This window comes from Gillisella vitis, assembly GCF_021559775.1.
GTDB classification, from domain to species: Bacteria; Pseudomonadota; Alphaproteobacteria; order Rhizobiales; family Rhizobiaceae; genus Allorhizobium; species Allorhizobium ampelinum.
Genome location: NZ_CP056047.1, coordinates 3,529,070 through 3,746,962, shown reverse-complemented (window position 1 = coordinate 3,746,962; position 217,893 = coordinate 3,529,070). Strand labels below are relative to the sequence as shown.

General features: G+C 58.1%; 202 protein-coding genes and 3 tRNA genes (1 of these 205 running past the window's edge). 91 read left to right on the top strand and 114 right to left on the bottom strand.

From position 1 onward, the window contains the following. Positions 1-933: 933 nt before the first annotated feature. Together rpsT and mutM are read right to left on the bottom strand one after the other, a co-directional pair. Entirely contained in the window at positions 934-1,200 is a 267-nt protein-coding gene (gene rpsT, locus AVCG78_RS17290) for a 30S ribosomal protein S20 (protein WP_012654798.1), read from the bottom strand. A 225-nt stretch (positions 1,201-1,425) separates the two neighbouring features. Beyond that, positions 1,426-2,319, bottom strand: coding sequence for a bifunctional DNA-formamidopyrimidine glycosylase/DNA-(apurinic or apyrimidinic site) lyase (gene mutM / locus AVCG78_RS17285; RefSeq protein WP_071202532.1), 894 nt, complete (start codon positions 2,317-2,319; stop codon positions 1,426-1,428). A 190-nt stretch (positions 2,320-2,509) separates the two neighbouring features. On the opposite strand from mutM, the gene ubiE reads away from it, so the two are divergent. The 6 genes from ubiE to coaBC all read left to right on the top strand — a co-directional run bounded on the left by ubiE (position 2,510) and on the right by coaBC (position 9,207). Beyond that, positions 2,510-3,286, top strand: coding sequence for a bifunctional demethylmenaquinone methyltransferase/2-methoxy-6-polyprenyl-1,4-benzoquinol methylase UbiE (gene ubiE, locus AVCG78_RS17280; RefSeq protein ID WP_012654796.1), 777 nt, complete (start codon positions 2,510-2,512; stop codon positions 3,284-3,286). Between the two features lie 41 nt (positions 3,287-3,327). Beyond that, a complete protein-coding gene (gene ubiB / locus AVCG78_RS17275) occupies positions 3,328-4,911 on the top strand; it encodes a 2-polyprenylphenol 6-hydroxylase (RefSeq protein WP_071202530.1) in 1,584 nt (527 codons plus the stop codon). Between the two features lie 6 nt (positions 4,912-4,917). After that, positions 4,918-6,405 carry a sensor histidine kinase gene (locus AVCG78_RS17270; RefSeq protein ID WP_081363307.1) on the top strand — a complete coding sequence of 496 codons (1,488 nt, stop codon included), beginning with the start codon at positions 4,918-4,920 and terminating at the stop codon, positions 6,403-6,405. A gap of 2 nt (positions 6,406-6,407) precedes the next feature. Further along, positions 6,408-6,845: a response regulator gene (locus tag AVCG78_RS17265; RefSeq protein ID WP_012654793.1), complete on the top strand. Its 438-nt coding sequence runs from the start codon at positions 6,408-6,410 to the stop codon at positions 6,843-6,845. A 15-nt stretch (positions 6,846-6,860) separates the two neighbouring features. Beyond that, a complete protein-coding gene (locus AVCG78_RS17260) occupies positions 6,861-7,895 on the top strand; it encodes a sensor histidine kinase (RefSeq protein WP_071202528.1) in 1,035 nt (344 codons plus the stop codon). Positions 7,896-7,989: 94 nt separating this feature from the next. After that, positions 7,990-9,207: a bifunctional phosphopantothenoylcysteine decarboxylase/phosphopantothenate--cysteine ligase CoaBC gene (coaBC, locus tag AVCG78_RS17255; protein ID WP_071202525.1), complete on the top strand. Its 1,218-nt coding sequence runs from the start codon at positions 7,990-7,992 to the stop codon at positions 9,205-9,207. Here coaBC and AVCG78_RS17250 read toward each other — a convergent pair. Together AVCG78_RS17250 and AVCG78_RS17245 are read right to left on the bottom strand one after the other, a co-directional pair. Next, a complete protein-coding gene (locus AVCG78_RS17250; protein WP_071202523.1) occupies positions 9,204-9,725 on the bottom strand; it encodes a chromate transporter in 522 nt (173 codons plus the stop codon). The genes coaBC and AVCG78_RS17250 overlap by 4 nt on opposite strands. Continuing rightward, a complete protein-coding gene (locus tag AVCG78_RS17245; RefSeq protein WP_234665126.1) occupies positions 9,722-10,300 on the bottom strand; it encodes a chromate transporter in 579 nt (192 codons plus the stop codon). The genes AVCG78_RS17250 and AVCG78_RS17245 overlap by 4 nt, the downstream gene beginning before the upstream one ends. A gap of 96 nt (positions 10,301-10,396) precedes the next feature. Between AVCG78_RS17245 and AVCG78_RS17240 the strand changes: the two genes are divergently transcribed. Next, positions 10,397-11,326: a LysR family transcriptional regulator gene (locus AVCG78_RS17240; protein ID WP_071202519.1), complete on the top strand. Its 930-nt coding sequence runs from the start codon at positions 10,397-10,399 to the stop codon at positions 11,324-11,326. A gap of 36 nt (positions 11,327-11,362) precedes the next feature. Here AVCG78_RS17240 and AVCG78_RS17235 read toward each other — a convergent pair whose 3' ends face one another. Then, positions 11,363-12,178, bottom strand: a complete 816-nt coding sequence (locus AVCG78_RS17235; protein ID WP_071202800.1) for a class II glutamine amidotransferase — start codon at positions 12,176-12,178, stop codon at positions 11,363-11,365. Positions 12,179-12,455: 277 nt separating this feature from the next. On the opposite strand from AVCG78_RS17235, the gene AVCG78_RS17230 reads away from it, so the two are divergent. From AVCG78_RS17230 to AVCG78_RS17220, 3 genes are all read left to right on the top strand, one after another. Continuing rightward, positions 12,456-13,367 carry a pirin family protein gene (locus AVCG78_RS17230; protein WP_071202516.1) on the top strand — a complete coding sequence of 304 codons (912 nt, stop codon included), beginning with the start codon at positions 12,456-12,458 and terminating at the stop codon, positions 13,365-13,367. Positions 13,368-13,487: 120 nt separating this feature from the next. Beyond that, a complete protein-coding gene (locus AVCG78_RS17225) occupies positions 13,488-14,063 on the top strand; it encodes a dual specificity protein phosphatase family protein (protein ID WP_071202514.1) in 576 nt (191 codons plus the stop codon). 48 nt (positions 14,064-14,111) lie between these two features. Then, positions 14,112-14,516, top strand: a complete 405-nt coding sequence (locus AVCG78_RS17220) for a GFA family protein (RefSeq protein ID WP_071202513.1) — start codon at positions 14,112-14,114, stop codon at positions 14,514-14,516. A gap of 11 nt (positions 14,517-14,527) precedes the next feature. Here the strand turns inward: AVCG78_RS17220 and thiD are convergent, their stop codons facing one another. Then, positions 14,528-15,385, bottom strand: coding sequence for a bifunctional hydroxymethylpyrimidine kinase/phosphomethylpyrimidine kinase (gene thiD / locus AVCG78_RS17215; RefSeq protein WP_071202511.1), 858 nt, complete (start codon positions 15,383-15,385; stop codon positions 14,528-14,530). 212 nt (positions 15,386-15,597) lie between these two features. Between thiD and otsB the strand changes: the two genes are divergently transcribed. After that, positions 15,598-16,398, top strand: a complete 801-nt coding sequence (gene otsB / locus AVCG78_RS17210) for a trehalose-phosphatase (RefSeq protein WP_071202509.1) — start codon at positions 15,598-15,600, stop codon at positions 16,396-16,398. A 29-nt stretch (positions 16,399-16,427) separates the two neighbouring features. After that, entirely contained in the window at positions 16,428-17,831 is a 1,404-nt protein-coding gene (gene otsA / locus AVCG78_RS17205; RefSeq protein ID WP_156582663.1) for an alpha,alpha-trehalose-phosphate synthase (UDP-forming), read from the top strand. A gap of 65 nt (positions 17,832-17,896) precedes the next feature. Here otsA and AVCG78_RS17200 read toward each other — a convergent pair whose 3' ends face one another. Beyond that, the gene (locus AVCG78_RS17200) at positions 17,897-19,480 is read right to left on the bottom strand and encodes a peptide chain release factor 3 (RefSeq protein ID WP_070151398.1); all 1,584 of its coding nucleotides are present in this window, start codon (positions 19,478-19,480) and stop codon (positions 17,897-17,899) included. 84 nt (positions 19,481-19,564) lie between these two features. On the opposite strand from AVCG78_RS17200, the gene dut reads away from it, so the two are divergent. Further along, positions 19,565-20,029, top strand: a complete 465-nt coding sequence (dut, locus tag AVCG78_RS17195) for a dUTP diphosphatase (protein ID WP_071202505.1) — start codon at positions 19,565-19,567, stop codon at positions 20,027-20,029. 4 nt (positions 20,030-20,033) lie between these two features. Here dut and AVCG78_RS17190 read toward each other — a convergent pair whose 3' ends face one another. Beyond that, positions 20,034-20,666, bottom strand: a complete 633-nt coding sequence (locus tag AVCG78_RS17190) for a LysE family translocator (RefSeq protein WP_071202798.1) — start codon at positions 20,664-20,666, stop codon at positions 20,034-20,036. 130 nt (positions 20,667-20,796) lie between these two features. On the opposite strand from AVCG78_RS17190, the gene AVCG78_RS17185 reads away from it, so the two are divergent. Continuing rightward, the gene (locus AVCG78_RS17185; RefSeq protein WP_071202503.1) at positions 20,797-21,414 is read left to right on the top strand and encodes a LysE family translocator; all 618 of its coding nucleotides are present in this window, start codon (positions 20,797-20,799) and stop codon (positions 21,412-21,414) included. Between the two features lie 135 nt (positions 21,415-21,549). Then, positions 21,550-22,518 carry a cysteine synthase A gene (gene cysK, locus AVCG78_RS17180; RefSeq protein ID WP_012654775.1) on the top strand — a complete coding sequence of 323 codons (969 nt, stop codon included), beginning with the start codon at positions 21,550-21,552 and terminating at the stop codon, positions 22,516-22,518. 283 nt (positions 22,519-22,801) lie between these two features. Here the strand turns inward: cysK and AVCG78_RS17175 are convergent, their stop codons facing one another. The 9 genes from AVCG78_RS17175 to rsmI form a co-directional block, all read right to left on the bottom strand. Beyond that, positions 22,802-24,334 (bottom strand): YifB family Mg chelatase-like AAA ATPase, encoded by a 1,533-nt coding sequence (locus AVCG78_RS17175; protein ID WP_012654774.1) that lies wholly within the window; start codon positions 24,332-24,334, stop codon positions 22,802-22,804. Positions 24,335-24,782: 448 nt separating this feature from the next. After that, positions 24,783-25,730 carry a glutathione synthase gene (gene gshB, locus AVCG78_RS17170; protein WP_071202501.1) on the bottom strand — a complete coding sequence of 316 codons (948 nt, stop codon included), beginning with the start codon at positions 25,728-25,730 and terminating at the stop codon, positions 24,783-24,785. Positions 25,731-25,816: 86 nt separating this feature from the next. Further along, complete coding sequence (locus AVCG78_RS17165; protein WP_012654772.1) at positions 25,817-26,308, bottom strand: cupin domain-containing protein; 492 nt, start codon at positions 26,306-26,308, stop codon at positions 25,817-25,819. A 151-nt stretch (positions 26,309-26,459) separates the two neighbouring features. Further along, positions 26,460-27,566 (bottom strand): sn-glycerol-3-phosphate import ATP-binding protein UgpC, encoded by a 1,107-nt coding sequence (locus AVCG78_RS17160; protein ID WP_071202499.1) that lies wholly within the window; start codon positions 27,564-27,566, stop codon positions 26,460-26,462. Between the two features lie 11 nt (positions 27,567-27,577). Beyond that, positions 27,578-28,420 carry a sn-glycerol-3-phosphate ABC transporter permease UgpE gene (gene ugpE / locus AVCG78_RS17155; RefSeq protein ID WP_012654770.1) on the bottom strand — a complete coding sequence of 281 codons (843 nt, stop codon included), beginning with the start codon at positions 28,418-28,420 and terminating at the stop codon, positions 27,578-27,580. A gap of 10 nt (positions 28,421-28,430) precedes the next feature. Beyond that, entirely contained in the window at positions 28,431-29,312 is an 882-nt protein-coding gene (locus AVCG78_RS17150; RefSeq protein WP_071202497.1) for an ABC transporter permease subunit, read from the bottom strand. A 76-nt stretch (positions 29,313-29,388) separates the two neighbouring features. Further along, the gene (locus AVCG78_RS17145) at positions 29,389-30,687 is read right to left on the bottom strand and encodes an extracellular solute-binding protein (RefSeq protein WP_012654768.1); all 1,299 of its coding nucleotides are present in this window, start codon (positions 30,685-30,687) and stop codon (positions 29,389-29,391) included. Between the two features lie 147 nt (positions 30,688-30,834). Beyond that, positions 30,835-31,221 carry a YraN family protein gene (locus tag AVCG78_RS17140; RefSeq protein ID WP_012654767.1) on the bottom strand — a complete coding sequence of 129 codons (387 nt, stop codon included), beginning with the start codon at positions 31,219-31,221 and terminating at the stop codon, positions 30,835-30,837. Continuing rightward, complete coding sequence (gene rsmI, locus AVCG78_RS17135) at positions 31,218-32,138, bottom strand: 16S rRNA (cytidine(1402)-2'-O)-methyltransferase (RefSeq protein ID WP_071202495.1); 921 nt, start codon at positions 32,136-32,138, stop codon at positions 31,218-31,220. Before rsmI ends, AVCG78_RS17140 begins: the two co-directional genes overlap by 4 nt. A gap of 298 nt (positions 32,139-32,436) precedes the next feature. Here rsmI and dnaN point away from each other — a divergent pair, with 298 nt between their 5' ends. The 4 genes from dnaN (at position 32,437) to pyrF (ending at position 35,687) form a co-directional block, all read left to right on the top strand. After that, the gene (gene dnaN, locus AVCG78_RS17130) at positions 32,437-33,555 is read left to right on the top strand and encodes a DNA polymerase III subunit beta (protein WP_071202794.1); all 1,119 of its coding nucleotides are present in this window, start codon (positions 32,437-32,439) and stop codon (positions 33,553-33,555) included. A 242-nt stretch (positions 33,556-33,797) separates the two neighbouring features. Continuing rightward, complete coding sequence (pmtA, locus tag AVCG78_RS17125) at positions 33,798-34,391, top strand: phospholipid N-methyltransferase PmtA (protein WP_012654764.1); 594 nt, start codon at positions 33,798-33,800, stop codon at positions 34,389-34,391. Positions 34,392-34,404: 13 nt separating this feature from the next. Next, complete coding sequence (locus tag AVCG78_RS17120) at positions 34,405-34,992, top strand: histidine phosphatase family protein (protein ID WP_071202493.1); 588 nt, start codon at positions 34,405-34,407, stop codon at positions 34,990-34,992. Continuing rightward, positions 34,992-35,687, top strand: a complete 696-nt coding sequence (gene pyrF / locus AVCG78_RS17115; protein ID WP_071202491.1) for an orotidine-5'-phosphate decarboxylase — start codon at positions 34,992-34,994, stop codon at positions 35,685-35,687. The genes AVCG78_RS17120 and pyrF overlap by 1 nt, the downstream gene beginning before the upstream one ends. 19 nt (positions 35,688-35,706) lie before the next feature. Here the strand turns inward: pyrF and AVCG78_RS17110 are convergent, their stop codons facing one another. Next, positions 35,707-36,891: a right-handed parallel beta-helix repeat-containing protein gene (locus AVCG78_RS17110; RefSeq protein ID WP_071202489.1), complete on the bottom strand. Its 1,185-nt coding sequence runs from the start codon at positions 36,889-36,891 to the stop codon at positions 35,707-35,709. A 206-nt stretch (positions 36,892-37,097) separates the two neighbouring features. Between AVCG78_RS17110 and AVCG78_RS17105 the strand changes: the two genes are divergently transcribed. Together AVCG78_RS17105 and AVCG78_RS17100 are read left to right on the top strand one after the other, a co-directional pair. Beyond that, positions 37,098-37,388 (top strand): DUF1330 domain-containing protein, encoded by a 291-nt coding sequence (locus AVCG78_RS17105; protein ID WP_012654760.1) that lies wholly within the window; start codon positions 37,098-37,100, stop codon positions 37,386-37,388. 153 nt (positions 37,389-37,541) lie between these two features. Further along, complete coding sequence (locus tag AVCG78_RS17100) at positions 37,542-38,519, top strand: complex I NDUFA9 subunit family protein (protein WP_012654759.1); 978 nt, start codon at positions 37,542-37,544, stop codon at positions 38,517-38,519. Between the two features lie 734 nt (positions 38,520-39,253). Here AVCG78_RS17100 and AVCG78_RS17095 read toward each other — a convergent pair. Further along, complete coding sequence (locus tag AVCG78_RS17095) at positions 39,254-40,060, bottom strand: undecaprenyl-diphosphate phosphatase (protein WP_071202487.1); 807 nt, start codon at positions 40,058-40,060, stop codon at positions 39,254-39,256. A 173-nt stretch (positions 40,061-40,233) separates the two neighbouring features. Here AVCG78_RS17095 and AVCG78_RS17090 point away from each other — a divergent pair, with 173 nt between their 5' ends. The 13 genes from AVCG78_RS17090 to guaA all read left to right on the top strand — a co-directional run bounded on the left by AVCG78_RS17090 (position 40,234) and on the right by guaA (position 53,842). After that, entirely contained in the window at positions 40,234-40,926 is a 693-nt protein-coding gene (locus AVCG78_RS17090; RefSeq protein WP_012654757.1) for a glutathione S-transferase family protein, read from the top strand. An 11-nt stretch (positions 40,927-40,937) separates the two neighbouring features. Further along, a complete protein-coding gene (gene queG / locus AVCG78_RS17085; RefSeq protein WP_071202485.1) occupies positions 40,938-42,110 on the top strand; it encodes a tRNA epoxyqueuosine(34) reductase QueG in 1,173 nt (390 codons plus the stop codon). Then, positions 42,107-42,979, top strand: coding sequence for an SDR family oxidoreductase (locus AVCG78_RS17080; RefSeq protein WP_071202483.1), 873 nt, complete (start codon positions 42,107-42,109; stop codon positions 42,977-42,979). Before queG ends, AVCG78_RS17080 begins: the two co-directional genes overlap by 4 nt. Before the next feature lie 373 nt (positions 42,980-43,352). Further along, a complete protein-coding gene (locus tag AVCG78_RS17075) occupies positions 43,353-43,688 on the top strand; it encodes a septal ring lytic transglycosylase RlpA family protein (protein ID WP_409065484.1) in 336 nt (111 codons plus the stop codon). Positions 43,689-43,997: 309 nt separating this feature from the next. Next, positions 43,998-45,284 (top strand): RsmB/NOP family class I SAM-dependent RNA methyltransferase, encoded by a 1,287-nt coding sequence (locus tag AVCG78_RS17070; protein ID WP_071202481.1) that lies wholly within the window; start codon positions 43,998-44,000, stop codon positions 45,282-45,284. A gap of 117 nt (positions 45,285-45,401) precedes the next feature. Then, complete coding sequence (locus AVCG78_RS17065) at positions 45,402-46,679, top strand: imelysin family protein (protein WP_071202480.1); 1,278 nt, start codon at positions 45,402-45,404, stop codon at positions 46,677-46,679. 17 nt (positions 46,680-46,696) lie between these two features. Further along, positions 46,697-48,283 carry a di-heme oxidoreductase family protein gene (locus tag AVCG78_RS17060; protein ID WP_071202478.1) on the top strand — a complete coding sequence of 529 codons (1,587 nt, stop codon included), beginning with the start codon at positions 46,697-46,699 and terminating at the stop codon, positions 48,281-48,283. Next, positions 48,283-49,407 carry an imelysin family protein gene (locus AVCG78_RS17055; RefSeq protein ID WP_081363308.1) on the top strand — a complete coding sequence of 375 codons (1,125 nt, stop codon included), beginning with the start codon at positions 48,283-48,285 and terminating at the stop codon, positions 49,405-49,407. The genes AVCG78_RS17060 and AVCG78_RS17055 overlap by 1 nt, the downstream gene beginning before the upstream one ends. A 5-nt stretch (positions 49,408-49,412) precedes the next feature. After that, entirely contained in the window at positions 49,413-50,486 is a 1,074-nt protein-coding gene (locus AVCG78_RS17050; protein ID WP_071202474.1) for a DUF1513 domain-containing protein, read from the top strand. A gap of 48 nt (positions 50,487-50,534) precedes the next feature. Next, complete coding sequence (locus tag AVCG78_RS17045; protein WP_071202472.1) at positions 50,535-50,999, top strand: TspO/MBR family protein; 465 nt, start codon at positions 50,535-50,537, stop codon at positions 50,997-50,999. 123 nt (positions 51,000-51,122) lie between these two features. After that, positions 51,123-51,560 carry a PaaI family thioesterase gene (locus tag AVCG78_RS17040; RefSeq protein WP_060719693.1) on the top strand — a complete coding sequence of 146 codons (438 nt, stop codon included), beginning with the start codon at positions 51,123-51,125 and terminating at the stop codon, positions 51,558-51,560. Then, positions 51,557-52,195: a 5'-methylthioadenosine/S-adenosylhomocysteine nucleosidase gene (locus AVCG78_RS17035; RefSeq protein WP_012654746.1), complete on the top strand. Its 639-nt coding sequence runs from the start codon at positions 51,557-51,559 to the stop codon at positions 52,193-52,195. Before AVCG78_RS17040 ends, AVCG78_RS17035 begins: the two co-directional genes overlap by 4 nt. A gap of 84 nt (positions 52,196-52,279) precedes the next feature. Next, complete coding sequence (gene guaA, locus AVCG78_RS17030) at positions 52,280-53,842, top strand: glutamine-hydrolyzing GMP synthase (protein WP_012654745.1); 1,563 nt, start codon at positions 52,280-52,282, stop codon at positions 53,840-53,842. Between the two features lie 156 nt (positions 53,843-53,998). Here guaA and AVCG78_RS17025 read toward each other — a convergent pair whose 3' ends face one another. Next, positions 53,999-54,685: a TetR/AcrR family transcriptional regulator gene (locus AVCG78_RS17025; RefSeq protein WP_234665127.1), complete on the bottom strand. Its 687-nt coding sequence runs from the start codon at positions 54,683-54,685 to the stop codon at positions 53,999-54,001. 162 nt (positions 54,686-54,847) lie between these two features. Here AVCG78_RS17025 and AVCG78_RS17020 point away from each other — a divergent pair, with 162 nt between their 5' ends. Together AVCG78_RS17020 and AVCG78_RS17015 are read left to right on the top strand one after the other, a co-directional pair. Next, a complete protein-coding gene (locus tag AVCG78_RS17020) occupies positions 54,848-55,018 on the top strand; it encodes a hypothetical protein (protein WP_156582664.1) in 171 nt (56 codons plus the stop codon). Positions 55,019-55,102: 84 nt separating this feature from the next. After that, positions 55,103-56,218: a lipocalin-like domain-containing protein gene (locus tag AVCG78_RS17015; RefSeq protein ID WP_234665128.1), complete on the top strand. Its 1,116-nt coding sequence runs from the start codon at positions 55,103-55,105 to the stop codon at positions 56,216-56,218. A 39-nt stretch (positions 56,219-56,257) separates the two neighbouring features. On the opposite strand, the gene AVCG78_RS17010 is transcribed toward AVCG78_RS17015, so the two are convergent. Then, the gene (locus AVCG78_RS17010; RefSeq protein ID WP_012654742.1) at positions 56,258-57,142 is read right to left on the bottom strand and encodes a LysR family transcriptional regulator; all 885 of its coding nucleotides are present in this window, start codon (positions 57,140-57,142) and stop codon (positions 56,258-56,260) included. 109 nt (positions 57,143-57,251) lie between these two features. Between AVCG78_RS17010 and AVCG78_RS17005 the strand changes: the two genes are divergently transcribed. From AVCG78_RS17005 to AVCG78_RS16990, 4 genes are all read left to right on the top strand, one after another. Then, positions 57,252-58,823 (top strand): NADH-quinone oxidoreductase subunit L, encoded by a 1,572-nt coding sequence (locus tag AVCG78_RS17005; RefSeq protein ID WP_081355229.1) that lies wholly within the window; start codon positions 57,252-57,254, stop codon positions 58,821-58,823. A gap of 13 nt (positions 58,824-58,836) precedes the next feature. Beyond that, on the top strand, positions 58,837-61,269 hold the full coding sequence (locus AVCG78_RS17000; RefSeq protein WP_409065466.1) for a YbcC family protein: 2,433 nt from the start codon (positions 58,837-58,839) through the stop codon (positions 61,267-61,269). Positions 61,270-61,482: 213 nt separating this feature from the next. After that, positions 61,483-63,045 (top strand): putative bifunctional diguanylate cyclase/phosphodiesterase, encoded by a 1,563-nt coding sequence (locus AVCG78_RS16995; RefSeq protein WP_234665129.1) that lies wholly within the window; start codon positions 61,483-61,485, stop codon positions 63,043-63,045. 111 nt (positions 63,046-63,156) lie between these two features. Beyond that, on the top strand, positions 63,157-64,149 hold the full coding sequence (locus AVCG78_RS16990) for an adenosine kinase (protein WP_071203102.1): 993 nt from the start codon (positions 63,157-63,159) through the stop codon (positions 64,147-64,149). A gap of 43 nt (positions 64,150-64,192) precedes the next feature. On the opposite strand, the gene AVCG78_RS16985 is transcribed toward AVCG78_RS16990, so the two are convergent. Next, positions 64,193-64,732: an SH3 domain-containing protein gene (locus AVCG78_RS16985; RefSeq protein ID WP_087727057.1), complete on the bottom strand. Its 540-nt coding sequence runs from the start codon at positions 64,730-64,732 to the stop codon at positions 64,193-64,195. Positions 64,733-65,020: 288 nt separating this feature from the next. On the opposite strand from AVCG78_RS16985, the gene AVCG78_RS16980 reads away from it, so the two are divergent. Further along, positions 65,021-66,025, top strand: a complete 1,005-nt coding sequence (locus tag AVCG78_RS16980) for a 2-hydroxyacid dehydrogenase (protein ID WP_012654736.1) — start codon at positions 65,021-65,023, stop codon at positions 66,023-66,025. A gap of 78 nt (positions 66,026-66,103) precedes the next feature. On the opposite strand, the gene AVCG78_RS16975 is transcribed toward AVCG78_RS16980, so the two are convergent. From AVCG78_RS16975 to recF, 3 genes are read right to left on the bottom strand one after another with little or no spacing between them, the layout of a single operon-like run. After that, positions 66,104-66,580, bottom strand: a complete 477-nt coding sequence (locus AVCG78_RS16975; RefSeq protein ID WP_081355219.1) for a GNAT family N-acetyltransferase — start codon at positions 66,578-66,580, stop codon at positions 66,104-66,106. A gap of 42 nt (positions 66,581-66,622) precedes the next feature. Next, positions 66,623-67,408, bottom strand: a complete 786-nt coding sequence (locus AVCG78_RS16970) for a molybdopterin-synthase adenylyltransferase MoeB (RefSeq protein WP_409065465.1) — start codon at positions 67,406-67,408, stop codon at positions 66,623-66,625. Between the two features lie 20 nt (positions 67,409-67,428). Beyond that, positions 67,429-68,553, bottom strand: coding sequence for a DNA replication/repair protein RecF (recF, locus tag AVCG78_RS16965; RefSeq protein ID WP_071202463.1), 1,125 nt, complete (start codon positions 68,551-68,553; stop codon positions 67,429-67,431). Between the two features lie 162 nt (positions 68,554-68,715). On the opposite strand from recF, the gene AVCG78_RS16960 reads away from it, so the two are divergent. Next, entirely contained in the window at positions 68,716-68,940 is a 225-nt protein-coding gene (locus tag AVCG78_RS16960) for a SlyX family protein (protein WP_071202461.1), read from the top strand. Between the two features lie 41 nt (positions 68,941-68,981). On the opposite strand, the gene dnaJ is transcribed toward AVCG78_RS16960, so the two are convergent. From dnaJ to AVCG78_RS16940, 4 genes are all read right to left on the bottom strand, one after another. After that, positions 68,982-70,124 carry a molecular chaperone DnaJ gene (gene dnaJ / locus AVCG78_RS16955; RefSeq protein ID WP_012654731.1) on the bottom strand — a complete coding sequence of 381 codons (1,143 nt, stop codon included), beginning with the start codon at positions 70,122-70,124 and terminating at the stop codon, positions 68,982-68,984. Positions 70,125-70,128: 4 nt separating this feature from the next. Continuing rightward, positions 70,129-70,590, bottom strand: a complete 462-nt coding sequence (locus AVCG78_RS16950; protein ID WP_012654730.1) for a hypothetical protein — start codon at positions 70,588-70,590, stop codon at positions 70,129-70,131. Then, positions 70,590-72,506 carry a molecular chaperone DnaK gene (dnaK, locus tag AVCG78_RS16945; RefSeq protein WP_071202458.1) on the bottom strand — a complete coding sequence of 639 codons (1,917 nt, stop codon included), beginning with the start codon at positions 72,504-72,506 and terminating at the stop codon, positions 70,590-70,592. Before dnaK ends, AVCG78_RS16950 begins: the two co-directional genes overlap by 1 nt. Before the next feature lie 321 nt (positions 72,507-72,827). Continuing rightward, positions 72,828-75,329 (bottom strand): transglycosylase domain-containing protein, encoded by a 2,502-nt coding sequence (locus tag AVCG78_RS16940; protein WP_071202456.1) that lies wholly within the window; start codon positions 75,327-75,329, stop codon positions 72,828-72,830. A gap of 214 nt (positions 75,330-75,543) precedes the next feature. Here AVCG78_RS16940 and AVCG78_RS16935 point away from each other — a divergent pair, with 214 nt between their 5' ends. Next, positions 75,544-75,867 (top strand): hypothetical protein, encoded by a 324-nt coding sequence (locus AVCG78_RS16935; RefSeq protein ID WP_012654727.1) that lies wholly within the window; start codon positions 75,544-75,546, stop codon positions 75,865-75,867. Between the two features lie 128 nt (positions 75,868-75,995). Here the strand turns inward: AVCG78_RS16935 and AVCG78_RS16930 are convergent, their stop codons facing one another. The 3 genes from AVCG78_RS16930 to AVCG78_RS16920 all read right to left on the bottom strand — a co-directional run bounded on the left by AVCG78_RS16930 (position 75,996) and on the right by AVCG78_RS16920 (position 78,839). Continuing rightward, positions 75,996-76,454 carry a YbaK/EbsC family protein gene (locus AVCG78_RS16930; protein ID WP_071202454.1) on the bottom strand — a complete coding sequence of 153 codons (459 nt, stop codon included), beginning with the start codon at positions 76,452-76,454 and terminating at the stop codon, positions 75,996-75,998. Between the two features lie 474 nt (positions 76,455-76,928). Next, positions 76,929-78,317, bottom strand: coding sequence for a dipeptidase (locus AVCG78_RS16925; RefSeq protein ID WP_071202781.1), 1,389 nt, complete (start codon positions 78,315-78,317; stop codon positions 76,929-76,931). Between the two features lie 72 nt (positions 78,318-78,389). After that, complete coding sequence (locus AVCG78_RS16920) at positions 78,390-78,839, bottom strand: MarR family winged helix-turn-helix transcriptional regulator (RefSeq protein WP_071202451.1); 450 nt, start codon at positions 78,837-78,839, stop codon at positions 78,390-78,392. 386 nt (positions 78,840-79,225) lie between these two features. On the opposite strand from AVCG78_RS16920, the gene polA reads away from it, so the two are divergent. Further along, entirely contained in the window at positions 79,226-82,204 is a 2,979-nt protein-coding gene (gene polA, locus AVCG78_RS16915; protein ID WP_071202449.1) for a DNA polymerase I, read from the top strand. Positions 82,205-82,222: 18 nt separating this feature from the next. On the opposite strand, the gene AVCG78_RS16910 is transcribed toward polA, so the two are convergent. From AVCG78_RS16910 to AVCG78_RS16885, 6 genes are all read right to left on the bottom strand, one after another. Next, positions 82,223-82,993 (bottom strand): hypothetical protein, encoded by a 771-nt coding sequence (locus AVCG78_RS16910; RefSeq protein WP_139191300.1) that lies wholly within the window; start codon positions 82,991-82,993, stop codon positions 82,223-82,225. A gap of 134 nt (positions 82,994-83,127) precedes the next feature. Then, entirely contained in the window at positions 83,128-84,000 is an 873-nt protein-coding gene (locus AVCG78_RS16905; RefSeq protein ID WP_071202445.1) for a C40 family peptidase, read from the bottom strand. 2 nt (positions 84,001-84,002) lie between these two features. Further along, on the bottom strand, positions 84,003-84,353 hold the full coding sequence (locus AVCG78_RS16900) for a MarR family winged helix-turn-helix transcriptional regulator (protein ID WP_012654721.1): 351 nt from the start codon (positions 84,351-84,353) through the stop codon (positions 84,003-84,005). Positions 84,354-84,443: 90 nt separating this feature from the next. Next, positions 84,444-85,829 carry a cytochrome b/b6 domain-containing protein gene (locus AVCG78_RS16895; RefSeq protein WP_071202443.1) on the bottom strand — a complete coding sequence of 462 codons (1,386 nt, stop codon included), beginning with the start codon at positions 85,827-85,829 and terminating at the stop codon, positions 84,444-84,446. 187 nt (positions 85,830-86,016) lie between these two features. Beyond that, positions 86,017-86,664 (bottom strand): YceI family protein, encoded by a 648-nt coding sequence (locus tag AVCG78_RS16890; protein ID WP_071202441.1) that lies wholly within the window; start codon positions 86,662-86,664, stop codon positions 86,017-86,019. 648 nt (positions 86,665-87,312) lie between these two features. Continuing rightward, entirely contained in the window at positions 87,313-88,701 is a 1,389-nt protein-coding gene (locus AVCG78_RS16885; protein WP_071202439.1) for a leucyl aminopeptidase family protein, read from the bottom strand. A 274-nt stretch (positions 88,702-88,975) separates the two neighbouring features. On the opposite strand from AVCG78_RS16885, the gene AVCG78_RS16880 reads away from it, so the two are divergent. After that, the gene (locus AVCG78_RS16880; RefSeq protein WP_071202437.1) at positions 88,976-89,845 is read left to right on the top strand and encodes a tetratricopeptide repeat protein; all 870 of its coding nucleotides are present in this window, start codon (positions 88,976-88,978) and stop codon (positions 89,843-89,845) included. A gap of 145 nt (positions 89,846-89,990) precedes the next feature. Here AVCG78_RS16880 and phnN read toward each other — a convergent pair whose 3' ends face one another. The 14 genes from phnN to phnG form a co-directional block, all read right to left on the bottom strand. After that, positions 89,991-90,608, bottom strand: coding sequence for a phosphonate metabolism protein/1,5-bisphosphokinase (PRPP-forming) PhnN (gene phnN / locus AVCG78_RS16875; RefSeq protein WP_071202435.1), 618 nt, complete (start codon positions 90,606-90,608; stop codon positions 89,991-89,993). Next, positions 90,608-91,759 (bottom strand): alpha-D-ribose 1-methylphosphonate 5-triphosphate diphosphatase, encoded by a 1,152-nt coding sequence (locus AVCG78_RS16870; RefSeq protein WP_071202433.1) that lies wholly within the window; start codon positions 91,757-91,759, stop codon positions 90,608-90,610. Before AVCG78_RS16870 ends, phnN begins: the two co-directional genes overlap by 1 nt. After that, positions 91,759-92,460 (bottom strand): DUF1045 domain-containing protein, encoded by a 702-nt coding sequence (locus AVCG78_RS16865; RefSeq protein WP_071202431.1) that lies wholly within the window; start codon positions 92,458-92,460, stop codon positions 91,759-91,761. Before AVCG78_RS16865 ends, AVCG78_RS16870 begins: the two co-directional genes overlap by 1 nt. Before the next feature lie 112 nt (positions 92,461-92,572). Next, the gene (phnE, locus tag AVCG78_RS16860; RefSeq protein ID WP_071202429.1) at positions 92,573-94,072 is read right to left on the bottom strand and encodes a phosphonate ABC transporter, permease protein PhnE; all 1,500 of its coding nucleotides are present in this window, start codon (positions 94,070-94,072) and stop codon (positions 92,573-92,575) included. Positions 94,073-94,081: 9 nt separating this feature from the next. Next, positions 94,082-95,044 carry a phosphonate ABC transporter, permease protein PhnE gene (phnE, locus tag AVCG78_RS16855; RefSeq protein ID WP_012654711.1) on the bottom strand — a complete coding sequence of 321 codons (963 nt, stop codon included), beginning with the start codon at positions 95,042-95,044 and terminating at the stop codon, positions 94,082-94,084. 75 nt (positions 95,045-95,119) lie between these two features. Next, positions 95,120-96,028, bottom strand: a complete 909-nt coding sequence (gene phnD / locus AVCG78_RS16850; protein WP_060719324.1) for a phosphonate ABC transporter substrate-binding protein — start codon at positions 96,026-96,028, stop codon at positions 95,120-95,122. Positions 96,029-96,184: 156 nt separating this feature from the next. Further along, positions 96,185-97,024 carry a phosphonate ABC transporter ATP-binding protein gene (phnC, locus tag AVCG78_RS16845; protein WP_071202427.1) on the bottom strand — a complete coding sequence of 280 codons (840 nt, stop codon included), beginning with the start codon at positions 97,022-97,024 and terminating at the stop codon, positions 96,185-96,187. Positions 97,025-97,140: 116 nt separating this feature from the next. Further along, positions 97,141-97,764 carry a DapH/DapD/GlmU-related protein gene (locus AVCG78_RS16840; RefSeq protein WP_012654708.1) on the bottom strand — a complete coding sequence of 208 codons (624 nt, stop codon included), beginning with the start codon at positions 97,762-97,764 and terminating at the stop codon, positions 97,141-97,143. A gap of 75 nt (positions 97,765-97,839) precedes the next feature. Then, positions 97,840-98,568, bottom strand: coding sequence for a phosphonate C-P lyase system protein PhnL (gene phnL / locus AVCG78_RS16835; RefSeq protein ID WP_071202426.1), 729 nt, complete (start codon positions 98,566-98,568; stop codon positions 97,840-97,842). Between the two features lie 12 nt (positions 98,569-98,580). Then, complete coding sequence (gene phnK, locus AVCG78_RS16830) at positions 98,581-99,357, bottom strand: phosphonate C-P lyase system protein PhnK (protein ID WP_012654706.1); 777 nt, start codon at positions 99,355-99,357, stop codon at positions 98,581-98,583. Continuing rightward, on the bottom strand, positions 99,354-100,262 hold the full coding sequence (locus tag AVCG78_RS16825) for an alpha-D-ribose 1-methylphosphonate 5-phosphate C-P-lyase PhnJ (protein ID WP_070163949.1): 909 nt from the start codon (positions 100,260-100,262) through the stop codon (positions 99,354-99,356). The genes phnK and AVCG78_RS16825 overlap by 4 nt, the downstream gene beginning before the upstream one ends. Positions 100,263-100,404: 142 nt before the next feature. Then, complete coding sequence (locus tag AVCG78_RS16820) at positions 100,405-101,511, bottom strand: carbon-phosphorus lyase complex subunit PhnI (protein WP_071202424.1); 1,107 nt, start codon at positions 101,509-101,511, stop codon at positions 100,405-100,407. Continuing rightward, positions 101,512-102,117, bottom strand: a complete 606-nt coding sequence (gene phnH, locus AVCG78_RS16815; RefSeq protein ID WP_071202422.1) for a phosphonate C-P lyase system protein PhnH — start codon at positions 102,115-102,117, stop codon at positions 101,512-101,514. Further along, the gene (gene phnG / locus AVCG78_RS16810; RefSeq protein ID WP_071202421.1) at positions 102,117-102,584 is read right to left on the bottom strand and encodes a phosphonate C-P lyase system protein PhnG; all 468 of its coding nucleotides are present in this window, start codon (positions 102,582-102,584) and stop codon (positions 102,117-102,119) included. The genes phnH and phnG overlap by 1 nt, the downstream gene beginning before the upstream one ends. A 99-nt stretch (positions 102,585-102,683) precedes the next feature. On the opposite strand from phnG, the gene phnF reads away from it, so the two are divergent. After that, the gene (phnF, locus tag AVCG78_RS16805; protein WP_071202779.1) at positions 102,684-103,421 is read left to right on the top strand and encodes a phosphonate metabolism transcriptional regulator PhnF; all 738 of its coding nucleotides are present in this window, start codon (positions 102,684-102,686) and stop codon (positions 103,419-103,421) included. A gap of 340 nt (positions 103,422-103,761) precedes the next feature. Here the strand turns inward: phnF and deoA are convergent, their stop codons facing one another. The 9 genes from deoA to AVCG78_RS16760 form a co-directional block, all read right to left on the bottom strand. Further along, complete coding sequence (deoA, locus tag AVCG78_RS16800) at positions 103,762-105,075, bottom strand: thymidine phosphorylase (protein ID WP_071202418.1); 1,314 nt, start codon at positions 105,073-105,075, stop codon at positions 103,762-103,764. 1 nt (position 105,076) lies between these two features. Continuing rightward, positions 105,077-105,850 (bottom strand): deoxyribose-phosphate aldolase, encoded by a 774-nt coding sequence (deoC, locus tag AVCG78_RS16795; protein WP_071202777.1) that lies wholly within the window; start codon positions 105,848-105,850, stop codon positions 105,077-105,079. Next, on the bottom strand, positions 105,843-106,652 hold the full coding sequence (locus AVCG78_RS16790; RefSeq protein WP_071202416.1) for a purine-nucleoside phosphorylase: 810 nt from the start codon (positions 106,650-106,652) through the stop codon (positions 105,843-105,845). The genes deoC and AVCG78_RS16790 overlap by 8 nt, the downstream gene beginning before the upstream one ends. Continuing rightward, entirely contained in the window at positions 106,649-107,041 is a 393-nt protein-coding gene (locus tag AVCG78_RS16785; protein ID WP_071202414.1) for a cytidine deaminase, read from the bottom strand. Before AVCG78_RS16785 ends, AVCG78_RS16790 begins: the two co-directional genes overlap by 4 nt. 1 nt (position 107,042) lies before the next feature. Next, entirely contained in the window at positions 107,043-108,014 is a 972-nt protein-coding gene (locus tag AVCG78_RS16780) for an ABC transporter permease (RefSeq protein WP_071202412.1), read from the bottom strand. A gap of 12 nt (positions 108,015-108,026) precedes the next feature. After that, positions 108,027-109,157, bottom strand: coding sequence for an ABC transporter permease (locus AVCG78_RS16775; RefSeq protein ID WP_071202410.1), 1,131 nt, complete (start codon positions 109,155-109,157; stop codon positions 108,027-108,029). Between the two features lie 7 nt (positions 109,158-109,164). Continuing rightward, positions 109,165-110,676 carry an ABC transporter ATP-binding protein gene (locus tag AVCG78_RS16770; protein ID WP_071202409.1) on the bottom strand — a complete coding sequence of 504 codons (1,512 nt, stop codon included), beginning with the start codon at positions 110,674-110,676 and terminating at the stop codon, positions 109,165-109,167. Between the two features lie 163 nt (positions 110,677-110,839). Beyond that, on the bottom strand, positions 110,840-111,832 hold the full coding sequence (locus tag AVCG78_RS16765; protein WP_071202407.1) for a BMP family lipoprotein: 993 nt from the start codon (positions 111,830-111,832) through the stop codon (positions 110,840-110,842). A 575-nt stretch (positions 111,833-112,407) separates the two neighbouring features. Then, positions 112,408-112,728: a hypothetical protein gene (locus tag AVCG78_RS16760; protein WP_081355217.1), complete on the bottom strand. Its 321-nt coding sequence runs from the start codon at positions 112,726-112,728 to the stop codon at positions 112,408-112,410. A gap of 197 nt (positions 112,729-112,925) precedes the next feature. Between AVCG78_RS16760 and AVCG78_RS16755 the strand changes: the two genes are divergently transcribed. Further along, positions 112,926-113,015 (top strand) — tRNA-Ser (locus AVCG78_RS16755). A 65-nt stretch (positions 113,016-113,080) separates the two neighbouring features. On the opposite strand, the gene AVCG78_RS16750 is transcribed toward AVCG78_RS16755, so the two are convergent. Continuing rightward, positions 113,081-113,509, bottom strand: coding sequence for a MarR family winged helix-turn-helix transcriptional regulator (locus AVCG78_RS16750; protein WP_234635465.1), 429 nt, complete (start codon positions 113,507-113,509; stop codon positions 113,081-113,083). A gap of 118 nt (positions 113,510-113,627) precedes the next feature. On the opposite strand from AVCG78_RS16750, the gene AVCG78_RS16745 reads away from it, so the two are divergent. Next, positions 113,628-114,584 (top strand): quinone oxidoreductase family protein, encoded by a 957-nt coding sequence (locus tag AVCG78_RS16745; protein WP_071202402.1) that lies wholly within the window; start codon positions 113,628-113,630, stop codon positions 114,582-114,584. 156 nt (positions 114,585-114,740) lie between these two features. Next, a complete protein-coding gene (locus AVCG78_RS16740) occupies positions 114,741-115,253 on the top strand; it encodes a hypothetical protein (RefSeq protein ID WP_071202400.1) in 513 nt (170 codons plus the stop codon). A gap of 16 nt (positions 115,254-115,269) precedes the next feature. Here AVCG78_RS16740 and pncB read toward each other — a convergent pair whose 3' ends face one another. From pncB to AVCG78_RS16705, 7 genes are all read right to left on the bottom strand, one after another. After that, positions 115,270-116,574 carry a nicotinate phosphoribosyltransferase gene (pncB, locus tag AVCG78_RS16735; RefSeq protein WP_071202398.1) on the bottom strand — a complete coding sequence of 435 codons (1,305 nt, stop codon included), beginning with the start codon at positions 116,572-116,574 and terminating at the stop codon, positions 115,270-115,272. A gap of 180 nt (positions 116,575-116,754) precedes the next feature. Next, positions 116,755-117,036: a hypothetical protein gene (locus tag AVCG78_RS16730; RefSeq protein ID WP_012654689.1), complete on the bottom strand. Its 282-nt coding sequence runs from the start codon at positions 117,034-117,036 to the stop codon at positions 116,755-116,757. Positions 117,037-117,118: 82 nt separating this feature from the next. Beyond that, positions 117,119-118,081, bottom strand: a complete 963-nt coding sequence (locus AVCG78_RS16725; protein ID WP_156582669.1) for a 2-hydroxyacid dehydrogenase — start codon at positions 118,079-118,081, stop codon at positions 117,119-117,121. Positions 118,082-118,110: 29 nt separating this feature from the next. Next, positions 118,111-119,739, bottom strand: a complete 1,629-nt coding sequence (locus AVCG78_RS16720; RefSeq protein WP_071202395.1) for an ABC transporter ATP-binding protein — start codon at positions 119,737-119,739, stop codon at positions 118,111-118,113. Continuing rightward, positions 119,736-120,872, bottom strand: a complete 1,137-nt coding sequence (locus AVCG78_RS16715) for an ABC transporter permease (RefSeq protein WP_060719359.1) — start codon at positions 120,870-120,872, stop codon at positions 119,736-119,738. The genes AVCG78_RS16720 and AVCG78_RS16715 overlap by 4 nt, the downstream gene beginning before the upstream one ends. Further along, positions 120,872-121,963 (bottom strand): microcin C ABC transporter permease YejB, encoded by a 1,092-nt coding sequence (locus AVCG78_RS16710; protein ID WP_012654685.1) that lies wholly within the window; start codon positions 121,961-121,963, stop codon positions 120,872-120,874. The genes AVCG78_RS16715 and AVCG78_RS16710 overlap by 1 nt, the downstream gene beginning before the upstream one ends. Positions 121,964-122,134: 171 nt before the next feature. Then, positions 122,135-124,030 carry an extracellular solute-binding protein gene (locus AVCG78_RS16705; protein WP_071202393.1) on the bottom strand — a complete coding sequence of 632 codons (1,896 nt, stop codon included), beginning with the start codon at positions 124,028-124,030 and terminating at the stop codon, positions 122,135-122,137. 326 nt (positions 124,031-124,356) lie between these two features. Between AVCG78_RS16705 and mepA the strand changes: the two genes are divergently transcribed. The 6 genes from mepA to AVCG78_RS16675 all read left to right on the top strand — a co-directional run bounded on the left by mepA (position 124,357) and on the right by AVCG78_RS16675 (position 130,326). Continuing rightward, positions 124,357-125,328: a penicillin-insensitive murein endopeptidase gene (gene mepA, locus AVCG78_RS16700; protein WP_234665137.1), complete on the top strand. Its 972-nt coding sequence runs from the start codon at positions 124,357-124,359 to the stop codon at positions 125,326-125,328. 83 nt (positions 125,329-125,411) lie between these two features. Beyond that, positions 125,412-125,792 (top strand): methylglyoxal synthase, encoded by a 381-nt coding sequence (locus AVCG78_RS16695; RefSeq protein WP_060719362.1) that lies wholly within the window; start codon positions 125,412-125,414, stop codon positions 125,790-125,792. Positions 125,793-125,839: 47 nt separating this feature from the next. Continuing rightward, positions 125,840-126,862 carry a glucokinase gene (locus tag AVCG78_RS16690; RefSeq protein ID WP_012654681.1) on the top strand — a complete coding sequence of 341 codons (1,023 nt, stop codon included), beginning with the start codon at positions 125,840-125,842 and terminating at the stop codon, positions 126,860-126,862. Positions 126,863-126,966: 104 nt separating this feature from the next. Continuing rightward, the gene (locus AVCG78_RS16685; protein WP_071202391.1) at positions 126,967-128,757 is read left to right on the top strand and encodes an ABC transporter ATP-binding protein; all 1,791 of its coding nucleotides are present in this window, start codon (positions 126,967-126,969) and stop codon (positions 128,755-128,757) included. Between the two features lie 85 nt (positions 128,758-128,842). Then, positions 128,843-129,655, top strand: a complete 813-nt coding sequence (dapB, locus tag AVCG78_RS16680; protein WP_071202773.1) for a 4-hydroxy-tetrahydrodipicolinate reductase — start codon at positions 128,843-128,845, stop codon at positions 129,653-129,655. A 35-nt stretch (positions 129,656-129,690) separates the two neighbouring features. Continuing rightward, a complete protein-coding gene (locus AVCG78_RS16675) occupies positions 129,691-130,326 on the top strand; it encodes a 2,3-bisphosphoglycerate-dependent phosphoglycerate mutase (RefSeq protein ID WP_012654678.1) in 636 nt (211 codons plus the stop codon). A 155-nt stretch (positions 130,327-130,481) separates the two neighbouring features. Here the strand turns inward: AVCG78_RS16675 and AVCG78_RS16670 are convergent, their stop codons facing one another. The 8 genes from AVCG78_RS16670 to AVCG78_RS16635 all read right to left on the bottom strand — a co-directional run bounded on the left by AVCG78_RS16670 (position 130,482) and on the right by AVCG78_RS16635 (position 136,809). After that, positions 130,482-131,111: a LysE family translocator gene (locus tag AVCG78_RS16670; RefSeq protein WP_071202390.1), complete on the bottom strand. Its 630-nt coding sequence runs from the start codon at positions 131,109-131,111 to the stop codon at positions 130,482-130,484. 139 nt (positions 131,112-131,250) lie between these two features. Continuing rightward, complete coding sequence (locus AVCG78_RS16665; RefSeq protein ID WP_071202389.1) at positions 131,251-131,772, bottom strand: TIGR02281 family clan AA aspartic protease; 522 nt, start codon at positions 131,770-131,772, stop codon at positions 131,251-131,253. Between the two features lie 95 nt (positions 131,773-131,867). Then, a complete protein-coding gene (upp, locus tag AVCG78_RS16660) occupies positions 131,868-132,497 on the bottom strand; it encodes a uracil phosphoribosyltransferase (RefSeq protein WP_012654675.1) in 630 nt (209 codons plus the stop codon). A gap of 84 nt (positions 132,498-132,581) precedes the next feature. Next, positions 132,582-133,580, bottom strand: a complete 999-nt coding sequence (locus AVCG78_RS16655; protein ID WP_156582670.1) for an adenosine deaminase — start codon at positions 133,578-133,580, stop codon at positions 132,582-132,584. Continuing rightward, positions 133,577-134,797, bottom strand: a complete 1,221-nt coding sequence (locus AVCG78_RS16650) for a phosphopentomutase (protein WP_071206351.1) — start codon at positions 134,795-134,797, stop codon at positions 133,577-133,579. Before AVCG78_RS16650 ends, AVCG78_RS16655 begins: the two co-directional genes overlap by 4 nt. Before the next feature lie 147 nt (positions 134,798-134,944). Beyond that, positions 134,945-135,529, bottom strand: coding sequence for a TadE/TadG family type IV pilus assembly protein (locus AVCG78_RS16645; protein WP_071202386.1), 585 nt, complete (start codon positions 135,527-135,529; stop codon positions 134,945-134,947). After that, entirely contained in the window at positions 135,526-136,149 is a 624-nt protein-coding gene (locus AVCG78_RS16640) for a TadE/TadG family type IV pilus assembly protein (RefSeq protein WP_071206349.1), read from the bottom strand. Before AVCG78_RS16640 ends, AVCG78_RS16645 begins: the two co-directional genes overlap by 4 nt. A gap of 225 nt (positions 136,150-136,374) precedes the next feature. Continuing rightward, positions 136,375-136,809: a pilus assembly protein N-terminal domain-containing protein gene (locus AVCG78_RS16635; protein ID WP_085946603.1), complete on the bottom strand. Its 435-nt coding sequence runs from the start codon at positions 136,807-136,809 to the stop codon at positions 136,375-136,377. 388 nt (positions 136,810-137,197) lie between these two features. On the opposite strand from AVCG78_RS16635, the gene AVCG78_RS16630 reads away from it, so the two are divergent. The 11 genes from AVCG78_RS16630 to AVCG78_RS16580 all read left to right on the top strand — a co-directional run bounded on the left by AVCG78_RS16630 (position 137,198) and on the right by AVCG78_RS16580 (position 147,160). Then, positions 137,198-137,383, top strand: a complete 186-nt coding sequence (locus AVCG78_RS16630) for a Flp family type IVb pilin (RefSeq protein ID WP_012654669.1) — start codon at positions 137,198-137,200, stop codon at positions 137,381-137,383. A gap of 187 nt (positions 137,384-137,570) precedes the next feature. Continuing rightward, positions 137,571-137,756, top strand: a complete 186-nt coding sequence (locus AVCG78_RS16625; protein WP_012654668.1) for a Flp family type IVb pilin — start codon at positions 137,571-137,573, stop codon at positions 137,754-137,756. A 203-nt stretch (positions 137,757-137,959) separates the two neighbouring features. Continuing rightward, positions 137,960-138,478 carry an A24 family peptidase gene (locus AVCG78_RS16620; protein ID WP_071202384.1) on the top strand — a complete coding sequence of 173 codons (519 nt, stop codon included), beginning with the start codon at positions 137,960-137,962 and terminating at the stop codon, positions 138,476-138,478. A 110-nt stretch (positions 138,479-138,588) separates the two neighbouring features. Next, complete coding sequence (gene cpaB / locus AVCG78_RS16615; RefSeq protein WP_071202383.1) at positions 138,589-139,398, top strand: Flp pilus assembly protein CpaB; 810 nt, start codon at positions 138,589-138,591, stop codon at positions 139,396-139,398. Next, a complete protein-coding gene (locus AVCG78_RS16610; RefSeq protein WP_071202382.1) occupies positions 139,395-140,972 on the top strand; it encodes a type II and III secretion system protein family protein in 1,578 nt (525 codons plus the stop codon). The genes cpaB and AVCG78_RS16610 overlap by 4 nt, the downstream gene beginning before the upstream one ends. A gap of 11 nt (positions 140,973-140,983) precedes the next feature. After that, on the top strand, positions 140,984-141,676 hold the full coding sequence (locus tag AVCG78_RS16605) for a CpaD family pilus assembly protein (protein WP_174089618.1): 693 nt from the start codon (positions 140,984-140,986) through the stop codon (positions 141,674-141,676). A 26-nt stretch (positions 141,677-141,702) separates the two neighbouring features. Beyond that, on the top strand, positions 141,703-142,989 hold the full coding sequence (locus AVCG78_RS16600; RefSeq protein WP_071202380.1) for a CtpF protein: 1,287 nt from the start codon (positions 141,703-141,705) through the stop codon (positions 142,987-142,989). 49 nt (positions 142,990-143,038) lie between these two features. Continuing rightward, positions 143,039-144,517 carry a CpaF family protein gene (locus AVCG78_RS16595; protein ID WP_012654662.1) on the top strand — a complete coding sequence of 493 codons (1,479 nt, stop codon included), beginning with the start codon at positions 143,039-143,041 and terminating at the stop codon, positions 144,515-144,517. Between the two features lie 3 nt (positions 144,518-144,520). Further along, the gene (locus AVCG78_RS16590; RefSeq protein ID WP_071202378.1) at positions 144,521-145,525 is read left to right on the top strand and encodes a type II secretion system F family protein; all 1,005 of its coding nucleotides are present in this window, start codon (positions 144,521-144,523) and stop codon (positions 145,523-145,525) included. 10 nt (positions 145,526-145,535) lie between these two features. After that, positions 145,536-146,516: a type II secretion system F family protein gene (locus AVCG78_RS16585; protein WP_012654660.1), complete on the top strand. Its 981-nt coding sequence runs from the start codon at positions 145,536-145,538 to the stop codon at positions 146,514-146,516. Between the two features lie 266 nt (positions 146,517-146,782). Beyond that, positions 146,783-147,160 (top strand): hypothetical protein, encoded by a 378-nt coding sequence (locus AVCG78_RS16580; protein WP_012654659.1) that lies wholly within the window; start codon positions 146,783-146,785, stop codon positions 147,158-147,160. Positions 147,161-147,256: 96 nt separating this feature from the next. Here AVCG78_RS16580 and AVCG78_RS16575 read toward each other — a convergent pair. Next, positions 147,257-147,343, bottom strand: a tRNA-Leu gene (locus AVCG78_RS16575). 421 nt (positions 147,344-147,764) lie between these two features. Between AVCG78_RS16575 and AVCG78_RS16570 the strand changes: the two genes are divergently transcribed. Next, on the top strand, positions 147,765-148,169 hold the full coding sequence (locus AVCG78_RS16570; RefSeq protein WP_071202377.1) for a BA14K family protein: 405 nt from the start codon (positions 147,765-147,767) through the stop codon (positions 148,167-148,169). A 250-nt stretch (positions 148,170-148,419) separates the two neighbouring features. Here AVCG78_RS16570 and pheT read toward each other — a convergent pair whose 3' ends face one another. The 8 genes from pheT to infC all read right to left on the bottom strand — a co-directional run bounded on the left by pheT (position 148,420) and on the right by infC (position 157,390). Beyond that, complete coding sequence (gene pheT, locus AVCG78_RS16565; RefSeq protein WP_071206345.1) at positions 148,420-150,843, bottom strand: phenylalanine--tRNA ligase subunit beta; 2,424 nt, start codon at positions 150,841-150,843, stop codon at positions 148,420-148,422. After that, a complete protein-coding gene (locus AVCG78_RS16560) occupies positions 150,840-151,259 on the bottom strand; it encodes a hypothetical protein (protein ID WP_041696084.1) in 420 nt (139 codons plus the stop codon). The genes pheT and AVCG78_RS16560 overlap by 4 nt, the downstream gene beginning before the upstream one ends. Next, positions 151,259-152,344 carry a phenylalanine--tRNA ligase subunit alpha gene (pheS, locus tag AVCG78_RS16555; RefSeq protein ID WP_071202375.1) on the bottom strand — a complete coding sequence of 362 codons (1,086 nt, stop codon included), beginning with the start codon at positions 152,342-152,344 and terminating at the stop codon, positions 151,259-151,261. The genes AVCG78_RS16560 and pheS overlap by 1 nt, the downstream gene beginning before the upstream one ends. Before the next feature lie 162 nt (positions 152,345-152,506). After that, on the bottom strand, positions 152,507-152,911 hold the full coding sequence (rplT, locus tag AVCG78_RS16550) for a 50S ribosomal protein L20 (protein ID WP_012654655.1): 405 nt from the start codon (positions 152,909-152,911) through the stop codon (positions 152,507-152,509). Positions 152,912-152,950: 39 nt separating this feature from the next. Beyond that, the gene (rpmI, locus tag AVCG78_RS16545; protein ID WP_012654654.1) at positions 152,951-153,154 is read right to left on the bottom strand and encodes a 50S ribosomal protein L35; all 204 of its coding nucleotides are present in this window, start codon (positions 153,152-153,154) and stop codon (positions 152,951-152,953) included. A gap of 227 nt (positions 153,155-153,381) precedes the next feature. Further along, positions 153,382-154,737 (bottom strand): sensor histidine kinase, encoded by a 1,356-nt coding sequence (locus tag AVCG78_RS16540; protein WP_071202374.1) that lies wholly within the window; start codon positions 154,735-154,737, stop codon positions 153,382-153,384. Continuing rightward, complete coding sequence (locus AVCG78_RS16535; RefSeq protein ID WP_012654652.1) at positions 154,731-155,399, bottom strand: response regulator transcription factor; 669 nt, start codon at positions 155,397-155,399, stop codon at positions 154,731-154,733. Before AVCG78_RS16535 ends, AVCG78_RS16540 begins: the two co-directional genes overlap by 7 nt. Before the next feature lie 1,454 nt (positions 155,400-156,853). Further along, a complete protein-coding gene (gene infC, locus AVCG78_RS16530) occupies positions 156,854-157,390 on the bottom strand; it encodes a translation initiation factor IF-3 (RefSeq protein WP_041696081.1) in 537 nt (178 codons plus the stop codon). A 203-nt stretch (positions 157,391-157,593) separates the two neighbouring features. On the opposite strand from infC, the gene AVCG78_RS16525 reads away from it, so the two are divergent. Continuing rightward, the gene (locus AVCG78_RS16525) at positions 157,594-158,403 is read left to right on the top strand and encodes an alpha/beta hydrolase (protein ID WP_071202373.1); all 810 of its coding nucleotides are present in this window, start codon (positions 157,594-157,596) and stop codon (positions 158,401-158,403) included. A gap of 174 nt (positions 158,404-158,577) precedes the next feature. Continuing rightward, on the top strand, positions 158,578-159,192 hold the full coding sequence (locus tag AVCG78_RS16520; protein WP_041696079.1) for a transglutaminase-like cysteine peptidase: 615 nt from the start codon (positions 158,578-158,580) through the stop codon (positions 159,190-159,192). A 64-nt stretch (positions 159,193-159,256) separates the two neighbouring features. On the opposite strand, the gene mbfA is transcribed toward AVCG78_RS16520, so the two are convergent. The 3 genes from mbfA to cmk form a co-directional block, all read right to left on the bottom strand. After that, positions 159,257-160,240, bottom strand: coding sequence for an iron exporter MbfA (mbfA, locus tag AVCG78_RS16515; protein ID WP_071202372.1), 984 nt, complete (start codon positions 160,238-160,240; stop codon positions 159,257-159,259). A 161-nt stretch (positions 160,241-160,401) separates the two neighbouring features. Beyond that, positions 160,402-162,105 carry a 30S ribosomal protein S1 gene (rpsA, locus tag AVCG78_RS16510; protein ID WP_041696077.1) on the bottom strand — a complete coding sequence of 568 codons (1,704 nt, stop codon included), beginning with the start codon at positions 162,103-162,105 and terminating at the stop codon, positions 160,402-160,404. Positions 162,106-162,272: 167 nt separating this feature from the next. Beyond that, the gene (gene cmk / locus AVCG78_RS16505) at positions 162,273-162,917 is read right to left on the bottom strand and encodes a (d)CMP kinase (protein WP_041697339.1); all 645 of its coding nucleotides are present in this window, start codon (positions 162,915-162,917) and stop codon (positions 162,273-162,275) included. A gap of 279 nt (positions 162,918-163,196) precedes the next feature. On the opposite strand from cmk, the gene AVCG78_RS16500 reads away from it, so the two are divergent. The 3 genes from AVCG78_RS16500 to AVCG78_RS16490 all read left to right on the top strand — a co-directional run bounded on the left by AVCG78_RS16500 (position 163,197) and on the right by AVCG78_RS16490 (position 165,629). Next, positions 163,197-163,583 carry a TIGR02300 family protein gene (locus AVCG78_RS16500; RefSeq protein WP_012654645.1) on the top strand — a complete coding sequence of 129 codons (387 nt, stop codon included), beginning with the start codon at positions 163,197-163,199 and terminating at the stop codon, positions 163,581-163,583. A 151-nt stretch (positions 163,584-163,734) separates the two neighbouring features. After that, positions 163,735-163,810 (top strand) — tRNA-Ala (locus AVCG78_RS16495). Between the two features lie 439 nt (positions 163,811-164,249). Continuing rightward, positions 164,250-165,629, top strand: coding sequence for an MFS transporter (locus AVCG78_RS16490; RefSeq protein ID WP_139191540.1), 1,380 nt, complete (start codon positions 164,250-164,252; stop codon positions 165,627-165,629). An 81-nt stretch (positions 165,630-165,710) separates the two neighbouring features. On the opposite strand, the gene AVCG78_RS16485 is transcribed toward AVCG78_RS16490, so the two are convergent. Further along, positions 165,711-166,247, bottom strand: coding sequence for a hypothetical protein (locus AVCG78_RS16485; RefSeq protein ID WP_234665130.1), 537 nt, complete (start codon positions 166,245-166,247; stop codon positions 165,711-165,713). A gap of 234 nt (positions 166,248-166,481) precedes the next feature. Here AVCG78_RS16485 and AVCG78_RS16480 point away from each other — a divergent pair, with 234 nt between their 5' ends. Then, entirely contained in the window at positions 166,482-167,117 is a 636-nt protein-coding gene (locus tag AVCG78_RS16480; protein WP_071202368.1) for a trimeric intracellular cation channel family protein, read from the top strand. Positions 167,118-167,181: 64 nt separating this feature from the next. On the opposite strand, the gene irrA is transcribed toward AVCG78_RS16480, so the two are convergent. Beyond that, on the bottom strand, positions 167,182-167,598 hold the full coding sequence (irrA, locus tag AVCG78_RS16475; protein WP_070147497.1) for an iron response transcriptional regulator IrrA: 417 nt from the start codon (positions 167,596-167,598) through the stop codon (positions 167,182-167,184). A gap of 307 nt (positions 167,599-167,905) precedes the next feature. On the opposite strand from irrA, the gene fabA reads away from it, so the two are divergent. Genes fabA through fabI form a run of 3 tightly spaced genes read left to right on the top strand, consistent with a single transcriptional unit; the run spans position 167,906 to position 170,491 of the window. Continuing rightward, entirely contained in the window at positions 167,906-168,421 is a 516-nt protein-coding gene (fabA, locus tag AVCG78_RS16470) for a 3-hydroxyacyl-[acyl-carrier-protein] dehydratase FabA (protein WP_012654640.1), read from the top strand. A 34-nt stretch (positions 168,422-168,455) separates the two neighbouring features. Then, the gene (gene fabB, locus AVCG78_RS16465) at positions 168,456-169,679 is read left to right on the top strand and encodes a beta-ketoacyl-ACP synthase I (RefSeq protein WP_071206339.1); all 1,224 of its coding nucleotides are present in this window, start codon (positions 168,456-168,458) and stop codon (positions 169,677-169,679) included. Between the two features lie 5 nt (positions 169,680-169,684). Then, the gene (fabI, locus tag AVCG78_RS16460; RefSeq protein WP_041697335.1) at positions 169,685-170,491 is read left to right on the top strand and encodes an enoyl-ACP reductase FabI; all 807 of its coding nucleotides are present in this window, start codon (positions 169,685-169,687) and stop codon (positions 170,489-170,491) included. Between the two features lie 69 nt (positions 170,492-170,560). Here fabI and AVCG78_RS16455 read toward each other — a convergent pair whose 3' ends face one another. The 10 genes from AVCG78_RS16455 to AVCG78_RS16410 form a co-directional block, all read right to left on the bottom strand. Beyond that, positions 170,561-171,577: a class I SAM-dependent methyltransferase gene (locus tag AVCG78_RS16455; RefSeq protein ID WP_071202366.1), complete on the bottom strand. Its 1,017-nt coding sequence runs from the start codon at positions 171,575-171,577 to the stop codon at positions 170,561-170,563. A gap of 173 nt (positions 171,578-171,750) precedes the next feature. After that, positions 171,751-173,895 carry a polyribonucleotide nucleotidyltransferase gene (gene pnp, locus AVCG78_RS16450; protein ID WP_071206367.1) on the bottom strand — a complete coding sequence of 715 codons (2,145 nt, stop codon included), beginning with the start codon at positions 173,893-173,895 and terminating at the stop codon, positions 171,751-171,753. Positions 173,896-174,318: 423 nt separating this feature from the next. Then, positions 174,319-174,588 carry a 30S ribosomal protein S15 gene (gene rpsO, locus AVCG78_RS16445; RefSeq protein WP_012654635.1) on the bottom strand — a complete coding sequence of 90 codons (270 nt, stop codon included), beginning with the start codon at positions 174,586-174,588 and terminating at the stop codon, positions 174,319-174,321. Between the two features lie 204 nt (positions 174,589-174,792). Then, positions 174,793-175,722, bottom strand: coding sequence for a tRNA pseudouridine(55) synthase TruB (gene truB, locus AVCG78_RS16440; protein ID WP_071202364.1), 930 nt, complete (start codon positions 175,720-175,722; stop codon positions 174,793-174,795). A 4-nt stretch (positions 175,723-175,726) separates the two neighbouring features. Further along, complete coding sequence (gene rbfA, locus AVCG78_RS16435; protein WP_071202363.1) at positions 175,727-176,140, bottom strand: 30S ribosome-binding factor RbfA; 414 nt, start codon at positions 176,138-176,140, stop codon at positions 175,727-175,729. 164 nt (positions 176,141-176,304) lie between these two features. After that, positions 176,305-179,085 carry a translation initiation factor IF-2 gene (gene infB / locus AVCG78_RS16430; protein WP_071202362.1) on the bottom strand — a complete coding sequence of 927 codons (2,781 nt, stop codon included), beginning with the start codon at positions 179,083-179,085 and terminating at the stop codon, positions 176,305-176,307. 103 nt (positions 179,086-179,188) lie between these two features. Next, complete coding sequence (locus AVCG78_RS16425) at positions 179,189-179,884, bottom strand: RNA-binding protein (protein ID WP_234665131.1); 696 nt, start codon at positions 179,882-179,884, stop codon at positions 179,189-179,191. After that, complete coding sequence (gene nusA, locus AVCG78_RS16420) at positions 179,884-181,500, bottom strand: transcription termination factor NusA (RefSeq protein WP_012654630.1); 1,617 nt, start codon at positions 181,498-181,500, stop codon at positions 179,884-179,886. Before nusA ends, AVCG78_RS16425 begins: the two co-directional genes overlap by 1 nt. Positions 181,501-181,558: 58 nt before the next feature. Continuing rightward, positions 181,559-182,173, bottom strand: coding sequence for a ribosome maturation factor RimP (rimP, locus tag AVCG78_RS16415; RefSeq protein ID WP_071202361.1), 615 nt, complete (start codon positions 182,171-182,173; stop codon positions 181,559-181,561). 73 nt (positions 182,174-182,246) lie between these two features. Next, complete coding sequence (locus AVCG78_RS16410; protein WP_156582671.1) at positions 182,247-182,510, bottom strand: hypothetical protein; 264 nt, start codon at positions 182,508-182,510, stop codon at positions 182,247-182,249. Here AVCG78_RS16410 and AVCG78_RS16405 point away from each other — a divergent pair. Both AVCG78_RS16405 and AVCG78_RS16400 read left to right on the top strand, forming a co-directional pair. Then, positions 182,476-184,104, top strand: coding sequence for an MFS transporter (locus AVCG78_RS16405; protein ID WP_012654628.1), 1,629 nt, complete (start codon positions 182,476-182,478; stop codon positions 184,102-184,104). The genes AVCG78_RS16410 and AVCG78_RS16405 overlap by 35 nt on opposite strands. An 83-nt stretch (positions 184,105-184,187) precedes the next feature. Then, positions 184,188-186,692, top strand: coding sequence for a calcium-binding protein (locus AVCG78_RS16400; RefSeq protein WP_156582672.1), 2,505 nt, complete (start codon positions 184,188-184,190; stop codon positions 186,690-186,692). A gap of 72 nt (positions 186,693-186,764) precedes the next feature. Here the strand turns inward: AVCG78_RS16400 and AVCG78_RS16390 are convergent, their stop codons facing one another. Further along, positions 186,765-187,814 (bottom strand): glycosyltransferase family 61 protein, encoded by a 1,050-nt coding sequence (locus tag AVCG78_RS16390; RefSeq protein WP_156599319.1) that lies wholly within the window; start codon positions 187,812-187,814, stop codon positions 186,765-186,767. Between the two features lie 316 nt (positions 187,815-188,130). Between AVCG78_RS16390 and AVCG78_RS16385 the strand changes: the two genes are divergently transcribed. Beyond that, entirely contained in the window at positions 188,131-192,462 is a 4,332-nt protein-coding gene (locus tag AVCG78_RS16385) for a beta strand repeat-containing protein (RefSeq protein WP_071202357.1), read from the top strand. 130 nt (positions 192,463-192,592) lie between these two features. Here AVCG78_RS16385 and AVCG78_RS16380 read toward each other — a convergent pair whose 3' ends face one another. After that, a complete protein-coding gene (locus AVCG78_RS16380; protein WP_071204239.1) occupies positions 192,593-192,775 on the bottom strand; it encodes a glycosyltransferase family 61 protein in 183 nt (60 codons plus the stop codon). Between the two features lie 124 nt (positions 192,776-192,899). On the opposite strand from AVCG78_RS16380, the gene AVCG78_RS16375 reads away from it, so the two are divergent. Beyond that, on the top strand, positions 192,900-196,337 hold the full coding sequence (locus tag AVCG78_RS16375) for a beta strand repeat-containing protein (RefSeq protein WP_071206336.1): 3,438 nt from the start codon (positions 192,900-192,902) through the stop codon (positions 196,335-196,337). Between the two features lie 42 nt (positions 196,338-196,379). On the opposite strand, the gene AVCG78_RS16370 is transcribed toward AVCG78_RS16375, so the two are convergent. Together AVCG78_RS16370 and recR are read right to left on the bottom strand one after the other, a co-directional pair. Further along, positions 196,380-197,636, bottom strand: a complete 1,257-nt coding sequence (locus AVCG78_RS16370) for a lytic murein transglycosylase (RefSeq protein ID WP_071202355.1) — start codon at positions 197,634-197,636, stop codon at positions 196,380-196,382. Positions 197,637-197,687: 51 nt separating this feature from the next. After that, positions 197,688-198,293 (bottom strand): recombination mediator RecR, encoded by a 606-nt coding sequence (gene recR / locus AVCG78_RS16365; protein ID WP_012654622.1) that lies wholly within the window; start codon positions 198,291-198,293, stop codon positions 197,688-197,690. A 56-nt stretch (positions 198,294-198,349) separates the two neighbouring features. Between recR and AVCG78_RS16360 the strand changes: the two genes are divergently transcribed. Then, positions 198,350-198,967: an MOSC domain-containing protein gene (locus AVCG78_RS16360; RefSeq protein WP_071202354.1), complete on the top strand. Its 618-nt coding sequence runs from the start codon at positions 198,350-198,352 to the stop codon at positions 198,965-198,967. 179 nt (positions 198,968-199,146) lie between these two features. Next, entirely contained in the window at positions 199,147-199,704 is a 558-nt protein-coding gene (locus tag AVCG78_RS16355) for a DUF992 domain-containing protein (RefSeq protein WP_071202353.1), read from the top strand. A 74-nt stretch (positions 199,705-199,778) separates the two neighbouring features. Here the strand turns inward: AVCG78_RS16355 and AVCG78_RS16350 are convergent, their stop codons facing one another. Then, a complete protein-coding gene (locus tag AVCG78_RS16350) occupies positions 199,779-200,780 on the bottom strand; it encodes an aldo/keto reductase (protein WP_071202352.1) in 1,002 nt (333 codons plus the stop codon). 101 nt (positions 200,781-200,881) lie between these two features. Between AVCG78_RS16350 and AVCG78_RS16345 the strand changes: the two genes are divergently transcribed. Next, positions 200,882-201,772 carry a LysR family transcriptional regulator gene (locus tag AVCG78_RS16345; RefSeq protein ID WP_071202351.1) on the top strand — a complete coding sequence of 297 codons (891 nt, stop codon included), beginning with the start codon at positions 200,882-200,884 and terminating at the stop codon, positions 201,770-201,772. A gap of 46 nt (positions 201,773-201,818) precedes the next feature. On the opposite strand, the gene AVCG78_RS16340 is transcribed toward AVCG78_RS16345, so the two are convergent. Further along, a complete protein-coding gene (locus AVCG78_RS16340) occupies positions 201,819-202,772 on the bottom strand; it encodes an aldo/keto reductase (RefSeq protein WP_071202350.1) in 954 nt (317 codons plus the stop codon). Between the two features lie 144 nt (positions 202,773-202,916). Between AVCG78_RS16340 and AVCG78_RS16335 the strand changes: the two genes are divergently transcribed. Next, the gene (locus AVCG78_RS16335) at positions 202,917-203,903 is read left to right on the top strand and encodes a Gfo/Idh/MocA family protein (protein WP_071202349.1); all 987 of its coding nucleotides are present in this window, start codon (positions 202,917-202,919) and stop codon (positions 203,901-203,903) included. Positions 203,904-203,922: 19 nt separating this feature from the next. On the opposite strand, the gene AVCG78_RS16330 is transcribed toward AVCG78_RS16335, so the two are convergent. Beyond that, complete coding sequence (locus AVCG78_RS16330) at positions 203,923-204,297, bottom strand: GtrA family protein (protein WP_071202348.1); 375 nt, start codon at positions 204,295-204,297, stop codon at positions 203,923-203,925. After that, entirely contained in the window at positions 204,294-205,298 is a 1,005-nt protein-coding gene (locus AVCG78_RS16325; protein ID WP_071202347.1) for a glycosyltransferase, read from the bottom strand. The genes AVCG78_RS16330 and AVCG78_RS16325 overlap by 4 nt, the downstream gene beginning before the upstream one ends. A 160-nt stretch (positions 205,299-205,458) precedes the next feature. On the opposite strand from AVCG78_RS16325, the gene AVCG78_RS16320 reads away from it, so the two are divergent. Further along, entirely contained in the window at positions 205,459-207,342 is a 1,884-nt protein-coding gene (locus AVCG78_RS16320) for a hypothetical protein (protein ID WP_071202346.1), read from the top strand. A 30-nt stretch (positions 207,343-207,372) separates the two neighbouring features. Here the strand turns inward: AVCG78_RS16320 and AVCG78_RS16315 are convergent, their stop codons facing one another. Next, positions 207,373-207,600, bottom strand: coding sequence for a hypothetical protein (locus AVCG78_RS16315; protein WP_143245006.1), 228 nt, complete (start codon positions 207,598-207,600; stop codon positions 207,373-207,375). A 153-nt stretch (positions 207,601-207,753) separates the two neighbouring features. Between AVCG78_RS16315 and xseA the strand changes: the two genes are divergently transcribed. From xseA to AVCG78_RS16295, 4 genes are all read left to right on the top strand, one after another. Further along, complete coding sequence (xseA, locus tag AVCG78_RS16310; RefSeq protein WP_071206326.1) at positions 207,754-209,385, top strand: exodeoxyribonuclease VII large subunit; 1,632 nt, start codon at positions 207,754-207,756, stop codon at positions 209,383-209,385. A gap of 324 nt (positions 209,386-209,709) precedes the next feature. After that, on the top strand, positions 209,710-209,919 hold the full coding sequence (locus AVCG78_RS16305) for a cold-shock protein (protein WP_025427963.1): 210 nt from the start codon (positions 209,710-209,712) through the stop codon (positions 209,917-209,919). Between the two features lie 428 nt (positions 209,920-210,347). After that, the gene (locus tag AVCG78_RS16300; protein WP_041697321.1) at positions 210,348-210,572 is read left to right on the top strand and encodes a hypothetical protein; all 225 of its coding nucleotides are present in this window, start codon (positions 210,348-210,350) and stop codon (positions 210,570-210,572) included. A 33-nt stretch (positions 210,573-210,605) separates the two neighbouring features. Beyond that, complete coding sequence (locus AVCG78_RS16295; RefSeq protein WP_041696065.1) at positions 210,606-210,986, top strand: DUF6481 family protein; 381 nt, start codon at positions 210,606-210,608, stop codon at positions 210,984-210,986. Positions 210,987-211,147: 161 nt separating this feature from the next. Here AVCG78_RS16295 and AVCG78_RS16290 read toward each other — a convergent pair whose 3' ends face one another. From AVCG78_RS16290 to AVCG78_RS16280, 3 genes are all read right to left on the bottom strand, one after another. Beyond that, positions 211,148-212,398, bottom strand: a complete 1,251-nt coding sequence (locus AVCG78_RS16290) for an aminopeptidase (RefSeq protein ID WP_071202343.1) — start codon at positions 212,396-212,398, stop codon at positions 211,148-211,150. Positions 212,399-212,566: 168 nt separating this feature from the next. Beyond that, entirely contained in the window at positions 212,567-213,040 is a 474-nt protein-coding gene (gene ybaK, locus AVCG78_RS16285) for a Cys-tRNA(Pro) deacylase (protein ID WP_071202341.1), read from the bottom strand. Between the two features lie 48 nt (positions 213,041-213,088). Then, positions 213,089-213,448 carry an ArsC family reductase gene (locus tag AVCG78_RS16280; protein ID WP_012654606.1) on the bottom strand — a complete coding sequence of 120 codons (360 nt, stop codon included), beginning with the start codon at positions 213,446-213,448 and terminating at the stop codon, positions 213,089-213,091. 343 nt (positions 213,449-213,791) lie between these two features. Between AVCG78_RS16280 and AVCG78_RS16275 the strand changes: the two genes are divergently transcribed. Continuing rightward, positions 213,792-214,163 carry a hypothetical protein gene (locus tag AVCG78_RS16275; protein WP_143049348.1) on the top strand — a complete coding sequence of 124 codons (372 nt, stop codon included), beginning with the start codon at positions 213,792-213,794 and terminating at the stop codon, positions 214,161-214,163. 53 nt (positions 214,164-214,216) lie between these two features. On the opposite strand, the gene AVCG78_RS16270 is transcribed toward AVCG78_RS16275, so the two are convergent. Then, positions 214,217-215,620: a nicotinate phosphoribosyltransferase gene (locus AVCG78_RS16270; protein ID WP_234665132.1), complete on the bottom strand. Its 1,404-nt coding sequence runs from the start codon at positions 215,618-215,620 to the stop codon at positions 214,217-214,219. A gap of 403 nt (positions 215,621-216,023) precedes the next feature. Here AVCG78_RS16270 and AVCG78_RS16265 point away from each other — a divergent pair, with 403 nt between their 5' ends. Next, a protein-coding gene (locus tag AVCG78_RS16265; protein WP_071202339.1) for a hypothetical protein crosses the window boundary here: on the top strand, positions 216,024-217,893 show its 5' portion. The gene runs 290 nt beyond the window's last position; the window shows 1,870 of its 2,160 coding nt (coding positions 1-1,870); the start codon lies at positions 216,024-216,026; the stop codon falls past the right edge of the window.

Genomic DNA, 217,893 nt, shown 5'->3' with positions numbered 1-217,893 from the left:
CTCGCCGCCTTCCAATTGTCCACATGTGCCGGCCAGTTGCCATTGCTGGCCGACGCTTCAAGTTCTTGCATTTGACTGCCTGAGACTTCCAACACCGACATCCCCTCGTAAGGACACCGGTCTCGTCAGGCATTCACCATCATGCATTCTCACAGCAGCATGCGTCTTAAAGAACGCAAACCATGCTGATCATCATATCTGCCAAATGGAGCTCCTCAATCCGCATTGCCTAATTTAATGCAGCAAGGAATGAGCATATGCCGTTATGACACAGGTATTTCGTTCAAGGCCCTTCATCCTCGTTTATGTCGGGCCAGTCTTTCCCTCTCTTATTCAGAAATTTAAATAGTATGCTTCCAACTTAAGCTGGACACACAAACTCCAACTCTCGTTTCCTGAAATGGAAACGAGTTCCGTATGAGAACCAATGTATGATGAAACGAAACTGAGCCGTTCCGCCCGGAGAGGATTTTCAGAAAAACCAGCTTTTGCAGCTTGTGTCTTTCCGACAGGAGCCAAGATCCGCACCTCTCTTGAAATGCATTTAGGCAGGATCGAATGCCGAGATCAACAATGAATTTTACCTAAAATTAACAGCGCGCCATTGACTCCGTCCCGGAAGTTTCCCGGAGCACAAAAGCCAAAAAAGAATCGCTTTTGAATCAAGGAGTTTGGCGGGCTCCATCATTGCAAGCCCTGATATTGCCTGAAAATAAAAAAATCACTTGACTCAAAATCGCACAGTCCTGCCGTAAAGGAAAGATCGATCAGGAGGGAGAACCTCCGGCAAGCCATTGATCTAAAAAGGAATATCGTGTCACTGGAGTGACATGAAACCGTAACGTGCAATAGTGATGAAATGAGAAAAATATCAAAACGCGAAAAGCCCGGCTAAAAAGCCAGGCTGATCAAAATGTTAATTTTCGACGAAAATTAGGCGGCGAGCGCCTTGACGCGGCTGGCAAGACGCGAAATCTTGCGCGACGCGGTATTGGCGTGAACAACGCCCTTGGAAGCAGCGCGGTGCAGTTCAGGCTGGGCAGCCTTCAATGCGGCTGCAGCCAGTGCCTGATCGCCAGAAGCGATGGCTTCTTCAACCTTGCGCACAAAGTTACGAACGCGCGTACGGCGGCTCTTGTTGATTGCGGTGCGGCGAGCGATCTTGCGGGTCGCCTTCTTCGCCGATGTAGTATTGGCCATGGATGCCTCTCTCGAATACGAACCAAAACTCCACCTTCGCCGCCAAGTCGTTGCGACCTGCAATACCAGCAATTCGGGAGCAATCGTGGAAAGCGATAAGCTTTCCTAACTGTGGCCGGGCATATAGCGGGAAAGAACGGCGTCGTCAACGCGCTTTCTCAACCTTTGTGCCGGCAGGCGCCCTTCGAACCGCCACATCATTTTCGCCAGAGGCCCGAAGGCGCTTCATCTCTGGCACTGAGGGCAATGGAAGGTAGACCGCCCCGCCTGGGTCATGCGCTCGACCGTCCCTGTGCAGCCAGGGGTGCGGCAGGCTTCGCCTTCGCGGTCATAGACATTGAAACTATGCTGGAAATAACCGAGCGAGCCATCGGCCTGGATATGATCGCGCAGCGAGGAACCGCCGGCCTCGATCGCCTCGGCGATGACCGTGCGAATGGCCTGCGTCAGGTCTTCCAGTGCCGCCACGGGCTTTCCTTGCGCAGTGACCAGCGCGCGTGCCGGTGTCTCCGGCGACAGATGCGCCCGCCACAAGGCTTCGCAGACATAGATATTGCCAAGACCGGCAATCACCTTCTGATCGAGAAGGGCGGTTTTCAAAGGCTGCGCCTTGCCCTTGAACCGGAAGGCCAGATAGTCGGCATCGAGCGCATTGCCGACCGGCTCCGGCCCCAGCCCGGCAAAGGCGGCATGACGATCCATGTGACGGCGTTCGACCATATCCATGAAGCCGAAGCGGCGTGGGTCATTATAAATCACCCTCAAAGGGTCGCCCTCCGGCCCGCTCAGATGAAAGATCACATGGTCATGCTTTTCATCTCGCGAGCGCGCCATATGAAACTGACCGGGCAGGCCGGTCTCATTTGCGGCTTCGATCCGATAGGAGCCGGACATGCCGAGATGGGAGACAATCGAGACACCGTCATCGAGATCGATCAGCAGGTATTTCGCTCGCCGCGACAGAGAGACGATAAGCCGGCCTTGCGTCCTCGCCGCAAAATCGACCGGCAAGGGAAAGCGCAGATCCGGCCGCCGAAGTTCCAGACGGGTCAGCCGCCGCCCCTCCATGGATGGCGCCAGTCCCCGTTTTACGGTTTCCACCTCTGGTAATTCCGGCATGAAGGCTCCATGTTTCTATTTCAGTGGCACGCATCATGGTTTAAGGACCAGACGGCCTGTTATGGCATTGCCCTGCCAATATCCCGCCAATATTCCGACGGGCTATTGCAATCGTGCCGCAGACATAGTGCAAGGGACCGGGCCTCGCCAAGGTCGCTGATATAGTTTTAGAGAGAATGGAGTTGAGCCGATGGTCGCAAGCCGCACCTCCGCCGATGGCGGCATGGAAACCTCCTACGGCTTCCGCGATGTGGCGGAAGGCGAAAAGCAAGGTCTCGTCAACGACGTGTTCCACAAGGTTGCCAAGCGCTACGACATCATGAACGATGTGATGTCGGCCGGCATGCACCGGGTTTGGAAGGATGCGCTGATTGCCGCCCTCAACCCGCGCAAGGATGCAGGCTACAAGGTGCTGGACGTGGCCGGCGGCACGGGCGATATCGCCTTTCGCATCATCGAAGCCTCCCGCAGGCTTGCCCATGCCACCGTGCTCGATATCAACGGCTCCATGCTGGGTGTCGGCCAGGAGCGGGCCCAGAAAAAAGGCCTCTCCGACAATCTCACCTTCGTTGAGGCCAATGCCGAGGCCCTGCCCTTCGAAGCAAACCAATTCGACGCCTATACGATCGCCTTTGGTATTCGCAATGTGCCCCGCATCGATGTCGCGCTGAGCGAGGCCTACCGCGTGCTGAAACGCGGCGGGCGCCTTCTGGTGCTGGAATTTTCCGAGGTGCAGATGCCGCTGCTGGATCGCTTTTACGATCAATGGTCATTCAAGGCGATCCCACGGTTCGGCAAGATGATCACCGGTGAGGCCGAGCCCTATCAATATCTGGTGGAATCGATCCGCAAATTCCCCAATCAGCAGGATTTTGCCGCGATGATCACCAAGGCGGGCTTTTCCAAGGTGTCCTTCACCAACTACACTGGCGGCATTGCCGCCCTCCATTCCGGCTGGAAGATCTGAACAATGCCTGACCGAAAGACCGCCGGATTGAAGATCGATTGATGAGCACAGTCAGCGCTTATTTCAGGTTGGCCCGTGTCGGCTGGATTCTCGTTCGCGAAGGTGTCGTCTCGGCGCTGCCGTCCGAAGGACTGCCGCCGAGCGTCGGCTTTGCAAAGAAAGTCGCCGCAGTCTTCGAGCGCAAGCGCGCCCGAGGCACATTGCGGTCCGACCGCCTGTCCCAAGCCGTCGAGCGGCTGGGGCCGTCCTACGCCAAGATTGGCCAGTTCCTGGCGACCCGGCCGGATGTGGTCGGCGCCGAACTCGCCGATGATCTAACCGGATTGCAGGACCGCATGGCGTTCTTTCCAACGGGAGAGGCCAAGGCATCGATTGAATTGTCGCTTGGGCGTCCGGTCGAGGAGCTTTATGCCAGTTTCGGCGAGCCGATTGCCGCGGCCTCCATCGCCCAGGTGCATCCCTGCATGGTGGAAACGCCAGCTGGTGCCAAAAAAGTTGCCGTCAAGGTGATCCGTCCCGGCGTGCGCCGCCGTTTCGCTGCCGATCTCGAAGTCATGTATCTCGTGTCGCATTTGCAGGAAATGCTGCTGCCGCAGACCCGCAGATTGCGCCCCGTCGAGGTGACGAAAACGCTTGAGCAGACCACGAAAGTGGAAATGGACCTGCGGCTTGAGGCCGCCGCTCTGTCGGAACTGGGCGAAAACACCGCCAGTGATCCCGGCTTCAGGGTCCCGCAGGTCGATTGGGAACGCACGGGCCGCGACGTCATCACCATGGAATGGATTGACGGCGTCAAGATGTCCGATGTCGAGGCGCTGAAAGCCGCTGGTCACGATCTCGATGCGCTGGCCGATACGCTAATCCAGTCCTTTCTGCGCCATACGTTGCGCGACGGCTTCTTCCATGCCGACATGCATCCGGGCAATCTGTTCGTCGATCCAACAGGCATGATCGTTGCCGTGGACATGGGCATTTGCGGACGGCTCGGCAAGAAAGAACGGCGGTTTCTGGCGGAAATTCTCTATGGCTTCATCACCCGCGATTACATGCGGGTGGCGGAAGTGCATTTCGAAGCCGGCTATGTGCCATCTCATCACAATATGGCCAGTTTTGCCCAGGCGATCCGGGCGATCGGCGAGCCCATTCACGGCCAGCCCGCTGAAACCATTTCCATGGCCCGGTTGCTGACCCTGCTGTTTGAAGTCACCGAACTGTTCGACATGCAGACCCGGCCGGAACTGGTGATGCTGCAAAAAACCATGGTGGTGGTCGAAGGTGTCTCGCGGATGCTCAATCCACGGTTCAACATGTGGAAGGCATCAGAGCCTGTCGTCGCGGACTGGATCAAAGCCAATCTCGGTCCAAAGCGCATCGTCACCGACATGAAGGACGGCATTCGCGCCGCAGTGCGGGTGGCGGAAGCCCTGCCGGAAATCGCTGCCAAAACCGAGAAATTCCATAGTGAATTGATGCAGATGAGCGAGCATGGACTGCGTTTCGACGAGAGCACCACCGATGCTATCGGCAGGGCGCAGGCGCGGCATAGCCGCTCAGGCCGGCTGGCGCTTTGGGTGATTGCGCTCTGCCTGCTGTTCATTGCGTTTCAACTGGGTCATGGCGGGTAGGATTGCATGTCGGCAACAAACGCAGGTTTCATCCGCTCCAGTCTGTTTGTGCTTGGCCTGGGCTGCCTTCTCCTGGTCAGCCTGATCGGCTCGACCCTGTGGCTGACCGGCAAGACTCGCGTCACCTTCGGAACTGTTGTCGAGGAGCGGGTCATTCGGCGCGCCAGCGCCGACCTGATGCAGACGCTGACTGATGCTGAAACGGGGCAGAGAGGCTATCTGATTACCCGTGATGTCGCTTTCCTGACACCATACAGCCAGGCCATCGGCGATGTGACCACGGAAATGGACAGTCTCGTCCATCTGCTGGAGCCGCGCCCTGAGCATGCCCCGGATGTCGAGAAGCTGCGCGAATTGGTAAAGGCCAAGCTTGAAGAATTGGCCAGGACCGTCGAGCTGACCCGCAGCGGCGACATCCGCCAGGCCTACGAACTTGTCCGGGCCGGTTACGGCAAGCAGTTGATGGACCAGATCCGCACCGTGCTTGACGAGGTCCGCGACGAATCCGACAACAGGATAGACCAGGGAATTGCCAGTCAGCTGCTGGCCATCGGCTGGTTGCAGGTCTTTACCATCGGCGGGGCCGTGGCCATCGTGATCGTGATCGGCGGCGCGATCCTGATCATCATCCAGCACGTGCGCGATCTGTTGAAGGCCCGCCAGGAGGTGGAGGTCCTCAATGCGGGGCTGGAAGAACGTGTGCAGGAGCGAACCGAAGACCTGATGCAGGCCAACCAGGAAATCCAGCGCTTCGCCTATATCATCACCCACGACCTGCGCGCACCCCTCGTCAATATCATGGGCTTTACCGCCGAACTGGACAGCGCGCTCCAGATATTGAAGACCTATGTTCTGGCGGATGGGCAACCCTTGACGCCGCAACAGATCGAGGATGCACGGCTTGCCGCCTCCGAGGACCTGCCGGAAGCGATTTCCTTCATCCGCTCCTCGACCCGCAAGATGGACGGGCTGATCAACGCCATCCTGAAAATCTCACGCGACGGACGCCGCCAGCTCAAGCCGGAAGAGCTGGATCTGAGGCCGCTGATCGAGACAACGGCCGCCAGCGTCCACCACCAGATCGGCGAGAGCGGCGGGCATACCGAAATTTCAACCGACGTTGCCAGCATCATATCCGACAGGTTGTCCCTGGAGCAAATTCTCGGTAACCTTTTTGACAACGCTATCAAATATAAGTCCCCAGATCGCCCGGTCGTTCTTTCTATCCGGGCGGTCTCGGATGGACGGCACTTCATTCGCCTGGAAATAGAGGACAATGGCCGCGGCATTGCTGAGCAGGATCATGAACGGATTTTCGAGCTTTTCCGCCGCTCGGGACAGCAGAACCAGGTGGGTGAAGGCATTGGCCTTGCCCATGTGCGCTCATTGACGCGCAACCTGGGAGGTGAAATTACCGTACGCTCCAAGATCGGCGTCGGCTCGACATTTATTTTGCGCTTGCCGCGCGACCTTTCGAAACTGGTAGGGACCTGAGCATGAAAGCAGTGGCTAAGGAAGTGACCATCGTCATGGTCGAAGACGACGAGGGACATGCACGCCTGATCGAGAAAAATGTTCGCCGGGCCGGGGTCAACAATGAGATCGTGCCGTTTACCAATGGCACCGACGCGCTGGATTATATCCTGGGCACGGACCGTTCCGGCGAAACCTCGGCAGATCGTTACCTGCTAATTTTACTGGATCTTAACTTGCCGGATATGTCGGGCACCGATATACTCGAACAAGTTAAGACCAATCAGCACACACGTCGGCTGCCGGTCGTCATTCTCACCACAACGGATGATCAACGGGAAATCCAGCGCTGCTACGATCTTGGCGCGAATGTCTATATCACCAAGCCGGTGGATTATGACAATTTTGCCAATGCAATTCGTCAGCTCGGGCTGTTTTTTTCCGTGATGCAGATCCCGTAACGAGCCGACCGCCCCATGAATGTCCGAATTCTTTATCTCGATGACGACCCGGCCATCGTGCGGCTGGTGCAGAAAGCGCTCGGGCGCAACGGACATTCCGTCACCCATGCCGAAGATCTGGAGCGGGCGCTGGGCTTTCTGGTGTCAGAAAACTTCGACGTTATTGTTCTCGATCATTATCTCAGCAATATGACCGGTCACGATGTGCTGGCGCATTTGCGTGGACGGCATATCATGACGCCGGTGGTCTATGTGACCGGTTCCAACGAAGCCCGTATTGCCATCGACGCGATCAAGGCAGGCGCCTCCGATTACGTCATCAAGACCACCAGCGAGGATTTCCTGTCGCTGCTGGAAAGCGCCATCCGACAATCGGTCGAAAATGCCCGGCTGCGCGAAGCCAAGGTCAAAGCGGACGAGGAAATCCGCCTTGCCAAGGAAAGGGCGGAAGCGCTGCTCAGCGAAGTCAACCATCGCGTCGCCAACAGCTTGGCATTGGTGGCAAGCCTGCTGCGGCTTCAGATCTCCAATGCCCGCAGCGATGAGGTCAAGGCCGAGCTGACAGAGACCCAGGCTCGCATTACCGCCATTGCCGGCATGCATCGCAGCCTCTACACGTCAGACGATGTCAGCCGGGTCGATATGGACATTTATATCGCCAATCTGGTGCGGGAAATCGGCGGTTCGCTTGCCAATCCCGACAAGCCGATCACCCTGACAGTCGATGCCGAGCCGATTTCTCTCACCGCTGACCGCGCCGTCTCCATCGGCATGATCGTCACCGAACTGGTGACCAATGCGATCAAATATGCCTATCCCGACCGCAAGGACGGCGAAATCCGCGTGCGGCTGTGTCATGCGCAGCCCGGCCATGCGCTGTTGACGGTGGAGGATGACGGCATCGGCATCAGTCCTGGCGCTGCCCCGAAGGGCACTGGCCTCGGCAGCCGGATCATCAAATCCATGGCCGCAACGCTGGGCGAAGGGCTCTTCTACCAGGAGATCGCTGCGGGAACGATTGCCTGCGTGCCGATAGACCTAGCCCGATAGAGGATTGGATCGATTCCGTATCTTATCATTTCTCCTTTCAGGCGCTTATGCGGTAATGTCCGGTTCGCACCGATAATTTCATGGCAGGCTTTTCATGACGCTGACAGATAAGCGTATTCTCCTGATCATCAGCGGCGGCATTGCCGCCTATAAAAGCCTGGAGCTGATCCGGCGGCTGCGCGAGCGAGGTGCCTCGGTGCGCCCGATCATGACGCGGGCCGCCCAGGAATTCATCACGCCGCTCGCGGTCGGCGCGCTCTCGGCCTCCCATGTCTATACCGACCTGTTTTCTCGCGAGGACGAACAGGATGTCGGCCATATCCGGCTGGCCCGTGATTGCGATCTGATCGTCGTTGCGCCCGTGACCGCCGACCTGATGGCGAAAATGGCGCATGGGCTGGCTGATGACCTGGCCTCGGCGGTGCTGCTTGCCGCCGACCGGCCCGTGCTGATCGCACCGGCCATGAACCCGAAAATGTGGGCGCATCCCGCCACCCTGCGCAATGTTGCGCAACTGAAGGCCGATGGCATCCAGTTCATCGGGCCGATGGCCGGCGAAATGGCCGAGAGCGGCGAGAAAGGTCTTGGCCGCATGGCCGAGCCGCTGGAGATCGTTGCCAAGGTCGAAGCCTGTCTTGACGACTCCTTCAAGCCGTTGGCAGGCAAAAAGGCCATTGTCACCTCAGGCCCGACCCATGAGCCGATCGATCCCGTGCGCTATATTGCCAACCGCTCCTCCGGCAAGCAGGGCCATGCTATTGCCGGGGCTCTTGCCCAGCTGGGTGCCGAGGTGACACTGGTGTCCGGCCCGGTCAGCCTTGCGGACCCGACAGGCGTCAAAACGATCCATGTGGAGCGGGCCGAGGACATGCGCGACGCTGTGCTCGCCCACCTGCCCGCCGATATCGCCGTCATGGTCGCAGCGGTGGCGGACTGGCGGGTCGAGATGGCATCGGACCAAAAGATCAAGAAGCAGCCGGGCGATGCCGCGCCCATGCTGACGCTGACCGAAAATCCAGACATTCTGAAGACTGTTGGACACCATGAAAAACGCCCGGCACTGGTGGTCGGCTTTGCTGCGGAGACCCAGAATGTCGAGGACAATGGCCGTGCTAAGCTGGAGCGGAAAGGTGCTGACCTGATTGTCGCCAACGATGTTTCACCACAAACCGGCATCATGGGCGGCGACCGAAACCGGGTGACCCTGATCTACAAGGATCGCACCGAGGACTGGCCGGATATGGACAAGGATGCCGTTGCCGACCGGCTTGCCCAAACCATTGCCGGGATGCTCGGCGTCAAATCTCTCTAAATAAAGATAAGTCCGATCAGCGCGCCGCTGCCCAGCGCGATCAGCGGGTGAACCTTGGTCATCGCGGTCAGCACCGCACAGCCCGCCGCAATGCCGATGAGAATTGGGCTGGTTGCCGAAGCCTTGGTGATCACAGCAGCGCTGGAGGTGACGAGGCCAGCCGTCATCGGTGCAAGCCCGGCCTGGACGATCCGCCGCCAAGGCCGGTCCTTGAAACGCTCCCAGAGTGTCACGGCTCCAGCGGTGATCAGCGAGGACGGGCCGAATTTGGCGATGGAGGTGACGACCACCCCGGCAAAGCCCGCCACATGCCAGCCGACCAGCGGCACCACCATCATATTCGGTCCCGGAGCCGCCTGGGCCAGCGCAAACAGCGCGCTGAATTCGCTGGCGCTCATCCAATGCTGGACCTCCACCACCCGGCGCTGCATTTCGGGCAGGATGGCGTTGCCACCACCAAAGGCGATCAGCGACAGTTCCGTGAAAATCAGGGCAAGAGAAATCAGGGTGGCAATCATTTCGACAATTTCCAGCTCAGAACAATAGAGACCGGCGCCAGAACAAGCATGGTGGCGAACAGCGGCAGTCGAAAGACCGCAATGGCAATGAAACACAGGGCGACGATGGCCAGCGCCCAGAGCTTGTGTTTCAGCGGTTGCAGGACTTTCCAGGCCAGCGAGATCAGCAGACCCGATGCAGCAGCCGCCAGACCCGCAAACAGATGTTCGACCTGCGGATTGTCGCGGTAACGGTCGTAAATGTAACCGAGACAGATGACTATGGCCGTCGGCGCGGCAATCAAGCCGAAGGCGGCGGCCAGCGCACCCCTCCAGCCCTGGAACTTCAACCCAACCGCCACCGACATATTGATGATATTACCACCCGGCAGGAACTGACAGAGGCCAAGCAGGTCCATGAATTCGCCAGGGGAGAGCCAGCGCCGGTCCTCCACCATCATCCGCCGCGCCATCGGCAATACGCCGCCGAACCCCATCAGGCCAAGGCCTAGAAAGCCAGTAAACAATTCGGCGATGCCGGGATGATGGAGCGGCGGCTCGGCCTGAACTGTCTCCCGTTGAACTGTCTTCGTCATGACCATCGTCCGCTTCGTCTTTTCTCTTCCATACGCCCCTCAAATCCTGATGTCCAATATATGGATAACCCACTCTCCATATGTTAAAGATATGGCATGATTGAACTACGTCACCTCCGCTATGCCGTGACTGTCGCCGAAGAGGGCCATCTGACCCGGGCGGCGGAGCGGCTTGGCCTGCAACAGCCACCTCTCAGCCAGCAGATCAAGGCTCTGGAAACAGAGGTCGGGGTGACGCTGTTTATCCGCAAGCCACGCGGCATGGCCTTGACCGAGGCCGGAATGGCGTTTATCGCCCGCGCCCGACAGATCCTTGCCGATGTGGATATGGCCGTTGAGGCCGCACAGCGGGCGGCGCGCGGCGAAATCGGCGAGCTTGCCATCGGCTTTACCACCTCGGCAGTCTTTCATCCGCTGGTGCCCAGCATCGTGCGGGCCATGCGGCTCTCCTCGCCGTCGCTGAAACTGCGGCTGGACGAAGGCTCTACGACGGAACTTTTGGGTGAATTGTCCGCCGGTCGGCTTGATGCGGCCTTCATCCGCGCCACCGCCGGTGCTTTGCCCGGATCGGGGCCAACGCTCAGCATCGAGACCGTCGATATCGAAGACATGGTACTGGCTCTGCCCGACACCCATCCTTTGGCCCTGCACAGCCAAAACGGCGACAGGGATACTGTTGCTCTTGCCGCGCTGGCCGGAGAAACTTTTGTTCTCTATCGCCGCCCCCTGGCGCAAGGACTGTATGACCGGATCATCGCCGCCTGCCAGGCCGCCGGTTTCAGCCCCAATGTCGCACAGGAAGCTCCGAAACTGGTCTCCACCCTCAGCCTGGTAGCGGCGGGCCTCGGCCTGTCGATCATTCCGCAGTCCATGGCGCGACTGGAAACCTCCGGCGTCGCCTATCGCCGTTTTGCGCCCGGCTCCGGCCTCGATGCGCCGCTTTCGCTTGCCTATCGCCGCGATTCCTATCGTGGTGCGCTGAAGACCTTCGTTGAAGAAGTGAGGCGGCAAATCAGCACACCATGATTCCGCAGCCCTATTGGCATCCAGGGCAAACCCAGATTAGCCGGCCATTTCCGTCACCCGAGCAGGCGCGTTGCCGATTTCCGGCTCGAAATCCATGACATTCAGACCCTCATCATTGAGGATCACGGCGCTGCCCGGCGGGATCTCAACCCAGGTTTCCGTGTCATCGTTGAGCGGTTCGGACACCAGGCAATGCCCGCCCTTGCTCCCCATCGGCCCGGCATACAGCGTCGGGGCAAAGGCGTCGGTGGAATAGCGCACGGCATACAGCGCTTCGCCATCAGAGAAGGCGGCGGTGAAACGCACCCTGGTCGTGCCAATGATCTCTGCGCTCAGCCTTTCGGCAAAACCGATGGCCTCGGCCATCGCCGCAATCGGGCGATGTTTCATGCCGAATTGCATGGCGAGCAGGAACAGCAGTTCGGAATCGGTCGAGCCGGTGCGGGCGTTGAAATATTCGTCGTCCAGCATGCTTTCCATGGCGCGGCGGATACGGTCGAAGTGATCGATCTGGCCGTTATGCATGAAAGACCAGTTGCCATACACAAACGGGTGGCAATTGTCGCGCCGGGTCGCCCCATGGGTTGCGGCGCGCACATGCGCCAGAAACAGCGGCGAGCGGATCTGCCGAGCGATGCTTTTCAGGTTACAGTCCGACCAGGCGGGCAAAACATCGCGAAACCGGCCTGGCTCCGGCCGGTCGCCGTACCAGGCAAGGCCAAAACCGTCCGCGTTGGTGGATGTCTTGGCGCGGGTGGCGCAGACGGATTGCTCGATCAGCGAATGGGCGGGTGACGATACCAGCTCCTCGATAAAGAGCGGTTCTCCCCGATAGGCTGCCCAACGACACATGGCATTCATGCTCCGGCAAGACCGGTCCTCAGCGGAGCCGGCAGAGCCAATCTTGAAGGAAGGTGTATAACGAAGCGTAAAGCTCGGCTTTCTTCATGTCAGATTCGTGACGAAAGAGGTAATCACATTTTGCAGTGCGGCATTGTGTTTTGTGAAGAGCGGGGGTCCGTGAAGAACCGCTTCTGTGAACACTGCGTTGCGCTTGATGCCCTTCGCCTGCGTTTGAAAAGCCTTATATTGGCTGCAAATCATATTCCGCTCAAAAGGAGCCAGACCGATGTCCATTCGCCCCGTGAAACATGAAAGCCGCGCCACGCCCACCATGGAAGGTGCCGGTGTCAAGCTGCACCGCGTCTTCGGCTTCGGCGATCCCTCGATGACTGATCCGTTCCTGATGATGGACGATTTTCGCAATGATGATCCGCAGGATTATATACGCGGCTTTCCCTGGCATCCGCATCGCGGTATCGAAACCATCACCTATGTTCTGGCCGGAACGGTGGACCATGGCGACAGCCTCGGCAATCAGGGCCAGCTAGGTGCCGGTGATCTTCAGTGGATGACGGCAGGTAGCGGCATCATGCATCAGGAAATGCCGAAGGGCGATTTTTCCGGCAAGATGCATGGCTTCCAGCTCTGGGCCAACCTGCCCTCCTCGCTGAAAATGACCGCACCGCGCTATCAGGACATCAAATCTGCCGACATTCCTGTCGTGGTCGATGACGATGGCACGGCGGTGCGGGTGATCAGCGGCGATTTCTGGGGCAAATCCGGCCCGGTCGATGGCATTGCCGCAGAGCCTGTTTATCTCGATATCTCCGTTCCACCCGGCAAGACCAAGCGTTTTCCTGTCGATACCTATCGGTCGGCCTTCGCCTATATTTTCGCGGGCTCCGGCTCGTTCCGCGATGCCTCCAAGCCGTTCGGTGTCAAAGTCGAGAAAGAATTTCAGGGCGAAGAACTGAATATCCGTGACCTCTCGGGCAATCGCACCCTGGTGGTTTTCGATACCGGCGATGAAATCACCGTCCAGGCTGGCGAAAAGGGCATCCGCTTCCTGCTGGTGACCGGCAAGCCGATCAAGGAGCCAGTGGCCTGGCATGGACCGATCGTCATGAACAGCCGGGAAGAGCTGATGGAGGCCATGCGCGAGTTGAAGAACGGCACCTTCATCAAGGCCGATCATTGATCACTGCGTATTGACGACACTGTGATGATAGGACGCGGCAGGTGGTCGCGTCTTTCAGTTCGATGTCAGGTTCGGCTTTTACAGGGTGGATGGTTATTTGATCCGACCCTGTGTGAGCCCATGTCCATCCTGCTGGCGAAAGCCATCCGCTATACCGCCCTTGCCTGCCTGACCGGTCTGCTGTCTTGCGGCGCTTACCTTGGCTATCTCCGGATGTCGGGCAATTTCCACGAGGTCATTCCTGGTGAATTCTATCGCTCGGCGCAACCGAGTGCCGCCGATATCAAGGATTATGCCGGACGCTACGGTATCAAGACCATCGTCAATCTGCGCGGATCATCACCCTCGCCCTGGTATGCGCAGGAAGTCGCAACCGCCCGGGAACTTGGTATCGACCACATCGATTTTCGCATGTCGGCTGGCAAGGGCTTGACCATTGACAAGGCCGAGCAACTGGTTGCTCTGCTGAAATCCGCACCAAAGCCCATCCTTATCCATTGCGAGGGCGGTGCAGACCGCAGCGGTCTCGCCTCCGTGCTCTACCTGCAACAGATCGCCGGCGTGCAGGAGGACACAGCAGAGCAACAACTCTGGCCGGTGATCTATGGCCATGTTGGCATCCCCTATGTCACCAAGGCCTATGCCATGGACCGCAGTTGGCTGGATTTTGAAAAGGCCATGGGGATCGAAAGCTGAGCCTTATGCATTATAGTCCCCTAGAATGCATCGCGGGAGGCTCAGAACATGCAGATTGATGGACAGTGCCATTGTGGCAATGTGACCTATCATGCCGAAATCGACCCTGAGAATGTCGGCATTTGCCATTGCACCGATTGCCAACGCCTGACAGGTTCACCATTCCGGGTCACGGTTTCAACCCCGCGCGACAAGCTGCATCTAACGGGAAGCCCACCGAAATCCTATGTGAAATACGGTGACAACGGTCGCGTGCGCCATCAGTTCTTCTGCCCGGACTGCGGCGCCCCCGTACTGACGACTGGCGAGGGCACGGATGCCGATATCTGGGGCATCCGCTGGGGTAGCATCAACCAACGGGACGCCCTGCTGCCAAAACATCAAAGCTGGCGCCGGTCCTCCGTCCTCTGGCTTGACAGCATCGGCGCCCTCCCAGGGTCAGAGACGGAATAACATTGTGTCGTCTATTTCGGCCATGTCTGGTAAAAATGATGAACGGGTCCGTGGCCGGAACCAACAGTCAGTTGCCCTGCCGACCGAACAGCGCCAGCCAGCCAGGCCTTTGCCACAGTAACAGCGTGCGCCAGCGCTTCGTTTGTCCTACTATCATCAGCCTTGGCAAGCTCGGCGGCAATCGCGCTGGACAGCGAGCAACCGGTGCCATGAGTGTTGGCGGTGGCAATCCTTTTGCCCTCCAGCCACAGGGTCAGCGTTGGCGTGACCAGCAGATCGGGGCTCTCGTTACCGGGCAAATGCCCACCCTTCAAAAGCACCGCCTTGGCACCCAGTCCCAACAAGGCCCTGGCCTGTGCCTCCATGCCGTCGCGGTCCACGGCCTCGGCCACACGCAGAAGTGCGGCAGCCTCCGGCAGGTTGGGGGTGATCAGGCGGACCCGCGGCAAGAACTGCCCGACCAGCGCGCCAACTGCCTTGTCATCCAGCAGCGCGGCCCCGCCCTTGGCAACCATGACCGGATCAAGGATAACCGGCACTGCCGGATGGCTTGAAAGCACAGCGGCCACCGCGCCGACGATATCCGCATTGGCCAGCATGCCGATTTTCACCGCATCGACCCGGATATCGGCAAAAACCGTCTCAACCTGTCTTGCGACGAATGCGGGATCCAGCAATTCGACAGCTGCCACCCCTTGGGTATTCTGGGCCGTCAGCGCCGTCAGCGCCGCCATGCCATAGACACCCAAAGCCGAAAATACCTTCAGGTCCGCCTGAATACCCGCTCCACCAGACGGATCGGAACCGGCAATCGACAAGACATTGGCGATGCGAGGCGGCGGCGTTTCGTCGTTTGTTTGAACGGTCATGATCGTCCTCGTCGAAGTCAATAGTCTCCAACACCTCGGCTCCTTTTGATGGAAAAGGTGGGCGGGCGGTGCAGATCTATCGCAGTTTTCCATGCCCCTGTCACGGTCCCGCCAATTATGCTGCATTGCGCAATTAACTGCATTTTGCGGGAACCAAACTGGACACCCGTCGTTATCCTGGCGTCAACAGGTCGTGTGAAACGAGGCGGGATATGGAAAACCAGCAATCGGCAATCAAGCGATCGCCAGCTCGAACCGAACAAAAAGACGCAGCAGCGCTGCTGTTTGATCTTCTTCAGGCCGAGCCTCACCGCTACGCATTGTTTCTCGATATTGATGGTACCTTGCTGGATCTCGCCGAGAGCCCGGATGGTATCCGTGTGCCGGTTGGTCTGGCAGACGATCTGGCCGCCCTGTCAGGACGCATGGGCGGGGCACTTGCTCTCGTGACCGGGCGGGCCTTGGCCTACGCTGACCGGCTGTTTGCGCCAAAGCACTTCCCGATTGCCGGATTGCACGGCACCGAGCGGCGAACGGTTGAAGGCACCGTCATCCGCAGTGAGCCGAGCCCGGCTTTTCTGGCTGTCAAGGAAGAACTTCCAAAGCTCGAACAGGCCTGGCCAGGCGTGTTGGTTGAGGACAAGGGTGCCGCCATCGCCGTTCACTATCGCCAAGCGCCCGCCTGCGCCGACGTGGTGGAAAAAGCGATAGTGGACGCCTTTCAGGCAGCGGGTCCCGGCTATGAACTGCAACGCGGCAAGATGGTCGTCGAAATCCGCCCCGACAGTGCTGACAAGGGTCGGGCCTTGCAGTCCTATCTGGCGGAGCCGCCCTTCACCGACCGCGTTGCCATCGCCATTGGTGACGACGTCACCGACGAGGCAATGTTTGAATGCGTCAACCGCTTGGGCGGCCTGTCGATCCGCGTCGGCGATCTCGAAGGAAGCGTGGCCAGCCAGTCTCTGGCAAGCCCTCAGCTCCTGCGTGACACGCTGGCCAGATTGGCCCGCTAAAGCTGAAAAACGATAAGAAGGATAATGATATGAGCAGACTTGTTGTGGTTTCCAACCGTGTTCCCGTACCCGACAAGACCAATAAGGCGCCGGCGGGAGGTTTGGCCGTCGCCTTGCGGGCTGCCCTTGAGGAGAAAGGCGGCATCTGGATGGGCTGGTCGGGCGTTTCCAGCGGCGAGGAAGAAGCCGGTGAGCTTGCGATGATCGAGGATGGCAAGATCACCTACGCGCTGACTGATCTGACCGACCGCGATGTCGATGAATATTATCACGGCTTTGCCAACCGCGTGCTGTGGCCAACGTTTCACTACCGCCTTGACCTGACCGATTATGCCCGCAAGGACATGACCGGCTATTTCCGGGTTAACCGGTTTTTTGCCGAGCGGCTCGTGCCGCTGCTGAAGCCCGATGATACGATCTGGGTCCAGGATTATCATCTGATCCCGCTGGCCAAGGAATTGCGGCAGATGGGCGTGAAGAACCGGATCGGCTTCTTCCTGCATATTCCGCTGCCACCCGCCGATGTGCTGTTTGCCATGCCGGTCTATGAAACACTGATCGAGAGCCTCGCCCATTACGATCTGGTCGGCTTCCAGACTGATTTCGACCATGCCAATTTCGTCGGCGCCCTGGTGCGCGAAGGCATTGGCGAGGCGATCTCCGGCAACAAAATCAAATCGCATGACCGGACGTTCAAGGCGGGCAATTATCCAATTGGTATTGAGACGGCAGCCTTTGCCGCCTATGCCCGCAGGGCGGTGCGAAACGTGATGGTGAAGCGTGCTGCGCAAAGCATCGAAGGCAAGGCACTGGTGATCGGCGTAGACCGGCTGGATTATTCCAAGGGCCTGACCCAGCGACTGGATGCCTATGAGCATTTCATCAATGCCAATCCGAACTATCAGGGCAAGGTCACCTATTTGCAGATCACCCCGAAATCCCGCTCTGAAGTGCCGGAATATGAGGCCATGCAGCGCACCGTGGCCGAACAGGCCGGGCGCGTGAATGGCGCGCTGGGGACTGTGGATTGGGTGCCGATCCGCTACATGACCCGCTCCGTGGCGCGTCCGGTGCTGGCCGGGCTCTACCGGCTGGCCAAGGTTGGACTGGTGACGCCGATGCGCGACGGCATGAACCTGGTTGCCAAAGAATATGTTGCAGCCCAGGACCCCGATGATCCCGGCGTTCTGGTTCTATCGCGTTTCGCCGGGGCGGCACGCGAGTTGAAAGGGGCGCTGCTGGTCAATCCATACGATACGGAAGGCACGGCCCAGGCCATTGCCCGCGCCCTCGATATGCCGCTTGCAGAGCGTCAGCAACGCTGGAAGGGCATGATGGACCATCTGCTAATCAACGATGTCAACCACTGGTGTGACACCTTCCTGTCAGATCTGATGGAAATGCCAACAGAAAAATCCGCCGAAGCGGCGTGAAAATAAAATGAGACCGCACCACAATCTTTCAATCGTGATCCGGTCTCAGACGTTTCCAACGACGATCACGCCGCCTTGGCGACGTGATATTCCTTGATCGCCACCATCTTGATCGCCGGATAGCGCTCTGCCTCATAGCGCAGCGAAAATGCATCCTGCGCCATGAACACCGGGTCGCCGTCCAGATCCCGGCAGATATCGCCGCGCCGCGCCGTCATGAACTTGTCGAGTTCGCCGGGCTGTTCGGCGGAAATCCAGCGGCAGACGGAAAAGCGCGACATTTCAAACGACACCGGCAGGGTATATTCACCCGAAAGCCGTTCCTTCAGCACATCGAGCTGCAAGGCCCCGACCACGCCGACAATGGCGGGCGAACCGTCTTCCGGCGAAAACAGCTGCACGACGCCCTCTTCGGCCATTTGCTGCAAGGCTTCCTTCAGCTTCTTGGCCTTCATCGCATCTTCGAGCCGCACGCGGCGCAGGATTTCCGGCGAAAAGTTCGGCACGCCCTGAAACACCAGCGCTTCGCCTTCGGTCAGCGTATCGCCAATGCGCAGCGTGCCGTGGTTGGGAATGCCCACCACGTCGCCGGCAAAGGCGGTATCGGCCAATTGTCGCTGCGAGGCGAAGAAGAATTGCGGCGCTGTCAGGCCCATCAGCTTGCCGGTGCGCGCCAGCCGCGCCTTCATGCCGCGCTCCAGCTTGCCAGAGCAGATCCGGGCAAAGGCGATGCGGTCGCGGTGATTGGGGTCCATATTGGCCTGGATCTTGAAGACGAAGGCGGTCATCTTGTCTTCCGCCGCATGCACCTTGCGGATATCGGCCATCTGGTCACGTGGCGGCGGGGCGAAATCGCCCAGCGCATTGATCAGGTCGCGCACGCCAAAATTTCGGAGCGCCGAGCCGAAGAACACCGGGGTCATATGGCCTTCCAGAAAGGCCTGCCGGTCGAAGGGGCGGCAGGCTTCCTGCGCCAGCTCCAGCTCGTCGATAAAGGTCTGACGCTCGTTTTCCGGCAGGTTTTCCGCGACATTCTTCGGGCTGTTGACCGGCAAAGCCTCGACCTGCTTGTCGGAACCACGGAAGGTGTTATCGACCAGATTATAGGAGCCGCAGAAGCTTTTCGACCGACCGACCGGCCAGGTAATCGGGGCGGTGTCCAGCGCCAGCTTTTCTTCTACTTCATCCAGAACCTCGAAAATATCCCGGCTTTCACGGTCCATCTTGTTGACGAAGGTGATGATCGGAATATCGCGCATCCGGCAGACTTCGAACAGTTTCAGCGTACGCGGCTCGATACCCTTGGCAGCATCGATGACCATGACGGCAGCATCCACCGCCGTCAGCGTGCGATACGTATCGTCGGCGAAATCTTCATGGCCGGGCGTATCGAGAATATTGAAGACATTGCCTTCATACTCAAAGGTCATGACCGAGGTGACGACGGAAATGCCACGCTCACGCTCGATCTTCATCCAGTCCGAACGGGTCTGTATCCGGTCTTTCTTGGCTTTCACCTCACCGGCCAGCTGGATCGCGCCGCCGAACAGCAGCAGCTTTTCGGTCAGCGTGGTTTTACCAGCATCCGGGTGAGCGATAATAGCGAAGGTGCGGCGGCGGGAGACCGCCTCTGCGAGCGTTTCGGCCATGTGAGGAATTCCTTTTAACTGGCCGGTTATCTAGCGTTTTGGCGTTCAATATGCAATTGACCCCGGCAAACAAAGGATACCTCCATGCACGATACGTCCGCGCCACGCCTTCATCTCAAACGTCTATCCCATGGTGAAGGGCTGGAATTGCCCGCCTATGAGACGGCGGGTGCGGCTGGCATGGACCTGCGCGCAGCCGTGACCGAGGCCGAACCGCTGACCCTTGCCCCCGGAAAACGCGCTCTGGTGCCAACCGGGCTGATTATGGAAATCCCCCAAGGTTTCGAAGCGCAGATCCGCCCCCGCTCCGGCCTTGCCTTCAAAAACGGCATCACCTGCCTCAACACCCCCGGCACCATCGACAGCGACTATCGCGGCGAAGTAAAAGTGCTGCTGATCAATCTCGGCGCCGAGGATTTCACCATCACTCGTGGCATGCGCGTGGCCCAGATGGTGATTGCGCCGGTGACGCAGGCGCAGGTGATTGAGGTAACAGAAACATCGGATACGGTGCGGGGTACGGGCGGATTTGGCTCGACGGGGGTATGACACCTCACCGCTGCGCCTGTGTCGCCATCCTCACCGCCAGCACGGCCAGTACCGTCCCCATCAACCAGCGCTGCACCATGATCCATAGCGGGCGGCGGCTGAGAAACAGGGCGATGGAGCCAGCCATCAGCGCGATCATCCCATTGATCGTGGTGCCGATGGCGATCTGGGTGAGGCCGAGAAACAGCGATTGCATGAAAACGCTGCCATTGGCCGGATCGATGAATTGCGGAAGCAACGACAGATAGAGAACGGCCACCTTCGGATTGAGGAGATTGGTCACGAGGCCCATGGCAAACAGCCGTCTCGGGCTGTCCTTGGGCAGGTCGCGCACCTGAAACGGCGAACGACCGCCCGGCCTGACCGCCTGCCAGGCCAGATAAGCGAGATAGGCTGCACCGGCCAGTTTCAACGCCTCATAGGCATAGGGCACGGCCATCAGCAACACCGTAATCCCCAGCACCGACATCAGCATGTAGATCAGGAAGCCCAGCGCGACACCACCCAGCGAAATCAGTCCGGCCATCGGCCCCTGACAGATGGAGCGTGACACGAGATAAACCATATTCGGGCCGGGCGTCAGCGCCATGCCAAGGCAGATCAGGGCAAAGGCAAGAAGTGAAGTCGTCGTGGGCATGGCGTGTCCTTGGTGACGTGCTGTAAAATCAGAAAAAGCAGAAAGCATCCCATCAGGCAATTTCAATCGTGTCACCGTTGCAAGTTGCAGCCGGGCGAATTAGCACTGATTGTATCGATGGAGACCTGTCATGACCCTTGCCAGCCTGCTTGCCTATGCCGGAGCCCTGTTCATTGCCGCCGCCATTCCCGGCCCCGGCATGACGGCGATCGTGGCGCGGGCGCTTGGCTCCGGTTTTCGCCCGACCTTTTTCATGGGGCTGGGACTGATTCTGGGTGATCTCTGCTATCTGACCGCCGTCATTCTGGGCCTTGCCTATATTGCCCAGACCTTCGTGACGCCGTTCCTGATCATCAAATTCGCAGGCACGCTCTACCTGGCTTATATCGCCTGGAAGCTCTGGACGGCAGGGCTTTTGCCGCAAAATATCGAAGCGCGCAAAAGTGTGGGCGTGATGGCATCCTTCCTGTCCGGCCTGTTCGTGACGCTCGGCAACCCGAAGACCATGCTGTTCTACGTCGCCCTGGTGCCGACCCTCATTCCGCTCGAGGCCATTGGCCCGGCGGATTACGGGCTATTGGTCGGCACGACATTCGTGGTGCTGATGGCCGTGCTCATTCCCTATATTCTTCTGGCTGCCAAGGCGCGGCTGCTGCTGAAGCAGCCCTCCGCGTTGAAACTGCTCAACCGGGCCGCCGCCAGCATTCTGGCCGGAACCGCCGCCTATATCGCCACAAAGGCGGCGTGAAATAAACATTTGTTTTCGCTGGTTTTGCAGCGGGTTTTTTCTCCCCGGAACCACGGCGATAGGCAAAGGGTTCTGGTCGCTTGGGTGATTTGATCCTATTGTCGCTGCAAAGCGCGTTATTCTGGAGGATCACACATGTCTGAAGCAAAGAAGCCTGGCCGTGGCCGCATCTATGGCTCGATCACCGAGACCATCGGCGATACGCCCATCGTGCGGCTGGACAAGCTGGCGAAGGAAAAGGGCGTCAAGGCGCATCTTCTGGCCAAGCTGGAATTCTTCAACCCGATTGCCTCCGTCAAGGACCGCATCGGTGTGGCGATGATCGAGAGCCTGGAAACCCAGGGAACGATCACACCGGGCAAGACCGTTCTGGTCGAGCCGACCTCCGGCAATACCGGCATTGCGCTGGCCTTTGCCGCTGCGGCCAAAGGCTACCGCCTGATCCTGACCATGCCGGAAACCATGTCCATCGAGCGTCGCAAGATGCTGGCGCTGTTGGGCGCCGAGTTGGTACTGACCGAAGGCCCCAAGGGCATGAAGGGCGCGATTGCCAAGGCCGAGGAACTGGCCGCGACCATTCCCGACGCCATCATCCCGCAGCAGTTTGAAAACCCGGCCAATCCGGAAATCCACCGCAAGACCACCGCAGAAGAAATCTGGAACGATACCAATGGCGAGGTTGATATCTTCGTTTCCGGCATCGGCACTGGCGGCACGATTACCGGCACCGGCCAGGTGCTGAAGGCCAAGAAACCGTCTGTTCAGGTGATCGCCGTGGAACCCGCCGACAGCCCGGTTCTGTCGGGCGGCAATCCCGGCCCCCACAAGATCCAGGGCATCGGCGCCGGTTTTGCCCCGAAGATCCTCGATACCGGAATCTATGACGAAGTTGTCACCGTTACCAATGACGAAGCATTTGAACTGGCCCGGCTGGTCGCCCGGCTGGAAGGCGTGCCAGTCGGCATTTCCTCAGGTGCCGCCCTCACCGCCGCCATCAAGGTTGGACAGCGCCCGGAGAATGCCGGAAAGACCATCGTGGTGATCATTCCCTCCTTTGCCGAACGCTATCTCTCGACGGCGCTGTTTGCAGGACTTGGCGAATAATCGCATTCAATGCGCTGATCCCATGGGATTGGTGCCCATCAAACAATGAAGACGAGGGCTACAGCATAAGGTGTAGCCCTCAGTTTGTTGACAAACCCCGATCTCGGCATTTCGTCATCCTCGGGCTTGTCCCGAGGATCTGTTGTTGCTGAATAAGCCATTGAGGTTGTTACTTAAATTGACATGCGTAGATACTCGGCACAAGGCCGAGCATGACGTCGAGGATAAATGCAGCCTTTGTCAGCAGTCTGAGGGCTACAGCAGCAGGCGCAGTCCTGTTTCGTTATGCCGCAGCCGTCAGGCGTTCCGAGGGAATACGGTAGGAAATCGCCTCGGCCAGATGAATCCGGCCAAGCGCCTCCGAGCCATCCAGATCGGCCAAGGTCCTCGCCACTTTTAACACCCGATGATAGGCGCGGGCCGAGAATTTGAACTTCTCCGCCGCATCCCTCAATAACTGCAAGCCAGCAGCATCCGGTGCGGCCAGCTTTTCGATCAGTGCCGTCGAGCACCGCGCATTCATGCGGATTTCAGGCACGCCCGCCTCGATAAACCGTTCCGTCTGCCGCTGTCGGGCGACGGCAACGCGGCGGGCGACATCGGCGCTTTTTTCGGCTGCCATTGGCTTGATCAGGTCCATGGCTGAGACGGCGGGGACATCGATGCGAATATCGATCCGGTCCAGCAGCGGACCGGAAATCCGGCCCTGATATTCGGTCAGGCAGCGAATGCCGCGTGCGCAGGTATGGCCGGGTTCGCCCGCCATGCCGCAACGGCAAGGGTTCATCGCGGCAATCAACTGGAAGCTGGCCGGATAGGTGACGCGGTGATTGGCGCGGGCAATGACGCATTCGCCGCTTTCCAGCGGTTGGCGCAAGGCATCCAGCACCTGCGGCGAAAATTCCGGAAATTCATCGAGAAACAACACACCGTTATGGGCAAGCGAGGCTTCGCCCGGCCGGGCGCGCAACCCGCCGCCAACCAGCGCCGCCATGGTGGCGGAATGATGCGGCGTGCGAAATGGTCTGCGGTCTGACAATTTGCCACCGGCCAATTGCCCGGCGATGGAATGGATCATCGACACATCCAGAAGCTCCGGTGCAGACAACACCGGCAGGATGGACGGCAGGCGGGCGGCCAGCATGGATTTGCCTGATCCTGGCGGGCCGACCATCAGCAGGTTGTGGCCCCCGGCAGCAGCCACTTCCAACGCCCGCTTGGCGCTTTCCTGGCCGCGAATATCGGCGAGGTCAGGCAGGTTACCCGGCAGCGCCCGGCTGGCCGGATTCGGGCGCGTCAGGACCTGGGTACCACGAAAATGGTTGGCCAAAGCGATCAGGCTGCGGGGAGCCAAAATATCCATGTCCGCCCCCGCCCAGGCCGCCTCCGGGCCGCTATCCGCCGGGCAGATCAGCCCTTTGCCAAGCGCATTGGCAGCCATGGCCGCCGGAAGAGCACCGGCAACGGCGGCAATCGTGCCATCCAGGTTCAACTCACCGACCACAAGATAGTCGCCCAGCACATCGGCGGGAATGGCACCCAGCGCCGCCATCAGACCAAGGGCGATGGCCAGATCGAAATGAGAACCTTCCTTGGGCAGGTCCGCCGGTGCCAGATTGATGGTCACCCGCTTGGGCGGCAGTGCCAGTCCGGAGGCATGCAGGGCCGCCTGAACCCGTTCCCGGCTTTCAGCCACCGCCTTATCCGGCAGGCCGACGATCTGCACCCCGATCTTGCCGGGCGCGACCATGACCTGCACATCGACAGGCACGCCATCAATCCCCTGAAACGCAACCGTTCCAACCCGTGCAACCATATCCCAGCCCCCTTGCCGGCAGCGGTCCATCCGCCCCTACGCAATTTCATGGATTTCGCCGGACGAAAAAGAGAAAATGCGTTTAAAATCAATTTATTAAATCAAGTCATCGAGCGGAGCTCCTAACGGGCACGCTGCAATTTCCTGCAACCATAGTTTTGCATGAAAAACAAAGGACGACAAGAACAATAAATGAACAAAGACCCGTTTCGAGGGCAAAATGGTTGTATTTGGTTGCGCTTTCAGAACAAAGGGGAACGCTTCCGGCACCCCGCAACGCCAAAGGTTTTAGAGTTTGTCAGGGAAAAGTGGAAACCGGTTTTCCCGAAAAGACAAACGAAAACAAAAGAAGCGAGAGTCTGTCTGGTTCAATATGAATCTGACAGACTCTCGCAAACCCAACGTGGCAGGGCGCAGGAAACACTCTCCGATCTATTGTCGAACAGGATCAGGACCGCTTTTTCTCAATCGCGTCCCAGAGCAGGCTGGCGATATCGGCGCCGCCGAAATTCTTCACTTCGCGGATGCCGGTTGGCGAGGTGACGTTGATCTCGGTCATGTAATCACCGATCACATCAATGCCGACCAACAGGAAGCCACGTTCGCGCAGCGCAGGCTCGATCCGGCCGCAGATCTCGCGCTCGCGCGCCGTCAGTTCCGTCGGTTCCGGCTTGCCACCAGCATGCATGTTGGAGCGCGCATCATGTTCGGCAGGCACCCGATTAATCGCGCCGACGGGCTCGCCATCCACCAGAATGATACGCTTGTCGCCCTTGCGCACGGCAGGCAGATAGCCCTGGGCAATAAAGGGCTCGCGGAACATCTGGCCGAACATTTCCATCAGCGAGGAAAAATTGCGGTCGTCGCGGGTGGAGTGGAACACCCCTGCCCCGCCATTGCCGTAGAGCGGCTTCAGGATGATATCGCCCTGCTCGGCCCGGAAAGCGGCAATTTCCGCCGGGTCGCGGGTGATCAGCGTCGGCGGCATCAGGTCGGCATATTCGGTGACGAAGATCTTTTCCGGCGAATTGCGCACCCAGGCCGGATCGTTGACGACAAGCGTCTTCGGATGAATGCGCTCCAGCATATGCGTGGCGGTGATATAGGCCATATCGAAAGGCGGGTCCTGGCGCAGCAGCACCACATCCATGGTGGACAAATCGACGCGCTCCGGGCTGCCAAGGGTGAAATGATCGCCCTTCACATCACGCAGTTCCATCGGCTCCACTGTCGCATAGACTCGGCCATCGCGCATGGTCAGCCGATCAGGCGTATAGTGGAACAGCTTATAGCCCCGGGCCTGAGCCTCCAGGCTCATGGCGAAGGTGGAATCCCCTGATATATTGATGGAGGATACATGGTCCATCTGGACGGCGACATTGCGGATCTGGGCCATAATCTTTCTCGCGTTGCATTTGGAGGAAGATTTAGGACGCGGCGACCACGAACGCAACGTCCGGCAGAGGCCAAATTTTCACCCGCTCAAATCGGGGCGCGCGATCCACTCCGCAGGGCATTTCGAAGCCGGTAAAGCGTCGCGATTGGCTCCGGGAAAGGCTTACGCAGAAATGCGATCTTGCGCACATAGGTCTCGATGCGCCAGGTGGCCCAGGTCCCACCCTTGAAATAGGCGATGTCACCGGTCTTCAGCAACCGCTCGGTGCCATCCTGCGCGGTCACATGCACTTCGCCCTCCTGGATCACCACGGTCTCGTCCCAGCCGAAATACCAGCGGAAACTACCGGCGGTACAATCCCAGACGGCTGTCGAACTTGCTTCATCAGGACTTTGTGAGTGATTGGCCAGCCGGGCCTGCGGATCGCCCTCAAGAATCCAGTCCGGATTGATTGGCGCTGGTTGCAGGCTCAAATGATCGGCATTGGCGGCCACCAGCGGTGGCGTGTCTTCCGCTCTAAACCGTGGCAAAGCCATGGCTGCCCCGGCCATGGCTGCAAACAAAAGCTTGACTGGCATCGATGTCCCCCATGATGTCCCCGAATTTTATGGGAACCCTATCAAATTCGGGTTAATCCAGTCACATGCATTTTAGCGTTTGCCCAAGAAAGCGGTGAAGGGAAACGTGACAATCGGCTCTCGCTGGCAATGGCGTGAGCCGACCGGCTTTTCAGGCCTCTACCGTCTCAGCCTGAGCCCCGAAGGTCATCTGTGCGGTGGCAAAGGGCAGAGCAAGGCGGCGGCCTTCCCGGTCGAAGAAGTGGAATTTCTGTGGATCGACCCCCAGCCGCATCTCGTTTGACAGCACAGTCGAAACCGGCAGCGAGGCGCAAAGAGCCTGATCGCCGACAAACCCATGTACGAGGCGGACAGCACCCAATTCTTCCACATAATCGACACGGAATGGCACATAGGGCTGACCAGGGGCTGCAACCGTCAGATCCTCCGCCCGAAGGCCGATCGTGACTTCGCCGCGATAATCGGTCTCGCCCTCAAAGGTGAAGCTGACCGGCCATAGCGACAGACGATTGCCGTCCAGGCGGCCGGTGATCAGGTTCATGGCTGGCGAGCCGATGAAGCTTGCGACAAAGGTCGAGGCAGGCGCGTGATAAACTTCAAGCGGCGTACCGATCTGCTCGATCCGGCCACCGTTCAGCACCACCAGCCGGTCGGCCAGCGTCATCGCTTCCAGCTGGTCGTGGGTGACATAGATCGATGTCGTACCAAGCCGGCGTTGCAGCTTGCGGATCTCGACGCGCATGGAGACGCGCAGCTTGGCATCGAGATTGGACAGCGGCTCGTCAAACAGGAAAACGGCCGGCTTGCGCACGATGGCACGGCCCATGGCAACGCGCTGGCGCTGGCCACCGGACAGTGCCTTGGGCTTGCGGTCCAGATAGGGTTGCAGTTCCAGCATCCGGGCGGCCTCGGCCACGCGGGCCTCAATCTCGTCCTTAGGGGTTTTGCGGTTTTTCAAGCCATAGGCCAGGTTCTGCCGCACCGTCATATGCGGGTAGAGCGCGTAATTCTGGAACACCATGGCGATGTCGCGGTCTGCCGGTTCAACCGTGTTGACCACCCGATCACCAATGCGCACCACGCCCTCGGATATGCTTTCCAACCCGGCCACCATGCGCAGCAATGTCGATTTGCCGCAGCCGGAGGGGCCAACCAGCACGATGAATTCGCCGTCGTTGATCTGGATGTCCACGCTGTTCACAGCACGCACACCGCCGTCATAGATCTTGGAGACCTGATTGATATCGATGGAAGCCATGGGACTGTCCTTTACTTGTCGGTTTCGGTGAGACCCTTGATGAACCAGCTCTGGAATACCACCACGATGATGACAGGGGGCAGAATAGCGAGCACGGCCATGGCAAAGGCTTCGTTATAATCGGGAATTTGTGCGCCCACCCAGACCTGAAGGATCTGCTTGATACCGCGCATCAGCGTGTAGAAGCTCTCATCCGTGGTCATCAGCATGGGCCAGAGATACTGGTTCCAACCATAGACGAACATGATGATAAACACCGCCGCAATCATCGTGCGCGACAGCGGGATCAAAATATCAATCAGGAACTTGAACGGACCGGCACCGTCGATGCGGGCCGCTTCCAACAACTCTTCTGGCACGGATTTAAAGAATTGCCGGAAAAAGAAAGTGCCCGTGGCAGAGGCCAGCAGCGGCAGGATCAGACCGGTATAGGAATTCAAAAGCCCCAGATCACTCGCCACCTTGTAGGACGGCATGATGCGCACTTCGAGCGGCAACAGCAGCGTGGTGAAGATGATCCAGAAGGCCAGCGTGGCAAAGCGGAAGCGGAAATAGACAATCGCATAGGCTGCCATCATCGACAGCACGATCTTCCCGATGGCAAAGCCAAGGCCGAGGATCAACGAATTGAGCAACATGCTGAGACCCGTGACCTTGCCGTTAAAGCCGGTCTGGGCAAACAACACCTTGTTGTAGGTCTCGCCAAGATGTCCGCCCATGGAGAGCATCAGGCCCTTCTGGTGGATTTCGGCCGCCGTGTGCGATGATGTGGTAAAGGCCACCACCAGCGGGCCAAGCATCACAAGAACACCGAGCAGCAAGATCACATGGTCGAAGAGTTTGGTTTTATACATGGTCTTCTCCTCAACCGTAATGGACGCGCCGCTCGATGAAGCGGAACTGGATCATTGTCAAAACCAGCACGACGACCATCAGGATCACCGACTGCGCGGAAGAAGAGCCGATGTCATTGCCCCGGAAGCCATCGGTATAAACCTTGTAAACCAAGGTGATCGGGTTATCGGCGGGCTTGTCCTTGACGATCACGTCGATCACGCCAAACGTATCGAACAGCGAATAGGTCATGTTGACCACCAGCAGGAAAAACGCGGTCGGCGTCAAAAGCGGCATGGTCACGGTCCAGAACCGGCGCGTGCCGGAGCGGCAATCCAGCGTGGCGGCTTCGCGCACCGAGGCCGGGATGCCCTGAAGGCCTGAGAGAATGAAGATGAAATTGTAGGGGATTTGGTTCCAGACCGCGATTGTCACCATGGCAAAAGCGGTGTCGAAATAGTTCAGGCCCACCTTCATGTCCCAGCCAAACAGGGCGACGAATTTCACGAAGGGACCAATGTGTTGATCAAAGAACATCATGCCGATCAGGCCAGCCACAGGCGGCGCGATGGCGTAGACAACGATCAGCAGGGTCTTGTAGGCCGATTGTCCACGGATCACAGCATCAGCCTTGACGGCGAGCACGGTTCCGATGGACAGCACCAAAAACGTCACCACCACGCTGAAGCACAGCGTAAACAGCGCGATCTTGCGATATTCAGACGAGCTGAACATATCGATATAATTGGCAAGCCCCACAAAGGTTGAGCCAAAGCCGAACGGGTCCTCAATATAGAAGGACGACTGGATGGCCTGCACCGCCGGCCAATAGAAGAAGATCGCCACAATGCACAATTGCGGAGCCAAAAAGACATAAGGCAGAAATCGCGAGTTGAATTGAACACGCTTCATCGCGGCAACCTTTCAAAGCAAGTCCCGGAGGCGATTAAATCGCCTCCGGGTGACATCATGTCTGAGTTTTAAGGGTTCAGCCTGCGGTCTTGGCGAAGCGCGCCAGGATTTCGTCCGCTTCCTTCTTGATGGTTTCCATCGCAGCCTTTGGCGTGGTTTCACCTGAGAAGATCTTGTTGTATTCGCGCTCCATCACCGAGCGGATCTGCGGGTAGAAGCCAAGGCGATAGCCCTTGTCCCATTCGCCGCCGGGAAGCTGAAGCTGCTTGATGCCCACTTCGGCAACAGGAGCCTTTTCGTAATAGCCTTCCTTCTTGGCCAGTTCGTAAGCCGCCGTGGTGATGGCAACATAACCGGTGGCCTGATGGTAGAATTTCTGGATTTCAGGCTGAGTCAGGAAGTTGAAGAAAGCGGCTGTGCACTTGTTTTCAGCTTCCGTCTTGCCGGACATGGCATAAAGGGCAGCGCCGCCGATGAAGCTATGCACGCCCGCACCCTTGATCGAGCCCCAGTAGGGCAGGAAGGTAGCGGAAAATGGCATGGAAGCGGTCTTCTGCAAACCACCGAACGAGCCGGAAGAGCCAACCCACAGCGCAACCTTGCCCTCTTCAAAAGGCTTCTGGTTGTCGTTCCAGCCTGCACCGTAATAGGCGAAGTAACCCTCGTCCTTCCAGGCCTTCAGCTTGTCATACATCATCACGTGGTTTGGATCGGTGACATTGATGGTGGTGCCAGCCAGACCGTCATAACCATTGTTGTTGGAGGCAAACTGGATGTTGTTGCGCGAGAAGAAATTCTCGGTGAATTCCCAGGTCAACTGCGACTGAACCAGCGGAATATAACCGGCAGCCTTCAGCTTTGGTGCAATGGCTTCAAACTCTTCCCAGGTCTTTGGTGCTTCAACGCCAGCCTTTTTCAGGGCTTCTGTGTTGATATAGAGAATAGGCGCCGACGAGTTGAACGGCATGCCGACGAACTTGCCGGTCTTATCGGCGTAGAAGTAGCGCACACCTTCAATGAAAGCGCTGCGGTCAAACTTGTAACCAGCCTTCAACAACAGGTCTTCTGCGGGAATGGTCGCGCCCTTGGCGTTGATGATCGTGGCAGAGCCGGCATCGAACACCTGAAGAATGTTGGGCTGATCGTGCGAGCGGAAAGCAGCGATACCAGCGGCCAGCGCTTCTTCGTAGGAGCCCTTGGAAACAGGCGTCAAAACGCATTCGCCTTGGGCAGCGTTGAACTTCTGCGACAATTCATTGATGACTTCGCCGTTGCGGCCACCCATGCCGTGCCACCAGCTGATGTTGGTTGCGGCAAATGATGATGTGGTCGATACGGTCACGGCCAGCGCCGCCATCGAAAGCTTTTTGAACATGGTAGATCCTCTCCGCCAATCTGGGGTGAGCATGCCCTTAGTGAGCCAAGATGACAGAGACTTGAATGTTTTATGACAGCACCGTCACATTGGCGGCGAAACTGAAATCCGACTAAAATACCCAATATTTTTAGGGGTAATGCATCCTCAAAAAGCACCCGGAAAATGTCTCGGCCAACGCCAGGGCAGTACCGCGACAATGTCGCAGCGGATCGACAGGCGGCTGGCGTCCGGTTGGCGGCATAGCCAGAGATCTCCGGCAGCGCGGATGCGGCGCTGGCTCTCAAAACTCACCGCATCGACGGCGGATTGTTGCGTGGCACGCGCCTTGACCTCAACCAGCACGACCAGATCGCCGCGTCGAACGATAAGGTCGATTTCGCCTGAGCGGGTTTTGTAACGCAGGGCGACGATCCGGTACCCCTTCGACAGCAGATAAGCCGCCGCCAGATATTCCGACCAACGGCCACGCCGTTCGGCCCGCTTACGCGCTGCGCCGGATTTTTCCCTCGGCTTTTTTTCGTCAGCCCTCACCCGGCCTTCAACTCCAGCAGGCGCTGATAGAGATCCTTGCGCGGCAGGCCGGTCTGGCGGGCGGCCTCAGTAGCCGCCCCCGCCGTCGGCAGGGTTTGCGCCAGTTGTACCAGCAATCGATCGACATCGGCGGCATCCGGGGGACCGGAGGGCAGCGGCGGCCCGACCACCAGCACGATCTCGCCCTTGACCTGGCGCTCGTCATCATACCAGTCGGATAATTCTGCCAGAGTGCCGCGCCGGAATTCCTCGAATGTCTTGGTCAGTTCACGGCAGACGCAGGCGCTGCGCTCCGCGCCCAACACCTCGGCTGCTGCGGCAAGGGTCGCACCGATCCGATGCGGCGATTCAAAGAAAATTAACGTTGCCGGTGTTGCCGCCCATTGCGCCAGCCGGTCGCGGCGCGCCTTGTCCTTGGTGGGCAGGAAGCCCGCAAATAGGAAAGCATCATTGGGAAGACCGGAGCCGACCAGGGCGGCAAGCGGCGCTGATGGCCCCGGCAATGGCACAACCCGCAGCCCGGCCTCGATGGCAAGCTTCGCCAGCCGATACCCCGGATCGGACACCAGCGGCGTCCCAGCATCGGAAACCAGCGCCACGGATTTGCCTGAGGCCAGCGCCTCGATCAGCTTCGGTCCGACCTCCTCGGCATTATATTCGTGATAGGCGTAGGGACGGGTGGTGATGCCATAGCGGTCCAGCAGGACACGGGTGACGCGGGTATCTTCGCAGGCCAGAACATCAGCTCCGGCCAGCACTTCCAAAGCCCGCAGCGTGATGTCGGAGAGATTGCCAATCGGGGTTGCCACCAGATAGAGCGCTGGCTCGATTGGCCGGGCCGTGACTGGGCGATCATGCAGCCGGAAACTTTTCTGCCCGTCATCCGGCGTATTCACAGTCTCTGCCACGGCACTCATCCCATTCTCTTTTCATTCGGACAGCCCTTGGCCGAACCAGTCCACTCAGGCGCATGACACGCATGGCCTACCCTTGTTATGGGCGAGGCAAGCCGCCCCCGCAAGCGTCCCTGCACGCCAAGGAGCGTGATCTGTGGTGGAAAGCCTCGACCAAGGCGTGCCAAAAGACGGCAGGCCCTTGCATTTTGATCGTCTTTGCTGCCATTTTGCCCGTCCGAATAAAGCCGGGCATCGTCGCCCGGATCAAGGCAAGCCGATCCCGAATGCCGGATCGCACAGGTCGAAAGTGGCAGCGTCGATGCGTATTACTCTTGAACGGTCCAATCTTCTCAAGTCCCTGAACCATGTTCACCGGGTGGTCGAGCGGCGCAATACCATTCCGATTCTGTCCAACGTGCTGCTGCGCGCCGAAGGCCAGAGCCTGTCGATGAAGGCAACCGACCTCGATCTGGAAGTGACCGAAGCCACCTCGGCCAATATCGAGCAGGCCGGTGCGACCACGGTTCCAGCCCATCTGCTGTATGAAATCGTCCGCAAATTGTCTGACGGCGCCGAAGTGCTGCTCTCGACCAATCCGGATGGTGCCAGCATGACGGTCGCCTCCGGTCGGTCGAAGTTCTCGCTGCAATGCCTGCCGGAGCAGGATTTCCCTGATCTGACCACCGGCAGCTTCAGCCATTCCTTCAAGCTGAAGGCCTCGGACCTGAAAATGCTGATTGATCGCACCCAATTTGCGATCTCGACGGAAGAAACCCGCTATTACCTGAACGGCATTTACCTCCACACGATTGAAGCCGATGGCAAGCTGAAGCTGCGCGCCGTCGCCACCGATGGCCACCGCCTGGCCCGCGCCGACGTGGAAGCGCCATCCGGCTCGGAAGGCATGCCGGGGATCATCATTCCGCGCAAAACGGTTGGCGAGTTGCAGAAACTGGTCGATAATCCCGATCTGATCGTGGCGCTCGAAGTGTCCGACGCCAAAATCCGCTTCAATATCGGCGAGATCGTCATGACCTCGAAGCTGATCGACGGCACCTTCCCCGATTATCAGCGGGTCATTCCCCAGGCCAATGACAAGGAAATGCGGGTCGATTGCCAGACCTTCGCCCGCGCCGTTGACCGTGTTTCCACCATTTCGTCGGAACGTGGCCGGGCGGTGAAGCTCGCTATCGGCGACGGCCATCTGATGTTGACCGTCAACAACCCGGATTCGGGCAGCGCCACCGAGGAAGTTGCCGTCGGCTACGAAAGCGATGCGATGGAAATCGGCTTCAACGCCAAATATCTGCTCGACATCACCGCGCAGCTGTCCGGCGAAGAAGCGATTTTCCTTCTGGCCGATGCCGGATCGCCGACCCTGATCCGCGATACCGCCGGTGATGATGCGCTTTATGTGCTGATGCCGATGCGCGTTTAGACCATCCGTCTCTGCCATCAATCAATAACGCCGTCTCGTGCGCAAGCCGGGGCGGCGTTTCTGTTTTACCTGACCCGGAAAGCGCTGGCTGAATTGCGTCTTTTGCAACACCGTCCGACTTGGGTGAGACACAAAATTTTCACATGCGCGCCATTTTGTCTTGTTTTCGCGACAAATCGCATCAACATGCCGATTATGCGCCCATGATCGGCGCAGCATATCTTTTTGGGAGACGACGGCGAATGAAGCTCAACCTGAAGCAGCGGCTGGAAAAGAAGTTCGATGAGGAAATCCGTTTCTTCAAGGGCATGATGCAAGGGCCGAAGCTGGTAGGCGCCATCGTGCCGACCTCCACCATTACCGCCCGGCGCATGGCCAGCATCATCACGCCGGAAAGCGGACTGCCAGTGCTGGAACTGGGGCCTGGAACGGGCGTGATCACCAAGGCGATCCTGGCGCGTGGCATCAAGCCGGAGAAACTGGTTTCGGTCGAATATTCCGCCGACTTCCACCGGCACCTGACCGAGACAATCCCCGGCGTGAATTTCGTCCACGGTGACGCCTTTAACTTGGAAAAGACATTGGGGCCGCTGTCCGGTCTGTCCTTCGACTGCGTGATTTCCGCCATGCCGCTCCTGAACTTCCCGATGCAGGAACGCATCAGGCTGCTAGAGGACCTTTTGGACCGGATGCCGCATGGACGACCCTTCATGCAGATTTCCTACGGGCCGATGTCGCCGATCATCGCCAAGGGCGGAAGCTATTTCATCCAGCATTTCGATTTCGTGGTCCGCAACATTCCGCCAGCCCAGCTCTGGATCTATCGCCGCCGCTGAAGAGAACCAAGACATGTTCGCCGTCTACATCACCCATCCGCAGGTCCGGATCGACCCGGACGTGCCGGTGCCGCAATGGGGACTGTCTGACCTGGGGCAGGAGCGGACCCGCAGGACGGCGACAGCCGCCTGGGTGCGCCAGCTTGGCCGTATCGTCAGCAGCGCCGAGACCAAGGCCGTGGAAACAGCGGCGATCCTGGCGGGCGCGGCCAATATTGATCTCGAACAGATCGAGACCATGCATGAAAACGACCGTTCCGCGACTGGCTTTCTGACCCCGCCGGAATTTGAAAAGGCAGCGGACTGGTTTTTTGCCCATCCTGAGGATAGTTTTTGCGGCTGGGAGCGGGCCATTGATGCGCAAGCCCGGATTGTCGGGGCGATCCAGGATGTTCTTGGCCAGCACGATCCGACGGTTCCCATCGCCTTCATCGGTCATGGCGGCGTCGGAACCCTGTTGAAATGCCATCTGCAAAACCAGCCGATCCGCCGAAGCGGCGATCAGCCGCCGGGCGGCGGCAATCTCTTCTGCTTCACTCTTGCGGATCTGACCGTCACATGCGACTGGACCGCCATGGAAACCTGGCAGGGAGATCGTTGATGGATGCGCGCAATCGTTTGATCGTGGGGCTTGACGTCGCCACCGTCACTGAGGCGGAAAAACTGGTCTCGACGCTGGCCGAAGACGTGACTTTCTACAAGATCGGCTATCAACTGGCTTTTGCAGGCGGGCTGGAATTTGCCCGAGACCTCGCCCAAAGCGGCAAGAAGGTCTTTCTGGACATGAAACTGCTCGATATCGACAATACCGTCGCCTCGGCAGTGGAAAATATTGTCCGAATGGGCATGACCATGCTGACGCTGCATGCCTATCCGAAAGCCATGCAGGCAGCCGTGGAAGCAGCGCAAGGGTCAGGTCTCTGCCTGCTCGGCGTAACCGTCTTAACCTCAATGGATGACCAGGATCTCACCGATGCCGGTTATCAGGGCGATGCCCGGTCACTGGTCCTGAAGCGAGTTGCCCAGGCAAAAGAAAAAGGCATGGGCGGTATCGTCTGCTCGGCGCAGGAAGCGCAGGCTGTGCGCGCCATTCTCGGCTCCGACATGGCCATTGTCACGCCCGGCATCCGCCCCGCTGGCAGTGATGCCGGTGACCAGAAACGGGTGATGACGCCGGCAGACGCCATCCATGCCGGTTCCAGCCATTTGGTTGTCGGCCGCCCGATCGTCAAGGCAGACGATCCGAGAGCCGCAACCCAGGTCATTCTCGCCGAAATGCAGGCCGCTTTCACCTGACGTCTATGAGGAACTGTCCTCAAGGCTTGATGCCATTGCCGCTTAGCACATTGTTTTGGCCATTGTCGCGGATCAGGTCGGCGTCCCCACCAATGATCTGGTTGCCGCTGACAGTATTGAAATCCGCAAAGCTGTGGTTGTCGGCACCGCTACCGAAAGGGGCCGGCGGGTCCTGGTAGCAATAGAGATTGCGCCAGGCCTCCCGAGCATTCAGCCAGATGGCCGGGCGCGGGCGAAAAGCGTCCTGGTAGGTGAATTTATTATCGGCGATCCGGTTATGCTGCGGGGTCTGGTGACGAATCGTGCCGCCCTCGCCGCAATTGCGATAGAGAAAAATACCGCCATGCTGCGCATTGGCGAAGCTATTGGCTTCGATGACATTATGCGCCGATCCGTCCACCGCGATCATTTCGCGGCTTCGCGTCGCCAGTTCGAAACTATTGCCTGAAATGGTGTTATGCGCGGTCTCCGCATCGAGATAGATCGCCGATCCCTTGGTCTGCCCCTGGATGGTTGAGTGCGAGAGAGTCACATGGGTGACACCAGGCGCGACATAGAGCGGGATCGGGCCATCGGCGACAATCGACAGAGTGTCCAGCACGATACCGGACGGTGCGACCGACTGGGCATATTCGGTATGATTGCGATTGAGCGAGGATTGCCGCACCAACTCCGCCTCGCCATTGGCGCCAAGCCCCATGATGTGGATGGAACCGTAGATCTTGCAATTGCGGATCACGATGTCGTGCGGAACGCTCCAGCTCCCATCATCCTTGCGCAGCGAGGCAATGCGGATGGTGGGCGGCGCGCCCTTCGGCACGCTTCCCGGAAGGCCAATAACACCGCCATGGCAATCGATACTGACACCGCTGGCATCGGCCCCCAGCAATTCCAGGTTTTGCATCACCAGATCGTCATGGGTCAACTCAACCTTGCAGGCCAAACGCAAGACGCTTTCGGCCTCAAGCGGCGTGTCGCGCAGCGCATCATAGACGGAGGGAGCGCAGGGCTTGGCAAGCGCGCCATGGCTGGCAGCAGGCGCGGAGGCCGCGAACACACTGCCTTCCATCAGCGAGACGGTGGTAAAGGGGACCGGCAGCAAAGGAACGGACAACAGGAAAAACAACAGGACCGGCGTGAGCTTTGGAAGCCTGTTGATCTCCCTGCTCATTTCATTGCGTATCAGGTTGCTAATATTGCCCACCTTGACCTCGTCTCCGATTGGCGACCCAGACGGGCTGGCCGTCGCGCTGGATTTGACAATGCCTCATTCTTGCGGCCAAAGCCAAGGCCCCAAGACATCGCGCATGCACCCTTTCCGTCCGCTCGCCCATAGGCCGCCCATACTGGTGGCTTGACCTTGCCGCAAAATTCGCCGATCACCAAAGAGAAACCGAAAGAGGTGATTTGATGGCAAAGGGATATTGGATCGCGCGCGTCGATGTGCGTGATGCGGAACGCTACAAGGATTACGTCTCGACGGCAAAGCCGGCTTTTGAGCGTTTCGGCGCTGTCTTTCTGGCCCGTGGCGGCAAGACGGATGCCGTGGAAGGCCAAAGCCGGGCCCGCAACGTGGTCATCGAGTTTCCGTCCTTTCAGGCCGCTTATGATTGCTATCACTCACCGGAATATCAGGCCGCCGTCAAGATCCGCCAGGAAGTCGCCGACGGCGAGATTGTTCTGGTCGAAGGCAACCTTTGATCCCAGTTTCAAAGCGGTTCTATTAACTCTGGTCCCAGACATTAACTCTTGCCCAAGACATGGGACAGCATGATTCTGCTTCACCTCGCTGCGCATTAGCGATATGAGACAGCTGATGAATTGGTCTGATATTCCGATCCGCAGGAGCACTCTATGACGTTCGCAAATCTTCCGCCGCTCGTTACCGTTTTCGGAGGCTCCGGATTCGTGGGCAGGCATGTGGTGCGGGTGCTGGCGCAGCGCGGTTACCGGGTGCGCGTCGCCGTGCGCCGCCCCGATCTGGCGGGTTTCGTGCTGCCGTTCGGCAATGTCGGACAGATTTCGCTGTCCCAGGCCAATCTGCGCTACCGCGACAGCGTCGCAAAGGCTGTTGAAGGCGCATCGGTTGTCGTCAATTGCGTCGGCATCCTGCTGGAATCAGGCCGCAACAAGTTCGACGCCGTGCAGGATTTCGGTGCCCGTGCCGTGGCTGAAGCAGCAACCGCTGCAGGTGCCAGGCTGGTGCATATCTCGGCCATTGGCGCCGATGCGAAATCGGCTTCCAGCTACGCAGCCAGCAAGGGCCGTGGCGAAGATGCCATCCGCCAGGTCGCGCCGGGCGCGGTCATCCTTCGGCCATCCATCGTTTTCGGCCCCGAGGACAGCTTCTTCAACAAGTTTGCCGCAATGGCCCGCCTGTCGCCCGTCCTACCCTTGATCGGCGGCGGCAAGACGAAATTCCAGCCGGTCTTCGTCGAAGACGTGGCCGAAGCCGTGGCCAAAGCCGTCGACGGCAAGGTGGCTGCCGGTCTCTTTGAGCTGGGCGGACCGGAAGTTCTGACCTTCCGGCAATGTCTTGAGGAAATGCTGCGGGTTATCGACCGCACCAATCCGCTGGTGTCGCTGCCCTTCGGTATCGCTTCGCTGCTTGCCTCCGTCGCCTCGGCTATTCCGCTGATCACACCGCCGCTGACCAATGATCAGCTGACGCTGCTGAAAAGTGATAACGTGGTCTCCGAAGCCGCCAAAAAGGAAGGCAGGACGCTCACAGCCCTTGGTATTACGCCGACAGCTGTTGCCGCCGTGCTGCCCTCCTATCTCATCCATTTCCGTCCGCATGGACAATATAGCCGCTCCGGCAAGGCAGCCTGATCGGCATCGGATTGAGAATCACTCTTTAGAATCGTTCATGCGCCCCATACGGCGCATGAAAAGAGGCTTGTTTTGATCCAGGAAAAGCGAAACCCAGCTTTACCGCAATGGCAAGCTTAGTCTCCAGTGCGGCGCGGGCCATGTGTCGGCGTTGCACAAAAGACGCAGAAATTAATTAGTTTCATTAACTGCCAATTCAGCACATTCCGCTATTGATGTTGAGGTGGGCCATGCGTAAAGACGGATCAATGCATGGGGCCAGCGTTCTTCGCACCCGCCATTTCACATTCTTCTGAGGTACTGATTTCATGGGCAAATCTATCGCACTGTTTTTTGCGTGTGCGGCATTGGTTGTCATCGCAGGTTCCTTCGTCGCTCCCTCGACGGTCGCAGCTCGTAAGGGCAATTGCGCACCCGCCTACGGTGTTGACCCTTGCAGCACGGGCTCGATTGCCCGCTGAGACCTGCGGGTCATCCTGTTCCCCGTCATAGACCCTTTCCGGGAACCGTAAAAAGCGGTTTTCTATCAGGCTATGCGTAAAACAAAGAGATAGTTTCTCTCGTTTACGTTTCTGGAAGCGCGTTTCCATTTTTCTCTGAAAAACACTACAGCGCCGTGCGTTCATAAAACACGCGGCGCTGTAGGAATTCGTGTGCGTCACGCCGCCAATCGTTTGACGACGCGCCACAGGATGGGCAGGCCCCTCAAAGCAAAGGGGCCCCTTGGGTTTGTCTTATCCCCAGACCAGAAGGCCAATCAGGCCCACGACGCCGACGGCTATCCGCCACCAGGCAAAGGGTGCATAGCCGCGGCGGGAGACGAAATCGAGCAGTCCACGCACCACAAACAGCGCCGAAATGAACGCCGCAAGGAAGCCGACGCCGATCAGCAGGCCGTCATCCATGCTGAGTGCATTGCGGTTCTTGTAGAGATCCAGCACGAAGGCCCCCAGCATGGTCGGCATCGCCAGGAAAAACGAAAACTCGGCAGCCGAACGCTTATCTGTCCCCATCAGCAGCGAGCCGACAATGGTTGCGCCCGAACGTGATGTGCCGGGAATCATCGCCAGGCACTGGAACAGGCCGATCTTCAGAGCCAGTGACAGCGGATAATCCATGACGTCGGTATAGCGGGGATTGAACGTCATCCGATCAACCCACAGAAGAATTACCCCGCCCAGGATCAGCATCACGCAGATCAGCATCGGGGTTTCAAACAGCACGGCCTTGATGAAGTCATGGGCCAGCGCGCCGATAATGGCGGCGGGCAGGAAAGCCACCAGCACAGCCAGGACGAAATGGCGGCTTTTGGGATTGCTGGGCAAAGACAGCGCAATCCCCAGCAATTTCTGGATATAGACAGCCAAAATAGCAAGAATGGCACCGAGCTGAATCAGCACTGCAAAGGTGTTTCCGGGCGATTTGAAGCCGAGAAAATGGCCGGCCAACAGCACATGCGCCGTCGAAGACACCGGGATGAATTCCGTAAGGCCCTCGATAAGACCGAGAAGAAGGGCGCTGACGATCGATTGATCTTCCATGGATTGTCCTTTGATAGGCGTGACAAGGAAAGCGATTCGCTTGTATGACGGAATGAAATTCCTATAGACGCAAGGTTGGCCCCCTGGCCAGATGTTATGGCCAGATGGAATGGCCAGCCAAGAGAAACCAGACAGCCCCGATCATCGCCCCCAACCGGAACAGTGCCCCATCAATGCCCACTTTGTATCACCATCCGATGTCAACCACGTCCCGCTTTGTCCGATTGATCCTGTCGGAATACGGTTTTCAGGCAGATCTGGTCGAAGAACAGACCTGGGAAAAGCGCCGGGAATTTCTCACCCTCAATCCCGCTGGCACCCTGCCCGTCTATGTCGATGACAATATGCGCACGCTGTGTGGCTGCACGGTCATATCGGAATTCCTGGACGAAACCCATGGCGTCTTGAAGCGGGACCGTCGGCTCTTGGCCGAAGACCCCTTCCAGCGCGCCGAAATCCGACGGCTGGTGGACTGGTTCCTGCAAAAGATGGAACAAGACGTCACCCGGCCACTGGCCCGTGAGCGGGTGTTCAAATTGCAGATCCCCAACGGGCTTGGTGGCGGCGCACCGGATTCCAAGGTGCTGCGCACCGCCCGTGGCAATATTCGCCAGCACATGAAATATCTGAGCTGGCTGGCTGGCTCGCGCACCTGGCTGGCGGGCGACCGGCTCAGCTATGGCGATCTTGCTGCCGGTGCGGCGATATCGGTGCTGGATTACCTTGGCGAGATCGACTGGGCGGAATCACCGATTGCCAAGGACTGGTATCAGCGGCTGAAATCGCGCCCGTCGTTCCGACCGCTGCTGGCCGAGCGGGTGCGTGGCCTCACCCCTGTTTCCCACTATGCGGATCTGGATTTCTGACGGAAAACACCATGGTCAAGGAAAGCAACCCCGAGCGGACGGCGGAAAAGGCCAAGGCCCGGGCCGCAAAGCTTTCCGCCTTCATCCGCCAGGAATCGGCTGACAAGGGTTTTGATCTCTGTCGGATCACCGGGCCGCAGAGCATTCCCCAGGCCCCTGCCCGGCTGATGGAGTTCGTGGACGCTGGCTATCACGGGACCATGGCCTGGATGGAGGAAACGCGCGAGCGGCGCGGCGATCCGAAAGTGCTGTGGCCGCAGGTTCGCTCCATCGTGATGTTCGGCCTGAATTACGGCCCTGAGACCGATCCGCGCTACCTACAGGCGCAGCCCGACAAGGCAGCGATCTCCGTCTACGCCCGCAACCGTGATTATCACGACATCATCAAGGGCAAGCTGAAGGAAATCGCCACCCGCTTTGCCGCCCGGGCCGGTGAGGATGTAAAAGTCTTCGTCGATACAGCCCCTGTCATGGAAAAGCCGCTGGCCGCTGCTGCCGGGCTTGGCTGGCAGGGCAAGCATACCAATCTGGTCAGCCGCGATTACGGCTCCTGGCTGTTTCTCGGCAGCCTGTTCACCACAGCCGAGCTGGAACTGGACGCAGCGGAGCGCGACCATTGCGGCTCCTGCCGCGCCTGTCTCGACGCCTGCCCGACATCGGCCTTCCCTGCCCCCTACCAGATCGATGCCCGCCGCTGCATCTCTTATCTCACCATCGAGCATAAGGGCGTGATCGATCGCGACCTACGCCCAGCCTTCGGCAACCGGATCTATGGTTGCGACGATTGTCTGGCCGCCTGTCCCTGGAACAAGTTTGCGGCGCAGACGCAGGAGATCAAGCTTCAGGCCCGCGAAGACCTGATGGCACCTGACATCGCCTTTTTCCTCACCCTTGACGATCCAGGCTTCCGCAGCCATTTCAGCGGTTCGCCGGTCAAGCGGATCGGACGTGACAGGTTTGTGCGCAATGTGCTGATCGCGGCCGGCAATTCGGGACTGTCAACGCTGATCACGCCCTGCCTGGGCCTGCTCGCCGATGCCTCACCGGATGTGCGTGGCATGGCCGTCTGGGCGCTGTCGCGCCTCATGCCGCCGCAGGCGTTTCGCGACCTCGCACATTATAGAGACAATGAGCCCGATAGCGATGTCAGGGCGGAATGGATAGCAGCCGGAGTGACCCCATGAGACTGATGATTTTTGGCGCCGGATATTCCGGCAAGGCAATTGGCCAGCACTTTATCCAGCAGGGCATTCCCGTCAGTGGCACGACGCGCTCACCGGCCAAGGCCAAGGCTTTGAGCGATCTCGGCATCGAACCGCTGGTTTTTGACGGCCAACGTCTTTCAGACGAGATCATCCAGGCCATGGCCTGCGCCACGCATGTCGTCCAGTCAATTGCTCCAGGCAGCGACGGCGACCCTCTGCTGCGGTTGACGCAGGGCGAGCTGAAGACATGGATGCCCAAAGTGCAATGGCTGGCCTATTTGTCGACCGTCGGCGTCTATGGCGACCATCAGGGTGCATGGGTGGATGAAGACACGGTCTGCAAGCCTGTCTCGGTGCGTTCCAAAGAGCGGGTGGAGGCAGAACAGGCCTGGGGGAGAGCCGCGCTTGCGGCAGGTGTGCCGCTCTCGACACTGCGGCTGTCAGGCATTTACGGGCCGGGTCGCAATGGTCTTGTCAACATGGCCGAAGGCACGGCCCGGCGTCTGGTGAAAAAGGATCAGGTGTTCAACCGGATCCGCGTCGAAGATATTGCCGCCGCGACCTGGTTTCTGGCCGCGCGAAACGAGCAGGGGATCTTCAATATCACCGACCACGAACCCGCCCCGCCGCAGGATGTGGTGGCAGAGGCTGCCCGGCTGATGGGGGTAGAGCCGCCGCCGGAACAGGCCTTCGAAACAGCAGAACTGTCGCCGATGGCGCGGTCCTTTTACGGTGAGAACAAGCGGGTAATGAATGCCAAGGTCCAGGCGCTGGGCTTTGCCTTTGCCTATCCCGACTACCGGGTTTCTCTCAGCCAACTCTGGTCTTCAGGCCGCTGGCGGGGGTAGGCAAGCACATTCATTCCTGAATTGCGCCCTATTTCGCTCAAAAATTGCGCCGATTTCGCCATATTTGCCGACTTACCCCCGCGTTTGATGTGTAATTTTTAGAGCCAAGGGAAAAATATTTTGTGATCGATTCAAAATCACATAGCTCGCAATATTATTGCGTTTTTAGGCTGTTTTTAAACAGTTTTTCTAAATTCCTACCAAAAAGTAAATTTTGCCTTATCATCACGAATATATCTTAACGTAACATTCCGTGATCGACTGAGGCACTTTTTTGCCATTTTTGACCACCTTTAAGCCTCCCTACGCAAATTTCATCTCAGAAATAGCAAAGGGAAACGAAAACTTGGTGCCTCTCAGTCGGTCAGTCCTCATCGCAGCAGCTATTACCTCTCTTGTTGCTTTCAGCCCTCTCCAGGCCTTTGCAGCAAATGGTTGCGGTGGCGCTTCCTGGTATGCGCTATACTCGCGCACTGCTTCTGGCGAACGGATGAACCCTACGACCTTTACAGCCGCTCATAAGTCATTGCCCTTCGGCTCCAAGGTCAAGGTCACCAACCGCAACAACGGCAAGACAGTCGTGGTGCGGATCAATGATCGCGGTCCGTTCATCAAGGGCCGGGTTCTCGATCTGTCAAAGGCAGCCGCCGCCGATATCGGCATGGTCGGTAGCGGCACAGCCAAGGTCTGCTACGAGCTGATCGGCTAGGATTTGTTGATATTCAGGCCTGGTCGGGCTGCAAACGGCAATTTTCTGCGCTTCCGGTGCTCATGTACTCAAGTACACTGCGCTCCGGTTCTCGAAAATCACCGTTTTCGCCACACCCAGACCTAAATCTCAACAAACCCTAAGCACGGCGGATGGATTAAACCATGCCAGGGTGTTCTGTTATCCTGATGCCTATTGCTTCTATCGAAAATTTGCCCCCACTTTTTGGTAGTCTTCAGTAACGCAGCTTGCCCCAACGGCATTTCATCGCTACCACGCAAGGTCTGATGGATCACCAAGGAGAAGACCATGCGTTTGGGCGGACGGCTAGCCGGAGCAATAGAAGTTCTGAGCGATATCGAGACACGCCGCAGGCCAGTGGCCGACGCCCTGAAGGATTGGGGCCTGGCGCATCGCTTCGCCGGATCCGGTGATCGCGCCGCCATCGGCAATATCGTCTATGACGCCTTGCGCATGAAGCTTTCCCACGCCTATATCATGGATGACGACAGCCCTGCCGCCCTCGGCTATGCCGTATTGCTGCGGCAATGGGGAATGGCCCCCGAAAGCCTTGCAGCGGACCTTGATGGCGACAGCTTTGCTCCGGCACCGTTGACGCAGGCACAGTCGGCAGCCTTTTCCAGCCGAACGCTGGAGGACGCACCGCAGTTTGTCCAGGGTGATATTCCTGAATGGGTGGTTCCATCCTTCGAAGCCGTGTTCGGAGCCGACTGGCTGCGCGAGGCGCAGGCGCTGGCCGTGCGTCCCAGCCTCGATCTGCGCGCCAACACGCTGAAGGCCAATCGCGACAAGGTCCTCAAGGCGCTGTCGCATACGCAGGCAAGGCCTGCCACTATTTCTCCCATCGGCATCCGCATCGAGCCGGGCGAAGGCCCGTCGCGCCTGCCGAATGTCACCGCCGAGCTTGGCTTCCAGAAGGGCTGGTTCGAGGTTCAGGACGAGGGGTCGCAGATCGTCTCGGCGCTGGTCGAACCGGCGGAAGGTCATCAGGTGCTGGATTTCTGCGCAGGCGGCGGTGGCAAGACGCTGGCTATGGCAGCCACCATGGGCAATAAAGGTCAGGTTCACGCCTATGATAGCGACCGCAAGCGGCTGGCGCCGATCATCGAGCGGCTGAAACGAGCAGGCACCCATAATATTCAGGTCCATGACCGGATCGCCGCCCTGCAATCTTTGACTGGACGGTTCGACAAGGTGCTGGTCGATGCCCCCTGCACCGGCACCGGCACCTGGCGGCGCAGGCCCGATACCAAATGGCGGCTGACCGACCGCAATTTGCAGGAGCGGATCGAACAGCAGCAACAAGCGCTGACTGAGGCTGCTACCTATGTCCGGTCCGGCGGTGAGTTGATCTACGTCACCTGCTCGGTGCTGCCAGAGGAAAACGACCGGCAGATCGAAGCCTTCACCGCCGCCCATCCGCAATTTTCGCCGATGCCGATGCTGGAGCGCTGGACGGGGCTGTTTGGCGCGTCTGTCGCCAAGCCCATCTCCGCCAATGGCAAAAGCCTGACCTTAAGCCCTGCCGCAACCGACACGGATGGGTTTTTCTTCTGCCGGATGGTCAAGGCTTGAGATCGGGATGCACCCTAAATACTTAGGGCTATTCCTGATTGTTTGACACTAGTTTAATTTTGTTCCATGACATGCCCACAGACCACAAGCGGCGCTAAAGGCGCCAGAGGAGAGGGCATGTCTCGACCATTCATGATCGGCGCCGGTCTGGCGCTTTTCATCGCTTCAACCAGTTTTGCCGCTCCGGCAGCGAAAGCGCCGGAAGCCGATGCGGTATTGAAGCATTATGCAGAGCTGGCGGAAGCGAAATACCAGGATTCGCTTACCACAGCCAAGACGCTGGATGCCGCCGTTGACGCGCTCCTTGCCAAGCCTAGCAAGTCGACGCTCAACAAGGCCCGCTCCGCCTGGATCAAGGCGCGTGTGCCTTACCAGCAGTCGGAAGTCTATCGCTTCGGCAACAAGATTGTTGATGACTGGGAAGGCAAGGTCAATGCCTGGCCGCTGGACGAAGGCCTGATCGACTATGTCGATAAATCCTACGGCACTGAAAGCGATACCAATGCGCTTTACACCGCCAATGTGATTGCCAATACCAAGATCAAGATCAATGGCGAAGAGGTGGACGCCACCAATCTGACACCGGATTTCCTGGCCAACAAGCTCCAGGAAGCCGGTGGCGTCGAGGCCAATGTGGCAACCGGCTACCATGCCATCGAATTCCTGCTCTGGGGCCAGGACCTGAACGGCACTGGCCCAGGCGCTGGCAACCGTCCCTTTACCGATTACGACCTGAAGAATTGCACCGGCGGCCATTGCGACCGGCGCGCTCAGTATCTGAAGTCGGCCTCGACCCTGTTGGTCTCCGACCTTCAAGAAATGGTCGATGCCTGGAAGCCGGAAGGTGAAGCGACAAAGACCTTGCTGGCCGACCCGACCTCAGGCCTCAAAGCTATTTTGACCGGCATGGGTTCGCTGTCCTACGGCGAACTGGCTGGCGAGCGCATGAAGCTTGGGCTGTTGCTGCACGATCCGGAAGAAGAGCATGACTGCTTCTCCGACAACACCCATAATTCGCATTATTACGACGCACTCGGCATTCGCTCGGCCTATACCGGCAAATATACCCGCACCGATGGCACCAAGATGACCGGCCCATCCCTGTCGGACCTGGTTGCCGCCAAGGACAAGGCGCTGGACAAGGAAATGAAGTCCAAGCTGAACACGACGATGAAGGCGATGACCGCTCTCGTCAAGCGTGCCAAGTCCGTCGAGCATTACGACCAGATGATTGCCGAGAACAATAAGGACGGCAATGCCACCGTACAGGCGGGTATCGACGGTCTGATCGACCAGACCAAGTCGATCCAGCGCGTCGTGGCGGCCCTCGATCTCGGCGAAGTCAAGCTGGAAGGCTCCGACAGCCTCGACAACCCCAGCGCCGTCTTCAAGTAAGAACGGATTGAAAACAAATGGCCGCTGCCCACAAACGGGCGGCGGCCATTATCACGGGGATGCCGAACGTGCGGCTGACGACAGCGACGATACTCCTGCTGGGCGGCGCCCTCCTGATGGGAAGCCAGCTGGAAAGCAGCCTGATAGCGAGTGCCTTTGCAGCGGAGCTGCGCCCGGATCTCACACCGGCAGACCGTATCAAGGTCAACGCCGTTACAGTCCCCACCACCGACTTTTCAAAAGCCGAAGCCTTCGAGGCGATGACGGCAGGCGCTGCGAGTTTTACCGGCTCCGCCGATGCCAAGGCCTTTACCCACCCACTCGCCACCGTGAGTTTCGAGCAGCAACAGCAATTTTCCCTCGGCGAAGCGCTTTTTCAGAAATTCTGGGTCTCCTCCCCCTCCTCCACACAGGCCTCGGACGGATTGGGACCACTGTTCAACGCCCGCTCCTGCGAAAGCTGCCATCAGCGCGGCGGGCGTGGCCATCCACCCGGACCGGATGGCGATGCCACCTCGATGTTTCTAAGGCTGGCCCGTCCCGCGCATACCGATGAGGAAAAGGCCGCGATTGCCGCCTTGAAGGCGCTGAATTTCGGCGATGACACCTATGGCCGGCAACTACAGGACCGCGCCGTACCCGGTCTTGCCGCCGAGGGACGGCTGGTCGTGACCTATCAACCGAAGACCGTAATGCTTGCCGGTGGTGAAATGGAGACGCTGCGGGTTCCCACCTACAGCATCGACGCGCTCGGTTATGGTCCGCTTGGAGCCGACACCACACTATCGCCGCGTATCGCCAATCCGATGATCGGCATGGGCCTGATCGAGGCGATTGCCGACGAGGATATTCTGGCCAATGCCGAGCGGCAGGCCCAAGCGGGCAAGGGCATTTCGGGAACAGTTGCCAAGGTGCGCGATCACCTGACCGGCGACATCAGGATCGGACGCTTCGGCTGGAAGGCGGAAAACGCCACGGTCCGCGATCAGGCGGCGAGCGCCTTGGCCGGTGATATCGGCATTTCCTCTCCCGACGATCCGCGCCATGCAGGCGATTGCACGGCAAACCAGCCGCAATGCCTGGCGCTACCGAATGGCGTGCAGGCAAGGCTTGGCCCGGTCGAGGCACCACCGCCGGTTCTGGATCTGATGACATTCTATAGCGAAACACTGGCCCCTCCCAAGCGCCGCGACGTCACAAAGCCTGATGTGCTGGCCGGCAAGGCACTGTTTTATGCATCCGGTTGCGCCAGCTGCCATCAGCCGAAATATGTGACGCGGCGCGATACCGCCAACCCGGCCCTTTCCTTCCAACTGATCTGGCCCTATTCCGATTTCCTGCTGCATGATATGGGTCCCGATCTGGCCGATGGGCAACAGGTCGGCTTGGCCAGCGGCCAGCAATGGCGCACGCCGCCGCTCTGGGGCCTCGGTCTCACAGCCAAAGTCGGCGGTCGTCAGGCCTATCTGCATGACGGGCGCGCCACCTCCCTGCCGCAAGCCATTCTCTGGCACGGCGGCGAGGCGGAAAACGCCCGCAACGCCTTTGCATCCATGACGCCGGGCGACCGCAAGGCGTTGATTACGTTTCTGGAGTCACTCTGATGCCCACTGCTCGATGCCGGATTTTGACCCTCGTCCTGACACTATCCCTCCTCCCCTTCCAGGCCTTGCCCGTTTTGGCGCAGGACGCCGCCCCCCATGCAACAGCCCTGCAAGCCGCCGCGGTGCCAGACGTGATGGCAAAGACGGTGGATGGCTTTATCCGCCCCGGCTATCGCAATTTTCTCGACAAGGCCAAGGCCCTGCATGAAGGGATGAATGCCCTATGCGCCACCCCTTCCGACCAAACCGTCAAAGCGGCCAAGGATGGCTTTGAGCAAGCCGTGCGCGCCTGGGCGCGGATCGAGATTGTCCGGGTTGGACCGGTGATCGAGGAAAACCGCTTTGAGCACATCCTGTTTTACCCGGACCGCAAGGGACTGGCGCTGAAGCAGATCCAGGGCGCCATTGCCTCCAATGACGACAGCTTCACCAAGCCGGAAGCCCTGCATGAGAAAAGCGTGGCGATCCAGGGTCTTGGCGCTCTGGAATATGTGCTCTACGGCACCGGATCGGAGACTTTGAACCAGGCCGACGGCGCGTTCCGTTGCCGCTATGGCGCAGCAATTGCTGGCAATATCGAAAACATGGCAGGCGAACTTTCCAGCCTCTGGGAAGCGCCCGGCGGCATCCAGACGGCCTGGAAGCAGCCCGGCCCGAACAATGATGTCTTCCGCACCCCATCGGAGGCTATCACCGGCCTGCTCGGCATTCTCGTCCACGGAACCGAGACCGTGCGCGACGAGCGGATCGAAACATTCTTCAAAGGTGCAGGGGGCCGTATCGCGCCCAAGCAGGCGATTTTCTGGCGCTCCGGCCTGACCTTCGTCAGCATGCAGGAAAACCTGACCGGTCTCAAACAGCTTCTCAACGACACAGGCGCTGCAAACCTGTTGCCGGAGGGCAAGCGAGGCGTGATCACCGCCATCAATATCCAGGCCGACCAGCTGATCCAGACCGCCCAATCCATCACACCGGATGTGGAAGCAGCCGTTGGCCAACCCGACAACCGCAAGAAGCTGGTCAGCCTGCTGGATGACAGCCGCAGCATGATCACCGATCTCAGCGACGGGCTGGGCGGCGGCGTCGGCCTCAGCGCCGGTTTTTCTTTCGCGGACGGGGATTGATCCCGATGCGCGGCGCGTTGATGGACAGGCGACACTTTTTAAAAGCCGCAGGCGCCGTTTATCTGGCCGGGCTGACAGCGGCGCAAGCAGCGACCCTGACGGCAACCGATGCCGTCTATGCCTCCGCCTTTCGCGCCCAGGATGGATCATTTGACGCTGCCTTGCTCAGCGAAGATGGTCGGATCGTTGCGCGCGTCGCCCTGCCGGGCCGCGCCCACGGGCTTGCGGCCAGCGCCAATAAGGTGGCTGCCTTTGCGAGGCGTCCCGGGACATTCGTCTTCATCTTCGACCGGCAACAGCAGGTGGCACCTGTTGTCGTCAACGCCCCGGCGGGCCGCCATTTCTACGGCCACGGGCATTTTTCGCCCGATGGCAAGCTGCTCTATGCCAGCGAGAATGATTTCGACAACAATCGCGGCATGATCGGGCTTTACGATGCAACAGACGGATTTCGCCGGATCGGCGAATTTTCCGCCCATGGTATCGGCACCCATGACATGAACGTCAGCGATGACGGCAGCCTGCTGATCATCGCCAATGGCGGCATCGAGACCAATCCCGATTTCGGCCGCACCAAGCTCAATCTCGACCATATGCAACCATCTCTAGTGCTGGCGGATGCCAAAACCGGCGCATTGATCGAAAAACACGAACTGCCCGAAGCCCTGCGCCAGCTTTCGACCCGGCATATCGATCTCGATGCGCGTGGCCGGATCTGGTTTGCCTGCCAATATGAGGGCCCACGCCGCGATCTGCCGCCGCTGGTCGGCCATTTCAGGCGGGGCGAAGCGCTGCACTGGCTCGACCTGCCGCCCGATATCACCCGTGGGCTTGCCAATTATGTTGGGGCAATTGCCGTCAACCGTCACGAAGGACTGGTCGGCGTCACCTCACCGAATGGCGGTCTCTCGGTCACGTTGGATGCCGACAGCGGCAAGGTGCTGAAAACCGCCAGCCTGAGCGAAGCAGCGGGCATCGCGCCTGCCGCCCATGGCTTTGCCACGTCTTCCTATGATGGCCGGTTCCTGGGCAGATCAGAGGCCGTAAACTGGGACCAGCACATCATCCGCATCGGATGATGGCTTATCCCCTTCCATCCAGGGCTTGATGCTATAGGTAGTCACGTCATGCGTAACGCTCTCACCAATCTCATCTTCATGGCCGCCGTCACCGGCATCGGCACCCTGATCGGGCTGACCAATCTGCCGGGCGACTGGTATGACGGGCTGGAAAAGCCTTTCTTCAATCCGCCGGGCTGGATCTTCGGCCCGGTCTGGACCGTGCTGTACGTGCTGATCGGCCTTGCGGGCGCTCGGATCTGGCAGCGGATGCGGCAATCGCGGGGCGCATCGCGTGCCATGACGCTGTGGTTCGGCCAGATGCTGCTGAATTTCCTGTGGTCTCCGGCGTTCTTCGGTGCACAGAGCACCGGTCTCGCCCTGATCGTCATTCTGCCGATGCTGGCGCTGATCCTTGCCTTTGTCTGGCAGGTCCGCCGCTTGGACCGGGTGGCGATGCTGTGTTTCATCCCCTATGCCGCCTGGGTTGCTTTCGCCACAGTGCTGAACGCGGCGCTTTTCCTGCTGAATTAACTACCGCAGCAAAACCGTCGCGCCCAAAGCCCATCAACAGGCCAAACCCCATCAACAGGCTTGCCGAACCGGTTCCGTCATGCCAAATGGCAGGCAGACGAGAGGGAAAGAGGCGGCAGCCACATGGACGCGGATATCCAGCAGCGGATCACGGCAAGCTTTGCACGGCAGGGCGCCATGCAGACCATTGGCGCGGAACTGACCCGCATCAGCCATAAAATGGTGGAAATCGAGCTGGCGTTTCACGACAAGCTCACCCAACAACATGGCTTCCTGCATGCAGGCGTAATTTCCGCCGCCCTCGACGCGGCTTGCAGCTACGCCGCCTATACGGTGATTGCGCCTGAAACCTCGCTGCTGACCATCGAATTCAAGGTCAACATGATGTCGCCCGGGCGCGGCGACCGTTTTCTGTTTCGCGGCGAGATCACCAAGCCCGGCTCCACCATTATCGTCGCCGATGGCCGTGGCTATGCCATCTCCGACGGCCCAGCCAAATTGATTGCCTCGATGACCAGCACACTGATGGTGATGCGGGGCCGTGAGGATATCAGAGAATGACATTTGAACTGAAATCGGTTTGCAGCAAGTCCATTCTGTTCGTCATGGCAGTCGATGCCGAATATGGCCCGCTCCTGCGCCTGCGCATACAACCGCTGATGACCGGGGTTGGCCCCGTGGAAAGCGCCATCGCCACCACCAATGCCCTAAGAGACCTCCAGGCAGCAGGGACGCTTCCCGATCTCGTCGTCTCGCTCGGTTCGGCAGGCTCGGCACGGCTGGAACAGACCGAGGTCTACCAGGTCTCCTCGGTCGCCTACCGGGATATGGACGCCTCGCCGCTCGGTTTCGAGAAAGGCTGTACGCCGTTCCTCGATCTGCCTGCTACGGTGGACCTGCCGCTGCGCATTCCCGGCGTTGCCGTGGCCAGCCTGTCGACCGGCGGCAATATCGTCTCAGGCCCGGTCTATGACAGCATCGCCGCTGACATGGTCGATATGGAAACCTATGCGGTGCTGCGCGCCTGTCAGGCATTCAACCTGCCGCTGATCGGCCTGCGCGGTATTTCCGATGGCAAGGCGGAACTGAAACATGTCGGCGACTGGACGGAGTATCTGCATGTCGTTGACCGCAACCTGGCCCAAGCGGTAGACGCGCTGGTCAAGGCAGTGGAAGACGGCACCTTCTGGTTCTGATCCGCCCGCGCCGAACACGAGATTTTTTGCCATGCCGGCATTTCCCGGATTGCCACGGACACTGCTTTTCATTAAAGGCTCGACATGACCCAGACAGCACATCCCGACAGCGTTCTCATCATCGATTTCGGCAGCCAGGTAACGCAGCTGATTGCGCGGCGCGTTCGTGAAACCGGCGTGTACTGCGAAATCGTCCCTTTCCAGTCATCCGAAGAGGGCTTCGCACGGTTGAAGCCAAAAGCGGTTATCCTGTCTGGAAGCCCGGCCTCGGCACTGGATGAAGGCAGCCCCCGCGTTCCTCAGGTGATTTTCGACAGCGGCCTGCCAATCTTTGGCATCTGCTATGGCCAGCAAACCATTTGCGCCCAGCTGGGTGGCAAGGTTGAAGCCGGACATCACCGCGAATTTGGTCGCGCCTTCCTTGAGATCGAGCAGGATTGCAAGCTGTTCGAAGGTCTCTGGTCGGTTGGTTCACGTCATCAGGTCTGGATGTCGCATGGCGACCGCGTCACCGCGATCCCGCCGGGCTTTCGGGTTCTGGCCACCTCCTCCAATGCGCCTTTCGCGTTCATTGCCGATGAGGCCCGCAAATATTACGCCGTGCAGTTCCACCCGGAAGTGGTGCATACGCCTGACGGCGCCAAGCTGATCCAGAATTTCGTCCATAATATCGCTGGCATTACTGGCGACTGGAGCATGTCAGCCTACCGCGCTAAGGCCGTGGAACAGATCCGCGCCCAGGTCGGCGACAAGCGGGTAATTTGTGCCTTGTCCGGCGGCGTCGATAGTTCGGTCGCAGCTCTGCTGATCCATGAGGCGGTTGGCGACCAGCTGACCTGCATTCTGGTTGACCACGGGTTGATGCGCAAGAACGAGGCGGCGGATGTCGTTGCCATGTTCAAGGAACATTACAATCTGCATCTGATCCATGTCGATGCTATTGACCGCTTCGTCGGCGAGCTGGAAGGCGTGTCCGATCCGGAAACCAAGCGCAAGATCATTGGCCGCCTGTTCATCGAGACCTTCGAGGAAGAAGCCAAGAAGCTCGGCGGCGCAGACTTCCTCGGCCAAGGCACGCTTTATCCTGACGTCATCGAAAGCGTTTCCTTCTCCGGCGGCCCGTCTGTCACCATCAAGAGCCACCACAATGTCGGCGGCCTGCCAGACCGCATGAACATGAAGCTGGTGGAACCGCTGCGCGAGCTGTTCAAGGACGAAGTGCGCGTTCTGGGCAAGGAGCTTGGCCTGCCCGACTCATTCATTGGCCGTCACCCCTTCCCCGGCCCCGGCCTTGCCATCCGCTGCCCGGGCGGCGTGACCCGCGAAAAGCTCGATATCCTGCGCGAAGCCGATGCCATCTATCTGGACGAAATCCGCAAGGCCGGTCTTTACGATGCTATCTGGCAGGCCTTCGCCGTGCTGCTGCCGGTCCAGACTGTCGGCGTGATGGGCGATGGCCGTACCTATGAATTCGTCTGCGCACTGCGCGCCGTCACCTCCGTTGATGGCATGACCGCAGACTTCTACCACTATGACATGGAATTCCTCGGCCGTGCCGCTACCCGCATCATCAACGAAGTCCGCGGCATCAACCGGGTCGTCTATGATGTGACATCCAAGCCGCCCGGCACCATCGAGTGGGAATGATTTTTGCCGATCAGGCGCGCATATAGGCCGCCGCATGATGCCGCTGGATTTATGCGGCCCGTCCCGTCAGGCCTCGCATTCATGATGCAGGCGAAGACGGAACCAGCCGTGCAAAAGGATGTACGGCTGGCAGACCGGCTTTCGTGAGCAGCAATTTCAGGCATTGCCGACGTTTGCTTCTGGCTCGCCACTCCCCAGGCGCTGTAGCGCAGGCATCAAAACCGTATCCAGCAGTCGGTTGAGGAAAGCTTCGTCAGCCGGCATGCGCTTCACCACCGCTTGATAGAAAATCATCGTTTGCGCCACATCGTCGAGCGGCACCGCATCCAGGGCCTGCGCCCGCAATGCTCCCCTTTGCACAGCCCGATCAATGACACCACGCCATCCTTCGTTGCGGATTGCTTCGAGTTTCCTGGAAAGCAGAACTGCTAATTCCGGATCATGGTGCATGGGCAATAGCAGGCCCGCGAGCATACGCGCCCGCTCTGGATTAAGCGCTTCGGCAAGCGTTTTCAAAAACGCCAGCAGGTCGGCACGCAGAGAACCGTGGTCTTCCAAGTGCAATTGCAGCTTTGCGAGATCATCCTCAATCGCCGCAATGATCAGGCTCTTTGCATCTGGATAGCGTCTGTAAATGCTGGTCGCGGGAATACCGGACAGCCGTCCGACCTTGGCCATGGTCACACCCTCAAGACCCGTCTGGCTGAGAAGCTCAAGCGTGACGCGAATAAGCGCATCATCAAGGTTCTTATCGCGCGGCCGGCCCTGCTGCGGCGAATTTGAATCGTCAGAGTTCAACACAATACTCATCTTAAAAGCTTCCCTGTCGATATCGACACCCATCGCCGCGATACGCGCTCTTGATAGCGGAGGCAATTGGGTTTATGAGTTTCGCTATAGGTCCATAGCGAAATTGTAAACGATGAACAATGTCAACACCTGTTTGCCTCCGCACTCACAAACGGCAAGCAGACGGTCGATCCGGTGGGGAGGTGCCTCACAGCTGTGACGGTAGAGCAGGAAATCGTCTCGCCCACGGAACCGAAATACGAGGGCGTGGCGACGATATCCGGCACCTTCGACGGAGAAACCGTGACCGGCTTCACACACATTGAAATGATGGGAACTGGCGTGGCTGATCCCGTTGGGAACACCGCAGCCCGCGCACGCCCTTAGGGGGTATTCCTCCACAAGCACAACTATTACCAAGTCTCTGACATGCTGAAGCATCCTCGACTTGAAAAATTGAAAGATAGCAAAATGAGCGATTTGAACAAAGATTTCCCCCTTCTGTCGCAAAAGGCCCGCAGACGGGCGGTGCTTGGCGGGGGCTTGGCGCTTGGGGCCTTCAGTCTCACAGCGACCTCTGGCTTGGGTGCATCCATCGCCACCGGCACGGCCCGCTCCACATCGGGCACGCCGCTGTTTGTCGATACGGTCAAGGACCTGGCTTCTCATCCCTCGACCGTTCTGGAATCCTGGTATGTCAATGCGGCCTTCGAAAGTCGGGGCAAGAGTGTCGGTTTCGAATGGCATCAAAGCGTCACCCCGCAGGGCAGCATGACCGAGTTCCTGCTGATGAACGGATCTGACGGCATCTGGCGACCGCAAGTCGCTTCAGAACCGGCATCGGATAAAGTCGGCGCTGCAACGACGGAATGCCATGTCTATTCAAGCCTCGGCACGCTGAAGGGGGACCGGTCACAGTTCCAGCTCAAGCTCGGATCGGGACAGAACTCCGTCGACGTGGTGCTGACGCCGCAGCGAGAGGAACTCTATAACGGCACAACCGGCCTTCTCCGCTTTCTCGGCTCTGATTCCTATGAGTTTGCCTTCCCCAACATGCAGGCCAAGGGATCGATGACCATTGATGGCGACGTGTTTCCAGTCGATGCGAAATCGGTGTGGTTTGATCGGCAATGGGCCAAGTCGGAAGCCGCCGACCCGCAAGAGCAGGCGAAAAAGGCTGAACAGATCAATCAATCTCACTGGACGTGGCTGGGACTGACGTTCGGGGCATCAGACAAATGCGCGATTTCATTCTGGGATGTCATGGAACCCAACCAGCGCTCGACCTTCCTGACCTATTTACGCGAGGACGGGGTGCAGATGAATGTCGATGCGCAGGTGGAATACGATCGTATCTGGACAAGCAGCGATACCGGGCAGCGTTATCCTGCTGTTGCGCATATAACCGCGCCGGCAATCAATCTCGACATTGTGCTGACAGCGATGCTTGAGCGACCAGAATTTGTCTATCAACCAGGACAAGGGCATAGCGGATGCCAGTCACTCTGCCTGGTGAAGGGCAAAATCGGCGCGAACATCGTCAACAAGCCGGCTATCCTGGAACTTATTGGCGGTATCGACCTCTGACAAAGGCTCCAAGGCGGCGATAGCCGGTGCAGACCGCGATCATAACACCCTACCGCTGGCCAGCAGTTCGGCCAGCATCGTATTGGGAAAGCGTCGTTTCTGAATGATTGCATAAAAGCTTTCGATGACTTCTGGAATGCGGCAGTGTTCGATGAGCACTCCCGCCTCCAGTTCGTCGCGCACGACGATCGGCGGCACCAGCGTGAGCCCTTCGCGCTCACGTGCCAGAAGGCGAAGCATCGCCATATCATCGACCTCGGCGAGAATGATGGGTCGTATTCCGGCCATTTCGAGAATCCGGTCAAAGGCCACGCGGATATCGCTGTCGAGGCTGGGCAGTAGCAACGGCTCGGTGCGCAGGTCGTCGGGAAATTTAAAACTCTGCCCATCAGGCCGGGGGCGTCCAACCAGGCTGACCGGCTGCTCGTTCAGCAGATGATTGCGCAGCAGTGAGCGTGCATCACGCGGGGCGGCGCTGTTTGCCAGCACCACATCGACGGCATGGGCTTCGAGTTGCGCCAGGAGATCGCGCATATTGCCGGAGCGCACGATCAGTTCCACGTCGGAGCGACCGACCAGCGGGCGCAGGAATTCCAGCTGAAAGTTGCGCGACAGCGTTGTCAGCGCCCCGACCCGCAGCACTTGACGGCTGGCGGTCGGGCGGCCACTGAGCGTGCTCATCAATTCGTCACCGGCCTTGAACACCGTATCGGCATAATCCAGCGCGATCTGTCCGGCCTCTGTCAGCACGAGCTTCTTGCCGACGCGCTCAAACAGCGCATGACCCATCTGATGTTCGAGCTTCTGGATCTGAACCGAGAGCGCCGATTGCGACAGGTTCATGTGTTGAGCGGCCCGTGTCAGGCTGCCTTCATGCGCGACCGCCCAGAAATAGCGGAGATGATTAAAATTCAGATCTCTCATATCGTTCTTTTAAAACGAACGATATTGACAAAACAATGAATTTTTCTTGGGCTCAGGGCTTGGATAAGAGTGGTCTCCGAAGCGATCTTGCCTGAAGGGAATGCCACCCGTGTCCATCCAGTTCCTGCCCTTGCTGGCGCCCCTTGCCCTGCTTGCAAGCGCCGTCATCAGCTTTGCCCAAAAACAGCAAAGGCCCAGACATAGCCCTCGGCTTGCGCAGGCCGCAGCGCTGCTGGCACTTGCAATTGCGCTGGCCTCAGTCATCGCGCTGATCCTGCTAGGCCCCGGCAGCAGCCCGTTGATCGGGTTTGCCACGGTGGGTCTATCGGTTCGGCTGGATGCCGTCAGCGCTACCATGCTGGTTCTGGTGACATTCATCGGCTGGGTGGTCACACGCTATGCCGCCACCTATCTGGATGGCGAGGACCGGCAGGGGCCGTTTACCGGCTGGCTCTGCGCCACACTTGCCTCGGTGCTGTTGCTGGTCACGGCGGGCAACCTGCTACAATTGGTGGTCGCCTGGATCGCCACCAGCCTGTTTCTGCATAAATTGCTGCTGTTTTATCCAGGGCGGGTGGCGGCACAGCGCGCCGCACGCAAGAAATTCATCACCGCCCGCCTCGGCGATGCAGCGCTGGCCGGTGCGGCCGTTTTGCTGGCAATGGCGTATGGAACCGCCGATATCAGCGAAATCCTCAATGCTGCCCGTGCCGGATATGACGCAGGACAGAGCGGAGGCCTTATTGTTGCCGCAGCAAGCCTGCTGGCGCTGGCAGCGGCGCTTAAATCCGCGCAGTTTCCCACGCATGGCTGGCTGACCGAGGTGATGGAAACACCAACCCCTGTTTCCGCACTTTTGCATGCGGGGGTGATCAACGCCGGTGGCTTTCTGCTGATCCGTTTTGCCGATGTCATGCTGCTTGCCGCCGGCGTGCTGGCTGCGCTGGTCATACTGGGCGGCTTCACGGCCCTGTTCGGCAGTCTGGTGATGCTGACCCAACCAGCGGTCAAAACCTCACTGGCCTGGTCTACCGTTGCGCAAATGGGCTTCATGATCTTCGAATGCGGCCTGGGGCTGTTTGCGCTGGCCCTGCTACATATCGTGGCGCATTCACTCTACAAAGCCCATTCCTTCCTCGCCTCCGGTGGTGCGGTAGAACGGGTCGCCGCGATACCCAGGCCCGGCCCGGTGGCCATACCCAATGCGGGCGCGGTCGGGCGAGCCTTTCTGTCGGCCCTTGCCATCTACTGTGTCGTGGGCCTGTGTTTCGGGCTGACGCATAAATCGCCACAAGCCATTGCGCTTGGAGCCATCCTGATTTTCGGTGTCGCCTATATGCTCGCCCAAGGCTTTGCCGATGCTGCCCCCAAGGCATTGACCCTGCGCACGGCGGTCTATGCCATCACCACTTCGGTCGGCTATTTCGCCCTGCAAATGGCTGCCACCCTGATGACATCGGGGGTCTTGCCCCCCACGCCTGCACCGGAACCGCTGGAATGGGCGCTGATCGTGCTGGCCGTCGTCAGTTTCGGACTGGTCGCCGTCGTGCAGGCGATGTTCCCGCTCTGGGCCTATCATCCGGCAGCGGCGGGCCTGCGCGTCCATCTTTCCAACGGCTTCTACGTCAATGCCATCTTCGACCGCCTGGTCGGCGGCTGGTCGATCCGCAGCCTGTCTTGATGAAATCGGAGTTTTGATCATGTTGCATAGCCCTATCCCAATCAAAGCCGATCCGATGATCTTCGAGACGGCGGCGGACCGTGCCGCACGGGCCATTCCTCCCGTCTGGCCGCTGATGTCGAGTGTCGCCGTCAATCCTTTTCTGGGGCAGGCTGGTGAAACCCTTGCGAAGGCGGGCGCCCGGCTGGTGCGGGTGGCGGGCATCGCCATCACCATGCCGCGCCACTGGTACCAGCAGAAAATTGACACGGGTGAGATTTCCGATGCGGATCTGCTCGCGGCCTTGGCCTGCGCGCCTGCCGATCTGCGGCCAACCGATCTTGCCGCACTGAAGGCCGCCGCCGCTCTCAACCCGCCAAGACCACAGGCACTGGCCTCGGTGGCGGATCTGGCGGCGCGGGCCTCCGGGGTGGATTGGCCGGGTCTGCTAACCGAGCGGCTTGGTGCCTGGATGGCGGGCTATTTCGATGAGGGTCAGGCGCTTTGGGCCGCGCCCCGCGGCAAGAGCGCCTACGGTGCCTGGCGGGCCGTGGCAACCCATGACCTGACGCCGGAAATCGCCGGTCTGCGCGGTTTTGCAAGGCATGTCTCGGAGGCACCTGAAACAGCAATGGCGGTTATCGCCCGTGTCTGCACTCGCCTCGACTTGCCTGTCGAGGCGCTGGAGACCTATTTTCACCAGATGCTGATGTCATTGGGTGGCTGGGGGCAATATGCACGCTACAAGCTCTGGCAGGCGGAACTGGCCGGTGGATCCGACCAAACGATCACCGACCTTCTGGCAATCCGGCTGATCTGGGAAGAGGCGCTGTTTCTGCGCTATGGCGACCAAATCGGCGAAGCCTGGGCGCATGTGCGGGTTGCCCATGCGGCACCGGTCGTGGCGACCCCCGACCTGATGATCGACGCCATCCTTCAGGACGCAGCCGAACGTGCGGCACAACGAGAACTGGCACGGATTCTAGCAGGAAACGCCCCGCAGATCCACGAGACCCGGCCTCTGGTTCAGGCCGCCTTCTGCATCGATGTGCGCTCCGAAGTGTTTCGCCGTGCGCTTGAGAGCCTCAATCCACAGATCCAGACGCTCGGCTTTGCAGGCTTTTTCGGTCTGGCCGCGTCGCATCGCCGTTTCGCCTCCGATGTCGCGGAATCGCGGTTTCCAGTTCTGCTCAATCCTGCACTCAAATCCCGCGCTGGCGGGCCTTACAGGGCCGAGGATGCCGAGCCGCAGCGGGTCAAGGCCCGGGCAAAGCGGGCCTGGGGCCGGTTCAAGCTGGCGGCTGTCTCTTCCTTCGCTTTCGTCGAGGCGACGGGGCCGATCTATGTCGGCAAGCTGCTGAGTGATGCACTCGGCCTCCCCCACGCTTCAGCCCCGAATGACCCCGCACCACAACTCGATCCGGCGCTCGATCTGGCGAGCCGGGTCAAGGCAGCCGGGGCGGTGCTACGCGCCATGTCGCTGACCACGGGCTTTGCGCGGCTGGTGCTTTTAGCGGGGCATGGCGCCAATACTGTCAACAATCCTCATGCTAGCGGCCTGCATTGCGGTGCCTGCGGCGGTTATTCAGGCGAGGTCAATGCCCGCCTACTGGCGGCCTTGCTGAATGACCCTGAGGTCCGGGCCGGACTGACCGAGATCGGTATCGAGATCCCGCAGGATACACTGTTTCTGGCGGCCCTGCATGATACGACCACCGACCGGATGACGCTCTATGCGGATTATCATCCCTGCCAAACCCATGAGGCCGATATCGCACAGGCCAGAACCTGGCTTGCCGATGCAGGCAGGCTTGCAAGGGGCGAGCGCGCGCTTCGCCTGCCGCGCGCGGCAGATGAGGCCTCCCTCTCAAAACGCAGCCGCGACTGGTCAGAGACCCGGCCCGAATGGGCACTGGCTGGCTGCAAGGCCTTTATCGCCGCTCCCAGATCACGCACCGCCACTAAAAACCTCGAAGGACAAGCCTTCCTGCATGATTATGACTGGAAACAGGACAAAAGCTTTGGCACGCTGGAACTGATCCTGACCGCCCCGGTCATCGTTGCGAGCTGGATCAGCCTGCAATATTACGGCTCGACCGTGGCACCTGAGGCTTTCGGTGGTGGCAACAAGCTTCTGCACAATGTGACGGGTGGCATCGGCGTGGTGGAAGGCAATGGCGGGCTTTTGCGGGCCGGTCTTCCCTGGCAATCGGTCCATGACGGGCAGAACTATATGCACGAACCGCTGCGCCTATCGGTCTGCCTTGAGGCGCCCGTCGAGGCAATCAGTGAGGTACTGGGCCGCCATGACGGGGTGCGGGCCCTGTTCGACAATGGCTGGTTACACCTCTTTTCTCTTGATGACGAGGGCCGCATGGCCTGGCGATACAATGGCGGTCTGCAATGGGTGCCGATAGATGACACAGAGGACGCCGAACAGAGGTCAAAGCTCAAGGTTGCCGTGTAATCGGGACTGACGGCTAAAACAGAAATCCAATGAGCGCGGTCTGGGGTGGGCATTCCGTCTGCGATGATCCCAATCTGGCATCATAATTATGTCCATCAAATCTGCGTATTTCCTATTTAAGGAATATTTTTAACGGCTATTTCACAGTGATTGTGCTTTCGTCATGACTGGCAAACGGGGTTGACCGTGGCTGGGGAGATCGACAGCGTGAAGATGGCATCCATATTTCAGAACAAGCCTATAAAAGACGCCGCTATATTGCTGAGTGTCGGGGCTGTGATATGGGCGATTGCCATTCGTTTCAACTTCCATGAACATCTCGACGCCTTCCTGCATCGCAACGAAGCCTGGCAGCTCGACGAGCTTTTCAATGTTATCAGCATTACCGGTCTGCTTAGTCTGATCTTCGCGGCCAGGCGCATTGGCGAGCTGAAGGCCGAGATCCGCTTGAGAAACACCGCCGAAGACAATATGGACTGGCTGGCCCATCACGATCCCCTGACGGGCCTTCCCAATCGCCGGGCCCTGTCCGATCGGCAGGCGGAGATGGAAACCTTGCAGGATGGACGCCATTGGGTGATCTATTCGATAGATCTCGACGGGTTCAAGAAGGTCAACGACCTCGTGGGCCATCAGGGCGGCGACCTGCTTTTGCGGGAAGTGGCGCAGCGCTTGATGCATGCGCTGCCCAATGCCGATGTCTACCGGATGGGCGGCGATGAATTCCTGTTGGTCAGCCCTCGCTCGGCGAATATGGATTATCGCCATGCGGGCCAGCATATCGCCAGGCTTTTGTGCAATCCTTACGATATTGGCGGCATGACCAGCGAAATCGGTGCCAGTGTTGGTTTTGCGCTGTTTCCGGAAGACAGCGACGACTTCAAGGATGCCACGCACTGCGCCGATGTGGCGATGTATGTCGCCAAGAAAGCCGGGCAGAACAGCGTCTATGGCTTCGAGCGAATCATGGAAGACCGGGTCATGCGGCGGGCCGAAACCGAAATGGCGCTGAAGCGTGCGATCCGTGACAACCTGATCGTTCCCTATTATCAACCTTTGATCGACCTCAAGTCCGGTGAATTGCGTGGATTCGAGGCGTTGGCGCGATGGAAGACCGGCCCTAACCACTATGTTCCCCCCAGTGATTTCATCGAATTGGCGGAAACTGCCGGGCTGATTGTTGAGCTGTCGGATAGTCTGTTTCGCCAGGCTTGTCTTGACGCGCTGCAATGGCCCGACACTGTACGGCTAGCCTTCAACATCTCGCCAACGCAATTCATCGACCGCCAGTTGAGCCTGCGGATCATGTCGATCCTGATGGAGACAGGATTTCCACCCAGCCGGCTGGAGATCGAGATCACCGAGACAGCGCTGGTGCATGATATCGAACTGGCAACCCAGATCCTGGCGGATCTCCGGCAGAGCGGCATTCGGATTGCCTTGGACGATTTTGGCACGGGCTATTCCAGCCTGTCGCAATTGTCGAAATTCACCTTCGACAAAATCAAGATCGATCGGAGTTTTGTCATGAGCTACGATGTTGACAAAAAACAGGAAGATATCATGCGCGCCATTCTGGGCCTCGGCCAGGGTCTTGGCATTGCCACTACCGCCGAGGGTATCGAGGATGAGAATCAGTTGGCATTTCTGAAAAGCATCGGCTGCGATTTCGGCCAGGGCTTTTTGTTCAGCAAGGCGCTGCCAGCAGAAGAGGCGCTCTCATTAACGACCAGGGATGCCACAATAAAGCCAGATTCGGCAACCGTGGCACGATAGAAACTGAGCTCGATAGCCGGCGGGGCCATTCAGGCCGGCAATTTTATCTTTCCTGAACGCCAAAATTCGCTAAGAGCTTATCGTAATATCAATGGACGGATTCAGCCTCCCATGACGCAATTTGACGTGCTCACCATCGGCAACGCTATCGTTGACATCATCTCCCGCTGTGAGGATCAGTTCCTGGAAGAAAACGGCATCGTCAAAGGTGCCATGAACCTGATCGATGCGGAGCGCGCCACACGGCTTTACAGCCTGATGGGGCCTGCCATCGAGGCCTCCGGCGGCAGTGCGGGCAATACGGCGGCAGGCATTGCCAGTTTTGGCGGTAAGGCGGCTTATTTCGGCAAGGTCGCCGAAGACGAATTGGGTGAAATTTTCGCCCATGACATTCGCGCCCAGGGCGTTCATTACCAGACCACGGCCAAGGGCCAGCATCCGCCAACCGCTCGCTGCATGATTTTCGTCACCGAAGACGGCGAGCGCTCGATGAACACCTATCTCGGCGCCTGCGTCGAGTTCGGTCCTGAAGATGTCGAGCCGGAGGTGGTGAAACAGGCCAAGGTCACCTATTTCGAAGGCTATCTCTGGGACCCGCCGCGTGCCAAGCAGGCGATCGTCGATTGCGCCCGCATTGCCCATGAGCATGGACGGGAGATGTCGATGACCCTGTCCGACAGTTTCTGCGTGCATCGCTACCGCGCCGAATTCCTCGACCTGATGCGCTCAGGCACCGTCGATATCGTGTTTGCCAATCGGCAGGAAGCGCTTGCCCTCTATGAAACAGAGGATTTCGACGCAGCACTGGACCAGATCGCCAAGGATTGCAAACTGGCCGCCGTGACCATGAGCGAAGAGGGAGCGATGATCATCCGCGGCAGCGAGCGCATCCATGTGCCTGCCACCACCATCGCCGAATTGGTCGACACGACCGGTGCCGGCGATCTGTTCGCCTCCGGTTTTCTTTATGGCTATACGCAGGGGCGGACTCTGGAAGAGTGTGGCAAGCTCGGTTGCCTAGCAGCCGGTCTGGTCATCCAGCAGATGGGACCGCGACCGCTGGCCTCGCTGCAAGAAGCAGCCGCCGAAGCAGGGCTTATTTAAAAGGCCCGCTTATGGGAAGCCTTCCGTTATCTAGAGGCTCCCCTTATTTGAAGGCTTCGCCGGGATAAGCGCCCCAGATTTCCCCCTGGGCAACCCATCCTTTGGTGCCGTCCACTTCGGCGCGGCACCAATTGCCATTGCATTCCAGCAGCTTTATCAGCACGCCGGGTTGAAGCTTGGCGACCACGCCCGCTCCTGCCTGCCCTTCACGGCGCATATTCACATAGATATCGTCGCCCTTGCCCTTCATCCACGGGGCTGCAAGGGCGCTGCGTTCACCGGACAGCAATGTCTGGTTTACCCAGCCCTCGGTACCATCGGCATCGCGAATACGCCGCCAATTGTCATATTCCTGAATGATTTCAACCGGCAAACCTGCACGCGTATACATCCAGGACGTGGCATAATCCGTGCTGGGACCGATACGCAGATTGACCCGCGCCGATTTCAACGTCACGAAACGCGGCAGCGGCAGGCCGCTCATGCCCTTGGCTGGACCTTGCGCGACGGCGGCGCCTGCCCATATGACACAGAGAGCGGCGATGAAAGGAATGAGACAGGAGCGTTTGAACCCGTTGGGCATGGCATTTCCGTTGATCGATCGATAAAACGAAACCCAAAGCCCCCGCCAGCGGTTCCGTCGCTTGTATGTGATCCTTAACGGCGAAGATATAATTGTCTTCCCGAACAGGTTTGATAGAAATAAGCCGGACTGCGCAATATCTCTCTCGACCATAATGGCTCGAGAATAATAGTGCGGAGCTGGCGAAACCTCTTGAAACATCCGTCCCGCGCCAGCGACGCGCGACGACTGGCCGGAATCATCGCCTGTGTTGGTTAAGGACCTGTTTACAAAGCATCGAAAGTCTTCATGACCCAGCGGAAAAAGACCAAGGTTTACATCACGCGCAAACTGCCGGACGCAGTGGAAACCCGCATGCGGGAATTGTTCGAGGCAGAGTTGAACATTGACGACACGCCGCGCAGCCGGGACGCCCTGATGGATGCGGTGAAAACCTGTGATGTTCTGGTGCCGACCGTGACCGACCGAATCGATGCCGGATTGATCGAGGCGGCTGGCCCGCAACTGAAGCTGATTGCCAGTTTTTCCAACGGCACCGACCATATCGATGTCGATGCCGCGGCCCGCAAGGGCATTACCGTGACCAATACGCCGAATGTGCTGAGCGAAGATACCGCCGACATGACCATGGCGCTGATTCTCGCCGGTCCGCGGCGCCTGGCGGAAGGCTCGCGTATCTTGACTGACCAGCCCGGCGAATGGGCCGGATGGTCGCCGACCTGGATGCTGGGACGGCGGATCTGGGGCAAGCGGATCGGCATTGTCGGCATGGGCCGGATCGGCACCGCGGTCGCCAGGCGCGCCAAGGCGTTCGGCCTCGCCATCCACTATCACAACCGCAAACGGGTCAGCCCGCAGACGGAAGATGAGCTGGAGGCAACCTATTGGGACAGTCTGGACCAGATGCTGGCGCGGGTCGACATCGTCTCGGTCAATTGTCCATCCACACCGGCCACCTATCATCTGCTTTCGGCCCGGCGCTTGGCGTTGATGCAACCGACCAGCTATATCGTCAATACCGCGCGGGGCGGCATTATCGACGAGAGTGCCCTCATTCAATGCATCCGTGACGGCAAGATCGCGGGCGCTGGTCTGGATGTTTTCGAAAATGAACCGGCCGTCAACCCGAAGCTGTTGAAGCTGGCGGAAGACGGCAAGGTCGTGTTGCTGCCGCATATGGGATCAGCAACCATCGAAGGCCGGATCGATATGGGGGACAAGGTGATCATCAATATCCGCACCTATTTCGATGGCCACAGGCCACCGAACCGGGTTTTGCCGGGGCGCGACTGATCACAGATACTTTCATAAAAGGCTTGAGATGTTCGAAACTGAAATAAGAACAGCCATTGAAAATGGCTGTTCTTGTCATCAGACGAGTGGCTTTTCCATCAGCACGAACGTTGCCCGGTCATAACCGGGATGGCTTTTTTCCCCGACAACATGGAAGCCCCATTTTTCGAAGCGCTTGTGATTGTTATCAAGCTCGATACGGGTTTCCAATTGCAAGTGCCTGACACCACAGGCATGAGCAACACCTTCTGCCGCTTTCAGCATGGCGCGGCCAATCCCTTGCCCCTGAAGGCCGGGAAGTACGGCGACCTTGCCGACATAGAGCCGATCTGCCTCGCTCTGGCGGCAGAACAGACAGCCGACCAGCTTGCCATCGATCAGGGCGGCATAGCCGATTTCCTCATGCGCCTTGGCTTTCAGGGCTTCCGCCGTCAGCTTCAACGCCGAAGACGGCGGATCGATCAGCGGATGCATGTAGTCGAAAGCTTCCAGCACTAGGGCCAGAAGATCATCCCAATTTTCAAAATGCTCGTCGATCTGAATGATCTCGACCATGGTCAGCCTTTCCTGTTCCTGTCATCGCTCTGGCCTGTTTTGTCATGGCGCGGACCTGTTGCTGTCACGACGCCGGTAGCGCACCGTGTCGAACCGAGCGGACAGGGCATCATACATTAGCAGACGTCCTACTAACGGTTCCCCAATGCCGGTAATAAGTTTGATCGCTTCCATGGCCATCAAGGTGCCGATCACCCCGGTCAGCGCACCGATAATGCCGGTCTCGGCGCAGGTGGGAATGAGACCGGCAGGCGGCTTTTCCGGAAAAAGATCGCGGTAACCAGGATAGAGCACCCCATCCGGTCCGGTCTCATAGGGTTTCAGCACTGTCAGCGAGCCTTCAAAACGCCCCACAGCACCGGTCACCAATGGGCGGCAATGCTGTTGTCCGGCATCGGCGGCAGCATAGCGGCTGTCGAAATTGTCTGAACCGTCGATCAGCAGATCGAACCCGGGCAGATGCGTTGCCGCGAAATCCGCATCGAAGCGTTGCTCGAACCGCATCACGCGCACATGTGGATTGAGTCTGGCAATGGCCTTTGCCGCGCTTTCCGTCTTCAGGTCGTGCAGCGTGCCGCTGTCATGGATCACCTGCCGTTGCAGGTTGGAGAGCGAGACGTGGTCGTCATCGGCAATACCCAGCGTGCCGATACCGGCTGCGGCTAGATATTGCAGCACGGGCGCGCCAAGCCCGCCTGCGCCAATCACCAGCACGCGGGCGGCTTTCAGCTTCTGCTGGCCTGCCCCGCCGATTTCCGGCAACAGGATGTGGCGTTGATAACGCTGGATTTCTTCGGATGAAAGCGTCTCCATGGCCTGTTGTTGCATGTCTTTGGCTTTCCGAATAGTCACAATGACAGATGGCCGTCATCCACAGTGACGAATTGTGCCCGATCGCCCAGACTTGCAAACATCTGCGCATCGGTACCGGTCATGAAAGCCTGGCCGCCGAGCACGTCGATCCGGTCGAACAGGGCAGCGCGACGGCCCTCGTCGAGATGGGCGGCAATTTCATCCAAAAGCAGGATCGGCGCAAAACCGGTCATCGTCGCCACCAGTTCGGCATGGGCAAGGATCAGGCCGATCAGCAGAGCCTTCTGCTCGCCGGTCGAACAGCGCTCGGCTTCCATGTCCTTTTCCCGGTGACGGACCAGAAGATCGCTGCGATGCGGCCCCTCCAGCGTGCGGCCCGCCGCCGCATCCCTGCCCCTGGAGCCTGCCAGACTGTCGCGATAGGTGTCTTCGAGATCGATAGCCGCCGTGCCAGCATGCTCATCCATGAAGCCCGACAGCATCAGGTCTGCCCCCGGAAAAGTTTCAGGCTCCCGTCGCTGCTCGATAAGAGCGGCCAGCAACCGCATCATTTCCTGACGGGCGAGCGCCATGGCAATGCCGAGCGCCGCCATCTGCTGCTCTATCCCGGCAAGCCAACTGGCATCGAAACGACCTTCAGAGAGCAGCTTGTTGCGGCTGCGCATGGCGCGCTCGAAGTCGCTGGCGCGACGGCCATGCTGTGGATCGATCGACAGGACCAGCCGATCCAGAAACCGGCGCCGCTCGGAAGAGGAGCCGGTGAAGAGACCGTCCATGGCGGGCGTCAGCCAGAGAACGCGCAGATGATCGGTCAATTCATCGACGGAGCGCACCGAGGCGCCATTGATGCGCAGACGCCGCACCGCCGTCTCGTCCAGAACCTCCGAACCGGTGCCAAGCTCCACGTCTCCGGCCATGCCCTCCAGGCTGGCAAAAATCGAAAATCCGCTTGCCGCACCGGCCCGCGCCACATCGGACAGCACCGCCCGGCGCAGCCCGCGCCCTGGCGATAGAAAGGACACCGCTTCCATCAGATTGGTCTTGCCGGAACCATTATTGCCGGTCAACACCACATGCCGGCCATCAAGCCGCAAAGAAGCCGCACCATAATTGCGGAAATCCGTCAGTTGCAGGCGGTTGATGAAGGTTTTCTCAGCCATGCATTCCCATATCAAACCGTCTCACGGGACAAAGCTGTAGCGTCATACGAGAGACACGAAAGAAGCTGTAACATTATATTTTCTGCATCAAGCCCAAAGCAATTCCGTTTCAGGCAATTATGCAGTAGCTCGTCCTGACGAAGACAATGGCAGGAGTACAGCATGGCTAGCGCGAAAGAAACCGACGCAGAAGACCGCCTGATCCGGCTTGAAGAAACGGTTGCCTATCAGGCCAAGACCATCGAAGAGCTTTCAGATCAGTTGACCGAGCAGTGGAAAGTAGTGGAGCAGACGCGGGCCAAGCTTGATCGGCTGACGGAACGGTTTCTCAGCCTCGAAGAACAAGCAGCGGACAGTGTACCGATCACCAAGCCTCCACATTATTGACCGTGGAAAAGGCCGATGCGAAGCGCACCGGCCTTTTTTCATCAACCTTCGAAGAACTCTTTCATCCGGGCGAAAAATCCAGTCGATTCTGGATTGTTCTCCTTGGACGAAATCTGGTCGAATTCCTGCAGCAACTCGCGCTGGCGCTTGGTCAGCTTCTGCGGCGTCTCGATCTGGATCTGGATGTAGAGATCACCCATCTGCGCCGAGCGCAGCACCGGCATGCCCTTACCCTTCAAGCGGAACTGCTTGCCGGGCTGGGTACCCTCAGGCACGGTGACCCGCGACTTGGTTCCATCCAGCGTGGTCACGTCGAACGTGCCGCCGAGGGCCGCTGTTGTCATCGAGATCGGCACGGAGCAGTAGAGATCGGCACCTTCGCGCTGGAAGAACTGGTGCGGCTTGACCGACAGGAAAATATAGAGATCGCCTGACGGCCCCCCTCGCAGGCCCGCTTCGCCCTCGCCCTGAAGACGAATGCGTGTCCCATCTTCGATGCCGGACGGAATGGAAACGGACAGCTGACGCTCTTCCGTGACGCGGCCCTGGCCATGGCATTTGCCGCAGGGATCGCTGATCGTCTGGCCCCGACCCTGACAGGTCGGGCAGGTCCGCTCAATGGAAAAGAAGCCCTGGGCAGCCCGCACCCGGCCAGACCCCTGGCAGGTGGCGCAGGTGGTCGGCTTGGTGCCGGGCTTGGCGCCCGAACCGGAACAGACTTCACAGGTAATCGAGGTCGGAACCCGGATTTGCGCCGTCTTGCCAGTAAAGGCTTCTTCCAGCGAAATTTCCATATTGTAGCGCAGGTCGGCACCACGTTCACGACCGCCTGTGGAGCGTCCACGCGCATTGCCGCCACGACCGCCGCCCATCATCTCGCCAAAGATGTCCTCGAAAATATCCGAGAATCCACCGCCGGCAAAACCACCGCCGCCGCCAGCGCTGCCCATGCCACCCTGCTCAAAGGCAGCGTGGCCGAAACGGTCATAAGCGGCCCGTTTTTGCGGGTCCTTCAGCGTTTCATAGGCCTCGTTAATTTCCTTGAACTTCCGCTCGGATTCGGCATCACCAGGATTCTTGTCCGGGTGAAACTTCATCGCCAGCTTGCGGAAGGCGCTTTTCAGCTCTTTTTCATCTGCGGTTTTGGAGACACCGAGGGTCTCGTAGAAATCTGCTTTTGCCATCGTCCTACAAAGCTCTCAAAGCTTTTTCCACACCCGCGTGGTTGCTTGTCTTCTGTCCCACCTGCGCGTCGCAGGCAGACATGTCCCTGTTAAAATCTGCCGCCGCCTGGCGGGCATCATCCATCAGCATTTTTCGCGCCGCGCCCTTTTGCGTGACCGCCTCCGACAGCGACATGCCGGCAAAGCCCAGGGAATGGGCCGCCAGATCGCAGGAAGAGACCTGCCCACCGGACTTCTTGCGCTTCAAGGCATCCTCGATCAGCGGACCGAGACCACCAACGGTTCGCCGCAAAAGCGCCGTATCCCGTTTGGCAATCGCCTGGAGGATAGACGCTTCGGCAGCACTGACTTTCTGGTGAACATCGGCGCCCGCTGCCGCATGCGCGGCGAGGCACCCTGCCAAAGCAAACGCGGCTGGCCCGAAGGCCAGCCATCTCACAAAGGTATGACGCCGCGAATTCCGCATCAAGCAGACTTCTTCGTGTTGTCGTCCTTCACTTCTTCATAGTCGGCATCGACGATGCCGTCATCATGGTGACCACTTGGCCCACCCTCGGCACCGCCTTCGGCCTGCTGGGACTCGTAGATCGCCTGACCAAGCTTCATGGACACTTCCATCAAGGTTTGGGTCTTGGCCTGGATGTCCTCTGCATTCGGTTCCGAGGTTTCAATCGAAGACTTCAGGGCAGCAATAGCATCCTCGATCGCCTTACGGTCGTCTGCGGAGACCTTGTCGCCATAATCCTTCACCGACTTCTCAGTGGAATGGATCAAGCTTTCAGCCTGGTTCTTGGCTTCTACCACAGCGCGACGATTCTTGTCGGCTTCAGCATTGGCTTCAGCGTCCTTGACCATCTTCTCAATATCAGCATCCGACAGACCACCCGAGGCCTGAATGCGGATCTGCTGTTCCTTGCCGGTGCCCTTGTCCTTGGCGGAAACCTGCACAATACCGTTGGCGTCGATATCGAAGGTCACTTCGATCTGTGGAACGCCGCGGGGTGATGGTGGCAGACCAACGAGGTCGAACTGGCCGAGCAACTTGTTGTCCTGCGCCATTTCGCGCTCGCCCTGAGACACGCGGATGGTCACGGCCTGCTGGTTATCGTCAGCGGTGGAGAACACCTGGCTCTTCTTGGTCGGGATCGTCGTGTTACGGTCGATCAGACGGGTGAAGACACCGCCGAGAGTTTCAATGCCGAGCGACAGCGGGGTCACGTCGAGCAACAACACGTCCTTAACGTCGCCCTGCAGAACGCCAGCCTGAATGGCAGCACCCATAGCAACCACTTCGTCAGGGTTCACACCCTTGTGTGGCTCCTTGCCGAACAGCTGCTTCACAATTTCCTGCACCTTCGGCATACGGCTCATGCCGCCAACCAGAACAACTTCATCAATGTCAGCAGCGGTGACGCCAGCGTCCTTGAGGGCTGCCTTGCACGGTGCAACGGTGCGCTGAACCAGATCATCCACCAGGTTTTCAAACTTGGCGCGGGTCAGCTTCATGGTCAAATGCTTTGGACCAGAAGCGTCAGCCGTGATGAACGGCAGGTTGATTTCGGTCTGCTGCGACGAAGACAGTTCGATCTTGGCCTTTTCAGAGGCTTCCTTCAGGCGCTGCAGAGCGAGCTTGTCGTTCTTCAGCTCAATGCCCTGTTCCTTCTTGAACTCAGCAGCCAAATATTCGACCAAACGCATGTCGAAGTCTTCACCACCGAGGAAGGTGTCACCGTTGGTGGACTTCACTTCAAACACGCCATCGCCGATTTCCAGAACGGAAATATCGAATGTACCACCGCCCAAGTCGTAAACGGCAATGGTCTTGCCTTCGGTCTTGTCGAGGCCATAGGCCAAAGCAGCAGCCGTTGGCTCGTTGATGATGCGCAGCACTTCAAGACCAGCGATGCGGCCTGCATCCTTGGTTGCCTGACGCTGAGCGTCATTGAAGTAAGCGGGAACGGTGATAACAGCCTTTTCGACCTTTTCGCCGAGATAGGCTTCTGCGGTTTCCTTCATCTTCTGCAGGATCATCGCAGAGATCTGGGCTGGCGAATAGCCTTTGCCCTGAGCTTCGACCCAAGCATCACCATTGTCGCCCTTGATGATCGGGAAAGGCACGAGGCCCTTGTCCTTTTCAACGGTCGGATCTTCGTAGCGGCGGCCAATCAGGCGCTTGACAGCGAAGAGCGTGTTGGTGGGGTTTGTCACCGCCTGGCGCTTGGCCGGCTGGCCGACAAGGCGCTCACCATCGTCCGAAAAAGCCACCATGGAAGGCGTGGTCCGCGCGCCCTCTGAATTTTCAATGACCTTCGCATCCTTGCCGTCCATGACAGAAACGCAGGAATTGGTCGTTCCAAGGTCGATACCGATTACTTTTGCCATTTTATTCTCTCCTTGAAGCAGGCTGTCCGAACCCCGACAGGCATTCCAGTGACAGCCCCTCGACGTGGATTGTGGTCTACGGGATTGCGCAGCGACGCTGCCTTATGCGGGCTATATAAGAACCGAAATTTACGACTGCAAGGCACCAAATTCACGCCGACCACCAAGTTTACGCATTTCCCGCAAAACAAGGTATTGCGGATGGTGCCAAGGTGAACAAGCCATACAACCGGGAGCCAAATCCCATCAGATGTGGCAGGCATTGCTTGCCTGGAGCCTACGGCACGATCAAGGCGTCATAGCACATATAAAATCCAGCCGTTACCGTCCCATGATCACATCCAGTAGCGTAGTCTTTCCATCGCCATGGCTCTGCGCGCGGGGCTGTTGTCCTTCACCGACATCGGCCGGAGGCGCATAACCGCCATCGGCACCATAAGGATTACTGTCCGGATCTTCACCCGGATAGCCGTCCTCAGCCATCGGATCGTTGCGGCGCAAAACCCCTGGCGGAACCCGGCCTTCCAGAACGGCGCCATCGCGTGGATTGACCGGCGGACGCGGCTGTAATGGGGCCTGGCCCGGCAGTTGACCCGGATTCTGGTTTGGCATCTGGCGCGCCTGAGGGGGATAAGCCGGATTGGCATCGCCAGGCTGAGTGCCAGGCGCATTGCCGGACAGCGGACCCGGCATGTTGGCAGGCGCTGGTGGCGCCGGCGGATAGCTGTTTTCCTGATCGGCAGGGGCAGGCGTGGACGGCGTGCCGGACAGGACCTGCTGGATCATCGTCGTCAGCGACGGACTTTCCTCGGTCTGTGGCGTCGGATCGCCAAACAACGGCACCGGTGTCAGGCCCTTATGGGCGACCGTCATGAAATCCTTCCAGGTCTTGGCAGGAAGACCGCCACCGGTCACCTTCTTCATCGGCGCCCCGTCGTCATTGCCGAACCAGACGCCGGTGGTGAGATTGCTGGTAAAGCCGACAAACAGCGCGTCGCGGAAGGATTGCGTCGTTCCGGTCTTGCCAGCCGCCTGCCAGTTCTTGAGCTTGGCCGCCTTGCCGGTGCCCTCGGTCATCACAGATTCCATCATTCGGGTCATCTGCCCAACAACCTGCTGATTGAGCACCCGCGGCGGCTCACCGTAATCGGCTGTATAAAGCACCTTGCCATCGGCATCGGTAATCTGGCTGATCACATGCGGGGTTGCCTTGTAGCCGCCATTCATGAAGGGCGCATAGGCTGCCGTCAGCTCCAGCAGCGACACTTCCGAGGTGCCGAGCGCAATCGACGCATTGCTTTGCAGATCCGATTCGACACCGAGACGGTGGGCAAGTTTGATCACCTGATCCGGGCCAACCTCCATGACCAGCTGGGCGGCAATGGTGTTGAGCGAATGGGCGAGCGCGTAGGAAAGCGTCACCGGTCCATTGTATTTCTGCTCGTAGTTTTCAGGGGTCCAATTGCCGATCTTCACCGGACCGTCATTGCGGACAGTGCTGGGCGTATCGCCGATTTCCATGGCGGCGGCATAAACGAAGGGCTTGAAAGCCGAACCGGGCTGGCGCTTGGCCGTCACGGCCCGATTGAACTGACTGGTCGCATAATCCCGACCGCCGACCAAAGCACGCACCGCGCCATTGCCATCAATGGCGACAAGAGCCGCTTGCGAGGCATTGGATTTCTTACCGTCCTTGTCCAGCGTGGCGGCAATTGCTGCCTGCGCCGCATCCTCCAGCGTCGGATCGATGGTCGTGGTGACGACAATGTCCTGTTTGACCTCGCCGATCAGCCCCTTCAACTGGCCCGCCACCATGTCGGCCACATATTGGCCTGCACCATCGGCCTGCCGCTTGGCATGGTCCGGGGACTGTTTCATGGCGCGGTCGAAGTCGCTGTCCGTGATGTAGCCCTGTTCGCGCATGGCGCCCAGCACGACCTTGGCCCGATCCTGGGCTGGCTTTGGATCGTTGACCGGCGACAGCCGCGACGGCGCCTGAACCAACCCGGCCAAAAGCGCCGCTTCGCCCAGATTGACGTCACGCGCAGAGGTATTGAAATAGCGCCGCGATGCCGCTTCGACGCCATAGGCATTGTCGCCAAAATAGACCCGGTTCAGATACATGGCCAGGATCTGATCCTTGGTATATTTCTGCTCAAGCCACAGCGATAGCAGCACCTCCTGCACTTTGCGCTCAAACGTCTTCTTGGGCGACAGAAACAGGTTTCGGGCCAATTGCTGCGTGATGGTCGATCCGCCCTGAGCCTTATGGCCCAGCAGAATATTGGTGACGAAGGCGCGGCCAACCCCGATGAAATCGACACCGAAATGGTGGTAAAACCGTTTATCCTCAATCGCCACGATCGCTTCCGGCAGATAGGGCGACATTTCATCGATGGACAAGGCTTCGCCACCGGTGACACCGCGATTGGCGATCAATGCGCCATCGACAGAGACAATCTTGATATTCGGCGCGCGGGCCGGCACGGTCCAGGAACTGGCGCTTGGCATCTGGGCGGCAAAATAGATCACCAGGCCAACGACGCCGATCGTTCCCCATATGCCCAGCACCACGCACCAGTAGAACAGCCTGCGGATACCCCCAAAAAGGCCACCGGACTGGACTTTCTCACGTTTCGGACGCGGATCGGCAACCTCTCTCGACCGTTTGGAACTGGTGGCCGGCATTTTTTTCCCACCCGAGGCCGAGCGTCCGCCGAGCACGCGATCATTGCTGTCGAGCCTGATCTCGTCACCATCCTCATTCTCAGCGTCGCCAAGCCTGGGCTCAATGCGGTTTCGTGACTTTTTCATGCCTGCCATGGCGCGAGGGCCGTTCTCCAGAAGGGTGCCAGAAAGGTAATCATAGGGGCTGCTTCAATCCCCTGCTTATAATGTCTTGGGCATGGATGGAAGACGGATGGGATGGGCAATGTCTATCCGTTGATTCCATCCCATTGCGGTCTTTTCGAGAACCGAATGGAACCAAAGCGGCATGGAACCGTTATTTTCCCGAAAACACAACAGGGAGTTACCCATGGCTGATACGACGCGTATGCAAGCTGAAATGCGTGAGCTTCAGGCTCAGATCGCGCAATTGAAGGACAAGTTGGCTGAGCAAGGTCATTCTGTGGCCGATCAGGTTCGCGGAACCACATCTCATGCGCTGAGCAACGCTGCCCGCAGCGCGCAGGACGTGGCACGCTATGCCAAGGATGAGGCAACATCGGTTGCTGGTATCGTGCGCGAGCATCCGACTGCAACATCGACCGCTCTGCTCGGCATTGCTCTGGTGGGTGCGTTCATTGGTTATCTGGTGGCAAGCCAGTCCACGCCAGAACCCCGCCGTCGTTGGTACTAAGGCACTGATCTGAAACTGCTATGCAGTTTCGGAAAATAGACATTCGTCGTTTTATGGCGAGGAGGAAAGGCGGCGCAGGGTGCGCCGCCTTTTTTGTATTCGATCACTGCTATCAATGACCCTTTATCTTATTGGCAGACATCGACCCATTCCGCCCCGGTCAGATCGACTATGCGTTGCGGCGCAATCTTGACGGCGGAATTGGTGGCTCCGGCGGCAGGGACAACAATGTCGAAACGCTGCAACGACATATCGCAAAACACAGGAAGCGGGGTGGCCAGCCCGAAAGGACAAACGCCACCCACTGGATGGCCGGTCAGCGCCACGACCTCTTCCGCTCCCAGCATACGGGGCTTGCCCCCGAACCGCTCCTTGAATTTCTTGTTGTCCAGCCTTCGCTCGCCTGCGGCAACCACCAGCATGGTGATGTCCCCAACCCGCAAACATAGGGTCTTGGCAATTTGGTCCGGCTCGACACCATGCGCTACGGCGGCCAAAGGCACGGTGGCCGAGCTTTGCTCGGTTTCAATCACGGTGATATCCGGCGCATGGGCCGAAAAGAAATCTTGAACGGATGTAAGGCTCATAGTCTTTTCATAAAAGGACGAGCGCCGACCTGCAAGAGCTTGCAGACATCGGATGATCTTCCAGACATCGGGATGATCTTGCAGACATCGGGATGATCAACAAAATAACTGGCAAGAAAATCAACTGGAGCCCTTGAAAAGCCTCAATGAGATGCCATTTATGTTGAAGACGTGAAGGACGGGGCATTGCTTGCCGAGGTCGCTGACGATGCTTAACACAAGTTTAGGCATTTGGCGCGATACTCATTAAAAGGCAGCAAACAGGGTGAGAACTCGGTCCTCCTTCAGGTTGAAGCCTCGCGCTTCGTTGACCACGGATGTACTGGCAACGATAAGAGCGAGTTTTGGAAAGGTCGGGTTTACTCCCCGGCCTTTTTGCTTTTTAGGCCCCTTATCCTTCCCCCGCTACGATACGCGATCCAAATGAAAACGCCCGGAGTTCGTCCGGGCGTCGTCGCAATTGCGTGTTTGGTATCAGTGCGCCAGCGCATCCAGAATGCGAATCCAGGAGCGGATACCCTTGTGGAAAGATTCCAGCTCGTATTTTTCATTGGGCGAATGGATGCGGTCATCCACCAGGCCAAAGCCGACCAGCAGCGAATCCATGCCCAGCATGGTCTGGAAATCCCCGACAATCGGGATAGAGCCACCCATGCCGATCACTTCAGCGGGCTTTGGCCATTCATCCGACAGAGCGGATTTAGCCTTGGTCAGGAAGGGCGAATCATAGGGAAGCTGGATGGCTGGCGATGCCCCATGCTCGTGAAATTCAACCGAGCAATCGCCGGGAATGCGCGCCTTGACGAAAGCCCGGAAGTTTTCGCGGATTTTCGCCGGGTCCTGCTCACCGACCAGACGGAAAGAAACCTTCCCCGACGCCTTGGAGGCGATCACGGTCTTGAAGCCTTCGCCGGCATAGCCGCCGGTAATGCCGTTGACTTCGGCGGTTGGACGCGCCCAGGTCAGTTCCAGCACGCTGCGCCCCTTTTCGCCTGAGGGGATCGACAGGCCGACATCATTGAGAAATTTGTCGGCAGTGCGGCCCAGCTTTTCCCAGGAGGCCTTGATATTGGCGGGGGTCTCCTCGACACCCTCGTAGAAACCATCAATGGTGACCCGGCCCGTCTCGTCATGCAGGTCGGCCAGCACCTTGGCGAGAATGTGGATTGGATTGGCCGCAGCCCCGCCGAACAGGCCGGAATGCAGATCACGATCCGCCGCCGTCACCGTCACTTCCTCGCCAACCAGGCCGCGCAGGGCTGCCGCAATCGCCGGAGTCTCGCGGTCCCACATCCCGGTGTCGCAGACCAGGGCGAAATCGCATTTCAGCTCACCCGCATTGGCCGCAAGAAATGGCTTCAGCGATGGCGAGCCGGATTCCTCTTCGCCCTCGAACAGGATGGTGATCTTGACGGGCAGGCCGCCATGCACGGCTTTATAGGCCCGGCAGGCCTCGACAAAGGTCATCAATTGGCCCTTGTCATCAGAAGTGCCGCGTCCGGTGATCACCTTGCGGCCCGGCTCGATTTCCTTGATGGCAGGCTCGAACGGATCGTTTTCCCAAAGATTGAGCGGATCGACCGGCTGCACATCGTAATGGCCGTAAAACAGCACATGTGGCGCATCCGGGCGGTCAGCATCGTGATGGCCAACGACCATCGGGTGACCGGGCGTGTCGCGCACGGAGGCATTGAAGCCTAGACCCTTCAGCTCCTGCGCCAGCCATTCCGCTGCCTTACGGCAATCGGCCTTATAGGCCGGGTCGGTGGAAATCGAGGCAATACGCACAAGGTCGAAAAGCCGATCAAGGCTTTGCGGCAGTGCCTTGTCGGCCTCGGCGAGAATGGGGGCTAGATCGGTCATGGGCATGTCCTGGACTGTTCAAATCAGCCGGGACGATAGACCATGAGCCCGACAGTTTCGAGACAAACAGCGTCAAATATTTGAGCTTTTGTCGCTGCTGCGGGCATTTTCCAGTGCCTGACGAATGAATTCCAGCAGTAATTCCTTCTCGAAACGCCGAAAACCATGGAAAAGAGCATCATCAGCCTCGCAAGCGGCGGAAATGGCCTGATCCCGCAACCCCTCCCCCTTGGCGGTCAGGAAAACCAGTTGCGCACGTCGATCGCTAGGATGGGGCTTTCGCTCGATCAATCCATCGCGCTCCATGCGAGACAGGGTATTGGCCATGGTCGCCTGTTCCACAGCCACCCGCTCCAGCAATTGCTTCTGGGTCAGGCCTTGCTCTTCCCAAAGCTCCAGCAGGATTGGAAACTGACCGGCGGAAAAGCCGAGCCCCTCGGCCCGAACCTGCAAGGCACGGGCAAATTCCTTGGCGAGCTGGCTCACGAGATAGGTTGGCGATTGCCGACGATCAAACAGCATGGTGTCGATGATAGGCCGGTTTCAAAGCCGAGGCAATGTGGCCACCTCTATAGCAGAAATGCCAGGCACAAACAAAAAAGTCGTCACGGCTGGAGGCGGCGCCGTGACGACTTTTCGTAACAGGGGACAAAGGCCCGGAGAGGGGGGATAAGGCCTTTGTCCTGAAGTCTGAAGCGGCGGGGGACGAGCCAACTTTCAGACTGCGGTGCTAATCATGCGCCGCTGACTAGTAAATGCGCGGCCAAATGTGTTTTTTCAAGGGAAGGAATGATTACAAAGCGGTAAGCTTTTCGTGATGACACAGAAAAATCGTCACTTCACTCTGTAAACGGTTTTGGCGTGATGTGGCATGGACCTTTTTGAGCCGCCGCGCTATCCCTTGGCGCATGAAAAAAGGCGATCATCTCTTTCTTGTCGACGGCTCCGGCTTCATCTTCCGGGCCTTCCATGCGCTTCCGGCGCTGACCCGCAAATCGGACGGGCTGCCGGTCGGCGCGGTCTCGGGCTTTTGCAATATGATGTGGAAGCTGCTGACCGAAGCACGCGACACGTCAGTCGGCGTCACACCCACCCACCTTGCTGTGATTTTCGACTATTCGTCAAAAACCTTCCGCAAGGATCTCTATCCCGAATACAAGGCCAATCGCTCCGCCCCGCCGGAAGATCTCGTGCCACAATTCGGACTGATCCGCCAGGCGACGCGGGCTTTCAACCTGCCCTGCATCGAAACCGAAGGCTTCGAGGCCGATGACATTATCGCCACCTATGCGCGGGCCGCCGAAGCCATCGGCGCGGATGTCACCATCGTCTCCTCCGACAAGGATCTGATGCAGTTGGTGACTGCCAATGTCCATATGTATGACAGCATGAAGGACAAGCAGATCGGCATTCCCGATGTCATCGAGAAATGGGGCGTGCCGCCGGAAAAGATGATCGACCTGCAATCGCTGACCGGCGACAGCACCGATAATATTCCCGGCATTCCCGGCATCGGCCCGAAGACGGCGGCGCAATTGCTGGAGGAATATGGCGACCTGGAAACACTGATGGCGCGGGCCTCCGAGATCAAGCAGAACAAGCGGCGCGAAAACATTCTGGCAGGTGCCGAACTGGTCAAGTTGTCGCGGCAACTGGTGACGCTGCGCACCGACGTGCCGCTGGACATGCCGCTGGATGCGCTGATGCTGGAAAAGCAGGATGGGCCAAAGCTGGTCGCCTTCCTGAAGGCCATGGAATTCACCTCGCTGACACGGCGCGTCGCCGACAATTGCGAGTGTGATGCCGGTGCCATCGAACCCGCGACGATCTCGGTGGAATGGGGTTCGGCAGCCCGTGGCCCGGACCTCGACGCTGGTGCCACAGCTCAAACGCCCGCCTCCGGCCAAGAAGCCGGACCCACGGCACAATCCGCCAAGGCCGAGGGCGCGACGCCTGCCGATCTCGCCGCGGCCCGGCAATCGGCTTTTGGCGGTCAGCCCATCGACCGATCCGCCTATGTGACCATTCGCGATCTTCCCACCCTGGAAGGCTGGATTGCCTCGGCGCGGGAGGCCGGGTTTGTCGCCTTCGATACGGAAACCACCTCGCTTGACCCGATGCAGGCTGATTTGGTCGGTGTGTCGCTGGCCCTTCAGGATAATGCGGCCTCGCCGGGCTCGGCAACCATTCGCGCCGCCTATGTGCCGCTTGGCCATAAAACCGGTCGTGACGACCTGTTCAGCGACGGCCTGAAACTGGCAGAAAACCAGATCCCAATGGATGCGGCACTCGCCGCCCTGAAGGGCCTGCTGGAAGATCCTTCGGTTCTGAAAGTGGCGCAGAACCTGAAATACGATTACCTTGTCATGAAGCGGCACGGCATTGTTATCAGGGGCTTCGACGATACGATGCTGCTGTCCTATGTGCTGGAAGCTGGCGTCGGCGCGCATGGCATGGACAGCCTGTCGGAGCGGTGGCTCGGACATACGCCGATCCCCTATAAGGAGGTCGCTGGCTCCGGCAAATCGCTTGTCACCTTCGATCTCGTCGATATCGACAAGGCCACCGCATATGCCGCAGAAGACGCCGATGTCACGCTGCGTCTCTGGCTGGTGCTGAAACCACGGCTTGCCGCCGTCGGGCTGGCCCGCGTCTATGAGCGGCTGGAACGGCCCCTGGTGCCGGTTCTGGCTGATATGGAAGAGCGCGGCATTACCATCGACCGACAGATCTTGTCTCGTCTGTCTGGCGAGTTGGCGCAGAAGGCTGCCGCCTTCGAGGATGAAATTTACGAACTGGCTGGCGAGCGCTTCAATGTCGGTTCGCCCAAACAGCTGGGCGACATCCTGTTTGGCAGAATGAACCTGCCCGGCGGCTCGAAAACCAAGACAGGCCAATGGTCAACCTCCGCGCAGGTGCTGGAAGATCTGGCCGCCCAGGGTGAGCCCCTGCCCCGCAAGATCGTCGATTGGCGCCAGCTGACCAAGCTGAAATCCACCTATACCGACGCCCTGCCCGGCTATGTGCATCCGCAAACCAAGCGGGTCCACACGTCTTATTCGATGGCGGCCACCACAACCGGTCGCCTGTCGTCATCCGAGCCGAACCTGCAAAACATCCCGGTGCGCACGGCAGAAGGCCGCAAGATCCGCACCGCCTTCATTTCCACCCCAGGCCATAAGCTGCTGTCTGCCGACTATAGCCAGATCGAGCTCAGGGTACTGGCGCATGTGGCGGACATTCCGCAATTGCGTCAGGCCTTTGCCGACGGGGTCGATATTCATGCGATGACGGCCTCTGAAATGTTCGGCGTGCCGGTGGATGGCATGCCGTCTGAAGTGCGCCGCCGCGCCAAAGCGATCAACTTCGGGATCATCTACGGCATTTCCGCCTTCGGTCTTGCCAACCAGCTCAGCATTGAGCGGTCGGAGGCGGGCGAATACATCAAGAAATATTTCGAGCGCTTCCCCGGCATCAAGGACTATATGGAAAGCACCAAGGCTTTCGTGCGTGAGCATGGCTATGTCGAAACCATCTTCGGACGGCGCGCCCATTACCCGGAGATCAAATCCTCCAACCCGTCAATGCGGGCCTTCAACGAGCGGGCAGCCATCAACGCGCCGATCCAGGGTTCCGCCGCCGATGTCATCCGCCGCGCCATGGTGCAGGTGGAACCGGCGCTGGCCAAGGCCGGGCTTGGCGAGAAAACCCGGATGCTGCTCCAGGTGCATGACGAACTGATCTTCGAAGTCGAGGATGAGGCCATCGAGGCTGCCTTGCCGGTGATCGTCTCCACCATGGAAAATGCCGCCATGCCCGCCATAGCCATGCGCGTGCCGCTGAAGGTGGATGCCCGCGCCGCCGATAACTGGGACGAGGCGCATTAATGCGCCTCGTCACCTACATCATTCGCCTACAGATATTTGATAGGCAAGTTTCTCATAATATTCCGCACCTTGCCCAGCAGCGTTAGAACGTACCTTCATGACGAAGGTCTTTGTACCTTTGACGATAACATCTCTCGTTATTTGATGTGCCGTTTGCACTGAGACAGAGGATCCCGCTTTATTTATCATATTTGCCCGGGTCAGGTCAGCGGCTTCATCTATTTGTCTAGAGCATCCGTCAGCAGCGGCTTCAGCTATGCTTTCTGCACTCTCAGCTTGAGAGGCGTATGCCAACGCAGCGATCCTTGTACATTTTAGAGTTTTTTTGTAGGAGTCATTGAGTATTTTTTCAGAAACAAATGGCACGGAATCAACAACAGTCCGCTGCTCCACTTTATTTTCATTTTTGATGCTATTTGCATTATGAACAAATTGCAAAGCAGGCTTACCAAAAACGAATTTAGCTTTCGTTCCATCTTTAAGCGCTACTGTTCCCGCACCGTCAACACCGTTCGGTAATCGATGTGCGACGACTAACCCTGTTCGACCATCAGAGCATTTTGTAGGAATAGTAATTGTGGGAGAATTATCGAGCGCATTGTAATTTCCTGAACATATGAGGAATTTACCATCGAGGGCACCTTCCACTTCAAACACACCACCAGAAAGAGATGCCGTACTTGTTCCAGTCATTACGTCGCCGTTCTGCGAAACCACCGCCACAGGTACACGCATATTACCGCAGCCGGTTAGCATTACTACTAACACGCTTACCGTGATTTTCTTCATCTTAATAAGCCCCCTATATGAGCATATTAATAATTCACGGTACCTAAAATTGCAATTGCAATATCATAAATAGTAACTATAGGCTGAAATGAAATTTTACTATTAAATTCCTTCTACTTAGCCTTACAATTATTTCAGCGATTATTTTGAGAAATTCGTTCCGGGCGGCGATAGCCGGTCGGCTGCTGGTAGAGCCAGCCGATCCGGGCGATGGCGGCGTCTACGTCTTCGCGGGCGACGCTCATCGTGTGGCCGTTGGCATGCAGCAGGGTGTGCTCGTCTTCCATGATGCCAGCATGGCCTTTCCAGAAGATCAGGTCGCCCCGGCGCAGATCACTCCGGTCAATCGGGCTGCCGAGGCCTGCCGCCTGCATGTCGCTGTCGCGCGGGGCGTTCAGCCCGCACATCTGCATGGAGAGCTGGACGAGGCCGGAGCAATCAATGCCAAGCCCGCTGCGTCCGCCCCAGAGATAGGGTGTTTCCAGAAAACGGGCGGCGATGGCCACATAATCCTCGCCCGCTGGCGTGCCGAGGGAGCGGCAATGATCGGCAATCACCGCATGACCGTCACTTAGCAGACAGTAGCGGGTGCCACGGGTCTCGGCCTTCCCGGTGACCGTTATCCGGCTCCCCATCGAGATTGTCTGCGCATTGGGATAGCGTAGATCTGGACCGGTATAGAGAAAACTGCGTGGCACTGTTATCCAATGCGTGGGCGGCGCCTCGATGGCGGCAATCGCCGTTTCCGGCAGATAACCGACATAGCCATCCAGACCGGCTTTGACCCAGGCCCAGCCATCGGCCCGGTCAAACACCGTAACCTCTTCGCCCAGCAGCACCTCCGTATCGATTCCGCAGGCAAAATCCGGGCGCGGGCGCAAGGCGATAACCGGCACGGCAATGCGCGCCGGGGTTCCGCTGACATAACGCTCGGCCTCCACCTGGCCACGCAGGGCCGAATCGGCCAGATCAGGTCGATAGGCGTTCAGCCGGCGGTCCAGTTGCATGTTCACGTCCTCATGCCACGCGCCTGCTCAATGATCAGGTCGCCGAATTTTTCCAGATAAAGCGCACCTGCCACAGTGCGCTTGATGATGACATTGCGCTTGTCCATATCATCGCGCACCCGATCAACAAACCCCATGCCGCCCATGGTATCGAGTGCGCGGGTAATGACCGGCTTGGTGACCTTGAGGGTGGCGGCAAGCCCCCGAACGGTATGCGGCGGCGGAACCAGATAGATATGCAGCAGGATGGAGAGCTGGCGCAGCGTCAGGTCGCGGCCATCCTCCTGCACCTGGCGCAAGGTTACGTGATGCCAAAGCCCCAGCGCAGCCGTTGCGGTCAGTTCCAGGCTCATCCTCGGCTCCGCTCTCGTTTCGCATCCGTTATATATCACATGACAAAGCCCGGCACTGCAAGAGGCCGGGCCTGTGATGGATGGATACGATCAGGAGCCGGTCTTCGTCGCATTCACCACAATGTTCACATTGATGGATTTCGACACCCATTCCGCCGATGGGTCGGAAAACATACCAAGATTGAGAGCGGCGCGATCCAGTTCCAATGCGCCTTCCACCTGCGCCTTGTTGCCTTCCATTTTCAAGCTGAAGGGCAGGACAACCGGCAGAGGCTTGTTCTTGATGCTCAGGGTGCCCCGCGCCTCATAGCGATCGCCTCCCAAGGCGCGAAATTCCGTGGTTTCGAACTTGGCCTCTGGAAACCGGGTGGAATTGAGCCATTCGCCATTCTTCAACGAGCCTTCCTGGGTCGCATCGCCGGTTTTGGCAGAGGCCGTTTTCACCAGAATCACCGCTTTCGAACCAGCAAGATTGGCAGGATCGAAGCGTATGTCGCCACTCCACTCTTCAAACCGGCCGTTGAAGGCATTGCCAGCATGGGTGCCACCAAAGCCGATGCTGGACGATGCCATATCGATTGCCCAGGCAGGAGCGGTTGCCGCCTGGACTGGCGCGGCTTGCACCGGTGTAGCTTGAGCATCGGTTTGTGCAGGATTGGCCTGGCTGACATTTGCGGATGACTGAGGCGCCACCGCAGGCGGTTCAGCTTGCGCCTCCGCCGCCGATGGCTGCTCGGCAAGCGGCGGCGGCAGATGCATGACCCAACCGATAGCAGCAGCCATAACCACAAGCGCCAAGCCGAAACCATGCGACAGGCCACTGGTCTTCCCTTTGCCAGACGCGCTGTGCGCGACTTTACCGGTCCGCAGGAAAGGCACCATCTGCGCCAAAACACCATCCCGCTCGATAAAGTGATGCTTCAAGGCCGCTGCGACATGCAGAACGATCAGCGCCGCACCGCCGTAAGCCATATAGCTATGGGCACCCATCGCGCCGAAGGCGAGGCTGCGATTTCCCTCAAGACCCGGAAGGTGCGGGATTGGAAACAGGCCAAACCAGGAGGTGGCCACATCCAGCGGGCGATCCGTTGCAATCGCCCAGCCGGAAGACACGTAGATCCAACCAGTCAATGGCAGGATCAACATCATGCCGTAGAAAGCGATATGCGTGGCATTGGCCAGAAACCGTTCCCAGAGCTTCATGCCGGATGGCAAAGCGGGCGGCTTATGGGTTGCCCGCCAGACGATGCGCAGCACGGTCAAAGCCAGAATGGCAAAGCCGATGGATTTGTGGATCTGAAACAGCTGATAGGCCAGTTGCTGGGTCTCAGGCTTTTTCAAGGCCCGCACCATCCACCACCCCATCGGGATCATTGACAGGATCATCAGCGCGATCGCCCAATGCAACGCGATGGCAACGCCGGTATAGCGTACCGCAGCCCGCGGTATTGTCTGGTGCTGAAACGCCGTGTTCATGGCTCTTTAAACCTATATTTATCAATGATAAAATTCGGAAAATTCTGCGAGCCGAATGCCCGCTGCGGCGCAGGCTCTGGGCCGATTAAGGGTGCTGATATCGCGTCCAAACCCAATCGGCCCAAAGGCATTTTACGCAGAGGCCTGTGCCTCACGCGCTGCTTTCAGCATCACGTCAAATCCACCATCACTTGGATGGAGACGCTGCCGGGTCCTGGATGAACTCACCGTCAAAGCGGATCGTCACATCCTTGCCGACATAACCGACAGGTTGGCCAAACGCCGTTCTGTCAAACGTCCCTTCCGCGGCAAATCCAATGGCTGGAACACCTGCAAATGGATGGCTGTCAATGGACCCGTTCAGCGTTGCATTCAGCGTCACCGGCTTGGTGACACCCAGGAATGTCAAATTGCCGAGGATTTCAGCCGTCTTGTCACCGGTCTTCTTCACGCTGGTCGATGTGAAGGTGATCTTCGGGAAAGCGTCACTGTTGAGTTTTTTTGGATCCTTGCTGATTTCCTCAGGCCAGGTCGCATAAGGCGATTTGGCGTGGGTGGCCTTATAATCGGCGGGATAGGGCACATCCACCGATGTCGGATCAATCGTTACCTCGATCTTGGAGGCTTCGATTTTCGCTGGGTCGAGAGAAAGCGTGGCTTCCAGCTTGCCAAAGCGAGCGGTGTAGTTGGAAATCGTATTGTGCTTGACCGTCCATGTCAGGTTCGCATGGGTCGGATCCAGTTTATAGACCCCGGCGGGTGGGGCCGTCTGGGCATCCTGCGCCGAAGCCGTTGCCACGCCGCCAATTGTCAGGCCGCCAAAGCCCGTTGCCATTCCTATAAATGCTGAATTTATAACGATTTTTCTCACATTAAAATTCATTAAATCAATCTCCTTTTTTCCGTTCCATGCGCCCGAAACGTGTGGAGCGGAGATGCCAATGTAAAATAAAAAAAATTTGAATTTTCTAACTCTTGAAATTTAACACGCAAAAATTGAAATGCCGAATAATTATTTTAATTCATATAAAAATCGCTTCACCCCCTGTCTCGTTTGCGCTTTGGTGCGACATCAGCTGCCTCCAGAAATCCTGCAATTCATTGTAAGTAAATAATTTTTCTATTATTAGACTGCGTTTCCCTGATGACAGCTCGGCGTCAACAGGAAGGAGATCTTACAGCTGGCCTTAAGAAATATCCGGCTCTTGGAGCTCAAAACACGACCATCATAGTCAAAATAAAAAATGAACGATAGCCTCCATGTCGTCAACAAATATTGAACAGTCTGTCAAACGTCACGGTAGTACCAAGGCCTGATAGCCCCAATCGGCATCAGCTCCTGCAAATGAGAAATGATGGGGACAGCGGCTTTAAGGAACGACCATTGAAGAGAGACTGCCGGATTTCAGATCTCGGCACCCCTTTATCCTCGAGAGATTTTCAAACCTCTCGAGGATAAAGACAGCATCGTCAACGCCATCGCTTATTTGAGCGCGGCGATATAGCGGTAGAGGGCGCGAATTGCCTGCGCCTCACCACCAACGGGGCTATGGGGCCGCTCTTGCGACGCCCAGCCGAAAATGTCGAAATGCGCCCAACTTGTCGTTCGGGTGACAAAGCGCTTCAGGAACAGGGCAGCTGTGATTGCCCCCGCCATGCCGCCCGCAGGTGCATTGGTGAGGTCGGCAATCTGCGAGCGGACCATTTTTTCGTAACCGGGGAAAAGCGGCAGGCGCCAGATCGGGTCGTCGGTTTCAAGGCTTGAATCTGTCAGCTCATAGGCAAGTGCATCGTCATTGGAGAAGAAGGCCGGCACATCCGGACCGAGCGCCACACGGGCAGCCCCCGTCAACGTCGCCATGTCGATCAGCAGGTCGGGTTCCTCTTCGTCGGCATAGGTCAGGGCATCGGCCAGGATCAACCGTCCCTCGGCATCGGTATTGTCGATCTGAACGGTCAGTCCCTGACGGCTTGTATAAATGTCACCAGGCCGGAACGCATTGCCGGCTATGGAATTTTCCACGGCAGGCACGATGACGCGCAGGTCCACTTTCAGCTTGGCATCCATGATCATCAGGGCAAGGCCCAGCACATTGGCAGCCCCGCCCATGTCCTTTTTCATCAGCAGCATGGATGAAGACGGCTTGATATCCAACCCGCCGGTATCGAAACAGACACCCTTGCCGACCAGGGTGATCTTCTTGTGACCCTTCTTGCCCCAACGCATTTCCAGAAGCCTCGGCGCCTGGGCGCTGGCCCGGCCCACGGTGTGAACCAGCGGAAAATTCCGGTGCAGCAGTTCATCGCCGATCACCACGCTGACCTCTGCCTTATAATGGTCAGCCAGTGCCCGGAAGGCTTTTTCCAGATCTGCCGGTCCCATGTCATTGGTGGGCGTGTTGATCAGGTCGCGAGCCAGGAAAACGCCGGCCAGCTGACGGGCAATGTCGCTGGCATCCGCATCCTGAGGCATCAGCAGTTTGGGATGATCCGAGCGGTCGGCCTTATAGCGCTCGAAACGATAGCTGCCCAGACCGTAGCCCAGAACCAACCGGTTGGCCGTCAATGGTGCGGTCTCGATATGCCAGTCGCCAGCCGGCAATGCCCGCGCCAGCTTGCCCGCCAGAAACGGATTTTCTCCTGGCGCGCTACCCAGACCAAACAGCGCTCCGCCCAATTGTCCATCGCTGGTGGGGATCAGCAGCAGCGAACCAACATCGGCCTTGTAGCCTGCCTTCTTCGCCCAATCGAGCGCAAGAGGATCAATCGCACCGGTTTCGATATGGGCGGGCGTCACCGCGAAAATCGGCAGGGACTTGCCGCCCTTGGTCAGAAACGGGGTGGGTCTTTCAATATATTGATAGGGTGCCATGATTGCCCTTTTGCTGCTCCATCACTTCGCGGTCAGCTTTACCGCAAAATTCCTTAGAATCGGTTCCTTCGTGAAGGTTTTATCTTTCAAGAGGACCGGGCTCGAATTTTCTCGAAAATATATGGCTGACGAAAATGTCAAACGCCGGGCGTTCTCGCAGACCAAAGGCATTTTAACATTCCATTAGGGTTAACAGATTATTGCTTTTCCATGGTTGCAGGGCTGATGACGGTGATTCGTCTGCCTGTGAATTCAGGGCTATGGGGATAGAGTGATGGCTGTTTGGCGTTCATCCATTCAGATTTGCGCGGCACTGCCCGCTCTTTCGGTGTTGGCACTGGCGCTGGCGCTAACGGGCTGCGCCACCACCTCCAATACCGACAAAATGTCGACCGGCTCGATCCCGAGCATGACCAAGCCCGTTGATCAGATGACGCCCGGCGAAATCGCCATGGCCACGGACAGCATGGGCCGGGCCTACGAGAAAAATCGCAAGAACGCGCAGGTCGGCGTGGCCTATGCCAATCTATTGCAGATGGGCGGTCGCGCGCCGCAGGCTTTGTCTGTCATGCAGCAGGTCGTTATCGCCAGTCCAAATGACCGCCAAGTGCTTGCCGCCTATGGCAAGGCGCAGGCCGCTGCCGGCCAGCTGGAACAGGCTTTGACGACGATTGGCCGTGCCCAGACCCCGGATCGGCCCGATTGGCGGCTTTATTCGGCCCAGGGCGCGGTTCTCGACCAGCTCGGACGCACCCAGGAGGCGCGTGCCGCCTATCAGCAGGCCTTGCAGATCCAGCCCAACGAGCCTTCGATCCTGTCGAATATGGGCATGTCCTACCTGCTTGGCGGCGACCTGAGAACTGCCGAAACCTACCTGCGCAGCGCATCCCAGCAACCCGGCGCCGATAGCCGGGTTCGCCAGAACTTGGCCCTTGTCGTCGGCCTTCAAGGCCGTTTCGACGAGGCCGACAGGATTGCCAGAGCCGAACTTTCCCCCGACCAGGCTGAGGCGAATGTGGCCTATCTGCGCACCATGTTGAACCAGCAGAACACCTGGAAACAATTGGCGTCCAAGGATACAGCACAGAATCCGGCCAGAAGCACGGCTAAGGATACAAGCTTGGCGAATACGCCACTCCGATAGAGAATCGAAAAGTCGACCACTTGCGCTGAGATGCCTTGCTAAAAATAGGAACCGACGTTCCTTAAAGACAAACGAAAACAACAAAAATGAGTATCTGGCTCAATATCAACCTGACAGACGCTGTCGTTCAGCTGATTCGGGCTGATTAAGCCTCCATCGCCGTTTCAATCGTCTCGATGAACCGCCTGCCCGCCTCATCCAGCGGGCCGGAATTGTCGATGGTCACGACAGGGTAGTCGCCGCGAATGTCAGGCGGGCTGCGTTGAAGCCGTTGCAGAATGTCCTCGCGGCTTTCCCTGCCCCTCGCCTCCAGCCGGTCGGCCAGAACCTCGGGCCGGGCGGTAACATTCACCACCAGCATTCGCGGAAAGACCTGTGCAAACCGGGGAAGTACCGAGCGTGAGCCGTTGGCGATCACCACATTGCCATTCGATAGCCAGCGATGCACATTTTCAGGAATGCCGTAGCTTAGACCATGCGCATCCCAATCGACCGCAAAACCGCCAGCGGCCTTGAGATCGTCGAACTCGGAAGGACTGGCCGGGCGATGATCCTCTCCGCCCGCATCTGCGGCCCGGGTAATGACCCGCTGGACGAAATGTACTGGGCAGCGCCGCGCATCGGCCTGTTCGGTAAAATACCGCCTGGCATAGGCAATCATACTATCCTTGCCCGCTCCGCTTGGGCCGACCACGACGATCATCCGGCCCCTATCCTCAGCCTTGGCGCCCGGATGATCAGGCATGGCGGAATGCGACGCCATCACGCAACCCTTCTGCCCTGGCGCCAGACGGAGCGCACCACCGGCACCCCGCCGTGATTTTCGCTGTAGCGCACCCGCACCAGATCGGCGCGCAGGCCAGGGGCAATCCGGCCCCGGTCTTCCAGCCCGACGGTGCGGGCGGGCGTCGAGGTCACCATGGCCAGCGCCTGCGGCAGGCTGATCGCCTCATAGCGATGGGCGAGCACGAAAGGCGCGTGCAGCAGGCTGAGCGGGATATAATCGGAAGACAGCACGTCGAGCACGCCGCGCTCGGCCAGATCCGTGGCGGCAATATTGCCGGAATGGGAGCCACCGCGCACCACGTTCGGCGCGCCCATCAGCACGCTCATCCCCGCCTGATGCGAGGCATCGGCGGCCTCAAGACTGGTCGGAAACTCGGCCAGACGCACGCCATGGCCCTTGGCCTCTTCCACATGAGCAAGCGTTGCATCGTCATGGCTGGCAACGGTAATGCCGCGCACGGCGCAGAGGCGGGCCAGCGTATCCCGGTGCTGGGCAGAATAGGCCGCCGATGCCTCTAGCCGCTTTTCGACGAAGCGAGCGAAGGCTTCCTCGCTCAAACCCTTCTTGGTTTTATAATAGAGCGTATACTGGTCCATGGTCTGGAACTGCCGCTGGCCCGGGGAGTGGTCCATCAGCGACACTAGCCGCACATGCGGGTCCTGCTCGAAATCGGCGAAATGGTCGAGAACATTGTCGGATGCGACTTCACAGCGCAGATGCAGCAGGTGCTCGGCGCGGAGACGGTCATCCTTTTCGGCGGCCTGGATGGCGTCGGCCATATCGCGCATTTCACCCTTCTCAAACCCGCCATCCTCGTCCGACCCCATCCGCAGACAATCGAACACGGTGGTAATGCCTGAGGTGACGACCTGCGCATCATGGGCCTGAATGGCCGCCGTCTTGTTCCAGCGCACACCGGGGCGTGGCGAATAATGCGATTCCAGATGATCGGTATGCAGCTCGACCAGCCCGGGGATCAGATAATCGCCGCCGAAATCTTCGCCGATGCGGCTGTTGCCTTCTGAAATTTCGGCAATCAGGCCATCGCGAATGACCACAGCGCCCTTCAGAAGCAGCCCACTTTCCAGCACCACAGTCGCATTGGACAGCACGGTTTCATTCGACATCACAGACTTCCTTCAGCCCCGGCAAGGGGCAACCAGCGGTGAACGGTAAAGGGCGCATTACGGCTCGGCTCGACAAACAGGCCAAGCCCGCCAATCGGCAGCGCCCGGTTGGTAAAATCAGCAAACCGGCTCTCCAGCACAGCGCGCATCGCATCGCTGCGGTCGGCATCAACAGGTCCGGTCAAGGTCATGTGAAACCGGAATTCCTCCATGACATAGGGATAGCCCCAGGTGTCCAGCAGGGCACGCTTGCGCTCGGACAGCTTTTCAGGCTTGCGCCTGATAATATCGGCCTCGCTCAAGGGCGCGCGAAACGGCTCGAAGGCCTCAACGACCGAAGCGGCAAAATCCTGCAAAGGTTGATGGACAGCGTCGGGAACCACGGCAAAGAACGGCCCGAGCTGATTGACCACAACCTTCGGGATCTCAAAGGCGGGCGTCGCCTTGCAAAACCGCGAAAACATCTCCAGCAGCGCTGCTTCGCTTTCGCCTTCCTTTAGCGAAAACGGTGCCTTCAGCGTGGCATGAAAGCCGTAGCGACGCGGATCGGCGGTCAGGGCGGTGATCTCATCGTCTGAAAACCCTTCCACCGGCTGCCGGTCAAGATCCGTGCCGGTGAAGGCATCGCGGCCAAGCCAAAGTGCGGCGGCAAGAGACAAGGGATCGTCTTTGGGCGGTGTAAAATAAAGGGCGTAACGCACGGCAATCCTATCCCGGGAATCAGCTTGGAAGAGCCTGTATCTGACCCGTCTCAAGCGATGGAAGCAAGCCTTGTCTGGCAGGTGGCGATGCCGAAACTGCACCAGACGAGGTTCATTTTTGCGCCCCGATCAGTTTTGAGCGCAGCAGGTTGGAGACGGCATCGAAGATAAACACCACCAGCAAGATCAACAGCACCATATAACAGACATTTTCCCAATTCTGGTTGGTGCGCATCGCTTCCCAAAGCTTCAGGCCGATGCCTCCCGCCCCGACCGCGCCGATAATGGTGGCCGAGCGGGTGTTGGATTCCCAGAAATACAAAGCCTGCGATGCAAAGACCGGCAGAACCTGCGGCAGCACACCGAAGCGCTGCACGGCGAGCGGCGAAGCGCCGACCGACTTTACCCCTTCGCGCTGCTTGTCATCGATATTCTCCAACGCTTCGGAATAGAGCTTACCGAGAGTGCCCGTGTCGGTGAAGAAAATCGCCGAGATCCCGGCCAGCGGCCCCGGTCCGAAGGCGCGGGTGAAAAACAGCGCCCAGATCAGCATATCCACGGAGCGCAGGAAATCGAAGAACCGCTTGGTCAGCTGGTTGACCGGACGGTTGCGGGTAATGTTGCGCGCCGCGATGAAGGACAACGGAAAGGCGACCAGCGACGCAAACACCGTGCCGACAAAAGCCATCACCAGCGTTTGCGCCAGCTTGGTCCAGACATCGAGATGCTGCCAGGACGGATTGTAGAGAATGTCGTTCCAGGCCAGCGACAGGTTGGACTGTTGTGGATCGAGCCTTGGACCGCTGGCGATCAGGCTGACCACTTCAGTTGCGGACCTGCCGAAAAACGCGGAATTGGTATCGAACAGGAAATTGGCCCAGCCGAAAAACCGGTTGCGCACCCTGACCCGGTCGGCGCTGATATCGGCCCAACCCTGGAGACCGAAATAGGCCATGACCCTGCCGCCGCGTTCGCGTTGTTCGACCCAAGCTGGCAGCGTGCCATCGGCAATCACGGTTCCCGCCTTGCGGTCAAGCATCAGGGTAACGCGCTCAGCGCCCCGGTTCAGCACCACGCTTTCAGGGTTGACCAGCAGCGATGCGCTGGAGCCGAGATTGACATCGGCCTCTCTGATCACCTCTTCCTGGCGGGTGACGGGTGCAGCTTGCGCCGCGACCGGCGCCTGTTGCGGGGCTGCTGCCATGAAATTGAAGCTGGAAGCTTTTGGCGCGGGTGACACTGGCGCGGGCGCATCGGCTACGCCACTCGTGCGCGTCATCATTTCTTTCTTCGTCACCAGCCAATCCGGGTTGGGGTTGGGGCCAATCGGGTCGAAGCGCGAATAGGCGATGGAGATCGCCCCATCGGGGGCAATATTGATTTCCGGCCGGATCTCATAGGAAACCCAATCGGCCAGATAATTGCCAGCAATGCCCCAGCTGGCGGTGGAGACCACTTTTCCAACCGCAAAGAACCACCAGGAGAAGGTGAAATACAGCGCAAGCAGGACAATGGTCAGCGGCACGCGGTAGCGCTGCCACAAGCTGCGGCGGAAGATGTCTGGATGACGGGCGGCGATCAGGTCCATTTGGGTGGCGTCGAGATGTGTCATGGCCGAACCTCAGGAAACAGCATGAAAGGCTTGCTCACCGACCAGTTTGCGGCGCAACCAGGCCGAAAACTGATCGACGGCGATCACCGTCGTCAGCAACAGGATGACGATGGCAACGGTTTTTGCCGCATGGCCCTGGCTGATCGACAGGCGCAAGGGTTCGCCAATGCCGCCACCGCCGACCGCGCCGATAATCGTTGACGCCCGCACATTGATTTCCATGCGCAGCAGGGCATAGCTGATGAAATTCGGCATGACCTGCGGCACCATGCCGAACCACAGCCGCTCCAGCCAATTGCCGCCAACGGCGCGCAGGCCTTCGTCCGGCTTCATATCGGCATTTTCCACCACTTCGAAAAACAGCTTGCCGAGTGCGCCGACCGTATGGACCGAAACCGCAATCATCGCCGGGATCGGGCCAATCGACAGGATGGCGAGGAAAAACCCGGCCAGCACCACTTCCGGAAACGCCCTGAGCAATTCCATGAAGCGGCGCACTGGCCAGCGGATGAAACGGTTTGGCATCATGTTGCGCGCCGCCATGAAGGAAAAACAAAAGCCCAGCATGCCGCCCAGCAGGGTCGAGACCAGCGCGATGTTCAGCGTCTCGATCATCTTGTAGAAATATTCCGGGATATAAAGCGTCTGGGTGAGATAGTAGCGCCCTTCCGGATAATTGTATTTCAGGCTGCCATCATCATAGGGCGATGGCAGGTCGAACATCGCCCGCCAGATCTCATTGCCATCGCGGGGAATAAGCGTTTCGACGAAATCGAACAGATGCGGCAGACGGTCGAAAAACTTGCCCGAATTGGTATCATTGGCAAACCACAGCGACCCCGCCAGCGCCAGAAACAACACGGCAAGACCGGCTACCGTGTACAGGCGGCGGGTCTTGGCCAGCGCATTCCAATGGCTCTCGATCACGCGCCCCTGTTCGCTCAGCAAGGACAATCTGGCGGTATGGCTCATCTGAGGCTTTCAAAAATGGACGAACGGGGAAACCGCCGGAGATTGCTCCGGCGGCTCTTATATTTTCAGCTGCGATCAGCCGCCGATGGTTGCCTTGCGGGCGTCGATGACCGGCTTGTAGAAATCGACATTCACAGCCGCAAAGCCCTTGAAATCGCCGCCTTCGATGGCGGAGAAGCAGGCGGCGTCGGTCTTCGGCAGGTCCATCATGAAGGCCTTGACCTTGGTCTTCATGTCGTCGTTCATCGAGGAGCGGATGACGATCGGGCCGTTCGGTATCAGCGGCGACTTCCACAATTCCACCAGGTCGTCCATGTTGAGGACGCCCTTATCAACCATCTTGCGCAGGTTGCCGGACGTGTAGCCGTCCTTGAAATTGCCAACGCCGGAGCCGAAGGTGGTGCCAGCATCGAACGTGCCCTTCAGCACTTCGAGAACCAGGTTTTCATGGCCGCCGCCAAAACCAGTGGAACCGACATATTCCTTGACCGGCTTGCCGCCGAGCGCGTCGGGCAGGGTCACGGTCGGGATCAGGTAGCCGGATGTGCTGTCAGGATCGGCAAAACCGAGCTTCTTGCCCTTGATGTCGGTGACTTTGGTCATGCCGCTGTCCTTGCGGGCCACCATGATCGAGTAATAGCCCATCGAGCCATCGGTCTGCACCGTGGTCAGGATCGGCTCGACTGCCTTCGGGTTAGCCAGATAGGCCTTGGCGTAGCCGGAAGCGCCAAGCTCGGCATAATCAAGCGTGCCACCCAGAAGACCCTGGATAACGCCGTCATAGTCCGAGGCCGGGAACAGCGAAACCTTGGTGAAGCCGAATTCCTTCTTCAGGTGATCGGACAGGCAGTTGTAATTGCGCAACCGGTCAGCTTCGTTCTCGCCGCCGAGAATGCCGATGCGGAATTCCTTCAGGTCTTCGGCAGCAGCCACGCCAGCCAGCGACAGAAGCGTCACGGAGGCAAGCAGAATTTTCTTCAACATGGTCTCTCTCCTGGTTTTCCGGTCTGGTTTTCCCGATGGACCGGATCTGTCTCTTGAACGTAAGAAAGGTGCCTTTGACGCGGGCAAGCGAAGGCGCTGCCATCGGGCTGGATGCCGCGACAGAAATGCTATTTTTTCAGGACATAAATTGCGGGCTCAACTGGCCGTGGCCGCCACCATCGGCACAGACAGGGCCAAGTCCGACTTCGGCAAACGGATCGCGGTCGATGTCATGCTCTCGTCAATGCCATTGCCATCCTGGCCAGTGCCATAGATCGCCTGCACCGCCTGCGCTGTCAGCGCATCCGGCGGCCCATCGAACACCACCTTGCCCGCCGCCATGCCGATGATCCGCTCGCAATAGGCCCGCGCCGTATCCAGCGTGTGCAGATTGGTGATCACGGTGATGCCTTCGCGCTCGTTGATGTCGCGCAGCGCATCCATGACGATCTTGGCGTTCAAAGGGTCGAGCGAGGCAATCGGCTCGTCGGCCAGCAGCATTTTCGGCGCCTGCATCAGCGCGCGGGCAATGGCCACCCGCTGCTGCTGACCACCGGACAGTGTGCCAGCCGGCTGCAGCGCCGTCTGCTCGATGCCCAGCCGCTCCAAAGCGGCAATCGCCATGATCCGCTCTTCGCGCGTAAAAATATTGAGGATGCTCAGCGCCGTGGAGCGATGATTGAGACGTCCCAGCATGACATTGGTCAGAACATCCAGACGCGGAACCAGGTTGAACTGCTGGAAAATCATCGCGCAATCGCGCTGCCAGCTGCGCAAAGCCGATCCCTTGAGGCGCGTCACCTCCTGATCGCCGAACCGCATCGACCCGGATGTCGGATCGGCCAAGCGGTTGATCATTCGCAGCAAAGTGGATTTCCCCGCACCGGACCGACCGATAATGCCGACCATCTGCCCATGCGGAATGGACAGGGTCACGGCTTCCACGGCAATCTTCTTGCCAAAACGCCGTGTCACCTCGGTCAGTTCGAAATTCATGCGCGTCTTCCAATATCATGTCCAAATCCAGAGCGAGCTATAGTTCAGGTCGGTGAAGCGCCCATGTCAGTTTCATGACATTTCTGTTAAAATCAGAGGGTAGCAGAGCCTATACTTCAGGCTAAGACTTCATGTCGGGCCAGAAAATCTTCGGCGGACAGCGTGCGGAAGTCGGCAAGGGCCGCGTGAAGCCGCTCATGCTGCCAATCCCACCAGGCAAGTCTGTCCATGCGCGCGCCGATACCTGGTCCAAACCGGGGCTTGATCGGCTTGGCTGGCACCCCGCCGACAATGGTATAGGGTTCCACCGGCTTGGAAACGACCGCGCCTGCACCGACGACCGCGCCATTGCCGATGGTGACGCCGGGCAGGATGGTGGCGCCATGGCCGATCCAGACATCATGACCGATCACCACTCGGTTTTCCCGCCGCCAGTCGAAGAAATCCGTCTCCAGATCCGCCCCTTCGAAATAATCGACGGCGCGGTAGGTGAAATGATGCAGCGTGGCGCGCCAGGTCGGATGATTGGGGGCATTGATGCGGACACTAGCGGCGATATTGGCAAATTTGCCGATGGTGGCGCACCAGATGGAAACATCCTGCATCACATAGGAATAGTCGCCCATCTCAACTTCATCGAGACGGCAGCGCTCGGCCACTTCGGTGTAGCGCCCAAGCGTGCTGTTCGTGACGCTGGCGGTCGGGTTGATTTGGGGCTCAAGCCCAAGACGGGTGCTCATGCGGCGATGCTCCTAGAGTTTGTCAGGGAAAAGTGGGTACCGGTTTTCCCGAAAAGACAAACGAAAACAAGAAAGCTAGAGGATGGCTGGTTCAATCTGAACCTGACGGCCTCTAGGTGAGAATTGCGAGACATCGAGAATGGTGTCGGCAACCGCTTCGCGCACTTCCTCGTCGTGGAAAATGCCGAGCATGGCGACGCCCTCAGCCTTTTTGCCAGCAATCAGCTCAATGACCACGGCACGATTTTGCGCGTCGAGCGAGGCCGTCGGCTCATCCAGCAGCAGAATTTTATGATCGGTGATGAAGCCGCGGGCAATGTTGACACGCTGCTGTTCGCCGCCGGAAAAGGTGGCAGGCGGCAATTGCCAGAGCGCCTTGGGCAGGTTCAGCCTGGCCAGCAGATCACTTGCCACCGATCTTGCCTCGTCGATGGCCACACCGCGCGCTGTTAGCGGTTGGGCCACGACATCCAGCGCCGACACTCTTGGAACGGTGCGCAGGAACTGGCTGACATAGCCCATCGTATCGCGGCGGATATCCAGCACCATGCGCGGCATGGCGGACGCCAGATCCACCACCGTATCGTGATGGCGCACCAGGATCTGGCCGCTATCGACGGCGTAATTGCCATAGAGCATTTTCAGGATCGAGCTTTTGCCAATGCCGGACGGGCCGCCCAGCACGGAGCAGGAGCCGCTTTCCACGGAAAAGCTGACATTGCGCACCACCGGCAATACAAGCCCGTCGCGCAGATGCATCGTGAAGCTTTTGGCGACATCGGAAACGATAAGAGGTGTGGGCATGGGTCTATCCAATCACACTTGAAGAATCGAGGAGACGAGCAATTGCGTATAGGGCTCGCGTGGGTCGTCCAGCACCCGGTCGGTCAGGCCCTGCTCGATCACATGGCCGTCCTTCATCACCATCATCCGGTGCGACAGCAGCCTTGCGACGGCCAGATCATGGGTGACGACGATGACCGACAGACCAAGGTCAGCCACCAACCCACGAACCAGATCCAGCAGCCTTGCCTGCACCGAAACATCCAGCCCGCCGGTTGGCTCGTCCATGAACACCAGACGCGGATTGGTGACGAGATTGCGGGCGATCTGCAATCGCTGCCGCATGCCACCGGAAAAAGCGCGCGGCTGGTCGTCGATCCGGTCAGCGGCGATTTCCACCCGGTCCAGCCAATCGGTGGCGGTGGCGCGGATATTGCCATAATGCCGTTCGCCGACCGCCATCAGCCGCTCGCCGACATTGGCCCCGGCTGAAACGGTCATCCGCAACCCATCGGCGGGGTTCTGGTGAACGAAGCCCCAGTCGGTCCGCATCAGAAAGCGCCGCTCGGCCTCACTCATGTGATAAAGCTCACGGTAAGCCCCGTCACGCATCCGGTAATCGACACTGCCGGTGGTCGGCATCAGCCGGGTGGACAGGCAGGACAACAGCGTCGTTTTGCCGGAACCGGATTCACCGACCACAGCCAGCACTTCGCCCGGCCAGAGATCGAAGGAGACATTGGCGCAGCCGATCCGCCGTCCGTAGAATTTCGACAGGTCGCGGACCTTCAAAAGCGGTTGCTGGGTCATTGAGCAGCCTCCTCCTGCTGGGTTTCCGCCAGCATCTCACCCCGATGACCTTTGGCGCGGCGATCCTCGCAATGGTCAGTGTCGGAGCAGACGAACATTCGCCCGCCCTTGTCGTCGAGGATCACTTCATCGAGATAGACATGCTCGGCCCCACACAGCGCGCAGGGCTTGTCGAAGCTTTGCACCGTGAAAGGATGATCCTCGAAATCCAGGCTGACGACATCGGTATAGGGCGGCACGGCATAGATCCGCTTTTCGCGTCCCGCGCCGAACAATTGCAGGGCCTCTGACCGGTGCATTTTCGGATTATCGAATTTCGGCGTCGGCGACGGGTCCATCACATAGCGGCCCGCCACCTTGACCGGATAGGCATAGGTGGTGGCGATCCGGCCATTGCGAGCGATATCTTCATAGAGCTTCACATGCATCAGGCCATATTCTTCCAATGCATGCATCTTGCGGGTCTCGGTCTCGCGCGGCTCCAGGAAGCGCAAAGGCTCCGGGATCGGCACCTGATAGACCAGCACCTGGCCCGCCCGCAGCTTTTCCTCCGGAATCCGGTGGCGGGTCTGGATGATGGTGGCTTCGCTCGTGTGGGTGGTGACCGCCACATTGGCGACCTTCTGAAAGAAGGCCCGGATCGACACCGCATTGGTGGTGTCGTCGGCGCCCTGGTCGATCACCTTCAACACGTCTTCCGGCCCAAGGATGGCTGCCGTCACCTGCACGCCGCCAGTGCCCCAGCCATAGGGCATTGGCATTTCGCGCGACGCAAACGGCACCTGATAGCCGGGAATGGCGATGGCCTTCAGGATCGCCCGACGGATCATCCGCTTGGTCTGCTCATCCAGATAGGCAAAATTATAAGTGGCAATTTCGTCCGCTAATGAAACTTCCGTAATCATTGTGCGTTACCCTTCCAGAAATTCGCAAACAGGGAGCAATGAGCATGGAAATCGAAATGATGTTCGCCGTCTTCGTGACCCTCATGCTGGGCGTCTCGACGCTTTGCGCCGCCTGGTATGCCGATCACGACTAATAGACTGGTCATTCCGCCGCCTCGCTCAGGTCCAGCCCTTGCTGGCGGGCCTGTTCGTGTTCGGAGCGCATCCGCCGCACCAGATCGAGTTCGGCCTGGAAATCCACGTAATGCGGCAGCTTCAGATGTTCGACAAACCCTGTTGCCTGCACATTGTCACAATGGGACAACACAAATTCCTGGTCCTGGGCAGGGGCGGCAATATCCTCGCCCAGCTCTTCGGCGCGCAGTGACCGATCCACCAGCGACATGGCCATCGCCTTGCGCTCGCTCTGACCGAAGACGAGGCCATAGCCTCGCGTGAATTGCGGCGGAGCCTTTGACGAGCCCTTGAACTGGTTGACCATCTGACATTCCGTGACCTGGATACGTCCAAGCGACACGGCAAAGCCAAGCTCCGGCACATCCAGCTCCACCTCGACCTCGCCTAAGCGGATTTCGCCTGCAAAAGGATGGCTGCGGCCATAGCCGCGCTGGGTGGAGTAGGCGAGCGCCAGAAGGAAGCCTTCATCGCCACGGGCCAGCGATTGCAGCCGCAAATCCCGCGCCATCGGAAACTCGATAGGCTGGCGGGTGATATCACCCGCCAGATGATCCTCCGGCATGTCGCCATCGGGTTCGATCAGTCCTTCTTCGCTCAGGATATCCGAGACCCGCATGGCGGGTTCGCCGGATGGCGTTTTCTGGACCGGAGGTTCCACCTCGCCTTCTTCCAGCAGGGACGGATCGAGCAGACGGTGGGTATAATCGAACGTCGGCCCCAGCAACTGGCCGCCGGGCAGATCTTTATAGGTGGCGGAAATCCGCCGCTCGATCCGCATCGCTCCGGTATCGACCGGCTCTGACAGACCAAAGCGCGGCAGCGTGGTGCGATAGGCGCGCAGCAGGAAAATCGCCTCGATCATATCGCCCCGCGCCTGTTTGATGGCCAGCGCCGCAAGCTTGCGATCATAAAGCGAGGCCTCGGCCATGACGCGGCCAACCGCCAGCGCCAATTGCTCGACAATCTGATCGACGGTCATTGTCGGCAGGCTTCGATCACCCCGGCGACGGTCGGCCAGCAGGCTGTGGGCATTGGCAATGGCGGTCTCGCCGCCCTTTACAGCAACATACATTCACGCCTCCCCGGATAGTATCGCGCAGCTGCGCGGCAGGCAGAGAAAATCCCGACCGGCGGTGAAAATCACATCGACGCCGCGCGGAAACAGGGCACGATTGTCCTGCCAATGGCGCAGGAAACCATCCGGCAAGCCAAGTGGGGCGATCATTGCCCGGTCTTGGATGCCGGGTCCCTTCAGAGTAAGCGGCTGGCCGCCTTCGAGACTGGCGACTTCATAGACAACAGTCACCGAGCGGTCGGGATAGTCCTGCGTGCCGGTGGAAAATTGCGCGAAGGCGGCAAGCGGGCTGCCTGCTTCGAAAAACGCAAACTGCGCTTCGGTCTTGTCGGTTGTCGTCACCCCGCCGGTGTGAAAGCTCAGCCAGGCGGGCGCGGCACTTTTGCAAAGCCCGCCGCTCAGCCAGACGCGGGTATCGGCGTCACACAGCGTCAGCGCAATAGCCGCCTGTGCCAGACCGAAAGGGGCTGGCGGGTGCAGCGACACGGCAACAGTCTGGTGGGTGCCGGGCCGGGCCATACCGTCCATGACGGCACGAAACACACTTTGCGCTTCAAATACCGGTTGAGAAAAACCGCCGGTCAGGCTTTCCGCTTCGGGCATCAGTCTTCTCCTCTGACCATGGTGAAGAAATCCACCTTCGTTGCCGCAACCTGTTCCGCCTTGACGCGGTCGCCGTCATTCAGGCGCCGCTCCACAGCCGCCAACAACGGCTCAATCTGGGCGCGATGCGCCTCATCCTGCCAAAGAGCGTCGAAAATTGCTGAGAGCCGCGCCTTTTCCTTGGATGTACCCAGTGCCTGAGCATGCCCGACCTGGCCCGACGCTAGCCTGCATGTCGCCCGCGTCACCGTCACTTCACCCAGATTGAAGGACGCGCCACCACCACCGATACGGCCGCGCACCATCACCAGACCAGTCTCCGGTCCGCGCAGGAAATGTGCTTCCGGCGCAAACGGCAGCGCGCTCCACAGCGCCTTTAATTCGTCCAGATGGGCCGCCGCCAAAAGGTCGACAACTCTTTTTCGATGTACATCATCTGGATTTGCACTTTTTGCTCGTGCGTCCATTGCCAAATCTCCATTTGTCTATTAATATAGACAACCATACAACTTATCTTTACAAATATTCCTCCGGGATGACAAGCGTGTGACATGACGGTGCAGAAAGTGGCGGGACAAAAAGCAATCGAAAGACAGACCGGCGTGGCGCTTTGGCGGCAGATTGCTGATCGAATCCGGGTATCGATCAGCGATGGCACCTATGACACCACTGGCATGGTGCCGCCGGAAACGATTCTGGCTGGAGAATTTGGCGTCAACAGACATACGGTGCGCAGCGCGCTGGCGGCCCTTGCCCAGGAGGGGATCGTGCGCGCCGTTCAGGGACGCGGCACGCTGATCGAGCGACGAGATCGGATCAGTTTTCCGATTTCAAAACGCACCCGTTTCACGCCCGGCATCGGCGATCAGGCCCGGGCACTGGAGGGCCTGTTGCTGGCAAGCGCCGTCGAGACCCCCAGTGCGGACCTGATGGAGAGCTTGCAATTGGAAAAGGGCGACCATGTGATCCGGCTGGAAGTTCTGCGCAAAGCGGATGGCCGGGCCGTGTCACGCTCTACTAGCTGGTTTCCCCTGCCCCGTTTCGAAGGGATCGATGTGGCCTATCGGCAGAGCGGCTCAATCACCGCCGCCTTTGCCGCCTGTGGCCTTGCCGATTATCTACGCGTGCGCACCGACATCAGCGCCGTCCATGCCGACCCTTCCGACCGGGATGAACTCGGCCTGTCCCCCGGTGCCATCGTGATGATCACCAAAGCCCTGAACACCGATCTGGATGGCGCGCCGGTGCAATATGCCTTAACGCGCTTTCCCGCCGACAGAGTGCAGTTCACGATTGAGAGTTGAAATTGTATTACAGTATAAAACATACACTTTTTTATACGCCGTTTACCCCCCTCTGTCCTGCCGGACATCTCCCCCTCCAGGAGGGAGATCGGATGGTTTCAGCCGTCTATTTCGATCAATAGGATTGTGATTTCCGACATCTGAAGGGCAGATGTGAAACGAGAAGCCTGCTCAGAATCGATCTCCCTCCTTGAGGGGGAGATGGCTGGCAAGCCAGAGGGGGTAGACGATGGATGAAAGGTTTGTGTCTTGCACTCTGGAGTATTGCGCTTAACATAAATTCATCTATTTGTTTTAATTTAGTTTTCTGAAAAACCAGACTGCCTGTTTCCTAACAATGCTAGGCACTCAACCGCTCAACAACAGCAGGTCCCGGCACCAGCGCTTCATCGCCGATGGCAAAGCTTGCCGCGATGACCTGCGCGGCACGGGTGCCGCTGGCTTCATCGGCGGCATGGACCACGGCCAGAACGTCGCCTTTGGAAACAGCGGTCCCTACCGGCAGGAAGCCGCTGAAGCCAACAGAATGGTCAATCCTGTCCGAAGCTCTACGACGACCTCCGCCAAGGTCGATGACTGCAAGACCAATATCGCGGGTGGCGACCGTGGAAACGAAGCCGGATTGCGTGGCAAGAACCGGAATGTCGAGCACCGATTTGGGGAGATATTGCCCAACCCTGTCGATGAAATCCACCGGCCCGCCCAGCCCATGCACCATGCGTCCGAAAATCTCGGCAGCTCGACCACTTTCCAGGGCTTGGCGACATCTGATGTCAGCGGCGTTCCGATCCGGCTCAACCCCGGCATTGACCAGCATCTCGGCACCGAGCGCCAGTGTCACGGTTTCCAGCCGCGTCCCCACCTTGTCACCTTTCAGGAAGGCGACCGCATTGGCTATTTCCACGGCATTGCCCGCACAATCCGCCAAGGGCTCGTTCATATCGGTCAGCAGCGCCGAGGTTCTGGTGCCTGCGCCATTGGCGACCGCCACCAGTGAGCGTGTAAGCGCCCGAGCCTCTTCCACCTGGCCCATGAAGGCGCCATTGCCGAATTTGACATCCATCACCAGGCTCTCCAACCCACTCGCGAGTTTCTTGGAGAGAATGGAGGCGGTGATCAACGGCACAGATTCCACCGTCGCCGTCACATCGCGAACCGCGTAAAGCCGTTTGTCGGCGGGAGCGAGGTCTGCGGTCTGGCCGATGATGGCACAACCAATCTCCTCCACCAAGGCACGGAAGACCGAGGCATCCGGCGCAATATCATAGCCGGGTATCGATTCCAGCTTGTCCAGCGTCCCGCCGGTATGACCAAGTCCCCGCCCGGAAATCATCGGCACGGCCAGCCCGCAGGCGGCCATCATCGGGGACAGCATCAGCGAGACATTGTCGCCAACGCCGCCGGTGGAATGCTTGTCGGCCACGGGACGGCCCGCCGTCTTCCACGACAGAACAGTACCGCTGTCGCGCATCGCCAAGGTCAGCGCCACCGTCTCGGCATCGCTCATGCCCCGTAAAAAGACCGCCATGGCAAAGGCGGCGATCTGCCCTTCCGACAGTTCATCCCGGCTCAAGGCGCGGATGAAGGCCTGGAGATCGGCGCTGGAAAGCGCCTCTCCGTCGCGCTTGCGGCGAATGATCTCCACAGCCTGCATATCAATAACCGCTGGCTGGGCCTGAGGATTTTTCGCCGGATAGAATGGCCAGAATATCATTCAACAGGCCCGACGCGCCGAAACGAAAGGTGGAGGGCATCACCCAATCCTCGCCCATGATCGCGCTGGCGTGGCGGAAATAGAGGCTGGCATCCTTGACCGTGGAAATGCCACCCGCTGGCTTGAAGCCGACCTTGCGGCCGCTGTCGCGGATTTCCTGGAGCATGATATCAGCTGCTTCCAGGGTGGCGTTGACCGTAACCTTGCCGGTCGATGTCTTGATGAAATCCGCACCTTCGGCAATCGCAATCTGCGAGGCGCGGCGGATAAGGGCGGCGCTTTTCAGCTCACCGGTTTCCAGAATGACCTTGAGAATTGCGGGCGAGGCGATCACGGCTCTGACAGCCCGTATCATCTCCGCCACAGCCGTTTCATCGCCTTCGATAAAAGCATGGTAGGGGATGACCAGATCGATCTCGTCGGCACCATCGGCCAGAGCCGCTTCGGTTTCCGCGACAACCGTCGCAATATCAAGATCGCCCGAGGGGAAATTGACCACCGTTGCGATTTTCAATTGGCCGTCATGGCCAAGCAGGCCACGCGCCTGGGCGACAAAGCGCGGCCAGATGCAGATCGCCGCCGTGTGACCGAATGGCGTGACGGCACGGGCGCACAGGTCATCGATCTCTTCGGGTCTGCAATCGTCTTTCAGATTGGTCAGATCCAGCACCGACAGGGCAACGGCAGCGCATTCGCGCAGTTCACGGCTATCCAAGATCTGCTCCTCCATGAACGATCATTCGCTTGAGGATGGCGGCAAGCCGTCTCCCGCCAATCGGGGCCATGTCCTTGGTTTCCTCGTGGCTGAGTTCGGCACCCGTCATCCCTGCTCCATAATTGGTGATAACCGACGCCGCCGCAACCTTCAGGCCAAAAAAACGTGCCAGGATGACTTCCGGCACGGTGGACATGCCGACCGCATCGGCACCCAGCGTCCGCGCCATGCGGATTTCCGCTGGCGTCTCAAAACTTGGTCCAGAAAACCACATATAGACACCGGATGACAGGGAAATGTCTTCAGCGTCTGCCGCACGGCGCATGGCCTCGGCCAATTCGCCGTCATAGGCCTGGGTCATGCCGACGAACCGCCCATCCCCCGTCTCGCCGATCAGCGGATTACGGCCAGAAAAATTAATGTGGTCAATCAACTGCATCACCGAACCGGGCGGCATGTCGGCCCGCAAGGAACCGGCGGCATTGGTCAGGATCAGCGTCGTGACGCCAAGCGCTGCCAGCGTCTCGATGGGCAACCGCATGGCCGCGGCATCACCCGCTTCGTAATAATGCACCCTGCCCGCCAGCATGATAATCGGCTGACCGGCGAAAAGCCCGGCCACCAACTCCTTGGCATGGCCGGAAACGCCGCCCTGCGGAAAACCCGGTATGTCGGCAAAGGGAATACGAACCGCATTCTCCACTTCGTCCACCAATCCGCCAAGGCCGGAACCGAGCACGATAGCAATGCGTGGCAGAAGCCCGTTCAGCCTGTCGATGAGCAGATCGACCGCCGGGGTCATCCGAGTGTATCCGTCGCAAAGCTGAAGGGCAGCAATTCATCCATGCTCATCACCTTTTGCACGCCTACGTCGTCGCAGAGGTAGATTTTCGTCTCAGGTGAAGCAAATTCCCGGATCTTCTGGCGGCAGCCACCGCAAGGTGGGCAAAGCGCCAGCTTTTCGGCGATGACGGCAATCTCGACGATTTTCCGTCCGCCGCCCATGATCATGCAGCCGATGGCCGTCGGCTCGGCGCACCAGCCTTGAGGAAAAGACAGGTTCTCGATATTGGCGCCAGCATAGATCTTGCCGTCATCGGCGCGGATCGCAGCACCGACCGGAAATTTCGAATAGGGCGCATGGGCATGGCGCATGGCATCGCGGGCCGCCTCGAACAGGTCGTGAGACATATTACCGTTCCTTCACATAGGGCACGCCGCCCGCCTTCGGACCATTGGCCGCTCCGATAAAACCAGCCAGCAGAATACAGGTGAGAATATAGGGCAGAGCCTGGAAAATCTGTACCGGCACTTCACCAATGCCCGGCACTGCCTTGCCCTGCATGAAATTGGACATGGCATCGAGAAAGCCGAACAGCAGGCAGGCGAACATCACAGGCACCGGTTTCCATTTGGCAAAGATCAGCGCGGCAAGCGCGATATAGCCCTTGCCCGCCGACATATCGCGGATGAAGGCAGCCGATTGGGCGATGGCCAGATAGGCTCCGGCAAAACCGCAGAGAAAGCCTGCAACGATCACCGCCCGGTAGCGCAGCCAAGCCACGGAAATCCCTGCCGTATCGACCGCACCAGGATTTTCGCCCACCGCCCGCAGCCTGAGGCCAAAACGGGTGCGATACAGCACCCACCAGCTGAGTGGCACGGCCAGAAAGGCCAGATAGGTCAAGGCATTGTTGCCGGAAACCACATTGGCATAGAGAGGGCCGAGAAACGGCACGTCACGCAGAGCATCAGTGCCTGGAAGCACAATCGGCTGAAAGCGCGCATCACCCGGCAGCTGCGGGGTGCGTCCGCCCTGGCTGAACCAGGCCTGTCCCAGCACCGCCGTCAAACCGGCTGCGACGAAATTCAGCGCCACGCCGGAAATGATCTGATTGCCGCGATTGGTAATCGAGGCAAAGCCGTGGATCAGCGAAAAGCCGATGGACACCGCAATGCCGCCTGCCAGCCCCGCCCAGGCCGAGCCGGTGAGGTAGGCAACGCAGGCCGCTGCGAAAGCACCGGCCAGCATCTTGCCTTCCAACCCGATGTCGAACACCCCGGCCCGTTCGGAAAATAGCCCGGCCAGCGCCGTGAAAATCAGCGGAATCGACAAGCGTACCGTGGAGCCCAGGATGCTAACGATCATTTCGAAATTATCCATATCGTCAGATCCTCACTTGCTTGACGGGGCGGGGCGAGCAGCCGGGCGGGCAATCGTCTGGTAGAAACGCACCAGCGCCGGTCGGAACATAAACTCCAGCGCGCCCGCAAACAGGATCACCAGACCCTGGATGACGACGATCATGTCGCGGGTAATATTCGGCATGTCGAAGGACAGTTCCGCGCCGCCCTGGTAGAGCACGCCGAACAGAATGGCGGCGATAACGATACCGAGCGGATGGCTGCGGCCCATCAGGCTGACCGCGATACCGACAAAGCCCGCGCCACCGACGAATTCCACCTGGAGGCGAGCGGAAGCGCCCATCACCGTATTCAGCGACATCATACCGGCAAGGCCACCTGATATCAGCATGGTGATGATAACGATCTTCACATAGGGAATACCGGCATAGGCCGCCGCGGACCGGCTGATGCCGAGCGTGCGCATTTCATAGCCAAGCTTGGTGCGCCAGATCAGCACCCAGACGGCGAAAGCCATCACAAGAGCGATGATGAAGGAGACGTTGAAGGGTGCCGGGCCGAGTTTCAGGCCAAACAGCGCCATCAACCAATCCAGCTTCGGCAATTGTCCACCTTCAAGAAAGGTCCGGGTTTCCGGCGCCATCTTGCCCGGCACGATCAGCACATGCACCAGCAGATACACCATCAGCGCCGCGCCGATGAAGTTGAACATGATGGTGGTGATAACGATATGGCTGCCGCGCTTTGCCTGCAACCAAGCAGGGATCAATGCCCAGGCAGCCCCAAACAGAGCCGCCCCGATCACTGCAAACGGCATGGTGACATACCAGGGACAATAACGGTCCAATGCCAAGGCCACCAGGGCCGCCCCGAGACCACCGACATAGGCCTGACCTTCGGAGCCGATATTGAACAGTCCTGCATGATAGGCAACAGCAACCGACAGGCCGGTAAAGATGAAATTGGTGGCATAATAGAGCGTAAAGCCAATGCCTTCACCGCGACCCAACGCGCCTTGAAGCATGAGGACCAGCGCGTCCCAGGGATTTTCACCGATGATCCACACGACCAGGCCGGAAATCAAAAAAGCCAAGAGCAGGTTGATTACCGGCAAAAGCCCGTAGGTGATCCAGTTCGGCAGCGGAATGGAAGCGGTACTCATCAAAACCTCAAGCGGCAATGCCGGCCATCATCAGGCCCAGCGTCTGTTCATCGGCATCTGCCGTCTTTTCACCCACCACCTTGCCGGCGAACATCACCAGGATGCGGTCGGACAAGGAGCGGATTTCATCCAGTTCCACCGAGACCAGCAGCAGCGCCTTGCCCTTGTCACGGGTTTCGACGATGCGCCGGTGAATGAACTCAATGGCACCAATATCGACGCCACGGGTCGGCTGGCCGATGATCAGCACATTCGGATCGCGCTCGATCTCGCGGGCAACGACGATTTTCTGCTGATTGCCACCGGAAAAATTAGCCGTCTTCAAGCGGGGATTGGGTGGGCGGATGTCATATTTGGCAATCTCGACCTCGGCAGCGGCGCGGATCGCCTTCGGATCGAGAAACATGCCTTTTCCATAGCGCTCGTCACGATGATAGCCGAGAATAGCGTTCTGGCTTTCCTCAAAGGGCAGGACGAGGCCCATATGGTGGCGATCTTCAGGGATATGGGCAAGCCCAAGATCTCTCAATCGGGCCGGATCATAACCGGTCACCAATTTGCCAGCGATGAGGATCTCGCCCGACATCGGCTTGCGAATGCCGGTGATCGCTTCCAGCAACTCGCTTTGACCATTGCCAGCCACACCGGCAATGCCGACAATCTCACCTTCGCGCACATCGAAGGACACATCATCGACCATGATGACGCCGCGACTATCCTTGACGGTCAGGTTGCGCACCGACAGCAGAACGTCTCGCGGCTGTGCAGGCTGCTTGTCGACCCGCAGCAGCACCCGGCGGCCAACCATCAGTTCCGCCAATTCCTCCACTGATGTCTCCGCCGTCTTGCGGGTGGCAACGATTTCGCCGCGCCGCATGACGGAAACCGTATCGGTGATCGCCATGATTTCCCGCAGTTTGTGGGTAATCAGGATAACCGTTTTGCCCTGATCGCGCAGAACACGCAGGATCTTGAACAGATGATCGGCCTCAGCGGGCGTCAGCACCCCTGTCGGCTCGTCGAGAATGAGAATATCGGCGCCGCGATACAGCGCTTTCAGAATTTCAACCCGCTGCTGACGACCAACCGGCAATTCCTCGACCACGGCATCGGGATCGACATCCAGCCCGTAATCCGTTTCCAGCTGCTTTAGGGAGGCGCGGGCCGCTGCCGTTCCCTTGGCCAGCAAAGCGCCGCCTTCGGCACCCAGCATGACATTTTCCAGCACGGTAAAATTTTCGACCAGCATGAAATGCTGGTGCACCATGCCGATACCGCTGGAAATGGCCGCCTGGCTGTCCTTAATCACCGTGGACTGGCCACCGATTTTAATCTCGCCGCTATCTGCCTGGTAAAATCCATAGAGGATCGACATCAGCGTCGATTTCCCGGCACCGTTCTCACCGATAATGCCATGGATCGAGCCTTTGGCCACTGTCAGGTTGATATTCTTGTTGGCATGAACCGGACCGAACTTCTTGTCGATCCCGATGAGTTCAATCGCAGGGGTTTGGGCCACGTGCAAAACTCCGGATAGAGTATTTCCAGCAAAGGTGCGAAGCAGTTTTGCGTCCGGAAATGCAAAAAGAGAGAGAATTTTCGCTGTTCGGCGAAAAGCGAAAACGCTCTAACGGACATGAAAAGGGCGCGAGCCGGAATGCCGCTCGCGCCCTCGTTTCAGATCACTTCGGGCAGGAATTGTCTGCCATGTAATCATGAACCTTGACTGTTCCAGCAATGATATCGGCGCGGGCCTTTTCGACAGCCGCCTTCATTTCCGGTGTAATCAACGCCTTGTTGTTATCGTCGAGTGCTGCCATTACGCCGTCTTCCTTGACGCCAAGCACTTCCAGGCCAGGCTTGAACTTGTCGGCCTTGGCATCCGCATAGGCGTTATAGACAGCAAGATCGACGCGCTTGACCATCGAGGTCAGAACCGAACCGGGATGCAGATGGTTCTGGTTCGAATCGACGCCGATCGACAGTTTCTTGGCATCAGCTGCGGTCTGCAACACGCCGATGCCGGATGCACCAGCCGCCGCGTAAATCACGTCGGAGCCCTGGTCCATCTGGTTCTTGGTCAGCTCGCCAGCGCGAACCGGATCGTTCCAGGCAGCACCCGTGGTGCCAACCATGTTCTGCAACACTTCGATCTTTGGATTGGCAGCGCGGGCGCCCTGCTCATAGCCACATTCGAACTTGCGGATCAGCGGAATGTCCATGCCGCCGACAAAGCTGACTTTGCCGGTTTTGGAAGCCATGCCGGCCAGCAGACCAACCAGATAGGAGCCTTCTTCTTCCTTGAAGACCACCGAGCGGACATTCGGCTTCTCCACGACCGAATCGACGATCACGAATTTGGTGTCTGGAAACTCGGTCGCGACCTTTTCCATGGCCGAGGTCCAGGCGAAGGATACCGCGACAATCGGGCTGAAGCCCTTGGAGGCAAAATTGCGGATTGCCTGTTCGCCCTGGGTATCGCTGGTCGGTTCGAAATCCCGGAACTTGATGCCGGTTTCCTTCTCGAACTTGTCCGCGCCGTTGAATGCTGCCTCGTTGAAGGATTTGTCGAACTTGCCGCCGGTGCCATAGACGAGCGCCGGCTTGATGTCGGCAGCGAGCGCCGAGGCCGACATGGCAGCCATGGCAAACAGCGTGATTAGGGATTTCTTCATTGTGCAGCCCTGATGTTGCTTGTGTTGTTCTTTATAGGCTTTCCATACACGCCGGATATTGCGACGTGACAAGACCAGCCCGCCCCCTCTTAGGTTCGGCTGGGGCGCATCCTTGCACGGCTTTCCAAAAAATTCACCAGATTTTTTTCAACTGGTAAATATTAACAGGGCTGCTGCTTTTTAAAGCTGAAAGACGAAAAACAAGCCGCATCAACGGCTTGTTTGCTCTATTTTTAGCCGAAAGGCGGCTCGCACCTGTATAGCATAGCCCGTTTTAACCACAGGCGTTGTTTGGCAGACAGCGCTGATGGTCGTCCTCGGCGTCATAAAACGGACCCGCCCGAAGAGTTTTTACGGCAAACGGCTCTCGGCAACCAGCATTTTACAGCTCTAAATCCACATGACGTCAGAATACACCTCAGAGCGATAGGTATTGCCGACGTCATAGACCGGGAGTGTGCCTTACAGCGCCGCGCGTTTTATAAAACGCACAAAGGACGCTGTAACACTTTAAATCTACTGCATAATTCCTTAAATCGATTCCGATTTAAGGAATTATGCAGTAGATGGGAATATCAGGCTGCGAACCGTCCGGCAGGCGACCGCCGTTTATAGCCGGCGATCCACAGCAAAAGAGCCATGCTGAGAAAAACCGCAAAAGCCGGTTGCTGCAATATGCCATTATCCGAAAGCTGCAAAGCGTCGCTGCTGATGTGAGCGGTAATTGCCTGCTTGACCACGGCAAGGCTTGCCGGACCGATATCGGCCCAGAGCGACCCGAAACCCGTTGTCACGACATCCGAGGAGGCGACGGACTCTATCGCATCGGTCGTCCCCGCCACGATAGCAAGGACCAGCATGATGAAACTGAGAACGCGCAATAAAAACCGGATCATCACCTTCTCCTTCCGTCTCGCCCAAGCCCACTTTTACAGGATTGCCCGTCTACGCCCAAGCGCGCAATCCAGGACCAGACAAAAGATTTCCGAGGCTTTGTCGAAAAACTGTCAGATTTGGGTTGATCGCCGCCGAATCCTTGATATATGTCCCGCCCGAACGGTCAAGCTGCCCAGCAGCAAGCTTTTCGAAAAACGGACAGGTGGCCGAGTGGTTTAAGGCGCACGCCTGGAACGCGTGTGTGCGTGAAAGCGTACCGAGGGTTCGAATCCCTCCCTGTCCGCCAGTATGCCTCCATCTTAATCGCTGAGACGCTCGTAATGAGACTCTTTTGGTGAAACAGCATCCCAATCACGGATCGATCACCGGCTCTTCCTTCACGGCATCTGCAAATTTCCGCGTCAATCGCACGAGATCTTCGATATCTCGCTCTTCCCAGGTGGCGAAAATGGCGTGGCCGATTTTTTCGCGGGCTGCATCGACAAGGTCGGTCATTGCCTTGCCTTTCGCCGTTATCACCGCCTCGCGTATGCGGCGATCAGCACTGCTGGCACGGCGCTCGACAAGCCCGAGGCTTTCCAGCTTGGCCACCTGCCTGCTGACGGTGGTGTAATCGCGTCCATTGCGGTCGGCAAGCTCCACCACACCGATGGGGCCGAATCTCTCTACATTGACAAGCAATGGAAACAGCGCCCGATCCAGAGGGATGCCAGCTGCCTTGATCAGGATTTCATCACGCTGCGGGCGATTCATGACAGCCACGATATCGAGCAGGGACATATGTAGCGCACGAAGGCGTTCATCATTACGTGTATTTTGCACTGTTTTTATTGACACTGATGCGATCTCCATTTATGTGCATATTACACATTAAATCTCTCATGAAAAGGAAGACATCGTGAAAGCTGCTGTTGTCTACGGAGCCAAACAAACGCCTCTTTATGGCGACTTTGAAGAACCTGTTGCCCAGACGGGCGAAACACTCGTCACGGTCTCGGCCGCAGCGCTTAGCCATCTCGTTAAAAGTCGTGCTTCGGGCACGCATTACAGCTCATCGGGAATCTTCCCCTTTATTACTGGAATAGATGGCGTCGGGCGCAGAGAGAATGGCGAGCGGGTTTATTTCGCCCTGCCGAAAGCACCATTTGGCAGTATGGCGGAGCGGACTGTCGTTGCCTCCGTCCAATGCCTCGCCGTACCCGACGATCTGGACGACATCACCGCTGCCGCAATCGTCAATCCCGGAATGTCGTCATGGATGGCATACCGTGAACGGGCAAAATTGAATGCTGGAGAAACCGTGCTGATCAATGGCGCGACAGGCATTGCAGGACGGCTTGCCGTGCAGATTGCCAAGCATCTCGGTGCGAAAAAAATCATCGCCACGGGACGAAATCCGCAGGCTCTGCAATCGCTGTCAGCGCTTGGTGCAGACGTGACAATTTCCCTGTTGCAAGATGAGGAGGCTCTGGCCGCAAGTTTCAAAGCCCAGTTTGCAGACGGAGTGAATATCGTTCTGGATTATCTTTGGGGTCAGAGCGCGGAATTATTGCTTGACGCGGCGGCAAAGGCCAATGCCGTGCCTCTTCGCTTTGTCCAGGTTGGCGCTGTCAGCGGAGGTCAAATCTCACTACCAGCTGCCGTGTTACGATCCTCCGCCATCGAGCTCATGGGAAGCGGTATCGGCAGTGTACCAAGGAACCGAATGATCCAGACGATCGGTGAATTGCTTCAGGCGGCAAGGCCCGCTGGATTAAAGATCGCGACAGCACCGGTGGCCCTCTCAAAAGTGCAGGAGATTTGGGACACTGACGACAGCACGGTACGCACCGTCTTAACGACGGGTGCGCTATAAACGGCTATCCTGTCAAACCGGCTTGCCCTGCACCCCGCTGAGACAGCCACAGCCACGCCGAACCCCTGTCATTCAACGACGACAAACCCGCTTTCCAGCTCGCCTTACGGTCTGAACCCGGATACACCGCTTCGAAAAAGCAGTGGTGATCGGACGATGGCGAAAGCAGAAAAACAGATGAAAGCTGCGGAGGTCGAGCGTCTCCGCGCAATGTTTCCCGGCATTTACAGTGATTTTTTAGCGGGCCGTATTGGTTCTCTGCGGGTCGCGCTTGAAGTAGCGGGGCTGCGGCCGCAACGCAGCCGGTTGGAGAAGCTGAAAAACTCCTGGAAAAAGGCGGGCGCTGAGGAGCGTCGGGCGTTTATCGCTTGGCTGGCGGTCCAGGAAAATGGCGAGGCACTGGAAAGCGCTGTGTCCCGGTCAACCATGTCCGTGCAAAAATCTGCCGCCGGCCCGATTGCCAATGGCCGCTATCTCTTGCCGGAGACGATTATCCGCATTGAAACGGTCATGGCGCGGCGGCGGCTGAAGCCGGGCGAGGTGATGCAGGAACTCGGTTTTGGTGCCAATGACAGGAGCCTGTTAAAGGCTCTGGCACGCAAAGCCGCATTGAGGCTGAAAGCCATCGCGGCGCTCGAAAGCTGGCTTGCCGAAAACGAATCCTCCTGACCCCTCGACACAGGTTTTATACCTTGACGGCGTGTTCCACACGGTCCTCGGACCCGAAGAATTTCAGGTAGCGTTCGACTTCGGCGGGTTCTCCCGTGGCCTTCAAAGGATTGTCGGAGAGCTTGACGGCGGGACGGCCATTGGCTTCGGTGATCTTGCAGACGATGGAAATCGGCTTCAGCCCGGCAATGTCATGGGGTGCACAACCAATGAAATCATTGGTGAGGTTGGTGCCCCAGCCAAAGCTCATTCGCACCCGGCCTTCAAAATGACGGTAAGTGTCGATGATGGCGTCCACATCCAGCCCATCGGAAAAGATCAGCAGTTTCTGGCGCGGATCGCGCCCCATCTTTTCCCACCAGGCAATGATCCTCTCGCCGCCCTCAATCGGTGGGGCGCTGTCGGGACGAAAACCCGTCCAATCCGCCACCCACGGTGGCGCATCGCGCAGGAAAGCCGATGTACCGAAGGCATCGGGCAAAACAATCAGCAAATTGCCGTTGTAGAGCGTGTTCCAGTCCTGAAGCACTTTATAGGGCGCATTGGCCAGTTCGGCATTGGTCTTCGCTAGGGCCGCGGCCACCATCGGCAATTCATGGGCATTGGTGCCAACGGCTTCAAGATCCGAATCCATAGCCAGCAATACATTGCTGGTGCCGGTAAAGGCTTCGCCAATGCCTTCCTTTAGAGCTTCCACACACCACCTTTGCCACAGGAAGCTGTGGCGGCGACGGGTGCCGAAATCGGAAATTCGCAGGCCCGGCAATTGCTTCAGCCGCTCGACCTTTTCCCACATCTTCGCCTTGGCACGGGCGTAGATAACATCCAGCGTGAAATAACCGAGTGATTTCAGCGCAGCCCGCGACCGCAATTCATTGATGATTGCGAGAGCCGGGATTTCCCACAGCGTGGTTTCCATCCATCGCCCCCGGAAGGTCAGCTCATATTGGCCGTCGCGCTTGGAAAGCTCATAGGCTGGCAGACGGATTGCTGAGAGCCAGGCCAGAAATTCCGGCTCGAAAATCTGGGTGCGGCCATAAAAGCTATTGCCTGCCAGCCAAATCAACTCTTTCTTGCTGATGCCAAGCGTGCGGACGTGATCAAGCTGGGCGCGCAGTTCGGCCTCGTCGATCTCGTCGGCAATCCGCACTCTTGTCGTGCGGTTAATCAGCGTAAACGTCACATCCACATCTGGATAGAGCTTCCAGATCATCTGCAACATCAATAGTTTATAGAAATCGGTATCGAGCAGACTGCGCACGATGGGGTCAAGCTTCCAGGCATGGTTATACACCCGCCTCGCAATATCCGTCTTTGCCATTCGTCCTCGCCGCCTGCCAGCGGCCTGATTTTGGCCGCGCCATTACGACCATAGCCGGATGGCTATGGTCTTTTCAGGGCCAACCTTATCGAAAAAACTGTGACCAAAGTCCAGTGGCCGGGAACTTCATTATTGTCCTAATACACCCGCCCCTCGCCATCAGGGCCCCGTCTATCGCTATCAGGGCGTTGTGCTTGGTTGGCTCGGCTGCTGCGGAGCGGTGGTCGGGCGCGTCGTTTCCGTCGCCGGGTCCGTCGAGGGCGCAATTTTCTGGCCCCACCATTCCGCTGGTATCCACGCAACCAGCGCCAGAACCAGTCCGGCCAGCAGTACGATCAGGACAGGTTTACCGCGAAAGCCCTGTCGCGCCTCGGTCGGCTCCAGCGGGCGCTCTGCTCCCGGCGTTTCGGGCGTCGTGTTCAAGTTTCTATCAGCGGGGTCGAAATTGCCTGGACCTGCCATGCGGAGAGCCTCCATCTGTTTTATACGCATAAGCGTAAACACTTATGAAGGCCAACGTACCGATGCGGCAAAGGTTCCGGGATCAGTAGCCCGCAGACCGGTCCACGACATGCTCCAGTGCCTCACCCGCCTCAAACCGGGCAATCTGCGTCTCCACATGGGCAAACAGCGCCCGCACATCCGATGCCGCTGCGGCATGAGGGGTCACGACGACATTTTCCATGGCCCATAGCGGGCTATCCATCGCCAGCGGTTCTTTTTCAAACACATCAAGCGATGCGGCACCCAACACGCCCTTCTGCAAAGCAGCTATGACGTCTGCTTCCACCTGGCTTCCACCGCGACCGGCATTGAGAAACACCGGCTTGCCCAGCGCTCCCCCTTGCCGCAACCGTGAAAACAGGCTGCTATCGTAGAGGCCCCGGGTTTCCGGGGTCAGCGGCAAGAGGCCGACAAGGATATCGGTACGGGCCAGAAATTCATCGATCCGGGCCTCGTCATAGGTGTCGATCCCGTCGATCTCGCGTCTGCGCCGCGACCAGCCGATGACGTCAAATCCCATCACCTTCAGTTTGCGCGCCGCATCCTGGCCCAGAACGCCCAGCCCCATGACGCCGACGGTGACATCGCGGGCTTCCGGCTGGAGATCAATTTCGCTCCACACTTTCTCGCGCTGCTGCCTCAGATATTGGCTCATATGGCGCAGGTGATAGAGACAGTTCAGCAGCACCCATTCGCTCATCCGGTCCGTCAGGCTGCGGTCAACGAAGCGGACAATCGGCAGGTCTGGGAGGCCCGGCAGTGTCAGGACGTGATCGACACCCGCGCCGCCGGAAAACAGCACTTTGAGGCCGGAGGCGCGGGTAAACAGCGATGGCTCCGGCTTCCACAAAACTGCATAGGCTGCCGCCGACAGGTCCCTGTCAGCGTTCTCGGGATCACCGAGATCGATCACCTCACGATCGGGAAAGGCCCCGGCCAGCGCTGCCTGCATGGCGGCGCGTGAAAACTTGAGGTCAATCACCACGGGAGGCTTGAGGGACATGCGGGGGGCATCCTTGCAGAAGGCTGGTATTATTGGCTGACACCACCGATATTCATGGCCTTGAGGTCGAATGCGGCAGCAAGAAGGGCCTTGGTATAATCCTGTTTCGGCGCGGTGAAAACCTCCTGCGCCGGTCCCTGCTCGACAACTTTTCCTGATCGCATGACGATGATGTCATTGGCCAGCGCCTTCACCACCTTCAGGTCGTGGCTGATGAACAGATAGGCGAGGTCATGGCGGCTCTGCAAATCGCGCAACAGATCCACCACCTGCGCCTGCACGGTCATGTCCAGCGCCGAGGTCGGCTCATCCAGCATCACGAAGCGCGGTTTCAGCACCATGGCACGGGCAATGGCAATACGCTGCCGCTGACCGCCCGAAAACTCATGCGGATAGCGCCAGCGGGTGGTGATATCCAGCCCGACTTCCTCCAGCGCCCAGCAGACCCGCCTGTCGCGCTCTGCTGCCGTGAGGCCCCGTTCATGCACTCGCAATCCCTCGGCAATGATATCACCCACCGACATGCGCGGGCTGAGCGCCCCGAACGGGTCCTGGAACACCACTTGCAAACGGTCGCGCAGCGGGCGCATCTGCTTGAATGAATAGCCATCGATATTGTTGCCGAGAAAGCCGATCCGGCCTTCGGACGAGATCAACCGGGCCAGCGCCAGACCCAGCGTGGTCTTGCCGGAGCCGGATTCGCCGACCACACCAAGCGTCTGTCCAGCGCGCAGCGTCAGATCGACGCCGTCCACGGCCTTCACATTGTCCACCACCCGGCGCAGAAACCCGGCCTTGATCGGGAACCAGACACGGATTTCCTGCCCTTCCATCACGACCGGCTTGGTTAGATCGGTTTCCGGCGGCACACCGCGCGGCTCGGATGCCAGCAATTTCTGGGTATAGGCATGTTGCGGATTGGCGAAAATTGCCTCAACCGGGCCGCTCTCAACGATTTTGCCGCCGGTCATCACACAAACGCGGTCAGCGAATTTACGGACAATGCCAAGATCATGGGTGATGAACAGCATGGACATGCCATGCTCACGCTTCAGCCCGGCCAGAAGCTCCAGGATTTGCGCCTGCACCGTCACATCCAGCGCCGTGGTCGGTTCATCGGCCACTAGCAGCTTTGGCCGGTTGGCAAGCGCCATGGCAATCATCACCCGCTGACGTTGGCCGCCGGACAATTCATGAGGAAAGGCCGACAGCCGCTTTTCCGGCTCGCGGATGCCGACCTGAAGCAGCAGCTCCAGCGTCCGCTTGCGGGCGGCGTCCCCTGTCAGCGACTGGTGGAGTTCGAGGATTTCGCCGATCTGCCGCTCGATGCTGTGCAGCGGGTTGAGCGAGGTCATCGGCTCCTGGAAGATCATGGTAATGTCATTGCCACGCACGGCCCGCAAAGCCGGTTCCGACAGGGTCAGCAGATCCCGCCCGTCAAACAGGATCTGACCGGAGGGATGGCTGGCGGCGGGATAGGGCAGAAGTTTGAGGATCGAGGCTGCCGAAACCGATTTGCCGGAGCCGGATTCGCCGACCAGCGCCAGGATTTCGCCCGATGCAATGTCAAAACTGACGTGATCGACGGCAAGGCTCTGGCTTTCGCCCTGATGAAAGGCGACCGACAGATCGCGGACGGAGAGAAGAGGCGCGCTCATTTGAAGGTCTTCCTCGGATCAAAGGCATCGCGCACCGCCTCGCCGACGAAAATCAGCAGGGACAGCATGATCGCCATGGTGAAGAAGGCCGTCAGCCCCAGCCAGGGCGCTTGCAGATTGCGCTTGCCCTGGGCAATCAGCTCACCCAGCGAAGGCGAGCCGGGCGGCATGCCGAGGCCAAGGAAATCCAGCGAAGTCAGGGTGGTGATCGATCCCGACAGGATGAAGGGCAGGAAGGTCAAGGTCGCCACCATGGCATTGGGCAGCAGATGGCGGCGCATGATGGTCCAATTGCCAACCCCAAGCGCCCGGGCGGCGTTGACATATTCAAAATTTCTGGCCCGCAGAAACTCCGCCCGCACGATACCGACGAAATGCACCCAGGTGAACAGCAGCATGATGCCAAGCAGAATGAAAAAGCCCGGCGGCAGCAGCGAGGCGATGATCAGCAGGATATAAAGCAGTGGGATCGATGACCAGATCTCGATGAACCGCTGCATCAGCAGATCGGTCTTGCCGCCAAAATAGCCCTGCACGGCACCGGCTGACACGCCGATCACGGCGGAAATCATCGTCAGCGCCAGACCGAACAGTACGGAAATGCGGAAACCGTAAATCATTCGCGCCATGACATCGCGGGCCTGATCGTCGGTGCCAAGCCAGTTCATGTTGCCGAGGATGCAATTGGGGTCATCCGCCCCCTTCGGATAGGCCGAGCAACGCTGCTTGGCGTCCATCAACCAGAAGGGCGGCGTCGGGGCCGATTGCGGAATTTCCGAATTCACCGTGCGATAGGAATAGCGGATCGGCGGCCAGATCATCCAGCCATGGGCATTGATCTCGTCCGAGACGAAGCTGGAGCGATAATCGGTGACGGCCAGAAAGCCACCAAACTTTTCCTCTGGATAGTTGATGGCGACCGGAAACAGGATCTCACCCTTATAGGAGGCGATAATTGGCCGATCATTGGCGATCAGCTCGGCGCAGAGGCTCAGTCCGAACAGAACCATGAAGATCCAGAAGGACCAGGAGCCGCGCCGGTTGGCCTTGAAATTCTCCAGGCGGCGGCGGTTGATCGGGGTCAGGAACGGCTTTTTCGGCGGCTTGGCCAAGTGTTCGGGAACGGCTGCCATCAGACATCCCTCCGGTCAAAATCGATGCGTGGATCGATCCAGGTATAGATCAAATCCGAGACGAGGCTGACCACCAGGCCCAGCAGCGAGAAGATATAAAGCGTGGCAAACACAATCGGATAATCGCGGTTGATGATCGACAGATAGCCGAGACGTCCCAGGCCATCCAGTGAGAAGATATTCTCGATCAGCAGCGAACCGGTGAAGAAGGCCGAGACGAAAGCGCCGGGAATACCGGCAATGACGATCAGCATCGCATTGCGAAACACATGGCCGTATAGCACCCGATGTTCGCTGAGGCCCTTGGCACGGGCCGTCACCACATATTGCTTCTTGATCTCGTCGATGAAGGAATTCTTGGTAAGCAGCGTCGTGGTGGCAAAGGCCGAAAGTAGCAATGCGGTCAGCGGCAGGGTCAGATGCCAGAAATAATCGAGGATCTTCTGCCACCAGCTGAGATCGGCGAAATTATCGGAGGTCAGGCCACGCAGCGGAAACCAATTGTAGAAGGAGCCACCGGCAAACAGCACGATTAGCAGAATGCCGAACAGGAAGCCCGGCACAGCATAGCCGACCACGACGATGCCGGAGGTCCAGACATCGAAGGTCGAGCCGTCCTTGACGGCCTTGCGGATGCCGAGCGGAATCGAAATCGCATAGGACAGCAACAGAACCCAGACGCCGAGCGAGATCGAGACCGGCATTTTCTCGACGATCAGGTCAATCACCGAGGTGTTGCGGAAAAAGCTCTCGCCGAAATCGAAGCGGATATAGTTCCACATCATGTCCAGAAACCGGGTGAGTGGCGGCTTGTCGAAGCCGAACTGCTTTTCCAGTTTCTTGATCAGATCCGGGTCCAGCCCCTGCGCACCGCGATAGTTCGAGCCGCCATCGCCCATGCCGCCCTGGCTGACGATATCGCCACCACCGGAAAGCCGCTGGTCGGCGCTGTCACCCTGGCCGCTCAATTGCGCCACCACCTGTTCCACCGGACCGCCGGGGGCAAACTGGATGACGAGGAAGGAAATGCCCATGATGCCGACCATGGTCGGGATCATCAACAGCAGGCGGCGCAGGATATAGGCGCCCATCAGCAGAACGCTCCCGTTTTCACCATGCCATCACGTTTTGCCAATCCATCCGTCCTTTATTGCTCTTGCCGTATGTTCGGGGCGTTGATTCGCCGTGCCTATTGGTAGCGGCTGAAATGCGGCCTGCAAAGCAGCTGTCACTGCCTATGCCGCCGCATGATAGTGAATGGCTCAATTCGACACTTGCTTTGCCCACCAGATATCGGGGAAGCCGCTGGAAAATTCCGGCAGGTTTTGCGGATGCGCAAACTTGTCCCAATAGGCAAACCACACATCACCGCGGGTATAAGACGGCACGACATAGGCTCCAGCCAGCAGCATCCGGTCGAGGGCGTGGACGGTAGCGATCAAAGTGTCGCGGTCTTTCGCAAAGATAATCTGGTCGACCAAGGCATCGATACCCGGATTCTTTATACCGGCATAATTGCGCGAAGCCGTCGTGTCGGCACTGGCCGACCCCCAGTAGTCGCGCTGCTCATTGCCTGGATTGGTGGATTGCGAGGCGACATAATAAACGGCATCATAATCGAAACTGCGCAAACGGCTGGTGAATTGGGAGGAATCGACGCTTCGGACATTGACCTCGATGCCGATTTTTCTCAGATTATTGGCATAGGGCAATGCCACCCGCTCGATGAGTGGACCATCCAGCAAAATTTCGAACGTGAAAGGTTTGCCGGTGGCCTTGGACACCATCCGGTTGCCGCGCAATTCGTAGCCTGCCTTGGCGAAAAGCGAAATGGCCATGCGCAGATTGTCACGCTGCTTTGCGGGGTCTCCACTGACCGGATTTTTATAGACCGTGGAGAACACCTCCGGCGGCACATATTGCTTGATCCCGTTTAGGATCTCCAACTCCTTACCATCAGGCAAGCCGCTGGAGGCCAGGTCATTGCCATAGAAATAGCTGTCGATTCGCTTGTAGAGCCCGAAAAACGCCGTGCGGTTCAGTTCCTCGAAATCGAAAGCGTAGTTCAGCGCCTTGCGGACATTCACATCCTTGAACTGCTCCCGCCGCGTATTGAGGAAGAAGCCCATCATCAAGCCGGCTTTGCGGTAATCGTTCGGGATCTGCTCGCGCTTGATCCTGCCTTGGACGGCAGCCGGAAAATCGTAGGACTTGGTCCAGCGCATGGCGGAATTTTCAAGCCACAGATCGGTCGCGCCAGAACGGAAACCTTCGAATGCGACATTGATATCGGTATAATAGGTGTAGGATATACTGCGGAAATTATTGTAGCCGATGTTGACGTTGATATCCTTGCCCCAATAGTCATCCCGCAATTCGTAGCGCACCGATCCACCTGGCGAAAACCCGGCGATGCGATAGGGACCAGATCCCATGATCGGCTCAAGCGTTGTCTTGGAGATGTCACGCGGCTTGCCATCGGGGCCTTGGGCTTGCCACCAATGCTTTGGAACGACGTCGAGTTGCCCGACAATCGAAGGCAGTTCCTTGTTGCCTTTCTGATCGAACGTGAATGTGACTTCCCGTTCACCGGTCTTTTCGGCTTTCACAACATGACTATAATAGATCGCAGCCGCCGGATTGAGCTGCTTGACGGCATCGAAACTGAAAACAACATCATCCGGGGTGACGGGCTGGCCATCCGCCCATTTGGCCTCACGCCGCAGCCGAAATTTCACATAGGAAACGTCATCGGGATAGGCGAGCGCCTCCGCCAGAAGACCGTAGCTGACACCATCCTCATCCAGCGAGGATTTGAGCAGGGTTTCGGTCACAAGCGATGCACCAGGGGGCGACGATAGCAGCACCTGGACACCATCTGCCAACTGCCCCTTGCCCGCGATCGGATTGAACGTATCGAAGGTGCTGCCGAACGACGACAGTTTCAACTCACCCGCCTTCGGCGCATCGGGATTGACATAGTCGAAGCGTTGAAAACCCTCGGGATATTTGGGTGCGTCGATCAAGCCGATGGCGTGGCGCCATTGCGGCTCCTCTGCGAAAGCCTGGGTGGTCAAGCCCTGTGCGGCGCAAGTACCCAGAAGCAATAAGCCCCAAAACAATGCGCGTATTTTCGCCCCGGCGCGGATGACAGCCATGAATTACCCCTCGAATTTCGTCAGCATGGCCGACAATGTCTTTCCATGCATGATTTTCCACATTCCTGACGGAGAAGGATAACCATGCCGTGGTGATTTGGCTGACAAGATAAGACAAAACCGGGCGAAAGACAGGCTTTGGCACGTAAACCCACACAAACTCTCCGGTTTTGAGGAAAGCCGGGTTTCACTTTTGCCTGACAAACCCTAGTTTGATTGCCATGTAGACGGATGATTCCGCAAGGATGAGGTGAATTTTGACGCGACGATCAACAGTGCTGCGGGCGATGACAGCCGGGCTGGCGGTTCTTTCACTCGGGATCGACATGGCCATGGCAGGGCCGGATCAACCGGCCAAGATCGCCTTTCCCCAGGAAACCCTCCCCAATTCAGGGCCGGTCATGCCCTATGGTTCCTATGCGCGGGGCTGCATGAGCGGAGCGGTCGCCCTGCCGACGGATGGCCCCAACTGGCAGGCCATGCGCCTGTCGCGCAATCGCCGCTGGGGCAATCCGGCGATGATCCAGACCATCGAGCAATTGTCACGGGATGCGCCGAAAATCGGCTGGCCGGGCCTGCTGGTCGGCGATATCGCCCAGCCGCGTGGCGGGCCGATGGCCAATGGCCATGCCTCCCACCAGATCGGATTGGACGCCGATATCTGGCTGACCCCGATGCCAGCGAAGCGCCTGACGGTGCAGCAGCGCGAGGATCTGCCCTTCACGTCGATGATCCTGAAAGATAAATTCCTGACGATCAATCCGCAGACCTGGACACCGACCCATGCCCGGCTGTTGATGCTGGCAGCAAGCTATCCGCAGGTCGAGCGGCTGTTCGTCAATCCGACCATCAAGAAGAAACTCTGCGAGAGCTGGACGGGCGACCGGACCAATATGGGCAAGATCCGTCCGATCTATGGCCATGACGCCCATTTCCATATCCGGCTTTCCTGCCCGCCCGGTGCCGCCGGTTGCAAGCCGCAAGCACCTGTTGCCCCCGGCGACGGCTGCGATAAATCGCTGGCCTGGTGGTTTACCAAGGAACCGTGGGAACAGAAGAAACGCGACCCGAATGCCAAGCCCCCACCGCCGCCACGCCCCGTGATGGTTTCGGACCTGCCCAAGGCCTGTGCCGCGGTGCTGGATGCTCCGTCTGTCGCCAGCGAGAAACAGGCGACCTTCGGCGGCGCCAAGGCCTATGTCAGTCAGGGGTCTGCCTCTGTGAAAGCCTCGTCGGCCACACCTGACGATGCAAATCTGCCAAGTGAGGACGTTCCATCACCGGTGCCGCGCCCCTAAGATTAGGCGGGGGCGGCTTTTCAATTCCCCGCCCCTTGGTATAAGAGATCCGCAAATCGATTTAAACGCTCAGGGGAGAACCAATGGCTGAGCGCCAGAAGATTGCGCTGATCGCGCATGACAAGATGAAGGACCAGATGGCGGCGTTTGCCCGCCATCATCAGAGTTTTCTTGAGCAATGGCAGATTGTCGCCACCGGCACGACCGGCGCACGGGTGCAGGATGCCTGTCCGAAACTGGACGTTCTCAGGATGAAAAGTGGCCCTCTGGGCGGCGACCAGCAAATCGGCGCAATGATTGCCCAGGAAGAGGTCGCCATGCTGATCTTCTTCGTCGATCCCCTCACCCCCATGCCCCATGATGTTGATGTCAAGGCGCTGATGCGACTGGCTATTCTTTACGATACACCGATGGCGCTCAATCGGGCGACAGCTGACCGTCTGTTGCCCGTGATCACGGAATAATATCAAACCGCAAGGCCGAAGCCGCGTGACCAGAAATGGATTTTTCAATGCCAAAACCTCATGACAATGATCACATGCCCTTTCCGGTTCTTGTCGGCGATATCGGCGGCACCAATGCGCGCTTCTGGATCCTCATGGATGCCCATGCCGCGCCTAAGGAATTTGCCAATATTCACACAGCGGATTTCCCGACCATCGACCAGGCCATTCAGGATTGTATTCTCGACAAATCCGGCTTCCAGCCGCGATCGGCCATTCTGGCTGTGGCTGGTCCGATCAAGGATGATGAAATCCCGCTGACCAATTGTCCCTGGGTCATCCGCCCGAAGGCGATGATTGCCGATCTCGGCTTTGACGACGTGCTTGTTGTCAATGATTTCGAGGCGCAGGCGCTAGCCGCTGCATCACTGGGGCGCAACGACCGCGAACCGATCGGTCCCCTGACTGAAACCTCGCTGAACTCCCGCGTCATTCTGGGACCCGGCACCGGGCTTGGTGTTGGTGGGCTGCTTTATACCCATCATACCTGGTTTCCGGTTCCCGGCGAAGGCGGCCATGTGGATATCGGACCGCGCAGTGACCGGGATTGGCAGATTTTTCCGCATATCGAGCGGATCGAAGGCCGGATTTCCGGCGAGCAGATCCTGTGCGGGCGAGGCATCCTGCATCTCTACAATGCCATCTGCGCTGCCGATGGCATTGAGCCTGTATGGACCGATCCCGCCGATGTGACCCAGCATGCCCTGAAGGGCAATGATCCGGTCTGCGTGGAAACCATGACACTGTTCGTGACCTATCTTGGCCGGATTGCCGGTGATATGGCTCTGGTTTTCATGGCCCGTGGCGGCGTTTTCCTATCCGGCGGCATTTCGCAAAAGATCATCCCCTTGCTGAAGAGCCCGGTCTTCCGGGCCGCTTTCGAGGACAAGGCACCGCATACGGAAATGATGAAGACCATTCCCACCTTTGTCGCCATTCACCCGCAGGCCGCCCTTTCAGGGCTGGCAGCCTATGCCCGCACGCCGTCAAGCTATGGTGTGAAGCATGAGGGCCGTCGCTGGCAGCGTTGATTGCGTCGCGCATTGCTCTATGGTCAAAAGCAGCCGGACTGGCTATAGACCGGCTGGCGCGGCCATGATGGTCGCTATGACCAATCGAATGGGAAAGACATTTCTTGCGCGACACCATCAAGACCTCCCTGCCAGAATCGTCGGAAAGCATCACCGCCGTTCTCAAGCGGGTCATCGCCGAAAATGGCCGTGATCATGTGCGCGGCTATGTCTTCGCCATCATCTGTCTGGCAACCGTAGCGCTGACAACGGCCTTTACCGCCTGGATCATGGAAACGGTGATTAACGAGGCCTTTGCCAACAAGCGCGCCGATCTGGTCTGGATCATCTGCGTCTCGATCTTCATCGCTTTCTCGCTGCGTGGCCTTGCCAGCTATGGCCAGGCGGTGGCTTTGTCCAAGATTGGCAATAATATTGTCGCCCGCTATCAGAAGCGGTTGTTCAGCCATCTGATGACACTGTCCATGGGCTATTTCAACGAGGCCCGCTCGGCGCATCTGGCCGCCCAGGTCAGCCAGAATGTCAATGGTATCAGAGATGTCCTGAACCTGACCGTCACCTCGACGGCGCGGGATCTGCTCAGCCTCATCGGCTTGATCGCCGTCATGCTCGCCAAGGACTGGGTGCTGACGCTGATCGTTTTCGTGGTGGCGCCGCCGGTTCTCTATTCGCTGCGCTATATTTCCAAGCGGCTGCGCAAGGCGACGACGGATTCCGTCATGCTCAACAGCCGGGTGCTCGGCGCCATGCAGGAAAGCGTCCAGGGCATTGCCGTCGTCAAGGCCTTCACCATGGAGGAAGAGCTTGGCCGCAAGGTAGAAGGCATTATCGACAGCGCCGAAAGCCGCGCCAATCGCATTGCCCGTTTGAGCGAACGCACCTCGCCGATTACAGAGAGCTTTGCCGGTCTCGCCATTGCCGCCGTCATTGCCTATGCCTCCTATCGCACCATTGCCGGTGGCATGTTGCCGGGTGCCTTTTTCTCCTTCATCGCCGCCCTGCTGATGGCCTATGAGCCTGCCAAGCGGCTGGCGAAATTGCAGATCCAGATGGAACGGGCCGTGGTCAATGCCCGGATGATCTATGCGATCCTCGACACCCAGCCGCACCAGCGCGACAAGCCTGGCGCTGGCGAATTGAAGGTCAGCGAAGCCCGTATCGAGTTCAAAGACATTCATTTTGCCTATGGCAACGGCCCTGAAATTCTGAAGGGCGTCGATATCACTGCCGAAGGCGGCAAGACCACGGCACTGGTCGGGCCATCGGGGGCCGGAAAATCGACGATCATCACGTTGATCCCAAGGTTCTACGATCCGCCGCAGGGCCAGATCCTGATCGACGGGCAGGATATTGCCGATGTGACCAAGGCCTCGTTGCGCAAGCATATCGCCTATGTATCGCAGCATCCCTATCTGTTTGAAGGCACGATCCGCGACAATATCCGCTATGGCCGCCCTGATGCCAACGATGCCGAAGTGGAAGAAGCCGCGCGCCTTGCCCATGCGCATGATTTCATCCTGGCGCAGCCCTATGGCTATGAAACACCGGTGGGTGAAAACGGCCTGACGCTGTCCGGTGGTCAGCGCCAGCGCCTGTCCATCGCCCGCGCTCTGGTGCGCAACGCGCCGATCCTGCTTCTGGACGAAGCGACATCCGCTCTCGACACCGAATCGGAAGCCGCCGTACAGAAGGCATTGGACGAAGCCATGAACGGCCGGACTGTCGTGGTCATCGCGCACAGGCTGTCCACCGTGGTAAAGGCCGACAAGATCGTCGTGATGCAAGATGGCCGAGTGGTCGAAATGGGCAACCACAGGACACTGACGGAAAGGCCGGAGGGGCTTTACGCCCGGCTGAACAATATGCAGGCAACCAATGGAAGTCCTTCACTGTAAGCACAAAGCCTGCGGAGAAGGACGAATGAGGACGGAGAGAGGCATGACGGTTGCATTGAACACCGGTCCGACACAGACTGGCCCGATGAAGCTGGTCGTGGTTGGCGTCAGCGGACGCATGGGGCAAGCTCTGGTGCGCATCATCTGCGAGACACAAGGTGCTGTGCTACATGCGGCGGTGGGTCGTCCGGGTTCCGCCTCGATTGGCAGGGATGCCGGTGATCTGGCCGGCGTCGGTCCATTGGGTGTTCCCGTCACCGACGATGCACTGGCCGCCTTCGTCAATGCCGATGGGGTGATCGACTTTACCAGACCGGAAACCTCGGTGGAGTTTTCCGCATTGGCAGCCCAGGCCCGCATCGTTCATATCATTGGCACAACGGGATGCTCGCCAGCCGATGAAGCAAGGTTCGAGGCGGCAGCGCGCCATGCCAGAATCGTCAAATCCGGCAATATGAGCCTCGGCGTCAACCTGTTGTCGGTCCTGGTTGCCCAGGCGGCAAAGGCGCTGGAAGCCTCCGGCTGGGATATCGAAGTGCTGGAAATGCATCACAAGCACAAGGTCGATGCGCCCTCAGGCACCGCCCTTCTTCTGGGGGAAGCAGCCGCCAAGGGGCGCGGTATCGACCTCACGGAGAAAGCCGTCAAAGTGCGCGATGGCCATACCGGCCCGCGTGAGCCCGGATCGATCGGCTTTGCAACGCTGCGCGGCGGCTCTGTCATCGGCGAACATTCCGTTCTGCTGGCTGGCGAAGGTGAGATCGTCACGCTCTCCCATAGCGCTGGCGACCGCTCGATCTTCGCACGCGGTGCGGTCAAGGCCGCGCTCTGGGCGCAGGACAAGAAACCCGGCCTTTACTCCATGCTCGATGTTCTCGGGCTTTCATCTCCGCAATAATGTTTACCACCAAGATCAATGAGAGGATTTAGTCGATGACCGGTACCCTCGTGCTCGTGCGCCATGGCCAGAGCGATTGGAATTTGAAGAACCTGTTCACCGGTTGGCGTGATCCCGACCTGACCGACCTTGGCGTGCAGGAAGCCAATGCTGGCGGCAAGGCGCTGAAGGACTATGGCATCCAGTTCGATATCGCCTTTACATCCGATCTTTCTCGCGCCCAGAAGACCTGCGGTATCATTCTCGACAATCTTGGCCAATCCGGCCTTGAAACCATCCGCGATCAGGCCCTGAACGAGCGTGATTACGGCGATCTTTCCGGCCTCAACAAGGATGACGCCCGCGCCAAATGGGGCGAGGAACAGGTGCATATCTGGCGCCGTTCCTACGACATTCCGCCACCGGGCGGCGAAAGCCTGCGCGATACCGGCGCCCGCGTCTGGCCCTATTACCTCACCGAAATCCTGCCGCGCGTGCTGCGGGGAGAAAAGGTGCTGGTAGCTGCCCATGGCAATTCGCTGCGCTCGCTGGTGATGGTGCTGGACAAGCTGACCAAGGAACAGATCCTCAGCGTCAATCTCGCCACCGGCGTGCCGATGGTCTACAAGCTGAACGCCGATTCCACCGTGGCTTCCAAGGACGTGCTGGGCGATATGTCTGGCGCTCACTAGAGTTTGTCAGGTTCAGATTGAACCAGACATACTCTAGATTCTCTTGTTTTCGTTTGTCTTTTCGGGAAAACCGGAGTCCACTTTTCCCTGACAAACTCTAAGCGATTTAAAATTGTGCCGCTCATGGAATTGCATGGGCGGCACATTGCAGAAAATCAGATTTTTTCGGCAATCAGCCGTATCCCAAACCCGGCCAGCGCTGTTCCAATGGCGCGTTCTACCCATTGGCCAAAGCGATCATAAACGGCCTTGGCTTGCCTGCGAGACAACAGAGCGGTGACCAAACTGTACCAGATGATCTCAATCATGAAGCCACCCACAAGAATTGCCAGTTTTGCCAAAAGACCCGTCTCGGGCGGCACTGCAACGGCATAAAGGCCGATAAAGAAGGCAATGCCTTTCGGGTTGGAGAGATTAACGATCATCCCCATGCGCAAACCGCGCAAAACACTGCCCTTTTCGACAGATGATACGCCTTGTTTCATCGTATCCGGCTTGCTCGAGAGCCACGCCATCAGGCCGAGATAGACAAGATAATAGCCGCCAGCGATCTGGATAAGGCTTGCCAGCCATCCAACCCTTGCCAGAACCAAAGCCAAACCTGCCATGGTGAGAACCGCATAAAATGTTGCGGCGATGGCAAATCCAAATGTTGCACCCACGGCGGTTGATCGTGCCCCGGACATTGCCAGCTTGGAGATCAAAGCGAAATTAGGACCGGGACTGATCACCACAGCAGCATACAAACCAAGCGCCGTCAGAACCGTCAAAACATCTGGATTCATATCGATTGCTGCCTTTCATTGTGATCTCAGGAAACAAGACTTCAACTTATATGCGCATCTTGACGCTGCACAACAGAAAAACAAAGGCTCAGGGCAGGCTTTGCCCTTCAATACGGCAATGAACTTTTAGCCCCGCACCTCACCGCTGACTAAGCCGCATCTGGCCGTTTTCGACCTTATAGCTGCCTAATTTTTCCAGAAACGTCATACCAATCAGCGTGCCGGACAAAGCTTTGTCTTGCAGCACAATGGCTCTAACATCCTGCACGCGCACGCCATCGACTTCGACGCGATCCAGCATCACCGCCGCCGCAGCCGTCTGACCATTGGCGGTCGTGACCTTATATTTGAAATCCAGATCAGAAGCGCCAAAGCCCAGACGCCGAGCCGTTGTTTCATTGATAGCCACGGATGATGCGCCAGTATCAATCATCCCCTCCACCGCCTTGCCATTGATGCGGAATGTGGTGACGAAATGCCCCTGGGCATTGGCCATCAGCAAAGCGCGCCCCAAGCCCTGCGCTGGTGCGGGTGTGGCATTCATGACGGTTTGCGTGGGTGGGGCTTCGGGTATTGTGTCCATCTGCCGCTGGAGATAGTGGGGCAGCACGGTTGCCATCACAACCACCAGCCCGGCAAAGACCAAAACCCGCTTCAACATGGCCCATAGCCTCTCAAATCACACAAGCAGCACCCCTCAATAACAAACCCCGGCGACAGGCACCGGGGTTCGATTTCGTCACGGTAAACGAAGTCTTACTTGGTGCCATACATGCGGTCGCCCGCATCGCCCAGACCCGGCACGATATAGCCGTGCTCGTTCAGGTGGCTATCAATCGCTGCCGTGTAAACATGCACATCAGGATGGGCTTCGCGGAAATTCTTAATGCCTTCCGGCGCTGCCAGCAGGCAAACGAAGCGAAGATTGACGGCACCGCGCTCTTTCAGCTTATCCACGGCAGCAATGGAAGAATTGCCGGTGGCCAGCATTGGGTCCACCACGATGACGAGGCGCTCAGACAGGCTTTCCGGGGCCTTGAAGTAATATTCCACCGCTTGCAGGGTTTCATGGTCGCGGTACACGCCAACATGCGAGACGCGGGCCGAGGGCACCAGATCCAGCATGCCTTCCAGAAGGCCGTTGCCAGCGCGCAGGATGGAGGCGAACACCAGCTTCTTGCCTTCCAGCACCGGGGCTTCCATTTCCACCATCGGCGTTTCGATGGTTTCCACGGTCAGTTCCAGATCGCGGGTCACTTCATAGCAGAGCAGCGTCGAGATTTCCCGCAGCAGCCGGCGAAAGCCCGCCGTCGAGGTTTCCTTGCGGCGCATGAAGGTCAGCTTGTGCTGCACCAGGGGGTGATTGATGACTGTGACGCCGTCCATGGGAAACCTCTTGTCTCTTCCGCTCAATTCCTGACTGTGATGTTTCTTCCAACGAATCGGTGGGATGAGCAAGGCTTGCAGCCGTTAAATCGCTGCCTCATCCCCAGAACCAGCCGCTTGCAGCCGCTGCAACAGGTTTTGGCGGGTCGCCTCATCCACGAAAGCCGCTTCGATGGCCGTTCGCGTCATCGCATCGATTTCGACGTCCGAAAATCCCATCGAAGCGGCGATGGCATAGTCATTGGCCAGCGATGTGGCGAAAAACGGCGGATCGTCAGAATTGATGCATACCCGCACGCCAGCATCAGTCAGGTCGCGCATGGGATGGCTGGCATAATCCTCAAAGACTTTAAGGGCGATATTGGAGGCGGGGCAGACTTCCAGCACCACGCCCTCATCCGCCAGTCGCTGCACCAGATCGGCATCCTCAATCGCGCGCACGCCATGGCCAATCCGGCTTGGGCGCACCAGATCCAGCGCGTCACGAACGCTGAATGCTCCACAGAGTTCGCCAGCATGGATGGTAATGCCGTAGCCCGCCTCACGGGCGATGTCGAAGGCCGGGGCGTAATCCGCCACCCTATTCATCCGCTCCTCACCCGCCATGTTGAAACCGGTGATCAGCGGATGATGGTAATCGGCCAGCCATTTCGCCCGACGCAAGACGTTTTCCGGCCCCAGATGCCGTTCACCGATAATCACCATCCGGCATTCGATACCGGTCTTGGCCCGTGCAGCGACAATGCCTTCCGCCAGCCCTTCGATATAGGCTTCGGCGGACAATCCTACCGCCTCGCCGTGATCGGGCGAAACGAATAGCTCGCTATAGATCGTATTGACACCCGCCAGTTCGCTCAGATAGGCCTCGGCCAGGGCGGCGAAATCCTCCTCCGTGCGAAACACCGAGGCGACGAAATCATAGGCGGCTATGAAACTGGTGAAATCCTCCCAGACATAGCCGCCATTGCGGATAAAACTGCTGGCGTCTATGCCATATTTCTCGGCTTGGGCCGCGACCAGAGCCGGAGGTGCGGCACCTTCGATATGGCAATGCAGTTCGGCCTTCAACAGCGACGCAGTCATAGGAAACTCCTGCCATAACGGCCCGGAGCAATGCCGAGATGGGCCGCAATTGTCTCACCGATATCGGCATAGGTGTCGCGAATGCCGATGGAACGCGCCCGGATGCCGGGACCGAACGCCATGATCGGCACCCGCTCACGGGTATGGTCGGTGCCGCGCCAGGTCGGATCACAGCCATGATCGGCGGTCAGGATCACCATGTCGCCGGGGATAAGCTTGCGGTAGACATCCGGCAGCCAGAGATCGAAGGCTTCCAGCGCTGCGGCATAGCCCGGCACATCGCGGCGATGGCCGTACAGCATGTCGAAATCAACAAAATTGGTGAAGACCAGATCGCCGTCCGCAGCCTCATCCATCACTGCCAGCGTCGTCTCCATCAGTGCGGCATTGCCATTCGCCTTGATTTCGCGGCCAGTCCCCTGATGGGCGAAGATATCGCCGATCTTGCCGATGGCATGTACCGTGCGACCCGCTTCACTCAGCCGGTCGAGCAAAGTCGGCTCCGGCGGCGGAACCGAATAATCCCGCCGATTGCCGGTGCGTTGGAAATTCGAAGCGCTATTGCCGATAAAGGGGCGGGCGATCACCCGACCGATCCTGTAGGGAGTGAGCAGTTCCCGGACGATTTCGCAGAGCCGCAGTAAACGCTCCAACCCGAACACATGCTCATGGGCGGCAATCTGGAAGACGCTATCGGAGGATGTATAGCAGATCGGCTGGCCCGTGCGGCAATGTTCTTCACCCAATCGGGCCAGGATGTCGGTGCCAGAGGCATGACAATTGCCGAGAATGCCGGGAAGATCGGCGCGTTTGCAAATATCAGCGACGAGATCGGCGGGAAAGGCATCGCCTTCCTGCGGAAAATAACCCCAGTCGAACATGACAGGTGTACCAGCGATTTCCCAATGGCCAGACGGTGTATCCTTGCCCCGGGAAATTTCATTGGCCGCACCGTACAGACCAAAGACCCGCTCCGGCAAGGCCATGCCCGCAGGCAAGCTACCGCTGGCCAAGCTGGCAATCTGCAACAAGCCCAACGCCGATAGGTTCGGCAACATCAGCGGCCCGGCCCGCAAACCATCGCGATCCCCGGCACCGGCGGCGCAGAACTCGGCGATATGGCCTAGCGTATCGGCGCCGTCATCGCCATAGGCTGGCGCATCCGGCGCGCCGCCGACACCAAAGGAATCGAGAACAAACAGAAAGGCCCGCGCCATGCTTCACCCATCATGCCCTGCCGTATCCTGCGCTTCACCATGCATCGCTTCGGGATTCAGATGAAATCAGGCCGTATCAGGCAGTTGACTATCAATCGGACGGATTGAATAGACATTTAGACAGGCAATGGCAAATCCCCCTTCGGATTAGCAATCAGAGCAAGCAATCTCGCCGTTTTCCCGCTGACGGAAGTAATAATCCCTGGCGATGGTAATTGTGCTGACGCTTGATCCGGTAAATCCAGGCAGATAGGTGACAAGCTCATGGGGAATGGTCAGTTCCGCATGGACGAAAAATGCATTGGCGGCGGCCATGCCGGACGGAAGCGTCACCGTTGCACCGGTTGCATAGGGTTTGGAGCCATCCTGTGCCCAGGACCAGGCAATCGTCGCCTTGACATTGCTGTCCACCTTGATGCCGGTGATCTTCAGCGCATAGCCTGTCGTCGCAGTCGGGGCAAACATGGCTTTCAGTACATCCGGCATGGTCGCGAGAAAGGCCTTGTTAACCGTTTTCTGCTGGCGCGCCACGATATCGGCGATGGCCCCGGCGCTGGTGGTGGCGCGCTGCGATACGCTGAGCGCCATGGTAAGCTCAAATGCCCCCAGATAGAGAACTAGCAACAAGGGCACGATCAGCGCAAATTCCACCGCGCCGACACCGGAACGATCCAGCGCCAACAGCCGGAAAGGTCTGCTTAGAAGCAAAATCAGGGCGGGTTTCGACCTCATGGATAATTCTCATTTTGGAAGGCCAAGGTCGATACGATCAGGTAATCGGAATTGCTGGAAACACCAGGGCGGTGGATCGTGGCAATATAGGGCCGGACGAGATCGGTGGTGACCGGCCAATAATAAAAGGCACGCAGCATATTGATCGAGCTTGCCCCGCCAGGCGTGAAGGCAAAACTGGACGTATCAAGGCTACCGGATGTGGTGGCAATTGTGGTGGGCATGGCGGAGAAAGCCGTATACGTGCGCACATCGAGCCAGAGCCGGTTGGGCGTTGCGACTTCCGCAGCATCGCAGGTGAGGAGAAAGGAAATCTCGTTGCAGAACAGCTGGCGGAACTCGGTATTCGTCTTATCGGTGCTACGGGCCTGGTTATAGGTGATATTGCCGGTGCGCAATTGCCTGCCGAGCGTATCGACCGCTGCATTGACGGTCTGCTCGGCGATGAAAGCCACGAATGTTTCCAGAATGGCAAAAATGATCAGGAAATAAGGAATGGCCAGAATGGCGAATTCGATGGCCGCCGATCCGTCACGGGAGCGACGCAAACGCCTGGCCACCAGTTTCCATCTGCGCCATCGTCCGTTGCTTTTGTCACGAGTGCCATCTGGAAAGACCATTGCTGAATGCCGGTTGTTGTGCCTGATAGCAAGCTAGGGCTGGATCTATTTAATTTCCGTTGCCGAATTCCTTCAGTTTGAACAGGATGATACGGAAACGAGCAAAAAATTAATTTTAGATATTCTGAATAAATTCATATTATTACTGCATGATTTCTTATGCAGGAGTTGGTCGCATAACGATACGGCAGTTAAAGTTTCACTGTCTCGCGCAGCGTCTTGCCGCTATTGGCCGGTTCCGCTGGACGCACTATTGCTGGAAGACGCATCTCCAGTGGAATTTCCAGACTGCGAATGCTGCTCACAGCTTGGCGTGCAGGACAGGACCGTGCGTTGCGTCTGTTTGTACAGCCGAACTGTATTGGCTTCATCGATAGAGACAAGAATACGCTCGTCGAAAATGGCATTGCCCTGGCTGTCAAGCAGAACCAAATTCGTCGTCCCGAAGCTACGCCCTGTCAGCACGATGGTTTTTGGGTCGGCCACGGTGGCATCGGCGACTTTCTCATTGCCGATGATAACCTTGCTGACCGGCCGGTCGAGTTTAAGAATGCGGGCCTGATTCATCACCACGCGCAAAAGCGGGTCTTCAGCATGCGCTGTGCCGGGAACTGTCGCCATTCCGGCAAGCAAAAACGCAAAACAGCAGCGAAACAACATCGGCAGCGCCATGGAAAACATTTCTCTCGTGCAGATCAGGACCACAGATTGAGGTAAAATGGTAAATGAACCATAAAGCCATCGTCTCCTCTCAGGACATCATACGGTTCATCTCGTGATAAATACGCGCATGTTCGCGGCCATAACTGACACATACTTGCATAATTTCGCATGTAAACATGCTGTAGACTGGCCTTTTTCCGGAGTGAATACAATTTTCCCGACTATCTTTCAGCTTCATTTACCACACTGAAATCAAGCTGCCGTTCAAGGATAATTAACTTGTTTTCTTAAGGCGATAGCAATGCGGCGACCTGTAATTTCAGTTCAACCGGACAACAAAAAACAGTTGGCGGACAAAATAAACCTTATGAAGCAGGAGAAGAGCATGTCCAAGATTTTCGCACGTTTTATGAAGGATGAATCCGGCGCAACCGCCATCGAATACGGCCTGATCGCCGCTCTGATTTCCGTGGCCCTGGTTGCTGGTGCAACGTCGCTCGGCTCGAGCTTGAACAACACGTTCACCAATCTGACTACGCAGATGAATAAGGCGGCTACCGCATCCAAGTAAGCTTATTCCCAAATCCGAAAGGCTATTGGGGCATTTTCTCATCCGAAAATGCGTAAAGCTTTAGAGTATTTCACCACTTCAATTCAGAGTGAAATGCTTTACAAAATGCCGATCTTCAATTCTACATCAACCGATCAGTAAAAATAGTTGACTGGTCAGAACAACACTTGTGGAGCATGAGAAGCGCATGTCCAAGATTTTCTCACGTTTTATGAAGGATGAATCCGGTGCAACGGCCATCGAATACGGCCTGATCGCCGCTCTGATTTCCGTGGCACTCGTCGCTGGCGCGACCACACTCGGTACAAGCATTGGCAACACCTTTAATAATCTGACAACGCAGATGAATAAGGGTGCGGACGCAACCAAGTAAGCTTGAAACGAGCAGCCTCAAGGCTACAAGAGCCGCCTCGCAAGGGCGGCTTTTCTTTTTGCTGTCGCAGGAGAGCCTGTCCTAAATATTTCCCGCCCCGAATATTCTGAGCGAGCATTATTTTCAGTCCAGAGAATGATTCGGTAATGGCTTTACGCCATGGTCGATTTACTAAAATCACGTCATCAAAGGGTTCATCCGCCATGCTGGCTGTTACGCTGTCACTGATCATGCCTCTTTGTCTGGCACTGGCGGCCTTTACCGATCTGTTCGAGATGAAGATCCCCAATGCGATCCCCCTTGTGCTGCTTATCGGTTTTGCCGCCCTCGCCCTGGTGTTGGGCCTGCCTATAGGATTGGCCGGTCTGCATCTCACGGCGGGCCTGATCGTGTTTTTCGGTTGCTTCACACTGTTTGCCGTCAATGTCATGGGCGGCGGCGATGCCAAGCTTTTGACGGCTGCTGCCGTCTGGTATGGTTTCAATATCAGCCTGGTGGAATTTTTGATTGAAGTCGCGGTGTTTGGCGGCGTGCTGACCCTGATGATCCTGGCTTTGCGCAGCCAGGCCAATACCGTAATGGCCCTTGGACTGCGCCTGCCGCGCTCGCTGATTGTCGAGAAAAAAATCCCCTATGGTATTGCCATTGCCATTGGCGGTTTTTGCAGTTTCCTCAGTGCACCAGTGGTGACATTGGCCTTGGCGACAGTTTCGCCGAAATAAATTCGGCAATATTTTGTTAACCACGCCAGTAAGGCGGTTGTTAACTATAATTACACCAATTTCTGTTCTTTTCGACCTTAAGAAAGCTTCCGCCGACTTAAGGACAGACCATGAAGCCCGCCCGCATTCTCATTCTCTTCGTCGCCGTGGCCGCGGCCGGTCTGGCCGGTCTGTTGGCAATGGGACTTAGCGGGCAAAAGCGCGTGGTGGTGCAGCAATCCGAGCCTGTGGTGACGAAGGAACCGACCACCAAAGTGCTGATCGCCGCTGCCAGCCTGCCGGTCGGCGCCCGCCTGACCGATAAGGCAATGCGCTGGATGGACTGGCCGAAGACCGACCTGATCGACGGCTTCGTGACGGAGGAGAACCGTCCCCAGGCCTTGAGCGACCTTGCCGGGCTTGTCGTGCGGCTGCCGATTTTCGAAGGTGAGCCGATCCGGATCGAAAAGATCGCCGACGCCTCCAGCCGCACCCTTTCAGCGCTGCTTCCTGCCGGAAAGCGGGCAATCTCCACGGAAATTTCCGTGGCAACCGGTGCCGGCGGTTTCATCCTGCCCAATGACCGCGTTGACGTGATCATGGTCCGCAAGGGCGATAATGACAATCATCTGACCGAAACCGTGCTGTCCAATGTCCGCGTTCTCGCCATCGACCAGCAGATCGAGGAAAAGAACGACGGCACCCGTTCGGTCATTGGCACCACCGCAACACTGGAACTGACGCCGGAGCAAACCAAGGTGCTGACGGTTGCCCAGCAGATGGCCGAGCGCCTGTCATTGGCACTGCGCTCCGTGGCGGATGCCCAGGAGCAGGACAATAGTTCCGCAAGCTACCTGCTGAGCGGCGATAGCGGCGGTCCACAGGTGCAGGTCATCAAATCCGGGCAGATCGTCAAGAGCGCGGGAGCTGCAAAACAATGAACGGACGATTTTCCATGCGCCTTGCCCCTGCCCGCCTGTTTCGGATGATGATCACCGGCAGCCTTTCGCTTGGCCTGTCGATTACCGGCCTGCCGGGAGAAAATATGCTTGTCCGGCGTGCCGACGCGCTTGCCGCCGGTGCCCAGAGCCTGGTGCGCATCGCCCAAACCGGCCCCGGTGTGCGGCGTGACCTGAAGCTTGGCCTCAACAAGGCCATCGTCGTTGATCTGCCGGAAGATGCGCATGATATCCTGGTGGCCGACCCTGAACTGGCCGATGCCGTCACCCGCACCTCGCGCCGGATCTATCTGTTTGGCAAAAAGGTTGGCCAGACCAATATTTTCATTTTCGGGGCGGATGGCCGCGAGATCGTCAGTCTCGATCTGCAAATCGAACGGGATATCGAGGGTCTGCAAACCAACCTGAGCCGGTTCATTCCAGAGTCCAATATCAAGGTCGAGATCATCTCTGACAACGTCGTGCTGAGCGGCACGGTGCGCACCCCGCAGGATTCGTCGCGCGCCGTCAGCCTTGCCAAGGCCTTCCTCCAGGGTGGTGAAGCCACCACCCGCGGAGAAACCGCAACCAGCAACAGCAGCGGCGACGGCGCGGTAGCCATCTATGCAGAAGACCGTCAAACCTCGCAGATCGTCAACATGCTGACCATCGAAGGCGAAGATCAGGTCACGCTGAAAGTGACCGTTGCCGAGGTCAGCCGTCAGGTGCTGAAACAGCTTGGTGTCAGCGCCAGCGCCACGGATGGCACCAGCGGCATCAGCTACGCCAATCCGTCCAACCTCGGCAATTCCGTCGACGTCGGCGGCACCGCCACAATTTCCAAGACATTCGGCAGCTTTGGCATCAGCGCCTATGTCAATGCCATGGAGCAGGCGGGCGTGATGCGCACGCTGGCTGAGCCCAGCCTGACGGCAATTTCCGGCGAACAGGCGAAATTCTACGTCGGCGGCGAATATCGTCTGGCAGCTGGCCAGGAAATCAGCACCGACAGCACCACCGGGCAGAAAACCGTCTCTCGCACGACCTCGACCGTCGATTACGGCATTCAGCTGAACTTCCGACCGGTCGTGCTCTCTCCGGGCCGGATCAGTCTGGCGATCGAAACCAATGTCTCCGAGCCGACCTATGAGGGATCGGTGGTAGAGGGCAATTCGGATTCGTCCATCCCCGGCTCGACCTATTTGTCGATCCGCAAGCGCGAGGCCTCGACCACGGTCGAGCTGCCCTCCGGCGGATCGATTGTGATTGCCGGTCTGGTTCAGGACAATGTCCGCCAGGCCATGTCCGGCCTGCCGGGTATTTCGAAAATCCCGATCTTCGGCACGCTGTTTCGCAGCAAGGATTTCGTGCGCAACGAAACCGAACTGGTGATCATTGCCACGCCCTATCTTGTCCGGCCTGTCACCCGCAATGCGCTGGCGCGTCCCGACGACAATTTCAATCCTGCTGGAGACGGCGCCATGTATTTCCTGAACCGTGTCAACAAGGTCTACGGCCGCAAGGAAGCCACGGCGAACGGCGCTTATCACGGCACCGTCGGCTATATTTACAAATGAGGGCGAACGCGATGACACTTCACCCTACCCTGCCCCTGACGCGCGTTTGCGCGCTCCTCCTCGGATTGATGGCCATCCTGCCGCTTAGCAGTTGCGGCGGTATGAAAGACGAGATGTCCACCGGCTCGATTCCCGACGATTACCGTACCCGCCATCCGATCATCGTCACCGATGTCGAGCATTCGCTGGATCTTCCGGTCGCGCAGGGCTCAAGCCGCCTGACGATCGGCATGAGCGATGCGGTGACGGGCTTTGCCCAGGATTACCGCAATGCGTCCACCGGCTATGTGCAGATCCTGGTGCCGCAAGGGTCTCCCAATACAATGGCGGCCTCCAGCATCGCTCGCCAGGTGCGCAGCCTGCTGGTCTCCAAGGGCATTGCCTCCCCTAAAATCGTTGAACGGCCTTACCGGGCTGGCGCAACAGGTGATGCCGCGCCGATCCGACTGAGCTATGTCGCAACCACGGCGGTGGCCGGACCGTGTGGCCAATGGCCGGAGGATCTCTCCAACGACACGGCGCAGAACAAGAACTGGCAGAATTTCGGCTGCGCCTCCCAGGCCAATCTGGCGGCGCAGGTTGCCAGCCCGACGGACCTGATCGCGCCGCGCGGTATGACGCCGATCGATGCCGAGCGTCGCTCGACGGTGATCGACAATTATCGCGACGGCAAGGACACCTCAACCACGACATCCACGGATTGAGTGACAAGGATCGCGGGGGCAGGCTGATGAATACGATCAAATACGATATCGCGGGACCGAAAGAAGACGGACTGGCCGCGGAACCGGTGAGAACCGGTAATCTCGAGCAATTGCGGCCCTTGCCGCGCATTTCCGTCCATGCGTTCTGCATCTCGGACAGTGTGCTGGCGGTGATGGAAGAGGCCGCCCGCGACCGTCGCATGGCCAAGGTCAGCATGCGGGTAACGAGCGGCGGCATTTCGGCAGCGGTCAATATGTTTGCCGGGGCGCCGACTCCCAATCTGGTCATTCTGGAAACCGATGCGAAGCCTGAGAATCTGCTCTCCGAGCTGGCGCCGCTGGCCGATGTCTGCGATCCCTCGACCCGGGTCATCGTCGTCGGACGCTATAACGACATCGCTCTTTACCGCGAATTGATGCGCAATGGGGTCTCCGATTATATCGTTGCGCCGGTCAGCATGGCCGACGTCATCGGGGCCTTGTCATCGATCTTCATCGACCCCGATGCCGAGCCACTTGGGCGCAGTATCGCCTTCATAGGCGCAAAAGGCGGCGTCGGTTCCTCCACCATCGCCCATAATGCGGCCTTCATGATCGCCTCGCTGTTTTCCTCCGAAACCATCCTGGCCGATCTGGACCTGCCCTATGGCACGGCCAATATCGATTTCGACCAGGACCCGGCCCAGGGCGTAGCCGAAGCGGTCTTTGCTCCAGAGCGCCTGGACGAAGTGTTTCTTGATCGCCTGCTGACCTCGTGTTCACAGAACCTGTCCCTGCTGGCTGCCCCCTCCCTGCTGGACCGGGCCTATGATTTTGAGCGCGGCGCCTTCCTGCCGCTGTTGGAAACCCTGCAACGCAGCGCCCCGGTCGCGGTGCTGGACCTGCCGCATAGCTGGAACGAATGGACGCTGGCGCTGCTGTCGGAAGTAGACGAGATCGTCCTGACCTGCGTGCCGGATCTTGCCAATTTGCGCAACGTCAAGAACCTGCTCGACGCCCTGAAGCGGCTGCGGCCGAACGACAAGGCACCGCATCTGATCCTCAATCAGGCCGGCATGCCGAAACGGCCGGAAATTTCGCCCAGCGATTTCTTCGAACCCTTGGACATGCAGCCAGCCGCGATCATTCCTTTCGATATTCAGCTGTTTGGCAATGCCGCCAATTCCGGCCGGATGATCGCCGAGATCGATGCGAAAAGTCCGACGGCGGAGACGTTCTCGCAGCTCGCCCATCTCATCACCGGACGGGTCAGTATCAAGAAGCCAAAAAAACCGGGTCTCAGCACGATATTCGCCATGTTGGCACGCAAGTAAACATGCAACCGAGGGCGTCTTTGCATAGGCGCCCGACTGGAACGACACAATGTTCGGTAAACGTGGAAATGAAGGGTCTGTAAAGTCCGGTTCCGGCACAGCGGTGCCGGTCTCGGCACTGTCATCGCCCGGCATGCCGGCGTCCGTTTCTTCATCCGGGCGGATCGAACCGGGCCGCGCCGAGCCACCCAGGCCAGCCGCTCCCGCCGATCCCGCTCAGCGTCGTCGCCAAAACCGGACCGAGGATTATTACGATACCAAGAGCCAGGTTTTTTCGGCGCTGATCGACACGATCGACCTGTCGCAGCTTGCCAAGCTGGACGCGGAAAGCGCGCGCGAGGAAATCCGCGATATCGTCAACGATATCATTTCCATCAAGAATTTCGCCATGTCGATTTCCGAGCAGGAAGAACTGCTCGACGACATCTGCAATGACGTGCTGGGCTACGGCCCGTTGGAACCCTTGCTGGCCCGCGACGATATTTCCGACATCATGGTCAACGGTGCCGGCCAGACCTTTATCGAAGTCGGCGGCAAAACCATCGAATCCGAAATCCGGTTTCGCGACAATTCCCAGCTTCTCTCAATATGCCAGCGCATCGTCAGCCAGGTTGGCCGCCGCGTCGATGAGAGCAGCCCAATCTGCGACGCCCGCCTGCCTGACGGATCGCGCGTCAATGTGATCGCGCCGCCGCTGTCCATCGATGGTCCGGCGCTGACGATCCGTAAATTCAAGAAGGACAAGCTCAATCTCGACCAGTTGGTCAAGTTTGGCGCCATTACGCCGGAAGGCGCGCAGGTCCTGCAAATCATCGGGCGGGTTCGCTGTAATGTGGTGATTTCCGGCGGCACCGGCTCAGGCAAAACCACCCTGCTCAATTGTCTGACACGCTATATCGACGCCGACGAACGGGTGATTACCTGCGAAGATACGGCAGAATTGCAATTGCAGCAGCCGCATGTCGTGCGTCTTGAAACCCGCCCGCCGAATATCGAGGGCGAAGGCGAAATCACCATGCGTGATCTCGTCAAGAACTGCCTGCGTATGCGGCCGGAACGGATCATCGTCGGCGAAGTGCGCGGATCGGAAGTCTTCGACCTGTTGCAGGCGATGAATACCGGCCATGACGGCTCGATGGGCACCATCCACGCCAATACGCCACGCGAATGCCTGAGCCGTATGGAATCGATGATTGCCATGGGCGGCTATTCACTGCCGGCAAAGACAGTCCGCGAGATTATTTCGGGCTCGATCGACATTATTATTCAGGCAGCTCGCTTGCGCGACGGCACACGCCGCATCACGCACATTACCGAAGTCGTGGGGATGGAAGGCGATGTGATCATCACCCAGGACCTGATGCGCTTCGAAATGGATGGCGAGGACCTGACCGGCAAGATCATCGGTCGTCATATCTCCACCGGCATCGGCAAGCCGCATTTCTGGGAACGCGCCCGCTATTACAACGAGGAACGGCGCCTGGCGGCGGCGCTCGACGCCATGGAACAGAAAACCGGTGTAGTATAAGCCATGACCATCAATGTGCTCGCCATCGTGCTTCTTGCAGCCCTCGCGGCGGGATCGCTAGCCTATGTCCTGTTGTTTTCACGGGTGCAGGCCGACAAGAAAACCGCCACACGCCTCGCCCGGGTGAAAAATGCGGAGGCCGATACCGCCAAGAAACAGGTGGCGCGCGACCGGGTTCAGGAGCTTTCCAAGCGACGCAAGTCCGTGCAGGACACGCTGAAGGAAATTGAGCGCAAGCAGAATGAGAAAAACAAGAAAATCTCCAGCCAGTCGCTGAAACAGCGGCTCGGCCAGACCGGCCTTGATATCAGCCTGACCCAGTTCAGCATTGCCAGCACCACCCTTGGCCTGGTGTTTTTTTGCCTGTGCTTTGTCCTCGGCATGTCTCTGTTTGTGTCCTTGGGTATCGCCTTTACGGCGGGTGCCGGCCTGCCGCGCTGGATCGTCAGTTTCCTGATCCGCCGGCGTCAGGAAAAATTCCTGACCGAGTTTCCCAATGCGCTGGACGTGATGGTGCGGTCGATCAAATCTGGCCTGCCGCTCAATGATGCCTTGAGGATGATTGCCGTCGATGCGCAGGAACCGGTCAAGACCGAGTTTCGCCGCGTGGTCGATGCGCAACAACTGGGCATAACGGTGCCGGAAGCCTGCGGGCGTATGTTCAACTCCATGCCTTTGCAGGAGGTCAGCTTCTTTGCCATCGTCATCGCCATTCAGTCCCAGGCGGGCGGCAATCTCTCCGAAGCTCTGTCCAACCTATCGAAAGTGCTGCGTGAGCGGCGCAAGATGAAGGCCAAGGTCAGCGCCTTGTCGATGGAGGCCAAGGCATCGGCGGTCATCATCGGCGCGCTGCCATTCATCGTCGCCTTTCTCGTCTACATTTCCTCTCCAGCCTATATCATGGTGCTGTTTACCGACCCGCGCGGCCATATGATTCTAGGGTTCTCGGCCTTCTGGATGTCTATCGGCATTTTCGTCATGCGTAACATGATCAATTTTGACATTTGAGGACGTGCCAATGTCTGCCGATCTTGCCGCCACACTGACCAACCCGACCCTGCTGATCGCCGTATTGGTGGCCATTGCGGTTTTTGCCACCCTTTACACCCTGATTTCACCGCTGCTGGAGCGGAGCGACCTCAATAAGCGGATGAAGGCCGTTTCCTCCGAGCGCGAGCTGATCCGCGCCCGCGAGAGGGCCAGAATGAACAGCGAGGGCGGGCGCGGCAGCCTGCGCAATACCGATAACAGTTCGGCGCGCAAGATCGTCGAGCGTTTCAACCTGCGCAAGGCGCTGGTGGACGACAAGACCATGGACCGGCTGAAAACCGCTGGTTTGCGCTCCCAAAATGCCCTGAACATGTTTCTGACGGCCCGTTTCCTGCTGCCCTTCCTGTTTCTGGCCCTGGCAACCACCTGGATCTTCGCCTTGCACAACATGCAGTCCAGGCCGTTTGCCGTGCGTTTCCTGGCGGCGGTCGTGGCGGGTTATGTCGGCTTTTACCTACCCAATATCTATATTTCCAACCGCATTACAAAACGGCAGCATTCGATCCGCCGGGCCTGGCCCGATGCGCTGGACTTGATGTTGATCTGCGTCGAATCCGGCATGTCGATGGAAGCGGCGATGCGGCGCGTCGCCGATGAAATGGCGTCTCAATCTCCGGCACTGGCCGAAGAAATGGTGCTGACCACAGCGGAACTGTCTTTCCTCCAGGACCGCCGCACGGCCTATGAAAACCTTGGAAACCGGACCCAGCTGGAAATCGTCAAGTCTGTCTGCCAGGCTTTGATCCAGGCGGAACGCTATGGAACGCCGATCGGCCAGGCCCTGCGCGTTCTGGCGCAGGAGGGCCGCGACGAGCGGATGAATGCCGCGGAAAAGAAAGCCGCCGCCCTGCCCCCAAAGCTGACCGTGCCGATGATCCTGTTTTTCCTGCCAGTGCTGGTCGCCGTTATTCTTGGTCCAGCCGGTATTCGCGTCTCGGACCGGTTCTAGGTATTTTGGTATAGCGAAGCGTTTGATGGATATCACAATCCGATACCCGCTGGCGAAACCGTGATCGGCAAGGCCTGCCTTATGCCCTTTTGCCCTCGCGGCGGCCTTCCTATATCAGAGATGACAGGCCCAGTTTGGGGCAGGCGCGCAACGGGCCATCGATTGTTTGTCAGGGACACCGCTCACCGATTTTCCTGAACCGACAAGCTTAAAAAGGGGACTGGGTATCCGGTCCTTCGGCACGGTGTCAGCAAATGGAGATCGACATGCAGAACCGAGCAGCAAGATGGACGGCAGCGCTGGTGGCAGCAGGCTTGACCATGACGGGGCCGGTTATGGCAGACCAGAACAAGAAGCCCGCCCTGGATAACTGGTCGCAGCCGTTGAAAGGTTACAAGGACCTGCCCGGCGTGAAGACGCAGGCCGAAATCGACCGGCAGAACCTCCAGCCAAGTTATCGCTGCCAAACCGAGACCGTGCTGATGCAAGGGCGCGGCACCCGCGATTTTCATTTTCTCGGCTCCGGCATGCCGCGAACCGTCTATCGCTGCACCACGGATGAGGGAATTACCTATACGGGCAGCGAACCGCCACGTACCGGCGCATGGCTGCCGGGAATCAATCCGAGAGATGTCGGAGAATAAGCACTCAAACAACGAAAAGACGCTTAAAAACAAAAAAGCCCGGCGAACCGGGCTTTTTTGTATTCATAAACCAAATCAAAGATTTGGCTTGGGAATTGGTGCCCAGAAGAGGACTCGAACCTCCACACCCTTTCGAGTACCAGCACCTGAAGCTGGCGCGTCTACCAATTCCGCCATCTGGGCGACGAGGAGGGATTTAGTAGGCCAGCCCGCGCCTGTCAACACGGTTTTTGAAGTTTTCATGTCAGGACCGATTTTTTTCCGATTGCCTCTATCCCGTTCATTTTGCAGCATCATTCAACATTCGTCCAAGCGTCTGAATCTAGAGGTTTTAATAGGGACAATCCGCGACCCAGAAAAAACTGGCGCCAATAAATGATTCATCTAATATACAAAGCGATCTCGCTCGAAAGCCTGAGTTTTTGATAGATGCAAGCGCAAGACAGATGGAATCATGTCGCCAGAAAAATTGCCTCGCCTTGAAACTGTCCCCACCCTTGAAGCTTGGGCCTTGAAGCTTGGGCCTTGAAGCTTGGGCCTTGAAGCTTGGGCGACGAGATTTATGTAATTCGGCATGTCCGGTTTTAGTGTGAGGAGGCGTAGAATGCCATTGTTCCGCAATGCCTTGGCTGGGGTTGCGTTCGTCCTTGTCGGCAGCCTGCCCGCTGTCGCCTCGGCGACCATGCCGTTTGCCGTGGACCCGCTCAGCGGCAACCCATCCCGAGTGATCGATATCCGCTATGTCTGCGACGTCTATGGTTGTTATGACCGGCCCGATTACGGCAGGCCGCCACCGCCGCCGCCAGGCTATTACCGGCCAGTCCCACCGCCGCCGCCACCCGGCTACTATCGCCCAGCACCGGGTTACTACCGTCCAGCGCCACCGCCGCGGGTATCGAACCGCCATGTCCGCTGGTGCATGGACCGTTATCGGTCCTATGATCCACAAACCAACCGCTATATTGCCGGGGATGGCCGCATGCGGGTCTGCCGCTCACCATTCCGATGATTTATACGAAGGTTCATTGAAAATGACACTTCGTATTCCATTTGAAAATATCTCAAGCCTCTGGCGCATTTGAGATATTTTCAATTTTTCAAGTCGAGGATGCGTGAGCATCTTCGAGACTTGGTATTAAGCGTCTAACTGTGTTGAAAACCTGAGAAACGCAAAACCCCTCGAAATATTCGAGGGGTTTTTACAATCACGATAAAAACAGCGGGACAAAGTTCCCGCCACCTGATCCTGACGATGGATGTCAGGCGCGTAGCGCACCGCCTGTGGTCTTCTCCACATTGCCGACGATCTTCTTGGTCAGCGCGTCAAAATCCTCATCGGTCAGGGTCTTGTCCGATGGTTGGATAAGCACTTCAATGGCCACCGATTTCTTGCCTTCGCCAACGCTTGCCCCTTCAAACACGTCAAACACGTTGACGCCCGTGATCAGCTTGCGGTCGGCGCTGGTGGCAGCCTTGATGATCGCGCCCGCTTCAACCTGTTTTTCGACCACAAAGGCGAAATCGCGCTTAACCATCTGCAAGGGCGAGAGATCCAGCGCAGGCTTGGTGCGGGTGGCCTTCTTCTTCGGCTCCTGCATGGCATCGAGATAGATCTCAAAGCCGCAGAGCGCACCGGAAACATCCAATGCTGCCAGCGTCTTGGGGTGGAACTCGCCAAAGTAGCCGAGCACGACCTTTGGACCCATCTTGATGGTGCCGGAGCGGCCCGGATGGTACCATTCCGGCCCACCCTGCTCGATCTGCACATTGCCCATGGGCAGGCCGCAGGCTTCCAGCACGGCCAATGCATCGGCCTTGGCGTCATAGACATCCACCGGCTTGCCGCCGCCCTTTGTGGCGTTGGACCACATACGACCAGCACCGCTAAGCGATGCCGTGCCACGACGCACGCCGCCAGCCACGCGACGCTGGCCTTCGGGCGTATCACCTTCATAGGTGCCGGAGACTTCGAAAATCGCCACATCGCCAAAGCCACGGTCGGCATTGCGCTGGGCAGCGGTGAGCAGACCCGGCAGCAGCGATGGGCGCATGTCCGACATGTCAGCAGCAATCGGGTTGACCAGTTTCAGCTCCGGCTTGCCGCCACCAAACAAAGCGGCCTGTTCTGCCGAGATGAAGGACCACGTCACGGCTTCCATCATGCCACGGCTGGCCAGCGCCCGCTTGGCTGTGCGGGTGCGGATCTGCAAGGTGGTGAGGATTTTGGTGTTGACCGCGCCCATGGATGGTAGAGGCTCTGGCGTAATCTTATCCACGCCATGCATACGCATGACCTCTTCCACCAGATCGGCCTTGCCGTCCACATCTGGCCGCCATGATGGCACAGCCACCTTGACGGTTTCGCCCTCGCCCGACACTTCAAAGCCAAGACCGGTGAGGATGGTGCGGGATTCGTCGGTGGAAACATTGAGGCCAGTGAGGCGCTTGACTTCCGAGAATGGGAAATCAACCACCTTTTTCGTGTGGCCCTGATAGCCAACCACCTTGGCGCTTGCAGCCTTTCCGCCGCACATCTCCAGCACCAGCTCGGTGGTGCGCTCAAGGCCGGGCACCATATAGTCCGGGTCAACACCGCGCTCAAACCGATAGCGGGCATCGGTGATGATGCCGAGCGAACGGCCCGATTTGGCAATGTTGATCGGGTCCCACAGGGCCGATTCAATCAGCACATTACTGGTGTTTTCATCGCAGCCGGAATGCTCGCCGCCCATGATACCGCCAATGGATTCTAAGCCATTATCATCGGCAATCACCACGGTGTTGGGTGTTAGCTTATAGGTACGGGTGTCGAGCGCGAGAATTTCCTCGCCATCCTTGGCGCGGCGCACGGTCAGCACACCCTTGACCTTATCGGCATCGAACACATGCATGGGCCGACCTTGATCAAAGGTCATGTAATTGGTCACATCCACCAGCGCCGAGATCGGGCGAAGGCCAATGGCAATCAGCCGCTTTTGCATCCAGACCGGGCTTGGGCCATTTTTAACGCCGTGCACGAGGCGATAGGCAAAGCCGGGGCACAGCTTGGCATCATCCAGCTCCAGCTTGACCTCAACCGAGGTCTCACCTTCCACCGCAAAGCTTGGAGCTTTTGGCTGCTTCAACGTGCCAAGGCCAGAGGCGGCCAAATCACGGGCAATGCCGAAAATGCTGGTGCAATCGGGCCGGTTTGGCGTCAGATTGATCTCGATGACCGGATCATCAATGCCTGCATAGGCGGCGAAAGAGGTACCGACAGGCGCATCATCCGGCAGATCGATAATGCCATCGTGATTGTCAGACATGTTGAGTTCTTTTTCAGAACACATCATGCCGTGGCTTTCCACGCCGCGAATATTGCCAACCGCCAGCGTCACATCCAGCCCCGGCACATACATGCCCGGACGGCCAAACGCACCAATCAAACCCGCCCGCGCATTTGGCGCACCGCAAACCACCTGCACAGGCTTACCGTCGCCAGCATCGACAGAGAGAACTTTCAGACGATCGGCAGACGGATGCTTTTCCGCGCTCAAAATCTTGGCAATCACAAACGGCTTATAGGCCGCCTTGTCATCAACATCCTCAACTTCAAGGCCAATGGCGGTAAGGCGCTCGCAGACCTGATCCAGCGTGGCATCGGTGTCCAGATGGTCTTTCAACCAGGAGAGTGTGAATTTCATTGCTTTTCTCTCAACTCGTGGAATCTCAAGATCGTAAAATCTTCAGAAGTTGGCGTTAGCCCTAGCTCACGCCGAATTTGAGATCTCACGTACTTCATCAATTCAGTAGTATTTGAACTTCCATCTACCTTAAGATCATCACTGTATTTCTTCGTTAATCTTAAAAGCTCTGGATCACCGAAAACCTGAACTCTATCAACAGCACGCTCAATCGCCTGCATTTCGTCCTGCGGACTCACAAAGGACGGTGTAGCAATAGCATCATACGTTTCAAGCAGGTACTTCACGATCAGCTCACGTCTTTTATTGTACTTCTCTCTTCTGGAAGACAATAAATGTGTAAGCCAAGCGACAACAGCCCCGCCAATCACAGCACTTGTTAACGTTAGCGATGCGGTGAGGACGGCTTGCTCCATCAAACGCTCAAGCCACCAAACAATGTCGGCACGTCCAATGGACGAAAACCGTAGTGGCTCATCCAGCGGACGTCGGCATTGAAGAAGTCGCGCAGGTCCGGCATGCCGTATTTCAGCATGGCGATGCGGTCGAGGCCCATGCCCCAGGCAAAGCCCTGGTATTCATCGGGGTCGAGGCCACCGGCGCGCAGCACGTTGGGGTGGACCATGCCGCAGCCGAGGATTTCCATCCAGTCCTTGCCCTCGCCGAATTTGACGATCGGGCCGCTGGAGCGGTCGCACTGGATGTCCACTTCGAAGGATGGTTCCGTGAACGGGAAGAAGGATGGGCGAAAGCGCATGGTGACGCTATCGACTTCAAAGAAGGTCTTGCAGAACTCTTCCAGAATCCAGCGCAGGTGGCCGACATTGGCGGTCTTGTCGATCACCAGACCTTCAACCTGATGGAACATCGGCGAATGGGTGGCGTCGGAATCCTGCCGGTAGGTCTTGCCCGGGATGACGATGCGGATCGGCGGCTTTTGCGCTTCCATGGTGCGCACCTGCACCGGCGATGTATGGGTGCGCAGCACTTTGCGCTCGCCATTGGCGTCGGGTTGCAGGAAGAACGTGTCATGCATTTCGCGGGCCGGATGCCCTTCAGGGAAGTTCAGCGCCGTGAAATTGTAATAGTCGGTCTCGATATCCGGGCCTTCGGCAATGGAAAAGCCCATATCGGCGAAGATGGCGGTAATTTCATCGACAATCTGGCTGATCGGATGAATGCGGCCACGCTCGGCAGGCGAAGAGCGCACAGGCAGGGATACATCCAGCGTTTCGGCCTTCAGGCGCGCATTGATGGCGGCGTCTTTCAGCTCTGTCTTCTTAGCGGTGAGCTGTTCGGTGATCTCATTCTTCAGCGCATTGATCGCGGCCCCACGGGTCTGGCGCTCTTCCGGCGTCATCGAGCCCAGCGTTTTCAAAAGCTCGGACACCGAGCCTTTCTTGCCCATGGCGGCAAGACGCACAGCTTCAATGCCAGCCTCGTCGCTGGCAGCGGCGATATCGGCTAAAAGGGATGTTTTCAAACTCTCGAGATCGGACATTGTCGTCTTTCCTGCCTATGTTCGGCCGCCAGCACCAGAGCATTTCCAGCAAAAGTGTATAGAGGTTTTGCGTCCGGAAATGCGTTAAACCATGAAAAAACCCGCGCCAGTTCTCCCAGCGCGGGTTTCCCAATAACCAAATTTCAGTTTGGGACGCGCTGGTTACTTAACCGCGGTCTCAAACTCGTTCTTCGTGCCAGTGTCCTTGAGGTAGGACAGAGCCTTCTTGGAGGCTTCAACCAGCGCGCCGAAAGCTGCCGGCTCATGGATGGCCATGTCGGACAGAACCTTACGGTCAACTTCAATGCCAGCCTTGTTCAGGCCATCGATGAAGCGGCCATAGGTCAGGCCGGACTCGCGCACAGCTGCGTTGATACGCTGAATCCACAGGGCGCGGAAGTTGCGCTTGTTGACCTTGCGGTCGCGGTAGGCGAACTGCTTGGAACGATCCACCGCAGCCTTTGCAGCGCGGATGGTGTTCTTGCGGCGGCCGTAAAAGCCCTTGGCGGCCTTCAGAACCTTCTTGTGCTTGGCATGAGCGGCAACGCCGCGTTTTACGCGTGACATGTCATGATCTCCTTAAATGATCCAAAAAGCGAAAGGGTCTCAGAGACCGTTAGGCAGGTAGTTCTTGATGACCTTCTTGCCGTCTGCTTCGGCAAGTACCATCGTTCCGCGTGCATTGCGGATGAACTTATTGGACCGCTTGATCATGCCGTGACGCTTGCCAGCGGCAGCAGCCAGGACCTTGCCGGAGGCAGTGATCTTGAACCGCTTCTTGGCGGAGGACTTCGTCTTCATCTTGGGCATTTTGCTACTCCATTGTTCTTGTATCGAAACAGGCAGACGAGGCCTGTTTTCAAGCATAAAGAACGGCCACGGCATGCCCTGCCGGACCGTTCGGACGGGCGCTTATAACCGCAGGCCCGGTAAAGTGCAACGGGATTCAAGTGTGCGAGGCAAAAATCGCTTCTGCGGCCTGCCGACACCAGAAAAACGGCGGCATAAGCCAATTATCCAGGCCAAGTGTCCCACCGTTAGATCGGGTGAGCTGGAATCTGACGGCCACCGTGGCGGGGAAATTGCAGCGTGACGAGCAAGCCGCCAATATCGGCCTGATCCAGGCTGAGATTGCCGCCATAAGCGGTCATAATATCAGCGCAGATCGCGAGCCCCAGACCGGAGCCGCCTTGGTCTGCGTCCAGAAATTCGCCCCGGCGCAGCACCTGCTGCCGGTCTTGCGGGCGCACACCCGGCCCATCATCACCAATGACGATCATCGCCATGTCCCGATCCCCAAACGCGCGGACGTGAATGACCGAGGAGGCCCATTTCGTTGCATTGTCGAGAATATTGCCGATCGCTTCGGCAAGATCGGCAGCGTCGGCCTCAATCGCCAAGCCTTGCTCCACCTCGACATCCCAGGCAAGCTCTCGCGCCCGGGCAATCGGGTCAAGAACCTTGACCAGTTTGCCTATCAGGCTTTGCATGTCGGTGACCTGCATTTGCTCGACACCAAGGCGGGCGGCCTGCAATTGCCGGTCGGCTCGCTGACGCACCAGGTTGATTTGCTCGAAAGCCGCTTCTCGCTCGGCGGAAGGCAGATGCTGCACCATTTGCGCCAACACCGTCAGCGGTGTTTTCAATCCATGCGCCAGGTCGCTGGCCCTGCTACGCGCCTTCTCGATCGTGTATTGCCGCTCGGTGAGCAAGAGATTGATCTCCTCGACAAGCGGCATCACTTCAAGCGGCACGCCGTCATCCATGACCCGCAACTGACCGGCCCGGACCATCGACACCTGGTTTCGCACACGTGTCAGTGGCTGCAATACCACCCGGGCCTGGAGCAGCGCCGCACCCAGCAAAACCAGGGCAGTGATCAGCATGACGGAACGCGAGCGCTCCCGATGCTGATCGAGCGGCTCCATCAGATTGGCCAAAGGAAATCCGGCATAGATGATAACCGGATAGTCTATGCCCTCATCCGAAATTTTGATTTCGCTGCGGAGCAGCAAAATATCCTCGCCATCGGGCCCTTGCGCGCGACTGAAATCGAATGGACCTTCCTGATGCAATCCAGTTCTGGGCAGTTCCACATCCCAGAGCGACCGCGACCGCAGGCTGCGGCCATCAGGCGTCCATACTTGCCAGTAACGTCCGCCGCTGACCGTGGAAAAGCGCGGATCTGCGGGTGGCGAGACGATATCAATCTTGCCATTTTCCACCTTGAGGCGGGAGGCAATGATATTGATAGTGACATTCATCTCGGTTTTGAATTGCTGACCGACATAGTTGATGAACAAGTAACCGACCGAGAACCAAAGGACCATCAGCGCCAGCCCGATTGCCAGGAAGGAGCCGATCGCCAGCCTGAAGCGCAGTGATCTCAGCATGAATTTTCGTCTGGCACGACGTAACCAAAGCCGCGCCGTGTTTCGATAGCACTGGCATCCGTTTTCTTGCGGATCCGCGCCACCATGGCTTCGACTGCATTTTTCGAAGCATCGTCATCGCGGCCCTGGATCTGGGTGGCGATCTCATACGCTGAAAACACCCGGCCCTTGTTTTGGACGAGAATCTGGATCAATCGAAACTCCAGCGGGCTGACCTCCAACAGGGCACCATTGAAGGTGACGGTCCGACCGGCCTCATCCACCTGAAAACGCCCGGCTGAAAACAGGGTATGGCTGGTTTTTCCAGCGCGCCGCAACAATGCGCGAAGCCGGGCCAACAACTCCTCTGTGCGGAACGGTTTCGGAAGATAGTCATCCGCCCCGGCATCGAAACCATCGACCCTTTCCATCCAGGACCCTCGCGCCGTCAGAACCAGAACGGGTGTCTGGATCCTATCCTTGCGCCATCGCCTTAAAATCGAAAGCCCATCCAGCCCGGGCAGACCGAGGTCGAGAATGATGGCGCCGAGGCCGGTATCCTCTCCAGCCTCCCAGACATCCGGCCCCTTGTTGACCAAGGTCACCTCGTAGCCCTCGCCTCTCAGCGTCTCCGCCACATGGCGCCCGATATTGGCATCGTCTTCAGCCAGTAAAATACGCAAGATTCAATGCTCTCCAAAAGACCGCCGTGAAAGAAGTTACAATCCGCGCAAGATTATATCGTGCATGGCGCTATAGGATTTTGTTTGTATAGTCTTGTCCAAAAACCGGTTTCCACTTTTCGGCACGATACAGTGTAGGCAGTCGCTGTCAGATTTATCGTGCCAGTTTCCCGGTCCGCGCATCCACTTTCAAGGTGCGAAACCGCCCGGACATGTCCTTTATGGTCAGCAAGTAAAAATCACCGTTGGAGAGATAGCGTAAATCCACGTCGATCAACCGCGAACCTTCAGGCAGTTTGAGATTGCCAAGCACCTCTCGTAACGAACGATAGCGGCCACTTTTGACGCCGTCCAGCACCTGTGGCCGAACAACGCTCGGATCGTCATCTGTAAACGAGCCGTTCGGAGTTCCACCTGGACCTCCCCCGCCGGGCCTGCTGCCAAAAGGTCCAGGAGAGCCTGAAAAACTAGGAGGGCCACCACTCGGCGGATCGCCGCCTCGCCATCCACCAGGAGGGCCACCTGGAGGGCCACCGCCTGGAGGCCCTCCGCTTGGAGGCCCACTGCGATTGTCAGAGGCCATGACGAGACTGGTAAAGAACAGGGATACAAGAAACAGGATTGCCGCCACACACCGACCGTAGACGCGGCAACCGTCTTGCCCGCCTTTCGCAAACCATCTCAGACACAAAAGTTGGTGCCGGATTGCTCTGGCGACCTCCTTTTTTCCATCTTCCGTTGAGCTGCTTCTCATGTCCATTCCGGTATAGGCAGAGGGCGACACTGGCTGACAAACTTTAATCGGCGCTCGACTGCCTGTATTCAGTCATAAAATCCCATTGGACCTCAGATAAATTATCCAGTCAACGCGACGTGTGATGCGCAAGGCGATCCGACGGCATTCTCAGGTTGATTCGTATAGGGCTATTTGAATATAGAGACCGCCAATAGCTGTAAAGTTAAATAACAAATGAAACAAATGTATCACCAGTATTTTTTGAATTTTCAAAACTTTTCTGATGCAAAATTCAAAAAATTTCAACTGAAATTATATTTTACTTCTCAATGGGCCTTGATCGTAAATATAAATGACATGATTTATTTGGATAGACCACAAAAGTGCATAAATCTGCACACTCCCGAATAAGGAACTCCGCCGTTCCATTTAGAGACGGCGGAGTTTCCAATAGGCTAAGAGCCTGATCGTCACCCAGGGGCATAGGATGACATAACAGACCGGGAACGTTGTGGGGACGTGGGGTAAATCCCGTCTGCTGAAAATGACAATGCCAAAAGACCACTGACACCGCGCTGACGGCCTTGTCAGGATTTTGTCAGGTTTACGCCTTCGAAGGCGACAAGATACTTTACGTAAAAAAGCGACCTGCGCTCGATAAAACGCATGTCGCTTTAAACTGGCAGATGCTCGCGGGTCCGACTGACACGCCGCTGGCTTATTTAGGGGCCAGCACCATCATCATCTGACGACCTTCGAGCTTGGGTTCAGCTTCAACCTTGGCAACTTCGACTGTGTCTTCCTTCACCTGCATGAGCAATTTCATGCCCAGTTCCTGGTGGGCCATTTCGCGGCCACGGAACTTCAGGGTGACCTTGACCTTATCGCCGTCTTCAAAGAACCGCGACATCGACTTCATCTTCACCTCATAGTCATGGGTGTCGATGTTCGGGCGCATCTTGATTTCTTTGACTTCAACGATTTTCTGTTTCTTGCGCGCTTCTGCCGCCTTCTTCTGGTTGGCGTATTTCAGCTTGCCAAGGTCCAGGATCTTGCAAACGGGCGGTTCAGCATTCGGCGAAATTTCGACCAGATCGAGACCGGCTTCTTCCGCCATGCGGAGCGCCTGGTCCGTCGGCACGGCGCCGAGATTCTGGCCTTCTGCGTCAATCAACTGGACCTTTGGAACCCGGATCTCCCGGTTGGAGCGCGGCCCGTCCTTAACGGGGGCATCGGCTTTGAACGGTCTGCGAATGGTCGTATTCTCCTCAATAATTTCGGATAGTCATATAGGCGATTTCGGAACGTCAGATAGGCCCGATTGCCCCGCCTTGCAAGGCTGGGCACGCTCTCGGACCACTGTTCAGAGGTTGATAGCATAGTTTTTTAAAAAAATCACCTGCTGTCGTGAAGAGAAGAATCTGTTTTATACCTTATAGGCCAAAGCAGGAGACAATCATGACCAATGTCGGACGCCCAATAGAAACCCATGCCATCACCGTGGGACAGGGAAGCGATGCGCGCAGCATAGCCGCGCTGGTACGGGCGCCAGCGCAAGACGAACGGCCCACCTGCATCTGGCTTGGCGGCTACCGGTCCGACATGACGGGCACCAAGGCACTGGAAATGGACGATCTGGCCGCGTCTCTTGGAGTTGGAGCAATCCGCTTCGATTATTCCGGGCATGGCGCCTCTGGTGGGGCCTTTCGCGACGGCACTATTTCCCGCTGGCTGGAAGAGGCTCTTGCCGTTCTCGATCACTTCAAACCGGAAAAGGCCATTTTGGTCGGCTCCTCCATGGGTGGGTGGATTGCATTGCGACTGATCCAGGAACTGAAAGCCCGCCACGACAATCCGACCCAGGTGTCAGGAATGGTGTTGATCGCACCAGCGCCCGACTTAACGTCGGACTTGATCGAGCCACTGCTTGGCGACCGGGAGCGGAAAGACCTAGCCGAGAAAGGCTATTTCGAGGAAATCTCTGAGTATAGCCCGGAGCCGAATATCTTCACGCGTGCGCTCATGGAAGACGGGCGCGCTAATCGGGTGATGTCCGGCATGATCGACACCGGCTGCCCCGTCCATATCCTGCAAGGCATGGCCGATCCTGATGTCCCCTACCAGCATGCGCTGAAACTGGTTGAACACCTGCCCGCCGACGATGTTGTGTTGACATTGGTGCGTGACGGCGATCATCGCCTGTCGCGTCCGCAGGACATCGACCGGATGCGCAACGCCATTCGCGCCATGATCGAACCACGGCCATGAAGGCTGAGGCCAAACCCAAGCCTCTTGAGCCATTCGGCAAAATGCGACAAAAACTTCACACTCATTAACGGATTTTAACCATATTGGCCAATTGAGCCGCCCCTCGACCTTGGAACGATTGACTCTCTGCCCTTGGTAATCTTAACTCTTTGTTAAGAATTCAAGGGACGTCTCATGACCTTCAGGCTTTCAGCTCTGGCAGCATTTCTGGCACTTCCGCTGTTTTTCGCGGGCAATGCGGCTGCGGATATGACATCGGCTGTTCCAGCCTCGATGGTTACCGGTGGCATCACCTCGCAGCCCATTGGTCATTATGAATTTTGCTTGCGCTACAAGGCCGAATGCCAAGTGCGCAGCAAGCCCGCCCCTGCCCGCCAGGTTACGGAACACGGTTGGGATATTGTTCACGCCGTCAACATGGATGTGAACAAATCCATCACTCCGATGACCGATATGGACGTCTATGGCCGCGAGGAATGGTGGGAATACCCCGTTGACGCCGGCGATTGCGAAGATTTCGTTCTCTTGAAGCGCAAGCGCCTTCTCCAGGCCGGATTTTCTGAAGCGGATCTTTTAATTACCGTCGTGCGCAAAGCCGATGGCGAAGGCCATGCGGTACTGACGCTGCGCACATCCGCAGGCGACTATATTCTCGATAATCTGGTTGATGACGTCAAACTCTGGAGCCAAACCTCCTACACCTATCTGAAACGGCAGGCGAGCTTCGATACCGGTCGTTGGGTCACGATTGAAAGTGGCAAGGATGTTCCGGTCGCGGCGTTGAAATAGGGTAACAGACAATCGGTAAAAGGCCTGGATGCGGAAACGCTCCAGGCCTTTTTCATGGACTATTTCAACCATTGCCGATCAGGATACCGGCGGCCAGAACCAACGAACCGCCTAGCACCACCTGCATGGCCGCACGCCAGAACGGCGTTTCCATATATTTATTCTGGATGAAGGCGATGGCCCATAATTCGATGAACACCACCACACCCGCCGTCGCTGTCGCCGTCCAGAAATGCGGAATGAGATAAGGCAGCGCATGGCCAAGGCCACCCAACGCTGTCATGATGCCGCAGGCCAGGCCGCGCTTGATCGGTGAACCTCGGCCGGAAATCTTGCCGTCGTCATGAGAGGCTTCTGTGAAGCCCATGGAAATACCCGCCCCCACCGAGGCCGAGAGGCCGACCAAAAAGGTTTGCCAGGTATCGCCGGTAGCAAAGGCTGCCGCAAAGATCGGCGCGAGCGTCGAAACCGAACCATCCATCAATCCGGCGAGGCCCGGCTGCACATAGGTGAGAACGAACTGCCGCTTGGCGGTTTCCTGTTCCAGCTTCTGGACGTCCTCCGGCCGATGCTTTTCGCCCAGCATATGGGCCACATCCTCGTGACCCTGCTCCGCCATCGCCAGATCGCCGAGAAGCGCTCTTGTGCGGGCGTCCGAGACATGTTTCTGGGCCTCGACATAAAAATTATAAGCAGAACGCTCCATGGCTTCCGCCTCTTCGCGCACCTGATCGACGGAAAGCTGGGCCTGAAGCCAATCGGGCTTGCGCGCCATGAAACCCTGGACATGTTCCCGGCGGATCAGAGGAATGTGCTCGCCAAACCGCTGGCGGTGCATGTCGATCAGCATGTTCCGGTGAGCGTGCTCCACCTCCGCCATATCCTGGAAAACCTTGGCGGATTGGGGATATTGCTCTTTCAACCGCTCCGCATAGGCCAGATAGATCCGCGCATCGTCTTCCTCAGACGAAATCGCCAGCGCAAGAACTTCCTGTTCGTTCAGACTATCCAGACGCCGCTTCGCAGAGGCGAATAAGGTGCGAAACATGATGGCCGCTCTCCAATTTAGAATAATTCTAAATTTAGAGCATTGCTCGATGGGCGGCAAGAGCCGTTTTCGGCAATCATCACGCCCGCAACCATCAAGCCAAAGAAAAACCCGCCGGACATCGCTGCCCGGCGGGTTTTTAATTTTCTAAACCGCGACGATTAATCGTTGCTGCGGTTCTTCAGGGCTGCGCCCAGGATGTCGCCGAGCGAAGCGCCACTATCGGACGAACCGAACTGAGCAACGGCTTCCTTCTCTTCAGCGATTTCCAGCGCCTTGATCGACAGCATGACCTTGCGATCCTTCTTGGAGAAGTTGGTGACGCGAGCGTCAAAAACCTGGCCAACGGAGAAACGCTCAGGGCGCTGGTCGTCACGGTCACGAGCGAGGTCGGCGCGGCGGATGAAGGACACGATGTCTTCATGGTTGACGAGCTTGACTTCGACGCCACCGTCATTGACCGCGATCACTTCGCAGGAAACAACAGCATTCTTGCGCAGATCGCCGGAAGCGGCGGCATCACCAACCGCGTCCTTGCCGAGCTGCTTGATGCCGAGCGAGATACGCTCCTTTTCGACATCCACATCGAGAACAACGGCGCGAACGACGTCGCCCTTGTTGTATTCTTCGATAACCTGCTCACCTGGACGGTTCCAGTCGAGATCCGACAGGTGAACCATGCCGTCAACGTCGCCTTCGAGGCCGATGAACAGGCCGAATTCGGTCTTGTTCTTGACTTCGCCTTCGACTTCAGCGCCAGCCGGATGGCTGTAGGCAAATGCCTGCCATGGGTTTTCGAGGGTCTGCTTCAGGCCAAGCGAGATACGACGCTTGGACGGATCGACTTCGAGAACAACCACGTCAACTTCCTGGCTTGTGGACAGGATCTTGCCGGGGTGTACGTTCTTCTTGGTCCAGGACATTTCGGAAATGTGGATCAGGCCTTCAATGCCCGGCTCCAGCTCAACGAATGCACCGTAATCGGTGATGTTGGTCACGGTACCGGAGATCTTCTTGCCAACCGGGTACTTGGCAGCAATGCCATCCCAAGGATCAGACTCGAGCTGCTTCATGCCGAGCGAGATGCGGTGGGTTTCCTGGTTGATACGGATGATCTGAACCTTGACCGACTGGCCGATGGACAGGATTTCCGAAGGATGGTTCACACGACGCCATGCCATGTCGGTGACATGCAGCAGGCCGTCGATGCCGCCGAGGTCAACGAACGCACCGTAATCGGTGATGTTCTTGACGACGCCTTCAACAACCTGGCCTTCTTCGAGGTTCTGGACGATTTCAGAACGCTGCTCGGCGCGGGACTCTTCCAGAACCGTACGGCGCGAAACCACGATGTTGCCGCGACGCTTGTCCATCTTGAGGATTTCGAAGGGCTGCGGGTTGTGCATCAGCGGGGTCACGTCGCGGATCGGGCGGATATCCACCTGAGAGCGCGGCAGGAAGGCAACGGCACCGTCCAGATCGACGGTGAAGCCACCCTTGACCTGGTTGAAGATAACGCCTTCGACGCGCTCGCCAGCTTCGAACTTGGCTTCGAGCTTGATCCAGCTTTCTTCGCGACGGGCCTTTTCGCGCGACAGAACAGCTTCGCCCAGCGCGTTTTCAATGCGCTCGACATAAACTTCAACTTCGTCACCAACTTTCAGCTGGCCGTCCTTGGCGCGAGCGCCAAATTCCTTCAGCGGAACGCGGCCTTCGACCTTGAGGCCGACGTCAACGATAGCGACGTCCTTCTCGATGGCCGTAACGATGCCCTTGGCAACATAGCCTTCGGCCAGATCGGTCTTTGCGAAGGATTCTTCCAGCAGGGCCGCGAAATCGTCCCGTGTCGGGGTAGAAACAGACATGAAATCTCCTAATCGCATCCCCTTGGGAATGCGCAGTGCGCCGGTGGGTTGGTGTTGATAACGGCCGATCCCGCGTCCGCCCTTATAAAAGGACAACCCGGCGCAAGGACGCTGGTTTCGGCTGGTCCAGACAAAACCGGTCGTCGGTCCTGCCTGCTGAATGCATGCTAATTGTTTTTCAATGCCGCATCGATCAAGGAACGCGCGGCCTGAAACGCCGCCTCTATACTCATTTCGGACGTATCTAGCAAGTGCGCGTCTTCAGCAGGTTTCAACGGACTGTCGGCACGGCCCATGTCGCGGTCGTCGCGCCGCTTCACATCCTCAAAAACCGCGGGATAATCAGCCACGCCACCATGAGCGACAATCTCGTCAAAGCGACGCCGGGCGCGCACCTCCGGAGAGGCCGTGACATAGAGCTTAACCGCCGCATCCGGGCAGACAACGGTGCCGATATCGCGTCCGTCCAGCACCGCACCGGGGGCTTTCAGCGAAAACCGTCGCTGCGCCTCGACCAGAGCGCGACGCACCGCGGGCATGACGGCGATTTTCGACGCCGCCTCACCGATATCGTGCTTGGCCAGAACCTCCCGGTCCAGACCGGAAAGATCGAGCCCCAGCGCCACCTGCTCGGCCACGGCCTCATTATCGAGCGGCAGGCTTTTTTCCAAAAGCGCCTTGGCTGTGGCGCGGTAGGTCAGCCCCGTGTCCAGATGATGAAAGCCGTAACTGTCGGCGATCCGGCGTGACAGCGTTCCCTTGCCGGCAGCCGCAGGACCGTCGATGGCGATTACAAACGTGTTTTCCGTCACCTCAGTCAAACGGCCATCCTCTTCCTGTCTGCATACCTCGTGTTGCACGGCCCCGTAGCACACCAGATGCTCAAGGTCATCCCCGCTCCATCGCTCGACATTCCTCCCTCTGACCAGTCTTTACCGGGGCGAAAGCGGCAAAGCTGCGGATCGAACAGCCAGTTTGCCTTTGACAGAAGCCGGCACAACGATTAAGGGACCGACGATAGTTGGACCGGCCTTCGGGCCCGGGTCCTCGGCGCATGCCCTCTTTTCCAACGATTTCATGAGGCTTTGACAGTGGCGAATGCAGAACTTGGAACCAAACGCACTTGCCCCGACACCGGCAAGAAATTCTACGATCTGAACAATGATCCGGTCGTATCCCCCTATACGAAGAAATCCTGGCCGCTCTCTTACTTTGAAGAGACCTCGGTAGCCGCCATCATGGAAAAGGCTGAAGAGGAAGAGGTCGCGGAAGTCGATACCGAGAACACCGATGTCGAGTTGGTTTCGCTGGAAGACGCGGACGATGCAGCCGGTGGCGACGACATTCCTGACATTGGCGATGACGATGTCGAAATCGGCGATGACGATGACGACACCTTCCTGGAAGCCGATGAAGACGACGAAGACGACGACATGTCCGGCATTATCGGCGTGACCGGCGACGACGACGAAGTCTGATTCAACAGCTCTGCGCGCCCGGATGATAAAAAAACATCCGGGGGCGCATTTTTTGGCTTGTCATGTGCAAAAGCAGCACGTATGAAGCCGCCACACCGAACGAAGCACTGCTTCACACGGTTCCCGGACCCGGCAAATGCCGGACCCTTATGGGGCTATAGCTCAGCTGGGAGAGCGCTTGCATGGCATGCAAGAGGTCAGCGGTTCGATCCCGCTTAGCTCCACCAAATCTCCTTTATGTATATGTTTGTCTATTTTGCGATCTGTATCGTGAGACAGTCTCGCTATGAATATTCAGCGAATCGAATTTTCTGAAATTGACGCTTTCTCCATCAGAGCGCTTGTTAACGATTATCCATTCTGCCAACGGGGATTCGGCAAAAGCAATAATCCGAGCGTCCAGTTCACCCATTCAAAGTCAAGATCAACCAGGCCCCGTAGAATTACACATTCGGCTTGATGCTCCATCATTGGCCTGAAACACATTGGTGCTTTTGGGTTGTACATCGGCGTTGACCTTATTATGGTCGAACGGTTTTTTGGTTGTAGTAAGTAAATCTACTATCATTGGTGGGTAAAATTGCGTTCATTGAATTGTCACCGGAGGGTTGGCAATGTGGCTGTTCCTCTTCCCACTGATGAAATGCTTGTTGGGAGGGAATATCCATGTCCTTTGATCGTGAAAAGGCACACAGACAATCTCGTGTCGCCACTGCCAGCGGCTGGATTGGCTCCGCGCTGGAATATTATGATTTCTTCATTTACGCCACAGCCGCGGCACTGGTCTTTCCTCAGCTGTTTTTTCCATCTGTAGATCCGACGACAGCGATTGTCGCATCATTGACAACCTACGGCGTGGGCTATGTCAGCCGCCCAATCGGCGCGTTTGTTCTGGGGCATATGGGCGACGTTTACGGTCGCAAGAAAATGATGCTGACCTGCCTGTTTCTCATGGGCTTTTCGACACTGATGGTCGGCCTGTTGCCCACGTATGCGCAAATCGGCATCTGGGCTCCGATTTTTCTGGTCGTTCTTCGCCTGATCCAGGGATTTGCGGTTGCGGGAGAAATCTCCGGCGCCTCATCGATGATTCTGGAACATGCGCCAACCGGTCGACGGGGATTTTTCGCCTCCTTCGCACTTCAGGGCGTCCAGGCCGGACAAATTCTGGCTGCCGCCGTGTTTCTGCCGCTCGCCCATTATATGGAACCGGCAGCATTCAACAGCTGGGGCTGGCGTATTCCCTTTCTGCTGTCGATCTTCGTGGTAATCGTCGGCTTTGTCATCCGCCGTCTGGTTGAGGAAACACCAACCTTCGTCAACGCCAGCGAAAGTGGCGCGGTCTCGAAAGCGCCCATCGTCGAGGCCTTCCGTCATGGTTGGGCCGATATCATCCGCGTCATGTGCATGTCGCTTATGAACGTCATTCCAACCGTGACAACAGTGTTCGGCGCAGCCTATGCGGTGCAGCCAGCATACGGTATCGGCTTCAGCAAGGACGTCTATCTGTGGATTCCGGTTCTCGGCAATATTGTTGCCGTTCTGGTCATTCCCTTGATCGGCGGACTTTCCGACCGTATTGGCCGCAAACCACCGATCATCATCGGATCATTGCTGTCTGGCGCTTTGTCGTTTGGCTATCTCTATGCGATCAGCATTCACAATGTCCCGATGGCCATAGTGATGTCCCTGTTGATGTGGGGCGTGATTTATCAGGGATATAATGCCGTTTTCCCGTCCTTCTATCCGGAATTGTTCCAGAGCCGCATCCGCGTCTCCTCAATGGCCATCGCGCAGAATGTCGGCACGGCAATCACGGCCCTGTTCCCTGCCCTGTTCACAGCCGTTGCACCGCCCGGCTCGCTGAATATCCCCATCGTCATCGGCTGCTGGACGCTGGCCATTACCGTGATTTCAGCGCTGGCCGCACTCTCGGCCCGGGAAACCTACCGAATCAGTATCGATGAGCTCGGCAACAAAACGGCAAAGCCGATCACCAAGGACGAGTACGATCGTATGCGTGCGCAATCCATGGCGAAGGCGTAGCCCAAGCGCAACCGCGCTCAGACAAACGTTGCGACAGCATGATGCACTCTGCCAAATCCACCGTGCTGTCGCTGTTTCAGACTATTTCTTGACGATCGTCACGAACATCACGCCGCGCACCCGCACCGTCATTTCGCATTGCGGACCATCGGTGCGGTCGCAGAAATGCGGCGGCATTTTCAGCACGAAAACCTTGTTGCCGTAACGCTGGATGAAGTCATAGCCAAAGATCTTGGCGGTGGCGATCATCAGATAGCCGCCTTCCTTGACCTGCACATAGAAATTATAGGGGCAGCCTTCGGCATCGCAGTCAGGACCGCGCTTGCCATCGCAGGTCAGCGCGGCTTCGTTGACGATTGCATCGACAATGCCGTCATTGTTGATATCCAACCGGGTGACGTAGTTGTCATCGAACTCAGCTTTCGTGCAGACCTTACGGAAATGATCCTTCTCATAGATTTCCGGGTCACTGACCAATTGCTGTTGCGCCAGGGCGACCGAGGCAGACAGGGGCAACAACAGGCACAGGAGCAGGCGAAGAAGCAATTTCACGGCATGAACCTTCGATAGGATTGCAGCCCTATGGCGAGAACGAAAATCTAGCGCATTACGGACCATCCGCACTGCCAAAGATCCCGATAGCGCAATCAGCTTGCGCCGCCCTTGCCATCAATCTTGTTTGCGACGGCCAGGTTGGCGGTGATTGGTTGGCGCAGGCAAGGGCGACACTTATTGAAACCGCAATCCTTATGCCTTGGGTAACGCATGATATTGTAAAATAGTCCGCATCCACCCCAGCGCCGCACATTTCGCGTCCATTCATCGGCAGATCATCGCAACGTCAGGGCCACTATGTCGCTTCTTCTTTATCTGGATTATGCAGGCGTTGCGCTGTTTGCCGCCACCGGAGCTTTGGCCGCCTCACGCAAACAGCTGGATCTGATCGGCTTCCTGTTTTTTGCCACGGTGACTGGCACAGGCGGCGGCACGGTGCGCGATATCATTCTTGGACGCCTGCCGGTGTTCTGGGTGGTCAACCCAAGCTATATTCTGATCTGCTGCGCTGTTGGCGTGCTGGTGTTCTTCACCGCGCATCTGGTGGAATCGCGCTACAAGCTGCTGATCTGGCTGGATGCTATCGGGCTTTCCGCCTATTGCGTGATGGGAGCGGCTAAGGGGATGGCGGCGACCGGCTCGCCCACCATCGCCGTCGTCACGGGCATGATGACGGCCACCTTGGGCGGCGTGCTGCGTGATTTGCTGGCCAATGAGCCTTCAGTGTTGCTGCGACCGGAAATTTACATCACCGCAGCCTTGATCGGCGCCTGTGTATTTACCGGGGCCTTCATGATGGCCGTGCCATTATACTGGGCTTGCGCAGGTGGGATGCTGGCAGCCTTTCTGGTGCGTGGCGGCGCGCTGTATTTCGGCTGGACATTTCCAAGATACGGCCACCAGGCTGGACGCCATCCCGATGACGTGATGTGAAACGGATTAAAGCCTGGGGCAGATGATGATCTGCCATACAATCTTGGGATGGCAGTCTTGGAGATCAGGCCTTGGGACGCAGCCGGATCACCACGTCGACATGAGAAATTTCCATGCCTTCGGGCGGCGCAGGCAAGTTGCCGATTTCGATATTGCTGACTGGAATATCCAGAACCTCGTTGCGGCCCTCCACAAAAAAGTGGTGGTGGTCCGACACATTGGTATCGAAATAGGTCTTGTTGCTCTCAACAGCCAAAACCCGGATCATACCGGCCTCGGTAAACTGATGAAGCGTATTGTAGACCGTGGCGAGGGACACAGGCACGTCGGCGGCAACCGCTTCTTCGTGCAGTTCCTCGACAGTCAGATGCCGGTCTCCCTTGGCAAACAACAGCGAAGCCAAGGCAACCCTCTGCCGTGTCGGCCTGAGGCCCGACCGACGCAGTTTTGCTTCCACGTCCCTAGAGGCTTGCGCCATCATGCCGGCGATCTCCGCATTGTCCCTTGAAATCTCACTGTCATCGTACTGATATACCTGCTGACGGGCCCGCTTTCAATAGTTTGACGGCGGGTAAATCCAGTGAAAGCCCTTATATTGAGGCGGTTGACCGATTTTAGCACTGGTGGAGTATGGACGCTTCCTGTATTCGGTCGGCGGAAAGCGGCCAGGACAGAGGCCATACGACACTGCGTAAAGCGTTGGAATGAATTGGCATCGGCTTCAATTCGTCGCCATCTTGCTTTAAGTCTCCTAAGCGGAACGCCTGAAGGGGGGAATTGAAAGACCGATGAACGAAAAACAGACAAGCTATAATTACGACGAGATTCTCGCCTGCGGTCGAGGTGAACTGTTCGGCCAGGGCAATGCGCAATTGCCGCTGCCGCCTATGCTGATGTTCAATCGCATCACCGATATTTCGGAAACCGGCGGCCCACATGACAAGGGCTATATCCGCGCCGAGTTTGACATCACCTCCGATCTCTGGTTCTTCCCCTGCCATTTCCAGGGCGATCCGGTCATGCCGGGATGCCTTGGCCTGGATGCCATGTGGCAATTGACCGGCTTTTACCTCGGCTGGCTGGGCGAACCCGGCAAGGGCCGGGCGATCTCGACAGGCGAAGTGAAATTCACCGGCATGGTTACGCCCTCCACCAAGCTGGTGGAATATGGCATCGACTTCAAGCGCGTCATGCGCGGACGTCTGGTGCTGGGCATTGCCGACGGCTGGATGAAGGCCGATGGCGAGGTCATCTACAAGGCAACTGATCTGCGTGTCGGGCTTTTCAAGGAAAAGGCCGACTGAGCGCATCACCCCCATCAAGCAAAAGGTCGATTACATGAGACGGGTAGTAGTTACGGGTCTGGGCATTGTGTCCTCTATCGGCAACAATGCCGCGGAAGTCACAGCATCTCTCCGCGACGCCAGGTCCGGCATTTCCTTTTCTCCCGATTTTGCCGAGCATGGCTTCAAATGCCAGGTCTGGGGTCAACCTTCACTGGACACGACCGACCTTGTCGACCGTCGTGCCATGCGCTTCCTGTCACAGGGCGGCGCCTGGAACCATGTGGCGATGAAACAGGCGATTGCCGATTCGGGCCTGGAGGAAAAGGATTATTCCGCCAACGAGCGCACCGGCATCATCATGGGCTCGGGTGGTCCTTCGACCCGGCAGATCGTCGAGGCGGCCGATATTACCCGCCAGAACAAAAGCCCGAAGCGCATCGGGCCGTTCGCCGTGCCGAAAGCCATGTCATCGACGGCATCTGCGACGCTTGCCACCTGGTTCAAGATCCACGGCGTCAACTACTCGATCTCGTCGGCCTGCTCGACCTCGGCCCATTGCATCGGCAATGCCGCTGAAATGATTCAATGGGGCAAGCAGGACATCATGTTCGCAGGTGGTCATGAGGATCTCGATTGGTCGATGTCCGACCTGTTCGATGCCATGGGCGCAATGTCTACCAAATACAACGAGACGCCAGCTCTGGCTTCGCGTGCCTATGACACCAACCGCGACGGCTTCGTCATCGCTGGCGGCGCCGGTGTGCTGGTTCTGGAAGAACTGGAACACGCCAAGGCGCGTGGCGCCAAGATTTATGCCGAACTCACCGGCTATGGCGCGACCTCGGACGGTTACGACATGGTCGCTCCGTCTGGCGAGGGCGCCATCCGCTGCATGCGCCAGGCGCTCTCAACCGTTAAAGGCGACGTGGATTACATCAATACCCACGGCACATCGACACCGGTGGGCGACAGCAAGGAAATCGGCGCGATCCGCAGCGTCTTTGGCGACAAAATCCCACCGATCCAGTCCACCAAGTCGCTGACCGGCCATTCGCTGGGAGCGGCAGGCGTACAGGAATCGATCTACGGCCTGCTGATGATGCAGGAAGGCTTTATTGGCGAAAGCGCCCATATTACCGAACTCGATCCAGAATTCGAAGGCGTGCCGGTCGTGCGCAAACGGATCGACAATGCCAAGATCGACACAGTGCTGTCCAATTCCTTTGGTTTTGGTGGAACGAATGCGACGCTGGTGTTCCAGCGTCATAACGGATGACAGCGATGATCGCTTCCATGCAAGGTAAACGCGGGCTCATCATGGGCGTCGCGAACAATCATTCGATTGCCTGGGGCATTTCCCAGGCATTGGCCTCTGCTGGTGCCGAGCTGGCTTTCACCTATCAGGGCGAAGCGCTTGGCAAGCGCGTCAAGCCGCTGGCCGCCCAGCTCGGCTCGGATTTTGTTCTGCCGTGTGATGTCGAGGACCTTGCCTCTGTTGATGCGACCTTCGCCGCGCTTAAAGAGCGCTGGGGCAAGCTTGATTTTGTCGTTCATGCTATAGGCTTTTCCGACAAGAACGAGCTGAAAGGCCTCTATGCCGACACATCGAGGGAAAATTTCACCCGCACCATGGTGATCTCCTGCTTCTCCTTCACGGAAATCGCCCGGCGTGCAGCCGACCTTATGCCAGACGGCGGATCGCTGCTGACGCTCACCTATGGCGGCTCCACGCGGGTCATTCCCAATTACAACGTCATGGGCGTTGCCAAGGCAGCGCTGGAATCCTCGATGCGCTATCTGGCCAGCGATTACGGCCCGCGCGGCATTCGCGTCAACGCCCTTTCGGCTGGCCCGGTCCGCACACTTGCCGGTGCAGGCATTTCCGATGCAAGGGCCATCTTCAGCTGGAACCAGAAGAATGCGCCGCTGCGCCGCACACCCACCATCGAGGATATCGGCGGGTCGGCTCTCTATCTGCTGTCGGATCTGTCCAGATGTGTGACGGGCGAAATCCATTACGTCGATGGTGGCTATAATATCACGTCACTGCCAGCTCTGGGCGTGCTGCGCAGCAACGACGCTGAATAGAGTATAATGACTATTGAACAAAAAAGGCGCCAGGATCTCTCCCGGCGCCTTTTTTTGTAATCGTTCGGCTTATTTCTTCGCCCACAGCACCTTGTAGCGTGCATTGCGGCAGGTCTCGCCATGTTGACGAAAATTGGCCCCCAGAACAGGCTCATAGGCGAGGCCGCGATTGGCCACCATCAGCAGATCTCCGCCACCGCGCAAAGCATCCGCCGCCGCTTTGATCATTGCCTCGCCAATCGATGGCTCCGTCGCATGACCCTCATGGAAAGGAGGATTCATGATGACCAAATCGTATTTTTCCTTGGGCGGTTCAGTACCCAGATCCTGCCAGAAGAACCGTGCCGTCAGCTGAGGGCAGTTACGGGCTAGATTCTTCTTGGCCTGTTCCAGCGAATCGTAATTGGCCTCAAACAGGTCTATCCGGTTGGTGCGCCGCGCCTTCTCGGCCAGCATCACCGAAAGATAGCCCCAACCAGCACCGAAATCGGCGGCATTGCCATCAAAATTGTCCGGTAACCGGCTGACAAGCAATTCAGAACCTGGATCGGCATGCATATGGGAAAACTGTCCGGCAAAGGTTTCAAACCGGCCTTCGACCATGACCGGCTTGGAAGCGAGCGCGGCAATCGCCGCAGCCTTATCCTCCGGCACGGTGAACCACACGGCAATGCCGTGATATTTTGGCAGCGATTGCGGCTCAAGGCCAAGACGGTCTATCTGCTTGCGCAGCGGCTGAATCCCATCTTCCTTGGCACCAGCCACAATGATGACGCCACCGGCCCGGACACGCGCCAGCGCTTCGGCGACGCGGTTTTCGTTGAGACCCTTGTGCTTGCCAGCCAAAACCAGCGCGCCGTCATAATCCTCACCTGCGACAACAGCAACCGGCGTCTGACGGGCTGCCTCCAGGCGGCGAAAATCGGGGCGGAAACCTTGGACCACCGTCAATTCGGCACCAAAGCCTTCCGGCTTCACGAAACCGGCCTCAGCACCGAGAAACAGGAAGCGTTCGTCTTCACCTGGAAGAGCAACAGCTTCGGTGACAAAGGGATGGAAAATGGTCTTCAGTGTTTCGCGGCTCATGGCTCGGCAATCTCGTGATTAGACTCTGTCGGTTTCATGGCGAAACAGACAGTCTCTATTTTCTCTTGTTTTCGTTTGTCTTGAGAGAACCGGTTTTCACGTTTCCCTGACAAACTCCCGGATAAAAAAAGGCGCGGAAAATCTCCCGCGCCTTGTCATAGGATCAACCCCGCTTATTCAGCGGCAGCGTCGCCTTCGGCCTTCTTGTCGCCAACGATTTCCTTGCCGGTTGCCTGATCGACAACCTTCATGGACAGGCGAACCTTGCCGCGCTCGTCAAAGCCCATCAGCTTGACCCAAACCTTGTCGCCTTCCTTGACCACATCCTGGGTCTTGGCAACGCGGTCCACAGCCAGCTGGCTGATATGGACGAGGCCGTCACGCGAACCGAAGAAATTGACGAAAGCACCGAAGTCAGCGGTCTTGACGACCGTGCCTTCATAGACAACACCGATTTCAGGCTCGGCAACAATCGAATGAATCCACTTGCGGGCGGCTTCGATTTCCTTACCGGAAGCAGACGCGATCTTGATCGTACCATCGTCTTCGATGTTGATCTTGGCACCGGTCTTTTCAACGATTTCGCGGATAACCTTGCCGCCGGAACCGATGACTTCACGGATCTTATCGACCGGGATGGTCATGACTTCGATGCGCGGTGCGAATTCGCCAAGCTGCGAGCGACCTTCAGTGATGGCATTGGCCATTTCGCCGAGAATGTGCTTGCGGCCATTCTGGGCCTGCGCCAAGGCAACCTTCATGATCTCTTCGGTAATACCGGCGATCTTGATGTCCATCTGCAACGAGGTGATACCGGCTTCCGTACCAGCCACCTTGAAGTCCATATCACCGAGATGGTCTTCATCGCCGAGAATGTCGGAGAGAACGGCAAAACGCTCGCCTTCCAGGATCAGGCCCATGGCGATACCAGCAACCGGCTTGGCCAGCGGAACGCCCGCATCCATCAGCGCCAGCGAGGTGCCGCAAACGGTTGCCATCGAGGACGAGCCGTTCGATTCGGTGATCTCGGAGACGACACGCAGCGTGTAGGGGAACTGTTCAGGCGAAGGCAGCATCGGGCGAATGGCGCGCCATGCCAGCTTGCCATGGCCGATTTCGCGGCGGCCCGGGGAGCCCATGCGGCCAGTTTCACCAACCGAATAAGGAGGGAAGTTGTAATGCAGAAGGAAACGTTCCTTGTACATGCCCGTCAGGCTGTCAACATACTGCTCATCTTCACCGGTGCCGAGCGTGGCAACCACGATCGCCTGGGTTTCGCCACGGGTAAACAGCGCCGAACCGTGCGTACGCGGCAGGATGCCGACTTCCGAGACAATCGCACGAACCGTTTCGAGGTCACGGCCATCGATACGGCTCTTGGTGTCGAGAATGTTCCAGCGAACGATCTTGGCTTGCAGGTGCTTGAACACCGCGCCGATCACTTCGTTAGTGTATTTTGGTTCTGCACCCTCTGGAAAGAAGTGTGCCTTGACCTTGGCCTTTACGGCATCGACGGCAGCATAACGATCAGCCTTCTGGGTGATCTTGTAGGCGTCGCGCAGTTCGGCTTCGGCAATCGAGAGCATTTCGGCTTCGAGAGCGGAATGATCTTCCGGTTCGAATTCGCGCGGCTCCTTGGCAGCCACTTCGGCGAGCTTGATGATCGCGTCGATGACCGGCTGGAAGCCACGGTGACCGAACATCACGGCGCCGAGCATGACGTCTTCGTTCAGTTCCTTGGCTTCGGATTCAACCATCAGCACGGCGTCCTGCGTACCGGCAACCACGAGGTCGAGAACGGACTCATCCATCTCGTCGAGATGCGGGTTGAGGACGTATTCGCCATTGATATAGCCGACGCGTGCGCCGCCGACCGGGCCCATGAACGGTACGCCAGACAGTGTCAGGGCAGCAGAAGCGGCAACCATCGACAGAACGTCCGGATCGTTTTCAAGGTCGTGTTGAATAACGGTCACGACGACCTGGGTGTCGTTCTTGTAGCCTTCTGGGAAGAGCGGGCGGATCGGGCGGTCGATCAGGCGGGAAACCAGGGTTTCCTTTTCGCTCGGACGGCCTTCGCGCTTGAAATAGCCACCCGGGATTTTACCGGCGGCATAGGTCTTTTCCTGGTAGTTGACGGTGAGCGGGAAGAAATCCTGACCCGGCTTCGGCGACTTGGCGGAAACGACGGTGGCCAGAACAACGGTTTCGCCGTAGCTGGCGAGAACGGCGCCGTCAGCCTGACGGGCGATCTTGCCGGTTTCCAGCTTCAGCGGCCGGCCGGCCCACTCGATTTCAACGCTGTGAACATTAAACATATCTTGTCCTTCATATGCGCTGGCGGCTTTTCTGCCAAAGACATCAAAGCCGCAGTCAGACGCATCGTGCTGAACCATCACGGGCAAGACAGCGGGAGGCTTCTATCGATCCATGCGGACCATCCGGCGCCTTTCGGCTGAAGCATCCAACAATCCTGCCCCATGACAGGCCATCGGTTGTCGTCGGCAGTACCGGCCCATCCGGACTGCCTGGTTTGCAACGCCTTGCGCTTTTCAAAGCCCATGGCAAGTTGCAACATCTCCATGCATCGCATGGCTTGTCCCGGATCCATATAACCCAGGTTTCATTCAGTCTGTCAGCGGGCAAAATTGCCGCGCAAACCTTTCAAGCCGGAGCCTTTTCAGCGCCCCGGAAAAAGTACCGGCGGGTCCTTCCTTATCGGAAGCCCGCCGGTCCAGTCTTTAGCGGCGAATGCCGAGGCTCGCAATCAGCTTGCTGTAACGGCCTTCGTCCTTCTTCTTCAGATAATCAAGAAGCGAACGGCGGGTGGATACCAGCGTCAGAAGGCCACGACGGGAGTGGTTGTCCTTCTTGTGGCCCTTGAAGTGCTCGGTCAGGTTGGTGATCCGCTCGGTCAGGATAGCAACCTGGACTTCCGGCGAACCAGTGTCACCTTCGTTGGTTGCGTATTCCTTGATGAGTGCTGACTTGCGCTCTGCGGTAATCGACATCGTATGTCCTTTCTTAAAAGGGAGGATTAGGTCGCCTGCGGCCGGGATGTCGTCCAGCGGAGGCCATGAATGCACGCATAGTTCTGCAATGCTGGGGCCGCCTATATACTATTCCCGCAGCCAAGGGAAGAGGCGCGCTCAGCCACCTGACCGCGCCGCAAGCAAGGGGCTTTCCCGTCCAACGACGAACGGAAAAGCTGAATTTCAGGCGAAAACCCGCTTCGGGCGAAACTCGCCCTCGCCGATCTCGCCGATTGCCACCAGCTTGCCACCGGCCAGTGCCACTGCTTCCGGTTCGGCTACCGGCGCATCCCGGCCCCGCAGGATAATCGGATTGCCCATCCGCAACCGATGGGCCTGATCGTCGCTGATCCGGATCTGCGGCAGGGCCATCAGCGCCTCGCCGGTATCGAACAGGAAAGCATCCAGGGCTGCAAGCCGCTCGTCACGATCCTCGATCTTTTCCAGTTCTACGAGATCTTCGAGCGGCACCATCATGTCTTCGGCAAACGGCGCGACGAAAGAGCGTCGCAGCTCCGAAATATGGCCGTAGCAGCCAAGATCCCGGCCCATGTCGCGCGCCAGCGAACGCACATAGGTGCCCTTGCCGCATTCTACCTCGAAATAAGCGCAGTCGAGGTCAGCCTTCAGCAGGGTCAGACGATGGATTTCCACCTCGCGGGAGGGAATATCGACCACCTCGCCTTCACGGGCCAGATCATAAGCGCGCTCCCCGGCAATCTTGATGGCCGAAAACTGCGGGGGGATCTGGTTGATCACACCGGTATAATCCGGCAGCAAAGCGCGGATCTGTTCTTCGGTCGGGCGCTGGTCGGAGGTTTGGGTTGCCTCACCTTCCAGATCGTCGGTGGAGCGTTCTTCACCCCAGGTGACGGTAAATTCGTAGATCTTGCGGCCATCCATGACGTAGGGAACCGTCTTGGTGGCATCGCCCAGCGCAATCGGCAACATGCCGGAGGCCAACGGATCAAGCGTTCCGGCGTGACCAGCTTTCTGGGCATTGAACAGCCACTTGATCTTGCCGACGGCCTCGGTCGAGCCGTAATCCACCGGCTTGTCGAGGATCAGCCAGCCGGAAACCGGACGGCCCTTGGGTTTTCTGGGTTTGGACATCGTCTTATTCGTCTTCTTGCTTGTCTTCGTCTGGCCCCAGATCGCGCGCCACTTCCGGCGAGCGCAGCAGCGCATCGATCTTCTGATAATTTTCGAAGCTGGTATCGTCGCGGAACCGCACTTCCGGCATATATTTCATCTGCCGTAGCTGGCCGCCGATCCGGCCGCGAATATACTTCGCGTGGCGGTTCAAGGCCGCGATCACCGTGTCATGGTCGCTGACACCGAGCGGCGAGACATAGGCGGTAGCGACCTTCAAATCGGTCGACATCCGCACTTCGGAAATCGAAATGACGGTCTTCTCGATCAGGTCATCACGCACTTCGCCGCGTTGCAGAACCTGGGTAATGGCGGCGCGGACCTGTTCGCCAACGCGCAGCATGCGCTGCGATGGCGCGGAATTTGTTGGTTTGCTCATTATCGTTTCTCATTTGCCTTCAAACAGGCGGGTGGGGATCGAACCCTGGGACTGATGAACCTCATCTTCCTCAAGAAGATAGGGGCCTCAAACAGCTGTCGTTTTCACGCATGGGAACAGAAAGGCCGCTCCGAAAAGCGGCCTTTCTGGATGGTAACCGCTGATTACAGCGTACGGGTGATATGCTCGACGCGGAAGCACTCGATGGTGTCGCCAGCGCGGATGTCTTCGTAGTTTTCGAAGGCCATGCCACATTCCTGGCCCATCGGCACATCTGCCACTTCGTCCTTGAAGCGCTTGAGCGTCTTGAGCTTGCCTTCGTGAATGACGACGTTGTCGCGCACCAGACGCACACCTGCGCCACGCTCGACCTTGCCCTCGACAACACGGCAACCGGCAACCTTGCCCGTTTTCGTGATGTTGAACACTTCGAGGATCTCAGCATTTCCGAGGAAGGTTTCGCGGCGTTCCGGCGACAGCAGACCCGACATCGCTGCCTTCACGTCATCCACCAGATCGTAGATGATGTTGTAGTAGCGGATTTCGGTGCCGGTACGCTCAGACGCGGCCCGCGCCTGAACATTGGCACGAACGTTGAAGCCGATGATCGCGGCGTTGGATGCCTCGGCAAGCGAAATATCCGATTCCGTGATGGCACCGGCGCCCGAATGGACGATCCTGGCCCGCACTTCGTCGGTTCCCAGCTTGTCGAGCGCTGCGACGATCGCTTCGACAGAACCCTGAACGTCGGCCTTGATGACCAGCGGGAATTCCTTGAAGCCGGTATCCTGCAGCTTGCTCATCATCTGCTCGAGCGAACCGCGCTGACCGGACTGGCGGGCAGCGGCCTTGTCGCGGGCCAGACGCTGACGGTATTCCGAGATTTCACGGGCGCGGGCTTCGCTTTCAACCACGGCGAACTTGTCACCGGCGGCAGGCGTACCCGACAGGCCGAGAACCTCGACCGGCATGGCAGGTCCTGCTTCCTTGACGTGACCGCCCTTGTCGTTAACGAGGGCGCGCACGCGGCCCCACTGATCGCCAGCCACAATGATTTGCCCCGGACGCAGCGTACCCTTCTGCACCAGAACAGTGGCAACGGAGCCACGACCGCGGTCGAGCTGGGCTTCGATAACCAGACCTTCGGCAGTCCGGCTTGGATCGGCCTTCAGGTCGAGAATTTCGGCCTGAAGAAGCACAGCCTCCAGCAGCTTGTCGAGATTGAGCTTGTTCTTCGCCGACACTTCGACGTCGAGCACTTCACCGCCCATGGATTCGACGAACACCTCGTGCTGGAGCAATTGCTGGCGCACTTTTTCCGGGTTGGCCTCATGCTTGTCGATCTTGTTGATCGCCACGATGATCGGCACATTGGCCGCTTTGGCGTGGTGGATCGACTCGATCGTCTGCGGCATGACGCTATCATCGGCGGCAACCACCAGAATGGCAATGTCAGTCGCCTGAGCGCCACGAGCACGCATGGCCGTGAAGGCGGCGTGGCCGGGGGTGTCGATGAAGGTGATCTTGTGGCCGTTCTGCTCCACCTGATAGGCGCCGATATGCTGGGTAATGCCACCGGCTTCACCCGAAACAACGCTGGTCTGGCGGATGGCGTCGAGCAACGAGGTCTTGCCGTGGTCGACGTGACCCATGATGGTCACGACCGGCGGACGCGACACCATTTCGCCTGCGTCGTCCTTGACGTCGAAAATGCCTTCTTCAACGTCGGATTCGGAAACGCGCTTGACGGTATGACCGAACTCGGTGGCGATCAACTCGGCCAGATCGGCGTCGATGACGTCGCCCGGCTTCATCATCTGACCTTCCTTCATCAGGTACTTGATCACATCGACGGCCCGTTCGGACATGCGCTGCGACAATTCCTGAATGGTGATGGTTTCCGGCAGGACCACTTCGCGCATGACCTTTTCGCGCGGTTCCTGCATCTGGCTGCGGCGGAATTTCTCCTGGCGACGGCGCATGGCCGAAAGCGAACGGCCACGCGCATTGCCGTCTTCATCGACAGCGGCGGTGGTGACGGTCAGCTTGCCACGGCGGCGCTCATCCTCGGTTTTGGGGCGCGCCGGAACCTTGGCGGGCTCAGGACGCACGACCTTGCCGCGCACCGGACCACCACGGGCGGGGCCGCGATTTTCATCGTCTTCACCTTCAGGCTTGCGACCGCGCACGAAGCTCGGAGCGGGTGCACCGGCAGCCGGCTTTGCACCAGCAGGCGATGGCGCACGGGGCGCTGGATCGGCGGCGCGTGGCGTTTCTGCCACCGGAGCGACTGGCTCTGCAACAGGCTCAGGGGCATTTTTGGCTTCAAGCGCGCGGGCCTTGTCCTCTTCGGCCTGGCGAATGGCTTCCAAAGCGGCCAGCCGCTGACGCTCCACCTCTTCAGCCTGACGGCGAACCTCTTCCTCGGCGCGACGCTTGGCGTCCTCGACTTCGCGGACCTGAGCTTCGGCCAGAGCGCGGCGGCGAGCATCCATTTCGCTGGCTGACAGATCGTGCAGCACGGCTCCGCGCGGCCGGTCAGGCTGGCGGCTCGGCTGGCTCGACGCCTGCGGACGGTTCTGCTGGCCTGGATGGCGCTGCTGCGAGTATTGATTTGTCTGTTGAACGCGCTGCGCAGGAGCCACTGGGCGCGGTGCCTGCGGTGCGGCGGCGACTGGCGCCGGAGCCTGCACTGGGGCTGGCGTCTGCACGGGGGCAGCAGCTGCCGTTGCCGGTGCATCATCGCCAACGCGGCCCTGGGGCTGGCCTGCACGTTCGTCTTCAGGACGGGTCGGGCGGCGCTTGCGCGTCTCGACCACAACGGCCTTCGTGCGACCGCGACCCATATCTTGGCGCACGGTACCCTGGTTCACTCCCGTCGGCTTGAGCGTGAGTGTCTTCTTACCCGTAACGCTGAGTGTCTTGTCGTCTTTGCTGTCGGTCATTCCGTTCCCGTTCCTTCGAGCGAGGCCGGATGACTACCGCATCAGACCACGCCGTTCACATACTGTCCTACACCACGGAGGCCGGTTTTCACCGGTGACCGCGTCATTGTGGTTTACGGCCAGCGCTACTCGCCATCCGCGGCGAAAGGCCACGATAGGTTTCAAGCAGAGTTGCGCGCTTCACTACACCTTCACCCGCCTGTCCTGCAAGCGCGCAGGCATGGATAAAAGCGTTCTGGCCCATCAGTTCTTGCATTTCCGCCTCGGAAAAGAGCCGATAAGAGGGAATTTCCTCGTCCGTTTCCATTCCGAGATGCCAGGCCTTGCGGGCCTGGTCCAGTTTTCGAACGCCATCTGCGGCGGCATCGGTGGCGTGAAACACGCCAAGCGCGGCACCGCTGCGGATCGCGAGATCGACCTTGGCCGACCCAGTTACAAACTGGCCCGCCTTGCGCGCCAGGTTCATCATTCCCGCCAGCTGCTGGACAAGCAGCCTGTCCACACGCGCTCCCATTTCGGGATCGACGGTGACATCCGTCTTCAAGGCACGGGCGAAAAGCTTTTTCGCCACAGCCTTGTCCACGGCCTCGCGGGAAACAGACACCCAGCAGCCACGGCCGGGCAATTCCCGTTTCAGATCCGGCACGAGCGTCCCATCAGGGCTTGCCACGAACCGGATCAGTGTATCTGGCGTTCCCGGCTGGCGGGTGACGATGCACGTCCGGTCGTTCTGACCGTCCTTTACCGCCTTCACCGGCTTTGCCGGACGCCCGTCCTCCAAAGATGGATCGGAGGCCATCACGAGCCCTGCTCAGCCTCTTGCGCCTCATCCTCGACGACTTCTGCCTCAGCCTCGGCGGCAATATCCGCTTCGGTGATCCAGCCAGCCGCCAGGCGAGCCTGAACGATCATCTGTTCCGCTTCGGTGCGAGAAATGTCGATTTTCGAGAACAGGCCCTCGAATTTCTTGGTCTCGCCATCCTTACGCTCACTCCAGCCGATCAGGTCGTCAGCAGCGCAGCCGGCGAAATCCTCGACCGTCTTGATGCCGTCTCCCCCGAGCGCAACCAACATTTGCGTTGTCATGCCATCAATGCTGCGCAGCTCGTCGGACACGCCGAGCGCCTTGCGCTTGGCATCCAGTTCGGCTTCCAGCTTTTCGAGATATTCGCGGGCGCGGGTCTGGATTTCTTCTGCGGTATCGCCGTCAAAACCATCGATGGAAGCGATTTCCTCCAGATCGACATAGGCAAGCTCTTCAACCTGGGCAAAGCCTTCCGATGCCAGAACCTGGCCGACCATTTCGTCCACATCGAGCGCGTCCATGAACAGATTGGTGCGCTCGTTGAATTCCTTCTGGCGGCGCTCGGATTCCTCCGCTTCCGTCATGATGTCGATATCCCAGCCGGTCAGCTGCGACGCCAGGCGGACATTCTGGCCGCGACGGCCGATGGCCAGCGACAGCTGCTCATCGGGAACAACCACTTCGATGCGCTCGGCATCCTCGTCCAGCACCACCTTGGCAACTTCTGCCGGTTGAAGCGCGTTGACGATGAAGGATGCCGGGTCTGCCGACCACGGAATGATATCGATCTTTTCGCCCTGCAATTCACCAACCACGGCCTGAACACGCGAACCGCGCATACCGACGCAAGCACCGACCGGATCGATCGAGCTGTCGTTGGAAATCACCGCGATCTTGGCGCGCGAACCCGGATCACGGGCCACCGACTTGATCTGGATGACGCCGTCGTAAATTTCCGGCACTTCCATGGTGAACAGTTTCACCATGAACTGCGGATGGGTGCGCGACAGGAAAATCTGCGGGCCACGCTGTTCGCGGCGCACGTCATAGACATAGGCGCGAACGCGGTCACCGTAACGCATGGTTTCGCGCGGGATCATTTCATCGCGGCGGATAATGCCTTCGCCACGACCGAGATCGACAATGACATTGCCATATTCGACACGCTTGACCGTGCCGTTGATGATTTCGCCGACGCGATCCTTGAACTCGTCGAACTGCCGGTCGCGCTCGGCTTCGCGCACTTTCTGCACGATGACCTGCTTGGCGGACTGGGCGGCGATACGGCCAAAATCCATCGGCGGCAGCGGATCGGCAATGTAATCGCCCAGCTTGGCGTCGACATTGCGGTCGCGCGCCAGTTCGAGTGCGATCTGGGTGCCGTAATCCTCGACGGTTTCGACCACTTCGAGCAGGCGCTGCAGACGGATTTCGCCGGTCTTGGAGTTGATGTCGGCGCGAATATTGGTCTCGGAACCGTAACGCGAACGCGCGGCCTTCTGGATGGCGTCAGCCATCGCAGCAAGCACGATTTCGCGGTCGATGACTTTTTCGCGTGCGACCGCATCCGCGATCTGCAACAGCTCGAGCCGATTAGCACTGACTGCCATTGTTTAAAGTCTCCGTCTTCCTGCCTGGGGCATGCTCGCCTGCCAGGCGCGTTATCGGTTATTGGTCTTCGCCGGTTTCGTCGTTCTGGTTTGCAGCTTCAGCCGCTGCCTTTGCCTGCTTGTCGGCGCGCAGCGCATCGCGGACCAGATCATCCGTCAGGATCAGCTTGGCCTCGGCCAATGCCGTAAACGGGATGGTGAGCCGTGGCTCTTCCCCGTAAGCAACCTGATCGCGCTCCAGAATGAAACCGTCAGGGGTGACATCGGCAATCTTGCCACGAAAACGCTTGCGATTATCGATCAGAATGGACGTTTCGCATTTCAGCAGGTTGCCCTGCCAGCGCGTGAAATCGGATGCGCGCACCATCGGACGGTCGATACCGGGCGACGAGACTTCCAGATGATACTCCTTATCGACCGGATCTTCCACATCCAGAACCGGAGAAATCGCCATGGACAGTTCTTCGCAATCCTCGACGGTCATCGTACCGTCCTTGCGCTCGGCCATGATTTGCAGCGTCATGCCGTTCTGGTTGAGGATCCGCACGCGAACGAGCTTGAAACCAAGTTCGACAATCACAGGCTCGATAATATCGGCGATGCGCCGGTCGAGGCCGGTTTCGGTAATCAGACGTGGCTCGGGCGCCTCATCGGCTGGCACGTGTTCGGACAAACCTGTCCTCCTCGGTATGGAGCTTCATGGTCCATCGCCAACAAAAAAGAGCGGGTCCTTGCGGGCCCACTCTTCATCTGGCGATCAAGAATTTGAATGCCGTATACGCCCTTAGCGCTAACAATGCAAGCATTTCAGAAAAGACGATCCAATCGCCTTTAAACGCAGATGTGAGCTGATTTTGCCCAAATAAGGACTGTTTTCTTGGTTTCAAGGGATTAGGTTGTGCAACAAGCGAGTCGCCTCTCGGTCGGCTGCCCTTCATCGCCCATCCCAGCCTGCAACCGATCGAGCGGAAAACCGTGCCGGACAGAAAATCATCATTGGCGCCTTTCAAGAACCAGATCTTCCTGACGATCTGGCTGGCCAGCATCACCTCCAACTTCGGCGGCCTTATCCAGGATGTCGGTGCCGCCTGGATGATGACATCGATCTCCTCCTCGGAAAGCATGGTGGCGCTGGTTCAGGCCTCCAATACCGCGCCGATCATGCTGTTTTCGCTGGTGGCCGGGGCGCTGGCCGATGGGTTCGACCGCCGCCGGGTCATGCTGTTTGCGCAGGTCTTTCTGTTGACCGTCTCGGCGCTTCTGTCGCTCTTTACGTGGTTTGGCCTCTTGACCCCATGGTCGCTTCTGGCCTTCACCTTTCTGATCGGCTGCGGAACGGCCTTGAACAGCCCGGCCTGGCAAGCCTCGGTCGGCGATATCGTCGGGCGCGAAGACCTACCATCCGCCGTCTCGCTCAACAGCATGGGCTTCAACATAACCCGCAGCGTCGGCCCAGCCATTGGCGGCCTGATCGTTGCCGTTGCAGGCGCGGCCACAGCCTTTGCCATCAACGCTGTCAGCTACCTGGCGATGATCTATGCCTTGTTTCGCTGGAAGCCTGTCTATCCGAAAAACACCCTGCCGCGCGAAAATCTCGGCCACGCCATCGCCGCAGGCCTGCGCTACATGGCCATGTCGCCCAACCTGATGAAAGTGCTGTTTCGTGGGTTTTTCTTCGGCTTTTGTGCAACCGCGATCCTGTCGCTATTGCCGCTGGTGGTGAAGGATAATCTGGGTGGAGGTCCACTGGCCTATGGCGGATTGCTGGGCGCTTTCGGGATTGGTGCCATTGCAGGCGCGATTTCCAATGCCCGTATCCGAGAAAAACTCAGCAGCGAACAGATCGTCAGCTGTTCATTTGCCGGCTTCGCGCTGGCCTCGGTGCTGACCGGTATCAGCCATCATTTCTGGCTGACGGCCCCTGCCCTGGTGCTGGCCGGAGCCTGCTGGGTGCTGTCGCTGTCGCTGTTCAACACGGTGGTGCAGCTTTCGACCCCACGCTGGGTCGTGGGCAGGGCATTGTCGCTCTACCAGACCGCCACCTTCGGCGGCATGGCAGGCGGCGCCTGGATCTGGGGATTGCTGGCCGAATCCGGCAGCGCAGGCCATGCCCTGGTGATGGCGGCCGGGCTGATGGCTCTCGGTGTCGGCATTGGTCTCGCCTTGCCGATGCCTGCCTTTGCGACGCTGGATCTCAACCCGCTGAACCGTTTCAACGAGCCACCCCTGCGGCTGGATATCCGCCCGCGCAGCGGCCCGATCGTTATCCAGATCGATTTCGAGATCGACGACAAGGACGTGCCGGAATTCCTGGAGGTTATGGTTGAGCGCAGGCGTATCCGCTTGCGAGATGGCGCCCAGAACTGGGCGCTGATGCGCGACCTGGAAAATCCGGATATCTGGACGGAAACCTATCACACCCCGACCTGGGTCGATTACGTCCGCCACAACCACCGCCGCACCAAGGCCGACGCCGAAATCACCGACCGGCTGGGAGACCTGCACAAAGGCTCAAAACCACCGCATGTCCACCGGATGATCGAACGCCAAACCATTCCGCCTGCCGACGACATATTTCACAAACCGCATATCGATCATCATTGAATTATTTTTAGTATGTAATTTTCACACTACACAACCGAATTTAAACATGCAAACTATTCTTGTTTCAATCAGGGGTGGTTAAAATGGTATATATTTTGGGTGGAAGTGGGAACGACACAATCACAGGTACGTCTGACTATGACAACCTCAGCGGAGGCCTGGGCGATGACACCATCAATGGCGGCGCAGGCAACGATGTGCTCTCAGGGAATGGGGGAAATGATGCAATTTCGGGAGAAGACGGCTCCGATTCCATTCGGGGAGGCTCAGGCAACGACAGCCTCTCCGGCGGCGATGGAGTTGATACTCTTTATGGCGAAGCCGGTAATGACAGCCTTTCCGGCGATGCCGGTAACGATGTTCTGAATGGGGGAGCCGGGGCCGATATTCTTAACGGCGGCGATGGCACGGATACTGTCAACTATACGTCAAGCGATGCGATCAATATAAACCTCGCAACGGGAGTGGCGAGTGGAGGCGATGCGCAAGGCGATACCTTTGTCAGCATTGAGGTCATCAGTGCATCGAGCCAAGACGATGTTCTTGTCGGCGACGATAATGACAATATCTTCAAGGGCGGCGATGGCAGTGATACCATTCATGGTGGTGACGGCGATGACACGTTAGCGGGCGGCTTCGATGCGGATGTGATCAATGGCGGGAACGGCTCCGACACAGCAAGTTTTGTCGACAACATGGCTGTGGTGGTCAACCTCAAAACCGGCGAGATGAGCGGCGATGCCCAAGGTGATGTCCTGGTCGACATCGAAAACCTCATGGGCTCCTACTATGACGACACCCTTACCGGTGACGACGGCGATAACGTTATCGATGGATATTACGGTTGGGACCTTTTGGATGGCGGTTTGGGCGCCGACACCCTCAAGGGCGGAGAGGGTGGCGGCAGTGCAGCAGTCTACACCTATTCGAACGAAGCTGTGCAGATCAACATCGACACCGGCATTAACACCGGCGGTTATGCCGAAGGTGATGTTTTCGAAAAAATACTTCAGGTCCATGGCTCTGCTTTCAATGACACATTCACCGCCTCGAAAGATGCCCGATTTGCAGGCGGCCTGGGTGATGATCACTACATTGTCAACAGCTCCTCCGTTTATCTGATCGAACAGGAGGGAGAGGGCATCGACACCGTGACCACCGGGTTAACCAGCTATTCTCTGACCAGGAATTTTGAAAACCTCACTTACACCGGTACGGCCAATTTCACTGGATCTGGAACGGTGGCCGATAACGTGATGATCAGCGGGGCCGGTGCGGATTACCTGTTTGGAAACAACGGTAATGATACGCTGATCGGTGGGGCCGGCGCAGACAAGTTAAGCGGTGGCGGTGGCAATGATACCTCCAGCTATCGTGACTCGACGTCAGCGGTTACTGTCAATCTGGCTACGGGTCTTGCGCAAGGTGGATTTGCACAAGGAGATACGTTTATCTCTATAGAAAGCCTGGAAGGTTCTGCATATAATGATACGCTGACCGGCAACAGAGAAAGCAATACACTGCGCGGCGGCGATGGCGGCGATGTATTGGACGGCGCGGCGGGCAGCGATACGGCGAGTTACCTGGATTCGACCAGTGCGGTCACAGTTAATCTCCAAACCCGCACGCTATCCGGCGGATATGCGACTGGAGATACCATCATCTCTATCGAAAATCTGGAAGGCTCAACCTATGCTGACAGCCTGACGGGAGACGATGAGGCCAACGTTTTGACCGGTCTAACGGGAGCGGACATCCTGGATGGCGGAGCCGGTTCCGATACGGCAAACTACAGCGACTCCACCGAAGGTGTAATCGTCAATCTCGTAACGGGCCAAACAGCCGGTGGCTCGGCAGAAGGCGACGTCCTCGTCTCGATAGAAAACGTCACGGGTTCCGGCGACGCCGATTACCTTACGGGCAATGATGGTAGCAATGTGCTTTCAGGTGGAGAAGGCGATGACCATCTGATCGGCGGCGGTGGCGACGATCTGCTGAACGCAGGCAGCGGCGCGAACATTCTGGATGGCGGCGACGGCAGCGATACCGCAAGTTACGCTGACTCTTCCGTTGGTATCAGCGCAAGCCTCTCCGGAGACGCAGGCGTCGGCGGTTCGGCAGAAGGTGATGTGCTGATCTCCATAGAAGCGTTGGAAGGTTCCTTTTACGCCGACACACTTTCGGGAAGCGGATATGCTGACGTTCTTAAGGGTGGCGAGGACGCTGATACGCTCTTTGGTCTTGAAGGTGACGATTCGCTTCATGGCGATGGCGGTGATGACGTCCTTTATGCGGACGCTGGCGATGACACGCTTGTCGGTGGTGAAGGCGACGATGCCCTCTACGGCGGTGAAGGCAGCGATGTGTTCGTGTACAGCTCAAACTATGGCAATGATGTGATTTTCGACTTTGACTCGTCGGCGGACACGATCGATCTGACCGACATGGGCTTTGCCACCGTCAGCGATGCCGCCGCCTATGCAACCGAGATCGAGGACGGCGTGCTGTTCACCTTCAGTAACCTGGATACGCTGACAGTACATGGCTTGAGCTATGCCAGCCTGACATCCAGCGACACATTGATGTAAAAATCGACGAGTGGCCGGGGTGCTTTCGCCCCGACCACTTGCCCCGGCGTCAATTTTGATTTCATCGGCCGATCATGCAGCCAAGACTCTTTCCAGCAAGGCAAGATCGACGATCTGCCACATGTCGTTTCTGGTCTTGATCTCTTTCAGCGTCCCATCCGCGTCCTGCCCGGGCCTATCAGGATTGATGATTGCCGTATAATCCAGCCCTTTCGCCTGACAAACTCTTGCATAGCAGGCATTGATGCAACTCGCCTGGAACAGTTCAATAACCCTGGTTTTGACGCCCGGCTGGCAATAAACGAGATTCGCCAAGCCTGCGCCATGCGGGGCAACAATGACCTCGGCATCGCGGAAAGCGACAACCTGTTCTTTCACGGAAAGCTCACTAGGCGTGATGATTTCAAACCCACGGCTTTCGAGCAACGCGCAGACAGCCTTTTCATTGACAACTCGGCGCACATCGCCCGCATCCAGGCGCGAGACATAGAGCTTGCGGCTGAACCGGCGCTCAATCGTGACATGCTGCGCAAGGGCCTCGAATTCAGCGATAACGGCTGGATGGGGGAGGTGGGCAAAGCCGCCGCCAGTCAGATTACTCGTGATGCAGTCGTCGACATGTAAAACATCGTGATAGTCCATCTCGAGCAATCGCCCATTGAATCCGGTGAGCGAAAGAACTTCATTCCTCCACCCATTCAGACGCGGCATTGCCAATAGAATATTACTATCATCGCGATATCTTTTATAAATCAACAGACAGCCGATAGCCTGGAACGTCCAGTGATAATAGTTTTTGTACCAGCCATTACCAATGATAAGTGGAGATACATCAGATATACGTGATGTATTTGCATTCTTAGGAATCAATTCATCAAATATAGGTGGATATACTCCATACAATGTGTCTTCGATCTCACCGAAATTTTCCGACTTTATCGCAGCACACCAGCCGAGAACAAATGACTCTCCAAGTCTGCGAAAGGAGATTTCCGGGCTATTGTAGCCAAGTGAAATTTGTTGACGAAATGCATCAAGAATGTTGCCAACCGTAGCACCGGCGGCAACCTGAATTCCAGGTGTCCAAGATTTTACCTCACCGGACGCGACGTTCAGCGCCATATTTATATCCTTTTATTTTCAAAAATCTCGGAAAATTTGAATGGGTACCAACCGAACATATTCCTGCATCGACAGGCAGTGATAGGGCTTTGAGGCCATGAAATAAAGGGGCGCTTGGCCAGGTTTTCATGATTGCGCCGCTAGACCACTCGACATTACTCTAGCATTTTTGGGCCAAACTATTGCATGTACGATACTACAAGCGTTGCCTTCATCTTTTGATTGTATTTTACTAAATTAGACAATAAAAATCCCTCTATGCGATTATATTTTGATATGTCAACTATATCCTTAGAGGCAATCAGGGGTAGATTAAATGGCAACTTTATCGGGTACTTCAGCAAACGACACTTTAAACGGAACTTCAGCGGCAGATACACTTTCAGGTCTGGCTGGCGACGACATATTAAACGGTGGCGATGGCAAAGATACGCTAAATGGTGGCGCAGGGGCGGATACCCTGAATGGTGACAGTGGTGATGATACACTGATCGGTGGGGCAGGTGCCGACGTTCTGAAAGGTGGATTGGGTTCCGACACGGCAAGCTATTACAGAAGTGGAAAGGGCGTTTCGGTCAGTCTGGCCAGCAGTGTCGGTGCGACCGGAGACGCCGTTGGCGATACGTTCGACAGTATCGAGAACCTGACAGGGTCGGGCTATGCCGACACGCTGACGGGAGATGACCAAGACAATATCATCACAGGCGACGATGGTGCCGATACATTGATCGGTGGCGCGGGTGCCGACAGCTTCGTTGGCGGAGACGACTCCGACACCGTCAGCTATGCTTCCGCCGCAACCGCTGTAAACATCTATCTGGCTCGACTATATGCCGATTCTATTGGTACAGGCGGCGATGCAGAGGGAGACACCTTTTCCGCCATCGAAAACATCACCGGCTCCGATTACGATGACACCATCGCATCCGCCGTCGCCGGAAAATTGACGGGCGGTCTCGGCGATGACACCTATGTCATCTACAGCGCTCTCAACAACGGCGTGATCACAGTCGTTGAAACAGCCGGTCAGGGCTATGATACAGTCGAGACAACCATTAACTACACCCTTTCCAACGACGTTGAGAAATTGAAATATGTGGGAACCACAAGCTTTACCGGCACTGGAAACGATCAGGACAATACCATCGTTGGCGGTGCCGGTGACGATACGCTGATCGGCAATGGTGGAGCCGATAAGCTAGAAGGTGGATTGGGTTCCGACACGGCAAGCTATTCCGGAAGTGGAAAGGGCGTTTCGGTCAGTCTGGCCAGCAGTATCGATGCGACCGGAGACGCGAATGGCGATACGTTCGACAGTATCGAGAACCTGACAGGGTCAAATTATAACGACACGCTGACGGGAGATGACCAAGACAATATCATCACAGGCGGCAAGGGCGCCGATACATTGATCGGTGGCGCGGGTGCCGACAGCTTCGTTGGCGGAGACGACTCCGACACCGTCAGCTATGCTTCCGCCGCAACCGCTGTAAACATCTATCTGGCTCGACTATATGCCGATTCTATTGGTACAGGCGGCGATGCAGAGGGAGACACCTTTTCCGCCATCGAAAACATCACCGGCTCCGATTACGATGACACCATCGCATCCGCCGTCGCCGGAAAATTGACGGGCGGTCTCGGCGATGACACCTATGTCATCTACAGCGCTCTCAACAACGGCGTGATCACAGTCGTTGAAACAGCCGGTCAGGGCTATGATACAGTCGAGACAACCATTAACTACACCCTTTCCAACGACGTTGAGAAATTGAAATATGTGGGAACCACAAGCTTTACCGGCACTGGAAACGATCAGGACAATACCATCGTTGGCGGTGCCGGTGACGATACGCTGATCGGCAATGGTGGAGCCGATAAGCTAGAAGGTGGATTGGGTTCCGACACGGCAAGCTATTCCGGAAGTGGAAAGGGCGTTTCGGTCAGTCTGGCCAGCAGTATCGATGCGACCGGAGACGCGAATGGCGATACGTTCGACAGTATCGAGAACCTGACAGGGTCAAATTATAACGACACGCTGACGGGAGATGACCAAGACAATGTCATCACGGGCGGCAAGGGCGCCGATATATTGATCGGTGGCGCGGGTGCCGACAGCTTCGTTGGCGGAGACGACTCCGACACCGTCAGCTATGCTTCCGCCGCAACCGCTGTAAAGATCAATCTCGTCACGGGTGTCCACACTGGTGGCGATGCCGAAGGCGACACATTCACAACAATTGAAAAAATCGCCGGCTCTGACTTTAACGACACATTCACGGCAAACTCAACACTAACCTTCGCAGGCGGCGAAGGAGATGACACCTATGTCGTTGGCAGCACCAGTGTCACCATCTCCGAGGCAGCAGATGAGGGCAGCGATACTGTCCGTACATCAATGGATTACACACTCTCGAACAATTTGGAGAATCTCGTATACACCGGCTCCAATAACTTCACCGGTACGGGTAACGCCCTGAACAACAACATCACCGGTGGCTCCGGTAACGATACGCTGATTGGCAAGGCTGGGGCAGACACCCTCGTGGGCGGGTCGGGCTCCGATACGGCGAGCTATGCTGGAAGTGCGGCGGTCAATGTCAACCTCAAGACCAACTTGGCGACCGGCGGCGAAGCGGAAGGCGATACATTCTCCAGCGTCGAGAACCTGACGGGATCGAGCAATGCCGACACGCTGACGGGCAATGACAGCAACAACGTTCTCAACGGTGGTGGTGGCAATGACACCTTGGCAGGCGGCAAAGGAGCCGATACGCTGAACGGCGGCGATGGCAGTGACACGGCAAACTACGCCGATTCCTTTGCAGCCATCCAGATCAATCTCGTCACCGGCACGCATACGGGCGGTGATGCCGCAGATGACACACTGAGCAGCATCGAAGGCGTGATCGGGTCTCAATATGATGATCGGTTCACGTCGGCATCAACAGGAACGCTTTCGGGTGGCGGTGGCAATGACACCTATGTCGTCAGCCAAGGTGCCAGTACGACGGTTCTAGTCGAAGAGGCCAGCGCTGGCACGGACACGGTTGAAACAACCTTGACCAGCTACACGCTGAAAACCAATTTCGAAAACCTCACCCACACCGACTCGACCAATTTTCTCGGTTACGGCAATAGTGCCGACAATGTTATCGTCAGTCAGGGCGGCGTCGATAAGCTCTATGGCTATGCTGGCAACGATACGATCCATGGCGGCAGCGGTGGCGATACCATTGACGGTGGCGACGGAAGCGATACCGCAAGCTACAGCGATTCCATCGCAGCGGTGACCATTAATCTCCTCACGAAAACTGTCTCCGGCGGTTACGCCACAGGCGATGTATTCACCAGCATCGAAAACGTTGAAGGATCGGCCTATGCCGATACGCTGACGGGAGACACCGGCGCTAACGTGCTATCGGGTGGGGCTGGCGATGACATACTGATCGGCGGCGCGGGTGCTGACACGCTGAATGGCGGCGCTGGCCAAGACAAGATCACCTATGAGGCCTCGTCGGCGGCGGTCAAGGTTGATCTCAGCACTGGGACAGCAACAGGTGGCGACGCGCAAGGTGATAAACTCAGCGGCATCGAACGCGTCATCGGCTCCAGTTTCAACGACACGCTGATTGGAAGCAGCGTAGCGGAAATGTTAACGGGCGGCGCTGGCGATGATATTCTGATCGGTGGCGGTGGCAATGACGTCCTGAACGGTGGAGAGGGCGCCGATGTCCTCGATGGCGGTGCGGGAAATTACGATACGCTCAACTACTCTGCCGCCACATCGGCGGTGGTGCTGGATCTGACGACAGGAACCGGCTCCGGTTATGCGGCGGGCGATACATTTACCGGGATCGAGGCCTTCACCGGCAGCGCTTATGGTGACACCTATACCGGCAGCACCTATGCTGCCGAGTATAATGTCGGTGCAGGCAATGACACTGTGTTGGCGGGCTCAGGCGCCGAGAAAATCAATGGCGGCACGGGGACAGATACCGCAAGCTATGCACTCTCCACAGCAGGCGTGTCCGTCAACCTGGTGACGAATGTCGGCAGCGGAGGTTACGCCGAGGGCGACCAGTATAGCAGCATTGAGGTCGTTGTCGGGTCAGACTATAGCGATACGCTCACGACCAAAACCGTAAACACCCTGCTGGGCGGCCTTGGCGATGACACCTATGACATCGGCAGTTCGGCAAGCACTATTGCAGAAAATGCCGATGCCGGGACCGATCTCGTCAAGACCAGCAGTGCCAGCTATACGCTGGGCGACAATCTCGAAAACCTCACCTATACCGGCACGGCCAACTTCACCGGCTCCGGCAACAGCGCCGACAATGTGTTGACCGGCGGTGCTGGCGATGACGTGCTGGATGGCAGCACCGGCAATGACGCCCTCTACGGTGGTGAAGGCAGCGATGTGTTCGTGTTCAACGCCAGCTATGGCAATGATGTCGTTTTCGACTTCCAGGCCTCGTCGGACACAATCGATCTGACCGGCATGGGATTTGCCACCGTCAGCGACGCCGCCGCCTATGCCAGCGAGATTGAGGACGGCGTGCTGTTCAACTTCGGCAACGGCGATACGCTGACGGTGCATGGCCTGAGCTATGCAAGCCTGACATCCAGCGACACATTGATGTAAAAATCGACTTGTAGCCGGGATGCTTTCATCCCGGCTACAAGCTCCTGCGTCAATTTGATTTCATTGGCCGATCATTCAATCAAGACTTTTTCCAGCAGGGCAAGATCAACGATCTGCCACATGTTGTTTCTCATCTGATCTCTTTCAGCGTCCCATCCGCGTCCTGCCCGGGCCTGTCAGGATTGATGATTGCCGTATAATCCAGCCCTTTCGCCTGACAAACTCTTGCATAGCAGGCATTGATGCAACTCGCCTGCAACAGTTCGATAACCCTGGTTTTGACGCCCGGCTGGCAATAGACAAGATTTGCCAAGCCGGCGCCATGCGAGGCAACAACCTAGGATTTTACTTTACTAAATTAGACGAAAAAATTCCCTCTATGCGATTATATTTTGATGTGCAATTTATAAATCAGGGTGCAATCAGGGGTATATCACATGGCGACTTTAACGGGCGATTCTGGAAATAATACTTTAAACGGAACAACAGCGGCAGATACAATTTCGGGCCTAGCTGGCGACGACATATTAAACGGTAGCGATGGTAACGATACGCTAGACGGTGGCGAGGGAGCCGATACGCTGAGCGGTGGCGCTGGTACTGATACGGCAAGCTACGCCAGTTCGTCAGACGCTATCAAAATCAATCTCGTCACCGGCACGAATACGGGCGGTGATGCCGCAGGTGATACGCTGAGCGGCATCGACAAGATTATCGGCTCTGACTTCAACGACACATTCACCGCATCAAGCACCATCACCCTGGCAGGCGGCAAAGGAGATGACACCTATGTCGTGGGCAGCAGCAACGTCACCATCTCCGAAAGCACTGGTGCGGGCAGTGACACGGTCCGGGCCTCGGTGAACTACACGCTGTCGAACTATGTCGAAACGCTGGAATACATAGGAGTTGGCGACTTTACCGGTACCGGCAGCGCGCAGGATAACACGATCATCGGTGGTGCTGGCAACGATACGCTAATCGGCAAGGCTGGTGCCGACATCCTGAACGGCGGCGACGGTTCCGACACGGCAAGCTATGAGGGAAGTGCAGCGGTCAATGTCAATCTCAAAACCGGGGTAACATTCGGTGGAGACGCCGCTGGCGATACATTCACCAGCATCGAAAACCTCACAGGCACCAGCAGTGCCGACACGCTGACGGGGGATGACAACAACAACGTTCTCAACGGTGGCGATGGCAATGATACGCTGGCAGGCGGCAACGGAGCAGACACGCTGAACGGTGGGAATGGTGCTGACACCTTGGAAGGTGGCGAGGGTGCCGATACGCTGAGCGGTGGTATTGGTACTGACACCTTGGTCGGTGGCGAAGGTGCCGACACGCTGACCGGCAGTGATGGCGATGACACCTTGATAGGTGGCGAGGGAGCAGACACGCTGAGCGGTGGCGCTGGAACTAACACGGCAAGCTACGCCAGTTCGTTAGCCGCTATCCAAATCAATCTCGTCACCGGCACGAATACGGGCGGTGAGGCAGCAGGTGATACGCTGAGCAGTATCGACAAGATTATCGGCTCAGACTTCAACGACACATTCACCTCGAATTCCGAGATTACCTTGGCAGGCGGCAAAGGGGACGATACCTATGTCGTGGGCAACAGCAACGTCTCCGTCTCCGAAAGCACAGGTGCGGGCAGTGACACGGTCCGGGCCTCGGTGAACTACACGCTGTCGAACTATGTCGAAACGCTGGAATACATAGGAGTTGGCGACTTTACCGGTACCGGCAGCGCGCAGGATAACACGATCATCGGTGGTGCTGGCAACGATACGCTAATCGGCAAGGCTGGTGCCGACATCCTGAACGGCGGCGACGGTACCGACACGGCGAGTTATGAAGGAAGTGCAGCAGTCAATGTCAATCTCAAAACCGGTGTAACATCCGGTGGAGACGCCGCTGGCGATACATTCACCAGCATCGAAAATCTCACAGGCACCAACAATGCCGACACGATGACGGGGGATGACAACAACAACGTTCTCAACGGTGGTGGCGGCAATGACACGCTGGCAGGCGGCAACGGAGCAGACACGCTGAACGGCGGTGATGGCGATGACAGCTTGGTAGGCGGCGAGGGAGCCGATACATTGAACGGTGGTATTGGTACTGACACGGCAAGCTACGCCAGTTCGTTAGCCGCTATCAAAATCAATCTCGTCACCGGCACGAATACGGGCGGTGATGCCGCAGATGATACGCTGAGCGGCATCGACAAGATTATCGGCTCTGACTTCAACGACACATTTACCACATCAAGCACCATCACCCTGGCAGGCGGCAAAGGAGATGACACCTATGTCGTGGGCAGCGGCAACGTCATCGTCTCCGAAAGCACTGGTGCGGGCAGTGACACGGTCCGAGCCTCCGTGAACTACACGCTGCCGGATTATGTCGAAACGCTGGAATACATAGGAGCTGGCTACTTTACCGGCACCGGCAACACACAGGATAACACGATCATCGGTGGTGCTGGCAACGATACGCTGATCGGCAAGGCGGGTGCCGACATCCTGAACGGCGGCGACGGTTCCGACACGGCAAGCTATGAGGGAAGTGCAGCGGTCAATGTCAATCTCAAAACCGGGGTAACATTCGGTGGAGACGCCGCTGGCGATACATTCACCAGCATCGAAAACCTCACGGGCACCAGCAATGCCGACACGCTGACGGGTAATGACAACAACAACGTTCTCAAAGGTGGCGATGGCAATGATACGCTGGCAGGTGGTAAAGGAGCCGATACGCTGACCGGTGGGAATGGCGATGACACCTTGGAAGGTGGCGAGGGTGCCGATAAACTGGACGGTGGTATTGGTAATGACACCTTGGTAGGTGGCGAAGGTGCCGACACGCTGACCGGCAGTGATGGCGATGACACCTTCGTAGGTGGCGAGGGTGCCGACACGCTGAGCGGTGGCGCTGGTACTGACACGGCAAGCTACGCCAGTTCGTTAGCCGCCATCAAAATCAATCTCGTCACCGGCACGAATACGGGCGGTGAGGCAGCAGATGATACGCTGACCGGCATCGACAAGATTATCGGCTCAGACTTCAACGACACATTTACCGCAAACTCAACAATAACCTTTGCAGGCGGCAAAGGGGACGATACCTATGTCGTCAGCCAGATTGCCACCACGACGGTTTTGGTCGAAGAGGCCAGCGCTGGCACGGACACGGTTGAAACAACCTTGACCAGCTACACGCTGAAAACCAATTTCGAAAACCTCACCCACACTGACTCGACCAATTTTCTCGGTTACGGCAATAGTGCCGACAACGTCATCGTCAGTCAGGGCGGCGTCGATAAGCTCTATGGCTATGCCGGCAACGATACGATCCGTGGCGGCAGCGGTGGTGATACCATTGATGGTGGCGACGGAAGCGACACGGCAAGCTACAGCGATTCCACCGCAGCGGTGACCATTAATCTCCTCACGAAAACTGTCTCCGGCGGTTACGCAACAGGCGATGTGTTCACCAGCATCGAAAACATTGAAGGATCGGCCTATGCCGATACGCTGACGGGAGACACCGGGGCCAACGTGCTATCGGGTGGGGCTAGTGATGACGTGCTGGACGGTGGCACAGGCAATGACGCCCTCTACGGTGGTGAAGGCAGCGATGTGTTCGTGTTCAACACCAGCTATGGCAATGATGTCGTTTTCGACTTCCAGGCCTCGTCAGACACAATCGATCTGACCGGCATGGGCTTTGCCACCGTCAGCGATGCCGCCGCCTATGCCAGCGAGATCGAGGACGGCGTGCTGTTCAACTTCGGCAACGGGGATACGCTGGCGGTGCATGGCTTGAGCTATGCAAGTCTGACATCCAGCGACACATTGATGTAAAAATCGAAATGCCGCCGAGATCCCTGTCTCGGCGGCATTTTCTTACTTCAATTTCGCCTTCAGGCCCTCATCGGGAAAGCAGGTCGGTTTCAGCCCGTTTTTCGCCTGCCAGTTGCCCAGCGACCGTCGGGTCTTGAAGCCTGCGAGACCATCGGCCTTGCCGACATCATAACCCTTTTTGACCAGTGTCTGCTGCATGGACTGCACGTCGGAGCGCAGCATATGGCCGACATCGCCCCATGGCGCCGAAAAGCTGCCTGAACCATAGGCGATCCGGTCGGCAAGATTGCCGATGAACAGAGCGTACAGGTCGGAATTATTATATTCCTTCAACACATAGAAATTCGGTGTCACCAGAAATTCCGGGCCATGGGTTCCGGCGGGGACCAGCATCATGGTCGCAGCGGAAAGATCCTGTTTCGGAAAGGCTTTCCCGCCAATACGGCTAATGCCGGTTGCCGCCCAAGCCGACATCGGCTTTGCCAGATCCGGCCCTTCCTGGGCGCAGGAGACGCCGGACGGTATCGTGACTTCGAACCCCCAGTCGCGGCCGCGCTGCCAGCCTTTTTGCACCAGGAAATTGGCCATGGACGCCAGGCTATCCGGCACTGAGGTCCAGATATTGCGATGGCCGTCCCCGTCAAAATCCACCGCATATTGCAGAAAGCTCGAGGGCATGAATTGCGGCTGGCCCAGCGCGCCCGCGCTTGAACTCAGCATGGCGTCGGCAGCAATATCCTTGCCGTCGATAATATGCAGCGCATCGATCAGCTCGCGCGTGAAAAGCTCTTGCCGTGTGGACATGAAGGCGCTGGTGGCCAGAACATCAACCGCTTCATAGGGCAGCTTGGCCCGGCCATAGCCGGTTTCCCGGCCCCAAAGCGCCAGAAGAATCGGACCGGGAACGCCGTATTTGGCCTCGATTTTCTTCAATGTCGAGGCGTATTGATCAGCCAGCGCCCGACCGCTCGCAGCCAGCGCCTGCATGTGGGCCTCGCGGAAATAGGGACCGGGAGAGGAAAATTCCGCCTGGCTCTGCGGACGCTGCTTCGGTGGCGGGAAGCCCGGGGGCGCCAGATCGGGAAGCGACCAGTCGAGCTTCACCGTCTTCATCACCGTGGTAAAGGTTGCCTGCGAAATGCCAGCCTGTTTGGCTTGCGGCCAGAGGTCCCGGCTGATCCAGGACTGGAACTGGCTTTCCACCTGCGCTTTCGATGGTGCTGCCATCGCAGATTTGATCGCCAGAAAGCATAAGGCTGCTGCAAGCGCAGCCATCAGGGGGCGGCGAAAATGGGGCATGTCGTCTCCCGGTCAGAAATTATCGGTCAGATGTCTATTATCAGCATCGATCTATATCAGCGTGCGGGCACGAAGCGCCGCCGAGAGCGTACCCTCGTCAAGATAGTCCAGTTCGCCGCCGACAGGCACGCCATGAGCAAGCCGGGTGGTTTTCACTCCCAGCCCGGCCAGATGATCGGTAATGTAATGGGCCGTGGTCTGGCCTTCCACCGTGGCATTGACCGCGATGATGATTTCCCGCACGCCGCCTTTTGCAACGCGGTCGATCAGGCCCTTGATGTTGAGATCGTCAGGCCCGACGCCATCGAGCGGCGACAGCGTGCCGCCCAGCACATGATAGGCGACATTCATCGCGCCTGCCCGTTCCAGCGCCCAGAGATCGGAGACATCTTCCACGACGATAATCATCGATTGGTCGCGCCGCTCGTCGGTACAGACAGTGCAGGGATCAATCGTATCGACATTGCCGCAACAGGAGCAGATCTTCACCTTCGCGTGGGCCTCGCCCATGGCCAGCGCCAGCGGCCCCATCAATTGCTCGCGCTTCTTGATCAGATGCAGCGCTGCTCTTCGGGCCGAGCGGGGGCCGAGCCCCGGCACTTTCGCCAGGAGCTGGATCAGTTTTTCAATTTCGGGACCAGTGACTCGCTTTGCCATGGCGCGTTCTTAGCCCATATCTATCGGAAACGGAATCGCCGAAGGAGAACGGCCCCATGAAAATCCTCGCCGTCTGTCTTGGCCAACCACAAACCTTGCCCGGCAAAAGCTACAGGACAGGCATTTTCAAATCGTCACGGTCGGGTCCGATTATGGTCGATGAACACGGTCTCGTCGGCGATGCGGTGCTGAACCGCAAATATCATGGCGGGCCGGATCAGGCGATTTATCTGGAAGGTGCACTGACCTTGCAATGGTGGGAGGCGCAACTGAATCGGCGGATAACACCTGGCCTGTTTGGCGAAAATCTGGTCATCGACGGTCTCGACAACCGCGACCTTGCCGTCGGCGACCGGCTTTCCATCGGTGACGTGCTGTTGGAAGTGACGGCGCCGCGCATTCCCTGCGCCACATTCTCGGCCAGTATGGAAGATCCCGGCTTTGCGAAACGCTATACGAGAGCCGCGCAACCCGGCGCCTATTGCCGGGTGCTGCAAGGCGGCGTGGTAGAAGCGGGTATGATTGCCGAGTGGACAGCGAGCGAAGGCGACAGGTTGATGCTGGCGCAGATGATCGGCAAATCTTTCAAATCTCTCGATCCATACCAAAAGGCCCGCTATCTCACTTTCCCCATAGCGGCGCGGATCAGGGCTGAAATTACCGCGACACTTTAACTCGACGTCATGGTTTTGCTTTCCTTAGTCAAAACGGGCCTCAGTCAAAAATCAGGGATGACCTTGACGAATGGCAAAGGGGAACAAAAATTTACCGTGAGACTTCTAACGGCAGCACGATCCTGCCTGAATTATACGATTAGGCTCGATCACAGCATTTATCCATGAAGGAGAAACTCATGTCATCGCTCGCTCAATCATCGCTCGCAAAGCTGTCTGCGGTGGCGCTTGTCGCCGCTCTTGCCGTGCCGCTGGCGGCCACGAGCGCCAATGCAGCCGTGCAGGTTGGCATGCTCACCTGCGAAATGAGCCCCGGCATCAGTGCGGTCGTCGGCTCCAGCCGCGACCTGACCTGCGAATTCAAGCCGACCACATCGGCACCGGTCGAATATTATCAGGGTACCCTCAGCAAGATCGGCATCGACCTGGGCTATGTGCAGGGCGGCAAAATGGCCTGGGCAGTCTATGCGCCGGGTCGTCTGGTGGAAGGCGCCTTGCAGGGTAGCTATGGCGGCACAAGCGCCAATGCCGCAGTTGGGTTTGGCGGTGCGGTCAACCTGCTGATGGGTGGTTTCCAAGGCTCGGTTGCCTTGCAGCCTATCGCGCTGGAAAGCACACTCGGCGTCAATCTCGGAGCGACACTCGCCTCGCTGAAGTTGGCCTATATGCCGCCGTCCACACCAAAGTCGCTGGATAATGGCCCGCCGCTGCGCCACGGCAAGCACTACAAGGGCTGATCCGCCCGTCTACGGTCTTCATCTCCCCGGCAAAACCCTATGCCGGGGAGATTTTTTATGGCGATGTGATTTGGTTACTTATTGGCCATCGCCGCCATTTTTTCGGGATAGCGCCCACCAGCCACCTTCTGCGGTGACAAGAGATCTCCCAAGGCGCTCACCTCTTCCTCGCTCAGGGCGATATCGACAGCCCCGATATTCTTTTCCAAATTGGCTATTTTCGTTGTCCCCGGGATCGGCACAATGAAATCGCCCTGTGCCAGCACCCAGGCAAGGGCCAGTTGGGCGGCTGACGCGCCCTTTGCCTTGGCCATATCTTCCAGCGCATTGATCAGCGCCAGATTGGCGTCAAAATTTTCCTGCTGAAAGCGTGGCAGGCCCCGGCGGAAATCGGTGTCGGAGAGGCCATCGAGGTTTTTCAATGCGCCGGTCAATGTGCCACGACCGAGCGGGCTGAAGGGGACGAAGCCGATACCCAGTTCTCGGCAGGTGTCGAGCACACCGTTTTCCTCCGGGTCACGGGTCCAGAGGGAATATTCGCTCTGAATGGCGGCGATGGGATGGACGGCATGGGCGCGGCGCAAGGTCTCGGCGCTGGCTTCCGACAGGCCAAGAGCGCGCACCTTGCCCTGTTTCACCAGATCGGCCATCGCCCCGACTGTCTCTTCAATCGGCACATCGGGATCGACACGGTGCTGGTAGAAAAGGTCGATGACATCGACACCAAGCCGTTGCAGCGAGGCTTCGGCCACCGCTTTCAGATGTTCAGGCCGGCTATCGAGCCCGACCATGGCATTTTGTGAGGATTGCGTCACATCGATCTTGAAGCCGAACTTGGTGGCGATCACCACTTGGTCGCGATAGGGCTTCAACCCCTTGCCGACCAGAATTTCATTTGTGAACGGCCCGTAGACTTCAGCCGTATCGAAGAATGTCACGCCAAGCTCAACGGCCCGCGCCAGCGTTGCAAGCGAGGCGCTTTCATCAGCCGACGGACTATAGGCATGGCTCATCCCCATGCAACCAAGGCCAATGGCGGAGACGGACAGGTCGGAGCCGAGTTTTCGGGTTTTCATGGTCTTCACCTTCTCAATCGTTTTGATAGATAAAAAATACCGCCTTCGCCGCGAAAGATAATGGATGCAAATGCGCAGGCACTGTTCTAACAAATAGAACAATGAACAGAATTCAATTATCCCAACTGGCGGTGCTGGCAACGGTGGCCGAAACATCCAGCTTCAGGAAGGCGGCGGAAGAACTGGGCATCGCGCCTTCCGCTGTCAGCCATGCAGTGTCGGCGCTGGAGACAAGCCTTGGCGTGCGGTTGCTGGCGCGCACCACCCGCAGCGTCGCTCCGACCGAAGAGGGGCGGCAGTTGCTGCAAAAGCTGGCACCAGCGCTGGCCGATATCGGCACTGCGCTGGAAACACTGGCGGAAAACAAATCCAATCCCGCCGGACCGCTGCGGATCACCATGCCCGCGCTGGCCGCCGAAGACCTGATTGTACCGCGACTTGGAGACTTTCTTGGTCTCTATCCGGATATCCAACTCGAACTGATCACCAATGATCAGTTCGAGGATATTGTCGAAAAAGGTTTTGATGCCGGATTGCGGCTTGGGGAACATCTGGAAGCGGATATGGTGGCGGTCAAGGCAAGTGGCCCGATCAGCGGCACGATTATCGGCGCACCCCGCTATTTCGAAAGGCATCCCCTGCCCGTCCACCCACATGACCTGATGGAGCATCGCTGCATTCGCCGCCGCTTTTCCAGCGGGCGGATCTATCGCTGGGAATTGGAAAAACACGGCAAGCAAATTGCCGTGGATGTGCCTGATGTTCTGACGCTGGCCGACCAGCGGCTGATCCGGCTGGCGGCGCTAAAGGGTGTCGGTCTGGCCTTTGTCTTTGACCAGCGGGTAGACAAAGATATCCGTGAGGGCAGGCTGATCCGGGTGTTGGAAGACTGGTGCCCGCCGTTTGACGGCTTTTATATCTATTATCCCACACGCCGCCAGATGCGACCGGCCCTGCGCGCCTTCGTCGATTTCTTCCGGCACCGGAATTGAGCCGAATTATTGCCCGCGCAAAGCCCTATCGGCTCGCCATGCCTCGTTAGTCTGCTCCGGCCTCATTCAGGCTTTGCATCTGCGCCGCAGACAATTCAAGCGTTCCAGCCCTGACCATCGCTTCAAGCTGCGACAGGCTGGTGGCCGAGGCGATGGGTGCGGTAATGCCGGGGCGAGCCGCGACCCAGGCAATGGCCACCGTGGCGGGCGTCGTGCCGGTCTCGGCTGCGACCGCGTCCAGGGCGGCGAGGATGCGGTGGCCCTTGTCGTTCAGATAGTTGGTGACGCGGTAGGAGCGCGCCTTGCCCTCCGCATCTTCCACTTGGCGATATTTGCCGGTGAGAAAGCCTGCTGCCAGCGCGTAATAGCTGATGACACCGATCTCTTCACGGATGCAAAGCTCTGCCAGCGACCCCTCGAATTTCTCGCGGGTATAGAGATTATATTCTGGCTGGATCACATCATAGCGCGGCAGGCCAGCCTTGGCCGCCGCATCGAAGGATGCCTGCAATTGAGCGGCATCGAAATTCGAGCAGCCGAAGGCGCGGATCTTGCCCTCATCCTTCAGCTTGGCATAGGCACCCAGCGTTTCCTCATGCGGCGTATCGGCATCAAAGGTATGCGAAAGATAGAGATCAATGTAATCGGTCTGAAGCCGCTTCAGGGAGTTTTCAACCGCCTCGACAATCCATTTGGCCGAAAGCGCCGGCTTGCCCTGGCCCATATCCATGCCGACCTTGGTGACAATCACCGCCTTGTCGCGGGCGACATGTCCCTGTTTCAGCCATTTGCCAATCACGGTTTCGGATTCACCGCCGGAATGACCGTCTATCCAGCGGGAATACACATCCGCCGTATCAATGGCATTGTAGCCGGCATCGAAAAACGCATCGAGCAGCCTAAACGAGGTTTGCTCGTCCGCCGTCCAGCCGAACACATTGCCGCCGAACACGACGGGGGCGATTGTGAGGCCGGAGCGGCCGAGCTTTCGTTTCTGCATGATAGGTCTCCATGACAAATCGAGAAGGGAAATTCGACAGGAAAATAACGCGGACTGCACCGATAACAACCAAGCCCTGTTCACAATCCGGGCATAGGCGTTATGTGTCGTCTACAGAAATACGATTTGCGGAGGAGATAGGACATGCTGCGGTTTGGAATTTTATCGACGGCGAAAATCGGCCGTGAACTGGTCGTACCCGCCATTCAGGATGCGGAAGGGGCCGTGGTCAGTGCCATTGCCAGCCGTGACCTTGCCAAGGCCCGGGCGATGGCTGACCGCTTTTCCGTGCCGCATGCCTTCGGTTCCTATGAAGAGATGCTGGCTTCTGACCTGATCGATGCCGTCTATATTCCCCTGCCGACCGCCCAGCATGTGGAATGGACGATCAAGGCCGCCGATGCGGGCAAGCATGTGCTGTGCGAAAAGCCGATTGCCCTGAAAGCGGCGGACATCGACAGCCTGATCGCCGCGCGCGACCGTAACAAGGTGCTGATTTCGGAAGCCTTTATGGTGACCTATGCGCCTGTCTGGCACAAGGTCCGCGCCCTTCTGGCCGATGGCGCCATCGGCAAGCTGCGGCATGTGCAGGGGTCTTTCACTTACTTTAACCGCGACCCCGGCAATATGCGCAATATCCCGGAACTCGGCGGCGGCGCGCTGCCGGATATCGGCGTCTATCCGACCATCACCACCCGCTTTGTCACGGGCCTTGAGCCGGTGCGGGTGCAGGCGGTGACGCAACGCGATGCTGAATTCGGCACCGATATCTATTCCAGCGTCAAAGCCGATTTCGGCAGTTTCGAGATGAGCTTTTACATCGCCACGCAGATGGCCGCCCGCCAGACCATGGTGTTTCATGGGGATGAAGGGTTTATCGAGGTGAAATCACCGTTCAATGCCGACCGCTGGGGGGCGGAAGAGCTGGAACTGACCAACCGCAACCACAGCGAATCGCAAATCTTCCGCTTTCCCGACAGCCGCCAATATCGTCTGGAGGCTGAGGCGTTTGCCAAGGCGGCGCGGGGTGAGGAGAGCGATGTTGTGACGCTGGAAAACTCCCGCGCCAACCAGCGCTTCATCGATGCGATCTACCGGGCCAGCGAAAAGGATGGTTGGGAACCGGTTTGATCCAACCGATTTCAGTGCTTCAACGGCGAAACACAAACCGCGAATAGCCGAAAAAGCTGAACGCCATGGCGGCAAGCGATGCGAAAACCAGCGCCGCGAAAGGATTGAGTGCCGGGATGACGATCAACAACCCGGCATAAAGACCGTAATTGACCAGCGCCGAGACCACCCCGACCGAGCCATAGCGAAAGCCCTCGACGGGGAGGCTTCGCCGGGACGCCCCGAAGGTGAAGGCCCGGTTAAGCCGCCATGTGACGAGCAGGGCCACCAGAATGGCAAGGGCCCGGGCCGCCAAGGGGCCGAGAGCGCTGTAAGACAGAAGCAGCCATAAAAGCCCGGCATCCACGGCAAAACCCGTACTGCCAACCAGAGCAAAACGGACCAGCTTTTTCATGCAGCATCCGCAGCCGACCGAGCCGGATCGATGGCGGGATCAGCCGCTGACAAGGCAGCGTTTTCAGGAGCGACAAAGGCGGGCAAGGCGATGTAGGAAAGCCGCAAATGCTCGGCCCGCGCCCGTGACAGCGAATCCAGAATCAACCCTGCAATAAACAATAGCTGGCTCATCAACAGCAGCGCCACCGACAGGACCCAGGTCGGCAGCCGCGAAACGAGGCCAGTGGTGAAATATTCGCCCAGAACCGGCGCCATGAAACCGAGGCTTATCGCCAGGACCAGCCCGGCCAGGGCCGAGAACGTCGCGAATGGCCGCGTCTCCTTGGACAACATCGCGAACATCCAGAGGATTTTTGCGCCGTCGCGCAGGGTCGATAGCTTGGAATGGGAGCCTTCTGGCCGGCGTCCGTAGTCCAGTTCCAGTTCCACCACCGGCAATTTCAGCCGTGAGGCATGAACAGACATTTCCGTCTCGATTTCAAAGCCTGCCGACACAGCCGGAAAGGTTTTGACATAGCGGCGCGAAAAGGCACGGTAGCCGGAGAAGATATCGGTAAAGCCCGGGCCAAACAGAAAGCGGTAGAGCCCGTTAAACAGACGATTGCCAAGCGCATGCCCCTGGCGTCCGGCATCATTGTGGACATTGCGGCGCGTGGCGACCACCATGTCGGCGCGCTCTTCCATCAGCAGATGGATCAACGCATTCGCATCCTGCGGCGCATAGGTGCCATCGCCATCGGCCATCAGATAGACATCGGCGTCAACATCGGCAAACATCCGGCGCACCACATGCCCCTTGCCCTGCCTGCGTTCCTGCAACACCTCGGCACCGGCCAGCATGGCGGCCAGCGCCGTACCATCGGTGGAATTATTGTCATAGACATAGACCCGCGCCTGCGGCAGGGCGGTACGGAAACCGCGCACCACGGAGGCAATGGTGCTGGCCTCATTATAGCAGGGAATAAGGACCGCCACGTCCGGTACTGGTGTCTGGCCCATGAACTTACTCGATACACATGTTCGGGCAGCCGAAACGCGGCTCCTGGAGATTTTACTATTTCTTGAGAAGGTTAAGGCTAGGTTTCGGATAAGCCGAACAATCGAAGAATCTTGGTCGCATCTCCCCGAAACGGGAGGCCCCGAACAACCGGAAATACCGATGACGTCCAAGTCTTCCCCTCCTGTACCTTCCGTGGCCATACCGTCCCTTACGATTACGCATACGCGCGCGCAGCACCTCCTGCCGGTCATGCTGGGCTATTGCCTGCTGGTCATCATCGCCATCTGCGCAACGACGCTGCCATTTGCCAAAGATTATGTCGGCGCTGACAATGACGATGCCATGCGGCTGATCGAAGTCCGGGATTATCTTGCCGGTCAGGGCTGGTTCGACATGATGCAATATCGGCTGGGTCTGGCACCCGGAACGCTGATGCATTGGTCGCGGTTGATTGACTGGCCGATTGCCACCTTGATCCGGCTGGCGGGCATCTGGTTTGTGCCGCGTACAGCCGAAGTCGTGGCTCTTGCCATGTGGCCACTCCTCTGGACCGTGCCGGTCATGCTGTCGCTCGGTGCTGCCGGATGGGCGCTGGGCGGCCGGGTGACCATGCATCTGGCGCTTTGCCTGAGCGCCCTTTATCTTCTGACATCCAACCGTTTCCTGCCCGGCGCCATCGATCATCACAATGTCCAGATCGCCCTGATCGCTTTCCTAACCGCCGTGCTTTCAACCGCTGCGCCAGCGACTCAGTCTGACGCCCGCTCCGGGACACGCTCATCGACACTGTTTGCGTTGGCTGGTGCGGCGGCGGCGCTGGCGCTGGCCATCGGCGCGGAGACCACCCCGCTGATTGCCACGGCCTGCGCTATCGTCGCCCTGCTCTGGGCCTGGCATGGCAAAGCGATGCGGGCCTGCGCCATGGCCTATTCTCTCAGCCTGGCGCTGTCGGTCACATTGCTGTTTGTGGCAACCGTGCCGCCGCAATCCTATCGCACGGTGACTTGCGACAATCTCTCCTTCGGCTTTTACGCCCTGACAGCGATTGGCGGCGGATTGCTGTTTTCCGCTGCCGCCTTTGCCAGCCGTTTCCCTGCCGGTATTCGACTGTTCCTGCTGCTGGTGATCGGTGCCAGCGTCGGTTTCTCAGCCTTGATCGTCGCGCCCCAATGCCTCGGCAATCCGCTCGCCAACCTCGATCCGATGCTGGTGACGCTGTGGCTGAACAATGTCGGCGAGGCTCGCTCGATCCTTGCCATGGCACAGCAGGAACCGGGAACTCTTGGCGGCTTTTACGCCGTCGGCCTGTTCGGGCTGCTGGTCTGCCTTACCCAGGCCTGGCGGAAAAACCAGGTGGAGGCGCATCTGGCGCTGGCGCTCTTGCTGGCTGTCAGCGTCGGTATCGCGCTGATCCAGGTGCGCGGTGCAATGTTTTCCAACCTGATCCCGATCCCGCCGCTCGCGCTGCTGATTGCCGATCTGCGCGGGCGTGCAATGCTGCGACCAGCCCGCATGATCCCAAGCCTTGCCTATATCGCCAGCATTCTTCTGTCGGTCCCTTCCGTGTGGGCAATCGCAGGCACCCTTGCTGTGGAAGGAACAGCACGCCTAAAACTACAAACTCGCTCCGGCCTGGCATCCCAGGATGCCAGCCGTGATTGCTCATCTGAAAATGCTCTTGTCCAATTGGCGAGTTTAGCACCAGCGACGGTTGCCGCCCCATCGGAAAGCGGCACTTCCATCCTGCGCTTTACCCCGCATCGGATATTGACGGCACCCTATCATCGCAACCAGGCAGGCATGTTGACGGAACTACATATCGGTCTCTCGACCCCGCCGGACGCCCGTGCTTTTCTGGTGGGCGCCCATGTCGGCTTTCTCGCCTTCTGCCCTTCCGATTCGCAGACCCGCCAGTTGATCGCCTTGAAGCCCGACGGGCTTTATGCCGACCTGAACCGCAACAGGGTGCCTGATTATCTTCAGCCGCTTGCAGCCGACAGCCAGTCCGGCCTGCGGATCTTTTTGATCAAGCAGCAGCCGTGAACGGGTAGAGTTTACAAACGAATCGTGAGATCAGGCGATCTTGCGCTGTGACAGGGCAAGCGAGACCATCAGGCAATCGATCAGCCCGACATTATAGGCAATCAGCGCCGTCAGCAGATCCATCGCCGTCATCGCAGGCGAAAGAGCCAGCATGACCAGCCCCGCCGTCAAAAGCACCAGCGAAACCGCAACAATCGCCATGATGCTTCTGGTCGTTGCGGTGGCGATGCCAATTGCCATGGCGATGAGAAAGGTCATGGATGCGATCCCGTATGACAGACAAATCGTGATGTCTGGCATATTGCCATCCGAGAGTTAACGATTGGCCCCATGAAATTGACCCGAACAAAGCCTGTTAACGTCTTTCCAAAAAAAGATGCGTTTTTTTGCAAGCTTGGATAAAACACTGTCATGGCCTCTTTTTTTGACGACGATCAGCCCAGCAATCTGACCGAATTTTCCGTCTCGGAGCTTTCCGGATCGATTAAGCGCACCATCGAAACCGCCTTCGACCAGGTGCGGGTGCGCGGCGAAATTTCCGGTTTTCGAGGCCAGCATTCCTCCGGGCATGCCTATTTTTCGCTCAAGGACGACAAGGCGCGGATCGACGCGGTGATCTGGAAGGGCTCGTTTTCCAAGCTGAAATACCGGCCCGAAGAGGGCATGGAAGTGATCGCCACGGGCCGTATCACCACCTTTCCCGGCTCGTCCAAATACCAGATCGTCATCGAGCAGATGGAACCAGCCGGCGCTGGAGCCCTGATGGCGCTGATCGAGGAGCGCAAGCGCCGGTTTACCGCAGAAGGCCTGTTCGATCCGGCCACCAAGCAATTGCTGCCCTTCATGCCGAAGGTCATCGGCGTTGTCACATCGCCCACCGGCGCTGTGATCCGCGACATTCTTCACCGGATTTCCGACCGCTTTCCCGTGCATGTCCTGGTCTGGCCCGTCAAAGTGCAGGGTGAAGGCTCCGGCGACGAGGTTGCCAACGCCATCAACGGCTTCAATGCCTTTCAGCCTGATGGTGTCATCCCAAGGCCGGATGTACTGATCGTCGCACGCGGCGGCGGCAGCCTTGAAGACCTGTGGAGCTTCAACGACGAAGCAGTGGTGCGCGCCGCCGCCGCCAGCGCCATTCCGCTGATTTCGGCGGTCGGCCATGAAACGGACTGGACACTGATCGACTATGCAGCCGATGTCCGGGCGCCGACACCGACAGGGGCGGCTGAAATGGCGGTGCCGGTCAAGGCGGATCTGGAAGCGCAACTGGCCGGGCTTGCTGCCCGACTGGCAGGCGCCGTCAACCGCCAGATGGATCATCGCCGCCAGAACCTGCGGGCGCTGGCCCGCGCCCTGCCCTCTCTCGATCAATTGCTGGCGCTACCGCGCCGCCGTTTCGATGAAGCCGCCAGCGGTCTTGGCCGTAGCCTGGAACTGAACACCATGACCAAGCGGCAAAGCTTCGAGCGGGCCGCAGCCAAGTTGTCGCCGGATATGCTGGTGCGCCGCCTGGTGGAACGCCGCCAGCGGGTCAGCGAACGCGCCGCCCTTGCCGACCGGATTATCGAACGGCTGATCGAGCGGCAGAAAGCCAATCTTGGACGGATCGATGCAACATTGACGGCGGTCCCGGCCCGGCTGAAAGCGCAAACGGGACGCTCGAGAGACCGGTTGGACAGTTTTTCGCGCCGGGCCGACAGCGCTGTTATCAACGACCTGCGCCGCGCCCGTTCCACGGTGTCGGCCCAGGAGCGAATGCTGCAATCGCTGTCCTACAAAAATGTCCTGATGCGCGGCTATGCCGTGATCCGGGGGCAGGATGACCGGCCCCTCTCGCGTGCAGAGGGACTTGAGGATGGACGAGCCATCGCCATCGAATTTGCCGATGGCCGGGTTTCCGCTGTGACCGGAGAGGGTGATAAGGCGTCACCTCAACCGCAAGCCCCTTCCGCGACGACAACCCCGGCCCCGGGAAAGCCGAATCCCTTGCCCAAATCGCCGAAAAAGTCGGAGCCACCCGCCGGACAGGGTAGTCTTTTCTAACCAAAAGAGTGCAAACGGCACAGTCACGAGCGACAGAATGGACGTTTGAACGCGGTGCCGCACAGACAGGGATTACGGTGCGGATACAAGGCTTTGGACCCCTTGACCATGGCTTGGAAAAAAGGCGGATCATAATAAATTCAAAGCTTTGGTTGACATGGCCGCCTTGAGGGGGTATCTATTGGTCATCGATATTTGCTTGCTGAGCTTTGGTTACCGCGCAATTAGCACCGCGCCCTGAACGAACCTTCCTTTCAAAAATCGCTATCCTCATCCACGGCGTTATGCGCTGTGGTCACTCAATATGCTATGAAAGGGTTCATCATGACCACTGGCACAGTTAAATGGTTTAATTCCACTAAGGGCTTCGGCTTCATTCAGCCTGACAATGGCGGCCCGGATGCATTCGTGCATATCTCCGCTGTTGAACGCGCTGGTATGCGTGAAATCGTCGAAGGCCAGAAGATCGCCTACGACATGGAACGCGACAACAAGTCCGGCAAGATGTCGGCCTGCAATCTCCAGGCTGCTTAATATAGGGTTCGGCTTTCCTTTGACCACGGATGTACTGGCATTGTTGAGAGCATGATCCAACCAAGGTCAGGCAGTTTGCCTGGCCTTTTTTATTGCCTGCCGCGCCGTCGCAGACCGCGCTCACACGATTTCCTGTTGCATAACCTCTTGCGCCCGGTTCGGGTCGCACATGAAATATGCAGCAGATGGTATGCGAAGAGACCGTGAAGATGGCAATTCCTATGCCTTTTGCAAACATCTCAAGTCCTTGTTGTCTTTGAGATATGTGAAATGTCTTCAGGGCAAGGATGTGATCTGCATCTTTGAGCCTTCGTAATAAGTGTCACAGCGGCCTCACGTACACTTGATGTACACGGCGCAGAATGTCGTAGCGTTTTTTGCGCGCCATGCCCGGCACGCGGCGCTGCCACCCAGAAAGGCGCGACCCCATGGCAGAAAACTATAGTAAATCACGTCAGCAGGCGGAAATCGCTTTTGACAAGGAGCAGTCGCAGTTCTTCGCGCGCGGTCGTGCCGTGGAAGAACAGGATTCGCTCGTGCTTGCCCGTGAAGAAAAAACCCTCAGGCTGCGCGAAGCACGGCTTGCCAAGGAATTGCAGGACCAGCAGATGGCTGACGCCGCGACTGCTGCCAAAACGACCCGAAAAGCCTGATTTGCAGGCCCTATCTACAACTGGAACATCTCTTTGAAAAATAGCCGGAAAAATGAAGTCGTCGACCGCCGTACCACCGCTGCCGACGCAAAGGCCGCTCTCCTTCAGGCCTATAAGGCCGCGCAGGAAGCGTCGGAACCAACCCGTCTCGCCCGCCAGGCGGAGCGCCAGGCGATAGCCGAGGCCAGAGAAGCACGGCGCGCCGAGCGCGAACAGACAAAATTGCAGGAACAGCAACAGCTTGCAGCCGAGACAGCTGCACGTGAAGCCGCACTTGCCGCTGAAGCAACAGCTGAAGCCGATGCCCGCGACGCCGCTGAAAAAGCCAGAATTTCACGTCTGCTTGAAGACGAAGCCACCCGCAAGGCGCAACGCGATCAGCGTTATGCCAACCGTAAGGCAAGACAGGGCTGATCGGCCTTACTGCATAATTCTTTAGACCGGAATCGGCTTAAAGAGAAAATTATGCAACAAATTCAAAAATTTATGACGACTTTCGCGCACCACATTTGGTGCGCGGGTCTCTATTTCGATGAAACCGGCCTGCGTTTATCAAACGCGGGCCGTGTGCATGTTCACGCCCATTCGCCCTTGCGCATCACGGGCACCGTTGTGCCATCCGCTTTCACGCCGTCAATATCGACCTTGTCGGAACCGATCATCCAGTCGATATGGATCAACGACGAATTGCCGCCCTGGGCTTTGATCTGCTCCGGCGTCAGCGACGCCCCGTCCAGGAAGCATTTGGAATAGCACTGGCCAAGCGCGATATGGCACGAAGCGTTTTCGTCAAACAGCGTGTTGTAGAACAGGATGCCAGACGCCGAAATCGGCGATGAATGCGGCACCAGTGCCACTTCTCCCAGACGCCGGGCGCCCTCGTCAGTGTCCAAGACCTTATTGAGCACTTCCTCGCCGCGGGAAGCCTTGGCCTCGACGATCCGGCCCGCCTCGAACCGCACCTGGATATTGTCGATCAGCGTGCCCTGATGCGATAACGGCTTGGTGGAGGAGACAACGCCGTCCACTTTCAACGCATGTGGCGTGGTGAAAACCTCTTCTGTCGGGATATTCGGATTGCAGGTAATGCCATTCTTGGCCGTGGAGGCGCCCCCGTGCCATTCGTGGCCATCGGCCAGACCAACCCGCAGATCCGTGCCGGGGCCGGTAAAATGCAGACTGGAGAACCGTTCGCCATTCAACCAGGCCGACCGTTTGGCCAACTCGCCATTATGAGCCGCCCAGGCAGCGACCGGATCGGGCTGATCAACCCGGGATGCGGCAAAAATCGCATCCGCCAGCTTTTTCACCGCCTCATCCAAGGGCAGATCCGGAAAGACCTGCGCTGCCCAGGACGGGTTGGGATAGGAGGAGATATTCCAGTTGATGTCGAAATTGGAAATCGGCTCCAAGGCAGGCTTAAAGGCAATTGAATTGGCCTTGTTGGCCCGCGCCACCTTGGCCGGGTCCTGGCTGGCGAGCAACATGGGATTATCGCCGGAAATCGCTAATCGTGCCGCACCGCCCGCATAGGCTTTGGCCATGCCCTCGTAGAGCCAACCGGAAGCCCGGTCGAAACTGGCATCCGAGCCATGGGCATAACGGGCCAGCGTCGTCTCTTCATCCGAATAGAATGTCGTCACAAGACCGGCACCGGCCATATAGGCATGGCGAGTAATGTTGCGCACCAGCGGCAGCGCGTTCAGCGGCGCGGTGATCACCAGATCCTGGCCCGGCACCAGCCGCAGACCAACCTTGACGGCCACTTCGGCCAGTTTGTCGAGCTTTACCGGATCGATGGAATTTGAGGCATCAGGCAGGGTCATACATTTTATCCTGGTTTTCGAAGTAAAAGCGCCTGCGCTTTTCAATCGCGCAAAGCTCGCTGGCGGCTTCCGGCTGCCTCATCCAAAGCCAAAGGGCGCTGGCATGAAGAATCAGATGGTCATAGAACAGATAGGCAATTTCATGCAAAATTGAAGGTGAAAACACCGTCAGGCAATAACCGATGCTGCAATGGCATTGAGCGCGGACTGCGCCGCCTTCGGCTCCAACCGGACCTGCAAGCCACGCTGGCCACCGTTTAGATAGACATGCGGCTCATTGAGCGCCGAGAGTTCAATCACGGTCGGCACCGATTTTTTCTGACCGAAAGGGCTGATGCCGCCGACAACAAAACCGGTGAGCTTTTCGGCAGCGGCGGGCTTCATCATCGCGGCATGCTTGCCGCCGATGGCGGCGGCCAGTTTCTTCATGCTGACCTCCTGATCGGAGGGCAGGACGACGCAGACAGGCTTGCCATCCACCTCCGCCATCAGGGTTTTCAGCACCCGGCGCGGCTCCTCGCCAATCGCTTCCGCCGCCTGAAGGCCGATACGCTCGGCGTTCGGATCGTAATCGTAGTGATGCACGGTAAAGGCCAGGCCAGCCTTTTCCATTGCCAGCGTGGCGCGGGTCGATTTCGACATTATTTGCCTCGTTACAGCGATGTAGACCCTGGAGCATCGGACCGAAATTTAAAACCCGGTACCTGCGAAAACAGCCTGATATTGCTCCGGCTTGAACCCCACCGTCAGCGTCCCGTCCTTGTCCAGAACCGGGCGCTTGATCATAGACGGTTGGGCCAACATCAGATCCAGAGCCTTTTCTTCATTCATATCGATCTTGGCTTCATCAGGGAGCTTCTTGAACGTCGTACCCGCCCGGTTCAGCAACACCTCCCAGCCAAGCTTGGCACTCCAGGCCTGGAGGCTGGCGCGGTCTATGCCCTTGGCCTTGTAGTCGTGAAAGGCATAATCGATACCCGCCGTCTCCAGCCAGGTCCGCGCCTTTTTCATCGTGTCGCAATTCTTGATGCCATAAAGCGTGATCGTCATGGGTGCCACCTCATCCTTGTTGGCCCATGCCTATCAAAAACGGGCGCTGTTGCAAGCTCCGCAGCACCTGGATTTCATCACTCAAAGGGTGCGATCTCAACGAGGGCTGACGTCCGTCAAGGTAAAATATATCTTTCCGGCAATGCCGGTTTCATCAGTATTTCCTTAAAGATTTCGGCCTAGCTTTTGCCCTGGCAGCAGAACGGACGAAAGCTCGAGCCGGCTGCCAAAGATCGATGGGACAGGCCGGGCGCAACGATGTGTGCGCATCCAAGCCATTGCCCGTTCAAAGTGAAGCCATAGCGACCATGGATGAAGCCATGTGCGCCTGACCTGTGTGACCATGATGGATACTGCATCAATTGCGAGAGACGGTGTTTTGCTTTCCTCAGCGCCTTCCGCCCAGACCTATCCTGTGGAACGGACTGTGCGGCTCGGAGCGGCACATGACGACAGCCAGCAGATCGGGTTCCTGTTCTCCACCCCTCAACGCCAACTGCCGAGGGAGGAAATTCCACCTCTTTCTGCCGAAATGATCGAGGAAATTGCCGAGATCAAGGCAGACGACGTCAAGGAAGAAGAGCGACTACCGGCCAATTGGCTCGATGCCATGTCCTCAAGCGAGGAGGATGGATCACCGGTCATCGAGCGTCCTTCGGGCTTCCTTGCCGACGACAATGGTCTCTATCGCATGTTCCTGCCCGACACCGTTTGAAGCAGAAACCCCAAACAGCACTTCAGAATTGACCACCGATTTACGCCATCGCATCACATATCCATGCGATGCGGCGTCCTGGCCTTTGCTTTGATTTCGTCGAAACTCCATTCTTTCAGCAGGCGGCCATTTTCCCAAACCGGCTGCAAATGATTGGTGCGACGGCCTAGATCCTCCAAAGCAATGGAGGCAAACTCGTCTCCCTCAACGATCACGGCGCGACGCCCAGGTTCCGGCATGCGTTCCTGCATCGTGACCGGACGGCGGGAAATGGGACGCCAACGCTCCTGCCCGTCCATGATGGCACTGCATTTCATCGTGAACGAATAGGTCGAGCGGCTGACCTTCTGCAATTGCGATGCACCGATGCCGAAGGAAATATTTTCCGCCGAAAAGCCCATGGCTTCCAGCCGACCAAGGATCATGGTGATATCGCGTAGCGACACGCCGTCCGCCTGCAAGACCCGCACCTTGTCATCCAGAACCTTATAGCCCTTGGCATTCAACCGCGTGCCGAACTGGTAGGCAAGCTGGGCCACCGTCTGGACCGGAACATCGATCGGATCGCCGCTATCGGGCCGCACAATCAGCCTGCCGGGCTTGGAACGCACTTTCTGTTGCAGCGTCTTGCCCCAGATTTCGGACACTGCATTGTGAATGTCATAGCTGTCCGATACCACCGAATAGGCCGGATAATCGCCGAACCGGTCGATCATATTGGCGAAAGACTGCACTTCCTGGTCCTGGCCCCAGGCGATCATGGTCGTATGTTCCGAGGCCGGAATCGAGAGACCGGCCATGGCAGCGCCATAATAGCGTCGGGCATAGAGCACCGCTTCCAGCGTATCGGTGTGGTCGAAATGCAGCAGGTTGGCCACGCCGCCCAGCCCGGCCTGTTCCAGGCTGGCTGCACCGCGCGCGCCATATTCGAACAGCCGCGAGCCAATCTTGTCCGATGGGTCGTCACAGCTTTTATCGAGGAAGGGCTTCAAAGTCTGCTTCACATGGCGAAGCGAGCTGGCGACCGTGGACGGATACCACACCGCCCGCAACAGTGCCGTCTCAATATAGGAGGGCAACCAGAAGCAGGCCGGATCGGTATTAACCACCTGCACCATCGGCACGCCGCGATGCAAGAAGCTGCCCTCTGGCAGCGCCTCTATGCGCAAAGGCAGAAATCCACCATGGGCGGAGAGAATATAGTGCCAGCCGGCCTGGTCGAAAGGCTGGCCGTGCAGGGCGGCCAGTTCCTGCGCTTCATCAATATCGGCCTGGTTGATGGGCTGTGACAGATATTCCTTCAAGAACATCTGCAAGCCGAAAAACACCACTTCCGGTCGCAGAGAAGCACCACGCGTGGTGACATAGCCGCTCACCGCCCGGGTTCCGGGAGGATATTGCAGGAAATGCCCCAGCTTGTAGCTATCGGTGTTCAAGATCGGATTGATACGGCTCATCAGGCTCACCGGCATGTTGCAATCGGGCAGGGTTATGGTGTGGCGTATGCTACTTCATAATTCCCGAAACCGGAATCGATTTAAGGAGAAAATTAACCAGCAGATAGAATGGATTACGGCGAAACGCTCTCTCCGAGACGCACAGATCAGAGCTTTAACATATTGTTAACCATGTGCGACCATTCTATCCTGATAAGGTGATTCGCATCTGCCTTGCACGGCGTCCGACGCAATCCCGCGTAGCTGGGGTGCAACGGGTTTCAGGTCCGGTGCATAAGGTTCTGGGCCGGGGCAGTCGATATCAAAGCCGCATGAGCGGTTTTCCAGCACACTCTGCCCTTAAACTCCGGATTGCACGGCCGGGCCTTGGTTGGCGAGGCCCTTCTGCAAAAAGGGATATGCTATGTTGCCTCCCGTTCAAGCTTTATCGCGCACTGCGCCAAATTTTCACGACAGCGCCACCGAGGCCGCCCTGTCCGACACGGCTATGAGCGGCTTGACGAGCGATAGCATGATCCGGGTGGACCGGGAGGGCGGTTCGGCGATTGCCGGACGCATCAATAACCTCTTGCTCAACAGCCGGGAAAGCGTGCAGACGGATCTGGCGGAAATCGCCGATCTGGTCGGCCAATCGATCGGACTGAAGCGTGATCCCGGCGAAACCGATGCGGCCTTTGCCCAGCGCTTCGCGACAGCCCTTGCCAATCTGGACGACGGCCAAAGAGCACGGCTGCAAACGCAGCTGACCCAAGCCCTGAAAGGATTGCAGATCGAGGTCCTGTTGCGGGTTCTACAAAATACCGATGGTCCGGAAGCAGCCTTGCTATCCGCCTATATGGAAATCAAGCGCAACAATAGCGGTGATCTAAAGGCGCTGAACGTGGTTTCCTCCTATAGCCAAAATGGCGCGAGCCCATCCAACCCACCACCACCTCAATCCGCCGGGGCCCCGCCAGCATCGGACCAGACAGCGGCACCGCAAACGTTAAATCCTTCAACAGGGCAACACGTGCCAGCTGCCGGGTTAAGCGAACAGTCTCCTGGCCCGGTTGCGGGACAACCCGTAACCGCGGCACTCGCAGCGCAAAGCGCGGCGGTCTCTACCGCGCAACCACGAGCCGAACAGGCGGTAGTCGTTGCTCAAACCGCGCCGATTGTGTCGGAACCGAAAGACGTCCCCACGAACCGCACGCCATCCACACCAGTTCTTGATGGTACGCAGGCGGAGGAAACTCCGGCCCCTCGCAGCCTTTTGGCGCAAGCGCCTGCAAACCCTGAAATCGTAGGGCGCCAGACGCCTTTGCAAGCTGTCCGCCCTGAAGCGCTTGCTTCCGCAATGGCGCTGGTGACAAACGAAACGGCAACGACAGACGCTGCACCAACCACGGACAACAGGTCAATTGCTGGCAACATGGTACAATCCGAAACGGTTATGACCGGCATGGATGACCTGCCGGAGGAAACAAGCACGGGACTTGCGGCCAAAGCTGCCACGGAGGCAGGCTTGAAAGCGCCAGCTTTCGACCGCAATGGCCAGACTGGACCCTCTGGAATGACTGGAACGCCAGGAATGACCGGAACGCCCGTCGCCGGAGCGATGGGGAATAGCGCGGCACCGACCCTTGCCACAGGCCTTGCACAGACAGGGCGAGAAGCCGCGATGGATGGCCTGGCGACACAAGCGACGAACCGAGCCTATGGAGCTTTCACCACATCCGCTCCTTTGCAGGATAATCGCCAGGACCCAATTCTGCGCCGCAGCACTGACGACGATGGCATCGATACAATGGTCGCCACCGTGCTGTCTTTGAAGGGCTGGATGGATGTAACAGGAGCATCACTCCAAGCCCCGGCGATGCCGGAAGAGGATTCCGACACGGATTTGCTACGCCAAATGTTTTTCCAGACGGAGGATATGGAGGAGAATGAACAGAACGATCTGCACCCTGCGATCAATGCTGATGCCCGCGCCAACCAGGCTACATTGCTGGAGATAAACCAAAGGCGTTTAAGCCAGATGCAAGCTGGCCAGATGCAGGCACATTCCTCGGCAAACCAGACACCAGCCGGCGAAGCGCAGGCGGAACTGGTTTCCGTACGGCAAGAAGAGATTATCCGTGAGCAGGCCATTCTATCGCTTGCCGGAGCACAGGCCATAGTGCATGCGTCGGTTTTGCATGTGCTGCCCTTCGTGCCGTTTCCGGTGGTGAGCTATCTCGCGGTTCAGGATGAACCCGGTCGCGGCAAGACTGAGACTGTGGATGCCATCGAGG

Excerpts from the sequence above, each read along its gene's own strand:
- AVCG78_RS16925 (WP_071202781.1), bottom strand. The coding sequence starts at position 78,317 with ATGACCGATCTAGCCCCCATTCTCGCCGAGGCCGACAAGGCACTGCCG.
- AVCG78_RS16650 (WP_071206351.1), bottom strand. The coding sequence starts at position 134,797 with ATGGCGCGGGCCTTTCTGTTTGTTCTCGATTCCTTTGGTGTCGGCGGC.
- AVCG78_RS17080 (WP_071202483.1), top strand. The coding sequence starts at position 42,107 with ATGAGACTGATGATTTTTGGCGCCGGATATTCCGGCAAGGCAATTGGC.
- AVCG78_RS16765 (WP_071202407.1), bottom strand. The coding sequence starts at position 111,832 with ATGAAGAAATCCCTAATCACGCTGTTTGCCATGGCTGCCATGTCGGCC.
- AVCG78_RS16315 (WP_143245006.1), bottom strand. The coding sequence starts at position 207,600 with ATGACCTTTCTCATCGCCATGGCAATTGGCATCGCCACCGCAACGACC.
- AVCG78_RS17265 (WP_012654793.1), top strand. The coding sequence starts at position 6,408 with ATGAAAGCAGTGGCTAAGGAAGTGACCATCGTCATGGTCGAAGACGAC.
- dnaK (WP_071202458.1), bottom strand. The coding sequence starts at position 72,506 with ATGGCAAAAGTAATCGGTATCGACCTTGGAACGACCAATTCCTGCGTT.
- AVCG78_RS16400 (WP_156582672.1), top strand. The coding sequence starts at position 184,188 with ATGGTATATATTTTGGGTGGAAGTGGGAACGACACAATCACAGGTACG.
- AVCG78_RS16390 (WP_156599319.1), bottom strand. The coding sequence starts at position 187,814 with ATGGCGCTGAACGTCGCGTCCGGTGAGGTAAAATCTTGGACACCTGGA.
- infB (WP_071202362.1), bottom strand. The coding sequence starts at position 179,085 with ATGACCGACAGCAAAGACGACAAGACACTCAGCGTTACGGGTAAGAAG.
- phnE (WP_071202429.1), bottom strand. The coding sequence starts at position 94,072 with ATGACACATCTCGACGCCACCCAAATGGACCTGATCGCCGCCCGTCAT.
- xseA (WP_071206326.1), top strand. The coding sequence starts at position 207,754 with ATGGCCTCTTTTTTTGACGACGATCAGCCCAGCAATCTGACCGAATTT.
- AVCG78_RS16730 (WP_012654689.1), bottom strand. The coding sequence starts at position 117,036 with ATGGCAGGTCCAGGCAATTTCGACCCCGCTGATAGAAACTTGAACACG.
- AVCG78_RS16720 (WP_071202395.1), bottom strand. The coding sequence starts at position 119,739 with ATGAGCGCGCCTCTTCTCTCCGTCCGCGATCTGTCGGTCGCCTTTCAT.
- AVCG78_RS16595 (WP_012654662.1), top strand. The coding sequence starts at position 143,039 with ATGTTCGGTAAACGTGGAAATGAAGGGTCTGTAAAGTCCGGTTCCGGC.
- truB (WP_071202364.1), bottom strand. The coding sequence starts at position 175,722 with ATGTCCAAACCCAGAAAACCCAAGGGCCGTCCGGTTTCCGGCTGGCTG.
- AVCG78_RS17100 (WP_012654759.1), top strand. The coding sequence starts at position 37,542 with ATGACGTTCGCAAATCTTCCGCCGCTCGTTACCGTTTTCGGAGGCTCC.
- cpaB (WP_071202383.1), top strand. The coding sequence starts at position 138,589 with ATGAAGCCCGCCCGCATTCTCATTCTCTTCGTCGCCGTGGCCGCGGCC.
- AVCG78_RS16790 (WP_071202416.1), bottom strand. The coding sequence starts at position 106,652 with ATGACCCCGGCGGTCGATCTGCTCATCGACAGGCTGAACGGGCTTCTG.
- rplT (WP_012654655.1), bottom strand. The coding sequence starts at position 152,911 with ATGTCACGCGTAAAACGCGGCGTTGCCGCTCATGCCAAGCACAAGAAG.
- AVCG78_RS16340 (WP_071202350.1), bottom strand. The coding sequence starts at position 202,772 with ATGCAGAAACGAAAGCTCGGCCGCTCCGGCCTCACAATCGCCCCCGTC.
- pheT (WP_071206345.1), bottom strand. The coding sequence starts at position 150,843 with ATGAAATTCACACTCTCCTGGTTGAAAGACCATCTGGACACCGATGCC.
- AVCG78_RS17200 (WP_070151398.1), bottom strand. The coding sequence starts at position 19,480 with ATGGCCGAAACGCTCGCAGAGGCGGTCTCCCGCCGCCGCACCTTCGCT.
- AVCG78_RS16675 (WP_012654678.1), top strand. The coding sequence starts at position 129,691 with ATGACCGGTACCCTCGTGCTCGTGCGCCATGGCCAGAGCGATTGGAAT.
- AVCG78_RS17015 (WP_234665128.1), top strand. The coding sequence starts at position 55,103 with ATGAGCGATTTGAACAAAGATTTCCCCCTTCTGTCGCAAAAGGCCCGC.
- AVCG78_RS16780 (WP_071202412.1), bottom strand. The coding sequence starts at position 108,014 with ATGGATAATTTCGAAATGATCGTTAGCATCCTGGGCTCCACGGTACGC.
- AVCG78_RS16640 (WP_071206349.1), bottom strand. The coding sequence starts at position 136,149 with ATGGTCTTTCCAGATGGCACTCGTGACAAAAGCAACGGACGATGGCGC.
- dnaJ (WP_012654731.1), bottom strand. The coding sequence starts at position 70,124 with ATGGCAAAAGCAGATTTCTACGAGACCCTCGGTGTCTCCAAAACCGCA.
- AVCG78_RS16960 (WP_071202461.1), top strand. The coding sequence starts at position 68,716 with ATGGCTAGCGCGAAAGAAACCGACGCAGAAGACCGCCTGATCCGGCTT.
- AVCG78_RS16990 (WP_071203102.1), top strand. The coding sequence starts at position 63,157 with ATGACGCAATTTGACGTGCTCACCATCGGCAACGCTATCGTTGACATC.
- AVCG78_RS17160 (WP_071202499.1), bottom strand. The coding sequence starts at position 27,566 with ATGGCTTCCATCGATATCAATCAGGTCTCCAAGATCTATGACGGCGGT.
- AVCG78_RS16710 (WP_012654685.1), bottom strand. The coding sequence starts at position 121,963 with ATGGGCGCCTATATCCTGCGCCGCCTGCTGTTGATGATCCCGACCATG.
- AVCG78_RS16375 (WP_071206336.1), top strand. The coding sequence starts at position 192,900 with ATGGCGACTTTAACGGGCGATTCTGGAAATAATACTTTAAACGGAACA.
- phnD (WP_060719324.1), bottom strand. The coding sequence starts at position 96,028 with ATGTTGAAGAAAATTCTGCTTGCCTCCGTGACGCTTCTGTCGCTGGCT.
- AVCG78_RS16645 (WP_071202386.1), bottom strand. The coding sequence starts at position 135,529 with ATGAGGTCGAAACCCGCCCTGATTTTGCTTCTAAGCAGACCTTTCCGG.
- mbfA (WP_071202372.1), bottom strand. The coding sequence starts at position 160,240 with ATGTTTCGCACCTTATTCGCCTCTGCGAAGCGGCGTCTGGATAGTCTG.
- AVCG78_RS16715 (WP_060719359.1), bottom strand. The coding sequence starts at position 120,872 with ATGGCAGCCGTTCCCGAACACTTGGCCAAGCCGCCGAAAAAGCCGTTC.
- AVCG78_RS16425 (WP_234665131.1), bottom strand. The coding sequence starts at position 179,884 with ATGGCCTCCGATCCATCTTTGGAGGACGGGCGTCCGGCAAAGCCGGTG.
- pnp (WP_071206367.1), bottom strand. The coding sequence starts at position 173,895 with ATGTTTAATGTTCACAGCGTTGAAATCGAGTGGGCCGGCCGGCCGCTG.
- recR (WP_012654622.1), bottom strand. The coding sequence starts at position 198,293 with ATGGCAAAGCGAGTCACTGGTCCCGAAATTGAAAAACTGATCCAGCTC.
- AVCG78_RS17070 (WP_071202481.1), top strand. The coding sequence starts at position 43,998 with ATGCGTTTGGGCGGACGGCTAGCCGGAGCAATAGAAGTTCTGAGCGAT.
- AVCG78_RS16580 (WP_012654659.1), top strand. The coding sequence starts at position 146,783 with ATGCAGAACCGAGCAGCAAGATGGACGGCAGCGCTGGTGGCAGCAGGC.
- AVCG78_RS16335 (WP_071202349.1), top strand. The coding sequence starts at position 202,917 with ATGCTGCGGTTTGGAATTTTATCGACGGCGAAAATCGGCCGTGAACTG.
- AVCG78_RS16345 (WP_071202351.1), top strand. The coding sequence starts at position 200,882 with ATGAACAGAATTCAATTATCCCAACTGGCGGTGCTGGCAACGGTGGCC.
- AVCG78_RS16590 (WP_071202378.1), top strand. The coding sequence starts at position 144,521 with ATGACCATCAATGTGCTCGCCATCGTGCTTCTTGCAGCCCTCGCGGCG.
- rpsO (WP_012654635.1), bottom strand. The coding sequence starts at position 174,588 with ATGTCGATTACCGCAGAGCGCAAGTCAGCACTCATCAAGGAATACGCA.
- AVCG78_RS16385 (WP_071202357.1), top strand. The coding sequence starts at position 188,131 with ATGGCAACTTTATCGGGTACTTCAGCAAACGACACTTTAAACGGAACT.
- AVCG78_RS17190 (WP_071202798.1), bottom strand. The coding sequence starts at position 20,666 with ATGCCCACGACGACTTCACTTCTTGCCTTTGCCCTGATCTGCCTTGGC.
- upp (WP_012654675.1), bottom strand. The coding sequence starts at position 132,497 with ATGGACGGCGTCACAGTCATCAATCACCCCCTGGTGCAGCACAAGCTG.
- AVCG78_RS16870 (WP_071202433.1), bottom strand. The coding sequence starts at position 91,759 with ATGTCGAATGAAACCGTGCTGTCCAATGCGACTGTGGTGCTGGAAAGT.
- AVCG78_RS17040 (WP_060719693.1), top strand. The coding sequence starts at position 51,123 with ATGGACGCGGATATCCAGCAGCGGATCACGGCAAGCTTTGCACGGCAG.
- AVCG78_RS16890 (WP_071202441.1), bottom strand. The coding sequence starts at position 86,664 with ATGGCAACGGGCTTTGGCGGCCTGACAATTGGCGGCGTGGCAACGGCT.
- AVCG78_RS16625 (WP_012654668.1), top strand. The coding sequence starts at position 137,571 with ATGTCCAAGATTTTCTCACGTTTTATGAAGGATGAATCCGGTGCAACG.
- pheS (WP_071202375.1), bottom strand. The coding sequence starts at position 152,344 with ATGTCCGATCTCGAGAGTTTGAAAACATCCCTTTTAGCCGATATCGCC.
- AVCG78_RS16885 (WP_071202439.1), bottom strand. The coding sequence starts at position 88,701 with ATGGCACCCTATCAATATATTGAAAGACCCACCCCGTTTCTGACCAAG.
- phnN (WP_071202435.1), bottom strand. The coding sequence starts at position 90,608 with ATGGCGTCGCATTCCGCCATGCCTGATCATCCGGGCGCCAAGGCTGAG.
- recF (WP_071202463.1), bottom strand. The coding sequence starts at position 68,553 with ATGGCTGAGAAAACCTTCATCAACCGCCTGCAACTGACGGATTTCCGC.
- AVCG78_RS16750 (WP_234635465.1), bottom strand. The coding sequence starts at position 113,509 with ATGTCCCTGCTCGATATCGTGGCTGTCATGAATCGCCCGCAGCGTGAT.
- cysK (WP_012654775.1), top strand. The coding sequence starts at position 21,550 with ATGTCTGAAGCAAAGAAGCCTGGCCGTGGCCGCATCTATGGCTCGATC.
- AVCG78_RS17035 (WP_012654746.1), top strand. The coding sequence starts at position 51,557 with ATGACATTTGAACTGAAATCGGTTTGCAGCAAGTCCATTCTGTTCGTC.
- AVCG78_RS16620 (WP_071202384.1), top strand. The coding sequence starts at position 137,960 with ATGCTGGCTGTTACGCTGTCACTGATCATGCCTCTTTGTCTGGCACTG.
- AVCG78_RS16290 (WP_071202343.1), bottom strand. The coding sequence starts at position 212,398 with ATGACCCTGCCTGATGCCTCAAATTCCATCGATCCGGTAAAGCTCGAC.
- rsmI (WP_071202495.1), bottom strand. The coding sequence starts at position 32,138 with ATGAGTGCCGTGGCAGAGACTGTGAATACGCCGGATGACGGGCAGAAA.
- AVCG78_RS16655 (WP_156582670.1), bottom strand. The coding sequence starts at position 133,580 with ATGACTGCGTCGCTGTTGAAGGCCGAACTGCATTGCCATATCGAAGGT.
- AVCG78_RS17050 (WP_071202474.1), top strand. The coding sequence starts at position 49,413 with ATGCGCGGCGCGTTGATGGACAGGCGACACTTTTTAAAAGCCGCAGGC.
- AVCG78_RS17235 (WP_071202800.1), bottom strand. The coding sequence starts at position 12,178 with ATGTGTCGTTGGGCAGCCTATCGGGGAGAACCGCTCTTTATCGAGGAG.
- AVCG78_RS16940 (WP_071202456.1), bottom strand. The coding sequence starts at position 75,329 with ATGGCAGGCATGAAAAAGTCACGAAACCGCATTGAGCCCAGGCTTGGC.
- AVCG78_RS16895 (WP_071202443.1), bottom strand. The coding sequence starts at position 85,829 with ATGAACACGGCGTTTCAGCACCAGACAATACCGCGGGCTGCGGTACGC.
- phnC (WP_071202427.1), bottom strand. The coding sequence starts at position 97,024 with ATGAATTTCGAACTGACCGAGGTGACACGGCGTTTTGGCAAGAAGATT.
- AVCG78_RS16975 (WP_081355219.1), bottom strand. The coding sequence starts at position 66,580 with ATGGTCGAGATCATTCAGATCGACGAGCATTTTGAAAATTGGGATGAT.
- AVCG78_RS17230 (WP_071202516.1), top strand. The coding sequence starts at position 12,456 with ATGTCCATTCGCCCCGTGAAACATGAAAGCCGCGCCACGCCCACCATG.
- AVCG78_RS16825 (WP_070163949.1), bottom strand. The coding sequence starts at position 100,262 with ATGATTACGGAAGTTTCATTAGCGGACGAAATTGCCACTTATAATTTT.
- AVCG78_RS16520 (WP_041696079.1), top strand. The coding sequence starts at position 158,578 with ATGACCTTCAGGCTTTCAGCTCTGGCAGCATTTCTGGCACTTCCGCTG.
- AVCG78_RS16880 (WP_071202437.1), top strand. The coding sequence starts at position 88,976 with ATGGCTGTTTGGCGTTCATCCATTCAGATTTGCGCGGCACTGCCCGCT.
- AVCG78_RS16760 (WP_081355217.1), bottom strand. The coding sequence starts at position 112,728 with ATGATCCGGTTTTTATTGCGCGTTCTCAGTTTCATCATGCTGGTCCTT.
- AVCG78_RS17060 (WP_071202478.1), top strand. The coding sequence starts at position 46,697 with ATGGCCGCTGCCCACAAACGGGCGGCGGCCATTATCACGGGGATGCCG.
- AVCG78_RS16320 (WP_071202346.1), top strand. The coding sequence starts at position 205,459 with ATGACGTCCAAGTCTTCCCCTCCTGTACCTTCCGTGGCCATACCGTCC.
- guaA (WP_012654745.1), top strand. The coding sequence starts at position 52,280 with ATGACCCAGACAGCACATCCCGACAGCGTTCTCATCATCGATTTCGGC.
- AVCG78_RS16920 (WP_071202451.1), bottom strand. The coding sequence starts at position 78,839 with ATGCTGTTTGATCGTCGGCAATCGCCAACCTATCTCGTGAGCCAGCTC.
- ybaK (WP_071202341.1), bottom strand. The coding sequence starts at position 213,040 with ATGTCGAAATCGACCCGCGCCACGCTGGCAATGGAAAAGGCTGGCCTG.
- fabI (WP_041697335.1), top strand. The coding sequence starts at position 169,685 with ATGATCGCTTCCATGCAAGGTAAACGCGGGCTCATCATGGGCGTCGCG.
- AVCG78_RS16560 (WP_041696084.1), bottom strand. The coding sequence starts at position 151,259 with ATGGAGCAAGCCGTCCTCACCGCATCGCTAACGTTAACAAGTGCTGTG.
- AVCG78_RS16600 (WP_071202380.1), top strand. The coding sequence starts at position 141,703 with ATGAATACGATCAAATACGATATCGCGGGACCGAAAGAAGACGGACTG.
- AVCG78_RS16485 (WP_234665130.1), bottom strand. The coding sequence starts at position 166,247 with ATGGTCCGTAATGCGCTAGATTTTCGTTCTCGCCATAGGGCTGCAATC.
- phnK (WP_012654706.1), bottom strand. The coding sequence starts at position 99,357 with ATGACCCAGCAACCGCTTTTGAAGGTCCGCGACCTGTCGAAATTCTAC.
- rbfA (WP_071202363.1), bottom strand. The coding sequence starts at position 176,140 with ATGAGCAAACCAACAAATTCCGCGCCATCGCAGCGCATGCTGCGCGTT.
- mutM (WP_071202532.1), bottom strand. The coding sequence starts at position 2,319 with ATGCCGGAATTACCAGAGGTGGAAACCGTAAAACGGGGACTGGCGCCA.
- AVCG78_RS16930 (WP_071202454.1), bottom strand. The coding sequence starts at position 76,454 with ATGAGCCTTACATCCGTTCAAGATTTCTTTTCGGCCCATGCGCCGGAT.
- fabB (WP_071206339.1), top strand. The coding sequence starts at position 168,456 with ATGAGACGGGTAGTAGTTACGGGTCTGGGCATTGTGTCCTCTATCGGC.
- AVCG78_RS17245 (WP_234665126.1), bottom strand. The coding sequence starts at position 10,300 with ATGACGAAGACAGTTCAACGGGAGACAGTTCAGGCCGAGCCGCCGCTC.
- AVCG78_RS16635 (WP_085946603.1), bottom strand. The coding sequence starts at position 136,809 with ATGTTGTTTCGCTGCTGTTTTGCGTTTTTGCTTGCCGGAATGGCGACA.
- AVCG78_RS16480 (WP_071202368.1), top strand. The coding sequence starts at position 166,482 with ATGTCGCTTCTTCTTTATCTGGATTATGCAGGCGTTGCGCTGTTTGCC.
- deoA (WP_071202418.1), bottom strand. The coding sequence starts at position 105,075 with ATGCAGGCTGTGGAGATCATTCGCCGCAAGCGCGACGGAGAGGCGCTT.
- AVCG78_RS16525 (WP_071202373.1), top strand. The coding sequence starts at position 157,594 with ATGACCAATGTCGGACGCCCAATAGAAACCCATGCCATCACCGTGGGA.
- otsA (WP_156582663.1), top strand. The coding sequence starts at position 16,428 with ATGAGCAGACTTGTTGTGGTTTCCAACCGTGTTCCCGTACCCGACAAG.
- otsB (WP_071202509.1), top strand. The coding sequence starts at position 15,598 with ATGGAAAACCAGCAATCGGCAATCAAGCGATCGCCAGCTCGAACCGAA.
- AVCG78_RS17185 (WP_071202503.1), top strand. The coding sequence starts at position 20,797 with ATGACCCTTGCCAGCCTGCTTGCCTATGCCGGAGCCCTGTTCATTGCC.
- AVCG78_RS16540 (WP_071202374.1), bottom strand. The coding sequence starts at position 154,737 with ATGCTGAGATCACTGCGCTTCAGGCTGGCGATCGGCTCCTTCCTGGCA.
- pncB (WP_071202398.1), bottom strand. The coding sequence starts at position 116,574 with ATGGCAAAGACGGATATTGCGAGGCGGGTGTATAACCATGCCTGGAAG.
- AVCG78_RS16300 (WP_041697321.1), top strand. The coding sequence starts at position 210,348 with ATGGCAGAAAACTATAGTAAATCACGTCAGCAGGCGGAAATCGCTTTT.
- rpsA (WP_041696077.1), bottom strand. The coding sequence starts at position 162,105 with ATGTCTGTTTCTACCCCGACACGGGACGATTTCGCGGCCCTGCTGGAA.
- phnE (WP_012654711.1), bottom strand. The coding sequence starts at position 95,044 with ATGAGCCATACCGCCAGATTGTCCTTGCTGAGCGAACAGGGGCGCGTG.
- ubiE (WP_012654796.1), top strand. The coding sequence starts at position 2,510 with ATGGTCGCAAGCCGCACCTCCGCCGATGGCGGCATGGAAACCTCCTAC.
- irrA (WP_070147497.1), bottom strand. The coding sequence starts at position 167,598 with ATGATGGCGCAAGCCTCTAGGGACGTGGAAGCAAAACTGCGTCGGTCG.
- AVCG78_RS16980 (WP_012654736.1), top strand. The coding sequence starts at position 65,021 with ATGACCCAGCGGAAAAAGACCAAGGTTTACATCACGCGCAAACTGCCG.
- phnG (WP_071202421.1), bottom strand. The coding sequence starts at position 102,584 with ATGGACGCACGAGCAAAAAGTGCAAATCCAGATGATGTACATCGAAAA.
- AVCG78_RS16705 (WP_071202393.1), bottom strand. The coding sequence starts at position 124,030 with ATGGCTGTCATCCGCGCCGGGGCGAAAATACGCGCATTGTTTTGGGGC.
- dut (WP_071202505.1), top strand. The coding sequence starts at position 19,565 with ATGCACGATACGTCCGCGCCACGCCTTCATCTCAAACGTCTATCCCAT.
- rpsT (WP_012654798.1), bottom strand. The coding sequence starts at position 1,200 with ATGGCCAATACTACATCGGCGAAGAAGGCGACCCGCAAGATCGCTCGC.
- AVCG78_RS17240 (WP_071202519.1), top strand. The coding sequence starts at position 10,397 with ATGATTGAACTACGTCACCTCCGCTATGCCGTGACTGTCGCCGAAGAG.
- AVCG78_RS17095 (WP_071202487.1), bottom strand. The coding sequence starts at position 40,060 with ATGGAAGATCAATCGATCGTCAGCGCCCTTCTTCTCGGTCTTATCGAG.
- AVCG78_RS16360 (WP_071202354.1), top strand. The coding sequence starts at position 198,350 with ATGAAAATCCTCGCCGTCTGTCTTGGCCAACCACAAACCTTGCCCGGC.
- AVCG78_RS17165 (WP_012654772.1), bottom strand. The coding sequence starts at position 26,308 with ATGCCAGTCAAGCTTTTGTTTGCAGCCATGGCCGGGGCAGCCATGGCT.
- AVCG78_RS16910 (WP_139191300.1), bottom strand. The coding sequence starts at position 82,993 with ATGAAGAAAATCACGGTAAGCGTGTTAGTAGTAATGCTAACCGGCTGC.
- AVCG78_RS17145 (WP_012654768.1), bottom strand. The coding sequence starts at position 30,687 with ATGTTCAAAAAGCTTTCGATGGCGGCGCTGGCCGTGACCGTATCGACC.
- AVCG78_RS16785 (WP_071202414.1), bottom strand. The coding sequence starts at position 107,041 with ATGTCTCACGACCTGTTCGAGGCGGCCCGCGATGCCATGCGCCATGCC.
- AVCG78_RS17010 (WP_012654742.1), bottom strand. The coding sequence starts at position 57,142 with ATGAGAGATCTGAATTTTAATCATCTCCGCTATTTCTGGGCGGTCGCG.
- AVCG78_RS17025 (WP_234665127.1), bottom strand. The coding sequence starts at position 54,685 with ATGGGTGTCGATATCGACAGGGAAGCTTTTAAGATGAGTATTGTGTTG.
- AVCG78_RS16995 (WP_234665129.1), top strand. The coding sequence starts at position 61,483 with ATGGCATCCATATTTCAGAACAAGCCTATAAAAGACGCCGCTATATTG.
- polA (WP_071202449.1), top strand. The coding sequence starts at position 79,226 with ATGAAAAAAGGCGATCATCTCTTTCTTGTCGACGGCTCCGGCTTCATC.
- AVCG78_RS17225 (WP_071202514.1), top strand. The coding sequence starts at position 13,488 with ATGTCCATCCTGCTGGCGAAAGCCATCCGCTATACCGCCCTTGCCTGC.
- AVCG78_RS16490 (WP_139191540.1), top strand. The coding sequence starts at position 164,250 with ATGTCCTTTGATCGTGAAAAGGCACACAGACAATCTCGTGTCGCCACT.
- AVCG78_RS17065 (WP_071202480.1), top strand. The coding sequence starts at position 45,402 with ATGTCTCGACCATTCATGATCGGCGCCGGTCTGGCGCTTTTCATCGCT.
- AVCG78_RS16820 (WP_071202424.1), bottom strand. The coding sequence starts at position 101,511 with ATGTATGTTGCTGTAAAGGGCGGCGAGACCGCCATTGCCAATGCCCAC.
- fabA (WP_012654640.1), top strand. The coding sequence starts at position 167,906 with ATGAACGAAAAACAGACAAGCTATAATTACGACGAGATTCTCGCCTGC.
- AVCG78_RS16950 (WP_012654730.1), bottom strand. The coding sequence starts at position 70,590 with ATGCGGAATTCGCGGCGTCATACCTTTGTGAGATGGCTGGCCTTCGGG.
- AVCG78_RS16900 (WP_012654721.1), bottom strand. The coding sequence starts at position 84,353 with ATGAGCCTGGAACTGACCGCAACGGCTGCGCTGGGGCTTTGGCATCAC.
- AVCG78_RS16370 (WP_071202355.1), bottom strand. The coding sequence starts at position 197,636 with ATGCCCCATTTTCGCCGCCCCCTGATGGCTGCGCTTGCAGCAGCCTTA.
- AVCG78_RS16305 (WP_025427963.1), top strand. The coding sequence starts at position 209,710 with ATGACCACTGGCACAGTTAAATGGTTTAATTCCACTAAGGGCTTCGGC.
- AVCG78_RS16690 (WP_012654681.1), top strand. The coding sequence starts at position 125,840 with ATGCCAAAACCTCATGACAATGATCACATGCCCTTTCCGGTTCTTGTC.
- gshB (WP_071202501.1), bottom strand. The coding sequence starts at position 25,730 with ATGGCCCAGATCCGCAATGTCGCCGTCCAGATGGACCATGTATCCTCC.
- AVCG78_RS16585 (WP_012654660.1), top strand. The coding sequence starts at position 145,536 with ATGTCTGCCGATCTTGCCGCCACACTGACCAACCCGACCCTGCTGATC.
- AVCG78_RS16935 (WP_012654727.1), top strand. The coding sequence starts at position 75,544 with ATGGCTGATACGACGCGTATGCAAGCTGAAATGCGTGAGCTTCAGGCT.
- AVCG78_RS16350 (WP_071202352.1), bottom strand. The coding sequence starts at position 200,780 with ATGAAAACCCGAAAACTCGGCTCCGACCTGTCCGTCTCCGCCATTGGC.
- thiD (WP_071202511.1), bottom strand. The coding sequence starts at position 15,385 with ATGACCGTTCAAACAAACGACGAAACGCCGCCGCCTCGCATCGCCAAT.
- AVCG78_RS16270 (WP_234665132.1), bottom strand. The coding sequence starts at position 215,620 with ATGAGCCGTATCAATCCGATCTTGAACACCGATAGCTACAAGCTGGGG.
- AVCG78_RS16725 (WP_156582669.1), bottom strand. The coding sequence starts at position 118,081 with ATGTCCCTCAAGCCTCCCGTGGTGATTGACCTCAAGTTTTCACGCGCC.
- coaBC (WP_071202525.1), top strand. The coding sequence starts at position 7,990 with ATGACGCTGACAGATAAGCGTATTCTCCTGATCATCAGCGGCGGCATT.
- nusA (WP_012654630.1), bottom strand. The coding sequence starts at position 181,500 with ATGGCAGTCAGTGCTAATCGGCTCGAGCTGTTGCAGATCGCGGATGCG.
- AVCG78_RS17220 (WP_071202513.1), top strand. The coding sequence starts at position 14,112 with ATGCAGATTGATGGACAGTGCCATTGTGGCAATGTGACCTATCATGCC.
- mepA (WP_234665137.1), top strand. The coding sequence starts at position 124,357 with ATGGCCATGGCAGGGCCGGATCAACCGGCCAAGATCGCCTTTCCCCAG.
- AVCG78_RS16275 (WP_143049348.1), top strand. The coding sequence starts at position 213,792 with ATGATGGATACTGCATCAATTGCGAGAGACGGTGTTTTGCTTTCCTCA.
- AVCG78_RS16570 (WP_071202377.1), top strand. The coding sequence starts at position 147,765 with ATGCCATTGTTCCGCAATGCCTTGGCTGGGGTTGCGTTCGTCCTTGTC.
- phnL (WP_071202426.1), bottom strand. The coding sequence starts at position 98,568 with ATGCCCACACCTCTTATCGTTTCCGATGTCGCCAAAAGCTTCACGATG.
- AVCG78_RS17270 (WP_081363307.1), top strand. The coding sequence starts at position 4,918 with ATGTCGGCAACAAACGCAGGTTTCATCCGCTCCAGTCTGTTTGTGCTT.
- AVCG78_RS16355 (WP_071202353.1), top strand. The coding sequence starts at position 199,147 with ATGTCATCGCTCGCTCAATCATCGCTCGCAAAGCTGTCTGCGGTGGCG.
- pmtA (WP_012654764.1), top strand. The coding sequence starts at position 33,798 with ATGAAGCTCAACCTGAAGCAGCGGCTGGAAAAGAAGTTCGATGAGGAA.
- AVCG78_RS16775 (WP_071202410.1), bottom strand. The coding sequence starts at position 109,157 with ATGAGTACCGCTTCCATTCCGCTGCCGAACTGGATCACCTACGGGCTT.
- AVCG78_RS16670 (WP_071202390.1), bottom strand. The coding sequence starts at position 131,111 with ATGAATCCAGATGTTTTGACGGTTCTGACGGCGCTTGGTTTGTATGCT.
- dnaN (WP_071202794.1), top strand. The coding sequence starts at position 32,437 with ATGCGTATTACTCTTGAACGGTCCAATCTTCTCAAGTCCCTGAACCAT.
- AVCG78_RS16280 (WP_012654606.1), bottom strand. The coding sequence starts at position 213,448 with ATGACGATCACGCTTTATGGCATCAAGAATTGCGACACGATGAAAAAG.
- AVCG78_RS17250 (WP_071202523.1), bottom strand. The coding sequence starts at position 9,725 with ATGATTGCCACCCTGATTTCTCTTGCCCTGATTTTCACGGAACTGTCG.
- AVCG78_RS17150 (WP_071202497.1), bottom strand. The coding sequence starts at position 29,312 with ATGAAGCGTGTTCAATTCAACTCGCGATTTCTGCCTTATGTCTTTTTG.
- AVCG78_RS16740 (WP_071202400.1), top strand. The coding sequence starts at position 114,741 with ATGGCGAAAGCAGAAAAACAGATGAAAGCTGCGGAGGTCGAGCGTCTC.
- AVCG78_RS16665 (WP_071202389.1), bottom strand. The coding sequence starts at position 131,772 with ATGTTGAAGCGGGTTTTGGTCTTTGCCGGGCTGGTGGTTGTGATGGCA.
- AVCG78_RS17175 (WP_012654774.1), bottom strand. The coding sequence starts at position 24,334 with ATGGTTGCACGGGTTGGAACGGTTGCGTTTCAGGGGATTGATGGCGTG.
- pyrF (WP_071202491.1), top strand. The coding sequence starts at position 34,992 with ATGGATGCGCGCAATCGTTTGATCGTGGGGCTTGACGTCGCCACCGTC.
- AVCG78_RS16985 (WP_087727057.1), bottom strand. The coding sequence starts at position 64,732 with ATGCCCAACGGGTTCAAACGCTCCTGTCTCATTCCTTTCATCGCCGCT.
- ubiB (WP_071202530.1), top strand. The coding sequence starts at position 3,328 with ATGAGCACAGTCAGCGCTTATTTCAGGTTGGCCCGTGTCGGCTGGATT.
- dapB (WP_071202773.1), top strand. The coding sequence starts at position 128,843 with ATGAAGCTGGTCGTGGTTGGCGTCAGCGGACGCATGGGGCAAGCTCTG.
- AVCG78_RS16455 (WP_071202366.1), bottom strand. The coding sequence starts at position 171,577 with ATGAGCCGCGAAACACTGAAGACCATTTTCCATCCCTTTGTCACCGAA.
- AVCG78_RS17260 (WP_071202528.1), top strand. The coding sequence starts at position 6,861 with ATGAATGTCCGAATTCTTTATCTCGATGACGACCCGGCCATCGTGCGG.
- ugpE (WP_012654770.1), bottom strand. The coding sequence starts at position 28,420 with ATGTATAAAACCAAACTCTTCGACCATGTGATCTTGCTGCTCGGTGTT.
- AVCG78_RS16840 (WP_012654708.1), bottom strand. The coding sequence starts at position 97,764 with ATGAGCACCCGTCTTGGGCTTGAGCCCCAAATCAACCCGACCGCCAGC.
- queG (WP_071202485.1), top strand. The coding sequence starts at position 40,938 with ATGGTCAAGGAAAGCAACCCCGAGCGGACGGCGGAAAAGGCCAAGGCC.
- rpmI (WP_012654654.1), bottom strand. The coding sequence starts at position 153,154 with ATGCCCAAGATGAAGACGAAGTCCTCCGCCAAGAAGCGGTTCAAGATC.
- AVCG78_RS16630 (WP_012654669.1), top strand. The coding sequence starts at position 137,198 with ATGTCCAAGATTTTCGCACGTTTTATGAAGGATGAATCCGGCGCAACC.
- AVCG78_RS16695 (WP_060719362.1), top strand. The coding sequence starts at position 125,412 with ATGGCTGAGCGCCAGAAGATTGCGCTGATCGCGCATGACAAGATGAAG.
- AVCG78_RS16330 (WP_071202348.1), bottom strand. The coding sequence starts at position 204,297 with ATGAAAAAGCTGGTCCGTTTTGCTCTGGTTGGCAGTACGGGTTTTGCC.
- AVCG78_RS16610 (WP_071202382.1), top strand. The coding sequence starts at position 139,395 with ATGAACGGACGATTTTCCATGCGCCTTGCCCCTGCCCGCCTGTTTCGG.
- phnH (WP_071202422.1), bottom strand. The coding sequence starts at position 102,117 with ATGCCCGAAGCGGAAAGCCTGACCGGCGGTTTTTCTCAACCGGTATTT.
- AVCG78_RS17120 (WP_071202493.1), top strand. The coding sequence starts at position 34,405 with ATGTTCGCCGTCTACATCACCCATCCGCAGGTCCGGATCGACCCGGAC.
- AVCG78_RS17045 (WP_071202472.1), top strand. The coding sequence starts at position 50,535 with ATGCGTAACGCTCTCACCAATCTCATCTTCATGGCCGCCGTCACCGGC.
- AVCG78_RS16325 (WP_071202347.1), bottom strand. The coding sequence starts at position 205,298 with ATGGGCCAGACACCAGTACCGGACGTGGCGGTCCTTATTCCCTGCTAT.
- AVCG78_RS17055 (WP_081363308.1), top strand. The coding sequence starts at position 48,283 with ATGCCCACTGCTCGATGCCGGATTTTGACCCTCGTCCTGACACTATCC.
- AVCG78_RS16905 (WP_071202445.1), bottom strand. The coding sequence starts at position 84,000 with ATGCAACTGGACCGCCGGCTGAACGCCTATCGACCTGATCTGGCCGAT.
- AVCG78_RS16605 (WP_174089618.1), top strand. The coding sequence starts at position 140,984 with ATGACACTTCACCCTACCCTGCCCCTGACGCGCGTTTGCGCGCTCCTC.
- AVCG78_RS17090 (WP_012654757.1), top strand. The coding sequence starts at position 40,234 with ATGCCCACTTTGTATCACCATCCGATGTCAACCACGTCCCGCTTTGTC.
- AVCG78_RS16970 (WP_409065465.1), bottom strand. The coding sequence starts at position 67,408 with ATGCAACAACAGGCCATGGAGACGCTTTCATCCGAAGAAATCCAGCGT.
- AVCG78_RS17105 (WP_012654760.1), top strand. The coding sequence starts at position 37,098 with ATGGCAAAGGGATATTGGATCGCGCGCGTCGATGTGCGTGATGCGGAA.